General features: G+C 70.8%; 171 protein-coding genes, 4 tRNA genes and 1 pseudogene (1 of these 176 only partly in view). 95 read left to right on the plus strand and 81 right to left on the minus strand.

Going from position 1 to position 202,134, the window contains the following annotated elements:
• The 10 genes from mrdA to ACWDRB_RS21015 form a co-directional block, all read right to left on the minus strand.
• Window positions 1-1,020: the 5' portion of a penicillin-binding protein 2 gene (mrdA, locus tag ACWDRB_RS20970; RefSeq protein ID WP_449896049.1), read on the minus strand. The gene continues 825 nt to the left of window position 1, outside the view; the window shows 1,020 of its 1,845 coding nt (coding positions 1-1,020); its start codon is at window positions 1,018-1,020; the stop codon falls past the left edge of the window.
• Window positions 1,013-1,513: a rod shape-determining protein MreD gene (locus tag ACWDRB_RS20975; RefSeq protein WP_449896051.1), complete on the minus strand. Its 501-nt coding sequence runs from the start codon at window positions 1,511-1,513 to the stop codon at window positions 1,013-1,015. The genes mrdA and ACWDRB_RS20975 overlap by 8 nt, the downstream gene beginning before the upstream one ends.
• A gap of 3 nt (window positions 1,514-1,516) precedes the next feature.
• Window positions 1,517-2,239 carry a rod shape-determining protein MreC gene (mreC, locus tag ACWDRB_RS20980; protein ID WP_449896053.1) on the minus strand — a complete coding sequence of 241 codons (723 nt, stop codon included), beginning with the start codon at window positions 2,237-2,239 and terminating at the stop codon, window positions 1,517-1,519.
• Window positions 2,236-3,459 (minus strand): rod shape-determining protein MreB, encoded by a 1,224-nt coding sequence (gene mreB, locus ACWDRB_RS20985; protein ID WP_449896055.1) that lies wholly within the window; start codon window positions 3,457-3,459, stop codon window positions 2,236-2,238. Before mreB ends, mreC begins: the two co-directional genes overlap by 4 nt.
• Before the next feature lie 156 nt (window positions 3,460-3,615).
• The gene (locus tag ACWDRB_RS20990) at window positions 3,616-4,047 is read right to left on the minus strand and encodes a nuclear transport factor 2 family protein (RefSeq protein ID WP_357736056.1); all 432 of its coding nucleotides are present in this window, start codon (window positions 4,045-4,047) and stop codon (window positions 3,616-3,618) included.
• 41 nt (window positions 4,048-4,088) lie between these two features.
• Window positions 4,089-6,617, minus strand: coding sequence for a hypothetical protein (locus tag ACWDRB_RS20995; protein ID WP_449896057.1), 2,529 nt, complete (start codon window positions 6,615-6,617; stop codon window positions 4,089-4,091).
• Window positions 6,618-6,870: 253 nt separating this feature from the next.
• Entirely contained in the window at window positions 6,871-7,014 is a 144-nt protein-coding gene (locus ACWDRB_RS21000; protein WP_449896059.1) for a hypothetical protein, read from the minus strand.
• Window positions 7,015-7,434: 420 nt separating this feature from the next.
• Window positions 7,435-8,265: an aminotransferase class IV gene (locus tag ACWDRB_RS21005; RefSeq protein WP_350727106.1), complete on the minus strand. Its 831-nt coding sequence runs from the start codon at window positions 8,263-8,265 to the stop codon at window positions 7,435-7,437.
• Window positions 8,262-9,290, minus strand: coding sequence for a chorismate-binding protein (locus ACWDRB_RS21010; protein WP_449896061.1), 1,029 nt, complete (start codon window positions 9,288-9,290; stop codon window positions 8,262-8,264). The genes ACWDRB_RS21005 and ACWDRB_RS21010 overlap by 4 nt, the downstream gene beginning before the upstream one ends.
• A complete protein-coding gene (locus tag ACWDRB_RS21015; RefSeq protein WP_449896063.1) occupies window positions 9,257-10,174 on the minus strand; it encodes a LysR family transcriptional regulator in 918 nt (305 codons plus the stop codon). Before ACWDRB_RS21015 ends, ACWDRB_RS21010 begins: the two co-directional genes overlap by 34 nt.
• A 58-nt stretch (window positions 10,175-10,232) precedes the next feature.
• Here ACWDRB_RS21015 and ACWDRB_RS21020 point away from each other — a divergent pair, with 58 nt between their 5' ends.
• The gene (locus ACWDRB_RS21020) at window positions 10,233-11,390 is read left to right on the plus strand and encodes a Rid family hydrolase (protein WP_449896065.1); all 1,158 of its coding nucleotides are present in this window, start codon (window positions 10,233-10,235) and stop codon (window positions 11,388-11,390) included.
• On the opposite strand, the gene hutH is transcribed toward ACWDRB_RS21020, so the two are convergent.
• From hutH to ACWDRB_RS21035, 3 genes are all read right to left on the minus strand, one after another.
• Window positions 11,387-12,937, minus strand: a complete 1,551-nt coding sequence (gene hutH, locus ACWDRB_RS21025) for a histidine ammonia-lyase (RefSeq protein ID WP_449896067.1) — start codon at window positions 12,935-12,937, stop codon at window positions 11,387-11,389. The genes ACWDRB_RS21020 and hutH overlap by 4 nt on opposite strands.
• A gap of 23 nt (window positions 12,938-12,960) precedes the next feature.
• Entirely contained in the window at window positions 12,961-13,668 is a 708-nt protein-coding gene (locus ACWDRB_RS21030) for an ArsR/SmtB family transcription factor (protein WP_355198353.1), read from the minus strand.
• Window positions 13,669-13,739: 71 nt separating this feature from the next.
• Window positions 13,740-14,294, minus strand: a complete 555-nt coding sequence (locus tag ACWDRB_RS21035; RefSeq protein ID WP_355198355.1) for a hemerythrin domain-containing protein — start codon at window positions 14,292-14,294, stop codon at window positions 13,740-13,742.
• Window positions 14,295-14,405: 111 nt separating this feature from the next.
• Here ACWDRB_RS21035 and ACWDRB_RS21040 point away from each other — a divergent pair, with 111 nt between their 5' ends.
• From ACWDRB_RS21040 to ACWDRB_RS21060, 5 genes are all read left to right on the plus strand, one after another.
• A complete protein-coding gene (locus tag ACWDRB_RS21040) occupies window positions 14,406-15,614 on the plus strand; it encodes a hypothetical protein (RefSeq protein ID WP_449896070.1) in 1,209 nt (402 codons plus the stop codon).
• A gap of 64 nt (window positions 15,615-15,678) precedes the next feature.
• Window positions 15,679-16,404: an SDR family NAD(P)-dependent oxidoreductase gene (locus ACWDRB_RS21045; protein ID WP_449896072.1), complete on the plus strand. Its 726-nt coding sequence runs from the start codon at window positions 15,679-15,681 to the stop codon at window positions 16,402-16,404.
• An 80-nt stretch (window positions 16,405-16,484) separates the two neighbouring features.
• Window positions 16,485-16,556, plus strand: a tRNA-Gly gene (locus tag ACWDRB_RS21050).
• Window positions 16,557-16,571: 15 nt separating this feature from the next.
• Window positions 16,572-16,642 (plus strand) — tRNA-Cys (locus ACWDRB_RS21055).
• Window positions 16,643-16,647: 5 nt separating this feature from the next.
• Window positions 16,648-16,722: transfer RNA gene (locus ACWDRB_RS21060), tRNA-Val, on the plus strand.
• A 415-nt stretch (window positions 16,723-17,137) separates the two neighbouring features.
• On the opposite strand, the gene ACWDRB_RS21065 is transcribed toward ACWDRB_RS21060, so the two are convergent.
• On the minus strand, window positions 17,138-18,361 hold the full coding sequence (locus tag ACWDRB_RS21065) for an LVIVD repeat-containing protein (RefSeq protein ID WP_449896074.1): 1,224 nt from the start codon (window positions 18,359-18,361) through the stop codon (window positions 17,138-17,140).
• A 240-nt stretch (window positions 18,362-18,601) separates the two neighbouring features.
• Between ACWDRB_RS21065 and ACWDRB_RS21070 the strand changes: the two genes are divergently transcribed.
• A complete protein-coding gene (locus tag ACWDRB_RS21070) occupies window positions 18,602-19,213 on the plus strand; it encodes a DUF305 domain-containing protein (protein ID WP_449896076.1) in 612 nt (203 codons plus the stop codon).
• Window positions 19,214-19,217: 4 nt separating this feature from the next.
• Here the strand turns inward: ACWDRB_RS21070 and ACWDRB_RS21075 are convergent, their stop codons facing one another.
• A complete protein-coding gene (locus ACWDRB_RS21075) occupies window positions 19,218-19,634 on the minus strand; it encodes an SsgA family sporulation/cell division regulator (RefSeq protein ID WP_103958541.1) in 417 nt (138 codons plus the stop codon).
• Between the two features lie 549 nt (window positions 19,635-20,183).
• Here ACWDRB_RS21075 and ACWDRB_RS21080 point away from each other — a divergent pair.
• A tRNA-Val gene (locus ACWDRB_RS21080) sits at window positions 20,184-20,258 on the plus strand.
• 311 nt (window positions 20,259-20,569) lie between these two features.
• Here ACWDRB_RS21080 and ACWDRB_RS21085 read toward each other — a convergent pair.
• The gene (locus ACWDRB_RS21085) at window positions 20,570-20,839 is read right to left on the minus strand and encodes a hypothetical protein (protein WP_449896078.1); all 270 of its coding nucleotides are present in this window, start codon (window positions 20,837-20,839) and stop codon (window positions 20,570-20,572) included.
• A gap of 623 nt (window positions 20,840-21,462) precedes the next feature.
• Between ACWDRB_RS21085 and ACWDRB_RS21090 the strand changes: the two genes are divergently transcribed.
• A complete protein-coding gene (locus tag ACWDRB_RS21090; protein WP_449896080.1) occupies window positions 21,463-21,741 on the plus strand; it encodes a hypothetical protein in 279 nt (92 codons plus the stop codon).
• A 1,464-nt stretch (window positions 21,742-23,205) separates the two neighbouring features.
• On the opposite strand, the gene ACWDRB_RS21095 is transcribed toward ACWDRB_RS21090, so the two are convergent.
• Both ACWDRB_RS21095 and ACWDRB_RS21100 read right to left on the minus strand, forming a co-directional pair.
• Window positions 23,206-23,520, minus strand: a complete 315-nt coding sequence (locus tag ACWDRB_RS21095; RefSeq protein ID WP_449896082.1) for a hypothetical protein — start codon at window positions 23,518-23,520, stop codon at window positions 23,206-23,208.
• Window positions 23,521-23,674: 154 nt separating this feature from the next.
• Window positions 23,675-24,292: a hypothetical protein gene (locus ACWDRB_RS21100; protein ID WP_449896084.1), complete on the minus strand. Its 618-nt coding sequence runs from the start codon at window positions 24,290-24,292 to the stop codon at window positions 23,675-23,677.
• 246 nt (window positions 24,293-24,538) lie between these two features.
• Between ACWDRB_RS21100 and ACWDRB_RS21105 the strand changes: the two genes are divergently transcribed.
• Window positions 24,539-24,778 carry a hypothetical protein gene (locus tag ACWDRB_RS21105; RefSeq protein ID WP_449896086.1) on the plus strand — a complete coding sequence of 80 codons (240 nt, stop codon included), beginning with the start codon at window positions 24,539-24,541 and terminating at the stop codon, window positions 24,776-24,778.
• A 46-nt stretch (window positions 24,779-24,824) separates the two neighbouring features.
• Here the strand turns inward: ACWDRB_RS21105 and ACWDRB_RS21110 are convergent, their stop codons facing one another.
• Window positions 24,825-25,385, minus strand: coding sequence for a GNAT family N-acetyltransferase (locus tag ACWDRB_RS21110; protein WP_449896088.1), 561 nt, complete (start codon window positions 25,383-25,385; stop codon window positions 24,825-24,827).
• Window positions 25,386-25,877: 492 nt separating this feature from the next.
• Between ACWDRB_RS21110 and ACWDRB_RS21115 the strand changes: the two genes are divergently transcribed.
• Complete coding sequence (locus tag ACWDRB_RS21115; RefSeq protein ID WP_449896090.1) at window positions 25,878-27,488, plus strand: phospholipase A2; 1,611 nt, start codon at window positions 25,878-25,880, stop codon at window positions 27,486-27,488.
• A gap of 280 nt (window positions 27,489-27,768) precedes the next feature.
• Here the strand turns inward: ACWDRB_RS21115 and ACWDRB_RS21120 are convergent, their stop codons facing one another.
• From ACWDRB_RS21120 to ACWDRB_RS21130, 3 genes are all read right to left on the minus strand, one after another.
• Window positions 27,769-28,719 (minus strand): hypothetical protein, encoded by a 951-nt coding sequence (locus tag ACWDRB_RS21120; protein ID WP_449896092.1) that lies wholly within the window; start codon window positions 28,717-28,719, stop codon window positions 27,769-27,771.
• 66 nt (window positions 28,720-28,785) lie between these two features.
• Window positions 28,786-35,538, minus strand: coding sequence for an NACHT N-terminal helical domain 7-containing protein (locus tag ACWDRB_RS21125; RefSeq protein WP_449896094.1), 6,753 nt, complete (start codon window positions 35,536-35,538; stop codon window positions 28,786-28,788).
• A 111-nt stretch (window positions 35,539-35,649) separates the two neighbouring features.
• Complete coding sequence (locus ACWDRB_RS21130; RefSeq protein WP_449896096.1) at window positions 35,650-36,237, minus strand: TetR/AcrR family transcriptional regulator; 588 nt, start codon at window positions 36,235-36,237, stop codon at window positions 35,650-35,652.
• Window positions 36,238-36,417: 180 nt separating this feature from the next.
• Here ACWDRB_RS21130 and ACWDRB_RS21135 point away from each other — a divergent pair, with 180 nt between their 5' ends.
• On the plus strand, window positions 36,418-37,317 hold the full coding sequence (locus ACWDRB_RS21135; RefSeq protein WP_355198373.1) for an LLM class flavin-dependent oxidoreductase: 900 nt from the start codon (window positions 36,418-36,420) through the stop codon (window positions 37,315-37,317).
• Window positions 37,318-37,332: 15 nt separating this feature from the next.
• Here ACWDRB_RS21135 and ACWDRB_RS21140 read toward each other — a convergent pair whose 3' ends face one another.
• Both ACWDRB_RS21140 and ACWDRB_RS21145 read right to left on the minus strand, forming a co-directional pair.
• Window positions 37,333-38,673: a hypothetical protein gene (locus ACWDRB_RS21140; protein ID WP_449896098.1), complete on the minus strand. Its 1,341-nt coding sequence runs from the start codon at window positions 38,671-38,673 to the stop codon at window positions 37,333-37,335.
• Between the two features lie 83 nt (window positions 38,674-38,756).
• Window positions 38,757-39,443 carry a sulfotransferase family protein gene (locus ACWDRB_RS21145; RefSeq protein WP_449896100.1) on the minus strand — a complete coding sequence of 229 codons (687 nt, stop codon included), beginning with the start codon at window positions 39,441-39,443 and terminating at the stop codon, window positions 38,757-38,759.
• Between the two features lie 97 nt (window positions 39,444-39,540).
• Here ACWDRB_RS21145 and ACWDRB_RS21150 point away from each other — a divergent pair, with 97 nt between their 5' ends.
• The 8 genes from ACWDRB_RS21150 (at window position 39,541) to ACWDRB_RS21185 (ending at window position 49,156) form a co-directional block, all read left to right on the plus strand.
• Entirely contained in the window at window positions 39,541-41,070 is a 1,530-nt protein-coding gene (locus ACWDRB_RS21150; protein WP_449896102.1) for a class I adenylate-forming enzyme family protein, read from the plus strand.
• Between the two features lie 39 nt (window positions 41,071-41,109).
• Window positions 41,110-42,669 carry an NAD(P)-binding domain-containing protein gene (locus ACWDRB_RS21155; protein ID WP_449896104.1) on the plus strand — a complete coding sequence of 520 codons (1,560 nt, stop codon included), beginning with the start codon at window positions 41,110-41,112 and terminating at the stop codon, window positions 42,667-42,669.
• On the plus strand, window positions 42,669-43,712 hold the full coding sequence (locus ACWDRB_RS21160) for an alpha-hydroxy acid oxidase (protein WP_449896106.1): 1,044 nt from the start codon (window positions 42,669-42,671) through the stop codon (window positions 43,710-43,712). The genes ACWDRB_RS21155 and ACWDRB_RS21160 overlap by 1 nt, the downstream gene beginning before the upstream one ends.
• Entirely contained in the window at window positions 43,706-45,043 is a 1,338-nt protein-coding gene (locus ACWDRB_RS21165; RefSeq protein WP_449896108.1) for a cytochrome P450, read from the plus strand. Before ACWDRB_RS21160 ends, ACWDRB_RS21165 begins: the two co-directional genes overlap by 7 nt.
• A complete protein-coding gene (locus tag ACWDRB_RS21170; protein ID WP_449896110.1) occupies window positions 45,040-46,356 on the plus strand; it encodes a cation:proton antiporter in 1,317 nt (438 codons plus the stop codon). Before ACWDRB_RS21165 ends, ACWDRB_RS21170 begins: the two co-directional genes overlap by 4 nt.
• Before the next feature lie 93 nt (window positions 46,357-46,449).
• Window positions 46,450-47,127 carry a response regulator transcription factor gene (locus ACWDRB_RS21175; RefSeq protein ID WP_363972179.1) on the plus strand — a complete coding sequence of 226 codons (678 nt, stop codon included), beginning with the start codon at window positions 46,450-46,452 and terminating at the stop codon, window positions 47,125-47,127.
• Window positions 47,124-48,386, plus strand: coding sequence for a sensor histidine kinase (locus tag ACWDRB_RS21180; protein WP_449896112.1), 1,263 nt, complete (start codon window positions 47,124-47,126; stop codon window positions 48,384-48,386). The genes ACWDRB_RS21175 and ACWDRB_RS21180 overlap by 4 nt, the downstream gene beginning before the upstream one ends.
• A gap of 26 nt (window positions 48,387-48,412) precedes the next feature.
• Entirely contained in the window at window positions 48,413-49,156 is a 744-nt protein-coding gene (locus ACWDRB_RS21185; protein ID WP_449896114.1) for an SDR family NAD(P)-dependent oxidoreductase, read from the plus strand.
• Window positions 49,157-49,180: 24 nt separating this feature from the next.
• Here the strand turns inward: ACWDRB_RS21185 and ACWDRB_RS21190 are convergent, their stop codons facing one another.
• From ACWDRB_RS21190 to ACWDRB_RS21200, 3 genes are read right to left on the minus strand one after another with little or no spacing between them, the layout of a single operon-like run.
• Entirely contained in the window at window positions 49,181-52,399 is a 3,219-nt protein-coding gene (locus tag ACWDRB_RS21190; protein WP_449896116.1) for an ATP-binding protein, read from the minus strand.
• A complete protein-coding gene (locus ACWDRB_RS21195; protein WP_449896118.1) occupies window positions 52,396-53,679 on the minus strand; it encodes an oxygenase MpaB family protein in 1,284 nt (427 codons plus the stop codon). Before ACWDRB_RS21195 ends, ACWDRB_RS21190 begins: the two co-directional genes overlap by 4 nt.
• Window positions 53,680-53,702: 23 nt before the next feature.
• The gene (locus tag ACWDRB_RS21200) at window positions 53,703-54,404 is read right to left on the minus strand and encodes a Crp/Fnr family transcriptional regulator (RefSeq protein ID WP_350727134.1); all 702 of its coding nucleotides are present in this window, start codon (window positions 54,402-54,404) and stop codon (window positions 53,703-53,705) included.
• A gap of 182 nt (window positions 54,405-54,586) precedes the next feature.
• Between ACWDRB_RS21200 and ACWDRB_RS21205 the strand changes: the two genes are divergently transcribed.
• A complete protein-coding gene (locus ACWDRB_RS21205; RefSeq protein WP_350727135.1) occupies window positions 54,587-55,159 on the plus strand; it encodes an RNA polymerase sigma factor in 573 nt (190 codons plus the stop codon).
• Between the two features lies 1 nt (window position 55,160).
• On the opposite strand, the gene ACWDRB_RS21210 is transcribed toward ACWDRB_RS21205, so the two are convergent.
• From ACWDRB_RS21210 to ACWDRB_RS21240, 7 genes are all read right to left on the minus strand, one after another.
• The gene (locus tag ACWDRB_RS21210) at window positions 55,161-56,411 is read right to left on the minus strand and encodes a hypothetical protein (RefSeq protein ID WP_449896121.1); all 1,251 of its coding nucleotides are present in this window, start codon (window positions 56,409-56,411) and stop codon (window positions 55,161-55,163) included.
• Between the two features lie 59 nt (window positions 56,412-56,470).
• On the minus strand, window positions 56,471-56,785 hold the full coding sequence (locus ACWDRB_RS21215) for a hypothetical protein (RefSeq protein ID WP_363972168.1): 315 nt from the start codon (window positions 56,783-56,785) through the stop codon (window positions 56,471-56,473).
• Window positions 56,786-56,835: 50 nt separating this feature from the next.
• Entirely contained in the window at window positions 56,836-57,255 is a 420-nt protein-coding gene (locus tag ACWDRB_RS21220; RefSeq protein WP_192785862.1) for a hypothetical protein, read from the minus strand.
• Window positions 57,256-57,360: 105 nt separating this feature from the next.
• On the minus strand, window positions 57,361-59,298 hold the full coding sequence (locus ACWDRB_RS21225) for a beta-galactosidase (protein ID WP_449896124.1): 1,938 nt from the start codon (window positions 59,296-59,298) through the stop codon (window positions 57,361-57,363).
• A gap of 11 nt (window positions 59,299-59,309) precedes the next feature.
• Window positions 59,310-60,143, minus strand: coding sequence for a carbohydrate ABC transporter permease (locus ACWDRB_RS21230; protein WP_350727139.1), 834 nt, complete (start codon window positions 60,141-60,143; stop codon window positions 59,310-59,312).
• The gene (locus ACWDRB_RS21235) at window positions 60,140-61,063 is read right to left on the minus strand and encodes a carbohydrate ABC transporter permease (RefSeq protein WP_363972164.1); all 924 of its coding nucleotides are present in this window, start codon (window positions 61,061-61,063) and stop codon (window positions 60,140-60,142) included. Before ACWDRB_RS21235 ends, ACWDRB_RS21230 begins: the two co-directional genes overlap by 4 nt.
• A gap of 31 nt (window positions 61,064-61,094) precedes the next feature.
• Complete coding sequence (locus ACWDRB_RS21240) at window positions 61,095-62,318, minus strand: ABC transporter substrate-binding protein (RefSeq protein ID WP_449896126.1); 1,224 nt, start codon at window positions 62,316-62,318, stop codon at window positions 61,095-61,097.
• Window positions 62,319-62,427: 109 nt separating this feature from the next.
• Here ACWDRB_RS21240 and ACWDRB_RS21245 point away from each other — a divergent pair, with 109 nt between their 5' ends.
• The gene (locus ACWDRB_RS21245) at window positions 62,428-63,663 is read left to right on the plus strand and encodes an ROK family protein (RefSeq protein ID WP_449896128.1); all 1,236 of its coding nucleotides are present in this window, start codon (window positions 62,428-62,430) and stop codon (window positions 63,661-63,663) included.
• Window positions 63,664-63,671: 8 nt separating this feature from the next.
• Here ACWDRB_RS21245 and ACWDRB_RS21250 read toward each other — a convergent pair whose 3' ends face one another.
• A complete protein-coding gene (locus ACWDRB_RS21250) occupies window positions 63,672-64,835 on the minus strand; it encodes an alpha-hydroxy acid oxidase (protein WP_363972158.1) in 1,164 nt (387 codons plus the stop codon).
• Between the two features lie 93 nt (window positions 64,836-64,928).
• Here ACWDRB_RS21250 and ACWDRB_RS21255 point away from each other — a divergent pair, with 93 nt between their 5' ends.
• The gene (locus tag ACWDRB_RS21255) at window positions 64,929-65,654 is read left to right on the plus strand and encodes an HD domain-containing protein (RefSeq protein ID WP_449896130.1); all 726 of its coding nucleotides are present in this window, start codon (window positions 64,929-64,931) and stop codon (window positions 65,652-65,654) included.
• Between the two features lie 91 nt (window positions 65,655-65,745).
• Here ACWDRB_RS21255 and ACWDRB_RS21260 read toward each other — a convergent pair whose 3' ends face one another.
• From ACWDRB_RS21260 to ACWDRB_RS21275, 4 genes are all read right to left on the minus strand, one after another.
• Window positions 65,746-66,009 carry a DUF4031 domain-containing protein gene (locus ACWDRB_RS21260; RefSeq protein ID WP_350727145.1) on the minus strand — a complete coding sequence of 88 codons (264 nt, stop codon included), beginning with the start codon at window positions 66,007-66,009 and terminating at the stop codon, window positions 65,746-65,748.
• A gap of 89 nt (window positions 66,010-66,098) precedes the next feature.
• A complete protein-coding gene (locus ACWDRB_RS21265) occupies window positions 66,099-66,854 on the minus strand; it encodes an HAD family hydrolase (protein ID WP_350727146.1) in 756 nt (251 codons plus the stop codon).
• Between the two features lie 18 nt (window positions 66,855-66,872).
• Window positions 66,873-68,042 (minus strand): cytochrome P450, encoded by a 1,170-nt coding sequence (locus ACWDRB_RS21270; RefSeq protein ID WP_449896134.1) that lies wholly within the window; start codon window positions 68,040-68,042, stop codon window positions 66,873-66,875.
• A gap of 147 nt (window positions 68,043-68,189) precedes the next feature.
• Window positions 68,190-68,474 (minus strand): hypothetical protein, encoded by a 285-nt coding sequence (locus ACWDRB_RS21275; RefSeq protein WP_364257377.1) that lies wholly within the window; start codon window positions 68,472-68,474, stop codon window positions 68,190-68,192.
• Between the two features lie 494 nt (window positions 68,475-68,968).
• Here ACWDRB_RS21275 and ACWDRB_RS21280 point away from each other — a divergent pair, with 494 nt between their 5' ends.
• Together ACWDRB_RS21280 and ACWDRB_RS21285 are read left to right on the plus strand one after the other, a co-directional pair.
• A complete protein-coding gene (locus ACWDRB_RS21280) occupies window positions 68,969-70,210 on the plus strand; it encodes a hypothetical protein (RefSeq protein ID WP_449896136.1) in 1,242 nt (413 codons plus the stop codon).
• 11 nt (window positions 70,211-70,221) lie between these two features.
• On the plus strand, window positions 70,222-70,914 hold the full coding sequence (locus tag ACWDRB_RS21285) for a DUF2786 domain-containing protein (protein WP_449896138.1): 693 nt from the start codon (window positions 70,222-70,224) through the stop codon (window positions 70,912-70,914).
• Between the two features lie 82 nt (window positions 70,915-70,996).
• Here the strand turns inward: ACWDRB_RS21285 and pgm are convergent, their stop codons facing one another.
• Window positions 70,997-72,628 carry a phosphoglucomutase (alpha-D-glucose-1,6-bisphosphate-dependent) gene (gene pgm, locus ACWDRB_RS21290; protein WP_449896140.1) on the minus strand — a complete coding sequence of 544 codons (1,632 nt, stop codon included), beginning with the start codon at window positions 72,626-72,628 and terminating at the stop codon, window positions 70,997-70,999.
• Window positions 72,629-72,726: 98 nt separating this feature from the next.
• On the opposite strand from pgm, the gene ACWDRB_RS21295 reads away from it, so the two are divergent.
• The 3 genes from ACWDRB_RS21295 (at window position 72,727) to thrS (ending at window position 76,295) form a co-directional block, all read left to right on the plus strand.
• Window positions 72,727-73,626 carry a TIGR03564 family F420-dependent LLM class oxidoreductase gene (locus ACWDRB_RS21295; RefSeq protein ID WP_449896142.1) on the plus strand — a complete coding sequence of 300 codons (900 nt, stop codon included), beginning with the start codon at window positions 72,727-72,729 and terminating at the stop codon, window positions 73,624-73,626.
• Between the two features lie 60 nt (window positions 73,627-73,686).
• Window positions 73,687-74,265, plus strand: a complete 579-nt coding sequence (locus tag ACWDRB_RS21300; RefSeq protein ID WP_449896144.1) for a glycoside hydrolase family 25 protein — start codon at window positions 73,687-73,689, stop codon at window positions 74,263-74,265.
• 65 nt (window positions 74,266-74,330) lie between these two features.
• On the plus strand, window positions 74,331-76,295 hold the full coding sequence (thrS, locus tag ACWDRB_RS21305; protein ID WP_350727154.1) for a threonine--tRNA ligase: 1,965 nt from the start codon (window positions 74,331-74,333) through the stop codon (window positions 76,293-76,295).
• Window positions 76,296-76,363: 68 nt separating this feature from the next.
• Here thrS and ACWDRB_RS21310 read toward each other — a convergent pair whose 3' ends face one another.
• A complete protein-coding gene (locus tag ACWDRB_RS21310; protein ID WP_449896147.1) occupies window positions 76,364-77,086 on the minus strand; it encodes a PIG-L deacetylase family protein in 723 nt (240 codons plus the stop codon).
• 345 nt (window positions 77,087-77,431) lie between these two features.
• A complete protein-coding gene (locus tag ACWDRB_RS21315) occupies window positions 77,432-78,031 on the minus strand; it encodes an Asp23/Gls24 family envelope stress response protein (RefSeq protein ID WP_449896149.1) in 600 nt (199 codons plus the stop codon).
• A 76-nt stretch (window positions 78,032-78,107) separates the two neighbouring features.
• On the opposite strand from ACWDRB_RS21315, the gene ACWDRB_RS21320 reads away from it, so the two are divergent.
• Window positions 78,108-78,638 (plus strand): HIT family protein, encoded by a 531-nt coding sequence (locus tag ACWDRB_RS21320; protein WP_350727156.1) that lies wholly within the window; start codon window positions 78,108-78,110, stop codon window positions 78,636-78,638.
• Between the two features lie 77 nt (window positions 78,639-78,715).
• Here ACWDRB_RS21320 and ACWDRB_RS21325 read toward each other — a convergent pair whose 3' ends face one another.
• The 3 genes from ACWDRB_RS21325 to ACWDRB_RS21335 all read right to left on the minus strand — a co-directional run bounded on the left by ACWDRB_RS21325 (window position 78,716) and on the right by ACWDRB_RS21335 (window position 85,089).
• On the minus strand, window positions 78,716-80,800 hold the full coding sequence (locus ACWDRB_RS21325) for a hypothetical protein (RefSeq protein WP_449896151.1): 2,085 nt from the start codon (window positions 80,798-80,800) through the stop codon (window positions 78,716-78,718).
• Window positions 80,801-81,234: 434 nt separating this feature from the next.
• Complete coding sequence (locus ACWDRB_RS21330) at window positions 81,235-82,806, minus strand: glycoside hydrolase family 10 protein (protein WP_449896153.1); 1,572 nt, start codon at window positions 82,804-82,806, stop codon at window positions 81,235-81,237.
• Window positions 82,807-82,947: 141 nt separating this feature from the next.
• Complete coding sequence (locus ACWDRB_RS21335; RefSeq protein WP_355198435.1) at window positions 82,948-85,089, minus strand: elongation factor G-like protein EF-G2; 2,142 nt, start codon at window positions 85,087-85,089, stop codon at window positions 82,948-82,950.
• Window positions 85,090-85,234: 145 nt separating this feature from the next.
• Between ACWDRB_RS21335 and pgsA the strand changes: the two genes are divergently transcribed.
• The 22 genes from pgsA to ACWDRB_RS21445 all read left to right on the plus strand — a co-directional run bounded on the left by pgsA (window position 85,235) and on the right by ACWDRB_RS21445 (window position 109,256).
• Window positions 85,235-85,858: a phosphatidylinositol phosphate synthase gene (gene pgsA, locus ACWDRB_RS21340; RefSeq protein ID WP_350727160.1), complete on the plus strand. Its 624-nt coding sequence runs from the start codon at window positions 85,235-85,237 to the stop codon at window positions 85,856-85,858.
• Entirely contained in the window at window positions 85,855-86,763 is a 909-nt protein-coding gene (locus ACWDRB_RS21345) for a phosphatidylinositol mannoside acyltransferase (RefSeq protein WP_449896156.1), read from the plus strand. The genes pgsA and ACWDRB_RS21345 overlap by 4 nt, the downstream gene beginning before the upstream one ends.
• Entirely contained in the window at window positions 86,760-87,890 is a 1,131-nt protein-coding gene (locus tag ACWDRB_RS21350; RefSeq protein ID WP_350727162.1) for a glycosyltransferase family 4 protein, read from the plus strand. The genes ACWDRB_RS21345 and ACWDRB_RS21350 overlap by 4 nt, the downstream gene beginning before the upstream one ends.
• Window positions 87,887-88,429 (plus strand): hypothetical protein, encoded by a 543-nt coding sequence (locus ACWDRB_RS21355; protein ID WP_364257419.1) that lies wholly within the window; start codon window positions 87,887-87,889, stop codon window positions 88,427-88,429. Before ACWDRB_RS21350 ends, ACWDRB_RS21355 begins: the two co-directional genes overlap by 4 nt.
• Before the next feature lie 61 nt (window positions 88,430-88,490).
• A complete protein-coding gene (locus ACWDRB_RS21360; RefSeq protein WP_363972127.1) occupies window positions 88,491-89,510 on the plus strand; it encodes a DUF3048 domain-containing protein in 1,020 nt (339 codons plus the stop codon).
• A 114-nt stretch (window positions 89,511-89,624) separates the two neighbouring features.
• Window positions 89,625-90,539 carry a pyridoxal 5'-phosphate synthase lyase subunit PdxS gene (gene pdxS, locus ACWDRB_RS21365; protein WP_350727165.1) on the plus strand — a complete coding sequence of 305 codons (915 nt, stop codon included), beginning with the start codon at window positions 89,625-89,627 and terminating at the stop codon, window positions 90,537-90,539.
• A 217-nt stretch (window positions 90,540-90,756) separates the two neighbouring features.
• Window positions 90,757-92,433, plus strand: a complete 1,677-nt coding sequence (locus ACWDRB_RS21370) for an alkaline phosphatase D family protein (protein ID WP_350727166.1) — start codon at window positions 90,757-90,759, stop codon at window positions 92,431-92,433.
• Window positions 92,434-92,520: 87 nt separating this feature from the next.
• Window positions 92,521-92,949, plus strand: coding sequence for a MarR family winged helix-turn-helix transcriptional regulator (locus ACWDRB_RS21375; RefSeq protein WP_185077116.1), 429 nt, complete (start codon window positions 92,521-92,523; stop codon window positions 92,947-92,949).
• Window positions 92,950-92,986: 37 nt separating this feature from the next.
• Entirely contained in the window at window positions 92,987-94,192 is a 1,206-nt protein-coding gene (locus ACWDRB_RS21380) for an MFS transporter (RefSeq protein ID WP_449896160.1), read from the plus strand.
• Between the two features lie 12 nt (window positions 94,193-94,204).
• On the plus strand, window positions 94,205-95,053 hold the full coding sequence (locus tag ACWDRB_RS21385; RefSeq protein ID WP_449896162.1) for an endonuclease/exonuclease/phosphatase family protein: 849 nt from the start codon (window positions 94,205-94,207) through the stop codon (window positions 95,051-95,053).
• A 63-nt stretch (window positions 95,054-95,116) separates the two neighbouring features.
• A complete protein-coding gene (gene pdxT, locus ACWDRB_RS21390) occupies window positions 95,117-95,695 on the plus strand; it encodes a pyridoxal 5'-phosphate synthase glutaminase subunit PdxT (protein WP_449896164.1) in 579 nt (192 codons plus the stop codon).
• A 3-nt stretch (window positions 95,696-95,698) separates the two neighbouring features.
• On the plus strand, window positions 95,699-96,451 hold the full coding sequence (locus tag ACWDRB_RS21395; protein WP_449896166.1) for a YebC/PmpR family DNA-binding transcriptional regulator: 753 nt from the start codon (window positions 95,699-95,701) through the stop codon (window positions 96,449-96,451).
• A 181-nt stretch (window positions 96,452-96,632) separates the two neighbouring features.
• Window positions 96,633-98,393: a hypothetical protein gene (locus ACWDRB_RS21400; protein ID WP_449896168.1), complete on the plus strand. Its 1,761-nt coding sequence runs from the start codon at window positions 96,633-96,635 to the stop codon at window positions 98,391-98,393.
• A gap of 60 nt (window positions 98,394-98,453) precedes the next feature.
• Window positions 98,454-99,596 carry a GNAT family N-acetyltransferase gene (locus tag ACWDRB_RS21405; protein WP_449896170.1) on the plus strand — a complete coding sequence of 381 codons (1,143 nt, stop codon included), beginning with the start codon at window positions 98,454-98,456 and terminating at the stop codon, window positions 99,594-99,596.
• A 117-nt stretch (window positions 99,597-99,713) separates the two neighbouring features.
• A complete protein-coding gene (gene ruvC, locus ACWDRB_RS21410) occupies window positions 99,714-100,244 on the plus strand; it encodes a crossover junction endodeoxyribonuclease RuvC (protein ID WP_449896172.1) in 531 nt (176 codons plus the stop codon).
• 196 nt (window positions 100,245-100,440) lie between these two features.
• Complete coding sequence (gene ruvA, locus ACWDRB_RS21415) at window positions 100,441-101,061, plus strand: Holliday junction branch migration protein RuvA (RefSeq protein WP_449896174.1); 621 nt, start codon at window positions 100,441-100,443, stop codon at window positions 101,059-101,061.
• Between the two features lie 489 nt (window positions 101,062-101,550).
• Entirely contained in the window at window positions 101,551-102,591 is a 1,041-nt protein-coding gene (gene ruvB / locus ACWDRB_RS21420) for a Holliday junction branch migration DNA helicase RuvB (RefSeq protein ID WP_397370939.1), read from the plus strand.
• Between the two features lie 218 nt (window positions 102,592-102,809).
• Window positions 102,810-103,193 (plus strand): preprotein translocase subunit YajC, encoded by a 384-nt coding sequence (gene yajC, locus ACWDRB_RS21425; protein WP_350727175.1) that lies wholly within the window; start codon window positions 102,810-102,812, stop codon window positions 103,191-103,193.
• A gap of 43 nt (window positions 103,194-103,236) precedes the next feature.
• A complete protein-coding gene (gene secD / locus ACWDRB_RS21430) occupies window positions 103,237-105,075 on the plus strand; it encodes a protein translocase subunit SecD (protein ID WP_449896177.1) in 1,839 nt (612 codons plus the stop codon).
• Window position 105,076: 1 nt separating this feature from the next.
• Window positions 105,077-106,072, plus strand: a complete 996-nt coding sequence (secF, locus tag ACWDRB_RS21435) for a protein translocase subunit SecF (RefSeq protein ID WP_350727177.1) — start codon at window positions 105,077-105,079, stop codon at window positions 106,070-106,072.
• Window positions 106,073-106,360: 288 nt separating this feature from the next.
• Window positions 106,361-106,879, plus strand: coding sequence for an adenine phosphoribosyltransferase (locus tag ACWDRB_RS21440; protein ID WP_350727178.1), 519 nt, complete (start codon window positions 106,361-106,363; stop codon window positions 106,877-106,879).
• Between the two features lie 187 nt (window positions 106,880-107,066).
• Window positions 107,067-109,256, plus strand: coding sequence for a RelA/SpoT family protein (locus tag ACWDRB_RS21445; RefSeq protein ID WP_355198457.1), 2,190 nt, complete (start codon window positions 107,067-107,069; stop codon window positions 109,254-109,256).
• 32 nt (window positions 109,257-109,288) lie between these two features.
• Here ACWDRB_RS21445 and ACWDRB_RS21450 read toward each other — a convergent pair whose 3' ends face one another.
• From ACWDRB_RS21450 to ACWDRB_RS21460, 3 genes are all read right to left on the minus strand, one after another.
• Entirely contained in the window at window positions 109,289-110,380 is a 1,092-nt protein-coding gene (locus ACWDRB_RS21450; RefSeq protein WP_449896180.1) for a cupin domain-containing protein, read from the minus strand.
• A 115-nt stretch (window positions 110,381-110,495) separates the two neighbouring features.
• On the minus strand, window positions 110,496-111,725 hold the full coding sequence (locus ACWDRB_RS21455) for a DUF349 domain-containing protein (RefSeq protein WP_449896182.1): 1,230 nt from the start codon (window positions 111,723-111,725) through the stop codon (window positions 110,496-110,498).
• A gap of 62 nt (window positions 111,726-111,787) precedes the next feature.
• Entirely contained in the window at window positions 111,788-112,675 is an 888-nt protein-coding gene (locus ACWDRB_RS21460; RefSeq protein WP_449896184.1) for a peptidylprolyl isomerase, read from the minus strand.
• Between the two features lie 138 nt (window positions 112,676-112,813).
• On the opposite strand from ACWDRB_RS21460, the gene ACWDRB_RS21465 reads away from it, so the two are divergent.
• From ACWDRB_RS21465 to aspS, 3 genes are read left to right on the plus strand one after another with little or no spacing between them, the layout of a single operon-like run.
• Complete coding sequence (locus ACWDRB_RS21465; protein WP_350727183.1) at window positions 112,814-113,494, plus strand: MBL fold metallo-hydrolase; 681 nt, start codon at window positions 112,814-112,816, stop codon at window positions 113,492-113,494.
• A complete protein-coding gene (gene hisS, locus ACWDRB_RS21470) occupies window positions 113,494-114,750 on the plus strand; it encodes a histidine--tRNA ligase (protein WP_449896186.1) in 1,257 nt (418 codons plus the stop codon). Before ACWDRB_RS21465 ends, hisS begins: the two co-directional genes overlap by 1 nt.
• A complete protein-coding gene (aspS, locus tag ACWDRB_RS21475; protein ID WP_449896188.1) occupies window positions 114,747-116,498 on the plus strand; it encodes an aspartate--tRNA ligase in 1,752 nt (583 codons plus the stop codon). The genes hisS and aspS overlap by 4 nt, the downstream gene beginning before the upstream one ends.
• A 53-nt stretch (window positions 116,499-116,551) precedes the next feature.
• Here the strand turns inward: aspS and ACWDRB_RS21480 are convergent, their stop codons facing one another.
• The gene (locus ACWDRB_RS21480; protein ID WP_449896190.1) at window positions 116,552-117,460 is read right to left on the minus strand and encodes a peptidylprolyl isomerase; all 909 of its coding nucleotides are present in this window, start codon (window positions 117,458-117,460) and stop codon (window positions 116,552-116,554) included.
• A 168-nt stretch (window positions 117,461-117,628) separates the two neighbouring features.
• Between ACWDRB_RS21480 and ACWDRB_RS21485 the strand changes: the two genes are divergently transcribed.
• From ACWDRB_RS21485 to ACWDRB_RS21525, 9 genes are all read left to right on the plus strand, one after another.
• On the plus strand, window positions 117,629-118,111 hold the full coding sequence (locus ACWDRB_RS21485; RefSeq protein WP_449896192.1) for a DUF2231 domain-containing protein: 483 nt from the start codon (window positions 117,629-117,631) through the stop codon (window positions 118,109-118,111).
• 82 nt (window positions 118,112-118,193) lie between these two features.
• A complete protein-coding gene (locus ACWDRB_RS21490) occupies window positions 118,194-119,435 on the plus strand; it encodes a replication-associated recombination protein A (RefSeq protein WP_449896301.1) in 1,242 nt (413 codons plus the stop codon).
• A gap of 378 nt (window positions 119,436-119,813) precedes the next feature.
• Complete coding sequence (locus tag ACWDRB_RS21495; protein WP_350727188.1) at window positions 119,814-120,206, plus strand: DUF948 domain-containing protein; 393 nt, start codon at window positions 119,814-119,816, stop codon at window positions 120,204-120,206.
• Entirely contained in the window at window positions 120,203-120,433 is a 231-nt protein-coding gene (locus ACWDRB_RS21500; RefSeq protein ID WP_350727189.1) for a hypothetical protein, read from the plus strand. Before ACWDRB_RS21495 ends, ACWDRB_RS21500 begins: the two co-directional genes overlap by 4 nt.
• Before the next feature lie 17 nt (window positions 120,434-120,450).
• Window positions 120,451-123,123 (plus strand): alanine--tRNA ligase, encoded by a 2,673-nt coding sequence (alaS, locus tag ACWDRB_RS21505; RefSeq protein WP_449896195.1) that lies wholly within the window; start codon window positions 120,451-120,453, stop codon window positions 123,121-123,123.
• A gap of 1 nt (window position 123,124) precedes the next feature.
• Complete coding sequence (gene ruvX, locus ACWDRB_RS21510; protein ID WP_355198465.1) at window positions 123,125-123,604, plus strand: Holliday junction resolvase RuvX; 480 nt, start codon at window positions 123,125-123,127, stop codon at window positions 123,602-123,604.
• A 160-nt stretch (window positions 123,605-123,764) separates the two neighbouring features.
• Window positions 123,765-125,102 carry an endolytic transglycosylase MltG gene (gene mltG, locus ACWDRB_RS21515; protein ID WP_449896197.1) on the plus strand — a complete coding sequence of 446 codons (1,338 nt, stop codon included), beginning with the start codon at window positions 123,765-123,767 and terminating at the stop codon, window positions 125,100-125,102.
• Window positions 125,103-125,313: 211 nt separating this feature from the next.
• Entirely contained in the window at window positions 125,314-126,459 is a 1,146-nt protein-coding gene (mltG, locus tag ACWDRB_RS21520; protein ID WP_449896199.1) for an endolytic transglycosylase MltG, read from the plus strand.
• Window positions 126,460-126,795: 336 nt separating this feature from the next.
• Window positions 126,796-127,650, plus strand: a complete 855-nt coding sequence (locus ACWDRB_RS21525) for a shikimate dehydrogenase (RefSeq protein ID WP_449896201.1) — start codon at window positions 126,796-126,798, stop codon at window positions 127,648-127,650.
• Window positions 127,651-127,795: 145 nt separating this feature from the next.
• Here the strand turns inward: ACWDRB_RS21525 and ACWDRB_RS21530 are convergent.
• Window positions 127,796-128,248, minus strand: a pseudogene (locus ACWDRB_RS21530) (type II toxin-antitoxin system Phd/YefM family antitoxin); the annotation flags it as partial.
• Here ACWDRB_RS21530 and infC point away from each other — a divergent pair.
• The 7 genes from infC to ACWDRB_RS21565 all read left to right on the plus strand — a co-directional run bounded on the left by infC (window position 128,172) and on the right by ACWDRB_RS21565 (window position 135,431).
• The gene (gene infC / locus ACWDRB_RS21535; protein WP_449896203.1) at window positions 128,172-128,816 is read left to right on the plus strand and encodes a translation initiation factor IF-3; all 645 of its coding nucleotides are present in this window, start codon (window positions 128,172-128,174) and stop codon (window positions 128,814-128,816) included. The pseudogene ACWDRB_RS21530 and the gene infC overlap by 77 nt on opposite strands.
• Before the next feature lie 125 nt (window positions 128,817-128,941).
• Entirely contained in the window at window positions 128,942-129,136 is a 195-nt protein-coding gene (rpmI, locus tag ACWDRB_RS21540) for a 50S ribosomal protein L35 (RefSeq protein ID WP_103958467.1), read from the plus strand.
• Window positions 129,137-129,160: 24 nt separating this feature from the next.
• Complete coding sequence (gene rplT / locus ACWDRB_RS21545) at window positions 129,161-129,544, plus strand: 50S ribosomal protein L20 (protein ID WP_185077087.1); 384 nt, start codon at window positions 129,161-129,163, stop codon at window positions 129,542-129,544.
• A gap of 206 nt (window positions 129,545-129,750) precedes the next feature.
• On the plus strand, window positions 129,751-130,554 hold the full coding sequence (locus tag ACWDRB_RS21550; protein ID WP_355198475.1) for a TrmH family RNA methyltransferase: 804 nt from the start codon (window positions 129,751-129,753) through the stop codon (window positions 130,552-130,554).
• 50 nt (window positions 130,555-130,604) lie between these two features.
• On the plus strand, window positions 130,605-131,696 hold the full coding sequence (locus ACWDRB_RS21555; RefSeq protein WP_449896206.1) for an ATP-binding protein: 1,092 nt from the start codon (window positions 130,605-130,607) through the stop codon (window positions 131,694-131,696).
• A gap of 130 nt (window positions 131,697-131,826) precedes the next feature.
• Window positions 131,827-132,876: a phenylalanine--tRNA ligase subunit alpha gene (pheS, locus tag ACWDRB_RS21560; RefSeq protein WP_355198588.1), complete on the plus strand. Its 1,050-nt coding sequence runs from the start codon at window positions 131,827-131,829 to the stop codon at window positions 132,874-132,876.
• Window positions 132,876-135,431: a phenylalanine--tRNA ligase subunit beta gene (locus ACWDRB_RS21565; protein ID WP_449896208.1), complete on the plus strand. Its 2,556-nt coding sequence runs from the start codon at window positions 132,876-132,878 to the stop codon at window positions 135,429-135,431. Before pheS ends, ACWDRB_RS21565 begins: the two co-directional genes overlap by 1 nt.
• Window positions 135,432-135,474: 43 nt before the next feature.
• Here ACWDRB_RS21565 and ACWDRB_RS21570 read toward each other — a convergent pair whose 3' ends face one another.
• Window positions 135,475-136,074 (minus strand): Uma2 family endonuclease, encoded by a 600-nt coding sequence (locus ACWDRB_RS21570; RefSeq protein ID WP_449896210.1) that lies wholly within the window; start codon window positions 136,072-136,074, stop codon window positions 135,475-135,477.
• A gap of 24 nt (window positions 136,075-136,098) precedes the next feature.
• Here ACWDRB_RS21570 and ACWDRB_RS21575 point away from each other — a divergent pair, with 24 nt between their 5' ends.
• Window positions 136,099-136,332: a hypothetical protein gene (locus ACWDRB_RS21575; protein WP_449896212.1), complete on the plus strand. Its 234-nt coding sequence runs from the start codon at window positions 136,099-136,101 to the stop codon at window positions 136,330-136,332.
• Between the two features lie 6 nt (window positions 136,333-136,338).
• Here the strand turns inward: ACWDRB_RS21575 and ACWDRB_RS21580 are convergent, their stop codons facing one another.
• Window positions 136,339-136,941: a Uma2 family endonuclease gene (locus tag ACWDRB_RS21580; protein WP_350727200.1), complete on the minus strand. Its 603-nt coding sequence runs from the start codon at window positions 136,939-136,941 to the stop codon at window positions 136,339-136,341.
• Between the two features lie 81 nt (window positions 136,942-137,022).
• Here ACWDRB_RS21580 and ACWDRB_RS21585 point away from each other — a divergent pair, with 81 nt between their 5' ends.
• Window positions 137,023-137,763, plus strand: a complete 741-nt coding sequence (locus ACWDRB_RS21585) for a metallophosphoesterase family protein (RefSeq protein ID WP_449896215.1) — start codon at window positions 137,023-137,025, stop codon at window positions 137,761-137,763.
• A 1-nt stretch (window position 137,764) separates the two neighbouring features.
• Here ACWDRB_RS21585 and ACWDRB_RS21590 read toward each other — a convergent pair whose 3' ends face one another.
• From ACWDRB_RS21590 to ACWDRB_RS21610, 5 genes are all read right to left on the minus strand, one after another.
• Window positions 137,765-139,054, minus strand: coding sequence for an MFS transporter (locus ACWDRB_RS21590; RefSeq protein WP_449896217.1), 1,290 nt, complete (start codon window positions 139,052-139,054; stop codon window positions 137,765-137,767).
• Window positions 139,055-139,190: 136 nt separating this feature from the next.
• Window positions 139,191-139,553 (minus strand): nuclear transport factor 2 family protein, encoded by a 363-nt coding sequence (locus ACWDRB_RS21595; RefSeq protein ID WP_449896219.1) that lies wholly within the window; start codon window positions 139,551-139,553, stop codon window positions 139,191-139,193.
• Between the two features lie 12 nt (window positions 139,554-139,565).
• Window positions 139,566-139,976, minus strand: coding sequence for a hypothetical protein (locus tag ACWDRB_RS21600; RefSeq protein ID WP_363972068.1), 411 nt, complete (start codon window positions 139,974-139,976; stop codon window positions 139,566-139,568).
• Window positions 139,977-140,171: 195 nt separating this feature from the next.
• Window positions 140,172-141,833, minus strand: a complete 1,662-nt coding sequence (locus ACWDRB_RS21605) for a class I adenylate-forming enzyme family protein (RefSeq protein ID WP_449896222.1) — start codon at window positions 141,831-141,833, stop codon at window positions 140,172-140,174.
• A gap of 89 nt (window positions 141,834-141,922) precedes the next feature.
• The gene (locus ACWDRB_RS21610; protein WP_363972064.1) at window positions 141,923-142,429 is read right to left on the minus strand and encodes a cupin domain-containing protein; all 507 of its coding nucleotides are present in this window, start codon (window positions 142,427-142,429) and stop codon (window positions 141,923-141,925) included.
• A 208-nt stretch (window positions 142,430-142,637) separates the two neighbouring features.
• On the opposite strand from ACWDRB_RS21610, the gene ACWDRB_RS21615 reads away from it, so the two are divergent.
• The gene (locus tag ACWDRB_RS21615) at window positions 142,638-144,305 is read left to right on the plus strand and encodes an endo-1,4-beta-xylanase (RefSeq protein ID WP_449896224.1); all 1,668 of its coding nucleotides are present in this window, start codon (window positions 142,638-142,640) and stop codon (window positions 144,303-144,305) included.
• Window positions 144,306-144,765: 460 nt separating this feature from the next.
• Here the strand turns inward: ACWDRB_RS21615 and ACWDRB_RS21620 are convergent, their stop codons facing one another.
• The 4 genes from ACWDRB_RS21620 to ACWDRB_RS21635 are packed head-to-tail and all read right to left on the minus strand — an operon-like array spanning window position 144,766 to window position 148,498.
• On the minus strand, window positions 144,766-145,371 hold the full coding sequence (locus tag ACWDRB_RS21620; protein WP_363972061.1) for a VOC family protein: 606 nt from the start codon (window positions 145,369-145,371) through the stop codon (window positions 144,766-144,768).
• 39 nt (window positions 145,372-145,410) lie between these two features.
• Window positions 145,411-146,232 carry a carbohydrate ABC transporter permease gene (locus ACWDRB_RS21625; protein WP_350727208.1) on the minus strand — a complete coding sequence of 274 codons (822 nt, stop codon included), beginning with the start codon at window positions 146,230-146,232 and terminating at the stop codon, window positions 145,411-145,413.
• A complete protein-coding gene (locus ACWDRB_RS21630; protein WP_449896227.1) occupies window positions 146,229-147,143 on the minus strand; it encodes a carbohydrate ABC transporter permease in 915 nt (304 codons plus the stop codon). Before ACWDRB_RS21630 ends, ACWDRB_RS21625 begins: the two co-directional genes overlap by 4 nt.
• Window positions 147,140-148,498 carry an extracellular solute-binding protein gene (locus ACWDRB_RS21635; RefSeq protein WP_449896229.1) on the minus strand — a complete coding sequence of 453 codons (1,359 nt, stop codon included), beginning with the start codon at window positions 148,496-148,498 and terminating at the stop codon, window positions 147,140-147,142. Before ACWDRB_RS21635 ends, ACWDRB_RS21630 begins: the two co-directional genes overlap by 4 nt.
• A gap of 87 nt (window positions 148,499-148,585) precedes the next feature.
• Here ACWDRB_RS21635 and ACWDRB_RS21640 point away from each other — a divergent pair, with 87 nt between their 5' ends.
• Window positions 148,586-149,758, plus strand: coding sequence for an ROK family transcriptional regulator (locus ACWDRB_RS21640; protein ID WP_363972054.1), 1,173 nt, complete (start codon window positions 148,586-148,588; stop codon window positions 149,756-149,758).
• Here ACWDRB_RS21640 and ACWDRB_RS21645 read toward each other — a convergent pair.
• A complete protein-coding gene (locus tag ACWDRB_RS21645; RefSeq protein WP_449896232.1) occupies window positions 149,755-152,742 on the minus strand; it encodes an alpha-mannosidase in 2,988 nt (995 codons plus the stop codon). The genes ACWDRB_RS21640 and ACWDRB_RS21645 overlap by 4 nt on opposite strands.
• Before the next feature lie 250 nt (window positions 152,743-152,992).
• On the opposite strand from ACWDRB_RS21645, the gene ACWDRB_RS21650 reads away from it, so the two are divergent.
• Complete coding sequence (locus ACWDRB_RS21650) at window positions 152,993-156,727, plus strand: S8 family peptidase (protein ID WP_449896234.1); 3,735 nt, start codon at window positions 152,993-152,995, stop codon at window positions 156,725-156,727.
• On the opposite strand, the gene ACWDRB_RS21655 is transcribed toward ACWDRB_RS21650, so the two are convergent.
• Entirely contained in the window at window positions 156,712-157,257 is a 546-nt protein-coding gene (locus ACWDRB_RS21655; RefSeq protein ID WP_449896236.1) for a TetR/AcrR family transcriptional regulator, read from the minus strand. The genes ACWDRB_RS21650 and ACWDRB_RS21655 overlap by 16 nt on opposite strands.
• 74 nt (window positions 157,258-157,331) lie before the next feature.
• Here ACWDRB_RS21655 and ACWDRB_RS21660 point away from each other — a divergent pair, with 74 nt between their 5' ends.
• Window positions 157,332-158,135 carry an SDR family NAD(P)-dependent oxidoreductase gene (locus ACWDRB_RS21660; protein WP_449896238.1) on the plus strand — a complete coding sequence of 268 codons (804 nt, stop codon included), beginning with the start codon at window positions 157,332-157,334 and terminating at the stop codon, window positions 158,133-158,135.
• A 24-nt stretch (window positions 158,136-158,159) separates the two neighbouring features.
• Here ACWDRB_RS21660 and ACWDRB_RS21665 read toward each other — a convergent pair whose 3' ends face one another.
• Genes ACWDRB_RS21665 through ACWDRB_RS21700 form a run of 8 tightly spaced genes read right to left on the minus strand, consistent with a single transcriptional unit; the run spans window position 158,160 to window position 166,499 of the window.
• Window positions 158,160-158,891: a carbon-nitrogen hydrolase family protein gene (locus tag ACWDRB_RS21665; protein WP_449896240.1), complete on the minus strand. Its 732-nt coding sequence runs from the start codon at window positions 158,889-158,891 to the stop codon at window positions 158,160-158,162.
• Window positions 158,892-158,916: 25 nt separating this feature from the next.
• On the minus strand, window positions 158,917-159,345 hold the full coding sequence (locus tag ACWDRB_RS21670; RefSeq protein ID WP_350727262.1) for a winged helix-turn-helix transcriptional regulator: 429 nt from the start codon (window positions 159,343-159,345) through the stop codon (window positions 158,917-158,919).
• A gap of 31 nt (window positions 159,346-159,376) precedes the next feature.
• Window positions 159,377-160,966 carry an ABC transporter ATP-binding protein gene (locus ACWDRB_RS21675; RefSeq protein ID WP_449896242.1) on the minus strand — a complete coding sequence of 530 codons (1,590 nt, stop codon included), beginning with the start codon at window positions 160,964-160,966 and terminating at the stop codon, window positions 159,377-159,379.
• Complete coding sequence (locus ACWDRB_RS21680) at window positions 160,963-162,024, minus strand: serine hydrolase domain-containing protein (RefSeq protein WP_449896243.1); 1,062 nt, start codon at window positions 162,022-162,024, stop codon at window positions 160,963-160,965. Before ACWDRB_RS21680 ends, ACWDRB_RS21675 begins: the two co-directional genes overlap by 4 nt.
• Window positions 162,021-163,184 (minus strand): anhydro-N-acetylmuramic acid kinase, encoded by a 1,164-nt coding sequence (locus ACWDRB_RS21685; RefSeq protein ID WP_449896244.1) that lies wholly within the window; start codon window positions 163,182-163,184, stop codon window positions 162,021-162,023. Before ACWDRB_RS21685 ends, ACWDRB_RS21680 begins: the two co-directional genes overlap by 4 nt.
• The gene (locus tag ACWDRB_RS21690; protein ID WP_355198520.1) at window positions 163,181-163,993 is read right to left on the minus strand and encodes an ABC transporter permease; all 813 of its coding nucleotides are present in this window, start codon (window positions 163,991-163,993) and stop codon (window positions 163,181-163,183) included. Before ACWDRB_RS21690 ends, ACWDRB_RS21685 begins: the two co-directional genes overlap by 4 nt.
• The gene (locus ACWDRB_RS21695) at window positions 163,990-164,943 is read right to left on the minus strand and encodes an ABC transporter permease (protein ID WP_449896246.1); all 954 of its coding nucleotides are present in this window, start codon (window positions 164,941-164,943) and stop codon (window positions 163,990-163,992) included. The genes ACWDRB_RS21690 and ACWDRB_RS21695 overlap by 4 nt, the downstream gene beginning before the upstream one ends.
• The gene (locus ACWDRB_RS21700; protein WP_355198524.1) at window positions 164,943-166,499 is read right to left on the minus strand and encodes an ABC transporter substrate-binding protein; all 1,557 of its coding nucleotides are present in this window, start codon (window positions 166,497-166,499) and stop codon (window positions 164,943-164,945) included. The genes ACWDRB_RS21695 and ACWDRB_RS21700 overlap by 1 nt, the downstream gene beginning before the upstream one ends.
• Before the next feature lie 84 nt (window positions 166,500-166,583).
• On the opposite strand from ACWDRB_RS21700, the gene ACWDRB_RS21705 reads away from it, so the two are divergent.
• The 3 genes from ACWDRB_RS21705 to ACWDRB_RS21715 are packed head-to-tail and all read left to right on the plus strand — an operon-like array spanning window position 166,584 to window position 170,062.
• The gene (locus ACWDRB_RS21705; protein WP_449896249.1) at window positions 166,584-167,468 is read left to right on the plus strand and encodes a MurR/RpiR family transcriptional regulator; all 885 of its coding nucleotides are present in this window, start codon (window positions 166,584-166,586) and stop codon (window positions 167,466-167,468) included.
• Between the two features lie 55 nt (window positions 167,469-167,523).
• Window positions 167,524-168,411 carry a sulfotransferase family protein gene (locus ACWDRB_RS21710; protein WP_449896251.1) on the plus strand — a complete coding sequence of 296 codons (888 nt, stop codon included), beginning with the start codon at window positions 167,524-167,526 and terminating at the stop codon, window positions 168,409-168,411.
• A 58-nt stretch (window positions 168,412-168,469) separates the two neighbouring features.
• Window positions 168,470-170,062 carry an arylsulfatase gene (locus ACWDRB_RS21715; RefSeq protein ID WP_449896253.1) on the plus strand — a complete coding sequence of 531 codons (1,593 nt, stop codon included), beginning with the start codon at window positions 168,470-168,472 and terminating at the stop codon, window positions 170,060-170,062.
• Between the two features lie 28 nt (window positions 170,063-170,090).
• Here the strand turns inward: ACWDRB_RS21715 and ACWDRB_RS21720 are convergent, their stop codons facing one another.
• From ACWDRB_RS21720 to ACWDRB_RS21750, 7 genes are all read right to left on the minus strand, one after another.
• Complete coding sequence (locus ACWDRB_RS21720) at window positions 170,091-170,627, minus strand: NUDIX hydrolase family protein (RefSeq protein WP_350727226.1); 537 nt, start codon at window positions 170,625-170,627, stop codon at window positions 170,091-170,093.
• Complete coding sequence (locus ACWDRB_RS21725) at window positions 170,624-170,749, minus strand: hypothetical protein (protein ID WP_355198530.1); 126 nt, start codon at window positions 170,747-170,749, stop codon at window positions 170,624-170,626. The genes ACWDRB_RS21720 and ACWDRB_RS21725 overlap by 4 nt, the downstream gene beginning before the upstream one ends.
• Window positions 170,746-171,759, minus strand: coding sequence for an NrfD/PsrC family molybdoenzyme membrane anchor subunit (gene nrfD, locus ACWDRB_RS21730; RefSeq protein WP_449896256.1), 1,014 nt, complete (start codon window positions 171,757-171,759; stop codon window positions 170,746-170,748). Before nrfD ends, ACWDRB_RS21725 begins: the two co-directional genes overlap by 4 nt.
• Window positions 171,756-172,553, minus strand: coding sequence for a 4Fe-4S dicluster domain-containing protein (locus tag ACWDRB_RS21735; protein ID WP_355198534.1), 798 nt, complete (start codon window positions 172,551-172,553; stop codon window positions 171,756-171,758). The genes nrfD and ACWDRB_RS21735 overlap by 4 nt, the downstream gene beginning before the upstream one ends.
• Window positions 172,553-175,774 carry a formate dehydrogenase gene (gene fdh, locus ACWDRB_RS21740; protein ID WP_449896259.1) on the minus strand — a complete coding sequence of 1,074 codons (3,222 nt, stop codon included), beginning with the start codon at window positions 175,772-175,774 and terminating at the stop codon, window positions 172,553-172,555. The genes ACWDRB_RS21735 and fdh overlap by 1 nt, the downstream gene beginning before the upstream one ends.
• A 78-nt stretch (window positions 175,775-175,852) precedes the next feature.
• A complete protein-coding gene (locus ACWDRB_RS21745; RefSeq protein WP_449896261.1) occupies window positions 175,853-177,265 on the minus strand; it encodes a rhamnulokinase in 1,413 nt (470 codons plus the stop codon).
• Window positions 177,262-178,263 (minus strand): LacI family DNA-binding transcriptional regulator, encoded by a 1,002-nt coding sequence (locus ACWDRB_RS21750; protein WP_350727232.1) that lies wholly within the window; start codon window positions 178,261-178,263, stop codon window positions 177,262-177,264. Before ACWDRB_RS21750 ends, ACWDRB_RS21745 begins: the two co-directional genes overlap by 4 nt.
• 351 nt (window positions 178,264-178,614) lie before the next feature.
• Between ACWDRB_RS21750 and ACWDRB_RS21755 the strand changes: the two genes are divergently transcribed.
• From ACWDRB_RS21755 to ACWDRB_RS21820, 14 genes are all read left to right on the plus strand, one after another.
• Window positions 178,615-180,543, plus strand: a complete 1,929-nt coding sequence (locus tag ACWDRB_RS21755) for a beta-galactosidase (RefSeq protein WP_449896263.1) — start codon at window positions 178,615-178,617, stop codon at window positions 180,541-180,543.
• A gap of 127 nt (window positions 180,544-180,670) precedes the next feature.
• Window positions 180,671-183,370 carry an exo-rhamnogalacturonan lyase family protein gene (locus ACWDRB_RS21760; protein ID WP_449896265.1) on the plus strand — a complete coding sequence of 900 codons (2,700 nt, stop codon included), beginning with the start codon at window positions 180,671-180,673 and terminating at the stop codon, window positions 183,368-183,370.
• A gap of 262 nt (window positions 183,371-183,632) precedes the next feature.
• The gene (locus ACWDRB_RS21765; RefSeq protein ID WP_185077046.1) at window positions 183,633-183,950 is read left to right on the plus strand and encodes an L-rhamnose mutarotase; all 318 of its coding nucleotides are present in this window, start codon (window positions 183,633-183,635) and stop codon (window positions 183,948-183,950) included.
• Between the two features lie 10 nt (window positions 183,951-183,960).
• Window positions 183,961-185,118, plus strand: a complete 1,158-nt coding sequence (rhaI, locus tag ACWDRB_RS21770; RefSeq protein ID WP_449896267.1) for an L-rhamnose isomerase — start codon at window positions 183,961-183,963, stop codon at window positions 185,116-185,118.
• 6 nt (window positions 185,119-185,124) lie between these two features.
• Window positions 185,125-187,164 (plus strand): bifunctional aldolase/short-chain dehydrogenase, encoded by a 2,040-nt coding sequence (locus tag ACWDRB_RS21775; protein WP_449896269.1) that lies wholly within the window; start codon window positions 185,125-185,127, stop codon window positions 187,162-187,164.
• Between the two features lie 671 nt (window positions 187,165-187,835).
• Window positions 187,836-188,858 (plus strand): N-acetyl-gamma-glutamyl-phosphate reductase, encoded by a 1,023-nt coding sequence (argC, locus tag ACWDRB_RS21780; RefSeq protein ID WP_449896271.1) that lies wholly within the window; start codon window positions 187,836-187,838, stop codon window positions 188,856-188,858.
• Window positions 188,855-190,006: a bifunctional glutamate N-acetyltransferase/amino-acid acetyltransferase ArgJ gene (gene argJ / locus ACWDRB_RS21785; RefSeq protein ID WP_449896273.1), complete on the plus strand. Its 1,152-nt coding sequence runs from the start codon at window positions 188,855-188,857 to the stop codon at window positions 190,004-190,006. The genes argC and argJ overlap by 4 nt, the downstream gene beginning before the upstream one ends.
• Entirely contained in the window at window positions 190,003-190,875 is an 873-nt protein-coding gene (argB, locus tag ACWDRB_RS21790) for an acetylglutamate kinase (RefSeq protein WP_449896275.1), read from the plus strand. Before argJ ends, argB begins: the two co-directional genes overlap by 4 nt.
• A complete protein-coding gene (locus ACWDRB_RS21795) occupies window positions 190,875-192,041 on the plus strand; it encodes an acetylornithine transaminase (protein ID WP_449896277.1) in 1,167 nt (388 codons plus the stop codon). The genes argB and ACWDRB_RS21795 overlap by 1 nt, the downstream gene beginning before the upstream one ends.
• Window positions 192,038-192,958: an ornithine carbamoyltransferase gene (gene argF, locus ACWDRB_RS21800; RefSeq protein WP_355198556.1), complete on the plus strand. Its 921-nt coding sequence runs from the start codon at window positions 192,038-192,040 to the stop codon at window positions 192,956-192,958. Before ACWDRB_RS21795 ends, argF begins: the two co-directional genes overlap by 4 nt.
• Window positions 192,955-193,461 carry an arginine repressor gene (locus tag ACWDRB_RS21805; protein WP_350727243.1) on the plus strand — a complete coding sequence of 169 codons (507 nt, stop codon included), beginning with the start codon at window positions 192,955-192,957 and terminating at the stop codon, window positions 193,459-193,461. Before argF ends, ACWDRB_RS21805 begins: the two co-directional genes overlap by 4 nt.
• A 39-nt stretch (window positions 193,462-193,500) precedes the next feature.
• Window positions 193,501-194,700 carry an argininosuccinate synthase gene (locus tag ACWDRB_RS21810; protein WP_449896279.1) on the plus strand — a complete coding sequence of 400 codons (1,200 nt, stop codon included), beginning with the start codon at window positions 193,501-193,503 and terminating at the stop codon, window positions 194,698-194,700.
• Window positions 194,701-194,791: 91 nt separating this feature from the next.
• The gene (gene argH / locus ACWDRB_RS21815; protein ID WP_449896304.1) at window positions 194,792-196,228 is read left to right on the plus strand and encodes an argininosuccinate lyase; all 1,437 of its coding nucleotides are present in this window, start codon (window positions 194,792-194,794) and stop codon (window positions 196,226-196,228) included.
• Window positions 196,210-196,941 (plus strand): DNA-3-methyladenine glycosylase, encoded by a 732-nt coding sequence (locus ACWDRB_RS21820; RefSeq protein ID WP_449896281.1) that lies wholly within the window; start codon window positions 196,210-196,212, stop codon window positions 196,939-196,941. Before argH ends, ACWDRB_RS21820 begins: the two co-directional genes overlap by 19 nt.
• On the opposite strand, the gene ACWDRB_RS21825 is transcribed toward ACWDRB_RS21820, so the two are convergent.
• Window positions 196,881-197,282 (minus strand): PH domain-containing protein, encoded by a 402-nt coding sequence (locus ACWDRB_RS21825; protein ID WP_364257609.1) that lies wholly within the window; start codon window positions 197,280-197,282, stop codon window positions 196,881-196,883. The genes ACWDRB_RS21820 and ACWDRB_RS21825 overlap by 61 nt on opposite strands.
• A 92-nt stretch (window positions 197,283-197,374) precedes the next feature.
• Between ACWDRB_RS21825 and tyrS the strand changes: the two genes are divergently transcribed.
• Window positions 197,375-198,640 (plus strand): tyrosine--tRNA ligase, encoded by a 1,266-nt coding sequence (tyrS, locus tag ACWDRB_RS21830; protein WP_449896283.1) that lies wholly within the window; start codon window positions 197,375-197,377, stop codon window positions 198,638-198,640.
• Between the two features lie 148 nt (window positions 198,641-198,788).
• Here tyrS and ACWDRB_RS21835 read toward each other — a convergent pair whose 3' ends face one another.
• Together ACWDRB_RS21835 and ACWDRB_RS21840 are read right to left on the minus strand one after the other, a co-directional pair.
• On the minus strand, window positions 198,789-200,252 hold the full coding sequence (locus tag ACWDRB_RS21835; protein ID WP_449896285.1) for a glycosyltransferase family 39 protein: 1,464 nt from the start codon (window positions 200,250-200,252) through the stop codon (window positions 198,789-198,791).
• Window positions 200,253-200,665: 413 nt separating this feature from the next.
• A complete protein-coding gene (locus ACWDRB_RS21840) occupies window positions 200,666-201,052 on the minus strand; it encodes a PPOX class F420-dependent oxidoreductase (protein ID WP_350727249.1) in 387 nt (128 codons plus the stop codon).
• Window positions 201,053-201,127: 75 nt separating this feature from the next.
• Between ACWDRB_RS21840 and ACWDRB_RS21845 the strand changes: the two genes are divergently transcribed.
• Window positions 201,128-201,571: a MarR family winged helix-turn-helix transcriptional regulator gene (locus ACWDRB_RS21845; protein ID WP_350727250.1), complete on the plus strand. Its 444-nt coding sequence runs from the start codon at window positions 201,128-201,130 to the stop codon at window positions 201,569-201,571.
• The last annotated feature ends 563 nt before the right edge of the window (window positions 201,572-202,134 follow it).

Consider the following 202,134-nt stretch of genomic DNA (forward strand, 5'->3'; position numbering starts at 1 on the left):
GAAGTTCCTGAACAGGCGGTTGCCGACGGTGTAGCCACTCGGGCAGTCGTACGTGGCGCCGAGCCCGTACCCGGCGGCCGCGGCGGCGGCCACCGAGGCGACCTTCCAGGTGGAGCCCGGCGCCCACTCGCCCTGCACGGCCCGCGACAGCAGCGGCAGCGCCTTGTACTCGCGGGCCGTCACGCCGTCGGTCCACACGGCCGGGTCGTACGAGGGCCGCCCCGCCAGCGCCACCACCCGCCCGGTCTCCGACTCCATCACCACCGCCGCGCCCGACGAACCGCCGCTGCTCGACAGGGCCCGGCTCAGCGCCTGCTCGGCGATGGTCTGGATGCGGGAGTCGATGCTGGTCACGAGCGTGTCGCCGGGAACGGGCGGGTCCAGGCGGATGACCCGGGTGACCCGGCCGGTGTTGTCCACGGCCACCTCCCGCCGTCCCGCCCTGCCGGCCAGCTCCTTGTCGTACACGCCTTCGAGGCCGTCGCGGCCCTTGGCGCCCTGCACGTACCCGAGCGTGTGCGCCGCCGCCGCGCCGAGCGGGTAGACCCGGACGGGCCGCAGCTCCGTGCGCACCCCCGGGAAGTCCTGCTGCCGCTCGCTGATCCGCAGCGCCGTGACGCCCTCGGCGACGGGGATCGGCTCGTACGGCGAGCCCTGCCAGCACGGCTGCGCCACCCGCGGCCCGCACGGCCGCACCTTCTCCGCCAGCTGCCGGTACGGCTGCCGCAGCGCCTTCCCCAGCCGGGTGAGCACCGCCGCGCCGCCGTCGGGCTGGTGGGCCAGCTCGACGGCGTCCACCGTCACCACCGGCCTGGTGTTGTTCGTCACCAGCGGCCGTCCGGCCACGTCGAGGATCTGGCCCCTCGTCGGCGGCAGCGACACGGTCCTGATCCGCACCTCGGCCGCCGCCTGCGCGTAGCGCGCGCCGCCGGCCACCTGCAGCTGCCACAGCCGCCCCACCAGCGTGAGCATCATCGCCGCGACGACCAGCCGCAGCACGAACAGCCTGGCCCTAGACACGGCGCGGCTCCGCCGCCGAACGGCCGGGCACCGGCCAGGGGTCCCTCGGCCTGCGCCGCGCCCGCGCCACGCCGACCGCCGCACCCACCGCCGCGCCGAGCGCCACCGTCCAGCCCAGCGTCCGTGGCAGCTCGGGGACGACCCCCGTCCAAGAGGCGTCCCCGAGCGCCACGGCGGCCGTGGCCTGCAGCAGGACGCCCATGGCGGCGCCCGCCGCGGCCACCGGGAACGGCCTGCCCTCGCGCCAGTGGCCGACCAGCAGGCCCACGATCGACAGCACCAGCGCCGTCCGGCCCACCGTGCCGTCGGCGGGCGGCGTCACGTCGGCGGCCAGCCCGGCCACCAGCCCCGCCACGCACCCCCACACCGGCCCCCGGGCCAGCGCCAGCCACACCACGGCCAGCGTCACCAGGTCAGGACCGCCCCAGGGCGACCGGTTGACCAGCAGCACCTGCAGCAGCGGAGCCGCGAACACCAACACCACCAGCCCCATGGCTCACCGTCCCGGGTCGGGGACGACGACCGAGACGAGGTCGAGCGCGGACAGGCGGGCCGCGGGCCGCACCAGCGCCGTGCGGGTGGCCGCGCCCGAGACCTTCTCGATCGCGCTGACCGTGCCGATGGCCAGCCCGGCCACGTACGGCCGCCCGCCCGCCGAGCCGAGCGTCACCACCCGGTCGCCCACCTTCACGGGCGCGTCCGGGTCGAACAGGCTCAGCCGCAGGCTCCCCTCACCCGGCACGCCCGTGACCAGGCCGAGCTGGCCCGAGCCCGCCATTCGCGCGCCCACGGACGACCCCGCGTCCGTGATCAGCGACACCGTGGCCGTCGCCGGGCCCGCCCAGGTGACCTTGCCGACCAGTCCGTCGGCGTTCAGCACCGTCACGTCGCGCACGACGCCCGCTCCGGTCCCGGCGTCGATGGTGACCCGCTGCCCCTGCCCGAACCCCACCACGTGGGCGGCCACGCCCCGCGCGCTCGCCCCGGGCCGTTGCCGGGCCGCCAGCAGGTCGGCCCGCAGCTGCGCGTTCTCGCGCTCCAGCAACCGCACCCGCTGCTCGCCGCCGACGGATCTGGTGACCGCGCCGATCGCGTTCTCCAGCGTGCCGAACACGGCCGATCCCGCCGCACGCAGCGGGGCCAGGGGCGTCAGCGTACGGTCGATCACGACGGTCAGGACGGCGGCGGCGAGCACGAGCAGGACGAACGCCCGCTTCACCGACGGGACCGATCGGGCAGCAGCACGTCACGCATGGCCTGGAAACGTTCGACGCAGCGGCCCGCGCCCAGCGCCACCGAGTAGAGCGGCTTGTCCACGACCCGGATCGGCATGCCGGTGGCCGCGCTCATCCGGTCGGCCAGGCCGCGTAACAGGGCGCCGCCGCCGGTCAGCACGATCCCGTTGTCCAGCAGGTCGCCCGCGAGTTCGGCCGGGCACTGGTCGAGCGTGGCCTGCACGGCGTCGATGATGGCCTGGACCTGGTCCTCGATGGCCTCGCTGATCTGCTCGGAGGTGATGGTGGTGGTCTTCGGCAGCCCGCTGACCAGGTCGCGGCCGCGTACCGGGGCCGAGGTCTTCGGATCGAGCTGCCGTGGCCCGGTCGCGGACGCCGCGTCGAGCTGCCTGGTCCTGGACCTGAACGGGTTCCAGCGGTGCGGGGCGGGCGGCGGCTCCGGCTTCGCCTCCTCCACGATGACCGCCGTACCCTGCCCGTCGGCGAGGGGGACGCCGACCCGGTGCCTGCCGGGGACGGGGTCGGCGTCGTGCACGGGAGCGGCCCTGACCATGCCCAGGTCGATCTTCAGCCGTTCGGCCGTGCGCTCGCCCAGCAGCAGCGCGTGCTCCTTCTTGGTGTGGGTGATGATCGCCTCGTCCAGCTCGTCGCCGCCCACCCGCAGCGACTTCGCGACCACGACGCCGCTCATGGAGACGATGGCGACCTCCGTGGTGCCGCCGCCGATGTCGACCACCATGTTGCCGGTGGCCTCGCCGACCTTCAGCCCGGCGCCGATCGCCGCGGCCATCGGCTCCTCGATGATGTGCACCCGGCGCGCGCCCGCCTCGTAGGCGGCCTCCTTGACCGCCCGCTGCTCGATGGAGGTGGTGCCGCTCGGGACCGCCACGACGATGCGCGGCTTGGCCAGGAACCTGCTCGGGTGCGCCCTCTGGATGAACATCCGCAGCATCCGCTCGGCCGCGTCCAGATCCGCGATCACGCCGTCCTTGAGCGGCCTGATCGTGGCGATGTGCGGGGGAGTACGGCCCATCATCCGCTTGGCCGCCCTGCCCACGGCCACGACGGTGTTCTTGTGCAGGTTGATCGCGATGACGGAGGGCTCGTTCAGGACGATGCCCTTCCTGCGGACGTAGACGAGAGTGTTGGCCGTACCGAGATCGACGGCTATGTCGTGACCGAGAAGACCCAATGCGAATGCCATGTGCCGCACAGCCTTTCGACCGGAAGGGCAGGGGGACTGCTGCCCGCACTCGCGCTGCCCTGACGGTTTTGACCACAAACGTCTTAACTCTGTATCGGCCCCCGTCCCCGCAGCTCAGCCGGTGTGCCGGGCCGGGTGGCGAGCACGGGAACCGGATCAGCGGGCGGTGCGCCAGGCCTGCTCCTCGACCAGCTCGACGCTGCGCCACCCGCCGGAGGTGCGCCGCAGGCGATGGTGGTACCAGCCGCCGCCGTGCAGGAAGCCCTCGGTGTCCGCGGTGACCATGTCCCTGGTGGGGGCGAGGGTGTCGGTGAAGGGGGCGCTCACGCGCGCCTCGCCGTCCTGGAAGTCGATGGTCGGGGCCCCGATGAGGTGCAGCCGCCCCGGCCAGTGCGGCAGCACCTCGGCGAGCCAGGCCTTGACCTCGTCCCGGGTGCCCCTGATGCCGCCGGTGGCGCGGTAGTCGATCACCGCGTCCGGGCTGAACACCTCGTCGAGCAGGTCCCACTGGCCGGAGTCGATGGCGCGGGTGTAGCGGGCCAGCAGTCCGGTGATTTCGAGTCGATCGGCGATCTCCTGCGTGTCCATGAGGTGATCGTCGCGCTGTGCGCGCTCGTTGGCCAGATCATTCAGCGGCGCAGCAGCCCGGCCAGCCGCTCGCGTGAGGCCCGTACGGTGAACGGCTCGCAGGCCGCGCAGAAGTAGCCGCGGCCGAACGTGAACTCCACGGCGCCGCCCGTGGCCAGGTTGACCAGCACGCGCTCGTTGTCCACGCTCACGGTGCGCGGGTTCTGCGGCGGCGGCATGAGGGGGCGCAGCGCCCCGGCCAGCCGCCGACGGCCCGCCGGGGTGAGCACGGCCGGGGTGAAGATCTCCTGTACGGCGAGTGCCCGGCCCAGGGCCCGGTCGTAGTTGACGGCCCGCCCGGCGTCCCCCGCCATCATGTAGCGGACGGAGATCACGTCGGCGTCGTTACGCACGACGACGTACGCGGCCGTGACGAGCCCGGTGGCCGCGGGATCGGCCCGCAGGCTTCGCGACGTGCGTTCGACGGCCTCGCGTACGGGCTCGGCGAGCGCCGCGTTGATCCGCGCCGCGTCGGCGCCCTGGGCCCGCGGGTAGGAGACGTCGATCGTGAGCCTCGGGCGCTGCTCCCGCCAGGCGACAGGGCCGATCGTGACCCGCTCGCGGGCCGGGCCGCCCTGCACGGCCGGCGCCGCCGCCACGAGCACCAGCAGCGCCGCGCCGTACAGGAGGATCTTCCGCCGCAGCGGCACCACCAGCGCCGCGGCCACGAGCGGCCCGGCGACGAGGCCCGTCTGCAGCCCGGTGACCGGGTCGAACAGGCCGGCCAGCCCGCCGGCGAGCACAGACAGCCCCCAGACGGCCGGCAACGGGGCCGCGCGGCGCTCCTTCGTGTTCAGCCGGGCGAAGCCGAGGTAGACCAGCCCGGCGAGGAGCAGCACGTAGAGCGCGCCGGTCAGGTTCTCCAGCGGCGGCCGGGTCACGCACAGCACCGGCACCGCCAGGAACGGCGCGTCGGCCCGCCCCACGGGCGGTCCCACGCCGAACCCCTGGAACGCCCCCGCCACCACGGCGATCACCAGCGCCGCCCCGCCCGCCCGAGCCGCGGCCAGGCCGCGCTCCCGGCGGCTCGGCACGTGCGGGCGCACCTGCTCCTTCCAGGCCCGGTACCGCTCACGCAGCTTGGCCCAGCCCTCCTCGCCCGCCAGCTCGACAATGCGCACGAACCTGGTCAGGCCGACCTGCGAATGCACGATGAACAGCAGCGCCCCGAACACCGGCACCACGAACCCGGTGAACGCGGCGGCCTCCCGGGCGGGCGCGACGTCCAGCGGCCGCTCGCCGGTGACCGCGTGGCCGATCACGCTGCCGAGGTTCCAGGCCAGCGCGGTGGCCAGTGCGAGCGCGCCCGTCAGCAGCAGGTAGTCAGAGGCGGGGAAAAGCCGTACGAGCTGCCCCCGGATCGCGACGTACACCAGTACCGCCGCCGTCACCCCGAACACGGCCACTACCGCCCACACCCACACCACCACGGTCCCGCCCAGCGCCGGATCGGGCGGGGCGAGCAGCGCGAGCGCCCGCAGCGGCGCGGGCGTCCCCTCGTCGAACGTCCGCCGTGTCAGCAGCGGGAACCTCGAGGTGACGGCCAGGCAGAAGTACGTCAGCGCGAGCGCCGCCCCGGCCACCAGCAGGCTCCACCGCCGATCGGGCCGCACGGGATCGGGCGCCGCGGCCGGGCGCTCCCTGGCCGGAACGACCGCCTGGATCCCGATGGCGGCCGCCGCGAGCAGCAACGGGGGCACGGCCACCTGGGCGGGGTGGGCGATCAGCGCCGCTCCGAGGTCGCGGAGGTACTCCGCCGCCCAGGCCCAGTCCAGCGGGTCGGCGAGCAGCAGCTCCCGCATGCCGCGGTCGATGGCGACCACGGCCGCGTACACGACCGGGGCGGCGGTCAGCGCGATCCACGCCAGGACGAACGCCCGCCCCGGCCGCCCCTCGACCGGTAATCGCCGCCGCAGCGCGCCCTCCAGCGACCCGGCCGCGACGGCGGCGAGTACCACGGCCACCTGGTCGAAGTAGTTCAGCGAGAGCGGCAGCCAGGCGAGCAGCTCCTGCCGCCCGAGGAAGGCGCTCCACACCACCGACCACCCCGCCACCAGGCCCGGCAGCACCCAGCCACGCGGCCGGAACGCCGACGTGCCCTGCTTCGCGGGCCCGGCGGGCGCCGCCCGGGTGACGGCCAGCACCAGCAGAGCGGAGAGCAGCGCCGTCGCTATCCCCCACGAGGCGGCGTACGTCAGGTGCTCCCGAAAGGGCACGCCTCGCAGCCGCGCCCACATCAGCACGGCCAGCACCCCCGCGGGACCGCCGGCGAGCCCCCAGCAGACCAGCACCCCCAGCCGCGACCCGCCGAACCCGGCCCACCGGAACGCGAGATATGCCCAGCCGGTCAGCGCGACCGAGAAGGCCACCAGCACCGCCACCGTGCCCCCGCCCGTCCCGGGGAAGACCAGGACGCCGCCGAAGGCCCGGCCGAGCGGGAATCCGCCCACGGGCGGCAGGGCGCACCCGCCGGAGACGGCGAGCGCGCAGACCACGGCCGCGAGCAGGAAGATACGGGTCGTCTTCGCCACACCTCGTCCTCTGCCCGAGCCGGGTCGGATGCCGCCGCCCGGTGACGGGGAAGTGTCTCACCGGTGAGCGCCACCCGCTAGTGTTCGCTGTCGTGTCCCGACGATCATCGGCTCTCTGGGCGTCGGCGTTGCTGCTCGCGGTGCTGCCCGGCGTCCTGTTCCGGGTCGACGCGCTCCTGTCCGAACCCGAGGACGCCACGGGCGTGTAGGGGTTCGTGACCCTGTATTCGTGCCGGATCGGCCTGTCCGTCCGCTACTGGGACAGCGCGCTGCGGGACTTCCCGCTCTTCTCGTACGGCGGCGCACCGATGATCGTCCTCGGCTTCGCGGGCTGGTACGCGAGCCTGCGGAAGGGGCGTGACCGGCTCGGCCGGATCGTCGCCCGCTCCGCGGCCACCGCCCTGCTCCTCCCGAGCCTCCTGCAGCACCTCATGTACGCCCTCAACCCGCGATGCCGTGCCGTAGGGCCTATGGACCTCTATGTCCTGGTGCCCCCGATCCTGGTCCTGCTCGCGGCGCGCCCTCCCCGGCGCGCGTTCGTCCGGCGGGGCCGCCTCGTCCGCGCGGCCGCCGTGGTCCTGACGGTGACGGCGACCCTCCTGGTCACGGTCGGGTCCGTCCCCCCGGGCAAGGTGAGCGCCGACAGCGAGCTCGACTGCGCCGGATTCGGCCGCGGCACGGTCGAGCCCGCCGTACGGGACGCGCCCCATGCGTCGCTGCTGCCGGCGCTGGCCTCGCTCTGCCCCTCTGTGGCGAGCCGGCAGGCGGCGCAGGAGAAGCAGCGGCAGGAGGAAGCGGCCGCCCCGCCCCTGGCGGCCTACGGGTTGAGGTCGGCGGCGGAACGCTCGGCGAAGATCCGCATGGCCTTGGTGGTGATCGGGCCGGGAGCGATCGGCAACTCGGTGTCGTCGACGAGCCTGATCGGCTGGATGTCGCGGGTCGTCGAGGTCAGGAACGCCTCCTCGGCCTCGTACAGCGCCGACAGCGGCACGTCGGTCTCCTCCCCGCCGCACCATTCGAGCACCAGCGCCCTGGTCACCCCGGCCAGGGGGCCGGCCTCGAGGGTGGGGGTGAGCAGGCGGCCGTCGCGGACGATGAAGATGTTGGAGCCGGTGCCCTCGCAGAGGTCGCCCGCCAGGTTGCCGAAGATAGCCTCGCCGCCGCCGCGCTTCTTGGCGAACAGCAGGGCCTTGGCGTTGTCGCCGTACGAGGTGCTCTTGACCCCGGACAGGGCGCCGCGCTCGTTGCGGGGCCAGGGGACGACGGTGACGTTGGCGGTGGCCGGGAACGGCTTCTGCTCGTCCACGATGACGACGGAGGTGGTGCCCTGGTCGCCGCGGTCGGAGCCGAGGGGGCCGGGGCCGCTGGTGTAGGTGACGCGGATGCGGCCGAGCGCCCACGCGGGCGCGACGGCCAGGAGCTTGCCGATGCCGTCGGCGATGGCGTCGACGTCGGGCTCGGGCAGGTCCATGCGCTGGGCGGAGAGCGTGAGCCGGTCGAGGTGCCGGGTGAGCGCGAACGACCGGCCGTTCACGATCTTGATGGTCTCGAAGACGCCGTCGCCGACCATGAGTCCGTGGTCGAACACCGATACGGTGGCCTGCGCGGGGTCGATCAGCTCGCCGTTGACCCAGACAGGGATGTTCATGTAGTTCCTCCTGTGGATGCCAGTGCGATGAGCCTGGCTGCTTTGAGCTCGGTCTCGAGCCATTCGCGCCTGGGGTCGCTGCCCCAGGTGATGCCCGCTCCCGTGCCGAATCGGAGCTCGCCTTTGCCGTGAGCCAACGGCGAGATCCAGAATGTTCTGATGCCCACGGCCAGCGCCGCCCGGCGGCGGTCGGCGTCGACCCAGCCCACAGCCCCACAGTACGGCCCCCGGGGTGCAGGTTCGAGCTCGTTGATGATGCGCAGAGCCGACGACTTGGGCGCGCCCGTGACAGATCCGGGCGGGAAAGTCGCGGCGAAGAGCTCGGGCCAGCCCGCCCCCGGCGCCAGTCTGGCCCGGACGGTGGAGACGAGATGGACGAGCCCCGGGTGCTCCTCGACGGCGCAGAGCGACGGCACCTCGACCGAGCCGACGGCCGCGACCCTGCCGAGGTCGTTGCGGACGAGGTCGACGATCATGACGTTCTCGGCGTAGTCCTTCTCGAGGAGGTCGTCCGCGGTCGCGCCGGTGCCCTTGATGGGCCTGGACTCCACCACGTCGCCGTCACGCGACAGGTAGAGCTCGGGCGATGCGGACACCACGCTCAGGCCGGGCACCCGGATGACGGCCGCGTACGGCGCGGGGTTGCCCGCGGCCAGCCGGGCGGCCAGGGCGAGCGGGTCGGCGTCGGCCGGGACGGGGGCCGTCAGGATCCGGCAGAGGTTCGCCTGGTAGACCTCGCCCCGCTCGATGTAGCCGCGGATGGCGCGCACGCCCCGCTCGTAGGCGGCCTGATCGAGCGAACTGCGCCACTGGTCGGGCCGGGGCCCGTGCCAGGGGCGGGCTGGAGCGGGCAGGGGAGACTCGCGCACCCGGTCGAACCGGGCACACGTCACCTTGCCCTCGTAGTCGACGACGACAGCCCACCAGCCCTCGCCGTCGAGCGCGGCCAGGTCGGAGGTCACGTCACGCAACCCGGTCGCGTACACGTGGCCTAAGTGGGCGAAACCGTCGTACACATTCTCCATTCTCCCAGCATTTCGACGAGCTCCAGCGCGGCCGGCAGCGGCACCTCGGGCAGGGCCGCGTACACCTTCCGCGCGGGCGCCATCCCCCGCAGCGGACGCAGCACCAGATCCCCCGGTACGGCCCGCGCCGCCAGCTCCGGCACCAGCGTCACCCCGAGCCCGGCGGCGACGAACCCGAACTTGCCCGTCCACTCGGCCACCCGCAGCCCGCTGCGCGGCGTGAACCCGGCCGCCGCGCACGCGGTCACCAGCAGGGTCGGCTGGCCGCGCGGGGCGGCCTCGATCCACGTCTCCTCCGCCAGGTCCCGCAGGTCCACGTCGGCCTCGGCGGCCAGCCGGTGGCCGCCGGGCAGCGCGACCAGCAGCCGGTCCTCGCGCAGCGGCACCGTACGGACGCCTTCGGCGGACAGCCCGGCCGGGTAGTCGCTGATCACGGCCACGTCGAGGGCGCCCCCGCGCAGCCGGTCCATCAGCCGCGAGGTCAGCCCCTCGATCAGCCGCAGCTCGACGTCGGGCCGCCGCTCGGCGAACCGTTTCAGCGTGCCGGGCACCAGATCCACGTTCGCCGTGGCGAACGCGCCCACCCGCAGCGTCCCGCCCCGGCCGGTGTGGATGGCGGCCAGCTCCTCGCCCGCGCGTTCGAGCCGGTCGAGCACGGCCGTGGCATGCCGGTGCAGCGCCTTCCCCGCCGGGGTCAGGCGCACCCCGCGCGGCAGGCGCTCGAAGAGCGGCCCGCCGGTGGCGCGCTCCAGCGCGGCGACGCGGCGGGAGACCGCCGACTGGGTGTAGCCGAGCAACTCGGCGGCGGCCGTGAAGGAGCCGCTCGCGGCGACCTCGTGGAACAGCCGCAGCGCTCCCGGGTCCAAGGCATTCAGATCTCGCATGGCTGATATGCAATCTAGTCGGTGGTGGAATACCTCGCATCCAGGTTGACTGTGGCGCATGATTGCTTTTCTCGGACAGGGACGCATGGGCGTCCCCATGGCCCGGCGGCTGACCCAGGCCGGGCACAAGGTGACGACGTGGCGGCGGGGGAGCGGCGTGACCGCTGCGGAGGCGGTGGACGGGGCCGAGCTGGTGATCACCATGCTCAGCGACCCGGCCGCGGTGCGGGCGGTGCTGACGGCGGCGCTGCCGGGGCTGCGGCCCGGCGCGACGGTGGTGGAGATGTCCACGATCGGCCCGGAGGCGGTGCGCGAGCTGCGCGCGCTGCTGCCGGCCGAGGTGGGCCTGGTGGACGCGCCGGTGCTGGGCAGCGTGGGCCCCGCGGCCGACGGCACGCTGACCGTGCTGGCCGGCGGTGACGTGTCGGGCTGCCGCGAGGTGCTGTCGGTGTTCGGGTCGGTGCGGGAGCTCGGGCCGCTGGGCTCGGGCGCGGCCATGAAGATCGCCGTCATGAGCGCGATCGTGCCCGCCCAGGTGCTGCTGGCGGAGACGTTCGCGTACGGCGAGGCGCACGGCGTGGACCGTGGCGCGCTGGCCGACGTGCTGTCGGGCACCCCGCTGGGCACGCTGGCGGAGCGGCTGCGCGTGCCGTCCGCCGAGACCCGCTACTCGCTGGGGCACGCGACCAAGGACCTGGAGCTGGGCGCCTGGGAGGGCGCCTCCATGGCCGGCGCCGCCCGGGCCAGGCTGCAGGAGGCGCGGGCGGCCGGGCTGGGGGAGCGCGACCTGACGGCGATCGCCGAGCACGTCGGCGGGGGGACCACCCACCGTGCGGTGCCGCTGAACCTGTCGACGATCCCCGCCACGAACGGCCGCTACTCGCACGCCGTACGCGTCGGCGACATGCTCTACGTCTCCGGCCAGGCCGCCTTCGACGAGCAGGGGAACATCGTCGGCGAAGGATCCATGGCCGCCCAGTCCGAGCACATCTTCCAGGTGATCTCGCGCATCCTGGCCGACCAGGGGGCGGCGTTCGAGGACATCGCGTTCATCCGGACGTACGTGACGGACATGGACCAGCTCCTCGACTACGGACGGGTCCGCGCGAAGTACATCACCGGCACGCCCCCGGCCAGCACCACCGTGGAGGTGTCCAGGCTGTTCCGGCCGGGGCTGTTGCTGGAGGTGGACCTGATCGTCGCGCTCCCTGGCTAGTTCAGGGGCCCGGCGACCGACTCCGCCGCCGCCACCACGCCGCCCTCGGCGACCAGGCGTACGGCGGACTCGATCTCCGGCGCGAGGAACCGGTCCGGCCCGGGGGCGGGCACGGTCTCGCGCAGGGCCTTGACGACGGCCGCGGTCGCGGGCGCGGGCTCCAAAGGGGCGCGCAGGTCGAGCGCGCGGGCGGCGGTGAGCACCTCGACCGCCAGCACGCGGGTGAGCCCGTCCACCGACCTGCGCAGCTTGCGCGCCGCCGACCAGCCCATGGACACGTGGTCCTCCTGCATGGCCGAGCTGGGGATCGAGTCCACGCTCGCGGGCACGGCCAGGCGCTTCATCTCGGAGACGATGGCCGCCTGGGTGTACTGGGCGATCATGTGACCCGAGTCCACGCCGGGGTCGTGGGCCAGGAACGCCGGCAGGCCGTGGTTGCGGGCCACGTCCAGGAACCGGTCGGTACGCCGTTCCGACATCGAGGCCAGGTCGGCGGCCACCACGGCCAGGAAGTCCAGGACGTACCCGATCGGCGCGCCGTGGAAGTTGCCGTTGGACTCGACGCGGCCGTCGGCCAGCACCGCGGGGTTGTCGACGGCGCTGGCCAGCTCCCATCCGGCCACGGTGGCGGCGTGCGCGATAGTGTCGCGGGCGGCACCGGCGACCTGGGGGGCGCAGCGCAGCGAGTAGGCGTCCTGGACGCGGGTGCAGGACTCCGGGTCGCGGTGACTGGCCATGATGCCGGACTCGCGCAGGACCTTGGTCATGTTGGCGGCGGACAGGGCCTGGCCGGGGTGCGGCCTGAGCGCCTGCAGCTCCGGCATGAACACCCGGTCGGTGCCCAGCAGCGCCTCCACGCTCATCGCGGCGCTGACGTCGGCGGTCCTGACGAGCGCCGTGAGGTCGTGGATGGCCAGGATGAGCATGCCGAGCATGCCGTCCGTGCCGTTGATGAGCGCCAGGCCCTCCTTGGCGGCCAGCTCGACGGGGTCGATGTGGGCCTGCTTGAGTGCCTCGCCGGCGGGCTGGAGGTTCCCGGAGCTGTCACGTACGACGCCCTCGCCCATCAGCGTGAGCGCGACGTGCGCCAGCGGCGCGAGGTCGCCCGAGCAGCCGAGGCTGCCGTACTCGTGCACGACCGGCGTGATGCCCGCGCTGATCAGCGCGGCCAGGGTCTTGGCCGTGGTGGGCCTGATGCCGGTGTGGCCGGTGGCGAGCGTGTGCAGGCGCAGCAGCATGAGCGCGCGCACGACCTCGGTCTCGACCTCGGGGCCGCTGCCCGCCGCGTGGGAGCGCACCAGCGAGCGCTGGAGCTGGGCGCGCAGCGCCGGGTCGATGTGGCGGGTGGCCAGGGCTCCGAAGCCCGTCGAGATGCCGTACGCGGGCGTCGGGCTCTCGGCCAGCTCGTCCACCCGCTGGCGGGCGGCCGAGATGGCGGCCAGGGCGTCGTCGGTGAGCTGTACGGGGGCGCCGTGGCGGGCCACCCGGATGACGTCGTCGAAGGTCAAGGGCTCGGGGCCGACGTTCACGACCTCGTTGTCGCGCATGGGGCGTTCTCTCTCGCTGCTCGCTAGGTAACCGGCGTACCCGATGTTAGCTCCTTACTTGGGAACAATGCGGACAGCCCCTCCCTGCCCTCGTCGGTGAGGACCACCGCTCTGGGCACCTTGCCGCGCCGGTACCAGTCCCGTTCGAACAGCACCTCGGTGATCGCGGCCCCCAGCGCCCCGCCCAGATGCGACCTGCGCTCGGTCCAGTCCAGGCACTCGGGCGCGAACCGCCTCCTCGACCTGCGCGCGCCGTCCACGTCCACGCCGATGCCGGCCAGCAGCCGCTCTCCTGCCTCGGTCAGGTCCTGCGCCGCGTAGTAGCCGCCCTCGGCGAGCCGGTCGAGCAGCCCCACCCCGGCGCGTCCCGCGAGGTGGTCGTAGCAGGTGCGGGCCTCCTCCAGCATCCTGGCCTGCCTGGACTGGCGCAGGGACCGTACGGGCGGGCGGGCGCTGACCCTGGCCAGCACCTCCAGCACCTCGGCCACGTCGTGCCCGGCCAGGCGGTAGTAGCGGTGGCGACCCTGGCGTACGACGTCGACCAGGCGCCCGTCGAGCAGCCTGGACAGGTGGGCGCTCGCCGTGGCGGCGCTGACCCCGGCCACCCTGGCCAGCTCTCCCGCCGCCAGAGCCCGCCCGTCGAGGAGGGCGGTCAGCATGGCCGCCCTGGTCGGGTCCGCGATGAGCGCGGCGACGGGCGCTATGTCGGCGTCGCGAGCGATGTACTCCATGCGTACGACGCTAGTACGGCGACATTTCGACGCGCGTCGAAGGGTCATGCCGAGCGCCTCGCGTCGAAGGGTCAGCCGCGTTTGCCGAGTGCCTTGCGGATCAGCTCCCGTGCCCGCTCCATCAGCGCGATCGGCGTGCCCACCAGCACGTTCTTGGTGGCGCTCTCCGTGCCGGGGTGCGGGCGCAGCGGGGCGAGGCTCTCGGCCGCCCGCACCGCCGCGGCCATGGCCCGCCGCTCGACCGCGGAGGTCTTCGCGCGCAGCTTGACGAACTCGTACCGTTCCTCGCTTCGGGCGTGCGCCGCCACGGCCAGGCGCAGCTCACCGAGCCGCTCCCAGAACTGCGGATGGTCCACTCCGCCCTTGTGAAGGTCGAGGAGGAGCCGTTTGGCGCGGTTCTCCTCGGTCAGGCGGTCGCCCACGACGCCCTGCCCGTTGTCGAGCTTCCTGCGCGCGTACGGATGGACGATCTCCTCCTCGGCGGTCTCGTGCACGGACAACATCCGCGTGAGACGGTCGAAGGCCTCCTCCACCTTGTCCGGCGGCGCCTGCTCCACCTCGTCGAACAGGTCCCTGATCTGGCTGTGCTGGATCACCAGCAAATCAATGACATCTTGTTCACCCACGCCCGCGCCCTACCCGAGCCTCCGGCGGGCACGCGCTTCCTTACCGAACGCGGGCCGTCAGAGGACCGAAAGCGGAGGTTGCCGCATTTCGCCCCGGGTAAGCGCAGCGACATGGCCTTCGACCCACTGCAGGAGCGGGGTATCCCGCTGGACGACCAGCTGCGCCACTGGAACGAGCTGAACGTCACGCCGATCGACCCCGACCACACCGACCCCTACACGCGCTGCCGCATCATCACCATGAACGCGATCGAGACGGAGGCGATCCTCTTCAGCCACCAGCTCGCCCGCCACTGTCCCGACACCGAGATCAGGCAGCAACTGGCCCGGGTGCGCTACATCGAGGCGCAGCAGCAGAAGGCGGTCAACTGGCTGCTGTCAGGGCTGTCGTCGGTGCTGGAGACCACGATCGCCTACGAGCAGGCGGCGGTGGACCTGACGGCGTGGGCGGCGCGGCTGGAGCCGGACGACTATCTGAAGCAGGCCTACCAGTTCGGCCTGCTGGAGCACCTCGACCACCTCTACCGGTACGCGAACCTGTACGAGATGATCGAGCACCGCGCGGCCGAGAAGATCGTGGGCCGGGTGACCGAGGTGATGCCGGGACGGCCGACGCACCTGCAGCACCGGGATCCGGTGGACAATGTGCGCGAGCCGTACGACAGGGGGAAGACGGAGCCGCTGTCGCGGCTGCACGCGCTGACCGTCATGGCGGTCGAGCAGCAGATCATGAACTTCTCCATGAACGCCGGCCCCATGTGCCTGGAGCCCGCGGCCCGCCGGCTCTACCAGGAGATCGGGCTGGTGGAGGAGGGGCACCTCACCCACTACGAGTCGCTGGCCGACGGGGGCGAGAGCTGGTGGGAGCGGCTGCTCAACCACGAGTACAACGAGTGCTACCTGTACTACTCGTGCATGGAGACCGAGTCGGATCCCCGGGTGAAGGGCATCTGGGAGCTGCACCTCAACATGGAGCTGGAGCACCTGCGGCTGGCGGCCGAGCTGTTCCGGCGGTTCGACGGGCGCGATCCCGACCAGGTGCTGGCCCAGGCGTGCCCGCCGCCGATGACGTTCGAGCCGAACAAGGCCTACCTCCGCGACCTGCTCGCCACCCAGGCCGACCGCACGACGCTGGGCACCGGGTACGTGCTGGAGGAGCACGAGCGGTTCCGGAGGATGCGGCAGGCGCTGGCGGACGGGGAACGGCCGCCTTCCGAACGCGTCATCGAGGGCAACCGCGCCGTTTCCGGCCGGGACTACCGCCTGGAGACGGAGGCACCGTACTCGACGGGCGTGCCCGGCGGCCCGCAACGCCGCTAGAACCCGTCCTACGGCGCTCGTCACGAGCGCTCGTCACCAGGGCCCGTCGCTAGAGTCGGGTCTCATGACAGCAGTCGCCCTCGTGACCGGCGCGTCGCGCGGCCTCGGTGCCGTGATCGCGCGCCGGCTGGCCGCCGACGGCCTGGCCGTCGCCGTCAACTACAGCCGGGACGCCGCCGGTGCCGCGAAGGTGGTGGACGAGATCCGCGCCGCGGGCGGCGTCGCGGAGACGTTCACCGCCGACGTCACGCACGAGCCCGACGTGTCGTCCCTGGTTGCCGACGTCACCGAGCGCCTGGGCCCGGTCCACATCCTCGTGGTCAACGCGACCGGCCCGCAGCCGTCCATCGCACTGGAGGGCCTCACCTGGCAGGCGCAGCTCGACCAGCTCGAGTTCTTCGTCAAGAGCCCGACACTGCTGGTGCAGGCGGTGCTGCCGGGCATGAAGGAACACAGCGGCGGACGCGTCATCCAGATCGGTTCGGACATCGTGGACCGCAAGCTTCCCAGCATGTCCGCCTATATCGCGGCAAAGAGCGCCCAGCACGCCATGACCGAGGTCTGGGCCCGCGAGCTGGGCCCGTACGGCATCACGGTCAACGTCGTCGCCCCCGGCTGGATCCCGGTGGAACGGCATGCGGGCCTCGACGAGAGCGGTTACCTCGCGGAGGTGCCTCTGGGCCGCATGGGCACACCTGATGACGTCGCGGCGGCCGTCTCGTTCCTCACCTCGGAGGGCGGCGCGTTCGTCACGGGCCAGCGCATCACCGTTAACGGGGGCCACACGTGACCTGCGTGAGCGTAATCCAGTTTGGGTACTCGGCCAGGATTCGCTAGAGTTCTCTCGTCACCCCGGTTAAACGGGGGGATGCGGAAGTGGCTCAGTGGTAGAGCATCACCTTGCCAAGGTGAGGGTCGCGGGTTCGAATCCCGTCTTCCGCTCGGAGCTTCCGGCTCGGTGGCGTGGCCGAGAGGCGAGGCAGCGGCCTGCAAAGCCGTCCACACGGGTTCAAATCCCGTCGCCACCTCACAAGGACGATTAGCTCAGCGGGAGAGCGCTTCCCTGACACGGAAGAGGTCACTGGTTCAATCCCAGTATCGTCCACCATGCTCAAAGCCCCAGTCCACGGCACTCGCCGTGGACTGGGGCTTCTTGCTGTTCCGCCTTGGCCAGACAACTCCCGCCAGCACCCAACCGCCCTCACCAAGTGCCGACCGACCGCTCTGCCACCCTCGCCCGGCGGGCGACCGCCCAGCCCACCGCCCTCACGCGGGAGCGACCGCTTGCCGCCCTCACCCGGCGGCGACCCCCGGTCCGCCTCCCTCACGCGGTAGCGACCGAGCAGCCCGCCACCTCCACCTGACGGCGACCTCCCGGCCCGCCAGCCCCACCCGGCCCGGTGCCGGGCCGAACGCCCGTCACCCTCACCCGCTGAGTTGCCCCAGGGCCGGGTGAGCCGCGCCCCAGCCTGAATAGGCCGGGCCGCGACCCGAAATGGCGGCCGGCCGGCCAACCCTCAGCCTCAGTACGACTTCTGAGTCTGGACGTTGAAATCGTCCATCTTGACCTTCTTGGCCGGATCGGTGAGGGGATCGTTGATCTCCAGGACGTCCAGCCCCTCCATGATGTCGCTGGAGTAGATGTACCCGTTGTAGTAATACGCCGACCAGGTCCCGGCGATGCCACCGCCCGGGAACGGGCCGCGTTCGAAGAAGCCGATCTCCTTGGGGTTGGCCGAGTCGGTGAAGTCCCAGACCGACACCCCACCCTGATACCACGACTGCACCATGACGTCCTTGCCCGGCACCGGGATCAGGGAGCCGTTGTGGGCCACGCAGTTCTCGTTCTCCTGCTGATTCCGGGGGATCTTGAAGTATCCGCGCCGCTCCAGCTTGCCGTTCACGATGTCGTACACGGCGTCCGCGCCCTTCGTGCGCGGCGTGTTGCTGTCGCACGTGGCCTGGCCGCCGCCGCCCAGCTCGTCGCTGAACACGACCTTCGTGGCATCGTTGTTGAACGTCGCCGAGTGCCAGATCTGGAAGTTCTCCGTGTCGGTGATCTGCTGGAGGACCTTCGGATTGACCGGGTCGGAGATGTCGAGGAGCACGCCGTCGCCGAAGCAGGCGGCCGCGGCCAGCTTCTTCTCGGGGTACGCGGTGATGTCGTGGCAGCCGGAGGCGAGATCGGAGTGCTGCCGTTCAGGGAAAATATCCGGCTTCGCCACGATTTTTGCGGACTGAGGCGACTTTGTGGGGATCTCTACGATCTGGATGAGTTCGTGGGGCGGGGGGCAGGTCTTCGACTCGGGCTCGGGGCCGGGCGAGGAGACGTACACGTAGAGCGTTTCCCCGGCGGGGACCATCGTGTGCGTGTGCGAGCCACAGTCGGTCCTGACCGCGCTGAGGTACTTGGGGCTCTTCTTGTCGCTGATGTCGAAGATCCGCAACCCCTCCCAGTCGCGGCTGTCCTCGTTGGAGTCGCACCCCTCACCGCTGCGCGGCTCGTCGATCGACAGGATGAGCAGGTCGCCGTACACCGAGACGTCGTTCTGCTGGGCCGGGCAGGACACCGTGCTCACCAGCTGGGGTTTGGTCGGGTTGCTGATGTCGTAGATCGCGAACCCGCCGAAGTTTCCCACGAACGCGTAATCGCCCTGGAACGCCAGGTCGGTGTTGATGTCGTCCCGGCCGTTCAGCGGTGCGGGCCGGCGCATCTGGGCGACGAGCTTGACGTTGTCGCTCGTCATCACATCGCCGGTGGGGGACGGCTTGCTGGCTGGAGCGCTGGTCTCCTGCGTGGAGGTGTCGGGCGTTGAGGCGCCGGACGCCGTCTGCCCCGCCGCGCAGGCGGAGGTTAACAGCAGTACCGTACACAACAACGCTCCGCGCAACTTGGCAGAGATCAACGCGCATTCCCCTTTGTCTCGTAGTTCACTATGGAAGCTATGTCAGTGGGTACGCGCACGCGTGCGGTCTTCATCACAGTTGTGACCACAATCGCCCTTGCCGCCTGCTCTCAGGAGCCCGCCGGTCCTTCCCCCGTGGGCACGGGGGCGCCGGTGATCATGCCGGGGAGTCCGGGGGCCCCGGGCCGTACCGCGACGCCGGGGGAGCGGGTCGGGCAGACGCCCAGACCGACGGTGGCCTCGGACGTGCGCTTCGCCGAGGCCATGATCCCCCACCACCGCCAGGCCCTGGAGATGACCTCACTGGTGAACGACCGTACGACCACGGAGACCATCCGCGCGTTCGCCCGCCAGATCACCGCCGCCCAGACCCCGGAGATCAAGGCCATGACGGGCTGGCTGGCCGAGCTCGGCCGCTCCGCCCCGGACAGTCACACGCACACCCAGGCGGCCGGGTACGGCATGGCGACGCAGGAGGAGCTGAACGCGCTGGGCGCCACCAAGGGAGCGGCCTTCGACCGCATGTTCCTGCAGCTGATGACCAGGCACCACGAGGGAGCGGTCAAGATGGCGGGGGAGGAGCTGGCCACCGGCCGGGACCAGCGCATGCGATTGATGGCGAAGGACGTGTACTCGGGTCAGAGCATCGAGATCGCCCGCATGCGCAAAGTCCTGGAAACGCTGCCTGGCTAGGGCGTCAGGAGGGCCAGAGCATGTTGGTCAGCTCGGCGTCGAGGTCCATGTAGTCCGTCTCACGGCCCGCGGGGACCTTCTCGTACGTACGGTGGAGGAACTCGGTGAGCGGGGCCAGCGGCACCTCGAAGAGCGCCTGCCCGAACGGGGACGTGAGACTGATGTGCAGCGTGCGCTCGCCATCGGCACGCGCGGGCCACACCTGCACGTCGCCGTCGCCGACACGCCTCACGATGCCCACAGTGAGCAGTTCGCGAGCAAAGATCCACTCGACCGGCTCGTCATTCCCCACGTGGAAGGCCATGCGTATGGCGTATGGATCGTCGGCTGTGTAACTCAGTCCGGCGAGCAGGGGGACGGTAGTACGGTCGGGGACCACAAGCCGAAGGCCAAGCTCGGCGGAGACGGTGGTGCTGTTCATCGTCAGCCAAACCTTTTCGTCGTAGGTCCCCTCTTCGGGGCTTTCACTGCTCTGACGGACTTCGTCCTGAGCTATGACGCGGAACGAAGAAACCTGTAGGAAAGATTCCGCTCCAGGGGCCTTCTGTAACGCACATCACAGCTGGACATTTAGGCATCAACCAGGCTAAACGGGATCAAATCGGGTCGTATTTACGAGGGTTTTGCGTGTTGTGGAGCCTGTCCCGCCGCGCCGACCATGAACGTTTCTCACCAAAAGATCGCGATCGGTGCCTTACGGAACAGGACGATGGTATGCCACCGACCCACCCCGCCGGTGGGCAACCGCCGCGTTTCACCTGAATCCCTCCCACGGCCCCGTCGTCGTCACCCCGGAACCTCCCCCGATCCTCCCCGGAGCAACCCCAGAGCAACCGCGGAGCCACCTGCGAACCACCCCGCATCCACCCCGCATCCACCCCGGCCCCACCGCCCGGTCGCTTCGCTTCGCCAGCAGGTGCCAGAGTGCGGTATGGTTTTCCCCGTCGGCACCGCAAGGAGCCAACAGGGCGGGCGATTAGCTCAGCGGGAGAGCGCTTCGTTCACACCGAAGAGGTCACTGGTTCGATCCCAGTATCGCCCACCAAGGTCAAGGGTCACATCCCAACATGGGACGTGGCCCTTTTGATCTTCCGGGTGACTATGCCATCTGCAGACGCTGACGGGCACCGCTTGCGTGTGCCAGGTCTCGGGACCCGACAGACGTCACTTGTGTGCTGTGTGAGAACTTTCTGTACGTCTTCAAGGCGGGCTGCTCGCGCCGCCGACCGGGGGCCAGGCCCAACAGGGCCGCCGCTCGGGAACCCCGCCGCCGAATGGCGCAAGCGCCAGGCGGTACCCCGGCGGTTCCAGCCCCGCCGGCGGCGTGTCGGTACGCACCAAAAATCCCGGGCCGCCTTAGAAACGATCTGGAGTCTCGGAGGCGGAAGCCGACGCATCCACATCAGCGGATGCACGAAGAACGCGGAGCGCAAGCTTGGCAAGCCCCGACTCGATCGCGCTGGGTTGACGACCGAACTCCTCCGAAAGGTCTTCAACGCTACGACCGTCACGGTAGCCCGCCATAAGTTGCGCGTCGTCAGACGGACACCACCGCTCGTACGCGTTCGGGTAACGTGCCCGGATCTTACGCAATGTCAGCCGCCCGTCCGTGGGCATCTCATCCATGACGCCGAATCTAAGAGCCGCGTACGACAGAAATCAGGACCGAGCGCTGTCGAGGGCTGGCCTGGAAAGCTGCAGGTGCGGCGTCGGTCGTGGCAATGCCTCCAGCGGCATCGCCGGACGGCTGGCGCGGACGAGTGGAAGGGGGGCCGCCGTGCGACGGTACAGCCTGGTCACGGAGGAGGGCGCACTTCTCAGGTCACGGGGCCGAGCCGGTCAGCTCACGCGTGCGCGGTCACAGGGCCGGCCTTACTCCATGCCTCCGGCGGGGGCGCTCCGGCTCCGGGCAGCCAAGGTCGTTCCCCTGCCCGTCTGATCGGGTTGCCGTGGAAGCATGTCCGCCTGCCGCCGTCCCAGGACAAAGCCCAAGCAGACCAGCCGCGAGGCCGCCTCCTCTTCATCGCGGCCCTGACAACGGACGCACGGCCGGGCAGCCCCGCGGCTGGCCCGCTACCCCTTCGGGTGGGACGACGGCAGACGGGCAGGCTAAGAAGGGCAATGTGCCACTGTATTTGGCCCGGTTGGTGTCAACGACACCTTGACGCCTGGCCTTAGCGCAAGAGCCCGGCTCCGCGTCTCTCGCTTGATCGATGGAATGACAGGTGAGTGATTTACACTCGCTCGCCATGACGCGATTATCCGATCGTTTGGATCTGGTTTCTCTGATCGTCGCCTGTCTCGCCATCTTCGCCGGTGGCCCGCTGAGAGCGAAGTTGGGGACGCCGAACTGGACGATGCTGGCTCTTGGGATCGTGGCGGCAGCGCTGGCATGGCCGGGGGCGCGAAGGAAGCCCACGATCTCCACGGTGTCCAACCGCAGCAGGTCGGTGGCGGGACTGGTGTCGGGAGCGATAGCGATCGGCCTTGGCACGCTGCTTCTGGCGCTGGACATCCTGAGAACGTGATCGGCTGAGAACTCAAGGGGAAGCCACGGTAAACCAGCACGAACGAGCCTCCCTGGCGGCCCCTTTGATCACAGCATGATCGCGATACCCGGTGTTCGGACGGTGACATGAAGAAACGTAAGCTTCCCTTGCCCAGAAAGATCAAGCAAATGGCCACTGGCACTCGGACTGCTGGATATCTGATAGCGACAGTTGGTGTCGTTGTCACGCTGAGTGCCTGTGGCCGGCAATCGCAGTGGTATGGCATCGCATATGCGGCTGTATCTCCCGACGGAAAGACGGTCACTGTCGCCGCGCAGGGGTCTTCCTGTCAAGAAGTAACTACTTCAACAGTCTCCGAACAGACTACCGACGTAAGCATTGGGATAAGGGTTCGCGACAACTGTGAGCCGCTGTTTCCCTGGGGGGAAGGAATAGCGCACACGGACATGGGTTACTATCGGAAGATTTCGCTTCGCCTCAAGATCCCATTGGGTGATCGACGGCTCATAGACCAGACGACCCAGCGGGAGATCCCGATACTTAAATAGCGGGTCACTGGGTCCACTGGCGCTTAAGGAGTCGTGGCATGACATATAGACGACTCGTCACGTAGGCGGGTTAGTCCTGCGCTATGGCCGTGATTGGCTGAGCGCCCGAAGAGGGGCAATGCGGGAGCTATGCCAGGTGAACGGGCCTGAACGGATCTGGATTCGGATGACTGGGCCGACATCGCGTCGGGACCGGCGTGAACCGATCTAAACAGCGTGAAGCTGGTTCGAGTCCTATCGCCCCGCCAGTCCGCTGTCGCTCTGCGGTGGGTCGAGTCGACGGCAGAAAGGATGGATGGGTGCGATCAGGTTGGGTGTCGGAGGGGCGTGCAGTAGGGCTATGACAGGATTATGACGAGGCCCTGAAATCCTGACGTTCAGTTCGCAACGGAAGGAGTGTAGGGGTGAAACAGAAGTGAGGAAGGTCGGAAAACCAGCCGCCCTGGTGGCAGTCGGCGCAGCATTGCTCACACTGACAACCGCAGGGCCAGCATCCGCCGCACCGACTTGCGTGCGTCTGGGAGCGAACTTCGCCTGTGTTGACGGGCGCGACGTGATCGTATGTGATAAGGAGTCTGACCGACGCGGCGTCTACGGGTGGTTCGGCGGCGATCGCGTCGTCTGGGACAGCAACGGGTCAGCACCAGGCTGTGGTCAGCGCAGTTACTCAAAGGCTCCTACCTCGATTCAGCTCTGCGAGGAGGGCATCGTGTTCGATCGGTGTACCGGTGACTGATAATTCAGACGCATCTGTGAAAGTCGGACATTGACATCGGACGGGCGTAGGGACCCCTCGCCCGTCCGTTCGAGCGAGATGGAACAAGACCGAAGTGCGGTTTACGCAGGGCACATCACCTTGCGATCACGTAGGCAACGTTGAGAAGCCGCGAGGGCGAAGCTGTAGGTCACAGGGCATAAACCCTGAATTCAGCAGTTACAGCGCGGCCAGGAGCGAGGCACACGTGCGGCGCGTGTCGTGAACCTTGATCAGTCGCACGTCGGCATGCTGGCAGGCGGCATGAAAGTGCCGGTTGAAGTTGCGTGGTTCGTACGGCGTGCCGTGCTTGGTCGTGGCCACGAGATCATCACTCACCCAGGCGTCGCCCGCGGCCGACTCGTCGGCAGCCTGCTGTTCAGCACGCTCTTTCAACGCCTGCACACACACGTCTGGAATCGGTAGCACGGCCGACGAGCCCGGTGTCTTGGTCTCCCGGTGATGAAGCTGAAGCTCCGCCACCACGGCGTGCATCGCGAGTTGCTCCGGCAGCCGCCGCCCCGCGGCGTACCTGCACCGCGATCTGCCACACCAGCCCCGCCATCGCGGCCGCGCGGCTGCGGAACCAGGAAGTTGTCCGCGTACCTGTCCAGCACTCTGGCCACTGCGAAAGGATCTCCCAGGTTGATCAGCGCAAGGTCGCAGGCGGCGTGTCCAGGGTCTTTGGCGAACGGTCCGCGGTCGGGCATGTCGTAGTCGTGTCAGACGCTCCCGTCTCCGAACGCGACTCTTCCCATTGGCGATACTCCAGCCATCCTGCGGGAAGCTCTGGATCGTTTTCCCACGACGTGTCGTGGGCATCGAACGTCAACCCCTCGGCGTATCGGTCGAGAGCATGTGGATCGGCGCCTCCTCGTCGGGCCGGTCGCGTGATGTCGAAAATTGTCGTGTAATCCGCGTCCTTCGCATAGAGGAGGTTTCCGGTGCTGTTCACATGCCAGCTTATGAGCAGCGCTCTTCTGCCCCCTTCGGACAGTTTCGGCAGTGCGTCCAGGGCCTCTTGGCCGACGTGGATGAGCTGGGTCCAGCGGCTGTTGAGCCGTCCGGCCCAGAGGAATCCCTGCTCGTTGCCGGGTTCCCGCTCTCTGCGCAGGTCGGCCCAACGGCAGTCCACTCCGGTGGTGGTGTCGGCGCCCAGCAGCCGGACAGTCTCCGGGATTTCCCGGTTCTCCACCCACACGCCGGTGAACGACGATCCCAGGCCGTAGCGGTGGGCGAGATGCCAAAGTAGTTCTGAGGTCCTCATCGCACGTGTCCTTGTGAGGCGCGGGCGCCACACCCGTGGCGCCCGCTGCGGCTGTCACTTAATCGCAACGCAGAATCGGTTGCCGTTCAGAATGCGATACCGGGCGTAGAAGACGTTGAGGTCTGTTCCGGCGCTCGTGTTCTGGCTTCCCGACAGAGCGTAGGCAGCCGTCCCGCGGGCGCGCCGCAGCCCCGACGATCGGCTGGGCCCCATCATGACCACAAACGATCGGCTGGGAGCCTCATCATGAACACGCTCGAATGCGTTCTTGCCAGAGCGTTCACGGAGATCGTCATCAAGCTGGATCTCAGCGTTGACGACGCCATCGCGCCCGAGGCCACCACGATGCAGCTGCCTGATCCGGTGATTGCTCTCCTGCAGGCACTCCCCGCGCAGGGCCCGGCAAGCCCTCGCCGAACTGATCAATCAGTGCGTGCAGGAGGAAGCCGACTCCGAGTGGCCGGTGACGGTCTGGGGAACACCTGAGACCCTGGGCCTCCTGGTCTGGGGGCCGCTGGGTTGGATGCTGAGATCAGCTTTGGAACAGGGACAGGGGAGCGGTGCACAGGGTCTGTTCGGCGCCGAACGCCTCGTACGTGCTGATGGGGCGGAAGCCGAGGCGGGCGGCGAGTTTCAGAGATCGCTTGTTCGCGGTCTGGGTGGCGAGCACGACCGGCTGGTCGGGGAGTTCGCCGGCCGCTGCGCGCAGTGCGGCCGTTGCGGCTTCGAATGCGAACCCCGCGCCCCATGCACTTCGCCGCAGTAGATAGCCCAGTTCCAGTTCCTCGCCATCCTCGGTGACATGCCTGGGGCGGTCGGTCGGCCGGTGGGCGAGCATCAATGTTCCGATAAGTCGGTTCGTCGTGTTGTCGGCGATGACATAGTTGCCAGGGCTGGATGTCGCGTTGGCGGTTATGGCTGCATCGAAGTGCTGCTCGACGTCACTCCGGGGCCGGGGACCACCGAGGTAGGCCTGAACCTCGGGATCGGTCATGAGCTCGATGAATTCTTCACGGTCGGCAGCGTGTGCTTTGCGAAGCAGGAGTCGTTCCGAAGGGATTTCCGTGGCAGATAGCGTCCGCAATTGGCTCATAGGCCCAGGATCCTAGAACACGGGACCGGCGATGGTGGCCTGGTCCGGGGCTGCCGCACTCGCCCATGACCGTGGCGTTGACGCGCACCTGGCCGGCCTGGGTCCCGGTGGTAATGGCTGTGAATCTGACGATGTTGCTCTCGACCTGCCGAGGTGCCTCGGGGGCAGATGATCTATGAGTTGTCCGCGAAGGGCTTCGGTGACCATGGCGTCGCGGCGGCGGGATTTGACGCGATCTTGTGTTCGCGAATTACTGAATACGCCTTCGGGGCATTATTGTCGACGGCTCCACACTGTCGCCATAAGCTCGCCATAAATTCGCCATGGAGCCCATCGACCTGCATGAATGCGCGAATGAATCGCATCCAAGGCATGGCTTCACAGGCGATTTGAACATTGTTCCATGGAATTGTCCAGCTCTTGCCAGGTGATTTACCGACCCTTACTCTCCAGGTGATCAAATCACTTTCTCCTTTCACCTGGAGGCACCTCTTGCGCCGATTAGCGCTTCCCGTCGCCGTCTCGGCGATGCTCCTCCCCTTCCTCTTCCCGGAGGTGGTCTCCGCCGCCGCGCTCGACGACCCGCCGCCGGCGAACGTGCAGGAGATCGGCCCCGGTCAGTACTCCTCGGACACCAAGACCTTCAAGCTCACCGAGCTGGACGTGTCCGCGGGCGCGATCAGCCGCAGGCACGGCGTGGTTCTGGCCGCCGACGATCTGGCCAGGCCGCAGTCCGCGCCGGCGACCCGCCCCGAGCTGGGCGTCTTCGGGCCGGGCTGGCAGGCCGAGTTCGCCGGCGGAGAGATCAACCGGAAACTCGAGAACCAGAACGGCACCATCGTCGTCACGGAGCTCGATGAGGGGACGTCGACCAGCTATCCCCTGAAGAGCAGCGTCTCCTTCCCCGATGGTGGCGGCGTCCAGACGTACGAGGCTGCCAGCGGGTCCAAGATCACCGAAACCACCAAGTGGGACGCGGTCATCGGGGCGATGCGCACCACGACGGTCGAGACGCTCGTGACGGATCCGGGCCCCGTGGAGGCGGGCGACGACACCTTCGCCACCGCCGACGGCACCCCCATCAGCACGGGCGACCTCCAGCTCACCTACACCTGGGCCCGCCCGGCCGGGGCGCCGAGTGCCGATCCCTGGCGGGTGACCGATGTGGGCAGCACCGCCTTCGGCAAGTCCACGATCACCTACGACGCCCAGGGCCGCGTCAGCACGGTGAAGGAGCCGGCCGGCGCCGCGACCCCCGCAACCGTCACCAGGTTCACCTACGCCACGGCCACCACGGCCACCGGCACTGCCAACGGCGACTACGCGGGCCGGCTCAAGGAGATCGCGGTCACCTACGGAACCGAGGCGGCGCAGATCGAGGCGAGCTACGCCTACGACCTGAACGGCCTGCTGCGCACCGCGAGCGATCCCAGCGTCGGCGCCGTCCAGGGGACCTACGCCTACGACTCGGTGGGGCGCCTGTCGTCGATCGAGTCTGTCACCAGCGGCGGCTGGCAGCTGTCGTTCCCGGCGGGCGCCGCCGCTCCCCAGGTGGTCGCCACCGGCACGGACATGCCGGCCAACGGCGGGCCGACCGAGGGCGCGGCCGGGCTCGACGACCCGAACGCCACCGAGCCGCCGGCCAGTGACTTCCTGCCGGACGGCGTGGACCCCCCGCAGTCCTACCCGAAGAAGTGCAACACTGCCGTCACCTGGATGTGGTACACGAAGTCGGGCTGCTCGGCCTGGGCATGGCACGGCGGCAAATGGCGGAAGCCCGACTGGAAGCGGACCGCCAGCGGCTTCAAGGTCAGGGGCATCTACTACGACCACTGCACGAAGTCTCCGGACAAGCCCCACAATTTCGATATGCGACCGGCCTGTGACTCCCACGACTACGGGTACGGCCTGATCGCCAACCAGAAGAAGAAGTACAAGTACTACCTCGACAACACCCGTACGCGAAAGCTTGACGTGGACAACCGGTTCTACATCACCATGCGCGACAAGGTATGCGGGGGTTACTTCATCCTGGTGCGGCCCGACTGCAGGGCATGGGCATGGACGTACTACCAGTTCGTCAAGAAGTACGGCAACCCCTGAGAACGGCCTGAGCTCGGAGTTCCTTCGGCGGTGCATGAGGTTGGGTGCACCTGGAGGCGCACGGGCAGGGCCGGCCGGTCGCGATGTCGACGGCGTGCGCCATGAGAGGGAGGCAGGGGAGGGCGGCGATCGGGTGATGGTCGCCCTCTCCCTTGTCCGGCCAGTCAGGAGAGCGCCTTGCTCCCTTCAGCGAGAACGGCGATCAGCGCGTAGCCGACCACAGTGATGAGGGAGGTCAGGCGGAGCTTGTCTCCACGCCCAGGCGATTACAGCGCGTTCCTCACTTGCGGCGCTCGGGGGCGCTGAGGACGTCGGCGAGGTCGTCCACCGCGAGTCCCCGGCCCGGCTTCGCCTGGGGCGCGGTGATCGTCATGGGCTTGTCCCAGTTCCGGTACTGCGTGGCCAGGTGCCCCCGCAGGATCCGGTCGTGTCCGAGCCCCGGGACCTCGGGCCGCGGGTGCGCGTAGAAGCGCCAGCCGACCCGGTACGGCCATCCGCGGTCGTCGTACATGTACGTCCATGTCACCTCAGACGTCCCGAGGGCCGCGGTCCCCGCCGCCTCGCGGAAGCTGGGGGAGACGCGATAGAGCTCCTTGAGCTTGATCGTCCCGGTCAGGTTGTAGATCCGCTGCTTGCGGCCGGTGGTGTGATCCGTGGTCCAGGGCCCGACGGTCTTGCGGGTCTTGGTGGCCAGCAGCTTGCGCAGTGTGGCCGGCTCCAGGACGTTGATGAACTGGTCGCCGTACGCGGCCGCGGCGCCGCTGGCGCGGCCGGTACGCACCCAGGTCTTCGCCCGCGGCGCGAGCTGGTACTGCCAGCCGCCCACGCTGATGGTGCGCAGCGTCCCCACCGTGGCGAGCACGCCGGCGAAGTAAGGGTCCTTGGGTGCCTCCTCCACCATCAGCTCCTTGCTGCTCACGCTGAGCCGCCGAGTGTGCTCCGAGGCGATCACGCCGGCCCGGCCCAGCTTGACCTTGCTGGTTCCGCGCAGTCCCATGCCGCTCCCGATGAAGGTTCGCCGGCCGTTCAGCTGCACCTCCTTGGACAGGTCCGTGGCGGCCTGACCGTAGAACTCGGCCGTCGCGCCGGCGCCGCGGACGAGCAGCGAACGCAGGCCCGCCACCGGGTCGGGTTCGGCTGTCTGGGCGTGGGCGGTGGTGGGAGCGGCGGTGACAAGGGCGAAGGCGACGATGAGGGGGTGCATGCCGTACATCCAGGTGGTGAAGATCAAATGTGGTTGGTGTGAATCTAGCGTGCGGGTGTGACAGGTCGCTTCTGCCGACCGCCGAACGACGCCTCAGGTGCCGGGAGTTCCCCAGAGAGGGTGGTCCAGCGGGACCTGACGGACCGACGGCAGGTACAGGTCGAGCTCGCCAGGCTCGAACCGGCGCATGCCCACGACGAACCAGAACTGCCCGGCCACCTCGCCCATCTGCTTGTAGCGCCCGTCGGGCGTCAGCGCGACCCAGCCGTCCGGCAGGCCGAGCAGGGTGGCACGCCGCGCCGGGGCCGTGCCGGGAGCGACGTCCCACAGGATGACGCCGCCGTCGTCCCCGGCGCTGGCCAGGAGATCGCCCGACGGCGCGAAGGCCACCGAGACCACGCGCCGGGTGTGCCCGGCCAGGGTGTGCAGCCGGCGGCCCGTCTCAGGATCCCAAAGGTGTACGGCGAGGTCGTCGCCGGCTGTGGCGAGCAACGACCCGTCGGGGCTGAAAGCGGCTGCCCACAACCGGCCGGTCCCCTCCCGGAGCACGTTGAGGCACTCCCCGGTGGACACGTCCCAGACGCGGGTCGTGCCGTCGTGGCCGGCACTGGCCAGCCGGTCGCCCGACGGGTGGAAGGCCACCGCGTAGACGCGGTCGTCGTGGCCGATCAGCTGGACCCGCAGCGTGCCGGTCTCGGCGTCCCACAGCCGAACGCGACGGTCGTCGCAGCCGGTGGTGACGAGGCGCCCGTCGGGGCTGAACGCGATGGCGCGCACCCGCCCGAGGTGGTCCGTCAGCTCGGCCGCCAGCCGCCCGGTCGGGTGGTGCCAGATCCTGACATTGTCCTCGTCGTCGGCGACGGCCAGCATGCTCCCGTCGGGGCTGAACGCCTCGGCCCACACCTGGTCGGTGTCGGCGTTGAGCTCGCGCTCGTGCTCACCCGTGGCGGCGTTCCAGAAGTGCACGCCGCCGTCGTTGGTGGAGGTGGCCAGCAGCGGACCGGCGGGGGAGAACGCCGCGGAGACGAGCCGGTCGGAGGTGCCGGTGAACTGCCGCAGCTGCCGCCCGGTCCACGGCTCCCACACGCGTACGACGCCGTCGTTGCCGCCGGTCGCCAGCATCGAGCCGTCGGCGCTGAACCGCACTGTGGAGATCCGCCGCCCGTGCCCGCGCAGGATGCGCCGGCTCCGGCCGGTGAGCGCGTCCCACAGGCGCACCGTGCCGTCGTTGCCGCTGGTGGCGAGCTGCCGGCCGTCGGGCCGGAAGGCGAACGGCCACACCGAGGTATGGTGCCCCGTCAGTTCCACCCGCTCACCGCCGAGCCGCTGGAGCCGCACCACTCCGCGTGCGTCCCCGCTGGCCAGCACGTGCCCGTCGGGGCTGAACAGCACCTGGTGGACAGCGGTGTCGTGACCCGGCAGGGCTCCGCGAGGAGTGCCGTCGGCCACGTCCCACAGCAGTACCGCGCCCGTGGTGTCTCCTGAGGCCAGCAGCCGCCCGGTGGGGTCGAAGGACAGCGTGCGGACCGGGCCCGCGTGGCCGGGGAGCTCCCGTACGAGCGAGCCTTCGTGCGGGTCCCACAGGCGGATCAGGCCCGTGGCGTACCCGGCTGCCAGCAGGCGGCCGTCCGGGCTGGGCGCCAGGCGATGCACCGCGCCGCCGTGGCCGGCGAGCTCGTGCCGCACCCGGCCGGTGCCCGGCTCCCAGACCCTGATCGCGCCGGTGGCGTCGCCGGTCGCCAGCAGGTCGCCGGCGAACGCGGCGGTGTGGAGCGGGGAGGAGTGGCCGGGGAAGGTCGCCACCGTTTCCCCTGTGCGCACCGACCACACGCGCACCACCCCGTCGGCGCCGCCGGCCATCACCCGCTCACCGGATGGGCTGAGCACCACCGGCCAGACGCCTTCCGGGTGCCCGGTGAGCACGTGCAGGCACTCGCCGGTGGCGGGGTCCCACAGGCGGATCGTGCCGTCGTCGGCGCCGGTGACCAGCGTGCCGGAGGCGTACGCGGTCTTGTGGACGCGCCCCCGGTGCCCGTACAGGGTGCGCAGCGGCAAGCCGGTGGCGGTGTCGCAGATGAGCACGCCGCCGTCGTCGCTGCCCACGGCCAGGGTGTTGCCGTCGGGGTGGTAGGCGATCGGCTCGGGCAGGTGGCCGCTCTCGTGGCGATGGCCGTACGGCACGCCGAGCAGCGCGGGCGCCACCTCGACGGACACCGGCCGGCCCGGCGCGATCGCGGCGCCGCGCAGGGCGGGGTCGTCGGCCAGCGCCGGTGAGAGGGTCACGCCGATCAGTGCCGCGAGGTCCCAGCGGCTGCCCTCGGTCGCGATGTCGCGCAGGTCGACCCGGGCCAGCCTGGCCCGGGTCAGGTCCGCTCCACGCAGGTCGGCCCCGGTCAGTACGGCCTCGTCCAGCCGCGCACCCACGAGCCGGGCGTCCCGCAGCACCGCCCGCGCCAGGTTGGTCCCCACGAGCCGGGCGTCGGTGAGGTCCGCCCCGCTCAGGTCGACGCCGGAGAGGTCCCGGTACGACAGGTCCTCGCCGGTCAGCCGGGCCCCCCGTAGATCGGGGCTGGCGGGCAGCCGCAGCCGGCCGGCGATCTTCATCGCGTTGGCCCGCGAGACGTCGTCGGCACCCGCGTCGGCCAGCGTCTCCGTCACCCACGACCGCAGCCACCGCACGTCCGCCAGGTCGCACAGGAAGTCCACGGTCAGCGTCGACAAGTGCCGGCGCGGCAGCGGCGCGGGATCGCCCAGGGCGACATGCCGGGCGATCAGCCACTCCATCACCGAGGAATGGATGAACCCGAACATCCCCTCCTCGGTCCGCACCAGCAGGCTGCCCGACCCCACCGCGTGCGCCGCCTGCGCGGCCGACATCCGCCCATCGGCCAGCCCGGTCAGCGTCTCGCCGATCTCGGTCAGCTCGTCCAGATCCAGCAGCGACTTCCCGGACTCCCACAGCCGCAGCGCCAGCGCCGTCACCGCCTGCCACAGCTCCTCGGTGCTCAGCACCGCCGCCGAGCCCGGCACCCCGGCCCGCCGCTCCTCGAAGGCCAGCCACGAGGTCAGGATCTCCTCGTACAGCCCTGCCGCGCTGATCGCGCCGCCCGTCGTGGCCACCGTGCGCAGCCGCTCGCCGGACAGGTCGGCGACGAAGCTGAGCATGCGCGGGTTCTGGGCCAGGCCCAGCAGATCCGAGATGCCGCCGATCAGCGCGAACCGGTCGTCGGCGGCCTGCTCGTCGCCGTACCTGTTGCGCAGGTACGCCCGCACCTGCGCGGGGGTGAAATCCTCCACGGCCAGCACCCGGCGCTGCGGCAGCATGCCCACCATCTCGCCCAGCGCGGTGAGGACCTGATGGTGCGACCTGAAGTGCTGCGTACGGCTGGTGACCACGATCTTGGCCTTGTCCTGGGCCGCGGCGAGCAGCGTGGTCAGGTGGTCGGCCGCCCGGTCGTAGGTGACCCGCGTCACCAGCTCGTCGAAGCCGTCGAAGAGCAACACGATCCGCCCCTGGCGCAGCATGTAGTGGAACGCCTTGAGATCGATGAGCCGCTCGTGGTGCGCGGCGAGGTGCGCCGCCACCAGGGAGTCCATCGACTGGGCCTTTTCCAGGAAGCGCAGCTCGATGAAGACCGGCGTCAGGTGCGGCAGCTCGGCCGGGATGCGCCGGGCCAGCTCGCGAAGCGCGAACGTCTTGCCCCGGCCGAAGTCGCCCAGCACCAGCATGAACCGCCCGTGGTCGGCGGCCAGCAGCCGCATCAGCTCCTTGGCCAGGTCCTCCTGGACACCCGGCTGGGGGCGGTCCAGCTCCCTGAACCGCTGGGGTACGTACAGGTCGGACGGGTAGCGCCGGTCGGAGCGCAGCCGCCTGGTCTGCTCGGCCACGTAGTCCGACAGGTCGAGCAGGCCCTGGAATTCGATGAAGCTGCGCAGCCTGAGCCCTCTGCGCGTGGCGTAGTCGCGCACCGCCGTGGCCGGTGCGGGCCCCTGGTAGACCAATTCGGATCCCGGGCCTGGCACGGCGGCGTGCACATGCCGCAGGAACGCCTCCACGTCGGTTTCGGTGACCCGGCCCAGGTGAGCGCCGATGAGGTACTGGCGGACGAACCCGTCCTCGGGGACGGTCATCAGCAGGTACGGGGGGTGAGCCGGCACCGTGCGGATCTGGGCGTGTTCGTACCGGGCCTCGCACACCTCGGTGACCCGGTCCAGCAGCAGACTCGCCCCTGCGGCCGGCTCCGCCACCAGCAGCGGTACGTCGAGCATCGCCTCGGCGGACGGTGTTCGAGGTGGGGGGAAGGCGCCGTGCCAGATGGAGTGGTCGCCGGGTGGCTCGTTCTCCACCCAGTCGCCGGCGATCGGCTGCGGCGTCGAGCCGTTCAGGTCGAGCCGCAGCTCGATGTCCCATTCGCCGTCCCATTCGCCGTCCTGGAGCGCGACGATGTCCGCCTGCACCAGGTTGATCAGGCTCGCCCATTCGCCGGCCGCGCACTGCGAGCGCCACAGCAGGGTGTGGCGTCGCCACTCGGTGAGCGGGTCCTCGTGCCCCGGGAGCAACGCGCCGGCCCTGAGGACGGCCAGGCAGGCCAGCGCGATCACCAGCAGGTTGGCGGAGTAGTAGGCGTGGCGCTGCGGGAGGCCGGCCGTGCGCGGGCGGTAGTTCGGGTACGGCACGCTCAACCGCGTGTCCAACCGGCGGCTCAGCCACATGACGAGCTCGCCCCAGCGGTTCTCCGCGCCCTTCGCCTCGGCCAGCTCCCGCAGGAAGGAGACGACGGTGGTACGGGACGACAGCGCCGACCATGACAGCAGGGCCTGCAGCAGCCCGTCGTCGACCTCGGTCACCACCAGGCCCGACTGCTTGACGGCCAGGTCACCCAGCAGGGTGGTGATGAGCCGGGCGGTGAGATACTCGCCGAAGGTCGCGTGCAGGAACTCGTAGGTCTGCACCACGTCGTGGTCGCGGGTGGCCTGCGCGCGATGGACGAAGAAGAACTTCGCGATGGCGAGTTCCCCGGCCGTGAGCGGAGTGGCGAAGGTGCCGGTGCGCACCTGCGCGGGAAACTCCAGCCCCGACAGATCGTGGTCCAGTTCGGCCGTGGTCACCCACTGGCGGCCCCGGTTCAACATCGCGAACGCGACGTACGACAGGTGCAGCATCTCGCGTTCGAGCAGGAACGGAACCTGGTCCTCGGGATAGGCCTTCTCCAGCTCCCGCTCCACGAATCTGCGCATCAGCCGTTCGTAGAGCTCCGTCTGCCGGAACTCCGCCGCGTCCTTGCTCAGCGCGTTCCCGTCGGCGTCATACAGCGCGAGCATCAGCAGGAGCAGCGGTTGCTCCGCCAGGGCTCGCTGGGCGAGCGCGACGTCCAGAGCGAGCGGCCTGATCCTCTGCCGTACGAAGTAGGCGTCGTTCCTGGCGTTCCAGGCGGTCAGCCAGCGGTCGATCTGCGCCTCGTTGAACGGTTCGAGCCTGGCGACCACGGTGCCGGGGACGAACGCGGCCCGATCCGCGACGGCCGTACGCGAGGTGATGACGACCGCGACCGCCCGGCCGGCGTCGGCCTCGCGCCGCTGGAACCGGGCCACCTTCTCGAGGTAGTCCGACTGGCGCACCCCCGTCGCCTGCAGCAGTTCGTCGAAGCCGTCGAGCAGGACCACGGGCAGGACGCCCTCGGCGCTCCTGGCCAGAGCGGGCCACTCCAGCCGCTCACCGCTGAGCCGGTAGACGGCCTGCTCGATCTGCTCCTGGATGTCGGCGTTCGCCGCCACGTCCCGCAACGGCACCCGGACCGGCAGGTACCGTCCCTCCGGCAGCCGGGCGGCCAGGACCTTGGTCAGCAGGGACTTGCCCGCGCCGGGTTGGCCGAGGATGACGAACGGCACCTCGCTCGCCGTCGACCGGGTGAGAAAGCCGGCGAGGAAGCGCGGCAGGTCATCGCGGACCTCCAGGTCGTCCCACCATGCTTCGAGGCTGGGGTCGGTGGGGTGGCGCACCTCGCTCGTACGGAAGCGAGGCGTCACATAGGCCTCCTCGACGGTCGGCAGCCGTACGGCGGCGGCCGTCTCGTCCTGTCCCCTCGTCGCCGCCAGCGGTTCCTTCAGAGCCGCGCGGTGCAGCCTGCTCAGGGTGGTCAGCTGGGCCGGGAGGGCGGCGCCCGAGGTGACCAGGGACAGCAACCGCTCGAGCTCCGCCAGGCCTGCTCTCGTCGCCTGATGCTCGATCATCCCCGCCCACAGCGCGAACTCGGGGACGTCGAGCGCCAGCCTCCGGTACCGGTCCTCGTAATGCCGGACGGCCGTCTCCGGCAGCTTCCGCTCGAGTTGGGCGACGACCTTCTCCCGCTCGGACGGACCGAGCCCGTCCCAGACCTTCAGTCTCATGACGAACGACCGCAGGCGATGACCGTACGTCTCGTAGAACTCGAGGACGGCTCGCTTGGTCTGTTCGAAAGGAAGGTACGGCGAAGGACGGGGGAGGCCACGCGACAGGTCGATGCCCGAATGCCCGGCCAGCTTCGCCTGCTCCTCCTTGCTCATCCGCAGGTCCTGCGAGCTGAACGGCAGATCGATGGAGTCAACCGCCTCGAAGAACGCGGTGATGACCAGGATCGTGTGCGCGGCCTCCAGGCGTTCGGTACGGCTGTGCCATTCGCGGCCGGTGCGCCACTCGCGCCACCGGCCGAGGAGGGTGTTGCCCACCTGTACGAACTGCTGTTTGGCGTCGATCACGTCCCAGAGCCCGAGCGTGCCGATGCTGAGCAGCAGGTCGATCTTCTCGACCGCCGGATCGGCGCCGCCCAGGAGCCGAACGGCGTCGGCGTACCGGTAGTCCTTCGCCATGTCCACGATCCTCTATCGCCGCAGGGGGCGTGTGAATCAGTTTGTTCACTTCGGCGGGCGGAAGACCGGCTCGCCCGGCATCCGGAACGCTGATCCGCGACCTCGCCGACCCTAGCGGTGCGGCAGGCGCAGTCCTGCGATGAGGAGCTCGACCAGCCGGCGTGCGTCGTAGCGGGGGTCGTTGTCGGCGCCGATGCAGAGGTTGCCGACGCCGCGCATGAGCTCGTAGGCGTCCACGTCGGAGCGGATCTCGCCGGCGGCGGCCGCGGCTTCGAGGAGTTGGGCGCACGCGGGCACGAGCCGGTCGAGGAAATAGGCGTGCAGCGTGTCGAAGCCGGCGTCGTCCGACCGCAGCACGGCGGCCAGCCCGTGCTTGGTGACCAGGAAGTCGACGAACAGGTTGATCCATCGCCCCAGCGCGGCGTGCGGGGTCGCGCCGCTCGCCAGCAGGGTCGGGGCGGCCTCGGCGCAGGCCTCGACCTGGTGCCGGTAGACGGCGATGATGAGGTCTGCCCGCGTCGGGAAGTGGCGGTAGATCGTGGCCACCCCGACTCCCGCCCTGGCCGCGACGTCGCGCACCGGCGCTTCGACGCCCGAGGTCACGAAGACCGCCGCGGCGGCGTCGAGCAGCGTCCTCTCGTTGCGCCGGGCGTCGGCCCGCTTGCGCGGGGCCGCGCGCCCCGAGCCGCCCTCGTTCACCGTGCCGCTTCCTCCGCTGCCGAGCTTGCCAAAACGGAACCCTGTTCCTTATCGTAATCGGAACTAGGTTCCGATTGCTCATGATGCCAGAGCGGAGCTCTGGTCACCAAGTCAGGCGCGGTCAGGAAGCGCCGCGCTGAACCGTGTTCCGATTGACCGACCGAAAGGATCAGCGGCCCGATGTTGCACACCTCCCGGCCTCGCTTCGGGATCATGACCGCCCCGTCGCAGGTCGACTACCAGGACGTCCTGCGGGTCTGGCGCGAGGCGGACACGATCCCGGAGATCGAGCACGCATGGTTGTTCGATCATCTCCTGCCCATCTTCGGCGACCCCGACGGGACGACGTACGAGGGCTGGACCCTGCTCTCGGCCCTGGCCGCGCAGACCCGGCGGCTGCGCCTCGGCCTGCTCGTGACCAGCAACCGCTTCCGGCCGCCCGCGCTGCTGGCCAAGATCGCCGCGACCGTCGACATCGTCTCCGGCGGGCGGCTCGACTTCGGCATCGGCGCCGGCTCGCGGCCCAGCTGGCCCTCGGCCCGGCGCGAGTACGACGCGCACGGCCTGCCCTTCCACGACGCCGCGCACGCCGTGGGGAGCCTCGCCGAGGCGTGCACGGTGATCCGGCGGCTGTGGACCGAGGACGAACCGTTCGACTTCCACGGCACCTACGTCCGGCTCACCGGGGCGTTCTGCAACCCCAAGCCCGTCCAGCGCCCTCACCCGCCCATCCTCATCGGCGGGCGCTCGGGCCCGACGCTGCGCGTGGCCGCCGAGCACGCCGACCTGTGGAACATCCCCGGCGGCGACATCGACGACGTCGTCCGCCGCAGCCGGCTGCTGGACCGCTACTGCACCGAGCTCGGCCGCGACCCCGCCTCGATCATCCGCTCGATCCACCTGCCGGTCTCCTACGACCAGCCCGACATCACCCGGGACGCGATCGGCGAGGCGCTCGACGCCGGCTTCCGGCACATCGTCCTCGGACTGTCGGCGCCCTACCCCGCCGGCGTCGCGCGGTGGGTCGCCGACGAGCTCATCACCACGTCGGCCCGAGCCGCCGCCGAGGTCGGCCGCTGAGGTCGGCCGGGGAGGTCAGTCGCTGAGCAGGCCACGGGCGCGCAGGTCGGACAGGAGGTCGGGCGGCAGGGCCGGGCAGCTGCTCACGGTGACCTCCTTGAGCGACGGGAAGCCGCCGACCTCTCCCAGGTCGCTCAGCGAGCCGCAGTCGTAGAGGTGCAGAGCGCGCAGGGAGAGCAGGCGCTCGAGCCCGTCCAGGGTGGTCAGGCGGCCGGTGCAGGCGACGTAGAGCTCCTCCAGGTTCAGCAGCCCCGCGAACGGGCTGAGGTCGGAGAGGTGGTCCAGCCCCTGCAGGGTCAGGGTGCGCAGGGCGGGCATGCGCGCGAGCGCGGAGAAGTCCGTCATGAGGTCGGTGTAGGCCAGGTACACCTCGCTGATCGACGGGTGCCCTTCGAGCCCGTCGAGCGAGGTGAGCTTGGTGAAGCTCTCGACGGTGATCCCGGCCAGGGCGGGCAGCCGCGACAGCGGGCGCAGGTCGGGGAGCGGCGCGCTGGGCAGGCCGAGGTTCGTCAGCCGGGGGTGGTGGCCGAGGCCGTCGAGGCTCTTCAGCTTCGTGCAGCCGCTGAGATACGCCCGTTCGAGCGCGGGCATGGCGGCGATGCCGTCGAGGCTGGTCAGGCGGGCGCAGTGCATGTGCAGCTCGGTCACGGAGTCGAGGCCGTACAGGCCGTCGATGCTTGTGATCTTGGTACGGCTCACGTCCAGTTCGGTCAGCCGGCGCAGCCCGGACAGCGGCCGGATGTCCTCGATGAACCGGCAGTTGTCGAGACCGAGCCAGTCCAGGTGCGGGAACGCCTCGCCGAACCCCTCGACACCGGTCACCCCGCTGCTGCGCAGGCTGAGACGGCGCAGGTTGCGCAGGCCGAGCAGCGGGGAGACGTCGGACACCGCGGGGGAGCTGGTGACCTCGAGCACCTCAAGGCCGACGAGCCCGGCGAGCGGCCGCAGGTCGCTGACGGCCGCGCAGCCGTCCAGCTTGAGCTCGCGCAGCTCGGTCAGCGCGGCGAGCTCGGAGAGGTCGGTGAGGCTCTTGCAGTGGTCGAGGACCAGCGTCCGCAGGATCGTCAGGTGGCGCAGCCCGGTGAGCGAGTCACGCCGGCGCAGCTCCAGCTCGGTACGGCCCTCGTCGTCGAAGGCGGGGGCGAGCAGGTGCTCGGCGAAGGCGTCGGGGTCGAGCGCCTGGGGCCACAGCTTGAGCAGCTTCTCGGACGACGGCTCGGCGATCTCCGCGAACTCCGCGGCCAGCGCGAGCGCGTCGCCCTCCCCGCGCAGCGCGAGCTCACGCAGGGATTTCCAGGCACGTTCCGGGGACGCGGACGCCAGTTTGGCGCGGTAGTCGGAAAGGTCCAGGTTCATGCCATGCCACCCTACGCATTCGCGATCTTCCCGGATGGCGTTCGGAAACACTCGGCGGATCGTGCGGGAGAGCCGGGGCGCCGTCAGCGGCCGCGCACGATCAGCCGAAGGAGCCGGCGCGGCCGTTTCGCGCGGAACGCAGCCCGCTCGTTGACCTGCGGGAACGGCATCTCCGGCACGGGCACGCCGAGGAACGCGCACAGCGGCTCCCACCCGTCCCGCACCTCGAACACCAGCAGCCGCTCCGCCGGGATCGCCGCCCGCACCTCGGCCGCGTGCCGTTCGTAGACGTCGAGGACGTGGTCGCGGTCGTCGATGCGGCCGCCGAAGACGCGGTCCATGACGGTCGCCCTGGCCATGCGCGGGTAGAGGGCGAAGTCCGGCGCGCGGCGGGCCACCAGCCAGCGGGTCACCCGGCGGCGCAGGGGGAGCCGGCGCTCCTCCAGGGCACTGCGGAAGATGGTCTCGCTGACGCTGTCGTACCAGCGGGCGGGGTCGCGGACGGTCAGGACGACCTTGGCGTCCGGGTAGTGCTCGGCCAGCTCGCGCCAGTACGCGGAGGCGGGCCAGTCGAGCGCCGACCGGAAGCCGGTGAACAGCGTGTCCCAGTCGCGCGAGCGGCCCTCCCCGACGTCGAGCCACTGCCGGACGCGGTACGGCTCCGCGATGACCGTCGACATGTGGTAGCAGGGGCCGAAGCCCAGGATCTCGAGGGCCGCCTTGAGCGACCGCGTGCCCGTGCGCCCGAAGCCCGCGCCGATCACTTTCACGTCGCGCTCACCACCTGCACGTCTCTGATGGGTCTCTGATCTGTGCCGTCTAATGTCGCGATAAATCCGGAAATATGGAAGCACAAAGGAGGCGCACATGCCCTTCCCGCAGCCTCTGCTCGACGCGCTGCGCGACGCCCCGGACCGCCCGGCCTTCGAGCACGGCGACAGGACGCTCTCCCGGGGCGAGCTGCTGGAGCTGATCCGGCGGCTGGCGGGCGCGATGCGCGCCGCGGGCCTGGGTCCTGGGCGGGCCGTCGCGGTGCGCACGGCCGTCACGCCCGAGGCGTTCGCCGCCCACATGGCCGCGCACACGCTGGGCTGCCGGGTCGTCGGCATCCGGCCCGGCTATCCGGAGGGGCAGCTCGCCCACGTGCTGGGGATGGGGATCGACGCCCTGCTGGTGGACTCCACGACCGCGACCCCCGATTTGCGCCGCGCCGCGGCCCGTCACCTTCCCGGCCGGCCGACGCTGTCCCTGGGCCCCTGTACGGGCGCCGGCGACCTGCTGGCGCACTCCGACGACGGACGGCCGCTGACCGTGGCCGCCCGCCCCGACGACGTGGCGGCCCTGACCTTCACCAGCGGCAGCACCGGCCGGCCGAAGGGGTGCGCGATCACGTACCGGGCGCTCGGCGAGCACTGGGCGTGGCAGCCGCGCGTGTGGTCGCCCGTCGCGGCCGGGCTCGCCGGGGCCTTCGAGCGGTATCTGCTGTTCGGCACGCTGGCCAGCATGGTCGTGATGGAGTTCGTGGCGCCGTGCCTGCTCGGCGGGGGCACGGCGGTGATCCCGGAGGACGACGGGCGGCCGATGTTCCCGTACGCGATCGAGCGCCACCGGATCACCGGCTCGATCATCACCGTGCCCCGGCTCTTCCAGATGCTGAAATTTCTGGACAAGGTGGATGTGAGCAGCTTGCGGGCGCTGATGGTCTCGGGGTCGCCCATCAGCGCGCGGCGGCTGGCCGAGGCCGTCGAGAAGCTGGGCCCGGTCGTCTACCAGGGCTACGGCCAGACCGAGGCGGGCAACATCGCCATGCTCACCCCCGACCACATCGCCGCCGGCGTGCTGGAGCCCGTCGGCCGCCCGCATCCCGGGGTCGAGATCAGCGTGCGCGACGAGCACGACCGCGAGCTGCCCCCGGGCGTGACGGGCGAGATCCACGTACGCAGCCCGTACCTGATGCGGGGCTACTGGGGCGACGAGGAGGAGACCAGCGAGACCCTGAAGGACGGCTGGCTGCGCACCCGCGACCTCGGCCACGTGGACGGGGACGGCTTCCTCCACCTGGCCGGCCGCTCCCGCGACGTGATCATGGTCAACGCCATGGTGGTGTACGCGGGCCCGATCGAGCGCGCGCTGACCGATCACCCCGGCGTGGACGAGGCGTACGTGGTGGGCGCCCCGGACGAGGGCACGGGCGAGGCCGTGCACGCGTTCGTCGTCCCGGCCGCGGGCCGGACCCCGGACCGGGGCGCGCTGAGGGCGCTGGTACGCGCGCGGCTCGGCGAGGACAGCGTCCCCCAGACGATCACGATCGTGCCCGCCGTTCCCCTCGCCACCAGCGGCAAGCCCGACAAACGCGCTCTCTCTGAGCAAATTCTGAGAATTGCCCGCCAACACTGAGGTTGTCCGTTCAATCACCTCGTTGTGACGGAGGCTTCAGTGCCGGACAAGACCCTGGACTACCTGGTGATCGGCGCGGGCCCCGCGGGTCTGCAGCTGGGGTATTTCCTGCACGAGCAGGGGCGGGACTACCTGATCCTCGAGGCGGGTCCCGCGCCGGGCCAGTTCTTCCGCACCCACCCGCGCCATCGCACGCTGATCTCGATCAACAAGAAGTACACCGGATGGGACGACCCCGAGCTCAACCTCCGGATGGACTGGAACTCGCTGCTGTCCGACGACCCCGACCTGCTGTTCACCCGTTACAGCGACCGGTATTTCCCGCACGCCGACGACATGGTCCGCTACCTGACCGACTTCGCCCAGAAGCGTGGGCTGCGCGTCGGCTACGACTCCCGGGTGGTCCGCGTGGACCGGCCCGGCTCCGTGTTCCGGGTGACGGACGAGACCGGGCGCACGTACGAGGCGAAGCGGGTCGTCGTCGCGACCGGCGTCACCAAGCCCAACATCCCGCCCATCGCGGGCATCGAGACGGCCGACCTGTACGGCACCCACTCCACCGATCCGGCCGACTACGTCAACCAGCGCGTGCTCGTCATCGGCAAGGGCAACTCGGCCTTCGAGACGGCCGACAACCTGATGGAGACCGCCGCGGTCATCCACGTGGCGGGCCCGCACTCGGTCCGCATGGCCTGGCGCACCCATTATGTCGGCCACCTGCGGGCGGTCAACAACGGCCTGCTGGACACCTACCAGCTCAAGTCCCAGAACGCGATCCTCGACGGCGACGTCAAGCGCGTCGAGCGCCGGCCGGACGGCACGTACCTGGTGACGGTCTCCTTCGTCCGGGTCGACGAGGTCACCAAGGACATCCCGTACGACAGCGTGATCCTCTGCACCGGCTTCCGCTTCGACGGCTCGATCTTCGGCGACGACTGCCGCCCCGAGCTGGTGATCAACGACAGGTTCCCGTCGCTCACCCCGGCCTACGAGTCCGTCAACGTGCCGGACCTCTACTTCGCCGGCACGATCACCCAGTCGCGCGACTTCAAGCACGGCACCAGCGGCTTCATCCACGGCTTCCGGTACGGCGTGCGCGCGCTGCACCGCGTCCTGGAGTCCCGCCACCACGATGTCCCCTGGCCCGCCACGGTGCTGCCCGCCGACCCGGCGGCGCTCGCGGCGGCGGTCATCGAACGGGTCAACCGCACCTCGGCGCTGTGGCAGCAGTTCGGGCTGCTGGCCGACGTCATCGTGCCCGACGGGGACACCGCCCGTTACCTGGAGGAGCTGCCGTACGACCTGCAGGGCCCGCCGATCGGCGACCGCGGCCACTTCGCGATCACCCTGGACTACGGGCCCGATCATGACAAGATCGACCCCTTCGACGTCGAGGTGGGCCGGATCCGCCAGAGCGACTCGGTCCGGGCGCACGAGGGCCACTACCTCCACCCCGTCGTCCGCCACCACGTGCCCGGCCAGCCCCCGGTCACCCACCACATCACCGAGAACCTCGAGAACGAGTGGACCTCCAAGGAGATCCACGTCGAGCCCCTCCGGGCCTTCTTCGCCGCGCGGCTGACGTCCGTACCGGTCTGATGGAGCGGTGGAGCCTGCGCGAGTTCGAGGCCGAGGCCCGCGCCCGCCTCGACCCCGCGCACTACGACTACTTCGCCGGCGGGGCCGATGACGAGGTCACCGTGCGCGCGAACGAGGCCGCGTTCGCCCGGATCGGGCTGCTGCCCAGGGTGCTGCGCGGCGCGGCCAAGCTGCAGACCGGCCTCACCCTGCTCGGCAGCCGCGCCGCCATGCCCGTGCTGTTGGCGCCGACCGCGTTCCACCGCCTCGCCGACCCGGAGGGCGAGCGGGCCACCGCCCGCGCGGCGGCCGCCGCCGAGACGATCATGATCGTCAGCATGGCCGCCACCGTCGCGATCGAGGAGGTGGCGGCCGCCGCGCCCGGCGCCGAGCTCTGGTTCCAGCTGTACGTGCAGCCGGACCTGGCCTTCACCGAGACCGTCGTGCGCCGCGCCGAGGCGGCCGGCTGCAAGGCGCTGGTCGTCACCGTGGACTCGCCTGTGCTCGGCCGGCGCGAGCGGGACCTGCGCAACGACTTCCATGACCTGCCCGAACACCTGTGCTGCGAGAACCTGCGCGACGGCGACCGGGTGCGCCCGATCCTCATGTCGCCCGAGCTGTCGTGGGAGCACCTCGACCGGCTCCGGGAGATGACCGCGCTGCCGATCGTGGTCAAGGGCGTCACGCATCCCGGCGACGCCCGGATCGCGCTCGACCGAGGCGTCTCGGCGATCATGGTCTCGAACCACGGCGGGCGGCAGCTCGACACCGTACCCGCCTCGATCGACCTGCTGCCGGACATCGCCGCGGCCGTCGGCGGGGGCGTGCCCGTGCTGCTGGACGGCGGGATCCGGCGCGGCACGGACGTGCTGAAGGCGCTGGCGCTCGGCGCCGCGGCGGTCGCCGTCGGCCGCCCGGTGATCTGGGGGCTGGCCGCGGACGGCGAGCGGGGAGTGGCCCGCGTGCTCGGCCGGTTGCGCGCGGAGGTCGAGCACGCGCTCACGCTGTGCGGCTGCGCGTCGATCGGCGACCTCGACCCGGGCATGGTGCGGCGGCCATGCTGATCATTGGGCTGATCATTGGGCTGATCATCCTGGCCCTGGCGTTTGTGGCGAGCCTGCCGTGGTGGCTGCCGGCGAGGGTCGTGGCGCTGCGCGTACGCGTCTTCAACCGGATCAACGGGGACGAGGGCATCCCCGTCCCCGGAGACCTCGTGGGCGTCGACCGCTTCAGGGAGGTCTACTCGCACCCGGCCGCCGGCGGGCGCAGCCGGGGCGCCGCGCTGTCGGACCTGTTCTGGTACTGGCTGTCGCCCGGCCCCGAGATGCACCAGGAGCACCTGGAGGCGGGCGAGCGGTACGACGCGGTGGCCAAGGCGACGCGCGGGCTGCTCGCCGTGCCGCGCGACGAGGCCGAGGAGCTCACGCGCCGCTGCGCCGCCCGTACGCTGGCGGACGCGCGGGGGCCGGTGCGGCTGCGCGACCTGACGATGCCGCTGTGGGCCGAGTTCTCCTACGAGCTGGTGTTCGCCGAGCCGTGCCCGCGCGAGGCCCGCGACCTGATCGTGGGCAACGCGAACGACGTGGTCACCTCGCTCAAGTGCACCGGCCTGCGGCACATGGAACGCCGCCACCGCCTGACCCGCTACCTGCTCGGCCGCCTGTCACGCGTGCGGATCCCGCTCCCCGTCGGCCTGTCACCCCAGGAGCAGGCGTTCTACCTCCAGGGCGCCTTCTTCAACACCGCCGTCGTCCAGCTGTCGGAGGCCATGGCCCACCTGCTGATGGTCCTCGCGCAGCATCCCGGCGTGCAGGAGCGGGCCCGCACGGGGGACGACCGCTACCTCGACCAGGTGATCTCCGAGACGCTGCGGCTCTACCCGCTCTTCGGCATCGCCCACCGCGTCACCACCGGCGAGATCCCGCTCGGCGAGCGCACCGCGATCCCGGCCGGGTCGGTGCTCTGCTTCGACTATCCCGAGTTCCACCGCGCCGGGTTCGCCGACCCGGATCGCTTCGACCCGGGCCGCTTCGACCGGCCCGTCAAAGAGCTCAACCACATCCCGTTCGGCGTCGCCGCCAACCGACCCTGCCCGGCCTGGCGGCTGGCGCCGATCGCGATGCGGGTCGCGGCGCGGGAGATCCTGCACCGCCACGCCCTGCACTCCTCGGCCGCCCACACCCGGTCCCTGCCGAACCGGGGGCCGTGCCTGCTCACCCCGCCGCACGCGTCCCCGCCCCGCGCCGCGCTCGTCCTCATGCGGGTCCGCGACCGCTGGGAGGACGTCTGGCGCAGCCTCGTGCAACTCGTCCTCGGCACGTACATGGTCTGGGACGCCCGCCGGCAACGGCTCTGCGAGATCCACTTCGATCACCCAGCGGAGAACCGAACATGACCGTACTGGCCCACGTCACGTCTCCCGATCCGAACCTCGCCCTCATACTCAAGGTCCTGCCCGCCCTCGTCGTGATCCTGATCGTCGCGGCGATCTGCGGCCGGCTGGCGCAAATGGTGATGCAGCCGCGCGTGCTCGGCGAGATGGTCGCCGGCGTGCTCCTGGGGCCGACGTTCTTCGGCTGGCTCTTCCCCGACGCGCAGGCGGCCCTGTTCCCGAAGGACGTCAGGCCGGTCCTGTACGTGCTGAGCACCATCGGCCTGACGCTCTACATGTTCCTGGTCGGGGCGGGGCTCGACCACAGCGGGCGCACGCCCGGCGAGGTCCGCAAGGCGTCCGCGCTGGCCGTCTCGGGGATCGTCCCCTCGCTGCTGCTCGGCTTCGGCGCGGGCCTCCTCCTGTACGACCTGCTCTCGCTGCCGGACGTCAGCCCCTTCCAGTTCGCCCTGTTCGTCGGCGGGGCGCTGTCGCTGACCGCGTTCCCCATGCTGGCCAGGATCCTGTACGAGCGCGGCCTGGAGAATGCCCCGGTCGGCCGGCTCACCCTCATCGCCGCCTCCATCGACGACGCCCTGGCCTGGTGCATCTTGGCCGTCCTGTCGGCCATGCACCTCGGCACCGGCGCCGGCGACGCGCTGCCCACCATCGGCCTGACCGCGGTGTTCGCCGTCGTGATGCTCAAGGTCGTCGCCCCCCTGCTGCGCCCCCTGGGCGCGACCGTGGCCCGCACCGGCCACCTCGGCGCCACCGGCATGTACGTCGTCATCCTCGTGCCGCTGACGGCCGGCTGGCTGACGGACTGGATCGGCGTCTACTCGGTCTTCGGCGGCTTCCTCGCCGGCCTGGCCATGCCCCGCGACCCCAAGTTCCGCGAGGCGCTGCACGGCCGGATGATGGAGATCGTCTCGACGCTGCTGCTGCCCACGTTCTTCACCTTCTCGGGGCTGAACACCCACCTCGGGGGCATCGCGGGCGGCGCCATGCTGCTGGCGTTCGGGCTGATCCTGCTCGCCGGGTTCGCCGGCAAGTACTTCGGGTGCGCGCTGGCGATGCGGGGGATGGGGTTCGGCTGGCGGGAGTCGTACGCGGTGGGGGCGCTCATGAACGCCCGCGGCCTGATGATCCTCATCTTCATCAACATCGGCCTGGCCCAGGGCATGATCAACCAGGAGCTCTTCGCGATGCTGGTGCTCGTGGCCATCCTCACCACGGCCGGCGCGCTGCCCCTCTACAAGCTGGCGCTGCCCGAGCGCCTCGAGACCCGGACCAAGGTTGCGGAAGTTTCGGAGCTGGTCAGGACCAATCCATCGTGATCGCGCAGGTGAACCGTGGTGCGCCTGGTTCTCGATCAACCAATGCCCGAGTGGACCTGGTAATCCTCCTGGGCGTGGTGTAACCGTGGTCTGGTGGCTGGAACACCGGGTACAGCCCGTCGGCTGCTGGTCATCGAGGATGACCGCGAACTGGGGCGCATGCTCGTCGACCTGTTCACCGAGGAGGGGTACACGGTCGATCTGGCTCTGGAGGGGCAGCGCGGGCTGCATCTGGGGCTGAGCCGCTCGTACGACGTGCTGATCATCGATCGCGGCCTGCCGTCGCTCGACGGCATCGACCTCATGCGGCGGCTGCGACGGCAGGCGGTCACCACCCCCGTGCTGGTGCTGACCGCCTTCGGCTCGGTCGCCGACCGGGTCGCCGGGCTGGACGCGGGCGCGGAGGATTACCTGGTCAAGCCGTTCGAGATCGACGAGCTGCTGGCCAGGGTGCGGGCCCTGCACCGCAGGAACCTCGACCAGGCCACGCTGCTGCCGCTCGGCGCGGGCTGGCTGGACTCCGAGTCGCACATCGTCCGGCTGCCGAGCGGGGAGCAGATCGAGCTGTCGGGGCAGGAGTGCCGGCTGCTCAGCGCCCTGGCGGCGCGCCCGCGGCAGGTGCACACCCGCACGTCGCTCCGGCAGCGGGTCTTCGACGGCGCCAAGAAGGAATCGATCGTGGACACGTACGTCTACTACCTGCGCAACAAGCTGGGATCCGGGGTCGTGTACACCGTGCGGGGCGTGGGCTACCGCCTGGGTGAGTTATGAGCCCGCCGGGGCGGGGATCGGAGCTCGAGCGGCGGCTGCTGAAGCGGGCCCGCCGGCGCCTCACCGCGCAGGTGGCCGGCGCGATCTCCCTGGTCCTGGCCCTGGCCGGGGTGCTGGTCTACTGCGTCATGCTGCACCAGCAGGCCGACTCCGCCCGGCGCGACCTGACCGCCGCCGTGCAGCGCGCCCCCATCGCCCACCCTCCCCCCTGCGTCTGGCTCTACCTGCTGCGGCCCGACGGCACGGTGGAGAGCTCCCCGGGCGCGCCGCAGGCGCTTCCGGTACGCGCGCCCATGGACCAGGTCGCCGCCGGGCTGCCGCCCAGGGTCGAGGAGGTCCGGGTGGACGGGCACGCGTACCTCATCCGCACCCAGCGGCGCGGCGTCGACACCTTCCAGGCGGCGCTGGACCTGCGCTACCAGGAAGCCGAACGGCAGCGCCTGCTGCGCACGCTCGGCGGCGCGGAGATCGGCGGCCTGCTGGCCGCGCTGCTGGTGGGCCAGGTCATCTCCCGCCGCGCCATCGCGCCGCTCGGCGAGGCCCTGGCGCGCCAGCGCCGCTTCGCCGCCGACGTCAGCCACGAGCTGCGCAGCCCGCTGACCCGCCTGCACACCCGCGCCCAGCTCCTGTCCCGCCGGCTGCGGGGCGGCACGGACCCGATCCTGCTCATCGACGAGGTGGACCAGCTCGTGACCGGCACCAGGCAGCTGGGCGAGGTGGTCGAGGACCTGCTCCAGTCGGCCAGGTTCCAGCAGGCGCGCCGCCCGTTCGCGCCCGTCGACCTCGCGATGCTGGCCTCCGAGCTGGCCGTGGCCGAGGGCGCCCGCGCGGCGGCCAAGGGAGTGACGATCGAGGTCCGGTGCGAGGGGCCGGGCGATCACGTGGTGCGCGGCGTGGAGTCCGCGCTGCGCCGCGTGGTCTCGGCCCTGCTGGACAACGCGCTGGGCCACACGCGCGCGGGCGGCCACATCTGGGTGATCCTGTCCCGGGACCGCGACCTGGAACGGCTGACCGTGCGCGACGACGGGGTGGGCTTCGACCCGGCGCACACCGAACGCCTCTTCGCCCGGTTCGTGGGGGGCGGCTTCGGGCTGGGGCTGGCACTCGTACGGGAGGTGGTGGAGGGCCACCACGGCACCATCACCGCGGACGGCCGCCCGGGCGCCGGCGCCACCTTCACCGTCAGCCTGCCCGCCGGCCCGGCCGCCGCCCCGCCCCTGTGGGCGCCACCGGCCCGCGAGCCCGAACGCCGCCTCTGAGCGGACACCTGCTAGCGTGCGGCGACATGAGCGGGCGTGGAGTTCTTGTCACAGGTGCGTCGAGGGGTATCGGGCGGGCGGTCGCGGCGGCCTTCGCCGCGCAGGGCGACCGGGTCGCGATCCATCACCGGGACTCCGCGAAGGAGGCGCAGGACCTGCTGGCGGAGCTGCCCGGCCAGGGGCACACGATCGTGCGGGGCGACCTGGCCGATCCCGAGGCGGTGCGCGGCATGGTGGACGCGGCGGCCGATGCCCTGGGCGGCATCGACGTGCTGGTCAACAACGCCGCCACCTACTTCCACCACCCCCTGACGGAGCTGTCGTACGAGGAGTGGCAGAGCGCCTGGCGGCGCACGCTCGACATCAATCTGGTGGGGACGGCCAACGTCATCTGGTGCGCCGTCCAGCACATGCCCGCCGGCGGCCGCGTGATCAACGTCTCCTCGCGCGGCGCCTTCCGCGGCGAGCCGGACGGCCCCGCCTACGGGGCGAGCAAGGCGGGGCTGAACGCGCTGAGCCAGTCGCTGGCCATCTCGCTCGCCCCGCGCGGGATCGCGGTGGCGGCCGTGGCGCCCGGCTTCGTCGAGACGGACATGACGACCGAGTACCTCACGGGGCCCGGGGGAGACGCGATCCGGGCGCAGAGCCCGTTCGGGCGGGTGGCGCGGCCGGAGGAGATCGCGGCGGCCGTCGTCTACCTGGCCTCCCCGGCCGCCGAGTGGGCCAGCGGCGCCGTGCTCGACCTCAACGGCGCCTCCTACCTGCGCTGACCCCCTCGGCCGAGTAAAGCCAGGTCAGGACAGCCGCCGCTCCAGCAGGATCGCGCCGCGGCCGGGCAGCAGCGAGGCGCACCACTTGCGCAGGTCGGCCGGCTTCGGCCCGCTCACCTCGCCACCGTCCAGCAGGTCGGCCCAGTCGAGCAGCGACTCCGCCAGCATGAGCGGCACCCCCCGCCGCTCGTGCATCTCGGCCGCGGCCTCGAAGTGCTCGGCCGCCCGCTGCGGTGAGCCCGTCGCGATGCACAGGTGCGCCAGGTAGTGGTGCCCGCAGTGGTGGGCCACCGCGCCGTGGCCGAACGTCTGCCCGTCGGCGGCCAGCGAGCCGTACAGCTGCTCGGCCAGCTCCGCCCGCCCCAGGCGGGAGGCGGCCACGGCGAGGTTGTCCAGGGCGGGCCGGTGGGCCATGTTGCGGGGCGGCGTGGCGCCGCCGTCGGCCAGGATGCGGTCGAGCAGGGGCGCGGCCTCCTCGTCGGCCATCTCGCACAGATACCGCAGGATCGCGTGCACCGGGTCGACGCGCGGCGCCTGGGCGGCACGGCGATAGCGGTCGCGCAGCTCCCACAGCCGCCCCTGCAGCCGCCGGATCTCGGCGATCTGCGACGAGTAGATGGCCACGGCCTCCAGGCGGCGGCCGATCTCCGAGCCCAGCCGCAGAGCCGCCTGCGCCTCCGACTCGGCCTGCGCCAGGTCGCCCTGCATCAGCGTCAGGCCGGCCCTGGAGTAGCCGATCAGCCAGTTGAGGTGCGGCTGGGCCAGCCGGCGCGCCAGCTCGTCCGCCTCGCCGAGCAGCATCGCGGCCCTGGTCACGTCGCCGCCGTCGAGCACCGGGGGAGTGCGCTGCACGTACGCGTGGAACAGCGCCAGGTCGTCGCCCGTGCGGCGGGCCGCCTCCAGCATCTCGTCGCCGTCGCGGTGGCGCTGGTGCAGCGGGTCGGCGGGGATGATCGTCAGGCTGCGCTGTCCCAGCACGCTGGCGAGCGTGCGCGGATCGCCCGACTTGCGGGCCAGGGCCACGGCCTCGTCGCTCAGCGCGAAGCGCCGCTCGCCGTCGGGCGCCCAGATGAGTTCCGAGGCGAGCTGGGCCGCCAGCAGCGCCCGGGTGCTCAGGTCGGTGGAGTCGACCAGCCTGCGCGCCTCGGTCAGCAGCGCGATGCGCTGCTGGTCGGGCGCCGCCGAGATGGTGGAGAAGCCCCGGTCGCCGCCCAGCGCCGCGATCACGATCAGGTCGGAGCGCTCGCACTGCCTGGCCAGGTCGGCCGCCTGTACGAGGGTCTGCCTGGCGTCGGGGTCGCCGGCCAGCCACATGGCCCGGCCGCACTCGACCAGCAGCTCCGCGCGCCGCTCCAGCGTGGCGCCGGGGAAGTCCGCCAGCAGGTCGAGCACCCGCTGGTACCAGGTGACCGCCTCGCGGTGCGCCAGCCCGGCCAGCGCGTGCTGCGCCGCGTGCACGGCCGCGTCCGCCGCCGCGCTGACCCGGACCGGGTCGCGGCCGTGCCCGGCGGCGGCCAGCAGGTGGGTGGCCACGACGTACGGCCGGGTCTCCATGGCGCGCGGGTCGGTCCGGCACAGCGCGTCGGCGACCTTGCCGTGCAGCAGCCCCGCCCGCGGCGCGGACAGCTTGGCGTAGAGGGCGGTCCTGGTCAGCTCGTGGGAGAACCGGCAGGACCCGCCATCCGACATGGTCACCAGGCCGGCGCCCATGGCCTCCTCCACCGCGGCCACGAACCGGGCCTCGTCGAGCCCCAGCCCCGCCCGCAGCTCGGCCGACTCCATGCGCTCGCCGACGGCCAGCAGGTTGACGAGGTCTCTGGCGTCCGGGTGGAGCTGCGACAGCCGGGCCATGACCATCCGCGTCACCGAGTCGGGCACGGTCAGCCCGTCGAGCTCCTTGCCCGCGGCCAGCTCCCTGACCACCTCGCTGACCAGGAACGCGTTGCCGCCGGTGATCCGGTGCAGCAGCTCGGAGTCACCGCCGCCGCGCACCTCCGCCAGCGCGTGGGAGACCTCGTCCAGCCCGAAGGAGGGCACCTCGATCGTGCGGCTGTCGGCCGTCAGCTTGTGCAGCTCCGGCAGGGCCGACCCGGCCGGCGAGCCGACAGGCAGGGGCCGCGAGGTGGCCAGGACCAGCAGCGGCAGCGCCTCGGCGTCCCACATGAGGGCGTTGAGCATCTGCAGCGACTCCAGCGTCGCCCACTGCAGGTCGTCGATCACCAGCAGCACCGGCCGCACGGTGGTCAGGCGCTCGATCAGCGTGCGGGCCGCCGCCATCAGCTGGTAGCGCTCGGACACGGGCTCGGTGGCCGGCGGCACCTCCAGCGACAGCGGGGGAGCGGCCAGCGAGGGCGCCAGGCGGACGAGCTGGCCGCACTGCTGGTCGACCCCGGCGCGCAGCAGCAGCGCGGGCGAGGTGCGGGCCAGCCGCTCCACCGCCCCGGCGATCGGCTCGTACGCCCGCCGCGCCGGATCCGTGCACCGCCCGGCCAGCACCGTGAACTGCCGCTTGAGCGCCCGCCGGGCCACCTCCGAGGCCAGCCGGGTCTTGCCGACCCCCGAGTCGCCCTGGAGGATCACCAGCCCGCTGCCGAACTCGGCCGCCGCCAGCTCCCCGTCGAGCGTCCGCAACTGCTCGTCCCGGCCGACGAACGGCAGCACGTGACCGTCCTCCAGCCAGGGGGCCAGCCCGGCGACCTGGTGGTGGTCGGCGCTCTGCCAGTGCAGCTCGTACGTGTGCAGCGGCTCGCGCAGCCCCTTGCCCGGCAGCCGCCCCAGGTCCTTGAACTCGTGCCGGCTGCGCCCCTGCGCCAGCCGCCGCACCAGGTCGGTGCAGAGCACCTGGCCGCCCTCCGCGATGGCGACCAGCCGGGCCGCCTCGACGGTCGGCAGCCCGCTGACGTCGTCGTGACCCCAGCACACGTCGCCGGCGGCGAGCGCGGCCCTGATGGAGATCTTGTCCGGGGCGCGCTCGTTCTCGTCGGCCACCGCCTGCTGCACCGCGATGACCGCGTCGAGCCCGGCCGTGGCCGAGTCGAAGACGGCCATCAGCCCGTCGCCCAGGCTCTTGGTGAACGTCGAGCCGCTGGCCGTCACCACCGAGCGCAGCAGCTGGTAGAGGCGGCGGAAGACCACGTTGGCGCGTTCCTCGCCCAGCCTGATGCGCATGGCGGTGGAGCTGACCACGTCGGTGAACAGGATGGTCGCCGTGGTCAGCGTGCCGGGCGGGTGGGGAGCGGTCATGTGGGCCGCTCCTTCAGTCTCCGCGCGGGCGCGCGCACCTTCCGGCGGACCGTGCGGCGGAGCTCGCGCGTCTTCACGGCGGAGCGCGACTGCTTGATCCGCCAGGCGCCGGCCAGGTCCCCGGGGATCCGGAAGGCCGCCTGCCCGTCGGAGTGGCGGTCGATCAGGGCGACCACGATCTGCCGCCCGAGCCTGCGCACCAGCCAGCGGACGACGCCGTCCACCGGCCCGGCCAGCGCCGCGTGCCGGTTCGCCGCCTGGCCGGCCGCGAACAGCGCGGTGAACCACCACGCGGGCTTGGGCACGCCCAGCAGCTCGGGCACCCGGTCGGCGCCGTACTTGGCGTCGCGGAAGACCCAGTGCACCAGGCTGCGCGGCAGCTTGCGCCACCCCAGGTGCATGAACTCCTCCATCTCCTCCAGCAGCCTGGCCATCAGCCGGCGGCCCTCGTCGCTGGACTCGTACAGGCGGCCCAGGCGCTCGCTGACCGGCTCGACGTCCTCGAGCGTGAGAGGCCGGTCACGGCAGGCCTCCACGCCCATGAGATGGCCGAACACGCTCCACGTGTAGAGGTGGGCCGCACGCTGCTCCGCGGAGAGCGTCACGCCCATACTCTCCAGAGCCTCCCATGTCACCACAGAGAAGTCGAAGATGGTGGCCAGCAGGAGCTCCTGGTTGACCGGGGGGCCGAACCGCGCGGTGTCCCAGTGGTCGGCGAAACGCTCGTTGACCAGGGCACGGACGAAGGAGTGCAGGATCCGCAGGCCGAGCGCCGTGGTGTGCCCGGGGCGGCCGGGCTCCAGGCTGTTGGTGGCCTTCAGGCCCATCACGTCGACCAGCATCTGCCCGGTCTCGGCCACCCGGCGGGTGAGGCTGTGCGTGGCCAGCCGGGACACGTTGGCCAGCACCTTCGCGCTGGACACCTCCACGTACGCCATGGGCAGGCACTTGCAGAAGAGCGCGGCCGACTGGTAGAGCCCGTAGTCGGCGAAGACGGCCTGCCCCCTGGCCAGCAGTTCGCGGTCGTCGCCCCAGTCGGGCAGCTCCGCGGCGAAGTCGATGGCCGCGAAGATCGCGGAGGCGGGCGGCTCGCCCGACGGCGCCCTGGCCTCCCGCTTGGCCGCCGCCAGCTCCTGGATCACCGCCTTCACCAGCTCCAGGGGCCCGCTTCCCGCAGGCTGGGCGTCCAGGTACTCGGCCACGACCTTGTCGATGTCCGGGTCCGCCTGCTGTCGCAGCTGGCGGAATCTCTCTTCAGGCCAGCGTTCGTGATCGTTCATCTACCCCGTACTCCAGATTTCGGTCAGAGGCCGCCCCGTTTCCGCAGGGCGGCGACGTCCAGCAGCGTGATCGCCCGGCCTTTGACGGCGATGAGGTTTCTCGCCACGAGGGACTGCAGCGCCCGGTTGACCGCCGGCCGCGACGCGCCGATGAGCGCGGCGAGGTCGGACTGGGTCAACCCGGGCAGGTCCACCACCCCGTCGTCGTGGCCGTGCTTGTCGGCCAGTTGCAGCAGCAGCTTGGCCAGCCGCCCGCCCAGGTCGAGGAAGGCCAGGTCGGCCGCCTGGTCGGTGAGCCTGCGCACCATGTGGCCGAGCATGCGCAGGAACTCGTCGGCCAGCCCCGGATGCTCCCGCATCAGCTCCAGGAGCCGTGCCCTGGGCAGCGCGAACACCCAGGCGGGACGGACCGTCACGATCGACGCCGAGCGCGGTGAGTTGTCCAGCAGCGCCAGCTCGCCGAAGGTGTCGCCGCGGCTCAGCATGTTGAGCACGATCTCGTCGCCGTGCTCGGTCGTGAACACCACCTTCACCAGGCCGTCCAGCACCACGTAGAGGGACTCTCCCGGATCCCCCTGGTGGATGATGATCTGGCCGGCCCGGTAACGCCTCGCCATCCCGGCCCGCGCCGTGCTCTCGATGCCGCTCTCTCCGAGTACGCGGAACAGCGGGATCTCCGCCAGCACGGAGGCCACCGGCTGGACATCGCTCGGGAACCCGCTCATGCAAGAACTTTAAGCCGCATCCCACGCACGAACAGCCGACGGTCCTGGATGTCCCGATTGTGATGAGGAACACATCGTGACTGTCACGCGCGAGACAGCCCCTGGCGATCACTCGGCGCACCGTTGGGATGCCGGGCGGTAATGGCGACCCCCCGAGTGCCCGGCCCGGCAGGGAGATCGACATGTACCTGGACACCATCGAAAGACCCGATACCGCCACCCTCGTCTCGGCCGCCCAGGACGGCGACGCCATGGCGTGGGAGCGGCTGATCGAAGAGTTCAGCCCCATGCTCAAGGCCCGCGTCCGCCGGTTCAGGCTCAGCCACGAGGACGCCCAGGACGTGCTCCAGACGACCTGGCTGCTGGCCTGGCAGAACCTCAGGAGCGTGGAGGACGGCCAGCGCATGGCGGGCTGGCTGGCCACCATCGCCTTCCGCGAGTGCCTGAAGCTCACCAAGCGGACGAAGGAGATCTGCACCCCTGACCTCGACACGCTGGGCAGCACGGACGACGTGGACAGGGAGCTGGCCAGGATCTGGCTGGCCGGCACGCTCGACGAGCTCGTCGAGGAGCTGCCGGCAGCGCAGCGGGTCCTGTTCAGAGCGCTCACGGAAACCTCCGAGCCGCACTACGTGGACGTGGCGCGCAGGCTGGGCAGGCCGGTCGGGAGCATCGGGCCCACCCGAGCCCGCACGTTCGCGAAGCTCCGCGGGCTCCTGCAAGCCCGCGAGATCACCAGGGACTTCCTCGACTGACTCACTTCGCCGACGGGTCGAGCTGGATCGCCTCCAGGAACGGCTCGAAGTCGAAGTGCGCCATCTCGAACGCGTCCGGGTCGCTCTCCGCCGGATACTCGTAGACCTTGCGCCCGCCCCGGGCGAGCATCATGTTGACGGCCTGCGGCACCAGCCCGTGCTCCATCTCCCGGGCGAGGCCGTCGGCGACGTCCTTGGCGAAGGGCAGGTCGTAGAGCGCGCCCACGTGCTGGTAGACGCGGAAGTAGCTGACGATGAAGCGCATGCGGTCGCGGTAGGACACCCAGTCGGCCACCCCGGCCGTGGACGCCTCCTGGTCGGCCGTGATGAACTCCTCGGCCAGCTTGCGGACCTTCTCGTTCTGGATCGGCGCCCAGACCTGCTCCATGTCCACGCCCTCCGGCGCGGTCAGCGCCCGGCCCACCTTGATGTCGCTGAGCGGCGTCTGCACGGCGAACAGGTGGCGGGTGTAGAGCGAGGACCACTTCCCCTCCAGCCAGCGCGTCAGCCACGGCTGGTCCTCGTGCCGCGCGGCGTACAGGCGGAACCTCGGGAAGCGGCGCCGGGTCACCAGCGAGCGCAGCGACCGCCACGACACCCGCGTCAGCCACCGGACCGGCCGGTAGAGCACCAGCTCGAGGGCCTTCTGCGCGCGGGCCTGCTCGTAGGCGGACAGCGCCACGCAGGCGCCGAACATCAGCTCGGCGCGCGCCTCGGGGTCGGCGGTCTGCTTGGCCTCGACCAGGAGCTGCGCGGCGTCCTTCAGGTAGCGGGGGTCGGCCTCGGCCAGCAGGTCCGTCAGGAACGCCGGCGGGCTCGGCGTCAGATCCGACTCCGGGCTGACCCTGAGGAAACGGTCGGGCGAATCGTTCCACAGGTTGACCGCGAGGCTGGCGGTCTCCAGGAAGATGGCCCGGTTGGCGAGCGCGAGCCCGAGCTGGTAGCTGGGCCCGAGCAGGGTGAGCAGGACCGCCCTGAACACCCTCCTGAACCGGTGGGGCACCCGCATCTTGCGACCGAAGTCCAGGATGAACGGGGAGTCGGGGCTGAGGTCGAGGCTCTCTCCGACGGCCTTGGAGGTCCAGGTGGCGTAGCAGTACCAGTTGTTCGCGTCCTTGCCCAGGTGCTGGGCGAGGTCCCCGGCGACGCGGTGGTAGCTGTAGGCGATGACCATCGCTTCGAGTGCCGGGCTCCGGTCCTTGTAAGCGGCGATGCGCAGCACGTCGTCCGCGGTCATCGGAGTGTCGGACATGGGGTCTCCCGTTAGTTCGCCTCGAGGAGATAAGAGCGTCTCCAGCGGCGTCAGATACGTCAGGCGGCCGGTCTTTCCCCCGTGGCCGCCAGCCAGGAGCGTAGGGCGCGTGACTTACGGCGGGCTTGCAGGACGCCGGTCGGCCGCATCAAGGCCCCCGGCGGCAGGAAGCGCAGCCGGAAGCGGCGTCCGGCGCAGGTGAGGTCGACGCGCAGGGGCCGCCAGCTCGCCCGGATGTCGGCGCGGGCCAGGGTGAAGACCGTCTCCTCGTTCGTCACGTAGGACAGCAGGCGGTCGGTGGCGATCAGCGCGCCCATCGCCACGGGACCAGGCCGGCCTTGATCCCACCACACGGGGTTGAGCACCAGAGACATGGCGGCTCCGTCCACGGCCGCCCCGGGCGGACCGCCCGGGACGGCGGCCCTCATTCCTTGACCACAATCTTGCTGATCACCACGAACCCGCCGAGCGCCCCCGCGGTGCCGGCGGCGGTCGTGGTGGTGAGGTTGACCACCAGGTCATACGTGCCGGGGGAGAGCTGACCCCGCATCGGGACGGAAGCGGTGTATCTGCCCGAGCCAGGCGTGAAGGTCAGTTCGACAGGGGGTGAGGGGTGCCTGGTCTCACCGCCGCCCAGCAGGTCGGCGATGATCTCCAAGTTCCAGCGGCCCGCCAGCCAGTCGATGAGCTCGCCGGCGACCTCCCAGCTCACGTCCACGGTCCAGCCCTCGTTACGGTGCACGACGTTCGTGGGTTGCGCGCCGGGATCGACAACCTGGCCGTGGAGAACGCCGGCGAGTTGCTCGGCCGGTACTTTCATCACCTGGAATTCTCCGGTTGCCATTCCGTTCTCCTTTCCGGTGGGAACGTCGTCCCCGTGTGAAGGAGCAGAGCGGCAGCCGAGGCGGCGAAATACCTGTCCGTTCTGTCAATAAATGCCGGGCATTGGTCAGACTCCGGCGATCATGATCAGGTCGCCGGGGCCCGCCGTGACGACGCTCTCACCGTTGAGGGACACGCGCGCCGCGACCGCGGACGACAGGTAGCCGTTGACGCCCTTCACCACCAGATCGCCCAGCCCGCCGCCGGTCAGCCGCAGCACGGCCGCGCCGCCGTCCGCGGCGGCGATCTCGACGGTCCCGTACGGCGTCCGCACCCCGATCGGGCCCCGGTTGCCGGCCTGGACGAGCACGATCAGGTAGTGGACGTCCCGGTCCGGATGGCTGCGCAGGAAGGCGTCGGCGGCGCCGTACAAGACGAGGGAGCCGTCTTCGCCCGCGTCCACGTCCGGGGGCGGCGCCGACGGCGTGAGCAGGGCGCACGGCGCGAGGTTCTCGTCCAGCGCGGGGGCGGGCCCGTCCACCAGCACCCGGCCGCCGGCGGCGGCGTAGTCGGCGAGCAGCCGCTGCACGCTCCGGTGCATGAACGGGCCGCCTGGCACGGTCACGGACCGGTACGCGCCCAGCTCCCCGGCCGTCGTGTCCTCCAGGTCGACCAGCGCGTAGTCCAGGCCGCGCTCGCGCATCCGCTCGTGGAAGGCCCGCAGCGCCCGTCCGCAACCCGGTCCGCCGGCACCCGAAAGTGCCGCGATCCCGGCGTACGGCAGGTAGAGGCCGAACGCGTCGCGCGCCGTGCCCGCGCACTCCAGGAACTCCGCCCCGTGCGCGGCGAAGAAGTCCGCCAGCGCCCGCACCACCGGAGCCTTGCCGGTGGGCGAGCCGTCGGCGTCGATCGGCGCGCAGTCCGGGTACGGCCCTTCGTGCGCCGCGTCGAGCTCCGGCGCCCAGCCCGAGGTGGAGACCCCGGTGTAGACGTTGAACCCGGTCGCGCCCGCCGCCATGGCCAGCAGCGACTGGTGGAAGCTGGTCGCGCCGTCGATGTAGGCGGGGTCGTAGAGGCGGGAGAAGCCCCAGTTCTCCTCCAGGTTCGGGCCGGGGGCGAGCTTGGCGGCGATCACGTAGCGGGCCTGGGCGTCGCGGTCGGCCGACACCACGCCCATCCAGTTGGTGAAGCCGTACGAGATGCCGCCCCACAGCCGCGGCCTGACCCTGGCCAGCCAGTCGTCCAGCTCGGGGACGGTCGGCGGGTTCAGGTTCACGAAGACGGGCAGGCCGGAGCCGACGGCCTGGGCCCAGACGCGGTAGACCTCGGCCAGGTACTCGGCGTGGAAGCGGCCCCAGTCGGCCCGCGCGAGCAGCCCGCCGGCCCTGGGCGGGGGCTCGACCTCGGCCCAGTCCGCGTGCGCCGTCGCGTGCGCCGCGTTGTACGCCTCCGGCGTCCCGTACCAGGACCGCAGCCGGTCCCGGTAGAACGCCAGCCCCGACGGGCTGTAGTCGTAGGCGGTCAGCGGCAGCGCCCCGCTGGTGTAGATGCCCTCGTTCGCGATCTGCAGCGCGATCACCGGAGCCGCGCCGGCCAGCACCTCCTTGCCCACGGCCGACAGCCACTGCGTGGCCCTGGTCAGGAACGCGGCGCCGAGCGGCGCGGGCAGCGGCCGGGAGACGGAGCCGTCCGACCAGCGGGACGGTTTCCCCTCGGCGTCGAGCAGCGGCTCGATCGACGGGTCGGCGTCCGGGTCGACCCAGTCGGGCAGCCCGCCGTAGCCCACCTCGGCATGGATGAACGGGCCCGGCTTGGCGATCACCCGCAGCCCCAGCTCCGCGCAGAGCGCGAGGAAGCCGACGACGTCCCTGGCCGGGTGGGTGGCCCCGGTGAAGTCGGGGGCCAGGCCCGGCTCCGGCTGGTGGTGCCGCCAGGGCAGGTAGCAGGTGACCACCTCGATCCCGAGCTCGTCCCGCACGGCCCGCAGCCGGTCGGCCCAGACGGCCGGGTCGTCGCGGTAGTAGGGGTAGTCGGCGGTGACCAGCACCCGGCCGTCGATGAGCACTCTCTTCCTCCTCAGGCTTTGAGACCGGTGAACGCGATGCCCTGCAGGATGCGGCGCTGGAAGACGATCAGCACGGCGATCACCGGCAGGACGGCGAGCGTGGCGCCGGCCATGATGTAGTACGCCCGCCCGCCGTCGGGGCTGGCGACGAGCTGCTGCAACGCCAGCGGCAGCGTGTACAGCTCGGGGTCGTTGGTGACGACCAGCGGCCAGACCAGGTCGTTCCAGTGGAACAGGAAGCTGGTGATGGTCACGACCGCCAGCACCGGCTTCGACAGCGGCAGCACGATCCGCCAGAAGATCTGCATGCGGCCCGCGCCGTCGATGAGCGCGGCCTCCTCAAGCTCGGCCGGGATCGACAGGAAGAACTGCCGCAGCAGGAAGATGTCCAGGACGGAGGCGATGTTCGGGACGATGAGCCCCCATCCGGAGTCGAACATGCCGAGCGCCTGCGTGACGTGGATGCGCGGCACCAGCAGCGTGATCGCGGGCACCATCATGCCGCCCAGCATGATCACGAACAGCCGGTCGCGGCCCGGGAACGGGATCCGCGCGAACGCGTACGCGGCCAGCGCGTCCACCAGCAGCTTGGCCGGCACCAGGATCGCGCACACCCAGACGCTGTTGACGAACGCGTTCCCGAGCCCGCCGACGTCCAGCACGTAGTCGTAGTTGTCCAGCGTCGCCGCCCACTCGCCGGTCTTCTTGTCGAGCGGCAGCAGGTTGGGCACCTTGCTGTAGATGTCCTGCCCGTGCTTGACCGAGGTGGCCAGCATCCACAGGAACGGCACCACCGACACGGCCGCCAGCAGCACCAGCGCCACGTAAAAGGGGGCCTTCCTCATGCCGCCTCCTGCTTGACGAACCTGAACTGCAGCGCGGTCACGATCATGATGAAGACGAGCAGGATGAACGACATCGCGCAGGCCGCCCCCATGGCGTCGTAGCGGAAGGCGAACAGGTAGAGGTGGAGCACGTACGTCAGGCCCGACTGCTCGGGGCCGCCGGTGACGCTGCGCCCGTTGCCGGAGAAGATCACGTACACCAGGCCGAACACCTGCAGCGCCGCGATCACCCCCGTCACCAGCAGGTAGAACGTGGTGGGCCGGAGCATCGGGAAGGTCACCCGCCAGAACCGCTGCCAGGGGCCGGCCCCGTCGATGACCGCGGCCTCCGTGATCGCGCCGGGGATGCCCTTCAGGCCGGCCAGATAGATGATCATCGAGATGCCGCACTGCCAGGCCGCGATGAACGCCAGCGCCGGGATGACCAGCTCGGGGGTGTTGAGCCAGTTCTGCCCCGGGATGCCGAACAGGCCGAGCACGGCGTTGATCAGGCCGTACTGGGGGTCGTAGAGCCAGCGCCAGATCGCGCCGACCGCCGCCTCGGCCGTGACGACCGGCAGGAACAGCAGCAGCCTGAACAGGTTCGCCCCGCGCCGGATCGCGTTCAGCAGCAGCGCCTGCGCCAGCGCGGAGACCAGGGTCAGCGGGACGGCGATGAGCGTGTACTGCAGCGTGACGCCGACCGACTTCCAGAAGTGCGGGAATTTCACGTCGTCGAAGAGCAGGTCGGCGTAGTTCGCCAGGCCGACCCAGGCGGCGTCGGAGCGCAGGTTCCAGTCCGTGAAGCTGTAGTAGAGCGCCGACAGTGCCGGATAAAGCAGGAATATCAGGAAATAGGCGAGCGCGGGGGTGACCAGGAGCCAGCCGATGAGCCGGTCGCGGCGGCGGGCCGACGGCCGCCGCCGCGATCTGGTCGCCACCTGCGCTTCCGCCAGTGCGGGTGCCGCCACGTCAGCCGTTCCAGCCGAGCAGGGAACGCGTCTTGCCCGCCGCCTCGGTCAGGGCCTGCTGCGCGGTGACCTTGCCGGTCAGCGCCGACTCGATCGCCGGGGCGATGATCTCGTCGTTGACCTGGATCCACTGCGGCACCGCGGGCCGGGCGTGCGCCACCTTGAGCTGCTCGAGGAAGGCCGCCTGCTCGGGGCCGCCCGCGACCACCTGCGCCTTGAGGTTCACGGGGAAGCCGCCGAACGCGTCCGCGACCGCGCCGTTGTTGGTCTCGTTCGCCAGGAAGGCCAGCCACTTCCACGCCAGGTCGGCGTTCTTGCTGGAGGAGAAGACGACGGAGTCCTCGCCGCCGATGTTGCCGGCCGGCTCGGTCTTGTACGGCAGCGGCGCCACGCCGAAGTCGAGGTCGGGGAACTGCTCGTGGATCGTCGGCACGTCCCAGGGTCCGGAGATCGTCATGGCGGCCAGGCCGTTCTCGAAGGGTTTGTCCGAGTCGGTGATCTGGCGCGGCGACGACTTCACCAGGTCCACCCAGAGCTGCAGCGCCTCCACCGCGGGCGGCTGGTCGAACAGCACCTTCTTGCCCGCGTCGTCCACCATCTGGCCGCCCGCGCCGTGCACGACGCCGGGGAGGATCCAGGCGCCGTACCCGTCGCCCTTGGGGACGTTCATGCCGGCCACCTTGGCGTCGGCGGCGTGCACCCGGGCGGCCGTCTGCTTCAGCTCGTCCCAGGTCTTGGGCGGGGTCGGGACCAGCTTCTTGTTGTAGAAGAGCGCGACCGTGGTCTGGTCCTGCGGGAGGCCGTAGAGCTTGCCGTTCGCGCGGTTGGTGTCGAGCGCGCCCTTGTAGAAGCCGGCCTCGTCGATCAGGCCGGCGGGGGTCTCCTTGATCGTGCCGTCCAGGGCGTACTTGGAGACCAGGGGCTGGTCGAGTATGCCCGCGTCCGGCGCGCTCTTGCTGGCCACGGCGCTGCCGAGCTTGGTGTTGTAGTCGTCCTTGGGGATCTTGACGAGCTTCACCGTGACGCCGGGGTTGGCCTTCTCGAAGTCCTTGCGGACCTTCTCGATGACCTGTCCGGCCTGCGGGGTGCGGTCCTGGTACATCCAGAACGTCAGCGTCTTGTCCGCGCTGCCGCTGCCGCCGCCGCTGCCGCAGGCGGCCAGCCCGGTCGCGAGCGCCGCCGCGAGTGCCATCGCGATGGGGCCTCGCACGAGTCCTCGGCTCATAGTCATCTCCTCATCGGGGGGATGGCCAGACCATAATCTAAGCCTTGAAAAAAGTCAGGAGCAGACCGGAAACGCTTCGGTAACAGCGGGTTCATAGCGATTTCGGCTGGTGAACTACCATGGCGAGGCGATCGCGGGAGAGGCGGGGACGAGGATGGGCACGTCAGGGCGCAGGACCGTACGGGATCTTCGCAGGGGGAACCGGGCGATGCTCCTGCGCGCGCTCTACTTCGGCGGCCCGGCCACCCGCAACGATCTGTCGGCCGCGACCGGGCTGAGCCCGGCCACGGTCAGCACCATGACCGGCGACCTGCTCTCCGAGAACGTCGTCGTCGAGGCCGGCCAGGTCGACTCCGACGGCGGCCGGCCCCGCGTGGTGCTCAGGGTCAACCCCGCCTACGGGTACGCCGTCGGCGTGGACGTGGGGGAGACGCAGGTCAGCGTCGAGCTGTTCGACCTGGAGATGACCAAGCTCGCCAGGGCCCACTACGCGGTCCGCTCGGCCCGGCACGACCCCGAACTGGTCGCCCGGCACATCCTGGCCGGCGTCGACACGGTGATCGCCGAGAGCGAGGTGCCGGCCGAACGGGTGCTCGGCGTCGGCGTCGGCGTGCCCGGCATCGTCGAGCCGGGGCCGGACGCGCTGGTGCGGGCCAAGACGTTCGGCTGGGAGGCGGTGCCATTGGGAGCGCTCCTACGCGCGGGCACGGCGCTGCCGCTGTTCGTCGACAACGGCGCCAAGACCATGGGGCAGGCCGAGCTCTGGTTCGGGTCGGGGAAGGGCACCCGTGACGCGATCATCGTGCTGATGGGCTCGGGCGTCGGGGGCACGGTCGTGACCGACGGGCAGATCTACCGGGGCGCGGGCAAGGCCGCCGGCGAGGTCGGGCACCTGAAGCTGGTCGCGGGCGGGCGGGCCTGCCGGTGCGGGGCGCGTGGCTGCCTGGAGGCGTACCTGGGGGCCGAGGCGATCCTCGACCGCGGGGGCGTCGTGGCCGACTCCGCCGACGAGGAGGCCGCGCTGGCCCGGCTGCTCGACGAGGGCTCCCCGGTCATCGCCGAGAGCGTCGAACTGCTGGGCGTGGGCCTGTCGAGCCTGGTCCACCTGTTCAACCCCGAGCGCATCGTCATCGGCGGCTGGGCGGGGCTCATGCTGGGCGGGCGGATGCTGGCGGAGATCAGGGCGGCGACCGCGGTCAACACGCAGGCCCAGCCGTTCCAGCCGGAGACGATCGTGCTGGGCCGGCTCGGCCCCGACGCCGTGGCGCTGGGCGCGGCGACGCTGGTGCTGGAGCCGTTCTTCCAGGGGGCGGCGTTCCAAGGGGCCGTCAGCACCATCGCCTAGGGCTTCGATCAAGCCCTGATGTGCACCATGTCGGGGGTGAGTCCGTCGATCCCGCCGGCGCCGAGCAGCTGAAGGGTGCGTACGAGCTCCGCGCGCAGCAGGTCCAGCGCCCGCCGCACCCCGGCCTCGCCGCCCGCCATCAGGCCGTACAGGTAGGCCCGGCCGATGAAGCAGGCCCGCGCGCCGAGCGCGACCGCGGCGGCGACGTCGGCCCCGTTGCGGACGCCTCCGTCCAGGAACACCTCCGTGCGATCGCCCACGGCGGCCACGACCTGGGGCAGCAGCTCCAGCGGCGTGGCGGCGCGGTCGAGCTGCCGCCCGCCGTGGTTGGACACCACCAGGCCGTCCACCCCGAGGGCGGTCAGGTCCTTGGCGTCGTCCACCCGCTGCACGCCCTTGACCAGCAGCCGTCCCTGCCACGCCGAGCGGATCCACTCCAGGTCGTCCATGGTCACCGAGGGGTCGAACATCAGGTTCGTGAGCCCGGGCAGGTCGTCGGGGGCGCCCTCGATGGTGGCGAACCTCAGCGGCTCGCTGGTGAGGAAGTCGAACCACCACGCCGGGTGCCGCAGCGCCTGCAGCGCGCTGCGCCAGCGCAGGGACGGCGGGACCGTCAGGCCGTGCCGCACGTCGCGCAGCCGCGCCCCCGCCACCGGCACGTCGACGGTCACGACCAGCACGTCCATGCCCGCCTCGCGGGCCAGGGCGAGCGTCTCCAGGTTGCGCGCGCGGTCGCGGACCACGTACAGCTGGAACCAGTTCCACCCGCCGGGCGCGGCGGCGGCCACATCGGCGGCCGTCGTGGTGCCCATGGTGGACAGCGTGTAGGGGACGCCCGCGCGCTCGGCCGCCCTGGCCACGGCCCGCTCGCCCTCACGGTGCATCATCCGGGTGAACCCGGTGGGGCCGAGCACGACCGGCATCGCGACCCGCCTGCCCAGGATCTCGACCGCGGTCGGGGCCCGCGACACGTCGCGCAGGACCCGCGGGCTGAACTCCACCCGCCGGAACGCCTCCACCGCCCTGGCCATCGACAGCTCGCCCTCGGCCGCGCCGTCCACGTAGTCGAACACCATGTGCGGGGCGCGTTTCCTGGCGAGCAGCCGGAGATCGGCGATGTCGGCGGCGTCGGCCACCCGGCGCGCCCTGGACAGCCGCGGGCGGCCGGGCACGACGGCCCGCAGCTCCCGCCACCGGGGCAGGCGCCGGGGTTCCTTCGCGTTCCCGTCGATGTCTTGGACGTTACCAAAAGGTACGGTGACAGCGTGATCGACGACTCGACGGCTCCCGCGGAGGGCCCGGCGGCTCCCACCGGGGACTCGGCGGCCTCTGGGCGGGACCGGGCGGTGCCGGAGGGGGACCCGGCGGCGCTGGGACTGGACTGGGCGGTGCTCGTGGGGGACTCGCCCGCGTCCCTCGCCACGGGGGCCGAGCTGATCGCCCGCTGGTCCGAGCCGCACCGCCGCTACCACACCCTCGACCACCTGGCCGCCGTGCTCGCCGGGATCGCCCAGCTCGCGGCCACGGCGGACGACCTGCCCGCCGTGCGCCTGGCCGCCTGGTTCCACGACGCCGTCTACGACGGGCGGCCGGGCCTGGACGAGGAGCGCAGCGCCCAGCTCGCGCAGTCCAGGCTGCCCAGGTGCGGGGTGCCCGCCGCACGGGTCGCCGAAGTGATCAGGCTGGTACGCCTCACCGCCGCCCACGACACGCTGGCCGACGGGGACCGCGACGGCGCCGTCCTGTGCGACGCCGACCTGGCCGTGCTCGGGCTGCCCGGATACGACGACTACGCGGGGCGGATCCGGCAGGAGTACGCCCACGTGCCCGACGACCTGTTCAGAGCGGGACGGGCCGAGGTGCTGCGCCGCCTGCTGGCCGTACCGCGCCTCTACCGGACCGAACGCGCCCGCGAGCTGTGGGAGGAGCGGGCACGGTCGAACATGACACGCGAGCTGGCCTCGCTCACGCCGGGCCACGACGCGTCGTAGCAGGGGCCCGACCGGCGGCGCTTGGGGCACTGGCGACGGGTCGTCGTGGGATTCGTATCAGCGGAGTTTGCGGCTGTTGACGGGCGCCGGGTCAGCGGCGCTTGCGGCGGCGCAGGCCGGACTCGATCAGCCGCAGGAGCAGCTCGCGCGACGTGACTGCCTCGGCCCCCAGCTCCACCGCCCGGGCGTGCACGGTCTCCGGCACGTCGTAGTGATCCCGGTCGAAGGCCCGCTCCGGCACCCCCAGCCGCGAGGCGAAGTCGTGCAACTCCTCCAGCGAGCGGTCGCTGACCAGATGCGACCACATCAGGCCGCGCGGCCCGGGCCAGTTGGGCGGGTCGATGAGAACGGTCACGCCGTCAAGGGTAGAGCCGCTCCCCCCGACCCGCGCTCACGCCGTCGGGACGGGATCCCCAGGCCCGGGGCGGGATCACCTGGCCTGGGTCACGCCATCGTGGGCGGGACCCGGCCGCGGACCGCCAGCTCGCCCAGGTCGGACACCACGACCTCGGCCCCCGCCGCGCGCAGCTCCGCCGCCTCGGCCCCGTCCCTGGCGACCGCGACGACCAGCCCGAACCCGCCCTTCTCGCCCGCCTCCACCCCGGGCAGCGCCGCGTCCACCACCGCGGCTCTGACGGCGGGCAGCGCCAGCCGGCGCGCCGCCTCCAGGAAGAGGGCGGGGTCGGGCTTGCCGGGCAGGTTCATCAGGGCCGCGTCGTTGCCGTCCACCACCAGGTCGAACAGGTGCAGCACACCGGCCGACGTGACCAGCTTGCGACCGTGCAGGCTGGCGGAGACGGCCGCCGTACGCGCGCCCCGCTGCCGCAGCTCGTGCAGGAGCGAGACCGTGGACGGGAACGCGGCCACCCCGTACTTCTCCACCTGGGCCATGAAGATCTGGTCCTTGGCCAGGCCGAGCCCGTGCACGGTGGCCGCGCCGGGCTCGTCGTCGGGCGAACCCTCGGGCACCGTGATGCCGCGTGCCTCGAGGAAGGTGCGGATGCCGTCGAGTCGCGGGCGGCCGTCCACGTAACGCAGATAGTCGTCCCGGATGTCGAACGGTGTCGAGTGGCCGCGCAGAAACGCGTCGAAGACGTGCTTCCAGGCGGCCGCGTGCCCCCGAGCAGTGTCGGTGACCACGCCGTCGGTGTCGAACAGGACGGCGCTGATCGTGGTCAGATCGATGACAGGCTCGTTCACATTGCGAACGTAACCGCTCTACCAGGCGACGGGTAGCTCTTTGACGCCGTACACGATGGCGAGTTCCCTGAACGGCACCTCGCCCGCGAGGTGCAGCCCCGGGAAGCGGCGCAGCAGCGCGGGGAAGGCGATGCGCATCTCCATCTGCGCCAGCGGCGCGCCGATGCAGCGGTGGATGCCGTGGCCGAACGCCATGTGCGAGCCCGCCGTCTCCCTGCCGGGCCGCACGTGGTCCATGTCCTCGCCCAGGGCGGGGTCGCGGTTGGCGCCGGTGAGCGAGCAGAGCACCATCTCGCCCTTCTTGATCTGTACGCCGTGGAGCTCCAGATCGTCGCGGGCGAACCGGGGGAAGGCCACCTGCACGACCGTCATGTAGCGCAGCAGCTCTTCGACGACGTCGTTGATGTAGCCGTCGACCTCGCGGACCTTGGCGGCCTCCTCGGGGTTCCGCAACAGCCACAGGGTGCCCAGGGCGAGCATGCTGGTGCTGGTGTCGTGCCCGCCGGTCAGCAGCCCGTCGGCCATGCTGGCGAGCGTACGGTCGTCGAGCTCGTCACCGTGCTCGCGCAGCAGCTGGCCGAGCAGCCCCTCGCCGGGGTTCTGCCGCTCCCGGGCGACCAGGTCGGTCAGATAGGCCATGGCGTCGTTGATCGCCTGCAGCGACGCCTCCGGCCCGGCCGTGAAGTCGAACCGGTCCTTGCTGATCTTCACGAAGTCGGCGCGTTCCTCGTACGGGACGCCCAGCAGCTCGCACACCACCAGCGACGGGATCGGCAGCGCGAACTCCTCCACCAGGTCCACGGGGGAGCCCTTGGCCTCGATGCGGTCCAGGTGCTCCTCGACCATCGCCTCGATGCGCGGCTCCAGCCTGCGCAGGCGGTGCATGGTGAACTCGGGCGTCAGGTACTTGCGCAGCCGCGTGTGCTCGGGCGGGTCGCGGAACCCCAGGCCGCCCGGGTCCTCCTGGTTGGAGCCCAGGCCGATCACCCCGGCGAAGTCGTTGCTGAAGCGTTCGTGGTCGCTCAGGACGCCGCGTACGTCCTCCCAGCGGGTGACGAGGTAGACGGTCTGGCTGCCGGGGATCTCCATGGGGAAGACCGGATGCTCGGCCCGGATCCGTCCGAGCTCGCCCACGGGGTCGAAGCCTTCGCGCATGAACTGGACGAGGGGGAACTCATTGTCTGACATCGATATCCGTCCTGCTGGGATACATCACGCCATCTTGGGATAAATCCCTCCATAGATGGTCCCACCCGGGACGGCGGATGTTGCCCTCCGAAAGGACGAATTTCCCCTCCCCCTCGCGGCCCCCACCGCCTCCCTCACAGGACCGTCCTACGCATCCTGACCAGCCAGAACCCCGGTCACCTCACCGGGCGGCGGCTCGGTCCGGTCGCGGGCGTACAGGAGCTGCTCGGGCAACGGGGCCTCCGCCGACAACGCCGGCGGAGCGGGCTTGGGCTTGCGCGGCTCACGCACTCCACCCTCGCCACCCTCCGACGGGTCGTCGAACGGGAAATCCCTCTCGCCGGGCCAGTGCGGCTCGCCGGGCCCGTATCCGGGCATCCAGGCGGGTGCGCCGCTGGGAAGAGCGCGGCGTCTGCGTGATCGCTTGCTCACAATCCCCTCCTCGCGGCCCATTGTGCGCCCACCCCCGCCCTGCGGCCACCCCCACTCCACGCCTCTAACCCCAACGTCACCCCCGCTGGGAACGCCCCCGCTCGAAACGCCGCTTCCGCTCCGCACGCCGCTCCGGTCCGGTGCGCCACTTGCGCCGTTGCGCGCCTTTCAACGCCGTGCGCCGAGCGCCGTCCCGCTCCGGCCCGCATGCCGCTCGCCCGTGCGCGCCCTCGGTCCCCTCACGCCGCGTGCGTTCCGGGGCGCTTGGGCGGGGTGTAGTTACGCTCCGCGTGTTGTGGCGCCGTTGGACCGCGCCATCCGGAGGGAAACCCGCCGGGGCGACACGCCCGGCCGGGTGTGGGGGAAGTTGTCGGAACTGCAGTGAAACAGGGGCAAAATGGGGCGGCAGATGGCGTTTGGCGTACAAGATGGCGACATTCTGCGATGATCTCGTCGCATAGAGCCGGAGTTTGAGCCCCCACGGATAGTGACAGATGCCGACATTTGAGGAAATAGCAGCCTTCGTCACCGAGAAGCCGCTCGCCACCGCCGTCATCGCGTTGCTGAGCCTGGCCGGGCTGGCGCTGGCGTTCCTGGTGCTGAGGATCGCCTGGCGGGCCACCGCCTGGCTGGTCTCCCGGTACGTCGCCGCCCGTCCCATCGAGGACGTGCTGACCATCGTCGCCGCCTCCATCGCCACCGGCGTGTCCGCGCAGGGCATGTGGCGCTTCTCCGGCGACGTGCTCGGCCTGGACGGGCCGCTGCGGCTGCTGCTGTTCGCGTTCATCGAGGTCGCGATCATCACGAGCGCGGTGCGGGCCCGCCGCAACATGCGCGAGAACTTCTCCGCCGGCATCGACGGCATCGCCGTGTGGGCGCTGACCTGCCTGACCGCCGTACTGTCCAGCATGGACGCGCGCAGCCTGCCCGAGGCGGTGTTCAGGCTCGCCGCGCCGCTGGTCGCCGCCTGGCTCTGGGAGCGCGGCATGGCCATCGAGCGGCACCGCATCCGTGGCACCGGCCGCATCAACTGGCGTCTGACGCCCGAGCGACTGCTGGTCCGGGTCGGGCTGGCCGAGGTCAGCGACCGTACGGCGAGCGAGGTCGACGCCCACCGCCGGCTGACCAGGGTCGCGCTGGCCGCCAAGCGGGCCAAGGCGCTGCGCGACAACGGGGCCTCCGAGCGCAAGATGCGCGTGGCGCTGGCCAAGCTCGACAAGGCCATGGACCAGGCCGTCGAGCACACCGGCCTGGCGGTGAACCAGGCCCGCCAGGAGGCGCTGCTGGCCCAGATCGCCGCCCTCTACAACACCACCGCCCTCATCGACGCCGCCCCCCGCGTGCCGTGGGAGCCCGAGCCCGAGCAGCAGCCGGTGCCCGCCCGCCCGGCGCTGCCGCCCGCGCTGGCCGAGCTCGTCGAGGAGGAGGACGAGGACATCGAGGTGCTCGACACCACCCCGCAGGTCGTCGACACCGCCCAGCGGGCCGCGCTGATGCGCCAGGCCCGCGCGTTCTGGGACCGCCAGATCGCCAAGGGCATCGTGCCGCGTTCGGTGGACATCGCCCAGGAGATCGGCATCTCGCTGGCCACGGCGCGCGAGTATCGTGCCCTGTGGAAGCTCGAGCCGCGGGCGCACGCCCTCATAGAGGCGCTGTTCCAGCAGCACGGCATCGTCGACACGGGTGCCTTCCCCGCCATCGCGGACGACGGGCGGGTGCTGACCACCAAGTTGTAGGGGGAGCACGTTTGCGGGAGCGCACGCTCGAGCGCGTCAGGAAACTCCTGGCCAAGGCCGAACGCACCGACAACGAGCACGAGCGGGCGACGTTCATGGCGGCCGCGTCGGCGTTGATGGCCAAGCACGGCATCGACTCGCTCCCCCCGGCGGGCACCCGGCAGACGCCCGGCGACCGGGTCGTCTCCCTGCCCAACCCCTGGGCCAGGGAGAAGGCCCGGCTGGTCAGTCTGGTCGCGCAGGCCGTGCGCTGCCGCCCCCTGCTCATCGGGCGGGGCGAGGGTGGGCAGCGGGTGCACGTGTTCGGGTTCGCGGCCGATCTGGAGCGGGCCGACCTGCTGGCCACGTCGTTGCTGCTGCAGATGGCGAGCGGGCTGGCGCGGGTGCGGGTGCCCGACGGCGTGACCGCCGTGCGGGCGTACCGGCGGTCGTGGCTGCTGGGGTTCACGGACGAGGTGTACCGGCTGCTGTGCGTGGCCGAGGCACAGGCGGAGCAGGCCAGTACGGGCGCCGCGCTCGTCCTGGCCGACCGCCGGGCCGAGGTGGAACGGGCGGTGTCCGCCCACTATCCGGACATCCGGGTGAGCGTGCCCAGGACGAGCGGCACGGGCTACCGGGACGGGGTGGCCGCCGGCCGCCGCGCCGACCTCGGCCGTACCGGAATGACCACCGACACCGCCCCCGAGCTGGCCACCGGCCGCTGATCCCGCCCGCCCGCCTGGAGGCCGGATCGCCCGGAGGCCGGGCCGCCTGGAGGCCGGGCCGCCCGTCCGGACGCCCGCGCGGTCAGCCGAGGGCGTCGGAGACCAGGGAGCGGGCCTCCTCCTGCACCTTGGCCAGGTGGTCGGGGCCGCGGAAGGACTCGGCGTAGATCTTGTAGACGTCCTCCGTCCCCGACGGCCGGGCCGCGAACCAGGCGCTCTCCGTCGAGACCTTCACCCCGCCGAGCTCGGCCCCGTTGCCGGGCGCCGTGGTCTGGACGGCGGTGATCGGCTCGCCCGCCAGCGACGACGCCTTCACCTGCGCGGCCGAGAGCTTCGCGAGCACCGCCTTCTCCTCGCGCGTGGCGGGGGCGTCGACCCGGGCGTACGCGGGCTCCCCGAACCGCTCGACCAGCCCCCGGTAGTGCGCGCTCGGCGACTTGCCGGTGACGGCCTGGATCTCGGAGGCCAGCAGCGCCAGGATGATCCCGTCCTTGTCCGTGGACCAGACGGACCCGTCGCGCCGCAGGAACGACGCTCCCGCGCTCTCCTCGCCCCCGAACCCCAGCGACCCGTCCAGCAGGCCTGGGACGAACCACTTGAACCCGACCGGCACCTCGTACAGCCGCCGCCCCATGGACTCCACGACGCGGTCGATGATCCCGCTGCTGACCATCGTCTTGCCCACCCCGGCGGCCGCGGGCCAGCCGTCGCGGTGCGTGTAGAGGTAGGAGACGGCGACGGCGAGGTAGTGGTTGGGGTTGAGCAGGCCGCCGTCGGGGGTGACGACGCCGTGCCGGTCTGCGTCGGCATCGTTTCCGGTGGAAATGTCGTACTTATCGCGATTGGCGATGAGAGAGGCCATCGCGTACGGCGACGAGCAGTCCATCCGGATCTTCCCGTCCCAGTCCAGCGTCATGAACCGCCACGTCGGATCCACCAGCGGATTGACCACGGTCAGGTCGAGCCGGTGCCGCTCCGCGATCTCCCCCCAGTACGCCACGCTCGCCCCGCCCAGCGGATCGGCCCCTATGCGCACCCCGGCCGCCCGGATCGCGTCCAGGTCCACGACGGACGGCAGGTCGTCCATGTACATCCCGAGGAAGTCGTAACGCCCCGCCGCCTCCAGAGCCTTCGTGTACGAGACCCGCAGCACGCTCTCCAGCCCGGCGGCCAGCAGCCGGTTGGCGCGGTCCTGGATCCACGTGGTCGCGTCGGTGTCGGCGGGACCCCCGTGCGGCGGGTTGTACTTGAACCCGCCGTCGCCCGGCGGGTTGTGCGACGGCGTGATCACGATGCCGTCGGCCAGTCCGGTGGTGCGGCCGTGGTTGTGCCGCAGGATGGCGTGCGAGACGGACGGGGTCGGCGTGTAGCCGTCGCGGGAGTCGATCAGCACCTGGACCCCGTTGGCGACCAGGACCTCCAGCGCGGACACCCGCGCGGGCTCCGACAGCGCGTGCGTGTCGACGCCGAGGAACAGCGGCCCGTCGGTGCCCTGCATCCGCCGGTATTCGCAGATGGCCTGCGTGGTGGCCAGGATGTGGTCCTCGTTGAACGCCGTCCTCAGCGACGACCCCCGGTGCCCAGACGTGCCGAACGCCACCCGCTGCCCCGGGTCGCCGGGATCGGGATGCAGCGCGTAATAGGAGGTCACGAGCCTGTCGACGGCCACGAGGTCGGCGGGCTGGGCTGGCTGTCCTGCGCGTTCGTGCGTCATGTAGGCCACTTTACAAATCCGCCTCCGGCCGGAGGATGGGCGCGGCCGGGTGTGGGAAGGTACAGTTCCGTCGATTACTAGAACGGAGTTCGGTTCCTATGCGATTCGGTTATTACCTGTCAGAGCCCAAAGGAGACGACCCGATCGGCGGGTTGCGCGCCCAGATCACCCAGGCGGCGCAGGACGGCTTCACCTCGGCCTGGCTCTCCAACATCTTCGGCCTCGACGCCCTCACCGCCCTGGCCGCCGCCGGGGGCCAGGTGCCCGGCATCGAGCTCGGCACCGCCGTCGTCCCGACCTATCCGCGCCACCCGGCCGTGCTGGCCCAGCAGGCCATGACCACCAACGCCGCGCTCGGCGGGCGCCTCGCGCTCGGCATCGGTCTGTCGCACCAGATGGTCATCGAGGGCATGTACGGCCACAGCTTCGAGCGCCCGTACCGGCACATGTCGGAATACCTGGACATCCTGCTCCCGCTCAGCCGGGGCGAGCACGTCAAGTACGAGGGCGAGACGCTCAAGGCCGACCTGCGGCTCACCACGCCCGGCGGCGGCTTCCCGGTGCTCGTCGCCGCGCTCGGCCCGCGCATGCTCAAGCTGGCCGGCACCGTGGCCGACGGCACCGTCCTGTGGATGACGGGCCCCAAGACGGTCGCCCAGCACGTGGCGCCCACCATCACCACGGCCGCCGCCGAGGCGGGCCGCGAGGCGCCCAGGATCGTCTGCGCGCTGCCGATCTGCGTCACCGACGACCCCGCCGCCGCCGTCGCTCGCGCGAACGAGATCTTCGCTGTCTACGGACACCTCCCCTCATATCGTGCGATGCTCGACAGGGAAGGCGCGGCCACTCCGGGAGACGTCGCCATCGTGGGCGACGAGGACGCGGTGCTGGCCAAGCTCGACGTGCTGCGGGAAGCCGGTGTGACCGACTTCGTGGGCTCGGTGTTCGCGAGCAAGGAACGCACGCGGGCGCTGCTGATCGGCGCGGCGAAGGGCTGACCCCAAGACATCTCCATAATTCTCCGGCGGGGTGAAGATCGCTTGCTGCATGGCGTTGATGTGTCCGACTGGCAGGGGCCCGTCGACTGGGCCGGCCACGCGGCGGACGGGGTGACCTTCGCGTTCGCCAAGGCCACCGAGGGCGGCGACTTCACCGACAAGCTGTTCGAACGCAACTGGACCGACATGCGCGAGAGCCGGATCGTCCGCGGCGCGTACCACTGCGCCAGGCCCGGGGGCGACCCGATCGAGCAGGCGCGCCACTTCCTGGCCGCGATCGACGCGGCGGGCGGGTTACGCGCCGGCGACCTGGTGGCCCTCGACCTGGAGAACGATGACGGCCTGCGCCCCGAGCAGGTCGCCCGCCACGCGCGCCGCTGGTGCCACCACGTCGAGCGGCACGGCGGCGCGCGGCCGTTCGTCCACACCTTCCGGGCGTTCGCGCGTGGCGGACACTGCGCGGGCCTGGGCGAGTACCCGTTATGGATCGCCGCCCCCGACAAGCCGCGCGGGGAGCCCGCGGTGCCGTCACCCTGGCGCGACTGGGCCGTTCATCAGTACGTCCACAGCCCGCTAGACCGCAACGTGTTCCACGGGACCCGGCAGGAGCTGACAAACATGGGGTTTCACCCGCGATAGCATCGGTGTTCACCATCGAAGCAGCTCCGGTGTCGAGCGCCGGGGCGCGATCCAAGGGAGTCACCGTGTCAGCCGAGCTACGCATCACCCTCGCCGGAGCCGAGCGTGTGGTCGCGGCCGGCACGACGGCCGGAGAGGCCCTCGAGGCCGACGGCCGCTCGGTCATCGCGGCCCGGGTCAACGGCGAGCTCCGTGACCTGGCGCACCCGCTGTCCGAGGGTGACGCGGTCGAGCCGGTCGAGGTCTCCAGCGAGGACGGCCGGGCCATCGTCCGTCACTCCACCGCCCACGTCATGGCGCAGGCGGTGCAGGAGCTGTTCCCCGAGGCCAAGCTGGGCATCGGGCCGCCCGTGGACAACGGGTTCTACTACGACTTCGACGTCGCCCAGGCCTTTCACCCCGACGATCTCAAGCGCATCGAGAAGCGCATGCGGGAGATCGTCAAGCAGGGGCAGCTGTTCTCCCGCCGGCCCGTCTCCGACGACGAGGCGCGCGAGGAGTTGGCGGCGGAGCCGTACAAGCTGGAGTTGATCGGGCTCAAGGGCGGCGCCGCCGACGAGGAGTCGGTCGAGGTGGGGGCCGGGCAGCTCACCATCTACGACAACCTCGACCCCAAGACCGGCGAGCTGCAGTGGAAGGACCTGTGCCGCGGCCCGCACGTGCCGTCCACCCGGTCGATCCCGGCGTTCAAGCTCATGCGCTCGGGCGGCGCCTACTGGCGCGGCAGCGAGAAGAACCCGCAGCTCCAGCGCATCTACGGCACCGCCTGGGAGTCCCGCGAGAAGCAGGACGACTACCTCAAGCTGCTGGAGGAGGCCGAGAAGCGCGACCACCGCAAGCTGGGTGTCGAGCTCGACCTGTTCAGCTTCCCGCCGGAGCTGGGCAGCGGCCTGCCGATCTTCCATCCCAAGGGCGGGATCATCCGCAAGGAGATGGAAGACTACATGCGCCGGCGGCAGGCGGAGGCGGGCTACGAGTTCGTCAACACGCCGCACATCACCAAGTCGTCGCTGTTCGAGACCTCGGGGCATCTGCCGTGGTATGCCGACGACATGTTCCCGGCGTTCGAGCTGGAGGGTATCGAATACCGGGTCAAGCCGATGAACTGCCCGATGCACAACCTGATCTTCCGGGCGCGCGGGCGGTCCTACCGCGAGCTGCCGCTGCGGCTGTGCGAGTTCGGCTCGGTCTACCGCTACGAGAAGTCGGGCGTGGTCCACGGCCTGACCCGGGTGCGCGGCATGACGCAGGACGACGCGCACATCTACACCACCCGGGAGCAGATGGCCGATGAGATCAAGTCGCTGCTGAGGTTCGTGCTCAGCGTGCTGCGCGACTTCGGCCTGCCGGAGTTCTACCTGGAGCTGTCGACCCGCGACGAGTCCGACAAGTTCATCGGCGAGCTCGCCGAGTGGGACGAGGCGACCGAGGCGCTGCGCCAGGTGGCCACCGAGTCGGGGCTGGACCTGGTCGACGACCCGGGCGGCGCGGCCTTCTACGGCCCGAAGATCTCCGTTCAGGCCAAGGACGCGATCGGGCGCACCTGGCAGCTGTCCACCATCCAGCTCGACCTCAACCAACCCAAGCGCTTCGGCCTCGAATACCAGGCGGCCGACGGCAGCCGGCAGACTCCGGTCATGATCCACCGGGCGCTGTTCGGCTCCGTCGAGCGCTTCCTCGGCGTGCTCACCGAGCACTACGCGGGCGCCTTCCCCCCCTGGCTCTCGCCGGTGCAGGTGACGGGCATCCCGATCGCCGACGCGCACGTGTCGTACCTGCAGGACGTCGCCAAGAAGCTGCGCGAGCGCGGCATCCGGATCGAGGTCGACGCCTCCGACGACCGGATGCAGAAGAAGATCCGCAACGCGCAGAAGGCCAAGGTGCCCTTCATGCTGCTGGCCGGTGACGACGACATCGCCAACGGCGCGGTGTCGTTCCGCTACCGGAACGGCGAGCAGAAGAACGGCGTCCCGATCGAGGAGGCCGTGGCGGAGATCGTCAACGCCGTGGAGCGGCGCGTCCAGGTCTGACGCGATGACGAGAACGGCGGAGTCTCACGGCTCCGCCGTTTTTCGTCGTCCGGCCTCCGGCCCGGGGGTCATCGGGTGAACAGGCGGAAGGTGATGGCGGGGCGGCCGCCGAAGCGCTCGGCCGCCTGGTGGGCGAAGCCTTCGATGAGGTCGCGGGCGTACGACTCGGGGTCCTGGTCGGTGAGCGCCTCGATGTAGGCGCGGTGCTCGACGAGCGAGCGCACGCCGCGCTCCAGGCCGTCGGTGACGTCCACGGCGTGGGTGGGGGAGTCGGTGCCCGCGACGGCGACCCAGCGGACGCCGTTCCAGGGCTCTGCCTCCGTATCCGGAAATATCCACCTATTTCCCGCGTCCCCGGCGGCGTCCAGGACGGCGCGGCCTACGGCCCGGTGGTCGGGAGTGTTCCAGTACGTTCCGCCCCAGGTGTCGTCCGGGTTCAGGGTGATCACCAGCTCGGGGCGGTGCCTGCGGATGGCGGCGGCGATGTCCTTCCTGAGCGCGGTGCCGTACTCGATCACCCCGTCGGCGTGGTCGAGGAACTCCACGCTCGTCACCCCGACGACGGCCGCGCTGGCCCGCTCCTCCCGCTCCCGCACCGGCCCGGCCTCGGCCGGGGCGAGCGTGTCGATGCCCGCCTCGCCCCTGGAGACGATCAGGTACGCGACCTCGCGGCCCTGGTCGGTCCAGGTGGCGACGGCGGCGGCACAGCCGTACTCGAGGTCGTCGGGGTGCGCCACGATGGCGAGGGCGCGCTGCCAGTCGTCGGGCATGGGCTCCAGTTGCTCGGTCATGGCCCACACCCTAAAGGCGCGCCTGCGCGGGCGTTGGCTTCACGCGGTGCCCCGGCCGTCCCTCGAAGCCCGGGGATCGTGGCCTTCGGGCGCCTGAGCACCTCATGGATGGCCGCTCGGACGGCACCCGCCCCAGACGAGGACGCCGCCGCCTGAGGCGTAGCTGGACGCGCCCCGGCCACCGGGCCGTCCGGAGGGGTATCGGCGGGGCGCGTCCGATCGGCGTGAGGGCCGCTGCTCAGGAACGCCCGATCGCCGCGAAGGCCGCTGCTCAGGAACGCCCGATCAGCCCGAGGGAGGCTGACGGGCTCAAGGGCGTCGGAGGGAGAAGGGGGTGGAGGGGTGTTAGAGAGGGGAGGGGTGGGTGTCGTCGTCGGGGGTGTCGCGAAGGGGGCGGCGGGGCTCGCCCGGGAGGCGGACGTCGTCGACCGTCACGTTGACCTCCGCGACCCGCATCCCGAGCATGTGGCTGACGCTCCTGGCCACGTTCGTCTTGACCTCGGAAGCCACCTCCAGCACCACGTGCCCGTACTCCACCACGATGGTCACGCTCACGGCCACCGTACGGTCCTGGATCTGCGCGCTGACCCCCTGGTTGGCGCGGCGGGAGCCGATGCCGATGCGGTCGCGTACGGACTCGAAGGCCCGCGCCAGGTCGCCGCCCAGGTCGGCGACCCCGGTCACCTCGAGAGCCGCCAGAGCGGCGACCTTCTCGACCACCTCGTCGGCGACCTTGATCCGGCCCTTGACGACGGCGCCGAAGGAGGGCGCCTCCGAGGGCTGCACGCCGGTGGGTGCGGAGCTCACGTCTTCGACCGGGTCAGGAGCGGGGGCCGTGGCCGGGTCGGGGGTGTCGGCGGACGGGGTGTCGGCGGACGGGGTGGAGTGGACGGTCGGCAGGGAGTCGTGCTCGGCTAAGTCGTGCTCGGCTAAAGCGTCACTCATCGCGGCCTCCTGTAGGCGATGCTTGGGATTGTGCCGGAAGAGCGGGCCGTTTGTCCGTGGTCCTATGCTGCTAGGTATGCACGATCAGGCAGGGGCAGGGTCCCCCGACAACTTCGAGCGTCTGTGGACCCCGCATCGCATGGCCTACATCAAGGGCGAGAACAAACCGACGGGCAGCGGCCCCGATGACGGGTGCCCGTTCGACGCGATCCCCAAGATGAGCGACGAGGACGGCCTGATCGTCGCCCGGGGCGAGACGGTCTACGCCGTGCTCAACCTGTACCCGTACAACTCCGGCCACCTGATGGTGGTCCCCTACCGGCACGTGTCCGACTACGACGAGCTGGTGCCGGCCGAGCTGGTCGAGCTGGGGGAGTTCACGCAGAAGTCGCTGCGCGCGCTGCGCAAGGCCAGCGGCGCGCAGGGTTTCAACGTCGGCATGAACCTCGGCCACGTCGCCGGCGCCGGCATCGCCGCCCACCTGCACCAGCACGTGGTGCCCAGGTGGGGTGGCGACACGAACTTCATGCCGGTCGTGGGCCAGACCAAGGTCCTGCCCCAGCTGCTCCGCGACACCCGCCAACTGCTCGCCGACGCCTGGGACTGACCCGCTCTGGGGCAGCGCCCGCTGTCCGGACGTTCGTGGCCGCTTCCGGGAGGCGGGCTACTCCGTCCGGTGCCGCGTTACTTCGTCGCGGTCGCTAAGTCCGACGACACGGGGCCGGTGACCGGCTCGCGGTCGCGCCGGAGCGCGCCGATGCCGGTGGCCAGCAGCAGAGGTACGGCCAGCGCCAGGGCCATGGACAGCACGGCCGCGCCCGAGTCGTTGACGAGCATCCCGACCACGCCGCTCACGAGCGTGCCGATCAGCCCGGCGCGCAGCGCGGGGGAGTGCTCGAACGCGGCGGGCACCACCCCGGCCGACGCCTGTTCGGGCCGCAGGATCGCGTAGACGAGGAACGCGGCGGCCGCGATCACGATCGGCATGAGGTTGGGGCTGAGCAGGGTGGCCAGCATGGCCTGCAACTTGCGCAGGATGACGTCGAACGCCTCGCCGCTCAGCACCTGCCCCACGAACCTGCCCAGGTGCGTCTGCTCGTCCGCCGGCTTCAGGTAGTTGAGCCAGGCGAACGTCATCACGATCAACCCGCCGGCCACCAGGAACGCGCCCAGCTTCACCAGCGAGACCCGCTTGCCCGCCAGCAGCAGCGCGGTCACCGCGATGCCCGGCACGAACGCGATCACGCCGCCGAAGTCACTGCCCATCCCGGAGCCGCCGAGCACCATCGCGAACGTCCCCAGCAGCACGATCGCGGCCAGCCCCACCTTGCCCGGCCACCGGTGCGCGATCACCGTGGTGGCCAGCAGGGTGCCGGTGGCCAGGAGCGCGAACGGGATGTTCCCCAGGCCGTAGTAGCGGGCCCCGACGTCCGCGCTGTAGCCCATGATGCTGTTGAGCTGCAACGTCGTACCGGTCAGCAGGTCGCCCGCCAGCGTGAGCGCGGTGATCCCGGCCACCACCGCCAGCGGGCCCAGCGGCCATCGCCGCCACGGCCCCGCGAACGCCACCGCCGTGACGACCGCCGCCCACCCGAGCACCCCGGCCACCAGCTGCGGCAGGCTCGACCAGGGCAGCAGGTTGACCAGGTAGCTGGAGACGGGCAGGGAGGCGAGGGCGACGGCCGCGAAACGTACCGGTGCCAGGCCCTTGCGGCGGCGCAGCAGCAGGAACGCGACCACGTAGAACAGCACCTGCAGCACGGCCACGACCGTGAAGTAGATGCCCTTGATCGAGCGGATGGCCTGCGCGGTGGCGTCGGCCCGCTGGAGCTGTTCGAACGTCGCGCCCGGCCCGCCGACCTGCAGCGGGACGCCTATCACGGTGCTCGGGACCGGCACCCCGAGCTTGGTCAGGATCGTGGAGGTCAGGTCGGGCAGGATCGAGATGTCCTCGCGCCGGGTGGAGGCCGCGCCGAGCAGGTGGCCCTGCGCGCCGGGCTCGCGCAGCGCGGCCACCCGCAGGTGGGGTACGGAGCCGTGGTCGGACAGGCCCGCGAGCAGCACCGTCGTGTCGGCGGGCAGGACCGACAGCAGCGCGCCCGCCTTGGCGTCGGCCATCCGCAGCGCGTCACGCCGCTCGGCGGCGCTGAGCTGGTCGGGCACCTTGGGCAGCTTGCCGCCGGCCAGGTAGGGACGGACGAGGTCGTCCACGTCCATGGCGATCATCCGGCACCGTTCGAGATCGGGCGTGCGGACCTGGAGCGGGGAGGAGTGGTACTCCTGGACCGCGCCCTGCCGGTCGGCCAGGCCCAGTGCGGCGCCGGGGCCGATGGCGATCGAGCACTGCCCGGCGGCCTTGAGCGACTCGCCCAGCGTGCCGGCGTTGCGCTGCCCGGCCACGTCGAGGAGGTAGCGGTAGTCGGGGATGACCGCGCCCGCGCCCTGCTGCTCGGGCATGGGGGGCGCGCCGCAGCTGTACCCGGCCGCCGACCTGGTGCCCGCCGACACGGTCAGCCAGCCGTCGTAGGGGCAGGTCACCCCGCCGACGGTACGAATGGACAGCGAGCCGATCGCGCTGGATCTGGCCAGCTCCCACAGGTTGGGGGAGTCCGCCTGGGTGATGTCGTTCCAGTGCAGGCCGGACACGCCGATGAGCGCGACCCGGCCCGCGCTCGCGTCCTTCGTGGCCTGGGCCGGGCCGGTGAACAGTCCCTGGCCGAGCAGGACCTGCCCGACCAGCACGGCCAGCACGGCCAGCGTGCGCCTCATCCCGATGACCTTCCGTGATCGAATGATTCCGTGGCACGGTAGAGCAAGGTCATGTTCCGGCGCCACCGGACCCGACTACCCTCTCATGCGGTGCATGTATCACGTGCGCCGTTTCATTCGGGGGAGCTTTTCCCGCTCTGGGCGGTTTTGGTGGCCTGGCTGGGCGCCGTGCGCGTTGCGCCGGGCTCCGCCGTACGACGTCTCGCCGTCGCGGCGCGGTTTGGGCGGCTGCCGGGGACGCGGTGTTGAGGGCGTACCCGGCGTGACGCGCATCCGGTGTGGCACGTCCCTGGTGTGGCGCGCACTCGACGGCGTGCGGGTTCGGGCGTGGTGCGGGGCCGATGTGGCGTGCTCTCCGCGTGGTGCGGGACCAGGGCGGCGCGGGCCCGGTGTGGTGCGGCCCCGCGTGGGGCGGGGCCGGGTGGGTGGCGGCGTCAGGGGGCCGGGGTCTTGACCTTGGTGGTCTTGCTTTCGTGGCCGAGCCGGTCCACGGCCGTGACCGCGTAGGTCCCGTCCGGCGCGGCCGTGAACGACGGGCTCGTCACGACGGCGACCAGGTTGCGGGCGTCCGTGCCGTGGCAGTCCTTGCCGGACTTCGGCACCTGGTACACCGCGTACGTCCGCGCCCCCTGGGACGGCTTCCAGGACAGCTGGGTGCCGTTGGCCTTGAGCCCGGCGGGGGCGGGAGGGGCGGAGCCGCCGCGTTCCTTGATCAAGGGCAGCAGGGCGGGGCGGGAGTAGTGGTTCTTGGCGACGCGGTCCACGGACCCGAGAGGGTTGTCCAGGAAGTTCTTGGCGCTGAAGTAGACCTCGCCCTTGACCGGCTTGTGATCCCGGTTGACGCCCACCTCGGCGGCCAGCTCGCCGGGCTTCGTCCAGGCCCGGTCGTCCTTGGCGCCCACCCGGTAGAGCCCCTGGCCGATGTACAGCTGCACGTCCGTGCCCTTGACCTCGTCGGACCACCAGGCCGCCAGCGTGTCGTAGTCGGCCAGCTTGTGGCCGCGCGGCCAGTAGAGCTGCGGGAGCACGTAGTCGACGGTGCCCGACTTGATCCAGGCGCGCGCGTCCGCATAAATCGAGTCGTACGCGGACATGCCCGAAGTGTCCGAGCCGGTCGGGTCGTTCGACTTGTTGCGCCAGATGCCGAAGGGGCTGATCCCGAACTTGACGTACCCCTTGGCGTCGTGGACGGCCTTGTCCACCTGGGCGACGAGCGTGTTGACGTTGTCGCGCCGCCAGGCGGCGAGCTTCTTGCCGTCGCCGTACTTCGCGAACGCCGCCGCGTCGTCGAACTTCTGCCCCGCCGCCGGATACGGGTAGAAGTAGTCGTCGAAGTGCACCCCGTCGATGTCGTACCGGGACACCACGTCCGTGATGACCTTGGTCACGTGGTCGCGGACGGCGGGCAGGCCGGGGTTGTAGTAGAGGCGGCCGCCGTACTTGATCGTCCAGTCGGGGTGCTTGCGCGCCGGATGGCCGGCGGGCAGCTTGGCGGTGCTGTCGCCGTAGGAGGCGCGGTACGGGTTGAACCAGGCGTGGAACTCCATGCCGCGCTTGTGCGCCTCGTCGATGAGGAACGGCAGCGGATCCCAGCCGGGGTCCTTGCCGGCCGTGCCCGTCAGATATTGGGTCCAGGGCTCCAGCGACGACTTGTACAGCGCGTCGGAGGCGGGCCGGACCTGGACGAAGACCGCGTTGAGGTTGCGCTTGGCGGCGCCGTCGAGGATCTTGACGTACTCGGCGCGCTGCCGGTCGGGCGAGAGCCCGGTCTTGGAGGGCCAGTCGATGTTCTGGGTGGTGGCGATCCACACCCCGCGCAGCTCGCGCTTGGGATAGCTCGCGTCGGCCTTGCAGGCCGCGGCGGATGCGTCGGGTGCGGCGGCGACGGCCGTCTTCTTCTTGGTCGCTGCTGGGCTCTCCCCGGCCCCCGGGCCGAAGACGTAGGCGGCGGAGGTGGTGACGACCGCGAGAGCAGCAGCGGCTAGGAGTGGGCGTCCAGTTCGCATAATGCCACCCAGTGTGGCAGTTGCTCCGGCATGCTCGGTACGAAAAAAAGAAATCGACTCGTGATGCTTCTGTGACAAAAGTAAACGGCTGGGCCGGGAGGGAGCAAAGCCCTCCCGGCTCCGTCCAGCCTCGTCCAGGGCTCAGTCCGCGGTGACGGCCACTTTGCTCGCGAGGTTCGGCGGAAGGGGTTCGTAGCGCAGGAAGGCCCGCTGGAACGTCCCGGTGCCGTGCGACATGGATCTCAGGTCGATGGCGTACCGGGTGATCTCCAGCTCGGGCACCTCGGCCTTGACCAGCGTACGTCCCGTGCCGACGGGCTCCGTGCCGAGCACCCGCCCGCGCCGCGACGACAGGTCGGACATCACTGACCCCACGTAGTCGTCGGCGACGAGCACCGACAGCTCGTCCACCGGCTCCAGCAGCAGCGTCGGCACCTTCGCGGCCGCCTCCTTCAGCGCGAGCTGGCCGGCGATCTGGAAGGCCATGTCGGAGGAGTCGACCGAGTGCGCCTTGCCGTCGTACAGGGTGACGCGCACGTCCACCATCGGGTAGCCGGCCACGACGCCCCGCTCCATCTGGGCCCGCACGCCCTTCTCCACCGACGGGATGAACTGCCGCGGCACGACGCCGCCCACGATCTTGTCCACGAACTCGAACCCGCCGCCCGACGGCAGCGGCTCGACCTCGAGGTGGCAGATCGCGTACTGGCCGTGGCCGCCGGTCTGCTTGACGTTGCGGCCCATCGCCTGGCACTTGCCGCCGAACGTCTCGCGCAGCGGCACCCGCAGGTCGACCCGCTCGACCTCGACGCCGTGGCGCTTGGCCAGGCGGTCGAGCAGCACGTCGGTGTGCGCCTCGCCCATGCACCACAGGACGAGCTGCCTGGTCTCGGCGTTGTTCTCCAGCCGCAGGGTCGGGTCCTCGGCCACCAGCCGGGCCAGGGCCTGCGACAGCTTGTCCTCGTCGGCCTTCGACTTGGCCCTGATCGCCACCGGCAGGAGCGGGTCGGGCATGGCCCAGGCGGTCATCAGGAGCGGCTGCTCGACCTCGGACAGGGTGTCGCCGGTCTCGGCCCGCGACAGCTTGGCGACCGCGATGATGTCGCCCGCGACGCCCTTGGCCGCGGGACGCTGCTGCTTGCCCAGCGGGCAGGTCAGGGTGCCGATGCGCTCGTCCACGTCGTGGTCCTCGTGCCCGCGGTCGGCCAGGCCGTGCCCGGACACGTGCACGGTCATGTCGGGGCGCAACGTGCCCGAGAAGACGCGTACGAGGCTGATGCGGCCCACGTACGGGTCGCTGGTGGTCTTGACGACCTCGGCCACGAGCGGGCCGTCGGGGTCGCAGGCGATGTTCTTGACCGGCTTGCCCGACAGGTCGGTGATCTCGGGCAGCGGGTGTTCGAGGGGCGAGGGGAAGCCCTGGGTCATGATCTCGAGGATCTCCGGCGCACCGACGCCGAGCCCGCTGCACAGCACCGGGTAGAAGCTGCCGCGCGCGACGGCCTTCTCCAGGTCCTCCACCAGGACCTTGGTGTCGATGGGCTCGCCTTCGAGATAGCGCTCCATGAGCGATTCGTCTTCGCTCTCCTGGATGATCCCCTCGATCAGCTCGCCACGGCGCTCCTCGATCTGCGCCGCGTAGTCCGGCCCGGGCTCCTTCTCCGTGCGGGTGCCCGTGGCGTAGTTGTAGAACTTCTGCGACAGCAGCCCGATCAGGCCGTTCACGTGGCCGTTGGTGATGACAGGCAGGTAAAGGGGCGCGACGCCGTCGCCGAAGACGTCCTGGCACGTCACGAGGACCTCGTCGAAGTCGGCCCGCTGGTGGTCGATCTTGGTGATTACCACCGCCCGCGGCATGCCGACCTGGGCGCACTCCTCCCACAGCATCTGGGTGAGGCCGTCGATCCCCTCGGAGGCGGAGACCACGAACAGCGCGGCGTCCGCCGCGCGCAGCCCCGCGCGCAGGTCGCCCACGAAATCGGCGTAACCGGGGGTGTCGAGAAGATTGATCTTGATGCCGTTGTGCACCAGCGGCGCCACTGCGAGGTTGACCGACCGCTGCTGACGGACCTCCACCTCGTCGAAGTCGCTGACCGTGTTGCCGTCCTCCACCCGGCCGGCGCGCTGGACGGTGCCGGTCGCGGCCAGCAGCTGCTCGGCGAGGGTCGTCTTACCCGCTCCTGAGTGGCCGACCAGCACGACATTACGTATCGCATCCGCCCTGTCGGCCGTGGGTGCCCTGCCCGCGGCTCCCGCTGTGCCACCGGTGTTCTTCTCTGCCACAACAGCCTCCCACGTCGCCGGATGTTCCAACGACCGCGCCCAAGCGGAGGGTGTCTGGAAACCGCATGGACGCGGTGTGTTCACCAAATACCCCTGTGGCGGATATCACAAGGGGGGTGGGGCAAAGAAAGTTGTCAGGCGTTCCATGGCCTACGATCGGACCGCGATGCTCAAACTCCTGCGCCCGGCCATGACCCGGATACTCACCCCGCTGGGCAGGGCCCTCGTCGGCCGCGGGATCGGCCCGAACGCCGTCACGGCGATCGGCACCCTCGGCACGGTCGTGTCCGCCCTGCTCTTCTTCCCCCTGGGTCAGCTGACCTGGGGCGCTCTCGCGATCACCGTCTTCGTGCTGTTCGACCTGCTCGACGGCGTGGTGGCGAGGCTCGGCGGGAAGGGCGGCTCCACCTGGGGCGCGTTCCTCGACTCGACGTTCGACAGGGTGGCCGACGCGGCCATCTTCGCCGGGCTGATCCTCTACTTCATCTCCAAGCACGACACGCTCATGGCGGCCGTGACGCTGGTGTGCCTGATCGCGGGCTCCCTGGTGTCGTACGCCAAGGCCAGGGCGGAGGGGCTCGGGCTCACGGCCGACGTGGGGCTGGCCGAGCGGCCCGAGCGGCTGGTCGTCGCGCTCGTCGCGGCCTGTTTCGCGGGGCTCGGCGTTCCGTACATTCTTCCCGTGGGCATGTGGCTGCTCGCCGCGGCCAGCGTGTTCACCGTGGGGCAGCGCGTGGTGGCCGTCCACCGGCAGACGAGGGAGAGATGAGCGACAAGGCGTCCTTCGGTGATCGTGTCGTGGCCGCGGGGTTCGCGGCGGGCTGGAAGCTCGTGCCGCTGCTGCCCGAGCGCCCGACGGCCGCGGTCTTCCGCTTCCTGGCCGACCGGATCTGGAGCAGGCGGGGTAAGTCCGTGCGCCGCCTGGAGTCCAACCTGGCCAGGGTGACCGGGCTCGACGCGGGCAGCCGCGAGATGCGCGAGCTCAGCAGGGCCGGCATGCGCTCGTACTTCCGCTACTTCCACGAGATCTTCCGGCTGCCGTCGATGAGCGTCGAGGAGATCGTGCGGCGCAGCCACACCATCGGGGCCGAGCACGTCCACGCCAACGTGGCGGCCGGGCGGGGCGTGGTGCTGGCGCTGCCCCACATGGGCAACTGGGACCAGGCGGGGGCGTGGCTGGTGGGCGTGGGCCACCCCTTCACGACCGTGGCGGAGCGGCTCAAGCCGGAGTCGCTGTTCCGCCGGTACGTGGCCTTCCGCGAAGGCCTCGGCATGGAGGTGCTGCCGCTGACCGGTGGCGACGGGCACAACTTCGGCACGCTGGCCACCCGCGTGCGCAAGGGCGGCGTCGTGTGCCTGCCCGCCGAGCGCGACCTGACCAAGGGCGGCATCGAGGTGCGCTTCTTCGGCGCGACCACCAAGGTCCCCGCCGGGCCGCCGCTGCTGGCCGTGCAGACGGGGGCCGCGCTGCTCCCGGCCATCCTCTACAACGTGGGCGACGACTGGGGCATCCACATCCACGAGGAGGTCCCGGTCCCGGCCGAGGGCACCCGGCAGGAGAAGGTCGCGGCGGTGGCGCAGGGGCTGACCGACGTGTTCGAGAAGGGCATCTCCGAGCACCCGGAGGACTGGCACATGTTGCAGCGGCTCTGGCTGGAAGACCTCGCGCGATGAGGATCGGCATCGTCTGCCCCTACTCGTGGGACATGCCGGGCGGGGTCAAGCAGCACATCGACGACCTGGCCCAGGCGCTGATCGCGCAGGGGCACGAGGTGTCGGTGATCGCGCCGGCGGCCGACGACGACGAGCTGCCCCCGTACGTGACGGGCGCGGGCCGGGCGGTGCCGGTGCCGTACAACGGGTCGGTGGCCAGGATGTCGTTCGGCTTCCTGTCGGCCGCGCGCGTGCGGCGGTGGGTGCGTACGGGCGGGTTCGACGTGCTGCACATCCACGAGCCGCTGATCCCGAGCCTGGGCGTGCTGGCCTGCTGGGCGGCCAGGGGGCCGATCGTGGCCACGTTCCACGCGTCGTTCACGCGCTCGCGGGCCATCGCGGTGGCCGAGCCGTTGCTGCGCAGCGCGCTGGAGAAGCTGATGGGCCGCATCGCGGTCTCCGACGCGGCCCGCAAGAGCCTGGTCGAGCAGTTCGGCGGCGACGCCGTGCTGATCCCCAACGGCGTCACCGTCTCCCGCTACACCGACGCCGAGCCGCTCGACGGCTGGGGGCCCGACGGCGCCACGATCGGCTTCCTCGGCCGGATGGACGAGGAGCGCAAGGGCCTGCCGATCCTGCTCGACGCGTTCAGGACCCTCGCGGCCGAGCGGCCGGGCCTGAAGCTGCTCCTGGCCGGGCCCGGCGACGCCAAGGACGTCTACGAGCGGGTGCCGAAGGAGTTCCACGACCGGGTGACCGTGCTGGGCATGGTGAGCGAGGCCGACAAGATCCGCGCCTACCACTCGGTCGACGTGTTCTGCGCGCCCAACACGCGCGGGGAGAGCTTCGGCATCGTGCTGGCCGAGGCCATGGCGTCCGGGGCGACGGTGCTGGGCAGCGACATCCCGGCCTTCCGCAGGGTGCTGGGCGAGGGGCAGGCGGGCGCGCTGTTCGCCAACGGCGACGCCGGCTCGCTGGCGCGCGAGGCCGGCGCGCTGCTCGACGCGCCCGAGCGGCGGGCCAAGCTGGCCGCCGAGGCGCTGGTGGCGGTGCGGAAGTACGACTGGTCGACGGTCGCGCGGGACGTCGTACGCGTCTACGAGACGGTCGCCACGAGCGGGGCGGGGCGCGTGGAGGAAGATCTGTGACATCCACCATCATCGTGCTGGTCGTGGGCCTCGTCGTGGTGCTCACGGCCGTCTACATCTCCTGGCGCGCGGGCCGGCTCGACCGCCTGCACATCCGGCTGGAGCTGGCCCAGGAGTCGCTGGACGCCGCGCTGATGCGGCGCAGGGCGGTGGTGCTGGAGCTGGCCGGCTCGCGCCTGCTCGACCCCGCGACCTCCCTGGTGCTGGCCGCCGCGGCGCACGAGGCCAGGAGCGCGGGCCCGGAGGAGCGCGAGCACGCCGAGAGCGACCTGTCGCGCACCCTGCGCGCGGTCGTGGACCAGGAGCGGTTCAGGGAGAAGCTGGCGGAGCCGCCCGGCGGTGGCGATCTGCTGGACGAGCTCGACTCGGCGGTGGCCAAGGTCGTCTACTCGCGCCGCTTCTACAACAATGCGGTTGCGGTCACGCGGGCGGCGCAGCGGCGCTGGCTGGCCAGAACCCTCCGCCTGGCGGGCCATACCGAATATCCGCAATTCTTCGAAATCGATGACAATCCGCCGGCGGCTATGGCAACTGAATGACCTCATTTGTGGAAGCCAGTAAGCTTCATCCCGTTTTCGGGCTGAAGCGAGGAGTGTTCACGTGCGGCTACCCCGGATGATCACGGTCACACTGGCCGGAGCGGCGGTGCTGCTGCCTGTCGCGGCCTGCTCCTCCTCGGAGGCGCCCGCCCCGGGTAAGGCGCCCCAGGCCGCCACGGCCGCGCCCAGCGAGGAGCCCACCGAGGCGCCCGAGGGCCACCCGTTCACGGGCAAGCCGTACGACGGCCTGAAGCCGGTGCTCGCGGTGAAGATCGAGAACACCGCGGCGGGCAAGCCGCAGCTCGGCCTCAAGAGCGCGGACATCGTCTACATCGAGCAGGTCGAGGCCGGCCTGACCCGGCTCATGGCGATCTTCTCCTCAAAGGTGCCGGCGAAGGTGGGCCCCGTCCGCAGCGCCCGCATCTCCGACCTGCACATCACGCCGCAGTTCGGCAAGCCGGCCTTCGCCTACTCGGGCGTGCAGACCAAGATGCTGCCGTTCGTGGCCAAGGCGTCGCTGTTCGACGTCGGCGACACGCGCAACCCCGGCGCGTACTTCCGCCAGCCGGGCCGCTTCGCCCCCTACAACCTCTTCGCCAACACCAAGGACCTCCTCGGCAAGGCCCCCAAGGCGAGCAAGGCCAAGGACATCGGCTTCACCTTCGGCGACGCCCCGGCCGAGGGCGGCGTGGACAAGAAGTCGTACAGCGTCAAGTGGCCCGCGGCGCGCTTCACCTTCGCCTGGTCGGAGGAGAAGAAGCAGTGGCTGATCTGGCAGGACGGCAAGAAGGACATGGCGGCGGAGGGCGGCCAGCTCGGCGCGCCCACGGTGGTCATCCAGTACACCAAGACCGAGCGCTCGGAGTTCCACGACAAGAACCAGAGCTACACGCCGCTCGTGCACACCACGGGCAAGGGCAAGGCGATCGTGCTGCGCGACGGCAAGGCGTACAAGGCGAACTGGGAGCGGGAATCCGAGGACACCGGTACGACGTTCACCACGGAGAGCGGCGACCCGATGAACTTCGCGCCCGGCCAGGTCTGGGTGGCGCTCGCCAGCCGCAAACCCGTCATCCCCTAGCGCCTATCTGTCCAAGTATGGCGATAAATCCTGACATCTTGGCATGTCGGGGGAGGGGTCCTTCAGGACCTACCATGGGGTTGATAACTTACCGAAGCCGTGAGAGCCGTGAGGATGACCGTGTCGACCAGCACGCCTGAAAGCACCCCCGTCACCGGAACCGCCCGTGTCAAGCGTGGCATGGCCGAGATGCTCAAGGGCGGCGTCATCATGGACGTCGTCACCCCCGAGCAGGCCAAGATCGCCGAAGACGCCGGCGCGGTGGCCGTCATGGCCCTCGAGCGTGTGCCCGCCGACATCCGCGCCCAGGGCGGGGTGTCCAGGATGAGCGACCCCGACATGATCGACGGCATCATCGCGGCCGTGTCGATCCCCGTGATGGCCAAGGCCCGCATCGGCCACTTCGTCGAGGCCAGGGTCCTGCAGGCGCTCGGCGTCGACTACGTGGACGAGTCGGAGGTGCTGACCCCCGCCGACTACGCCAACCACATCGACAAGTGGCAGTTCACCGTGCCGTTCGTGTGCGGGGCCACCAACCTGGGCGAGGCCATGCGCCGCATCACCGAGGGCGCGGCCATGATCCGCTCCAAGGGTGAGGCCGGCACCGGCGACGTCTCCAACGCCGTCACCCACATGCGCACGATCCGCGCCGAGATCAAGCGCCTCACCTCGCTGCCCGAGGACGAGCTCTACGTCGCGGCCAAGGAGCTGCAGGCCCCGTACGAGCTGGTCGTCGAGGTCGCCAAGACCGGCAAGCTGCCGGTCGTGCTGTTCACCGCGGGCGGCATCGCCACCCCGGCCGACGCGGCGATGATGATGCAGCTCGGCGCCGAGGGCGTGTTCGTGGGCTCGGGCATCTTCAAGTCGGGCGACCCGGCCAAGCGCGCCGCGGCCATCGTCAAGGCCACCACCTTCTACGACGACCCCGACGTCATCGCCAAGGTCTCGCGCGGCCTGGGCGAGGCCATGGTCGGCATCAACGTCGACGAGATCCCGCAGCCGCACCGCCTGGCCGAGCGCGGCTGGTAGGCGGCGCGTCGTTGCAGCTCGCCTTGCCTGCCCGTGTGACATGATCACGTACGGCAGGCGGGGGCGCACCACAGCGTGACGATGAAAATCGCCAGATGAGGCGGCATCCGCGAAGGATGTCGCCTTTTTGGTGTTGTGTGGCGTTCACCAAGTAGTCATGATCTTCAGTAAAGCTACCTGGCGTCCCCCTCACCCTTGATCGTCACAGGAGCGTCTCGTGTCCAAGCTGAACCGCCGGCACTTTCTGGTCACAGGGTTAGCGGCGGGCGCCGCCGTGACCATCCCCGCGACCGCCGCCTTCGCCGATCCCGGCACCGATCCCGACGTCGCAGCGGCTTCGCGCGAGCTGCGTACCGACCCCTTCACGCTCGGCGTCGCCTCCGGCGACCCGGACCACGAGGGCTTCGTCCTGTGGACCAGGCTCGCCCAGGAGCCGCTGGCCGAGGACGGGTTCGGCGGCATGCCGCAGCGGCCGTTCCCGGTGCAGTGGCAGGTGTACGCCGACGAGAACTGCCGCCGCGTCGTCCGCTCCGGCGTGAGCGTGGCCACGCCCGAGTGGGGCCACAGCGTGCACGTCGAGGTCGACCGGCTGGGCTCCGACCGCGAGTACTGGTACCGCTTCCGCGTCGGCAAGTACGTCTCGCCGGTCGGGCGTGCCCGCACCGCGCCGCACCCGCTCTCGTACGGGAGCTCGCTGGCCATGGCGTTCGTCTCGTGCGCCCAGTACGAGCACGGCTACTTCACCTCGTACCGCAGGCTGGCCGAGGACAACCCGGACCTCGTCCTGCACCTGGGCGACTACCAGTACGAGTACACCAAGGACACCTACACCATCCCCGGCGGCAACGTCCGCGACCACGAGGGCCCCGAGACCGAGACCCTGGCCAACTACCGCCAGCGCCACGCCCAGTACAAGGCCGACCCCGACCTGCAGGCCGCGCACGCCGCCGCGCCGTGGCTGGTGGTGTGGGACGACCACGAGGTCGACAACAACTGGGCCGACGAGATCCCCGAGAAGCCCGAGGTCCCCCAGCCGAACTTCCTGGCCAGGCGCGAGGCCGCCTTCCGCGCCTACTACGAGAACATGCCGCTGCGCCGCACCTCCATCCCGCGCGGCATCGACATGCAGCTCTACCGGCGGATCCGGTGGGGGCGGATGGCCATGTTCCACATGCTCGACACCCGCCAGTACCGCGACGACCAGGGCTGCGGCGACGGCTACCGCGACTGCCCGGCCGCCGTGGACCCGGCGCGCTCGATCACGGGGAACGAGCAGGAGTCCTGGCTGCTGGACGGCTTCCACCACTCCCGCGCGCAGTGGGACATCATCGGCCAGCAGGTCTTCTTCGCCCAGCGCGACAACAACGCCGGCCCCGCCAAGATCACCAGCCAGGACGCCTGGGACGGCTACGTCGCCTCCCGGCAGCGCATCACCCAGGGCTGGGTGGACGCCAAGGTGCGCAACGCCGTCGTGCTGACCGGCGACGTGCACGCCCACTGGGCCAGCGACCTCAAGCTGAACTACGACGACCCGACCGGGCCGTCGGTGGGCTCCGAGCTGGTGGCCACCTCGATCTCGACGGGCGGCAACGGGGCGGACTCCGACCCGTCCACGCACCCGTTCCTGGCGATCAACCCGCACCTGAAGTTCTACAACAACCAGCGCGGCTACGTGCTGACGAAGATCGAGCGGGACCAGATGACCGCGGACTTCAGGGTGGTGCCGAAGGTGCAGACCCCGGGGGCCGAGGTCTACACGCGGGCCACGTTCGTCGTGGAGGACCGGGTGCCGGGGGTGCAGCAGACGTACCTGCGGCCGCTCGACCCGACGCTGCGCGCCCAGCAGCAGCTGACCGTGGAGGAGACGGTCCGCCTGGAGACCGAGCGTCCCTGACGATCGTTCCGGAGAGCGGCACCCCGGCCCGGGGTGCCGCTTTTCTTTCGGCGGAATATTAGCCAGGCTAAGTTAGTTGGGCTAAGCATGAGGGACGACCCCACCCGCCTGGCCGAGCAGGTCTCCACGGTGCTGCGCCACCTGGTCCTCCTGCTCAGGCGCACCGTTGCCGGCCAACCCGTCACCAGCCAGCAGTACGCCGTGCTCGGCTCGCTCGAACCCGGCCCCCGCCGCATGACCGAGCTGGCCGAGGAGCACGCCGTCCAGCTGCCCACCATGACCGTGCAGATCAACCGCCTGGAGGACGCCGGGCTGGTGGCGCGCGGCTCCGACCCGGCCGACGCCCGCGTCAGGACGGTCGAGCTGACCGGTGAGGGCCGCGACCGGCTGCTCGCCGTGCGGCGGGCCAGGATCGCCCACCTCAGCCAGGAGCTGGCCGCGCTCACCGACGACGAGCGCGCCACGCTGGCGGCCGCGCTGCCCGTCCTGGCCAAGCTCGGCCGCAACCCCCGGTAAAGCCCGGTAAAGCCGCAACCCCCGGTAAAGGAGCCCCATGCAATCCGGCGGCGGAATTCTTCGCCAGCCCACGTCCGTCTGGGCCACCGCGTTCGCCGCGGTCGTGGCCTTCATGGGCATCGGCCTCGTGGACCCCATCCTCCCCTCCATCGCCCAAGGCCTGAAGGCCACCCCCAGCCAGGTGTCGCTGCTGTTCACCAGCTACTTCCTGGTGACGGCGGTGGCGATGCTGATCACCGGCTGGGTCTCCAGCCGCATCGGCGGCAAGCGGACGCTGCTGGCCGGGCTCGCGCTCGTCATCGTCTTCGCCGCGCTCGCCGGCACCTCCACCAGCGTCGGCGAGCTCGTCGGCTTCCGCGCGGGCTGGGGCCTGGGCAACGCGCTGTTCGTGGCCACCGCGCTGGCCGTCATCGTGGGCGCGGCCAGCGGCGGCGCCGAGGCCGCGATCATCCTGTACGAGGCCGCGCTCGGCCTGGGCATCTCCGCCGGCCCGCTGGTGGGCGCCCTGCTCGGCGACTGGAACTGGCGGGCTCCGTTCTTCGGCACCGCCACCCTCATGGCCGTCGGCTTCGTCCTGATCGTCACCCTGCTCAAGGCCACTCCCAGGCCAGCGGCCAGGACCAGCCTCGCCGCCCCGATCAAGGCGCTCGCCCACGGCGGCCTGTCCACCACGGCCTTCACCGCGCTCTTCTACAACTTCGCGTTCTTCACCGTGCTGGCCTTCACCCCGTTCATCCTGCACATGTCGCCGTACGGCATCGGCGCCGTCTTCTTCGGGTGGGGCGTCTGCGTGGCGCTGGCCTCGGTGTTCGGCGCGCCGCCGCTGCAGCGCAAGATCGGCTCGGTGAACGTGCTGCACCTGGCGCTGGCGCTGCTGGCCGTGTTCCAGATCGGCATCGCGCTGTCCGGGCACGTCGGGATCATCCTGTTCACCGTGCTGTCCGGCATCCCCATCGGCCTCAACAACACCGTCTTCACCGAGTCGGCCATGGAGGTCTCCGACGCGCCCAGGCCCGTCGCCTCCGCGGGCTACAACTTCGTGCGCTGGATGGGCGGCGCGCTGGCCCCGTTCATCGCGACCAAGCTGGGGGAGGAGATCGGCGTCGCCGTCCCGTACGCGCTGGGCGCCGCCTGCTGCCTCGTCGGCATGGCCATCCTCTACCTCCGGCGCCACCACCTGCGCGTCCTGAGCCGGGTGGACGCCGACCACACGCTCCAGGACGCCGTGGCTCCCGCTGGTTGATAATTTCCTGACATGGTGGGACCTGTCCTGTTACTCGTGGCCGGATTGCTCACGGCGTCCCCGAGGGCCGAGCTGTCCGTGATGACCTGGAACGTCTGCGCGGGCACCAACTCGGCGTGCCCCCTCTACCGCGCGGGCGCGCTCGAACTGGCGCAGAGCATCGGCGGGTACGCGATCAAGAACGGCCCTCCTGACGTGATCTTCCTTCAGGAGTTCTGCACGGGCGCGGCCGGCACGCTCGAACTCTGGCTGGAACAGCGCACCGGACGGAACTGGACCATCGGCTCATGGGGCCTGACCTCCCACGACGGCACCCCGTACGCCTGCCACCCCGACCGCCTCGGCCGCCCGCGCGGCGCGCAGAGCATCGCGGTCGCCGTGGCGGGCGACGCCGCCACCTTCGAGGCCCACCCGCTGCCCGCCCCGCCCTGGTACGTCACGCGCGCCGTCCTCTGCGCCACCGTCCCCGCCAGGAAGGTGCGCGTCTGCGGCACCCACCTGTCCTCGGGCCGGGCCGACGACGACCGCCAACCGGGCGCCCCCTACCGGACCAGGCAGATCAGGCGGCTGCTCGAGATCGCGGCCGAGCCGGGACACCGCACGATCCTCGGCGGAGACCTCAACGTGGCGCCCCCGGACAGCGGATACGGCAGCGCCGCCGGCCGCCGGGCCGTCGCTCCGCTCTACCGCGCGTACCAGGAATGCGACCAGCGCGGCGCGCCGCGCACCGGCCGGTGGACCAGGGAGGGTAAAAAACTCGATTACCTGTTCGCGCCCAAAGGCACGGTGCGGGGCTGCCGCGTCGGGCGGGACGTGACGCTGTCCGACCACAAGCCCGTCCACGTCAAAGTGGCCCTATAGGAAGATCCCAGGCCATCCTGGTGTTGAATTGTCGGAACCCGCACCCAGACGGAAGGATCGACTGTGCCCACGATCGGTGTACTCGCTCTCCAGGGAGACGTGCGCGAGCATGCGCGCATGCTTCAGGAGGCAGGAGCGTCGGCCACCGCCGTGCGCCGACCGGCCGAGCTGGACGCGGTCGACGGCCTGGTCATCCCCGGTGGGGAGTCGACCACCATGTGGAAGCTCGCCGAGACCTTCGACATGCTGGAGCCGCTGCGGATGCGGATCAAGGAAGGCATGCCCGCCTACGGGTCCTGCGCCGGCATGATCATGCTGGCCGACAGGATCGAGGACGGCGCCGCCGGACAGCAGACGGTCGGCGGCATCGACATGGTGGTCAGGCGCAACGCGTTCGGCCGCCAGGTCGACTCCTTCGAGTCCGACCTGGACTTCGCGGGGGAGCGGGTGCACGCGGTGTTCATCCGCGCTCCCTGGGTCGAATCCATCGGCGGCGACGTCGAAGTGCTGGGCAGGTGCGAGCCTGGGGATAGGATCGTCGCGGTCCGTCAAGGGCCGTTGCTCGCGACGTCGTTCCACCCCGAGCTGACCGGGGACGCGCGCGTGCACCGTTACTTCGTAGACATGGTGAGGGAGCTCTAGGTAATGTCCGGCCACTCCAAATGGGCGACGACGAAGCACAAGAAGGCCGCGCTCGACGCCAAGCGCGGCAAGCTGTTCGCGAAGCTCATCAAGAACATCGAGGTGGCGGCACGGACCGGTGGCCCCGACCCGGACGCCAACCCCACGCTCTTCGACGCCATCTTCAAGGCGAAGAAGAACTCCGTGCCCAACGACAACATCGAGCGCGCCCGCAAGCGCGGCGGCGGCCTCGAAGCCGGTGGCGCCGACTGGCAGACCATCATGTACGAGGGTTACGCGCCCGGCGGCGTCGCGGTGCTCATCGAGTGCCTCACCGACAACCGCAACCGCGCCGCCTCCGAGGTCCGCGTCGCGCTGACCCGCAACGGCGGCTCGCTGGCCGACCCCGGGTCCGTCTCCTACATGTTCAACCGCAAGGGCGTCGTGATCGTGCCCAAGCAGGACGGGCTCGACGAGGACACCGTGCTCATGGCCGTCCTCGACGCGGGCGCCGAGGAGGTCAACGACCTGGGCGAGTCGTTCGAGGTCGTCTCCGAGGCCGGTGACCTGGTGCCGGTCCGCAAGGCGCTGCAGGAGGCCGGGCTCGACTACGACTCGGCCGAGTCGAGCTTCCTGCCGACGATGAGCGTGCCGCTCGACGAGGAGGGCGCCAAGAAGGTGTTCCGCCTCATCGACGCGCTGGAGGACAGCGACGACGTCCAGAACGTCTTCGCCAACTTCGACGTGTCGGACGACGTGCTGGCGGCGCTGGACTAGCAGTCGCACGACGTAAGGGCTCGGCCACGCCGGGCCCTTACTCATGCGTGCCCGCCCTCGTGCGGCGCTCCGGGGCTTCCTCCGGAGCGTGAGAAGAGCTCCGGGGCTTTCTTCGGCGCGGGTGGGTTCCGGGGCTTTCTTCGGGTGCGAGAAGGGACGGGGCAGCGTAGGGTCGGGCGACGTGACTTCCCCCACCCCTCCACAGGCCCCCTCTCCGGCGCTCGGCTGGCTGCTGGCCGTGCCCGCGTTGCTCGGCACGCTGATCTCGCTCGTGCTGCCCACGGCTCAGACGATCTGGCTCAGCCTGCAGAGGGGCGGCGTCCTGCGCGAGAGCACGTACGTGGGGTTCGCCAACTACGGCAGGCTGCTGGGCGACGGCGAGTTCTGGCGGGCGGCGTGGTTCACGCTGTCGCTGGTCGCGATGCCGTTGCTGGTGGCCGTGGTGGTGGCGCCGCTGCTGGCGGTGGCGCTCGACCGGGCGGGCACGTGGCCGCGGAGGGCCGGGCGGATCGCGCTGTCGCTGGCGATCGTCACGTTCTCGCCGGTGGGGGTGGCGGCGGCCTGGATGCGCGGGCTGGCGCCGGACGCGCCGGGTCTGGCGGGGCTGGCCGAAGGGTTGCGCGATCCCGCGACCGCGCCTGGAACGCTCCGGCTGATCGTCGCGGCCGGCACGTTCGGGGTGGTGTGCGCGCTGGCGGTCATGGCGTTCCTGCCCGCCCTGCGCGCCGGCTCCGTCCCGCAGGGCTTCTCCGGCGGGTCTCGCGGTGGTGTGGGGCCCGCGATGCTCGTGGTGGGGGTGCTCGTCGCGATCGCCACGGTCGCGGTGGGGCTCCAGACGTTCTCCTTCGGCCTCGTGCTCACCCGGGGCGGCCCTGAGCGCTCCACAGAGACGCTCGCAGGGCTGGAGTACGACTCCGCCTTCCGGATGGCCGAGTTCGGCCCTGGCGCGTCCGTTGCGACCCTCACGGGGGTGATCCTCGGCGTGCTGGGCATCGTCGCGACGGTCGTCGTGGCGGCCTCTCGGCTGAGCGTCACGCTGACCCCGCGTACCGCGCCTGAGCCGGGAGCGGCCGTGCCGACCTCACCTGCGGCCCCTGCGGGAGTGCCGACCGCCCCTGCGGCAGGGCCGATCGCGCCGGGGGCGGGCCCTGCGGCTGCTCCTGTGGTGGCGCCGGGCGCGGCCGCTGGACGTGGTGCCGGGACCGTCGGCATGGCCGTCGGGATCGTGGCGCTGGTGGTCTTCCTCGCCGCCGCGCTCGTGTGCGCCTGGCCGTGGATCGACGGCGTGCTCGCCTCGCCCACCTCGGAGGCGGGCTCCCTGCGTTCCCAGGTGAACACGTGGGTGCCGGCGATCGGCGGAGCGGTCGTCTCGGTGGGCGTCGCCTACCTGGCCGCGCTCGGGATCGGCGGCCTGCGCCCGCTGGGGCGCGGGAGCGAGTGGCTGCTGCTGGTGTTCGCGCCGTGGCTGTTCGTCGGCACCGGGCCCCTCGGCGTCGCCAACTGGCAGAACATGCGCAACATGGGCCTCATCGACTCCTTCCTGGCCCTCGTCCCACCCCTTCTCGTCAGCGTCCCGGCCCTGCTCGTGCTCACGCTCCTGTGCAAGGGGCTGGCCGAGCGCACCGACAAGGACTTCTTCGGCGGCGTGTTCCTCCCGTCGCTCCCCATGGCGGGCATCCTCGCCGGGGCCGTCGCCCTGATGAATGCCCAGGACCTGCTCTGGCCGCTGCTGGTCGCCCAGAAGCCGGCGTTGTTCACCGCGCCGGTGGCGCAGATGGCCCAGCTCGGCTCCTTCGCCGCCACGAAGCCCGACGTCGGCGCCGCCACGCCGCTGCTCGTCGTCGCCGTCGCGCTGGTCGCCGTCGTGGCCGCCCAGCTGCTCTACCTCGACAGGCTCGCCATCACCACGAACGGCTCGCGGGCGCGCACCGCCGCCGCGTAGGCGCGGCACCCCGCCGCCCAAAGTGGACCGGCGGCGCGGCCCGCCATAGGTTGGGTCCTCGTGGAGATTCGCAACCTGATCGCTGAAGACCTCGACGACGTTCTTGACCTGCGCAGGCGCTCTTTCGGGCCGCTGCCCCCCGGCGACAACGAGAAGTGGCGCCGGGCGGTGCTCCCGGCGCTCGGCGAGGGCCGCTATCTGGGCGCGTTCGACGGCTCCAGGCTCGCCGGGGCCGCGCGGCTGCGCCGGTTCACGCAGTGGTGGCACGGCAGGCCGCAGCCGATGGCGGGCGTCGCCGGCGTCACCGTCAATCCCGAGGACCGTGGCCGTGGTGTCGGCAGCCTGCTCATGCGGGCCGTCGTGGAACGGGCCGCCTCCCTCGGCGACGCGGTCTCCGCGCTCTTTCCGGCCACCACGCCGATCTACCGCTCGATCGGGTACGAGCACGCCGGAGGCCAGTACAAGGTGCGGCTCCCGGCCGAGGCGCTGCGCCAGATCCGGCCGTCCGGGCAGGTCAAGCTGCGCAGGATGGGCCCGGACGACGCGGGCGAGGTCGTCTCCCTGCTGCACCGCGTCCACTCGGCCACCCGCGCCAGCGGCCCCATCTCCTGGGACGAGGGCACCTGGGCCCTGTGGCTGGAGAACAAGGACGACTTCCTCTACCTGGCCGAGGACGGTTTCGTCGTCTACCGGTGGCGGGGCGACGACATGCAGGTGGAGAGCCTGGTCGCCGGCTCGGGGGAGACCGCGCGGGCGTTGTGGTCGCTGGTGGGCAGCGCGTCGTCGATCGCGCGCCATGTCGTGGCCGCCGTGGCTCCGGACGACCCGGTGCTGTGGATGCTGCGGGAGCGGTCCAACGAGGAGGTGCGGCAGGCGCGGTGGATGTTCAGGGTGCTGGACGTGGCCGCCGCGGTGGAGCGGCGGGGTTATCCGGCGTTCGTGAGCTGCGAGGCCGTGGTGACCGTGGACGATCCGCTGGGTGGTGGGGGGTCGTGGCGGCTGGAGGTCTCGGGTGGGTCCGGTGCGGTGACGCCCGTCGAGGAGTCCGGGGTCAGGCTCTCGGTGAACGGGTTCTCGGCGTTGTACGCGGGGGTGCCGACGGCGACGTTGCGGTTGAGCGGGCTGATGTCCGGTGACGACCGGTACGACGAGGCGCTCGACGCGGCGTTCGCCGCCAGGCCGTACATGCTGGACTACTTCTGATCGGAGGCGCGCCCGCGGCTCCCTTCCCCGGCGTACGGGCGATTACCGGTGCGTGGGCGCCCCCGCCGGGGTAAAGTCTCGTGCCGAACAGGTGTTCGGCGACGGGAGGGCGGGCCGGTGCGGGTGATGGGCGTCGATCCGGGGCTGACCCGGTGCGGCCTGGGCGCTGTCGAGGGGCGGCCGGGCGCGCCGCTGACGCTCGTGGCCGTCGGGGTGGTGCGCACCGGGGCCGACGAGGAGCTCGGCGCGCGGCTCGTCGGCATCGAGGCCGGCATCGAGCAGTGGCTCGACGACGTACGGCCCGACGCGGTGGCGGTCGAGCGCGTCTTCAGCCAGCACAACGTACGCACCGTCATGGGCACCGCGCAGGCGGCCGGGATCGCCGTGCTGTGCGCGGCCAGGCGCGGGCTTCCCGTGGCGCTGCACACGCCGTCCGAGGTCAAGGCGGCCATCACCGGCAGCGGCACCGCCGACAAGAAGCAGATCGGCGCCATGGTCACCCGGCTGCTGCGCCTGAGCGAGATGCCCAAGCCCGCCGACGCGGCCGACGCGCTGGCCCTGGCGATCTGCCACGTGTGGCGCGGCGGCGCCCAGCACCGCCTGGCCGCCGCCCTCGCCAAGGCCACCCGGAAGGACCCCAGGTCGTGATCATCCGCTTCGGGGGCGGCTTCGGGAGCTCTGGCGGCTCTGAGGGCTTTGAGGGCTCTGGCGGCTTGGGGGATGGCGCGCCGCGCGGCCGGTCCGCGCGCCCGCGGCGTGTCGTCCGTGATCATGCGGGAGGATGTCGGGCTGTGACCTTCGCCGGTGGTGTGCGGGCCCCGGCGGCGTGGAAGGATGGTGGGCTGTGATCGCGTCGGTGTCGGGCAAGGTGGCCGCGATCGCTCCCGACGGAGCCGTGATCGAGGTCGGTGGCGTCGGCATCCTCACCCACTGCACTCCGGGCACGCTCGCCACGCTGCGGATCGGGGAGGAAGCGCGCCTGGCCACGTCGCTGGTGGTGCGGGAGGAGTCACTCACCCTCTACGGGTTCGCCACGGACGACGAGCGAGCCGTGTTCGAGCTGCTGCAGACGGCCAGCGGGGTCGGGCCCAAGCTGGCGCTGGCGATGCTCGCCGTCCACATGCCCAACGCGCTGCGCGTCGCCGTGGCCAGTGCGGACCTCAAGGCGCTCACGCAGGTCCCGGGGATCGGGCAGAAGGGGGCGCAGCGGATCGTGCTGGAGCTGAAGGACCGGCTCGGCACGCCGGAGGAGGCGGTCAACGCCGCGCTCAACGGGGAGCGGCGCGTGGCGGCGTGGCGCGATCAGGTCCACTCGGGGCTGGTGGGGCTGGGCTACTCCAGCAAGGACGCCGACGAGGCCGTCGCCGTCGTGGAGCCGGTCGCCGACGCCGACCTCGCCGCCGGACGCCGTCCCCAGGTCGCCGCGCTTTTGAAGGCCGCCCTGCAATCCCTGAGCGTCCGATGACCCGCCGCCCCGTCCGTCCGCGCGCCGCGCTCTTTCGCGCCGACGTGACCGCTCGTGCCGCGCTCAAGCCCGGTTTTTACGGCGGGGCCAAGGTAACCGCACGCGCCGACGCCGGTTTCCCTCTGTCATGGCCGGTCGTGAAGGCTCACGGGCTGCTCGCCGTGACGAGCGAGTCGCAGGCCCGGCACCGTGGCCCGGCCGGGCGCCGACCGCGTTGCGCCGGCCGCCACCGCACCACGTCCCGCCGTCGCGGCGCGGTGGGCTCCGCCCGCGCGCCGGGAGCGCCCGTCGCGGCGCCGTCGCGCCGTCCGGGCTCCGGCTTGGCGCCGTCGCGCCGCCCGGCGGAACCCCGGGCGACGTCGCGCTGTCCGGGCGCACGCCTGGCGACGTTGCGAGGCCTCGGCGCCCCGACGGCGATGCGGTGGGCGGGGGTCGGTGTGAGGGGTTCGTGGGGTGTTGGCGATGGAGCCGGTGTGAGGGGGTGTGGGGGTGGGGTTTGAGCGGGAGTTGGTGTCGTCCGAGGCCGGTGGCGACGAGCTGCAGATCGAGGCGGCGCTGCGGCCCAAGCGGCTCGGCGAGTTCATCGGCCAGGGCCGGGTGCGCGAGCAGCTCTCCCTCGTGCTCGAGAGCGCCCTGCGCAGGCAGCGGCCGCCCGACCACGTGCTGATGAGCGGGTCGCCCGGGCTCGGCAAGACCACGCTGTCCATGATCATCGCCGCTGAGCTCAACGCGCCGCTGAGGATCACCTCCGGCCCTGCGCTGGAGCGGGCCGGCGACCTGGCCGCCATCCTGTCCACGCTCGCCGAGGGCGAGGTGCTGTTCATCGACGAGATCCACCGGATGGCCAGGCCCGCCGAAGAGATGCTCTATCTCGCCATGGAGGACTTCAGGGTCGACATCGTCGTCGGCAAGGGCCCGGGAGCCACGGCCATCCCGCTCGACATCGCGCCGTTCACGCTCGTCGGCGCCACCACCCGCGCCGGGCTGCTGCCCGCGCCGCTGCGCGACCGGTTCGGGTTCACCGCGCACATGGACTTCTACGAGGTCGGCGAGCTCGAGCAGGTGCTCTACCGGTCGGCCAGGCTGCTCGGCGTGGTCCTGCCCGGGGACGGGGCGCACGAGATCGCCAGGCGGTCCCGGGGGACGCCCCGTATCGCGAACCGGCTGCTCAGGCGAGTGCGGGATTTCGCGGACGTAAGGGCCGACGGGGTGATAAACCGGGAAATAGCGGCGGCGGCCCTCAACCTGTACGAAGTCGACGCCGAAGGGCTCGACCGGCTCGACAGGGCGGTCCTGGACGTGCTGCTGAAGAAGTTCGGTGGCGGCCCGGTCGGCCTGTCGACGCTGGCCGTGGCCGTAGGGGAGGAGCCGGAGACCGTCGAAGTGGTGGCCGAGCCGTTCCTCGTACGCCAGGGCCTGCTGGCCAGGACCCCGCGCGGCCGGGTCGCGACGGCGGCCGCCTGGAGTCATCTCGGCATGACCCCGCCCCCCGACGCGTTCGGAGCAGCGGTATTCGACTCAGACGGCTGATCACAGAACGGTTGCAACCGTTTCAAAATGGGAACTTCCCCGCGCGCCGAAACGCTGCCTCGTTGCCGCGTTTCGCAACAACGGCCTACACTCCGTGGCTTGGCTGGCTGTGTAGGCTGACGGGCTGAGCGGCGCGGCCCCGACGCAACGCACGGAATTTCCGGCGCGAGGCCGGTGTCAACTTCTTGTACGACAATGGAAGGTCGCCCCTTATGGACATGGGACAACTCGGTAGCATCCTGCCGCTGATTCTGCTGGTGGTGGTGTTCTACTTCCTGCTGATCCGCCCTCAGCGCAAGCGTCAGCAAGAGGCGATCCAAATGCAGAACTCCCTGGCTCCGGGCGCCCGGGTCATGACCACGACCGGGCTGTTCGGCACCGTGGTGACGGTGGACAATGAGGACGTGGTCCTCGAGATCGCACCGGGGATCGAGACCCGCTGGGTGAAGGCCGCGATCGGCCGTGTGGTCACGCCCGGGGACGCTCCCGCGGCGGACGAGTCCTCCGACGACGACGCCGCACCGGGTGAGGAGGGCAAGAAGGAGTCCGAGGCCACCGTGGATCGCAACGATGACCAGGACTCCAGCACCAAGCAGTCCTGACTAAGCTCTGCGACAAACCTCTATCTGAAAGAACTGACGACCAGTGGCCCGACCGACCAGCCGCCACAGCCGACCGGGGCGAACGCTCCTGGTGCTGCTGGCGCTCATCCTCGCCCTGGGCGGGACGATGTTCCTGCAGAAGGCGTTCACGCCCAAGCTGGGTCTCGACCTCGCCGGCGGCACGACGGTGACTCTGTCCCCGGTGACCCAGAACAACACGGCACCGCCGGATGAGATTCTCGATCGCGCAGTCAACATCATCCGCGATCGAGTCAACGGCAACGGCATCTCCGACGCGGAGGTCGCCAGGTCCGGCAGCAACATCATCATCTCGATCCCGGGCGTCGGACAGAGCGAGGCCATCAAGCTGGTCGCCACCACCGCGGAGCTGCGTTTCCGCCAGGTGCTGGCCATGGAGGCCACGCAGGTTCCGCAGAACCTGGCCACCAACGCGCCGACGCCGAACCCGTCGGCTTCGGCGAGCCAGTCCGCCACTCCCAAGTCTGACAAGTCCACCACCCCCAGGTCGGACAAGTCCGGCTCGCCCGCGGTCTCCACGCCCCAGCCCAGCGCGTCCCCGACGGGCAAGGCGTTGTCGTCCGCGCTGACCGCGCCGACGCCCGCCGCGTCGGGGCAGCCGGCCGCCACGGACAACCCCCAGCAGCCGGCCGCCACGGACAACCCTCAGAAGCAGCAGAAGAAGGGCCAGGACGCCAAGGCCAGCCCGACGGCGGCCCCGTCCGGCCAGCCCAGCACGCCGCCCGCGCAGAACCCCAACGCCGGCGTCAACACCCAGGGCATCGACCCGGCGGTGCTGGCCCAGTTCAACAAGCTTGACTGCGCCAACCCGGCCAACCGCGGCCAGGGCGTCCAGGACGACCCGAAGAAGCAGTTCGCCGGCTGCGAGACCGACGGCAGCTACAAGTACGTCCTCGACGTCGCCAAGGTCGTCGGCACCGACATCGACACGGCTTCGGCGGGCGTCCGGCAGGGCACCGTCGAGTGGGTCGTCCAGCTCGACTTCAAGAGCAAGGGCGCGGCCGAGTGGAGCAAGCTCACCACGGCCGCCTACAACTCCCAGGAGCCGCGCAACAAGGTCGCGGTCGTGCTCGACGGCGTCGTCATCACCGCCCCCAACATCATCAGCCCGATCCCCGGCGGCCGGGCCGAGATCACCGGCGGGTTCGACCAGCTCAGCGCCACCGCGCTGGCCGACCAGCTCAAGTACGGCGCGCTGCCGCTGAAGTTCAACCGCAGCTCGGTCGACACGGTCTCCTCGACGCTGGGCCAGGACCAGCTGCAGGGCGGTCTGATCGCGGGCCTCATCGGCCTCGTGCTCGTCGTGGTCTACTCGATGCTCTACTACCGCGGCCTCGGCATCGTGGCGGTGCTGAGCCTCGTGGTCGCCACGATCCTGACCTACACGGCGGTGGTCGTGCTTGGCCACAACGCCAACTTCCGGCTCTCGTTGCCGCACATCATCGGCCTCGTGGTCTCGATCGGCATCACCGCCGACTCCTTCATCGTCTACTTCGAACGCATACGTGACGAGATGAAGGAGGGCCACCGGACTCTCCGCGCGGCCGTCGAGGTGGCCTGGGTCCGCGCCCGGCGCACGATCCTGATCGCCGACGCCGTCATGTTCATCGCCGCGATCGTGCTCTACTTCCTGGCGGTGGGCGGTGTGGCCGGGTTCGCCTTCGCGATGGGCCTGACCACGCTGATCGACATCGTGGTGGTGTTCCTGTTCACGAAGCCGTTCATCGCCCTGCTGGCGAGGCTGAAGTTCTTCGCCAAGGGGCACCCGCTGTCCGGCCTCGACGCCGAGCGCATGAGCGAGGTCGGCTCGTCCGGCCGCCCGACCACTCCGCAGGAGGCCTGAGATGGGACTGGCGCGTCGCCTCTACCGCGGCGAGATCAATGTCGACTTCGTCGGCCAATGGAGGCTCTGGTACAGCCTGTCGGGCATTCTGCTGCTCATCTCGATCGCGGGTCTGCTGATCAACGGGCTCAACCTGGGCGTGGAGTTCAGGGGCGGCACGGTCTTCTCGTTCAAGTCCGAGCAGGCCACCGTCCAGGAGGTCCGCGAGGCCGTCCTCGATCAGGGCGCGCACCAGGCGATCGTCCAGTCGGCCGGCACCGGCGGCTGGCGGGTGACCACCGAGAGCCTCCCGGAGAACACCAGGGAGCAGGTGCAGTCCCAGATCGCCAAGGACTTCAACACTCCGGTCGGGCAGGTCAGCGTGCAGGCCATCGGCCCGTCCTGGGGCGGTGAGGTCTCGCAGAAGGCCTGGATCGGCCTGGGCGTGTTCATGCTGGCGATCATCCTGTACCTGTCGATGGCGTTCGAGCCGAAGATGGCCATGTCGGCGATCGTCGCGCTCATCCACGACCTCGTCATCACGGCCGGCATCTACGCCTGGTCGGGCTTCGAGGTCACGCCGGCCACGCTGCTGGGCTTCCTGACCATCCTCGGTTATTCGCTCTACGACGCGGTCGTGGTGTTCGACATGATCAAGGAGGTCACGGCCAAGCTGGGGCACACGTCGAAGATGACGTACTCGATGGCGGCCAACAACGCGCTCAACCACACGCTGATCCGGTCGCTGAACACCTCGCTGGTCGCGATCCTGCCGGTGGCGGCGATCCTGTTCATCGGCACCACGCTGCTCGGCGCGGGCACGCTGAAGGACCTGTCGCTGGCGCTGTTCGTCGGCATGATCGTCGGTACGTACTCCTCGCTGTGCGTCGCCACGCCGCTGCTGGTGACGTTGAAGGAGCGGGAGCCGAAGTACCAGGCCATCGCCAGGAGGCTGGCCTCGACGGGAAGCGGCAAGGGGCCGAAGGGTTCCAAAAGCGCGGCCGTAGCCAAGGGATAACCGGCGCACAGACACGTACGACGCCCTCAGCCTTCACGGGATGGGGGCGTCGTTGTGTGCGCGGGATGCACCATCGCGACTCCTCCGCTTCCTGAGAGGAAGCGGCTTCTCGCTTTCCCCGGCAGAGGTATCCGGAGTCGGCGACGGCCAAGCCCTGACCGGTGCCCTGCTGGGGCACGAGGAAACGCTATCAGGGAGGCGATTCCCCAGCCGGATGATTCCGGCAGTACCCTCTCGAGGTCCGATGGAGCCCGGCACACCGCCGGTGCACGATTGCGAGGAGACGCCATGACCGAGCTGAGCACGATGATCCTGGACAGGATCAGGGACGTGCCCGACTACCCCAAGCCGGGCGTGATGTTCAAGGACATCACCCCGCTGCTGGGCGACCCGGTCGCCATGGCGGCCGTGGTGGACGAACTGGCCGGGCTTCACCAGGTGGACAAGATCGTGGGCATCGAGGCGCGCGGGTTCATCCTCGCGGCTCCGGTGGCGTACCGGGCGGGGGCGGGTTTCGTACCGGTACGGAAGAAGGGGAAACTGCCCGCCGAAACCCTCGAAGAGTCCTACGATCTGGAGTACGGCTCCGCGACCATCGAGGTCCACCGTGACGCCTTCACGCCCGGCGACCGCGTTCTCGTGGTCGACGACGTGCTGGCCACGGGCGGCACCGCGAGGGCTGCCGTGGAGTTGGTGAAGAGGGCCGGCGCCGAGGTCGTCGGCATCGCCGTGCTCATGGAACTGGCCTTTCTCAAGGGACGTGAGCGGGTGACGGGAGTGGACCTGCACTCCCTCGTGATCGTCTGAGCCCGACCCGCGACGGCCCAGGTTCGCCGCCTGGATACACTGGGGGATCTGGACTCGAACGTGAGGAGCCATTGCGTGAGGAGTCTGTGTGCCCCGTGATGTGGTCGTGCCCGACGTAACCGACTCCGGCAACGCCGAGGCGTCCGGCGTTCCAGCGGTGCGTCGACGGCGATTTGGGGGTGGGGCCATGAATCCGGTGCTGGAGCCGTTGTTCCGCACGGTCCGCGCCACCCACCCCAAGGCCGACCTGCGCGTGATCGAGCGTGCGTACGACGTCGCCGCCTACCACCACCGCGACCAGAAGCGGAAGTCCGGCGACCCGTACATCACCCACCCGCTGGCCGTGGCCACGATCCTGGCCGAGCTCGGCACCGACGACGAGACCCTGTGCGCCGCGCTGCTCCACGACACGGTGGAGGACACCGCCTACAGCCTCGACGAGCTGCGCGGCGACTTCGGCGACACCATCGGGTCCCTGGTCGACGGCGTGACCAAGCTGGACAAGGTGAAGTTCGGCGACGCCGCGCAGGCCGAGACCGTGCGCAAGATGGTCGTCGCCATGTCGCGCGACATCCGCGTGCTGATCATCAAGCTCGCCGACCGGCTCCACAACATGCGCACCATGCGCTACCTCCCCGAGCACAAGCGCCACCAGAAGTCGCGCGAGACGCTGGAGATCTTCGCCCCGCTGGCCCACCGCCTGGGCATGAACACGATCAAGTGGGAGCTCGAGGACCTGGCCTTCGCCATGCTCTACCCCAAGCGCTACGACGAGATCGCGCGCATGGTGTCGGAGCGGGCGCCGCGCCGCGACCTGTTCCTGCAGGAGGTCATCGAGAAGGTCTCCGGCGACCTGCGCGAGGCCAAGATCCGCGCCGTGGTCAAGGGCCGGCCGAAGCACTACTACTCGGTCTACCAGAAGATGATCGCCCGCGACGTGGCCTTCGACGACATCTACGACCTGGTGGGCATCCGCGTCCTCGTCGACAGCGTGCGCGACTGCTACGCCGCGCTCGGCACCATCCACGCCCGGTGGAACCCGGTGCCGGGGCGGTTCAAGGACTACATCGCGATGCCCAAGTTCAACATGTACCAGTCGCTGCACACCACGGTGATCGGTCCCGAGGGCAAGCCGGTGGAGCTGCAGATCCGCACCCACGCGATGCACCACCGGGCCGAGTACGGCGTGGCCGCGCACTGGAAGTACAAGGAAGAGGTCGGCAGCCCCGGCCCCACCGGCAAGGTCAAGCCGGGCAGCGACATGGCCTGGCTGCGCCAGCTCCTCGACTGGCAGAAGGAGACCTCCGACCCGGGCGAGTTCCTGGAGTCGCTGCGGTTCGACCTGTCGGTGTCCGAGGTCTACGTCTTCACCCCGAAGGGGCAGGTCATCGCGCTGCCCGAGGGGGCCACGCCGGTCGACTTCGCGTACGCCGTGCACACCGAGGTGGGTCACCGCTGCATCGGCGCCCGGGTCAACGGGCGGCTGGTGCCGCTGGAGTCGCGGCTCGGCAACGGCGACACGGTCGAGATCTTCACCTCCAAGTCGCCGGACGCCGGGCCGTCGCGCGACTGGCTCAAGTTCGTCAAGTCGGGCCGGGCCCGCAACAAGATCCGGCAGTGGTTCTCCAAGGAGCGCCGCGAGACCGCGATCGAGGCGGGCAAGGAGGCCATCGGGCGGGCCATGCGCAAGCAGGGCCTGCCGCTGCAGCGGCTGATGTCCGGCGAGGCGCTGCTGGCGCTCGCCCGCGACCTGCGCTACCCCGACGTCTCCGCGCTCTACGCGGCCGTGGGGGAGGGGCACATCGCGGCGCAGGCCGTCGTGCAGAAGCTGGTGGCCTCGATCGGCGGCGTCGACAGCGCCGAGGAGGACATCGCCGAGACCTCGCTGCCCACCCGGCTGCGCGGCCGCCCCCGCGGTGGCGGCGCGGGCGTGGTCGTGGCGGGCGACGCCGACGTGTGGGTACGCCTGTCGAAGTGCTGCACCCCGGTGCCCGGTGACGAGATCGTCGGGTTCGTCACGAGGGGGCACGGGGTGTCGGTGCACCGCGGCGACTGCACCAACGTGCAGCAGCTCAAGGAGCAGCCCGACCGGCTCGTCGAGGTCAGCTGGTCGCCCAGCGACGACAGCGTGTTCCTGGTCGCGATCCAGGTGGAGGCGCTGGACCGGCCGCGCCTGCTGTCCGACGTCACGCGTACGCTCTCCGACCAGCACGTCAACATCCTGAGCGCGTCGGTCACGACGTCCCGGGACCGGGTGGCGATCAGCAAGTTCACGTTCGAGATGGGCGATCCCAAGCACCTGGGGCACGTGCTCAAGGCCGTGCGCAGCATCCAGGGCGTGTTCGACGTCTACCGCGTCAGCGGCGCCGGCAACTGACCGCTTCCGGGGCGCCGGGCCCCGGCGGCGGGTCAGCGGGGGCGGAGGTCGGGGAGGTTGACGACGATGGCCTCCTGGGTGCTGCGGGCGATGACGACCACGGCCTCCTGCGACGGGTCCGGATTCTCCTCGCGATGGGGCACGTACGGCGGCACGAAGATGTAGTCGCCGGGCTTGGTGTCCAGCCGCACCTCCCGCCCGTCCTCCAGGAACACGAACGACGGCGTGCCGCTGACCACGTAGATGGCCGTCTCCGAGGCCCCGTGGTGGTGGTCGGACGAGCGCGTGGCGGGCGCGACGTGGGTCTCGCCCATCCAGAGGCGGACGGACCCGGCCGTGGCCCCGCTGATGGCCGCGAGCCTGCGCATGCCGGAGCTCTGCGCCGTCTCGCCCGAGAGCTCCCCTGAGGGCACGTGACGCAGCGGCTGGTGGAACGGGTCACCCTCGGCCCGGTAACCCTCCCAGAGACGCCCTCCAGCGCGTTCCAGGACGTCCGAGGCGACGGCGGCCAGCCGTGCCGAGTCGTCGACGGCGCCGAGCAGCGCCTCCGCCAGCACCGGGTCGTGGGCGCGCAGCTCGCGCAGCAGCCACTTGCCGCTCCCCTGCCACCTGCGCCCCAGCCCGAGCGCCATCCTGGCGGTCTCCTGCGCCACCTGCCACCGGATGAACGTCCGCTCGCCGGCGTCCGTGGCCCCCGAGAGGTCGTCCAGGAGGTCGGAGAGGGCGTATCTGGCCCGTTCGGCCTGTGAGCTGGTCAGACCGCCCGGTCCGGCCGTCAGGCGCTCGCTCAGCGCCGCCTGGAGGTCGCTGGCCCGGCCGCTGGTCCGGTCGGTCAGCACCGCGCCCTCGGCGCACATGCGGGCCAGGCTCGGCTGGCGCCGGTCGAAGTCCTTGTCGAGGTAGGCGCGCAGGCTGGTCTCGCTGTGCACGAACAGCTCCACGGGCCACTCGCGCCACCGCAGCGACTCGCGGTAGGGGGTGGGCAGGCCGTCGAGCACCACGACGACGTCGAGGTCGGAGGTGCTGGTGCGGCGCTCGGTGAGGGCGCTGCCGCCGACGAAGGCGTACAGGGCCCCCGGGAACATCTCCTCGACGAGGGCACGTGCGGCGCTGACGGGATCCATGCCCGCCAGCCTAGGTCTCAGCCCCTTCCGCCGCCGCCCCATTTCACGCACCGCCGCCACTCGCTCGCGCACGGTCGCGTGGCCCGGTGGAGACCGGAAGGGGCCTCCACCGGGATCAGCTGAACTCGGCGAGCGTGCGCTCGGCCTCCTCCAGCCACGAGCGCCGGGCGATCAGCGCCTCCTCGGTCTCCTTGATGTCCTTGGCGCGACCGGCCGTCTGCGCCTTGGACAGCCGCTTCTCCAGCTGATCGATCGAGGTGCGCAGCTGGTCGACGGTGCTCTGCGCACGGGCCCTGGCCTCCGGGTTGGAGCGCTTCCACTCGGCGTCCTCGGCCTTGCGCACGGCCTCGTCCACCTTGCGCAGCCCGCCCTCGAGCCGGTCGCGCTGCTCGCGCGGCACCGGGCCGGCGGCCTCCCAGCGCTCCAGGATGTTCCGCAGCGCCGAGCGGGCCGTGCGCACGTCCGTGACCGGGAGGATCTTCTCGGCGTCGGCCAGCAGCACCTCCTTGACCTCCGCGTTGGCGGCCAGCGAGGCGTCGCGCTCGGCGAAGACGGCGGAACGGGCCTGGAAGAACTGGTCCTGCGCGCCCTTGAAGCGGGCCCACAGCTCGTCCTCGGCCTCGCGCGAGGCCCGGCCGGCGCTCTTCCACTGCTGCATCAGCTCGCGGTAGATCGCCGCGGTCTGGCCCCAGTCGGTCGAGTCGGCCAGCGCCTCGGCCTCGGCGACGATGCGCTCCTTGGCCGCCCGCACGCCCTCGCGCTGCTCGTCGAGCCCCGCGAAGTACGTCTTGCGCCGCTTGGCGAACGCCGTACGGGCCGCCGAGAGCCGCTTCCACAGCGCGGCCTCGGTGACCCGGTCGATGCGGTCGGCGGCCTTCCACTCCTCGACGAGCTGGCGCAGCCGCTCGCCACCCGACTTCCAGTGGGTGGTCTCGTCCGCGATGCGCTCGGCCTCGGCGACGATGCGCTCCTTGACCGACCTGGCCTCGGCGCGCGCGTGCTCGCGGGCCGCCTTGACCTCCTCGCGGCGCTGGGCGACCAGCTCCGTCAGGCCGTCGAGCCGGGCCGTCAGCGCGTCGAGGTCGCCGATGGCGTGGGCGTCGGCGACGGCCTCACGCAGCTTGGCGATGTTCGCCTCGGCCTGGGCAGGAGCCAGGTCGGTGCCCTTGACGCGCTGTTCCAGCAGCTGCACCTGACCGGCCAGCTCGTCGTACTTGCGATGGAAGTAGGCCAGTGCCTCTTCGGGTTCACCGGCCTGCCAGGAGCCGACGGCCCGCTCTCCCTCAGCCGTACGCACGTAGACGGTGCCGTCGTCGTCTACCCGGCCCCACGGGTCGGTGCTCACCGTGTCCTCCCGCACTTTCCATCAGACCCTTCGGGACTACTTCGTCCCTAGTTTGTATTACGTCAGCTCTTGCTGGCGATTGTCACGTCTTTGATTTCGACGGTTTGCTTCGGCGCCCCCGTCCCGTCGCCGGCGTCCCCGATGACGCCTGCTTTGTTCACCTTGTCCAGGATGTCGAGCCCCTTGGTGATCGTACCCACCGGCGTGTAATCCGGCGTGAGCCCGATGTCTCCGAAAACGAGGAAGAACTGGCTGCCCGTGCTGCCCGGCGCCTGCGTTTTGGCCATGGCCATCACGCCGCGCTTGTACTGGGCGCCCTGGAGGTTCTCCTCGGCCATGACGTAGCCGGGGCCGCCGGTGCCGTCCTGGCTCTTGCCGTCGGCCTTGGCCGACGGGTCGCCGCACTGCAGCATCGGGAACTGGGCGCTGCCGAGCCGGTGGCACTTGCTGCCGTCGTAGTACTTCTTCTTCGCCAGGAACTCCAGCGAGTTGGTCGTGCAGGGCGCCTTGGCGTTGTTCAGCTCGACGACGATGTCGCCCTGGTTGGTCCTGAACGTCATCGTCTTGGTCGCCGGCGTGGTCTTGACCTTGGCCGGCGGCATGCCGACGTCCTTGACCTGCCCGCCTCCGGCGTCCTTGACGTAGTCGCACGTGCCCGTCGCCGCGTCGTACGGCTTGGGCCCCGCCGCGGCCGAAGCCGAGGCCGAGGCCGACGGCGCGGCGGTGTCGGCGGCCGACGCCGTGGGCGAGGAGGCCGCGTCGGTCCCCGCGTCGTTGCCGCCCAGCAGCGCGACCGCGGCGACGATGCCGCCGATCACGATCACGACGCCCACCGAGGAGCCGATGATCGCCGTGCGCTTGGCCTTCTGCTCGCGTTCGACCCGGCGATGCATCTGCCGCTCGTAGTGCTCACGAGCGAGCTGCCTCTGCCGGTCCTTCCCCGTGGCCACCGCTTTGCCTCCCATAGTCAATCAACTGAGGTGGGCGAATCGTATCGGCCAACGGGTAATGATTCGCAGCCCGGCGACCCGCACCGGTACCCTTCGGTTACATTCCCATTGGCTTTTCGACGAGATCACCTGAGGCAGATGCTCATCGCCGGCTTCCCCGCAGGGGCCTTCCAGACCAATTGTTACGTTGTCGCGCCCGCGGCCGGCGAGGAATGCGTGATCGTCGATCCAGGTCAGGACGCGACCGAGGGCGTCGACGAGCTGCTGCGCGAGCACCGGCTCAAGCCGGTCGCGGTCCTGCTCACCCACGGCCACCTCGACCACGTCTGGTCGGTGGCCCCGGTCTGCGGCGCGCGTGACGTCCCCGCGTGGATCCACCCCGACGACCGCCACCTGCTGAGCGACCCGGCCGCCGGCTGGTCGGGCACGAGCGCCTCGATGTTCGGCGGGCTGACGCTGAGCGAGCCCGACGACGTGCGCGAGCTGTCCGACGGGGCCGTGCTGGAGCTGGCGGGCCTCGAGCTCGTGGTCGACCACACGCCCGGCCATACCAGGGGGTCGGTGAGCTTCCGGCTGCCCGGCGACGAGATCATGTTCTCGGGCGACCTGCTGTTCGCCGGCTCCATCGGCCGCACCGACCTGCCCGGCGGTGACTACACGACCATTTTGCGCAGCCTGGCTGCCAAGTGCCTGACGCTGCCTGACGATACGGTCGTCCTGCCGGGCCACGGACCACAGACGACGATCGGCCGCGAGCGCGCTACCAACCCATATTTGAAGGAAGCGGCGCCGCAGTCCGGTCCCACACGAGGGATCTAATGAGCTTCCAAGCACCTAAAGGTGTCAAAGAGTACGTTCCACCGCAAGCCTCGACGTTCTACGCGATTCGCGGAGCTTTCGCCGAGACGGCCCGGCGGGCCGGATACTCGTACCTGGAGACCGCGGTCTTCGAGGACACCCAGCTGTTCGCCCGTGGCGTCGGCGAGTCCACCGACGTCGTGAGCAAGGAGATGTACACCTTCACCGACCGCGGCGGCCGGTCGCTGACGCTGCGCCCGGAGTTCACCGCCGGCGTGCTGCGCGCGGTCCTGGAGTACGGCCTGCACCGCGGCCAGCTCCCGGTCAAGGTCTGGACCGACGGCCCGGTGTTCCGCGCGGAGGCGCCCCAGGAGGGCCGCTACCGCCAGTTCTACCAGCTCGACCTGGAGGCCATCGGCAGCGAGGACCCGGCCGTCGACGCCGAGACGATCGCGCTGGCCGCGCAGTGGTACGCCGCGCTCGGCCTCACCCAGGTGCGGCTGCTGCTCAACTCGCTGGGCTGCAAGGAGTGCCGGCCGATCTACCGAGCCCGGCTGCAGGAGTTCCTGCGCGCGCTCGACCTCGACGAGGCCACCAGGGCCCGCATCGAGATCAATCCGTTGCGCGTGCTCGACGACCGGCGCCCGGAGGTGCGCGCCCAGCTCGAGGACGCGCCGCTCATCGGCGACCACCTCTGCGCCGACTGCACGGCCTACCACGACCGGGTCAAGCAGCTCCTGGCCGACCTGGACATCCCGTGGGAGGACGCGCCCAGGCTGGTGCGCGGGCTCGACTACTACACCCGCACCACCTTCGAGTTCGACCACCCGCTGCTGGGCGCGCAGTCCGGCATCGGCGGCGGCGGCCGCTACGACGGGCTCTCCGAGGCCATCGGCGGGCCGGCGCTGCCCGGTATCGGCTTCGGGCTCGGTCTCGACCGCACCGTCATCGCCCTGGAGCGGGAGGGCGTCGTGCTCGACACCCCCGCCCGCTGCGAGGTGTACGGTGTGGCGCTGGGCGACGAGGCGGCGCGGGACATGTTCAGGCTCGTGAGCGAGCTGCGCGCGGCCGGTGTCGCCGCCGACATGTCCTTCGGCGGCAAGGGGCTCAAGGGCGCGATGAAGGGGGCCGATCGTTCCGGCGCCCGTTTTGCCCTGATCCTGGGCGAGCGTGACCTGGCGGCCAAGGCCGTGCAAGTGAAGGACCTGACCACCGCTGAGCAGACCGAGGTGCCCTTGGCCGAGGTCGTCGACTTTTTGAAAGGGAAACTGCAGTGATCCGCACGCACAAGGCCGGGTCGCTCCGCGAGGAGCACACCGGGCAGCAGGTGACGCTCGCAGGATGGGTGGCCCGCCGCCGTGACCACGGCGGCGTGGTCTTCATCGACCTGCGCGACGCCTCCGGCTCGGCGCAGGTGGTCTTCCGCGAGGAGGACCACGCCCACGACCTGCGCGCCGAATACTGCGTGAAGGTCGTCGGCCAGGTCAGGGTCCGCCCCGAGGGCAACGAGAACCCCGACCTGCCCACCGGCGCGATCGAGGTCGTGGCCGAGCAGGTCGAGGTGCTGAGCGAGTCCGCGCCGCTGCCCTTCCCGATCGAGGGCAACGTGGGGGTCTCGGAGGAGGCCCGCCTCAAGTACCGCTACCTCGACATCCGCCGCCAGCAGGTGGCCAACGCCATGCGCACCCGCTCCAAGGCCACCTACCTCGCCAACGAGGTGATGCACGAGCTGGGCTTCGTCTACGTCGAGACGCCGACCCTGACCCGCTCCACGCCCGAGGGCGCGCGCGACTTCCTGGTCCCGGTGCGCCTGCAGCCCGGCAACTGGTACGCCCTGCCCCAGTCGCCCCAGCTGTTCAAGCAGCTCCTCCAGGTCGCCGGCCTCGAACGCTACTACCAGCTCGCCAAGTGCTACCGCGACGAGGACCTGCGGGCCGACCGGCAGCCGGAGTTCACGCAGATCGACGTCGAGATGTCCTTCGTGGACCAGGAGGACGTCATCGAGGTCGGCGAGAAGCTGATCGGCCGGCTGTGGAAGGAGATCGCCGGCTACGAGCTGTCGACGCCGCTGCCGCGCATGACGTACGCCGACGCGATGGCCCGCTACGGCTCCGACAAGCCGGACCTGCGCTTCGGCCAGGAGCTGGTCGAGATGACCGGCTACTTCGCGGGCACGCCCTTCCGCGTCTTCCAGGCCGAGTACGTCGGCGCCGTGGTCATGCCGGGCGGCGCCTCGCAGACGCGCAAGGAGCTCGACGGCTGGCAGGATTGGGCGCGCAGCCGCGGCGCCAAGGGCCTGGCCTACGTGCTCGTCCAGGAGGACGGCACGCTGGGCGGCCCCGTCGCCAAGAACCTCACCGAGGAGGAGCTCTCCGGGCTCGCGGCCAAGGTCGGCGCCGAGCCGGGCGACGCGATCTTCTTCGCGGCCGGCCCGAAGCACTCCTCGCGCGACCTGCTCGGGGCGGCCCGCCTGGAGATCGGCCGCCGCTGCGGCCTGATCGACGAGTCGGCGTGGGCGTTCCTGTGGGTCGTCGACGCCCCCATGTTCGAGCCCGTGTACGACGAGGTGGGCCGCGAGATCGGCTGGACCGCCGTGCACCACCCGTTCACCGGGCCGAAGCCGGAGTGGGCCGACAACTTCCAGGACCACCCGGGCGAGGCGCTGGCGTACGCGTACGACATGGTCTGCAACGGCATGGAGATCGGCGGCGGCTCGATCCGTATCCACCGGGCCGAGATGCAGCAGCGCGTCTTCGACGTGCTGGGCATCTCCAAGGAGGAGGCGGAGAGCAAGTTCGGCTTCCTGCTGGAGGCGTTCAAGTACGGGCCCCCGCCGCACGGCGGCATCGCCTACGGCTGGGACCGCATCTGCATGCTGCTGTCCGGCGGCGACTCGATCCGTGACGTGATCGCGTTCCCGAAGACGGCCTCCGGCTTCGACCCGCTCACGGGCGCGCCCACGCCGATCACGGGCGAGCAGCGCAAGGAGGCGGGCGTCGACGCCAAGCCCAAGGCCGAGGTCTAGGCATGTGAGAACGGCGGGCACCGGAGCCGGTGCCCGCCGTTCTCGCTGTCGCCCTACTTGAAGGTGATGTTCTTGATGATCACCGGGTTCTTGGGCGCCGTGGTGCCGCCGTCGCCGGTGATGTCGGCATCGTTGAGGAGCAGGTCCTTGCCGCTGGTGGCCAGCCCCTGCAGCATGTCCATGCCCTGGCTGACCACGCCGATCACGTTGTAGCCCGAGCCGATCTGGCTGTTCTCGTCCGACAGCGAGATGGCGAACTGGCTGTTGTTCTGGCCCATCGCGTCACCCGCCTGGGTCATGAACACCACGCCCTTCGACAGGGCGATGTCGGTGTTCTCGTCGCCGTAGACGTACCCCGCGGTGCCCTGGCCGTCGGTCGGGTTCTTGCCGTCGGCCTTGGCCAGCGGGTCGCCGCACTGCAGCAGGTGCACGCCGGACACGTCGGGCGTGACCAGGCGGTGGCACTTCATGTTGTCGTAGAACTTCTTCTTCGCCAGGAAGCTGAGCGAGTTGACCGAGCACGGCGCGGCGTCGGTCATGAGATCGATGACGACGGTGCCGCGGTTGGTGACGACCGTCATCTTCTTCAGCTTCATGTTGGGCTTCTTGCCCGGCAGGCCGACGAACTTGTTCGGCACCCCCGTCTCCCGCTTGTAGGTGCAGGAGACCGGGCCGGTCTTGGCCGTCGGCGTGGCCGACGGCTCCGTGGAGGCGGAAGCGGAAGCGGAGGCGGAGGCGGAAGGGCTGCTCTCCGCCGAGGCCTTGCCGGGTTCCCTGTTGACCAGCGTGGTCGCGGCGAAGATGCCGCCCGCGACCACGACGACGGCCACGCCCGCGCCGATGAAGGTGTTCCGCCGTGACTTGGTGGTCTGGGCGGCGGCGCGCTTCGCCTGCCGCTCCTTGTGCTCCCGCGCCAGCTCGCTCTGGCGGTCTTCCTCGTTCTGGCGGTCGTCGCCGCTCACCGCTATGTCCTCTCACTTTGCCCGTGCATGACCAAACAACTCCGCGCATGCTACCGGCCTTCGATATGTGCCGGACGTAAGTGGTGAAAGCGGCAGAGGACGACATGTGAGGTCGCGAACCATATGGTGCTGAGATTCGTAGTTGAAATGAGAACTAAGGAGCACCTCATGTTCGACCAGATCCTCGGCCTGCCGGCGCATCCACTGATCATTCACTTCGCCGTCGTGCTGACCCCGCTGCTGGTGGCCGCGGCGGCCGTCTACGCGATCGTCCCGCGCTGGCGTGCGTACGCGGCGTGGGCGGTGGTGCTGCTCTCCCTGGCCTCCCCGGTGGCGGTCTTCGCGGCCAAGGAGAGCGGCGAGAGCCTCAAGGCGGCCCGCTTCGCCACGGCGGACGGCGCGCTGGGGTCCCGCATCACCACGCACCAGAGCTTCGCCAACCCGCTGCTGCTGTCGGTGCTGGGGCTGGCCGTGGCCGCGCTGCTGCTCGTGTACGCCACCAGCCCGGCCCGCGACTCGGTCGGCCGCGACCGGTTCGGCCGGGCCACGACGCTGACCCTGTCGGCGCTGACGCTGGTGCTGGCCGCGGTGGCGGGCTACTACGTCTTCCGCGCAGGGGACTCGGGCGCGCGAGCGGTCTGGGGAGCGTAGTCCGCGCGTGTAATCTCATGATGTGGATAGCCTGTTCGATTCCGCGGCCGAAGAGGCCACCCCGCAGCCCCTGGCGGTGCGGATGCGACCGCGCACGCTCGACGAGGTGATCGGTCAGCGGCACCTGCTCGGCCCGGGCACCCCGCTGCGGCGCCTGGTCGAGAGCGAGGCTCCCATGTCGCTGTTCCTGTGGGGGCCGCCCGGCACCGGCAAGACCACGCTCGCCTACGTCGTCTCCAACGTCACCGAACGCCGCTTCGTCGAGGTCTCCGCCGTGTCGGCGGGCGTCAAGGACGTACGCGCCGCCATCGACAACGCGCGGCGCGAGCTCGGCATGAGCGGACGGCAGACGGTGCTGTTCGTGGACGAGGTGCACCGCTTCAACAAGGCCCAGCAGGACGCGCTGCTGCCCGCCGTCGAGAACCGCTGGGTCACCTTCATCGGCGCGACCACCGAAAACCCGTTCTTCTCGGTCATCTCACCGCTGCTGTCGCGCTCGCTGCTGCTCACCCTGGAGTCCCTGACAGAGGACGACATCCGCGCCGTGCTGGAGCGGGCCGTCTCCGACCCGCGCGGCCTCGGCGGGCGCGCCACGCTCGCGCCCCAGGCCCTGGAGCATCTCGTACGCCTGGCGGGCGGCGACGCGCGCAGGTCGCTGACGTACCTGGAGGCGGCCGCGCTGCTGGCCGACGACATCACCGTGGAGGTGGTGGAGAAGGCCGTCGACAAGGCGGCCGTACGCTATGACCGGCAGGGCGACCAGCACTACGACGTGATCAGCGCGTTCATCAAGTCGATGCGCGGCTCCGACGCCGACGCGGCCCTCCACTACCTGGCCCGCATGATCGAGGCCGGGGAGGACCCCCGCTTCATCGCCCGCCGCATCGTCATCTTCGCCTCCGAGGACGTCGGCATGGCCGACCCCACCTGCCTGCAGACCGCGGTGGCCGCGGCTCAGGCGGTGCAGCTCATCGGGCTGCCGGAGGGGCAGATCAACCTGGCGCACGCGGTCATCCACTGCGCGATGGCCCCCAAGTCCAACGCCGTGGTCAAGGCCATCGGGGCGGCCATCGGCGACGTCCGCCGCGGCCTCATCGGCCAGGTCCCCGGCCACCTCCGCGACGCCCACTACCCGGGGGCGGCCAAGCTGGGACACGGGGACGGCTACAAGTACCCGCACGACTTCGACCATGGGCTGGTGCGGCAGGAGTACGCGCCCGAGCAGGTGCGGGATCGCCGCTACTACGAGCCGACCCGCCACGGCGCCGAGGCTCCGGTCGCGGACCGCTGGGCCAAGATCCGCGACTTCCTCCGCGGCTCCTGACCCCCGTCTCGGCGGATTGTGGTGCGGTGGTGTTCGGCGCAACGTGTGCGGTGCGGTGGCGGGCGGCGAAAGGTCGTGCGGTGGGTGGGTCGGAGCCGGTGGCCGGGGTGTTCCGGACGTCCAGGAGCGTGGGGGCCGTTGGGGGAGGCGTGTGTGGCAGGGTGGGGGATGGCGTAGGTTTGGGGTGCGCGGGCGTTGGGACACGGCCCGGGCCGGGGACGGCTGGTGGCGCACGGGATCGGGGCGGCACGCGGGCGGTCGTGTGAGCGCCGGACGCCGACGCGGCAGCACGGTCAAGGCCGGCGTCCTCACCAAGGTTGTCACTCGAACGCGATAAGGTCTTGCCGTTCCGGCCCAGCGTACGAGGGAGATGAGCGCATGCTTACCGCTGGAGAGGTCGCCGGCCTGATCGCGGCCACCGGCTGGATAGTCCTGGTCTGCGTGCTCGCCATGGTGCTCATCAAGCTGGCCAGGCTGCTCACCGAAACCACCAAGGCGGTCTCCGACCTGAACGACCGCCTGACGCCGCTGCTCGACGACATGAGCGTCACGGTCAACGAGACCAACCGGCAGCTGATCGCCGTCGAGGCCATCACCAAGGACGTCAAGCAGGTCAGCGGTCACGCGGCCAAGCTCAGCGCGGTGACGCAGACCATCTTCACGGGGCCGCTGATCAAGGTGTCCTCGCTCGCGTACGGCGTCCGCCGAGCCATCGAGGCCCGCAGGCCCCGCAAGGCCGTCCCGAGGACGCGTCAGGGGCAGGCGCGATGATCAGGCGGCTGTTCTACCTGTCGCTGGGCGCGTTCCTCACCTTCTGGGTGATGCGCAGGCTGCAGGCGCTCCACCCCGACCACGTCGCCCGCAGGACGGCCAACGGCGCCGCGGGGATGCTCCGGCAGGTGAGAGACTTTACTTCCGACGCGCTCGGCGAGGCCGCGGAGCGCGAAACCGAGTTGCGAGCCCGCTTCGGGCTCGGCAACGCTGAAGACAACAACTAACGCAAAGGATGGCCAACATGGAGTCGGCAGAGATCGCCCGCCGCTTCCTGCGCTTCTTCGAGGAGCGTGGGCACAAGGTAGTGCCCTCGGCCAGCCTGATCGCTGAGGACCCCACGCTTCTCCTGGTTAATGCCGGTATGGTGCCGTTCAAGCCGTACTTCCTGGGGCAGCGCAAGCCTCCGGCGTCCCGGCTGGCCACCGCGCAGAAGTGCGTGCGCACCCCCGACATCGACGAGGTCGGCAAGACCACGCGGCACGCCACGTTCTTCCAGATGCTGGGCAACTTCTCCATCGGTGACTACTTCAAGGCCGAAGTGATCCCGTTCGCGTGGGAGCTGCTCACCCGCTCCGAGTCCGACGGCGGCTTCGGCTTCCCGGAGGACAAGCTGTGGGCGACCGTCTACCAGGACGACGACGAGGCCTACGACCTCTGGCGCAACCGCGTCGGCCTGCCCGAGCACCGCATCCAGCGGCGCGGCCTGGAGGACAACTACTGGCACATGGGCGTGCCCGGCCCCGGCGGCCCCTGCTCGGAGATCTACTACGACCGCGGCGCCGAATACGGCAAGGAGGGCGGCCCCGTCGCCGACGAGGACCGCTACCTCGAGGTGTGGAACCTCGTCTTCATGCAGTACCAGCTCAGCCAGGTCCGCACCAAGGTCGACTTCGACGTGGCGGGCGAGCTGCCGGCGAAGAACATCGACACCGGCATGGGCCTCGAGCGCATGGCCGCGATCCTGCAGGGCGTCGACAACATCTACGAGATCGACACCACGTACAAGATCCTCGACAAGGCGGCCGAGCTCACCAAGACCCGCTACGGGCGCGACCCGCGGGCCGACGTGAGCCTGCGCGTGATCGCCGACCACGTCCGCACCGGCACCATGCTGGTGGCCGACGGCGTGCTGCCCAGCAACGAGGGCCGGGGCTACGTCCTGCGCCGCATCCTGCGCAGGAGCATCCGCAACCTGCGCCTGCTCGGCTCCGGCGACGACCGCTACATGCACGAGCTGACCGACGTCGCCATCAACGTCATGGGCGAGCAGTACGCCGAGCTCAAGGTCGACGCGCCGCAGATCCACGCGGTCATCGACGCCGAGGAGGTGTCGTTCCTGGGCACGCTGCGCACCGGCACCGCGATCTTCGACGTGGCCGTCGAGGAGACCAAGCGCAAGTCCGGCACCACGCTCTCCGGCGACCAGGCGTTCAAGTTGCACGACACCTACGGCTTCCCGATCGACCTGACGCTGGAGATGGCGTCCGAGCACGGGCTCAAGGTCGACGAGGAGGGCTTCCGCCGGCTCATGAAGGAGCAGCGGCAGCTCGCCAAGGCCGACGCCGCGGCGAAGAAGACCGGCAATGCCGACATCTCCGTCTTCGGGCAGCTGCTGGAGAAGGCGGGCAAGGTCGAGTTCCTCGGCTACGACCAGACCGAGGCCGACACGAGCGTGGTCGGCATCCTTGTCGACGGCGTGCCCGTCCCGGCGGCCGGTGCGGGCGCGACCGTGGAGGTCGTGCTCGGGCGCACCCCGTTCTACGCCGAGGGCGGCGGCCAGCTCGCCGACCAGGGCGTGATCCGCACCAGCGGCGCCGAGGTCGAGATCGTCGACGTGCAGACGCCGCTCGCGGGCCTGGTCGTGCACCGCGGCAAGATCCGCAGTGGTGAGCTCAAGGTCGGCGACGACGCGCAGGCGGAGATCGACCTCGAGCGCCGCCGCGCGATCTCGCGCAGCCACAGCGCCACCCACCTCGTCCACCGCGGCTTCAAGAACGCGCTCGGCGAGACGGCGGCCCAGGCCGGCTCGGAGAACTCGCCCGGCCGCTTCCGCTTCGACTTCACGGCGGCGGGCGCGGTGCCGGCCAGCGTGCTGCGCGACGTCGAGGACGAGGTCAACGCCGTGCTCATCAACGACCTCAAGGTCAACGCCTTCTACACCTCGCAGGCGGAGGCCAGGGCGATGGGCGCGCTGGCGATGTTCGGCGAGAAGTACGGTGACGAGGTCCGCGTCGTCGAGATCGGCGACTACTCGCGCGAGCTGTGCGGTGGCACCCACGTCCACAGCTCGGGCCAGCTCGGCCTGGTCAAGGTGCTGGGCGAGCAGTCGGTCGGCGCGGGCGTGCGCCGCGTCGAGGCGCTCGTCGGCATCGACGCCTTCCGCTTCCTGGCCCGCGAGAGCGTGCTGGTCGCGCAGCTCACCGAGCAGCTCAAGGCGCGCCGCGAGGAGCTGCCCGAGCGCATCGACGGCATCGTCACCCGGCTGCGCACGGCGGAGAAGGAGCTGGAGAAGATCCGCTCCGCCCAGGTGCTCCAGGTGGCCGGTGATCTCGCCGCCAAGGCGGGCGACCTGGGTGGAGTCTCCGTTGTGACACACCGCGCGCCTGATGGCACCGGTGCGGATGATCTGCGTAAGCTCGCGCTGGATGTGCGTGGCAGGTTCCCGGCGGACCGGCCGGCGGTCATCGTGATCGCCGGCGTCCCCTCCGACCGACCTGTGGTGGTTGCTGCGGTCAACGAGGCGGGGCGCGAGCGCGGGCTCAAGGCCGGGAAGCTGGTCGGCGTCGCCGCCAAGGCTCTTGGGGGTGGCGGTGGCGGCAAGGACGACGTCGCGCAGGGCGGCGGCACACGGCCGGACGCGATCGGCGAGGCGCTGCAGCAGGTCGAGCAGGCTGTCGCGGATCAGCTCGGCTGATATGAGGTTCGGCACGCGGATCGGCGTGGACGTCGGATCCGTACGTATCGGCGTGGCCCGCAGTGACCCTTCCGGGTTTCTGGCCACGCCGGTCGAGACCGTCAGGCGAGGCAAGGGCGACCTCGACCGCATCGCCGCGATCGTCGCGGAGCACGAGGCGATCGAGGTGATCGTGGGGCTGCCCACCTCGCTGTCCGGCCGCGAGGGGCAGGCGGCGGGGCTGGCCCGCCAGTTCGCCGCCGATCTCGCGGTCCGGCTCGCGCCGACGCCCGTGCGGCTGTTCGACGAGCGGCTGACCACGGTCGCCGCCACGCATGGGCTGCGTGCCAGCGGCATGAAAGCCAAGAAGCAGCGCGGCGTCGTGGATCAGGCCGCGGCCGTCGTGCTGCTGCAGGACGCGCTCGACTCCGAACGCGCCACCGAAAGACCCCCAGGCAGGCCCGTCGTACCGCCCCCAGCGGCCGACGGACCTGCCTCATGAGCGCGCGCGACACGGGGGTCGCGCCCGCGCAGGCGGAGTACACGGCAGGACGCATGGCCACAGCGTGGCCGCGGGTCCGCTGCCGGGTCGATCGCAGGGCTGACGGCTCGGCGGCTGTGAGGGTTCTGGCCGTCCGCATCGCCGACGGTGGGGTGGCCGCGTGAACGGCAGGCCCGATGGTGAGGACGACCTCGGCGACATGATCCCGTTCTCCTCCGGTGACTCCGAGCAGGACAGGCCGGAGGACCCGGCCGCGCGCGAGCCGAACCCAGAGCGACAGCGGCCCGAGCCCGATGCGACGGCCGGCCCTGATGCGGCGGCGGAGCCTGATGCGTCGGCGGGAGTCGGCGCAGCGGAAGCCGGGACGGCGGAAGTAGGCACGGCGGAGGTCGGCGCTGCGGAAGCCGGGGCGGTGGAGGCCGGGGCGGTGGGGGAGACGGCGGTCGGGGTGCCGGCCGCGCCTCGCCAGCGGGCCTTGCGCAAGGCCGGGATGGTCTCCGCGGGCCTGATCGTGTCCCTGGTGGCCTTGGGGGCGGGTGGGATCGCGGTGCTCAAGCCGTACCTGAGCCCAGAAGACTTCGACGGGCCCGGCAGCGGCGCCGTGACGGTGCGGATCGCGCCGGGTTCGAGCGCGCAGGCCATCGGCTCCGTGCTGGCCGAGGCCGGGGTGGTGGCGAGCGCGCAGTCGTTCGTACGGGTGACGGAGGAGCGCGCGGTCACCAACCGGCTGCGGCCCGGGCACTACCGGATGCGCAAGGGCATGGCCGCCAAAGCGGCGCTCGACCTGCTGCTCGCGCCCTCGTCCAGGGTCGTGCGGCGCGTCACCGTCCCCGAGGGTCTGCGGACGTCCGAGGTGCTGGCCCGCGTCGCCAAACTGGCCGGGCTGCCGCTCAAGGAGCTGCAGGGCGTCGACAAGGCTCTCGTCGGCCTGCCCTCGTACGCGGAGGGGCTCGAGGGGTTCCTCTTCCCCGCCACGTATGAGATCGAGCCCGGTGACACGGCCGTGGACGTGCTCGCGGCGATGGTCGAGCGCTTCCAGCTCGCGGCCCGCCAGATCGGCCTGGAGAAGGAGGCGGCCCGCAAGCACGTGACGCCGCTGGAGGCCGTCACGGTGGCCAGCATGATCCAGGCCGAGGGCGGGGTCGACGCGGATTACCCGAAGATCTCCAGGGTGATCTACAACCGCCTCCAGAAGGGCACCCCGCTGGAGATCGACAGCACCGTCCTGTACGCGCAGAACCGGCGGAGTCTGAAGATTACGGAGCGTGACACCAAGGTCGACTCTCCCTACAACACCTACCAGCACAAAGGGCTGCCGCCGGGGCCCATCGCGAATCCCGGGGAGAAGGCGCTGATGGCGGCCCTGAACCCAGCCCAAGGCGATTGGCACTGGTTTGTGACGACAGATCCGGCGCATAGAATCACCAAATTCACCGACAAAGAGAGCGAGTTCGTGAGATACCGGGAAGAGCTGAATAAGAACCTCGGGACGAGTTGATGTTCGGCGGGACCCCCTCCGTCCCGGCGCAAATGCCCCAAAACGGGTCATGCGTCCTCTTTCCATCCCTTAGCATGGCTACCCAGAGTGATCTCCGCTGGTCGTGGGAGCATGTCCGGCGGGCCCCCCAGTTCCGCTCGGTGACCCAAGCCGGTTTGGCGGTTTCGCTTGACGCCCGGCCGGTCATACCGGGAGATTGGCCAGCGCACCTATGAACGATCTCGATCTGAACACTCTCCTCGGCGCCGAGGACGACGGCGGTCGTACCCGGCGCACTCGCGGCGGCCGTGGCGGCCGCCGGCGGCGCCGACGCCGCAACCGTGGCGGCTTCGTCGCGCCGCTGCTCGCCTTCGTCGTGCTGGCGGGCATCATCGGCGGCGGCGGTTACTACGGCTACATGTGGCTCAACGACGCGCTCGTGCCCGACGACTACACCGGTCAGGGCACCGGCGAGGTCGTCGTGGAGATCAAGGACGGCCAGAGCGCCTCGGACGTGGCGCAGGAGTTGGAGAAGCAGGGCGTCGTGGCCAGCGCCAGGGCGTTCACCAACGCGATCGCCAACGCCAACAGGAGCGGCTCGCTGCAGCCCGGCTCGTACAAGCTGCGCAAGAACATGTCGGCCGCGAGCGCGGTGGCGCTGCTCATCCCGGACAACCGGATGCGCGCCACGGTGACCCTCAAGGAGGGCCTGCGCCTGTCCGACACCTTGAAGACGTTGGCGCAGGAGACCGGCAAACCCGTCAAGGACTTCGCCGCGGCGGCCAAGGACGTGGATCAGCTCGACCTGCCGAAATACGCCAAGGGCAAGCTCGAGGGATACGCCTTCCCGGCCACGTACGAGGTCCAGCCCAAGACCACGGCGTCGCAGATCCTGGGAGCGATGGTCAAGCGGTTCAACCAGACGGCTGAGCAGATGGACCTGGAGGGCGGCGCCAAGGCACTCGGCCACACGCCGCACGAGATCATGGTCATCGCCAGCATCGTGCAGGCCGAGGCCGGTCGCCAGGAGGACATGCCGAAGATCGCCCGCGTCATCTACAACCGGCTGGAGCGCGAGCCGCAGATGAAGCTGGAGATGGACAGCACGGTCATGTACGCGCTGAACAAGTACGGCACGGCCGCCTCGATCCCGGAGACGAAGACCAAGAGCCCGTACAACACGTACCTGAACCTCGGCCTGCCTCCCGGGCCCATCACGAACCCCGGGGACCACGCGATCGAGGCCGCCCTGAACCCCTCCAAGGGGCCCTGGCTCTACTTCGTCGCCACCGACCCCAAGAGCAACGTCACCAAGTTCGCCACCACGGAGGCCGAGCGCCAGGCGCTGCTGGCCGAATACCGCAGGAACGGCGGCTGATCGGCGGTCCGACGCGTCACACGCCCGCCCACCTCCGACGGTGGGCGGGCGTCCTTTTGGGGCCGGTTCTGCCCGATCCACGGGCGCGCCGTACGGCCGGTGGCGGCACCTGCACCGCGGGCCGTTGAGATGCGGGTGGCGGGGCCCGCGCGGGAGACACCCGTCCTTTACGGCTGCGCACGGTGGGCACCTCCCGCCGACCTGCGCCGCCCCCCGTCCAAGGGACGCTTCTCAGGTGATGGGACGACCCGCCGTGACACGCGCCCCGTGGGCCGTCCGAGCGGCGAAGCGTGGGCGACGGGGCGATAGGGTCGTCATGTTTCGGAAGGAGTGTGGATGCGGGCTGCGGTGATGGGGTCGCCCATCGGTCATTCGCTCTCGCCTTACCTGCACCGGGCCGCGTACCAGGCGATGGGTCTCGACGGGTGGAGCTACGAGGCGTTCGAGTGCGACGAGGCGCGGCTGCCCGCGCTGCTGGGCGAGCTCGTGCCTGTGCGCGGCCAGATCCCCGGCGGTGAGGACGCGTGGGCGGGGCTCTCGCTGACCATGCCGCTCAAGCGGGCCGTGCTGCCCCTGCTCGACACCGTGTCCGACCTGGCCGTCGAGGTCGGCGGGGCCAACACCGTGGTCTTCCACGACGGGCGCCGGCACGGCCACAACACCGACGTCTACGGCATCGAGCAGGCGCTGGCCGAGGCGGGCGTGCCCGCGCCGGGCTCGGCGACCGTGCTGGGCGGAGGGGCCACGGCGGCCTCGGCGCTCGCGGCGCTGCGTAACCTCGGGCTGTTCTCGGCGACGCTGCTGGTGCGCGACCCCGCGCGGGCGGGGGAGACGGTGGAGGTGGCCGAGCGGCTGGGCGTGGCGCTGGCGGTGGAGACGTTCGACAAGCTCGACGCCTTCACGCGGGTGGATCTGGTGGTCTCGACGCTGCCAGGCGGGGCGGCGGACGCGTTCGCCGACCGGCTGGCGCGGGTGCCCGCGCTCTTCGACGTGGTCTACTCACCCTGGCCGACCGGCGCGGCGGCGGCCGTCCGGGCCGCGGGCGGCACCGTGGTCGGGGGGTTCGCGATGCTGCTGCACCAGGCGGTGCGGCAGGTGGAGCTGATGACGGGCCGGACGGATGTGCCGGTGGAGGCCATGCGCGCCGCCGGCGAGGCGGAGCTCGCCAGGCGGTCATCTCGCACGGGTTGATCACGGTCACGACGCTCACCAGCCGAGGTCCACTTCTCGCGGAAGACTCCTGTCGCGTGCGAACTCCAGATCGTCCGGCCGGTCCGGCTCGCTGAGCAGCGAACTCCTTGAAGTCCGGCCGCCTGCCCTTGAGCCGGCGGTGCTCCTCCATGTCGAGGATCACCACCACGTCCTTGCCGTGCTTCGTGACGATCTGCGGCCCCTCGTCGTGAGCCTTCCTGACGACTTCACTGAAGCGCTGTTTGGCCTCTTGCAGCTGCCATCTGGTCGCTTCTGTCTGGATCGGTGCAGGGGCCGGGCCAGCGGGGATGATTCGAGAGCCTCTGGTCGTTGTGGTAATGTAGCTCTCTGATCGGTCCGGCATGCCATTGCTGGACGCGCAAGCGGAGGTCTCCCTCCCACCTGCGTCACCGGAAAGGTGGCCGGGTCCAGGATCACGCCGGACTACTCCGGGGAGCTCAAGGCCACGAAAGCCGAAGAGCTCAGTGGCCCCGCATGCGCGACGTGCGGGGCTTTTCGCGTTGGCGAGGAGCTCCCGGCACGACGAGCACGTAGGGATCGCAAACCTAGGAGGCCCCATCAGCACTGAGCCCCGCATCAACGAGCGTATCCGAGTTCCCGAGGTTCGCCTCGTGGGCCCGAACGGCGAGCAGGTAGGCATCGTCTCGATTCACGACGCCCTGAAGCTCGCCCAGGAGGCCGACCTCGACCTCGTCGAGGTCGCGGCCACGGCTCGACCGCCCGTGTGCAAGCTCATGGACTACGGCAAGTTCAAGTACGAGTCCGCGATGAAGGCGCGCGAGGCGCGCAAGAATCAGGCGCACACGATCATCAAGGAGATCAAGCTCCGGCCGAAGATCGACCCGCACGACTACGAGACCAAGAAGGGTCACGTGGTGCGGTTCCTCAAGGCAGGAGACAAGGTCAAAGTCACGATCATGTTCCGTGGTCGCGAGCAGTCCCGGCCGGAGTTGGGTTTCCGGCTTCTGCAGCGGCTCGCGGACGACGTCCAGGAGCTCGGTTTCGTGGAGTCCCACGCCAAGCAGGACGGCCGTAACATGATCATGGTGATCGGTCCGCATAAGAAGAAGGCTGAGGCCAAGGCCGAAAAGGCCGCAGCCAAGGCACAGCGTGGCAGCGAGGACACTTCCCTACAGGAAGGATGACCCGCGGTTGGGGTTAGCCTTACAGAGCGCCCCGATTCAGCCACCAGCAGACGAAGATGCCGCGACCGGGTCGGCCCAGCACCGGCCCGGCCCGTGGCACGACCGAAACGAGGAGAGACGGCGACATGCCGAAGATGAAGACGCACAGCGGTGCGAAGAAGCGGTTCCGGATTACCGGCACCGGCAAGATCAAGCGTCGCCGTGCCAACCGCGCGCACTACAACGAGTGGAAGTCGTCCACGCTGACGCGCCGTCTCAAGAACGAGGTCGTCCTTTCCGACGCCGATTCCAAGAAGATCAAGAAGCTGCTCGCTAAGTAGCGCGATTCCCCGGGGAGAAGAAACATGGCACGCGTGAAGCGGGCGCTCAACGCCAAGAAGAAGCGCAGGGTCGTCCTCGAGAGGGCGAGCGGTTACCGTGGCCAGCGGTCGCGTCTGTACCGCAAGGCCAAGGAGCAGATGCTCCACTCGATGACGTACGCCTACCGGGACCGCAAGGACCGCAAGGGCACCTTCCGCCGTCTGTGGATCCAGCGGATCAACGCCGCCGCCCGCCAGAACGGCATGACCTACAACCGCCTGATCCAGGGTCTGCGCCTGGCCGGCGTCGAGGTCGACCGCAAGATCCTGGCCGACCTCGCGGTCAATGACAGCCAGACCTTCGCCACGCTCGTCGAGGCCGCCAAGAAGGCGCTTCCGGCGAACGTGAACGCTCCGGCCGCGAGCTGAAAAGCCGCGAGCTGAGGCGCTCGTCTTAATCGAGGGGCCCACCGATGACGGTGGGCCCTTTGTTGCTGTGTGGGGCGCTGCCACGAGGGGCGTCCAGGTGTGGGGCGCTGCCACGAGGGGCGTCGTGGTGGGGGACGTTCCGTGAGGGACGCTGCCGTGTGGGACGTCGCCGTGAGCGACGTAGCTGTGTGGGACAGGGAGAGAGCATGGCCGGGTCCGAGCTGACCAACGTGAAGTCGCCGCGGGTGAAGGCGGCCAGGCGGCTCACCAAGCGGGCCTTCAGGGAGCAGGACCGCAGGTTCCTGGCCGAAGGGCCGCAGGCGGTGCGCGAGGCGCTCAAGCTCGACGGCGTGACGCTGGAGCTGTTCAGCACCGCCGAGGCCGAGCTGCGCCACCCCGAGCTGATCACCGAGGCCCGTCTGAAGGGCGTGCCCGTGCACCGGGCCAGCGGCGAGGTCATGTCGGAGCTGTCACAGACCGTGACCCCACAGGGGCTGGTGGCCGTCTGCACGCTCGTACACGTGCCCCTGGACAAGGCGCTGGCGGAGCAGCCGCGCCTGGTCGCCGTGCTCGCCCATGTGCGCGACCCGGGCAACGCCGGCACCGTCATGCGGGCGGCCGACGCCGCCGGCGCCGACGCGGTGATCTTCACCGACGCCTCCGTCGACCCGTACAACGGCAAGTGTGTACGCGCCAGCGTCGGCAGCCTGTTCCACTTGCCCGTCGTCATCGGTGCACCGGTGAGCGCCGCCGTGCGTCAACTCAAGGAGCGGGGTTTGCGCGTGCTGGCGGCCGACGGCACGGGTAAGCACACGCTCGACGATGTTGATCTTAGCGGACCCACCGCGTGGATCTTCGGCAACGAAGCCTGGGGACTGCCGGAGGACGTACTGGCTGAGGCCGACGATGTGGTCAGAGTGCCCATCTACGGACAGGCGGAAAGCCTGAACCTGGCCACCGCCGCGGCGGTATGCCTTTACTCCTCGGCTAGGGCTCAGCGAGTGCCCTAGGCGGCGGGAAACCCGCTATTGTCGGCGTTGTAGGCGGAGGGGGCGAGGTCGTGCACGGCGCAGACACCGACGGGCGAGTTGTGGCCGCCGCGTGCACGATAGCCATCGACGACCTTCCCGACGGCCTCATCGTGACCGACCGTGACGGCTGCGTGCTGGCCGTAAATCGGGCCGCCGCCCGGCTCACCGGCGTTCCCATGGAGCGCGCGGTCGGCAGGCACATGAACGACGTGTTCCCGTTCCGCGACCACGACGGGCGCGACTGGTGGAAGGCGCTCGACCCCGAGGGCGGGATGCGCATCAGGAGCAGGGCGCCGGAGCGGCCGCTGCACCTGCCCGGCGGCCAGGAGCTGTATGTCGCGGCCAGGCTCGTACGCGAGCCGGAGCGCGGCGGCGAGGTCGAGCGCGTCACGATCACCCTGCGCGACGGCGGCGCCCGCGCCCGGCTGGAGCGCAGCCGCGCCGACCTGGTCTCGACCGTGGCCCACGAGCTGCGCTCGCCGCTGACCAGCGTCAAGGGCTTCACCGCGACCATGCTGGCCAAGTGGGAGCGCTTCACCGACGAGCAGAAGCGCGTCATGCTCGAGACCGTCAACAACGACGCCGACCGCGTCACCAGGCTCATCACCGAGCTGCTCGACGTCTCGCGCATCGAGTCGGGGCGGCTGGAGGTGCGCCGCCAGGTCGTCGACGTCCCCGCCAGGGTGCGCAGGCTCATCGCGGGCCGGGTCGCGGCGGGCGAGACCGAGGGGCGTTTTCGCCTGATCGTCGGCGACGACCTGCCGGAGATGTGGCTCGACCAGGACAAGATCGACCAGATCCTGGGTAACCTGGTGGAAAACGCGCTGCGCCACGGGCGCGGCACTGTGACAATTGAGATCGAGTCCGTCGGATGGGGAGTTGCCGTGTCGGTGCGCGATGAGGGCGAGGGCATCGAGCCCGAGCTGGCTCCGCGCGTCTTCAGGCAGTTCTGGCGAGGCGGCAACAGCCGTCGGCGCGGTGGCACCGGGCTCGGCCTCTTCATCGTCAAGGGCCTGGTCGAGGCGCACGGCGGCACGATCACCGTGCAGCGGGCGCCCGAGGGCGGGGCGGAGTTCCGATTTGCCGTGCCCACCGGCACGCCCGACTTCGCCACCCCTTAGCGATCGAGTCGGCCCCGGTGGGCGGGCCCCACTAGACTCTTTTCCGCTCAAGCCCTGGATACGGAGCTCACTCTTGTCTGACTACGACCCCGTCGAGGTGACACCGTTGCATGCCGACGAGGTGTCCCGCATGGAGGCCGACGCCATCGCGGCGATCAAGGCGGCCGACAGCCTCGACGCACTCAAGCAGGCCCGGCTGGCGCACGCGGGCGACCGCTCGCCCATCGCTCTGGCCAACCGCGAGATCGGCGCCCTGCCGCCCGCCGCCCGCGCCGAGGCCGGCAAGCGCGTCGGCACCGCCCGTAGGGCGATCAACGAAGCGCTTGCCGCCCGCCAGGCCGAGCTCGAGGCCGAGCGCGACGCGCGGGTGCTCGTCGAGGAGACCGTCGACGTCACCCTGCCGTGGGACCGGCGGCCGCGCGGCGCCCGCCACCCGCTGACCACGCTGCAGGAGCGCATCGCCGACGCGTTCGTCGCCATGGGCTACGAAGTGGCCGAGGGCCCCGAGCTCGAAGGCGAGTGGTTCAACTTCGACGCGCTCAACATCGCCAAGGACCACCCGGCCCGCTCGGAGCACGACACGTTCTACGTGGCAGCGCCGGGCCATGCCGACTCCGGCATGGTGCTGCGCACGCAGACCTCGCCGGTGCAGATCCGCGCGCTGCTCCAGCGCGACCTGCCGGTCTACGTGATCTCGCCTGGCAAGACGTTCCGCACCGACGAGCTCGACGCGACCCACACCCCGGTCTTCCACCAGACCGAGGGGCTGGCCGTGGACGAGGGCCTGACGATGGCCCACCTCAAGGGCACGCTCGACCGGTTCGCGGAGGTGATGTTCGGCAAGGGCATCACGACCCGCTTCCGGCCCAACTACTTCCCGTTCACCGAGCCGTCCGCCGAGATGGACCTCAAGTGTTTCGTCTGCCGCGGCAGCTCGGCGATCCCCGGCAACCCGCCCTGCCGCACCTGCAAGTCGGAGGGCTGGATCGAGTGGGGCGGCTGCGGCATGGTCAACCCGCGCGTGCTCATCGCCTGCGGGGTCGATCCGTCGCGGTACTCCGGGTTCGCGTTCGGCATGGGCATCGAGCGGACGCTGATGTTCCGCCACAACGCCGAGGACATGCGTGACATGGTCGAGGGAGACGTGCGCTTCACGCTCCCGTTCGGAATGGAGATCTGATGAAGGTCCCGCTTTCCTGGCTGCGGGAGTATGTCGATCTCCCGGCGGTCACCGCCCACGAGGTGGCCGACAAGCTCACGGCCGCCGGGCTCAAGCTCGAGTCGATCAGCTCGCACGGCCACGACGTCAAGAACGTCGTCGTCGGCGAGGTGCTCGTGATCGAGGAGCTGTCCGGCTTCAAGAAGCCGATCCGGCACTGCAAGGTCGAGACCGGTGAGGCGACGCCGCGCGAGATCGTCTGCGGCGCCACCAACTTCGTCGCCGGCGACCGCGTGCCCGTCGTGCTGCCCGGCGGCGTGCTGCCCGGCGGGTTCGAGGTCGGGGCGCGCAAGACGTACGGGCGCATGTCGGAGGGCATGATCTGCTCTGAGCGCGAGCTCGGGCTGAGCGACGACCACGGCGGCATCATGGTGCTGCCGGCCGACACCCCGATCGGCACCGACGTGGTCGAGCTGCTCGGCCTGCGCGACGACGTGATCGAGCTGGAGATCACGCCCGACATCGGCTATGCGCTGTCGATCAGGGGCGTGGCCCGCGAGGTGGCGACCGGGTTCGGGGTGGCGTTCCGCGACCCCGCCGACGTCGAGCTGCCCACCGAGACCGGCACGGCGTGGCCGGCGTCGATCGCCGACCCGACCGCGTGCGACAGGTTCGTGCTGCGCGAGGTCACCGGCTTCGACCCTGCCGCCCAGAGCCCGCTCTGGATGCGGATCCGCCTCACGCGCGCCGGCATGCGATCGGTGTCGCTGGCCGTCGACATCACCAACTACCTGATGCTGGAGCTCGGGCAGCCGCTGCACGCGTTCGACCGCGGCAAGCTGCGCGGCGAGATCGTCGTGCGCCGCGCCGTCGCGGGCGAGCGGCTCGAGACGCTCGACCACGTCGTACGCGAGCTCGACCCCGACGACATCCTGATCACCGACCAGTCGGGGCCGATTTCGATGGCCGGCACCATGGGCGGGCTGGAGACGGAGATCTCCGACGCCTCGACCGACATCGTCATCGAGGCCGCCCACTTCTCCGCGACCGGCATCTCGCGCGAGTCGCGCAGGAACGGGCTGGTGTCGGAGTCGTCCAAGCGGTTCGAACGCGGCGTCGACCGGGAGCTGCCCCTCGTCGCCTCGTGGCGGGCCGTGCAGTTGCTGGCCGAGCTGGGTGGCGCAAGCATCCAGCCCGGGGTCACGCACGCCGAGGTCGAGGTGTCGCCCGCGCGCATCGCGATCCCGTCGAGCTATCCGGGCACCGTGGCCGGCGTCCCCTACTCCAAGGAGACCGTCGTCTCCCGGCTGCAGCAGGTCGGCTGCGTCGTGGTCGACGGCGACGACCCGGCCGTGCGTCAGGGCGGCGTCGACCCGACGGGGGTCGTGACCGGCGGCGCTCTGGCGGCCAAGCTGGCCGTCACCGGCGACGACATGATCACGGTGACGCCGCCGTCGTGGCGTCCCGACCTCACCGACCCCAACGACCTGGCCGAAGAGGTCATCCGGCTGGAGGGCTACGAGAGCCTGCCGTCGGTGCTGCCTTCCGCCCCCGCCGGGGCCGGGCTCACCGAGGGCCAGCGGCTGCGCCGCCGGGCCGGCCGGGCGCTGGCCGAGGGCGGCTACGTCGAGGTGCTCAGCTACCCGTTCATCAGCCCCGACGACTTCGACCGGCTGCTGTTGCCCGCCGACGACGCGCGCCGCCGTGCCATGCGGCTGGCCAACCCGATGTCGGAGGATGAGCCGCTGATGCGCACGACGCTGCTGCCGGGTCTGCTCAAGACCCTGGTACGCAACGCCGGGCGCGGGTTCTCGGACGTGGCGCTGTTCGAGATGGGGCCGGTCTACCGGCCGCGCGAGGGCGCTCCTGAGGTGGCGCCGGCGCTCGGGGTCGAGCGCCGGCCGACCGCCGAGGAGCTGGCCTCGATCGAGGCGGCGCTGCCCGACCAGCCGGTACGGGTCGCGGTGGTGCTGGCCGGCGAGTTCGAGCGGTCCGGCTGGTGGGGCAGCGGTCGCACCGCCTCCTGGGCCGACGCGGTGCAGGCCGCGCGGCTGGTCGCGGGCGAGGCGCGGCTGGAGCTGTCCATCAGCGCCGACCAGCACGAGCCCTGGCACCCCGGCCGGTGCGCCGCCCTCTACGTGGGCGACACGCTGGTGGGGCACGCCGGCGAGCTGCACCCGCGCGTCATCGAGGCGTACGGGCTGCCGCCGCGCACCTCGGCCATGGAGCTGGAGCTGTCACGCCTGGAGTCCGCCATGCCGGGTCCCGTTCAGACGCCGTCGGTGTCGGCCTACCCGGTGGCCACGCAGGACGTCGCGCTGATCGTGCCCGACTTCACGCCGGTGGCCGACGTGGAGGCCGCCCTGCGCGACGGAGCCGGGGAGCTGCTGGAGTCGATCCGGCTGTTCGACGTCTATGCGGGGGAGCAGGTGGGCGAGGGGAACAAGTCGCTCGCCTACACGATGCGCTTCCGTGCCGCGGACCGGACGCTGACGGTGGAGGAGACCACGGCGGCGCGCGACGCGGCGGTGGCCATGGCGACCGACCGCGTGGGCGCTCAGCTCCGTAGCTCCTGAGCTGGGAAGGGGCCGGTACGGCGGAACGCCGCCGTTTCGGCCCCTATCGCGTTCTGCTCTTGCACAGCTTGGTGAGGTCGATGTCGATGTCGAAGGGGACCGGGATCTTCAGCCTGTCGTAGTGGACGCCGGTGGTGACGTAGGCCTCTGTGACGGGATCGAGTGAGTAGACGTGGACGACCGGCTTGCCGTTGATCTCCTCGATCAGCCAGAAATGAGGGATCCCCGCCTCTGCGTAGAGGACGGGTTTGCGTTTTCTGTCGCGCACCTCTGAGTCGGGTGAGACCACTTCAACAGCAAGGACCACGTCCTCGGCGTGGAAACACGTGACGTCAGGGCCGATCAGGGCGTCGGGCCCCAGGACGAAGAGGTCAGGCTCTGGACGCTGCCGGGGGGCTAGCTTGACGCTCATCCTCTGGACGACTTCATGCTCGGTCGGCACGAGACCCTCCAGCTCGACATGCAGCCGGTGGATGACCAGCTGATGGAAGCGTCGTTGCGGACTTGCGAAGACCAGGTTTCCATCGATCAACTCTGTGTGTGCGGGCAAATCCGGGATGTGATCGAGGTCTTCAGCTACGAAGCCTTTCGGCGGCGGGATGACCCACTTGGGAAGCGATGTTGAAGGCGGCATCATGAGCATCACTCGCAAGGTGGGAGGAGGAAGATGAAGCATCTGCTGGTGTTCGCCGAGCGGGATGACGCCGAGGAGGTCGCGGAGACGCTCGGGGAGTGGTTCCCGGCGCTCGGGGTGCCGCGGGTGGTGCGGGAGACGCTGGCCGGGGAGGACGACGCCGAGGACGCGCAGTGGCTGGTCGTCGTCGAAGGGCTGGACGAGGGGGCGCTGGCCAAGGTGGATGAGCTGGTGGAGCGGTATGAAGGGTGGCGGGAGGTGGGCTGAGGCGGCTCAGAGCCGGTCGATCTCGGTGAGGTCGATGGCCAGATCGAAGGGGACGGATAGTTTGAGGCATTCGTGATGGATGCCGGTGAGCGTATAGGAACTGGTGGCGGGGTCCAGTTCATAGACGTAGACCACGGGCTTGCCGGAGTTCTTCTCGATCCGCCAGAAGTGTTGAATCGCGGCTTCAGCGTAGAGCTGCGGTTTGCGGTGACGGTCGCGGTCCTTGGACTCGGGGGAGACGACCTCTACGGCGAGGATCACATCTCGAGCCTGGTAGAAGGTCTCGTCGTCGTGCACGGCATCGGCCCTGACGACCGTGAGGTCGGGCTCCGGGCGCTGGGTGGGGCCGAGAATAATGGTCATCTCGCGACGCACACGTAGATCTGGCGCTGCCGCACGGCGCAGCTCGTTCTCGAGGAACGAGACGACGCGCATGTGGAAGGCTCCTTGGGGGCTCACGAAGACCAAGCTTCCATCAATCAACTCTGTGTGCGCAGGCAAATCCGGAATGTGATCGAGAGCTTCGGCGACAAACCCTCCAGGTGGAGGAAACACCCAGTCGGGCAGCGAGGGATACGTCATCTTAACGATCACCGCTTCGGCAGTCATGGTCCAACGCTACCAATCTAATGCGCTCACGCCCTGTGAATGCATGCATACACAGCACGATCCTTGGGGGAGAGTGGATGTATGCGTATCGCCGTGTTGTCCGACATTCATGGGGTGTTGCCCGCGCTCGAGGCCGTGCTGGCCGAGCCCGAGGTGGCCGGGGCCGATGTGGTCGCCTTGACCGGGGACATGGCCGCCGGGCCGATGCCGGTGCAGACGCTGGACGTGCTCGTCTCGCTGGGGGAGCGGGCGGTGTGGGTCAACGGGAACGCCGACAGGGAGCTGGTGGAGGCGGTGCGCGGGAAGGCCAGCCCCTATCCCGTGTCCCAGTGGGCGGCCGGGCAGCTGCGGGAGGATCAGGTCGAGCTGCTGGCCGGGTTGCCCGATCGGCAGGTGGTCGAGCTGGGGCGGCTGGGGACCACGTTGTTCGTGCACGCGACGCCGCGCAGCGACGAGGAGATGATCCTCGTGGACAGCTCGCTGGAGCGGTGGGCCGAGGTGCTGGCCGGGGAGGGCGCCGGCACCGTGGTGCTGGGCAACACGCACATGCCCTTCGTACGGCTGGCCGATCGGGTGCTGGTCGTGAACCCCGGGTCGGTCGGCATGCCGTACGGGCAGAGCGGGGCGCATTGGGCGCTGCTGGACGGCGACACCGGCGCCGTGACCCTGCGCCGGACCCCGCTCGACGCCGCCCTGGTGGGGGAGCGGCTGGTGCGGGAGAGCGGGTTCGGCGGGATCGAGGAGTGGGTGGCCGACTACGTGACGAACGTCCACTCCGACGCCGAGGCGCTGCGGGTGTTCGCCAAGGCGGAAAATCGGTGACCTAGACGGCGGCCTCCCTGCGGAGCTTCTCCGCCAGGGCGTGGTCGTCGGTCCTGGCGTCGTACGTGCGGAACGCAGGGAGCGCGGCGGCCAGGCCGAGCACGGCGCCCACGCACAGCAGGCCGCCCGCGCCGAGGGAGAAGCGGGTGCCGCCGAAGTTGGCCATCAGGCTGGCGCGGGCGTTGCCCAGCATCGGGCCGGACGCGTACGACAGGAGTTCGATCCCGGCCAGCCGCCCGCGCAGCTCCGGCGGGATCGTCTGGTTCCACATCGTCATGCGGAAGATGCCGCTGATCATGTCGGCGGCGCCCGCGAAGGCGAGGCAGACGAACAGCATCCAGACGTTGGGGGCCAGCGCCGACGCGGCGATCGCCACGCCCCAGAGGGCGGCCGCGATGATCACGCCCAGGCCCTGGCGGTGTACGCGGGCCGCCCAGCTGCCGGTGATCGAGGCGGCCAGCGCGCCCACCGCCCCCGCCGAGTACAGCAGCCCCAGCGCCTGCGGGGAGTGCAGCTCGTCGGCCAGGAACGGGAAGAGCGACGTCCCCATCGCGAACACCATGGCCGCGATGTCCACCAGGTACGTGCCCATCAGGTCGGGGCGGTGCACCGCGTACCGCATGCCCTCGGCCAGCGACTTCAGCGACGCGGGGGCGGCGTCCTCGGCCGCCGGCAGCGACCTGATCCGCCACAGCAGCGCCATCGACACCACGAAGCTCAGCGTGTCGATGCCGTACGCCGCCGCCGGGCCGAAGGCGGTCACCAGCAGGCCGCCCAGCGCCGGGGCGACGATGGCGCCGAAGTTCCAGCGCATGCTCGACAGCACCGCCGCCGCGCCCTGCTGCTCGTGCTTGACCACCTGCTGGAACACGGCCTCCAGGCTGGGACGCTGCAGGCAGGAGATGCCCGTGGAGATGGCGCCCATCACGTACAGGACCCAGACCTGGGGGTTGGGGAGCATCGCGTTGACCGTGAGCGCGCCCGTGGTGACCAGGAGGCCCAGCTCGCTCAGGACGATGATCTTGCGGCGGTCGAGCGCGTCGGCGATCGCGCCGCCCCACAGGCCGCACACCACCATCGGGACGAACTCCGCCAGGCTCACCAGGCCGACCGCCAGGTAGGAGCCCGTCAGCTCCTTCATCTGGTACGGCACCGCGACCATGGTGATGAACGTGCCGAACATCGTGATGACGCCGGAGGCGAAGAGGAGGCGGTAGTCGCGGGAGTCGCGCAGGGGGCTCAGGTCGATGGTGAAGTGACGCAGGAGGCGCTTCAGTCCGGTGGGCAGCACGAGCGTCAATTTTCCGGCTCGGGTGATGATCGGGGCAAATCGTTTTCGGCGGGTGGTGGCTGGTTTTGGTGTGGGGGGAGTGGGCGGGCATGCGGAAGGCTCCCGCGAGGAGCGGGAGCCTTCGGTGGAAAGAGGGTCAGGCGGCGGGGACCTTGTCGAGGAAGCCGAGGACCGTGCGGATCCGCCCGTCTTCGGCCAGCTCCACCACGTCGAACCCGACCGCGACCGCCTCCCCGCCCTCCGGGCCGAGGTGCCAGGTGAAGCGGGCGATGTGGTGGTGGGCGTCGTACACCTCGCCCGGGGTGAACACCAGGCCGGGGAACATGCCCTGGGCGCCCGCGATCACCGCGGCGATCGCGTCGTGGCCCTTCACGTCGGCCAGGGGGTCGGTGTACGTGCCGTCCTCGGTCCACAGCTCGGCCACGGCCTTGGCGCGGGCGTCGGCGTCGGTCTCGTTCCAGGCGGCGACGTAGCGCTCGATGAGGTTCATGATGGTCATTCCTTCTGCTTGTCAGTTGTTGCGGGTCTTGCGAAGGCCGACGATCTGGAGTTCGGCGAACACGCCGACCACCAGGGCCTGGGCGATGGTCCAGATGGCGCCGATCGTGGTGAGATCGGCGGCGCCGGTGACGACGGCGGCGACGCTGCCGAGGGTCCAGACGATGTTCAGGGCGATCACGGCCCTGGTGGCGGCGGGGCTGATGGCGCGGCGGGTGGCGAGGAGGCCGACGGCGGCGCCGTACACCAGCAGGAAGACGCCGATGCCGCGCAGCAGGGCCGCGCCGGGGCCGAGCAGGTCGCTCACGGGGCCGGCGAAGGCGAGGTAGACCAGCCCGTTGCCGCCGGTGACGACGGCGTCGGCGGCCAGCGCGAGGCGCAGGAACTTCATCCGGTCGGCGGTGATGGTCAGGGCGGTGCTCATGTCTCGGGCTCCCTTGGTGGCGGTTTTTCGCGACACCTGAAAGATGTCAGCCGCCACGTAGGGGGCGCGATTACCCGCCACGTAAAGGGGACGGTCGGAAGCCCGTTCCACCTGCAGTAACGCTCATATTGTGACGGTGGTCACGCGAAAGCCTCCCGGCGAAAGCAAGGTGCCGGGAGGCCGGAAAGAGCGGGGTTACGCGCCCAGGATCTCCCTGCGCAGGTGGGTCTTGAGGATCTTGCCGCCGGGGTTGCGGGGCAGCTCGCCCTCCCGGAACCAGATGTGCGCCGGGATCTTGAACTTGGCGATCCGGTCCTTGAGGAACGACTGGAGGTCCTCGGTGGCGACCGAGGTGCCGGGCGCCAGGCGGATGACCGCGCCGACCTCCTCCCCGAGCTCCTCGTGCGGCACCCCGATCACGGCGGCGTCGTCGACCGCCGGGTGCTCGAACAGGGCCGCCTCCACCTCGGCGCAGTAGACGTTCTCGCCGCCCCTGATCACCATGTCCTTGGCCCGGTCCACGATGTAGACGAAGCCCTCTTCGTCGATCTTGGCCAGGTCGCCGGTGTGCAGCCAGCCGTGCACGAACGTCTCCGCCGTCGCCTCCGGCTTGTTCCAGTAGCCCAGGATGACGTTCGGGCCGCGTACGCACAGCTCGCCCACCTCGCCGGGCGGCAGTTCGGCGCCCATGGGGTCGACCACGCGCACGTCCACGACGGGCGAGGGCAGGCCGATGCTGTCGGGCTTGGCCTGGTAGTCGGCACCGCCGTTGCCGATGGCCAGGGCGGTCGTCTCGGTCATGCCGTAGCCGTTGGAGGGGGCGCGGTTGGGGAGGTTGTGGGTGATGCGCTCCAGGAGCTTGGGCGGGGCGGGGGCGCCGCCGTACCCGAGGGTGGTCAGGGACGACAGGTCGTACGTGCCGAAGTCGGGGTGGGACATGAGCTGCCAGGCGTTCGTGGGCACGCCGATCATGGCGGTCACGCGCTCCCGCTCGATCAGCCGCAGCGCCTGCTCGGGGTCCCACTTGTACATGAGCACGAGGCCGCCGCCGGCGAACATCGTGGTGGTCAGGGCGGAGAAGCAGCCCGTGACGTGGAACAGGGGGACGGTCAGGAGCGTGACCCGGCGGGTGCCGGCCGCGGCCGCGACGTCCTTGCCCGCCATGGCCACCGCCCGCATGAGGCCGAAGGCGACGGTCATGGGGGACTGGCCCAGGTTACGGTGGCTGCCCAGCGCCCCCTTGGGGCTGCCGGTCGTGCCGGAGGTGTAGAAGATCGTGGCGGGGTCCTCGGGGGCCAGCTCGACGGCGGGGAGCGTGACGTCGGCGGCGACCTCGCCCAGCACCTCGTCGAAGCCGCGCGCGCCCTCCGGGACCTCGCCTCGGGCGACGATCAGGGGCACGCCCGTCGCGGCGAGCCGGGCGGCGCGCTCGCCGTCCGCGATCAGCACCTTGGCTCCGGAGTCCCGCACGCCGTAGGCCAGCTCGGCCTCCGTCCACCAGGCATTGAGCGGTACGGCGACGGCCCCCGCCGCCAGCGCGGCCGACAGCGCGACGACCCATTCGGGGTAGTTGCGCATGGCCACGCCCACCCGGTCGCCCTTCCGCACCCCGTAGTCCTCGACCAGGCGGTTGGCGAGGGTGGCCGCGCGGCGGAAATGGTCCTCGAACGTGATGTGCTCGTCCTCGTACACGAGGAAGACCTTCTCGCCGTGGAAGCGGCTCATCTCCAGCAGCGCGCGGAAGTGGGTGGGTGCGTGCTTCCAGGTGCGTATCCCGGTGTCGCCGATCTCCTCGATCTCGAACAGCTGACCGGGTCCGGTGAGCTGGGCCACGACCTGGGCGTGCGAAAGGGACATACACCGAACTCCCGGCTAGTGGACGATTGTTCTGGATAAATCACAGTACCGACCGGTAGGTACGTTGCGCTAGCTCGCCGCAAACGGGCTCAGCCGAGGCCGATGGGGGACAGTTGCTGGATGTCGTACCGGGTCCGCAGCTCGATGACGGCGGCCTGGTCGGGCGGCCCCGGACGGGACAGCAGTTCGCCCAGCTCGCGCAGGTAGTGCTCATGGCCCGCCGGGGTGACGATGAAGAGCATCCGGGTGGGCGTGGCGCCTGGGTTGGCGAAGGCGTGGGGGCAGCCCGCGGGCACGTACATGAGGCTGCCGGGGCCGCCGCGCACCGTCCGGGCGCCGCCCTCCGACTCCCACGTCTGCCAGGGCTCGCCGGTGATCTCCCGCGGCTGGAAGGCCAGCAGGTCCAGCTCGCCGTCGAGGATGTAGAACAGCTCCTCGGCGTGGTGGTGGAAATGGGCGCCGACGTCGAAGCCCGGTGCGATCGTGTTCTCGAACACCGACCAGGTCTTCGAGTGCTCCGCCCCGACCTTCAGCGTCATCCCCATGGACCCGAGCGACTGCCCGGCGCCGGGGGGTAAGACGAGCCCGTCTGCCATTGGTCTGCCCTTCTATGAGGGTGATTGCTACCAATGTTCCTGAGGGCCCCGGCGGGGGCAAGGCTCATGAAAGTTTCATTTCTTTTCCGATAATTTCTATCGTTCAGCTGCTTGTTTAGTGGCCGTACGAAGCTGGCATTGACCCTCATCTCGCATGTCAATACCGTCTTCGATGCGATCCACCGGGATCGAAAGCTTTCGGAGGTAGATGTCCGTGCATTCGTCCTCGCCCGTCAGAGTCCTCCTCGCCCTCGTGGGGATGCTCGCAGCCTTCCTCCTGCCGGCCGGCCCGGCCCACGCCTCCGCGCCCTTACGCACCCACGCGGCGGCCAAGGGCAAGTTCATCGGGGCGGCGCTCGCGACCGGCCCGCTCGCCAACGAGAGCGCCTACCGCAACATCGCCGCCACCGAGTTCAGCCAGGTCACCGCCGAGAACGCGATGAAGTGGGACTCGACCGAGCCCAGCCAGGGTCAGTTCAACTTCTCCGGCGCCGACGCCATCGTCAACTTCGCCACCCAGAACAACCAGCAGGTCCACGGCCACACGCTCGTCTGGCACAACCAGACCCCAGGCTGGGTGCAGGGCCTGAGCGCCACCGCCATGCGCAGCGCCATGCAGAACCACATCAGCCAGGTCGTCGGCCACTACGCCGGCAACCCGACCGTCGTCTCCTGGGACGTGGTCAACGAGGTCTTCGACGACAGCGGCAACCTGCGCACGTCGTTCTGGTACAACACGCTGGGCCAGAGCTACATCGCCGACGCCTTCCGGGCCGCCCGCGCCGCCGACCCCGACGCCCGGCTGTGCATCAACGACTACAACACCGAGGGGATCAACGCCAAGAGCACCGCGATCTACAACCTGGTCTCGTCGCTGCGCCAGCAGGGCGTGCCCGTCGACTGCGTCGGCTTCCAGACGCACCTCGCGATCCAGTACGGCTTCCCGAACGACTTCCAGCAGAACCTCCAGCGCTTCGCCGCCCTCGGCGTCCAGGTCCGCATCACCGAGCTGGACGTGCGCATGGTGATGCCCAGGGACGCCACCAAGGACGCCACGCAGGCCACCTACTACCGCAACGTCGTCAACGCCTGCCTGGCCGTGACCGCCTGCGCCGGCGTGACGATCTGGGGCTTCACCGACAAGTACTCCTGGGTGCCCGACACGTTCTCCGGGCAGGGTGCGGCCCTGATCTACGACGAGAGCTACCAGCAGAAGCCGTCGTACACCGCCGTGCACGACGCGCTGGCCGGCGGCACGACCACCGACCCCACCCCGCCGACCACGCCGGGCACGCCCTCGGCGGGCAGCGTCACCTCGAACTCGGCCTCGCTCACCTGGACCGCCTCGACCGACAGCGGCGGGAGCGGGCTCGCCGGGTACGACGTCTACCGCGAGCAGGGCGCGACCGACCAGCTCCTCGGCCAGTCCACGACCAACTCGATCTCGCTCACCGGGCTCAGCCCCTCGACCCAGTACCAGGTGTACGTCCGGGCCCGCGACGGGGCAGGGAACGTCTCGGCGAACTCCGCCCTCGGCACCTTCACCACCACGGCCGGCCCCGGCGGCGGCGGTGGCTGCACGGCCGCCGGGACCGTGCAGACCCAGTGGGCCACCGGGTACGTCGTCCAGCCCGTGACCGTCACCAACACCGGGACCTCCGCCATCACCGGCTGGACCGTCACCTTCACCCTGCCCGCCGGGCACACGCTGACCGGCTCGTGGAACGCGACCCTCACCGTCAGCGGGCAGACCGTCACCGCCAAGAACCTCGCCTACAACGGCAACCTGGCCCCGAACGCCAGTACCACCTTCGGTTTCCAGGTCAGCCGGCCGAGCGGCAACACGCAGACGCCCTCCGGCTACACCTGCGCATAGGCCCGATCTCCCGGGCCTTCACGACCTGCCGGTTTTCTGACCGGCAGGTCGTGGCGCGCCTGTGGACTGAAATTTACTTTCACACTCGGAGAACCACGTGAAGCCTACTTGCAGATTGGGAGACCCTCATGCACCGTGGAACCAAGATTAAGAAAGGAGGGACGGTGCAGGTCAGGGGCCCGATTTGGGGGGGAGGTGAAACCTGCGATGTGCGATCCATCGGGCTTTGGGACCACGATCGTGCAAGAGCTCGGACGCATAGTCCGGGATGCGATCAAGTCAACACCCCGGACCGTACGGTTTCTCGTCATACTTGCCGCCGTTGTCATAGCGATCGGCGCTACCACAGCCATGATCGACTAAACGGCCGCCGCATGTAGTGGCATACATGCGAACTGAGGTCAGGCTAACGTGGGGCAGGTCAAGCGTCGACCTTCCCCACGTGATGCCTTCGTGAAGCTCAAGGATCCAGCGTGATCCCCTCGCGCCTGAGGTCCTCGACGATGCCGTCCACCAGGCGCGTGGCCACCGTCCGCCGCAGCCGCCCCTCCTCCCGCAGCTCCCGTACGGCGGGGACCGGGTCGGGGTCGGCGAACAGGCGCTCGTCGGAGTAGTCCACCGGCCGGCCGGTCGGATCGACGGTCCACCAGGAGGCCTCGAGCGCGATCCCGTTCGGGTCGCTGAAGTAGATGGACCGCAGGAACCCGTGGTCGATGACGTCGGTGACCTCGCAGCCGTGCGCCTTGAGCCGGTCGCGCAGCCGGTTGAGCGCGTCCTCGTCCGGCAGGTGCAGCGACAGGTGGTCGAACTGCGCCGCCTTGGGGTAGGGCACGCCGGCGGGCTTGGCGAAGCTGTCGAGCGGCTGGTCGGTGTACTCGAAGAAGGCGACGGTGTTACCCGGCGCCACCTCGAAGAAGTAGTGCTTGAACGCGGGGACGGCGAGGGTGGTGACGAGGCGGGCGTCGAGCACGCCGTGCCAGAATCGCACGGTGGCGTCCATGTCCGCGGTCACCAGGGCGAGGTGGTGCACGCCGCGCCAGTGCACGGTGTCCGGGGTCGCAGCCATGCGTCAACCGTACGCCTTTCAACTACCTCTGGTAAGCCGTCAGCCCTTCACCGAGCCGGCGAAGCTGAAGGAACTGGCCAGGTATTTGTTGACGGCCACGTAGAGGACCACCGCCGGCGCCGTGTAGAGGATCGAGAAGGCGGCCAGCTGGCCGTAGGCCACCTGCCCGTACTGGGAGAAGAACGTGTAGACGGTGACCGCCGCCGGCTGTTTCTCCGGGGTGTCCAGCAGGACGAAGGGGGCGAAGAAGTTCCCCCACTGGCCGACGAAGACGAAGATGGCCACCACGGCTATCCCCGGGGCCATCAGCGGGCCCACCACCGTCGTCAGCGAGCGGAGCCAGCCGGCCCCGTCCACCCAGGCGGCCTCCTCCAGGTTCACCGGCACGCCGTCCATGAAGTTCTTCATCATCCAGATCGAGAACGGCAGCGAGCTCGCCGTCAGGAACAGCACCATGGCCGGCACGGAGCCGTACAGGTTGAAGCGGAAGAACATCGCGTAGACCGGCACGAGGATCGCCGTCACCGGCAGGCCCGTGGTGAACAGGAGGCTCAGCATGAAGTGGCGGCGGTAGCGGAGCTGGTAGCGCGACAGCGGGTACGCGGCCAGCCCCGCCACCAGGACCGTCAGCACCGCCGTCGAGCCCGAGATGACGATCGAGTTGATCAGGGGCAGGATGATCGTGTCCCAGGTCAGGACGGCCTTGAAGTTGTCCAGCGAGAAGGAGAGCGTCGGCTTGGCGGCCAGGCTCGCCTCGGACTGGACCGAGGCGAGCAGGACCCAGAGGAACGGGCCCAGGAAGGCCAGCGTGATCAGCGCCAGCGAGAGCAGGGCGGCGGCGCGGCCGGCGAGCCTCGTCATGAGTCCTCCACCTTGATCAGGCGCAGGTAGACCAGCGAGAACAGCGCGCCGATCACCAGCATGACCAGCGCGATCGCCGAGCCGTAGCCGATCTCGAAGTAGCGGAACGCCTGCTCGTACATGTACAGCGGCGTCGTCTGGCTGTCCGTGCCCGGGCCGCCGCCCGTCAGGGCGTAGATGAGGCCGAAGCTGGCCAGGGTCTGCAGCGTGATCAGCATGAGGTTGGCCATGATGGAGCGGCGGATCAGCGGCAGCGTGATGTGCAGGAGCCGGCGACCGGGGCCCGCGCCGTCCACGGCGGCGGCCTCCACCAGGTCGGCGGGCACCTCGGAGAGCGCGGCCGAGTAGACGAGCATGGAGAAGGCCGTGCCGCGCCAGATGTTCGCCAGGATCACCGCCAGCATCGGGGCCGTGTAGAGCCACTCCTGGGAGAGGCCCAGGACCCTGTTGAGCGTGCCCTCCTCGGCCAGGAACGAGAACCAGCAGGCCGCGGCCACGACCTCCGGCACCACCCAGGCGGCGATCACCACGCCGTTGACGACGCTGCGGGTCACCCGGCCGCGGCCGCGCTGGAGAAGCGCGATGATCAGGCCGAGGGTGTTCTGGCCGATGACCGCCGAGCCGATGACGAAGACGAACGTCAGGAGGAACGAGTTCAGGAAGTTCGGGTCGCCGAAGAGCTTGACGAAGTTGGCCACGCCGACGAACCGCGAGTGAACCGAAGCCGAGCCCGTCAACGTCTCGTTGGTGAAGGCTATGTAGACGCTCCACAGGATCGGCCCCGCCAGAAAGAGCGCGAGCAGGACCAGGGCGGGGCCCAGGGGCAGGAGCCAGCGCATGGCGTTCCGCCGTGACGAGCCGCGTACCGGGCGGCTCGTCACGGGCGGAGGTGGGGCGGTGACGATCGTCATCGCGACATGACCTTGTCGGGTCCGCCGACCGCGGCCGGGAGCGCCTTGGCGTAGTTCGCGGTGGCCTCCTCAGGGGTCCGCGAGCCGGTCACGACCGCCTCCATGGCCTCCTGGACCTGGGTGGACACCTTCGGGTACACCTCGTACGCGGGCCGGTAGTGGGTGACGGAGGCCAGGTCGGTCCAGAACTTGACGCTCGGGTTGTCGGCGCTGTACTTCGGGTCGGCGGCCACGTCCTTGCGGGCGGCCAGGTCGCCCGTGCCGACCGAGTAGGCCATCGAGTTCTCCTTGTTCGTGGCCGTGGTGATGAAGTCGAACGCCTCCTGCTTGTGCTTGGTGTACGCGCTCATCGCCATGACCCAGCCGCCCGACATGCTGACCGCGCCCGGCGCCTCGCCGTTCTGCGTCGGCATGGGCGTCCAGCCGATCTTCTCCGTCCACTCGGGCCACGGCTTGGTCCCGGTGGGCCTCCAGGCCGAGCTCGCCCAGGCCCCGTCGAGGGAGATGCCGAGCTTGGCCTCGGGGAACCACTCCATGGTCACCTTGTCGCCGAGCTTGGCGTTGTGGGCGTCGGCCTGCTTCGGGCCCAGCTCCTCCCGGAAGACGGTGTTGACGAAGGTCAGGGCGTCGGTGAAGTTCTTGCCGCCGGCCACCCATTTCTTCTGCGCGTCGTCGTAGAGGGTGCCGCCCGGCGTGCCGTACAGGAGCATCTCAAAGCCCTGCATGGTCGACGCCTCGCCGTGGATCTTCGTGGCGTACATGCTGAACGGGACGACGCCGGGCAGCTTCTGCTTGATCGTGCGGGCCGCCGTCAGCACGTCGTTCCAGGTCTTCGGCTCCCACGGGACCGGCAGGCCGGCCTTGGCGAAGACGTCCTTCTGGTACCAGAGGCCGCGCGTGTCCGTGCTGATCGGCACGCCGTAGATCTTGCCGTCGCCGCCCTTGGCGGCCTGCTTGACCGAGTCGGGGAACTGGGTGCTCCAGTCGGGCCACTTGGCCAGGTAGTCGTCGAGCGGGGCCAGCTTGCCGGCCGCGACGTCCGCGTTGACCTGGAACGTGTCGTGGTAGTAGAGGTCCGGGGCCGAGTCGGGGGAGCGGTTGAGCAGCGCCAGCTTCGTGTAGTACGCCTCGTTGTTGCCCTGGACGGCCGTGAGCTTGATCTTGACGCCCGGATGGGCGGACTCGTACTGCTGCTTCGCGGCGGCGAGCATCTTCTCCAGGTACGGCCACGTCGTCTCGACCTTGTAGAGGACCTCGAGTTCCTTGGCGCCTGAGTCGTTCTGCGGGGTGCCGCCGCCGCACCCGGCGACGGCGGTCAGGAGAAGGAGGAGAGAACCGGCCAGCGTACGTTTCATCACGCGCTCCCCGTGTTTCCTTGGGTTTGCGGAGAACGTAAATCTATTTGATTTACTAAGTCAACACTCTGTGGTGACATGGCTCACATGCGACTGGGCACGAACCTGCCCAAGGTGGGGAGCTACAACCGGGCCGTGGTCCTGGAGGCGATCCAGGCGTCCGACGGCATCAGCAGGGTGCAGATCGCCGCCCGCACCCGGCTGACCGCGCAGACCGTGTCCGTGATCGTGCGCCGGCTGCTGGAGGAGGGGCTCGTCGTCGAGGACGGGTCCGTGCCGTCGGGCGGGGGCAAGCCGCGCACGATCCTGCGCGTGGACCCGGACGCCGGCTACGCGATCGGGGTGCACTTCGACCCCGAGGAGATCTCGTGCGTGCTGGCCGATCTGGCCGGGCGGCCGGTCGAGCGGCTGCGCCGGCCCGTACGGCCCGGCCTGGAGCCGGAGGCGGTGATCCGGCAGATGGCCAGGGCCGCGCGGCGGATCCTGCGGGAGGCGGGGGTGGCGGACGGCAAGGTGCTCGGGGTGGGGCTGGCCTGCCCGGGGCCGCTGGACGGGGACGGGGTGATGGTCTCGCCGCCCAGGCTGCCCGCGTGGGACCAGGTGCCGATCAAGGCGCTGCTGCACGAGCACACGCGGTTCCCGGTGACCGTGGACAACGACGCCACCGCCGCGGCGATCGGGGAGCGGTGGGCCGGGATCGCGCGGACCACGCCGAGCTTCGCCTACCTGTACCTGGGGACGGGCATCGGTGGCGGGATATTTCTGGATAACCAGGTATATCGTGGGCGGTCGCTGAACGCGGCCGAGTTCGGGCACATCACGCTCGAGCCCGACGGGCCCGAGTGCTACTGCGGCAACCGCGGCTGCGTGGAAGCGGTCTGCTGCCCGAGCGCCATCGAGGCCGCCATGGGTGGGCGCGTCTCCCACAAGGCCGTCTGCGCGGCCGCCGCCAAGGGGGAGCCCGAGGCGCGGCGGGTGATCGAACGGGTGGCGGAGCGGCTGGCCGACGCCGCCGTGAGCGTGGTGAACATGCTGGACATCGACCTGCTCGTGCTCGGCGGGCCCGCGCTCAGGGAGGTGGGGGAGCTCTACCGCGAGGTCATCGCGCGGGCCGTGTCGACCAGGACGCTGGCCAGGCGGCTGCACGCCGTCCGCGTGGAGACCTCGCCGATCGCGGCCGACGCCGCCGCGATCGGCGCGGCCTCACTGGTCTTCCACGCCACGTACGCGCCCCGCCTGGGCGCCCTCCTCAGCGACTAGGCCCGCTTCAGCCGGAGCGTGACCAGCTCGAACGGGCGCAGCGACACCGACAGCCCCTGCCCCGGCGCGCCCGTGGGGCGCTCCAGCAGGTCCGTGGTGACGACCTCGGCGACGGGGAGGCCCGGCGTCAGCGTGGCGCGGGCCCGGCCGCCCCTCGACTCGTGGAAGCGTACGATCACGTCGCCGCTCCCGTCGTCGGCCAGCTTGACGGCGGTCACCACGACGGCGTCGTCGTCCACCGTGACCAGCGGCTCCACCTCCGCCGCCGCGCCGGTCACCAGGCGCTCGGGCAGGTTGACGAAGTAGCCCTCGCGCACCGCGTCGCCGATCGTCGCACCCGGCACGAGCGCGTGCCGGAAGCGGTGCACGCCCTGGTCGGTCTCCGGGTCGGGGAAGCGCGGGGCCCGCAGCAGCGAGACGCGCACGGTGGTGGTCGTGCCCGAGTCCGGGCGGACGGCCCGGGTGACGTCGTGGCCGTACGTCGAGTCGTTGACCAGCGCGACGCCCCAGCCCGGCTCCTCCACATGCACGAAGCGGTGGTTGCACGCCTCGAACTTGGCCGCCTCCCAGCTCGTGTTGGTGTGCGTGGCGCGGTAGGCGTGGCCGTACTGGCTCTCGGAGGCGTACCGGTCGGCGCGCACGTCCAGCGGGAACGCCAGCTTGAGGAACTTCTCCGTCTCGTGCCAGTCGACCTCGGTGAGGATGTCGAGCCGCCCGCCGGCCAGCGTGAGCACCTGCGTCACCGTGGAGGACCCGAACGAGCGCCGGACCCGGACCCCGTCGCCGTCGAGGCTCACCTCGTCGGCGTCCACGAGGTCGGTGACCGTGTTGCGGTAGAACTCGTCCACGTCCCAGGCGTCCCACTTGTTGGGGAAGTCGGGGTGGAGTTGGAGGAGGTTCGCCGCCTGGCCGGGCGGGACGGTCTCCCGGCCCGCCGTCAGATCGCGGGCGGACACGACCAGGCCGCGGGCGTCGATCTCCACCCTGAGCAGGTCGTTGTCCAGGACGAAACCGCCGCCGTCGCGCTCGCGCGTCTCCGTCCACCGCGCGCCGGAGACGGCCCGGGCGCCTCCTGCCGGCACGCCGTGGCGGGTGTGCGGGGCGCCGTTGAAGACCACCCCGCGATCGCCGTCGCCGGCCAGGGCGCGCTGCGCGGTGTCGATGATCTCGTTCAGCTCCGCGGCCACCGCCTCGTACGTCCGGCGCGCCTCCCGGTGCACCCACGCGATCGACGAGCCCGGCAGGATGTCGTGGAACTGGTGCAGCAGCACCGTCTTCCAGATCCGGTCGAGCCGCTCGTACGGGTACGAGGCCCCGGCTCGCACGGCCGCGGTGGCGGCCCACAGCTCGGCCTCCCGCAGCAGCGACTCGCTGCGCCGGTTGCCCTGCTTGGTCTTGGCCTGGCTGGTGAGCGTGGCGCGGTGCAGCTCGAGGTAGAGCTCGCCCACCCAGACCGGCGGGTTCGGGTACTCGGTCTCGGCCTTGGCGAAGAAGTGCGCGGGCGGCTCCCACGTGACGGCGGGCGAGCCCTCCAGGTCGCGCACCCTGGCCGCCTTGGCGACCATCTCGCGCGTCGTGCCGCCGCCCCCGTCGCCCCAGCCCGTCGGCGCGAGCGAGTGCCGCGCGACGCCCTTGTCCTTGAAGTTGCGGGCCGCGTGCGCCAGCTCGCGGCCGGTCATCGAGCAGTTGTAGGTGTCCACCGGCGGGAAGTGCGTGAAGATCCGCGTCCCGTCGATGCCCTCCCACAGGAACGTGTGGTGCGGGAACGTGTTCGTCTGGCTCCACGAGATCTTCTGCGTGAGCAGCCGCTTCGACCCGGCCGCCTTGATGATCTGCGGCAGCCCCGCCGCGAACCCGAACGTGTCCGGCAGCCACACCTCCTCGTTGTCGATGCCGAACTCGTCGATGAAGAACCGCTTGCCGTGCACGAACTGCCGGGCCATCGCCTCGGAGCCGGGCATGTTCGTGTCGGACTCCACCCACATGCCGCCCGTCGGGACGAACCGGCCCGCGGCCACCGCCTTGGTCACCTTCGCCCACACCTCGGGGCGGTGCTCCTTGATCCACGCCCACTGCTGCGCCTGCGACATCGCGAACACGAAGTCCGGCTCGTCCTCCAGCAGGGCGGTCATGTTCGAGGCGGTGCGGGCCACCTTGCGCACGGTCTCGCGCAGCGGCCACAGCCAGGCCGAGTCGATGTGCGCGTGGCCGACGGCGCTGATCCGGTGCGCCGAGGGCACCGCCGGTGACGACAGCACGCCGGTCAGCTCGGCCCGGGCGGCGGCCGCCGTGCCGTTGACGTCCTGGAGATCGACGGCGTCCAGCGCCCGCTCCAGGGCCCGCAGCAGCTCCCAGCGGCGGGTGCCGTCGGCGGGCAGCTCCAGCATCAGCTCGCCGAGCACCTCCAGGTCCATCACGAGCTGCCACACGGTCTCGTCGAAGACGGCCAGGTCCATGCGGGTCAGCCGGTACAGCGGGTCGCCGCCGGCGGTCTCCCTGTCGCCCAGGTGCGTCGGCCGGAAGGGCGGGTAGCCGAGGATGACGGGGTTGGAGGCGGCCTCGACGTGCAGGCGCACCCGCTCGCCGCCCTCGACGGGGGAGCCGATGCGTACCCACTGGTTGCGGGGGTTGAGGCCCTTCACCGGGGAGCCGTCGGGGCGGTAGACCAGGCCCTCGCTCTGGAAGCCCGGCATGTTCTCGTTGAAGCCCAGGTCGAGGATGGCCTCCACGGTCCTGCCCGCCCATTCGGCGGGCACCGTGCCGGTGACCGTGAACCAGCTCGTGCCCCACGGAGCGCCCCACGCGGTGCCGGTCGCGATCGGCTCGGGCGTCGCCGCCAGCCCCTCCGCGACCGGTACGGGCTCGCCCGGCGCGTGCCAGACCGCCACCTCCAGCGGGACGGACTCGGGATACACGGCCGGGCGGATGCGCTCGTCCAGCACCCGCTGCAGGCGGGCCTCGACCAGGTTGCGGTCATCATGCATGTCAGGCGGCTCCCCACGGAAAGGCGACAGATCAGCCTTTAGCACGTTAAGCAACTTGATCGCGCCCGGCAATGCACAAACCCCATCACCTCAGCGCGGGCCGCCGCACGCCATCGGGTGGCGGCAGCGCGGGAGGACGGTGGCGGATTCCCGACAAGTCGGGATCTGGCCACACCAACCTCATAGACAACGTCCATCCGGATGACTAGTAATTCGGTATTCGTGCTTACCGATTCTCTGGAGGTCGTCCATGGGACGTTGGCGGGTTGCGGCCGTCTCCATGGTCATGGTCGCATCATTATTCTCGGCACCCGGCGCGCACGCCGGCACCGAGGCGGCCGGCCCGCCGATGGCGTTCACGAGCGCCCCGGCCGGCGAGATCACGCTGATCACCGGTGACCAGGTGCAGGTGCGGGCCGTGGACGGCGAGCACCGCGCGGTGACGGTCACCCCCGCGCCGCGGGCGGACGGCTCCGTGCCGACGTTCCAGGTGCTGGAGACGGACACCGGCGTGACCGTCGTCCCCGACGACGTCGCCGCCCTGGTCCCCGAGCGGCTCGACACCGCGCTGTTCAACGTGACCGAGCTGGCCGAGCAGGGCTACGCGGGCGGCGCCATCCCGCTCATCCTCACCTACGAGGGCAACGCCACCAAGGCCGCCATCCCCGCCGTCAAGCAGGCCCGCACGCTGGAGAGCATCGGCGGCGCGGGCGTGTCGGTGGCGACCCGGGACGCCGCGGCGTTCGGGGCCGAGCTGGCCAAGCTGGCCACCCCGAGCCTGCGGGCGGCGGGCCCGCTGGCGGGCGTGCGGAAGATCTGGCTCGACCGCAAGGTGAAGCCGGACCTGGAGCAGAGCGTGCCGCAGATCGGCGCCCCCGAGGCGTGGGCGGCCGGGTACGACGGCACCGGCACGACCGTGGCCGTCCTCGACACCGGCGTGGACGCCGCGCACGCCGACCTGGCGGGCAAGGTCGCCGACCAGCGCGACTTCACCGGCCAGAGCGTCGCCGGCGACCCCCACGGGCACGGCACCCACGTCGCCAGCACCATCGCGGGCACGGGCGCGGGCGGCGTCGCCAAGGGCGTGGCGCCCGGCGCGCGGCTGCTCAACGGCCGCGTGCTCGACGCCGACGGCTACGGCCAGCTGTCGTGGATCATCGACGGCATGGAGTGGGCGGCCGGCGAGAAGCACGCCGAGGTCGTCAACATGAGCCTGGGCGGCCGCGAGCCCGGCGGCCCGCTCACCGCGGCGGTGACGCAGCTCAGCAAGCAGTACGGCACGCTGTTCGTGGTGGCCGCCGGCAACGACGGCTGCGACGGGTGCGTGGGCGCCCCGGGCGATGCCCCCGAGGCGCTGACCGTCGGCGCGGTGGACAAGCGGGACGCGCTGGCGCCGTTCTCCAGCAGGGGCCCGATCACGGCCGACCAGTCGGTCAAGCCCGACGTCACCGCTCCCGGCGTGGACATCACCGCCGCCAAGGCGGGCGGCGGCACCCTCACGCTGTCCGGCACCTCGATGGCCACCCCGCACGTCGCGGGCGCGGCGGCGCTGCTGCGCCAGGCCCGCCCGGGGATCGCCGGCAACGAGCTGAAGTCGCTGCTCATGGCCAGTGCCAGGCCCGGCCAGGACATCTCCGTGGACGAGCAGGGCGCGGGCCGCATCGACGTGGCCGCCGCGCTCAAGGGCTCGGTCGTGGCCTCGACGGGCTCGGCTAGCTTCGGCAAGCTCACCACCGGCGAGCGGAAGAGCCTCACCGTGGGCTACCACAACCTCGGCCGGACGCCCGCCGAGCTGGACCTGTCGGCCGGCGACGCGTTCACCGTCGAGCCGTCGAAGCTCACCGTGCCCGCCGGCGGGAAGGCCGAGGTGACGGTCACGGCCAAGGCGGCCGAGAGCGGGCTGGTGCGCCAGGAGCTGACGGCCGCCGTCGCGGGCGGCAGCCCGGTCCGCACGCTGCTGACCGCCAGCGTCGACGACAAGCGCGTCGAGCTGCGCGTACGCGGCATCGCCCGCGACGGCCGCCCCGGCCGCGGCGGTTTCACCGTCCTCAACCTGGACGAAGGCACCCTGGTCGGCCGCCTGCTCCCCGGCGACCCCTCCCAGCCCTGCACCGACCAGAAATACGGCACCGGCACCTGCCTGCTGGTCAAGCCCGGCACCTACTCCGTGCTCGGCCACATCTTCACGATGCCCGCCACGCAGGACAGCACCGCCGGCGGCAAGCCGCTCAACGAGAGCCTGCTCGGCGACCCGGAAATGAAGATCACGGAGAACGCCGAGGTCGTGCTGGACGCCCGCAAGGCGGTCGAGGTGAAGGTCGAGACGCCCGACCACCGGACCAAGCGGAACACCGGCGCCGCCGGGGCCCTCATGTGGTACCGCTCCGGCGAGCAGGGCACCGCGCTGCGCGGCGGCACCACGATCTCGCCCGGCGCGCAGATCGAGGAGCGGCTGTTCGTCCAGCCCACCAGGAAGGTCACCAAGGGCACCTTCACCGTCGCCACCCGCTGGCGGCTGGCGGCCCCCGAGATCGAGCTGTCCACGCCCGGCCTGGACCTGGAGCCGCAGTACGTCGACCCGGTCCAGTTCAGCGACTTCTCCACCGAGTACCCGCGCCTGGACGGCACCCAGCTGCTCATGGCCGTGGACGCGGGGCGGGGCGGCGCCGAGGAGATCAAGGCCCGCGACCTGCGCGGGAAGCTCGCCGTGATCCGCCGCACGGACGGCGTGCCCGTCTCCACCCAGTCCAACGCCGCCGCGGCGGCCGGGGCGAAGATGGTCGCCGTCTACAGCGACCAGCCGGGCGCCGACGTCACCACCGGCGGAAACAAGGTGAAGCTCGCCGTCCCGACCGTGCGCCTGACGCACGAGGAGGGGCTGAAGCTGGTCGCGCGGCTGCGCCACCTGCCCGTGCCGATCCTGGCCAAGGGCAATGTCGCCAGCCCGTACGTCTACGACCTCTACCTGCGCGAGAAGGGCCGCGTGCGCGACTCGCTCACGTACGTGGTCAGGTCGAGGTCGCTGGCCAGGATCGAGACCGGCTACCACAGCCAGCTGGCCGACGACGTGACGATGAACGAGGCCAGGTTCGTCTTCGAGCCGTGGGACACCTTGTCCATTTCCACGAACCTCCCCCTGGCCAAGACGCCGCGCACCCGCACCGACTACGTCACCCCCGACCCCGAGCTGAAGTGGAGCTCGTCGGCGGGCAGCCCGGAGCGGTCCTACAACAACATGTGGCCGCACCCGGACACGCCGCGCGTCCTGATGTCGTCGCCGGAGTTCCGCCCCTACGAGGTGGGGGAGCGGGTCGGCCGGACGCTGTTCAAACAGCCGGTGATGCCCGGCATCAACCCGCGCAACCCGCTGCGCCGGGACGGCGACCGGCTGCGCATCTCGATGCAGGGCTTCGTGGACGCCGACCGCAACTACGGCGACGGGTACACCAGCATGTTCGAGCACGGCCTGAAGAGCGACTTCCGGCTCTACCAGGGCGACAAGCTGCTGCTGCAGACGAACTACCTGCCCTCGGGGTCGGGCGTGCTCCCGCCGGAGCGGGCCACGTACCGGATCGAGTACGACCTCGCCAACGAGGCCGAGTGGGCGAAGCTGTCCACCCGCACGAGGGCGGTGTGGACGTTCGGCTCGGAGCGGACCACGGCGACGACGGTGATCCCGCTGCTGCTGGCCTCGTTCGACGCGCCCGTGGACCTGAAGAACCAGGCCAGGTCGCACCGGCTCGGCCTGTCGCTCTACCACCAGGAGGGCGCGCCGCAGAGCGCGGTCAAGGACGTCTCGCTGGAGGTGTCGTACGACGACGGCGCCACCTGGAAGCCGGCCCGCCTGCGTGACAAGGGCGAGCGGAGTTACGAGACGACGCTCGACCGCTCGCCGTCCGGCTTCGTCTCGCTGCGGCTGAAGGCCTCCGACGTCAACGGCAACACCCTGTCGCAGGAGGTGATCCGCGCCTACGCGGTGCGCTGAACGCCGTGCAGGAGGGTGTCGATCACCCTCGTTGCCAGCGCGTCCGGATCGGAGCCTGGGGGAGAGCCGTGCGCGGCCTCCCCCAGCAGCGCGAGATAGACCTGCCGGGCCCAGACGATGTCGGCGCGGGGGCCCAGCAGCTTCCCGAACACCGCCTCGCACAGGTCCATCACCTCGGACTGCACCGCCTGCGCCTCCTTGCTGAGCGGCACCGGGCGGGCCAGCGTGAACCGCCAGCCGAGCTTGATCTGCAGGATGTTGGCCGTGGCCTGATGGAGCGCCACCTGGGCGGGCGCGGTGTGCGGGCGGGCGGCGTGCACGGCGTCCTGGATCTCCCGCCACGCGGCCACCTCCATGGCCTCGATCAGCGCCTCCCGGCTGGCGAACCTGCGGTGGACGGTGGCCCTGGCCACCCCCGCCGCCTCGGCGACCTGCTCCATCGTGGCCACCGGATTGGCGCTGAGCACGTCTTCCGCCGCCGCCATGATCGCACGCATGCTGCGCTCGGCGTCGGCCCGCAGTCTTCCCATGAAGGAGACGGTACAGCCTAAAAGATCTGAGACGAAATGGCGCAGTTCTACTAGAACGTGCTACTTTCCAACTCATGACTTACGCACTTGTCACCGGAGCCTCCTCCGGGATCGGCGCCGAGTTCGCGCGTCAGCTGGCTGCCCGAGGGCATGACCTGGTGCTGGTCGCCAGGTCCGGCCCCGCGCTGGAAACCCTCGCCGCCTCGCTGCGCCAGGCCCACGGGGTGCGGGCCGAGGTGCTCGTCCAGGACCTGTCCGCCCCCGACGCGGCCACGCGGGTCGCCGAAGAGGTGGCCGCCCGCGGGATCGCCGTCGAGCTGCTCGTCAACAACGCCGGCTTCGGCACGGCCGGGCACTTCGCGCAGATCGCGCCGGAGCGCGAGCACGACGAGCTCATGGTCAACGTCGTCGCGCTGGTGGGGCTGACGCACGCGTTCCTGCCGGGCATGCTCGCCCGGGGCTCCGGCGGCGTGGTGAACGTGGGCTCCACGGCCGGCTTCAACGTCGCCCCGTACTTCGCGACCTACGCCTCGTCCAAGACGTTCGTGCTCAACTTCAGCCTCGCGCTCTGGAGCGAGCTGCGCGGCACCGGCGTGAAGGTGCTGGCGGTCGCGCCGGGGCCGGTCGAGACCGCGTTCTTCGACCGGATCGGCACCAGGGAGGCGGCCATCGGCGCCAGGCTCGCCACTCCCGAGCTGGTCGTCACGACCGCCCTGCGCGCGTTCGACCGCGACCGCGGGTACGTGGTGCCCGGCCGCGGCAACCTGGGCCTGGCCCACCTGATGCCCCGCCGCCCGCGCAAGCTCCTGGCCCTCATCGGCCGCCGCGTCACCCGCCAGGTCGCCGACGCCCTCACGCCCTCCCCGGGACATGGCTGAGGCGCGCGGCGGGCACGGGCAGCCCTACCGGAAGCCGCGGTCCGCGCGGTCGCGCCGGAAGGCGTCCAGGCGGTCGAAGTCCAGGTCGTGGGCCGAGACCGGGTCGTCGCCCGTGCCGGTGAAGAAGCCGGCGCGGGTCCGCGGGCAGGGGTTGGCGAACCCGGCGACGCCTGCGCAGGGATGCCCGTGGTAGGTGGTCTCGTGGTGCCAGTCGCTGACCGCCACGTACGTCATGAACTCGTACGCCCGCGCCACGGTCATGTGCTGCCACAGCTCGCGCGCCGGGGCGGGGCCGTCCCAGCGGGTGATCGAGAAGGCCGGCACCAGCACCGCGTCGAGGCCGTCGCGCCCGGCCAGGCTGGCCGAGTACCACAGGTCGGCGCAGAGCAGGACGTGCAGGCGGCGGCCGTTCAGCTCGAAGCCCGCGCTCGGGAGGCCGGGGACCACGCCCGAGCGCAGCTCGACGTCGTAGGGGTGGACCTTGTCGTACTCCGTCAGCAGCTCGCCCCGGGCGTCGAACACGGCGCCCCGGTTGACCGGGCCGTCGTAGTGGGACCCGCCGACGACCGTCATCCCCGCCCCCTTGGCCAGGGCGCGCACCCTGGCCAGGTATTCGGCACGGGGCAGGCTGGCGCCGGCCAGCTCGGGCAGGAGCACCACGTCGCCCGAGCGGGCGGTGACGAGCTCCTCGATCGCGTCGAAGTTGGCGTGGCCGTCGGGAGACCAGTGAGGGGGCTGAACCAGGAGGATCTTCACCCCTCCACTGTGACGGGTGAAAGGCCTACTGCGGCTGGTGTACGCGTATAACGGACATGTCCTCTACGTGTACGGGCTCGCGGCAGTGCGCGCACACCATGAGCGGCTCCAGCGGCTCGCCGCAGCTGTGCCGCCACACCGTCGGCGGCTCGCCCTTCGTGACGTACCGGTCGCCCCAGTCCATGAGCGACAGCAGCACCGAGTGCAGCGCCCGCCCGGCATCGGTCAGCACGTACTCGTAGCGCGGCGGGTGCGACTCGTACAGCTCGCGCTCCAGCAGCCCGACCTCCTCCAGCTTGCGCAGCCTGGTGGTGAGGATGTCGCGGCTGGCGCCGGTGTTGCGGGCGATCTGGTCGAAGCGGCGCACGCCCAGCAGGACCTCCCGCATGGCCAGCAGGCTCCAGCGCTCGCCGACGACCGTCAGCGCGTTGGCGATCGAGCATTCCCTGGGCATGCTCACCTCCGAGAGAGTCCGACTTTCCAACCTACCTGTTGCCGGGGATCGCCGCGAGCAGCTCGCGGGTGTAGTCCGCGGACGGGCGGTCGAAGACGTCCTCGGCGGTGCCGCTCTCCACGATCCGCCCGCCGCTCATGACGTGCACCTCGTGCGAGATCATCCGTACGACGGCCAGGTCGTGGCTGATGAACAGGTAGCTCAGCCCGAGCTCGCGCTGCAGCCCGGCGAGCAGCTCCAGGATCTGCGCCTGCACCAGCACGTCGAGCGCCGAGACGGCCTCGTCCAGCACGACCAGCGCGGGCGAGAGCGCCAGCGCCCGGGCGATGGCCACCCGCTGGCGCTGGCCGCCGGACAGCTCGTGCGGCAGCCGGTCGGCCATGGACGCGGGCAGCGACACCTTCTCCAGCAGCTCGGCCGCGGCCTTCCTGCGCTCGGCCGCGGTGCCGACGCGGTGCACGCGCAGCGGCTCGGCGATGGACTTCCCGACGGGGTAGCGGGGGTCGAGCGAGGCGTACGGGTTCTGGAACACCGGCTGGACCCGCCGCCGGAAGGCGAACAGCTCCCGCCTGCCGAGCGCCGCCAGGTCCGTGCCGTCGAAGCGGATGCTGCCGGAGGTGAGGTCGTCGAGGCCGAGCAGCAGGTTCGCGGTGGTCGACTTGCCCGAGCCCGACTCGCCCACGATCGAGACGGTACGGCCCTTCGGGATCCGGAACGAGACCTCGTCCACCGCGGTCAGCTCCTCGCCCGTGCCCCTGATCGGGAACACCTTGCGCAGGCCCTCGACCACCACCAGGTCCTCGCTCTCCTGAGAAGGCTCCGCCACGCGGACCGACGACAGGCTCGGGACGGCGTTCAGCAGCCGCCTGGTGTACTCGTGCGCGGGCTCGGCGAGGATCTCCGCCGCCCGCCCGGTCTCGACGATCCGGCCGTCGTGCATGACGGCCACCACGTCGGCCCGCTCCGCCGCCAGCGCCAGGTCGTGCGTGATGAGCAGGACGGCCGTGCCCATCTCGGCGGTGAGCTGTTCGAGCTGGTCGAGGATGCGCCGCTGCACGGTCACGTCCAGCGCGGAGGTGGGCTCGTCGGCGATGAGCAGCTTCGGCCGGCAGGCCAGCCCCATGGCGATCAGCGCGCGCTGGCGCATGCCGCCGGAGAACTCGTGCGGGTACTGCCCGATCCGGCGGGCCGGGTCGGGGATGCCGACGAGGTCCAGCAGTTCGAGCACGCGGGCCCGGGCCGCCTTGCCGGTGGCCACGCCGTGGACCTCGAGCGCCTCGGAGATCTGGTCGCCGACGCGCATGAGCGGGTTGAGGTTCGACATGGGGTCCTGGGGGACCAGGCCGATGCCCGCGCCGCGGATCGCGGTCATCTCGCGCCCGGAGAGCCCGGTCAGGTCGCGGCCGTCGAACATGATCCGGCCGCCGGTGATGCGGCCGTTGTCCGGCAGCAGCCGGTTGACGGCGGCGGCCGTGGTGGACTTGCCGGAGCCCGACTCGCCGACCACCGCGACGGTCTGGCCGGGCAGGATCTCCATCGAGACGCCCTTGACGACGGTGACGTCCTGCCTGCGGGTGCGGAAGGCGACCGAGAGGTCACGGATCTCCAGGAGGGGGGTCATGCGGTCCTCGATCGTTGCGTGATGGTCTGCAGCAGCCCGCCCCAGAGGGCGTCGGTGGGGGTGGGGTCGCCCTCGACGAGCAGGCGGTTGCTCGCCAGCGCCAGGGCGATGTCGCGGCCGGGCACGAAGCCGACCGCGCAGCCGACGTAGCCGGGGTGGCCGAGCACGGTCACGGTCTCGTCCCACAGCTGCAGCTCGTACGTGCGGAACCCCAGGGCCTGCCCGGCGTCGGGGCCGGGGGTGAAGAACTCCTCGGCCACCTCGGGTCGCCACAGCCGGTCGTGCTCCTGGTACCGGGACATCGCCAGGCCGTAGGCGAGCAGGTCCGGCACGGTCGAGAACAGCCCGGCGTGCCCCGCGACCCCGCCGAAGGCGTGATGGGCGTTGCCGTCGGCGACCTCGCCGAGCACCGGCCCGCGCCGCCAGCGCGCGAAGTCGGAGCTGCGGTACGGCACGGGATACGGCCGGCCGGTGTCGAGCATGACCATCTCGATCCGGTCGTCCAGGGCGCTCATGGCCACCTCGGGGCCCGCCGGGCGGCCGTACCCGGTCGAGCCGAGGCCGAGCGGCTCGGTGACCAGCTCGGTCACGGCCCGGTCCAGGCTCAGGCCGGTGACGGTCTCGACGATCCGGCCGAGCAGGACGAAGCCGAGGTCGGAGTAGTGGCGGGCGCGGCCGGGGCGGTAACGCGGGGGCGGCGGCGCCGGCTGGATGTAGAGCGGCCACCACTCCCACAGCCCGCCGCGGTGCAGGAGCAGGTCCCGCACGGTGATCGCCTCGTACGAGTGGGCGAGGTACGCGCTCAGCGGCGCGTCCAGGTCCACCAGCCGGTCGGACACCAGCCGGATGAGCGCCGTCGTGGTGGCCACGACCTTCGTGACCGAGGCGAGGTCGTGGCAGGTGTCCAGCGTCATCGGCGCGTCGCCGACGAGCCGGCCGTCCTCCCGGCGCACGCTCCGGTGACCGGCGCACTCGGCGAGGTCGAACCACGGCGTCCGCGCGGCCATGACCACCCCCGCCGGGGCGCTCGCTGGGGGATCGTGGTCAGGAGAGCTCATCGCGTCAGCACCAGCGAGCGCGGCGGCTCGGCGACCGGCGCCGGCAGCGCGAGCGGCCCCGCGCCGGGCGTCAGCGTGCCGAGGATGCGCGTCTCCCGGGCGCCCGTCCCGCCCGGCGCCGTGCCGGGCAGGCCGTGCGCGGTCAGCCAGCCGATCAGCGCGAACGCGATGGCCTCCTTGTCGTCGGACGGGGCCCCGTAGTCGTCGGCCGGCGCCACGTCCACGTCGGGCAGCGCGGCCCGCAGCCCGTCCATGATCACGGGGTTGCGGCAGCCGCCGCCGGAGACGACCAGCGCGCCCACCCCGGCGGCCCGCACGTCCCGGGCCACCGTCCGGACGGTCAGCTCGGTGAGCGTCGCCACCAGGTCGGCGTCTCCGGGCGCGCCTCCCGCCCGGGCCAGGGCGGCCTCCACGTACCCGAGGTGGAACAGCTCCTTGCCGGTGCTCTTGGGGGCCGCCAGCGCGTAGTACGGCTCGTCCAGCAGCACCTCCAGCAGCCGCTCGTCCACCCGGCCCGAGGCCGCGATCCGCCCGTCCGCGTCGAAGCCCCGCTCGTTCAGTCCTCTGCTCGTGACCACCGCGTCGATCAGCGCGTTCGCGGGCCCGATGTCGTAGGCGTACAGCTCGCCGCCGCGCACCACGGTCATGTTCGCGATGCCGCCCAGGTTGAGCGCCGCCGCCCCGCCCTCGTGGGCCCGCAGCAGCAGCCCGTCCAGCACCGACACCAGCGGCGCCCCGTGCCCGCCCGCCGTGATGTCCCGGACGCGTACGTCCGACAGCACCGGGACGCCGGTCCGCTCGGCGATCCACGCGGGCTGGCCGATCTGCAGCGTGCCGAGCGCGTGCGTGCCCTCCACCCAGTGGAACACCGTCTGCCCGTGCGAGACGATCAGGTCGACGGGCCCGCCCAGCGCGATCGCCGACGCGGCGGCCTCGGCGAAGCTCTGCCCGATGAGCGTGTCGAGCACGCACACCTCGGCCAGCGTCGTCTCGGCCGGCGGCAGCGCCGCGATCAGCCGGGCCCGCAGCTCCGCCGGGTACGGCGTGCTCGCCGTGTGACCCACCCGGCCTTCGAGCAGGCCGCCGACGAGCTCGAAGTCCACCACGGCCACGTCGATCCCGTCGTGCGACGTGCCGGAGATCATCCCAAGAATTCTCATCGTCTTCCTCGCGGGTCGAAGGTGTCACGCAGACCGTCGCCGAGCAGGTTGAGGCCCACCACCAGCAGCACGACGAGCGCGCCCGGCGCGATCAGCGTCCACGGTGCCACGAAGACCAGGCTGCGCGCCTCGAAGATCATCGAGCCCAGCGACGGCGCGGGCGGCGGCGTGCCCAGGCCCAGGAAGCTCAGCGACGCCTCGGTCAGCACCGCCCACGACAGCGACAGGGCGACCTGGACGATGACGATCGAGGTGATGTTCGGCAGGACGTGCCGGAGCATGATCTGCCAGCGGCTCATGCCGGTCGAGACGGCCGCCTTCACGTACTCGATCTCTCTGAGCGACAGCACCGGGCCCCGGGTGACGCGGACGAAGATGGGCACGTACACGATGGCGATGGCCACGGCGATCGTGAACCAGTTCCGGTCCAGCACCGACGCCAGCGACAGCGCCAGCAGCAGCGGCGGGAACGCGAACAGCACGTTCGTGACCCCGCCGATCGCGCCGTCGGCGACGCCGCGGTAGAAGCCGGACACGAGCCCGCCCAGCGTGCCCGCCACGGTCGCGAACACCACGGCGACGACCGCGATGAGCGCCGAGTTGCCGACCCCGGCTGCCACCCGGGAGAACACGTCCCGGCCGAACTGGTCGGTGCCGAACAGGTGCGCGCCGGACGGCGCCCCGAACCGGGAGGGCGGGTGCTGCGCGACCGGGTCGTACGGCAGCAGCCCGGCGTACGACAGCGCCGCCACGATCGCCAGCAGCACGAGGATCACCGACCCCGCCACCAGGGCGGGACTCCTCCTCACGAGGCCCTCACCCTCGGGTCGATGACCCGGTAGAGCGCGTCCGTCAGCAGGTTGACCAGCACGAACGCCAGCGCGATCACCAAGACCGTGCTCTGCACGACCGCGTACTCCTTCTGCTGGATGCCCAGCAGCACCTGCCGGCCGACGCCCGGCACGGAGAAGATCTGCTCCACCACGACCGCGCCGCCGAGCAGGTAGCCGAACTGCAGGCCGGTCATGGTCACGATCGGCACGAGCGCGTTGCCGAGCACGTGCCTGACCTGCAGCCGCCGCTCCGGCACGCCCTTGGCGCGGGCGGTGCGGACGAAGTCGTCCGAGCGCACCTCCAGCACCGCCGTGCGGGTGGTGCGCAGGATCGGCGCCGCGATGCCGAAGCCGAGCACCAGCGCCGGCAGGAACATCTGCTGCAGGTTGAGCAGCGGATCGTCGAAGAGCATGGCGAAGCCCTGCCCGTTGGGGTTGAACCCGAACGACGCCGCGAAGATCGACAGCAGCGCCGTGGCCAGCAGGAACGCCGGGACGGACAGCCCCGCCAGGCTCACGAGCTGGCCGAGGGCGTCCCTGGGGGAGTTGGCCCTGGAGGCCGCCAGCATGCCCAGCGGCACCCCGATCAGCAGCGCCAGCACGATCGAGAGCACCGCCAGCTCGAACGTCACCGGCAGCGAGTGCAGGGTCAGGTCGAGCACGCTCTGCTGCTGGCGGGCCGAGTAGCCGAAGTTCCCCGTGAACATGTTGCCCAGCCACGAGAAGAACTGCGCGATCAGCGGCTGGTCGAGCCCGTAGTACTGCTCCAGGGCCTGCCGCTGGGCGGGCGTGAGCGCGGCGGCCTCGGTGCCGAGCCCCGCCGTGATCCGGTCGCCGGGGATCGCCCGCAGCATGACGAACACCAGCACGGCCACCCCGAGCAGGGTGCCCACCGTGCTGATGACGCGGTTGCGCATACGTCTCATCAGCTGACGGAGGTGGTCCGCAGATACTGCAGCGAGCCGCTGGCCATCGGCACGAAGCCCTGCACGCCGGAGGCCGTGGCGGTGTAGGTGTAGCCGGAGAACAGCCAGATCCAGGGGGCGTTCTCCTCCAGCTTCGCCGAGACCTGCTCGTAGATCGCCTTGCGGGCGGCCTGGTCGGTCGTCGCCTTGCCCTCGGCGAACAGCTTGTCCATCTCGGGTGAGCTGTAGCCGGCGACCTTGTTCAGGTTGCCCTTGCTGGTGAAGTAGCGGCCGTAGGAGCCGTCCGGGTCGGGGCGGCCGCCGTTGAGCGCCACGGCCGCGTCGAAGTCGGCGGCCACCCAGCGGTCCACGAACGCGCCCGACTCCAGCACCTCCAGCTCCAGGTTGATCTTGGCCTCGGCGAGCTGGGCCTTGAGGTTCTGGGCCTCGTTGACCGAGGTCGCGTACTCGCCCTGGGAGACGATGGTCTTGACGGTCACCCCACCGGACTTGCCCGCCTTGCCGAGATACTCGGCGGCCTTGGCCAGGTCGCGGGCCGGGCAGGGGCGCTTGTTCGGGTCCGACTTGAACGCTGGGGCGGTGATCGGCCCGGTCACCTCGCCCTCGCCGAGCGCGGCGGTGTCGAGCACCTGCTTGCGGTCGATCGCGCACTGGATCGCCAGGCGCACGTTGACGTCCTTGAGGTCGCCGTGCTGCGCGTTGAGCTGGAGCACGTGGTAGTTGAGCTGCGGCGTCTTGGTCACGGTGAGCGTGCCGCCGCCCTGCGCCGTCTGCGCGACGAGCGGGTCGTTGAAGACCGCGAGCTGCACGTTGCCCGACTGCATGGCCGAGACGATGGACGACTCGTCGGGGATGACCCGGAACTCGACCGCGGCCACCTTGGGCTTCTCGCCGCCCCAGTACGCGTCGTTCCTGGCCAGCGTGATCGACTGGCTCGCCACGCGGTTGCGCAGCTTGAACGGCCCGGTGCCGTTCGGCGTGGTGTTGAGCTTCTCCTCGGTGTCGTCGGAGGAGAGCATCGCCATGTTGACCGTGGCCAGGTTGGCCGGCAGCGCGGCGTCGGGCCCGGTCAGCTCCAGCACCACGGTGCCCGCGTCGGGCGCCTCGACCGACTTCACCGACGACAGCGACGCCCTGGCCACGGCCGCCGTCTTCTCGTCCATGATCTTCTCCAGCGACGACTTCGCGTCCTGGGAGTCGAACGCGCTGCCGTCGGCGAACGTGACGCCCTGTCTCAGCTTGAGGGTGAGCTTCTTGCCGTCGTCCGAGGTCTGCCACGACTCGGCCAGCCCGGGGACCACGTTCAGGTCCTTGTCGAACTCCGTGAGCGTCCCGTACAGGTTCTGCAGCACGTTGACGGCCTGGAACTGGGTGGCCTTCCAGGGGAAGAGCGTGTCCGGGTCGGTGGTCACGCCGACCACGAGGGTCTTGCCGGAGGCCGCGCCGCCGGTGCTCGGGGCGGGCCCGGAGGATGAGGACGAGGATGACGAGCAGCTGGTGAGGGCGACGGACAGCGCAGCGGCGATGCCGACCGCGGAGAGTGCGCCACGGGGCATGTTGGTCTCCTGGGGGAGTCGGTCATAAAATTACGCAGACCCTACCACTGGGGTACTTTCTTTCCGTTGCGGGGATGGGTGAGGATGTCCGAGGACGACGGGACCGTGCTGATCCGCATCCGGGCCGCCATGCCCGCGCTGAGGCCGTCGGAGCGGCGGATCGCGGAGGAGTTCGTCGGCGATCCGGCCCGGGCCGCCAACCTGTCCATCGCCGAGCTGGCCGCCCGCTGCGCGACCTCGACGACCTCCGTGGTGCGCTTCTACCAGCGCATGGGCTACGCCCACTACAAGGACCTCAGGATCGACCTGGCCAGGGCGGTGGCGCGCGAGGAGCTGACCACGTCGAGCCTGCCGGAGGCGTCCGGCGACATCGACCGGTACGACAGCCTGGAGGGCATCGTCTCCAAGGTGGCCATGAACGAGACGCTGTCCATCGCCGACACGGCCCGTTCGCTGGACATGGAGGCGCTGGCCACCGCCGTGTCGCTGCTGCTGGCGGCCCGGCGGATCGACAGCTTCGGGGTGGGCGCGAGCGCCCTCGTGGGGCTCGACCTGCACCAGAAGCTGTCGCGCATCGGCCGTACCGCGATCAACTGGCACGACTCCCACTCGGCCTGGACGTCGGCGGCCACGCTCGACTCCGGCTGCGTGGCGGTCGCCGTGTCCCACACGGGCGCCACCGTGGACACGGTCGAGTTCCTGTCGATCGCCCGCAAGTCGGGCGCCTCGACCGTGGCCATCACGAACTTCCACGACTCGCCGCTGGCCCGGGCCGCCGACGTGACGCTCACCACGGCCGCGCGGGAGACGAAGTTCCGCTCGGGCGCGCTGGGCAGCCGCATCGCCCAGCTCATGGTGGTGGACTGCCTGTTCACCGGGGTCGCGCAGGCCTCCTACGACGAGTCGATGGCGGCGCTGCGCAACACGTACGCGGTCGTGCACGAGCGGGTCGTCCACAAGCGCGGGTGAGGTTCACAGCCCGGATTCACCTGGGGTTCACGGGCTGTCTCTACCTTTGTGGGCCATGAGCTGGAGGTACCGGGCCAACACGACGTTGGAGGGCCTGACGGGATACACGTTGACGCGGCGGCCGCGGAAGCAGCCGCCGAAGCCGCCGCCACCGCCGCCGCTGGTGATGCAGCGGCTGCCCGGCGACGAGGTGCGGCCGCCCGCCGATCCCGCGCACGACCGGCTGCTGCGCGAGCCGGTCTTCCTGCTGTCGTCCGTACGGTCGGGGTCCACGCTCCTGCGGGTCATGCTGAACAGCCACTCCCAGGTGCATTCGCCCATCGAGACGCACTTCAGGCGGCTCACAGTCGGGCTCGGCACCGAGCCCGTACGGCAGGCTATGGAGGCGCTCGGCCACACCCACAGCGACATCGAGCACATCGTGTGGGACCGGCTGCTGCACCGCGAGCTGACCCGCAGCGGCAAGCCGGTGCTGGCGGAGAAGACGCCGAGCAACGTGTTCGCCTGGCGGCGCATCGCCACCTGCTGGCCCGACGCGCGCTTCCTCTTCCTGCTGCGCCACCCCATGTCCATCGTGCAGTCCTGGCACGAGGCCGACCCGGAAAGGCGGCCCATGGAGGAGGCCGTGCCGCGCACCCTGAGCTACATGACGTACCTGGAGGAGGCCCGCACCCACCTCGACGGGCTGACCCTGCGCTACGAGGACCTGGTCGCCGACCCCGAGCGCGAGCTGCGGCGGCTCTGCCTCTTCCTGGGTGTGGAGTTCGAGCCGGCCATGCTCTCCTACGGCGACAAGGACCACGGCGGCTTCGTCAAGGGCATCGGCGACTGGCGCGACAAGATCCGCACCGGGACGGTCGTCGCGGGCCGCCCCCTGCCGTCGGTGGACGAGGTGCCCGACGAGCTGCGCGAGATCTGCCGCCTGTGGGGCTACGCGCGGTGACGGAAGTTCAGCTGCGATTTGTCTCCTATTCGCCTTGGGCTCCGATAGGTTGCGGTTCGTGATCGACGGGCCCTCGCGCCGTACCCTGCTCGCCGGAAGTCTCGCCGGCTTCGCCCTGCCTACTCTTGGGCCCGAACCCGCTCTCGCGGCAGCAGGCCTGCCTTCACGGCCCAACATCGTCGTGATCCTGGCCGACGACCTGGGCTGGGGCGAGATCGGCAGCCAGGGACAGCGCCTGATCAGCACCCCCAACCTGGACCGGCTGGCGGCCGAGGGCGTGCGCTTCGAGACGGCCTACTCCGGGGCGCCGCTCTGCGCGCCGTCGCGCTGCGCGCTGCTCACCGGGCTGCACGCGGGTCACGGCACCGTACGCGAGAACCCGGAGGGCGGGCCGCAGCGCTCGCTGACCGACGCCGACCTCACCTTCGCCGAGCTGCTGCGCCTGTCCGGCTACCGCACGGCCTGCTTCGGCAAGTGGGGCTTCGGCCCCGAGCTGCCGGGCCAGGCCTCGCACCCGAACGAGCGCGGCTTCGAGGAGTTCTTCGGCTACATCGGCCACGCCCACGCCCACCAGTACTTCCCCAAGTACCTGTGGCACAACGGCGTCAAGGTGCGCCTCGACGGCAGGCAGTACGCGCCGGACCTGTTCCGCGAGCGGGCGATCGAGTTCATCCGGCGCGGCGGCGACGACCCGTTCCTGCTCTACTTCCCCACCAACCTGCCGCACTCGCCGAGCGTCATCCCCGGCGACGCCGGGCGCTACGAGAACCGGCCGTGGAGCGGCCCGAACCGGCGGCACGCCGCGCAGGTGGCCCGGCTCGACGCCGACGTGGCCACGCTGGTGCGGGAGTTACGCGCGGCCGGTGTCGCCGAGCGCACGCTCGTGTTGTTCACCAGCGACAACGGGCCGCACAGCGAGAAGGGCGTGACACCGGAGCTGTTCGACTCCAACGGGCCCTGGCGCGGGGACAAACGCGACGTCTACGAGGGCGGCATCCGCGTGCCGCTGATCGCCTGGTCGCCCGCGTTACGACCGCGCGTGGTGAAACAGCCGGTGGCCTCGTGGGACGTGCTGCCGACCCTCGCGGACCTGGCCGGCGTGCCGGTGCCCGCGCACCTCGACGGCCTGTCCTTCCGCGGTCTGCTCACCGGCGCCGGCGCCCCCAGGCACGACCACCTGGTGTGGAACCGGCCCCGCAAGGCCCAGGCGATCCGCCGCGGCCGGTGGAAGCTGGTCCGCTTCGCGCCGCACATCGCGGGCGCCGGGCCGGAGGGCCGGGTCGAGCTGTACGACCTGGCCACCGACCCGGGGGAACGCCGCGACCTGGCGGCGGAGCGGCTGGAGCTGGTGGACGAGCTGATGACCCTGCTGGACGACTCGATCGGCCCGGACCCGCGGATCCCGTACGGGCTGAAGACCGAGATCACCGGCGGCCAGGTCGTGGTGACGCTGTACAACGGCTCGTCGGTGCCCTGGCGCGAGGTCGAGCTGGGCCTGAACCGCGCGCGGGCCCGCACGATGCCGCGCGTGGACCCGGGAACGGCGATCTCGGTCGGCTTCGCGCTGCCCGGCGGGAGCGGGAAGCGGGTCACGGCCCGCGCCGAGTTCGACGCGGGCGGCCGCTCCCTCTCCTTCCGCAGGGCTGTCTGATCAGCGCCGTCTGATCAGCGCCGTCCGATCAGGGCAGGCAGCCGACGTGGGCGAGGGCCTGCTTGAGCAGCACGCCCTGCCCGCCGGTCATCTCCTGCTGCACCGCCAGGGACGCGGCGTCCTCCGGGGTGAACCACTCCAGGTCCAGGGCGTCCTGCCGGGGCCGGCAGTCGCCCGCGACGGGGACGATGTAGGCCAGGGAGACGGCGTGCTGGCGGGGGTCGTGGTAGGGGGTGACGCCGGGCGTGGGGAAGTACTCGGCGACGGTGAACGGCTGAGGGGAGGCGGGGATGTGGGGGAGCGCCACGGGGCCGAGATCCTTCTCCAGATGACGCAGGAGCGCGTCGCGGATCCGCTCGTGGTGCAGCACCCGTCCCGAGACCAGCGCCCGGCTGACCGTGCCGTCTGACGCGATGCGCAGCAGCAGGCCGACGCGGGTGACCACGCCGGTGTCGTCGACCCGCACCGGCACGGCGTCGACGTAGAGGATGGGCAGCTGGCCCCGCACCGACTCGAGTTCGTCGCGCGAGAGCCATCCAGGCGTGGTTTCGGTCTTTTCGGTCATCTGCTGATCGTACGTCCCCGGATCAGGCCCTCGGGAGCGGTCCTGCCCGCCAGCCAGGAAGCCGCGCAGGTGACCAGGACGATGCCGAAGAACGGCAGGTAGGCGATGACTTTGCGGCTCATGCGAGCTTCCTCCGCTGCCACTGGACGGTGTACTTGGGGTCGTTCGCGGACTCCATCCCGGCGCGGAAGATCCCGAACCGGGTGCACGCGGAGCCCGCGAGCAGGGCCGCGCCCGCCGCCACGGCCGCGATCCTGCTGCGCCGGCCGACGGTCACCCCGGCCAGCGCGCCCGCCAGCGACAGCGCCTCGCCCGCGCGCAGCAGCGGGCTGCGCTTGAGCGGCTCGGCCAGCGGCCCCAGCCGCCGCTCCATCCGGGTGGCGGCCACGCATTCGACGGCCGCGCCCAGCATCGCCACCCGGCGGGCCGGGCCCGCCTCCGACAGCGGCGCGGCCAGCATCCCGAGCCCGCCCGCCGCCGCCGCGGCCGAGCCGGCGAACAGGAACGGCATCTCGCGGAACCCCTCGTGCCAGGCGGGCACGGCGGTGTCGCAGATCAGCGCGGCGGTGTAGGTGGCCACCGCGGGCCCCACCAGGCCCGCCCCGACCGTGGCGGCCCGGCCCAGCCTGGGCAGGCGCCCGGACAGGTCGGCGGCTCCGGCGCACACGGCCTGCGGGCCGTACGCCGTGAGGATCCACGTGCCGACGCTCATCGGCGAGGTCACCTTGAACACCCGCAGCATGTTGATGAACCGCTCGGGCCGCCCCAGGTCGTGGATCAGCGAGTAGAACGAGCCGCCCAGCGCGCACAGCGCGGCCACCCTGCCCACCCTGGCCAGGCGCGGCCTGCCGGTGAGCTCGGCGACGGCCGCCAGCGTGGACGACGCGCCGGCCAGGCCACCCAGGAAGAGGTAGCCGGCGATGTCGTGCTCCTGCCACGTCGGCTCGTTGAGCACCGGCCGGCCGTAGTAGGAGTCGTAGCCTTTCTCTGGGCCCTTCGCTGGGCCCTTCTCTGGGCCCGCCTCCGGCGGCCTGCGCCGCTCGCGCCGGTCGCCCGCGGAGCCCGGCGTGGCCTCGCGTTCGGTGCGCAGCTCGGCCGAGCCGTCCAGGCGCACGTCGGTCTGACTGGTCATCCCCGCCTCCTCCAGATCGGCAGCGCCGTCGCCGCCACGCCCGCCAGCAGGGCGAGCGCCGCGACCCCCGCGTGCCGCCACATCGACGGCAGATCCCTCGTGGTCACCACGGGGTCGGGCGGCAGGCCATACACCTCGGGCTCGTCCAGCAGCAGGAAGAACGCCCCCATGCCGCCCACCCCGTCGCCCGGGTCGTGCCCGTACAGGCGGGCGGAGGCCGTCCCCGCCGCGCGCACCTGCTCGAGCCGGTGCTCGGCCCGCTCGCGCAGCTCGTCGAGGTCCCCGAACTGGATCGAGTCCGTCGGGCACGTCTTGGCGCACGCGGGCTCCTGCCCGTCGCCCAGCCGGTCGTAGCACATGGTGCACTTGGCGGCCACGCCGCTGCTCTCCCGCTTGCCGATCACCCCGAACGGGCAGGCGGGCACGCAGTAGCCGCACCCGTTGCAGATGTCCTGCTGCACCACGACCGTGCCGAACTCGGTGCGGAACAGCGAGCCCGTCGGGCACACGTCCAGGCAGGCCGCCTCCGTGCAGTGCTTGCACACGTCGGAGGCCATCAGCCAGCGGAAGTCCATGTCGCCGACCCCGGGCTCCTGGTTGCCGAGCGGCCGGCGCTGCTCGACGAACGCGACGTGCCGCCAGGTGTCGGAGCCCAGGGTCACGGTGTTGTCGTAGGACATGCCGGTGAAGGCCAGGCCGTCCTCGGGGACGGCGTTCCACTCCTTGCAGGCCACCTCGCACGCCTTGCAGCCGATGCAGATGCTGGTGTCGGTGAAGAACCCCACGCGGCCCATCACGCCTCCGTCCCCGTGCCGGCGCCGATGCCCGCGCGCTCCTGGTAGGACCTGACCAGCTCCGGCAGCGCCGGCCCGCGCGGCCGCCGCCCGGGCCGGATGTCGGCCGCCAGGGCCTTGACCTCCTGGATGTGGGAGTTGGGGTCCAGCGAGATCGCCGACAGCTCGTTGGCCGCGTCGCCCCTGGCCAGGCCGTTGGGCCCGTAGTGGAACGGCAGCCCGATCTGGTGCAGCACCTTCCCGTCCAGGCGCAGCGACGGCATCCGGTCGGTGACCATGACCCTGGCCTCGATGGCGTTGCGCGCCGTGACGATCGTGGCCCAGTCGCCGTGCACGAGCCCGCGCTCGGCGGCCAGCTCCGGCGACACCTCGCAGAACATCTCCGGCTGCAGCTCGGCCAGGTACGGCGTGTGCCGGCTCATCCCGCCCGCCGTGAAGTGCTCGGTCAGCCGGTACGTCGTCACCACGTACGGGTAGACCGACGCGCCCGGCTCGTCGCCGCTCGGCTGGTAGCGGTTGTCCTCGTGCGGGTAGACCTTGCGCGCCGGGTTGCGCTGGTGGCCGTAGAGCGGGTTGGCCACCGGCGAGTCCTGGGGCTCGTAGTGCGTCGGCAGCGGCCCGTCCACCACCCCCGACGGGGCGAACAACCAGCCCTTCCCGTCGGCCTGCATGACGAACGGATCGGTCCCGGACAGCGCCGCCACACCCTGCGCGTCCTCCGAGGGCCGGAAGCCGGGGTCCTTGTCCACGTCGATGTCCGGCACGTCGAACCCGGTCCACCGGCCCGCGTCCGCGTCCCACCAGACGAGCTTCTTGCGCTCGCTCCACGGGCTGCCGTCCGGCCTGGCCGAGGCCCGGTTGTAGAGGATCCGCCGGTTCGCCGGCCAGGCCCATCCCCATTCGGCGGCGATCCAGTCCTGCTCGGTGTGCGGCTTGCGGCGGGCGGCCCGGTTGACGCCGCCGGCGTGCACGCCGCAGTAGATCCAGCAGCCGCACGCCGTGGAGCCGTCGTCCTTGAGCTCGCCGGCCCCGGACAAAGGCCGCCGATCGGGGCCCCAGCCGTTGATCTCCGCCAGCACGGCCTCCGCGGACGGCTCCGACAGCTCGCCCTCGAGCGGGTAGTCCCAGGTGAGCTCGAGCACCGGCGCGTCCATCGGATCGGCCGAGCCCGCCAGCTTCTCCCGGATGATCCGCCCCAGGTGGTACATGAACCACAGGTCGCTGCGCGCGTCACCGCCCGGCTCGACCGCCTGGTGGTGCCACTGGAGCAGCCGGTTGGTGTTGGTGAAGCTGCCGCTCTTCTCGGTGTGCGACGCCGCGGGGAAGAAGAACACCTCGGTGCCGATGTCCTCGGTGATCAGCTCGCCCGTCTCGATCTCCGGGCCGTCCTTCCACCAGGTGGCGCTCTCGATCAGGTTGAAGTCGCGGACCACCAGCCAGTCGAGGTTCGCCATGCCCAGGCGCTGCATCCGGGTGTTGGCCGAGCCGACCGCGGGGTTCTCGCCGAGCAGGAAGTAGCCCTTGCAGACGCCGTCGAGCTGCGCCAGCACGGTGTCGTACGTGCTGTGCGACCCGGTCAGCCTGGGCAGGTAGCCGAACCTGAAGTCGTTGTCCGGCTGGGCCGACTCGCCCCACCACGCCTTGAGCAGGCTGACCAGGTACGCGGACATGTTCGCCCAGCAGCCCTTGTGCGGCGAGTCGGCCCGCAGGAACTTGCGCAGGCTCAGATCCTCGTGCGCGTGCGGCATCGGGATGTAACCAGGCAGCAGGTTGAACAGCGTGGGCACGTCGCTGGAGCCCTGGATGCTGGCGTGCCCGCGCAGCGCCTGGATGCCGCCGCCGGGCCGGCCCAGGTTGCCCAGCAGCAGCTGCAGGATGCTCGCCGCCCTGATGAACTGCGCGCCGTCGCTGTGCTGCGTCCAGCCCACCGCGTAGACGAACTCGGCGGTCTTGTCCGGGCCGGAGTTGTCCGTCAGATGCCGGCACACCCGCTGGAACAGCTCGGGCGGCACCCCGCACACCCGCTGCACCATCTCCGGCGTGTAGCGGGCGAAGTGGCGGCGCAGCACCTGCATGACGCAGCGCGGGTGGCCGAGCGTCTCGTCGCGCTGCGGTGTCCCGTCCATCGGCAGGCCGGTGGCGCCGAGCATCTCGGAGCGGCCCGGCGGCAGCTTGCCCACCCGCCGCTCGTAGTCCATGTCCCGCGCGCCGGAGGCCGGGGAGACCGTCATCCCCTCGTACTGCCAGGTCTCGTCGTCGTAGACGCGGGTCTCCGGGTCGAAGCCGGAGAACACGCCGTCGAGGTCCTCGGCGTCGCGGTAGTCCTCCCGCAGGATGGTGGCCGCGTTGGTGTAGTTGACCACGTACTCGTGGAAGTACAGGTCGTTGTCCAGCACGTGGTTGATGATCCCGCCGAGGAAGGCCACGTCGGAGCCCGCGCGGATGGGCACGTGCAGGTCGGCCAGCGCGCTCGTGCGCGTGAAGCGCGGATCGATGTGGATGATCACCGCGCCGCGCGCCTTGGCCTCCATCACCCACTGGAAGCCGACCGGATGCGCCTCGGCGAAGTTGGAGCCCTGGATGACCACGCAGTCGGAGTGCTGCAGGTCCTGCATGAACGTGGTGGCCCCGCCCCGGCCGAACGACGTGCCGAGCCCGACCACGCTGGAGCTGTGGCAGACGCGGGCCTGGTTCTCGATCTGCACCACGCCGAGCGCCGTCAGCAGCTTCTTGATGAGGTAGTTCTCCTCGTTGTCCAGCGTCGCGCCGCCCAGGCTGGCGATGCCCATGGTCCTGGCGGTGCGCTTGCCGCCCCGCTCCCACTCCCAGGTCTCGCGCCTGGTGGCGATGACCCGGTCGGCCACCATGTCCATGGCCGTGTCGAGGTCGATCTCCTGCCAGTCGGCCCCGCCCGGCGGGCGGTAGAGCGCCTTGTGCCGGCGGCCGGACGCGGTGGTGAGCTGGAGGCTGGCCGCGCCCTTGGGACACAGCCGGCCGCGGCTGATGGGGGAGTCGGGGTCGCCCTCGATCTGGACGACCCGTTCATCCCGTACGTACACGTTCTGGGCGCAGCCCACCGCGCAGTACGGGCAGATCGACTTGACCACCCGGTCGGCCGTGGCCGTGCGGGCGCGCAGCGCCGCCGTCCTGGCCGACTTCACCGCCGCTCCCCGCCCGCTGCGGTCCTCGCCGGTCAGCTGCCGCAGCAGCGGCCAACGCATGTCCATAATGCCCCCCGAAACCCCTGGCGGGGTTTCTGCCCTGCTCCCGGGAGGCGAAAACCCGCAGGTCGAAGGGGGTCAGGCGAGGCGCGCGGCGGCCTTCTCCCACGCCTGGGGATCGCCGGAGGGCTCGTAGCGGCGCAGCGGCTGGGAGGCGGCGACCAGCGAGCGCATCTCCGCCAGGTCCGAGACGAGCCCCGCCGAGCGCGCCTGCACGAGCACGTTGCCGAGCGCGGTCGCCTCCGCGGGCCCGGCCACCACCGGCAGCCCGCAGGCGTCCGCGGTGAGCTGACACAGCAGCTCGTTGCGCGACCCGCCGCCCACCAGGTGGACGACCTCGACGTCGCGCCCGGACAGCTCCATCGCCTGCCGCACGGCCAGCCGGTGCCCGAGCGCCAGGCTCTCCAGCACGCACCGCACATACGCGGCCGGGGACGACGGCGGCTCCTGCCCCGTGCGGCGGCACTCGGCGGCGATCCTGGCCGGCATGTCGCCCGGCGGCAGGAACACCGGCTCGTCCGGGTTGACCACGGCCGCGAACGGCCGCTCGCCCGCCGCCGCCTTCAGCAATTCGCGCAGGTCGGAGCCCGGCCAGGCGCGCAGGCACTCCTGCAGCAGCCACAGCCCCATGACGTTGCGCAGGTAGCGGACGGTGCCGTCGATGCCGGCCTCGTTGGTGAAGTTCGCTGCGCGGCTCTCGGGCGTCAGGACGGGCTCCGGCAGCTCCACCCCGGCCAGCGACCACGTGCCGCACGAGATGTAGGCGAAAGCCGGACCGGAGGCGGGCACGGCGGCCACGGCCGAGGCCGTGTCGTGCGAGCCGACCGCCGTGACGGGCGCCGACCAGCCGACCACGTCGGCCACGTGCCGGCGCAGCTCTCCGACCGCCTCGCCGGGCTGGCGCAGCGGCGGGAACAGCCCGGCCGGCAGCCCGAGCTGCTCGATCAGGGGGAACGCCCACGACCTGGTGCGCACGTCGAGCAGCCCCGTCGTCGAGGCGTTGGTCACCTCCGCGCCCACCTCGCCGGTGAGCCAGTAGCCGATCAGGTCGGGGATCAGCAGCATCGTCACGGCCCCGTCGAGCCGGTCGGCCAGCAGCTGGTAGATCGTGTTGAACGGCAGCACCTGCAGCCCGGACACGTCGTACAGGGTCTCCGCCCCGACCGACCCGGCCACCCGCTCGGCCACCCCTCGCGTGCGGTCGTCGCGGTAGTGCACCGGGTTGCCCATCAGCCGGTACGACTCGTCGAGCAGCCCGTAGTCGACCGCCCACGAGTCCACGCCGATGGACGACACCGGGCCCGCGTCGCGCAGGCCGTCGAGGATCTCCGAGTAGAGGCCGGTGATGTTCCAGTGGAGGCGGCCCGCCTCGGTCACCGGCTCGTTGGGGAAGCGGCGGACCTCGGTCAGCTCCAGGCCGTCGGAGAGGTCGGCCAGCATCACCCGGCCGCTGGAGGCCCCGAGGTCGACGGCGGCGAAACGGCGGCTCATTGTGTGGACTCCCTGGCGACGAGCTCGGGCTGGAACATGATGTGCTGGTGCGCATGCGTCTCCGGGTTGTCGCACTCGTCCAGCAGCAGCTCGGTGGCGATCCGGCCGAGCTGGTAGGTCGGCTGCCGCATCGAGCTGAGCGAGACGGTGGAGGCGGCGGCGAAGTCGATGTCGTCGTAGCCCATCAGCGCCACGTCCTCCGGCACCCGCACGCCCGACCGCAGCAGCGCGCGCAGCACGCCGAGCGCGAGCAGGTCGTTGGCGCAGAACACGGCCTCGGGCAGGCCGTTCTCGATCAGGTCGGCGGCCGCCTTCTCGCCCGCGCGGGCCGTCATCGTCGCGGTCTCGGCCACCTTCAGGTCGCCGGGGTCGAGCCCGGCACCCCGCATCGCGGCCTTGGCACCCTCCCAGCGCTCCACGCACTGCCTGATCGTCATCGGGCCCGTCACGTAGGCGACGGTGCGCGCGCCCTTGGCCAGCAGGTGGGTGACCGCGGCCCGGCCGCCCGCGACGTCGTCCACGGCCACCGCGCACTGGTCGGGCCGGTGCGCCGGGTGGTCGACCAGGACGACGCTGATGCCGCGCTCGCGCAGCCGGTCGAGCCGGCCCGGGTCCTCGCCGGAGGGGGTGATCAGCACGCCGCGCACCCGGTGCTCGGCCAGCACCCGCAGGTTGCGCTCCTCCTTGTCCTGCGAGCCCGCCGAGTTGCCCAGGATGACCGCGTAGCCGAGCTCGCTGGCCACGTCCTCGACCCCGGCCGCGACCTCGGTGAAGAACGGGTTGCCGATGTCGATCACGCTCAGGCCGATCGTCCTGCTGTGCCCGGCGCGCAGCGTCGAGGCCGAGCCGTGCCGGACGAACCCCAGCTCGCTGATCGCCGCCTCCACCCGCTCCCGGGTGGCGGGCGCGACTTTTCCGGGCCGGTTCAGTACGTTGGAGACCGTGCCCGGGGAGACGCCGGCGTGTGCGGCGACGTCCTTGATGCTGACCATGGCCATGGGGACCAATTAAAACGTACTAACGACTGGGGCGCCAGTCGCGGTACCGGTGGAGCGGTGTTTCCGGGTCTGGAGTGGGCGGAGTTGTGCGGGTGTCGAGTAAAACGTTTGTATCGAGCTGCGCACGGAGACCGCTATCCCCGCTTTTCATAACGTTAAGATAACCTCCGTGTCACGGGTCGCACCTGGATTCGGCGTGCCTGCCTGCGCAATCACCCCTGTTGATCAGCGGGAACCCGCCCGGGGCGGCGAGCCGGGCCTTGTGCGACGCGCGTGAGGAACGTTTTAATCCCCCGTAAACGCTGACGTAACACGCTGTGAGCGCTAACAGACTTGCGAAAGGCAGGTTTCATGCCGGACGTCATCGCCTATGGCGGGGACTGGAATCCAGAGCAGTGGCCCGAGGAGACGTGGGAGCAGGACGTCGCGCTGATGCGTGCGGCCGGCGTCAACCGGGTCAGCGTCGGCATCTTCTCCTGGTCGCTGCTGGAGCCGGCCGAGGGAGTCTTCGACTTCGGCTGGTTCGACCGCGTGATGGACCTGCTGGCCACGAACGGGATCAAGGCCAACCTCTCCACGCCGACCGCCGCGCCGCCGCCCTGGTTCGGGGACACCTACCCGGAGGCGCTGCCGGTGGACGCCGACGGGCGCCGGCTGACCTACGGCAGCAGGCAGGGCTTCTGCCCCAGCTCGCCGATCTACCGCGAGAAGGCGCTGCGCATCGCCGAGCAGCTGGCCACGCGCTACCGGGACCACGAGGCGCTGGCCCTGTGGCACGTGCACAACGAGTACGGCTGCCACAACGCGCGCTGCTTCTGCGACACCTCGGCGGCGGCCTTCCGCGCCTGGCTGCGCTCGCACTACGCCTCGCTCGACGCGCTCAACGACGCCTGGGGCACCGCCTTCTGGTCCCAGCGCTACGGCGACTGGGCCCAGATCCTGCCGCCGCGCGCCACCCCCACCTTCCCCAACCCCGGCCAGCAGCTCGACTTCCGCCGCTTCAGCTCCGACGCGCTCATCGAGCTCTACACCGCCGAGCGCGACCTGCTCAGGAAGATCACCCCGGACGTGCCCGCGACCACCAACCTGATGGCGGGCGCGCACTGGGACATGGACTGCTGGGCCTTCGCCGCCGAGATGGACGTGGTCTCCACCGACCACTACCTGATCGGCGCCCGCGCGGAACCGCACATCGACCTGGCCTTCGCCGCCGACTACGCCCGCTCGCTCAACGGCGGCCGGCCCTGGCTGCTGATGGAGCACTCGACCAGCGCCGTCAACTGGCAGCCGCGCAACCGCGCCAAGGCCCCCGGCGAGCTGCGCCGCAACTCCCTGACCCACCTGGCCAGGGGCGCGGACGGGATCATGTACTTCCAGTGGCGGGCCTCCCGCGCCGGCGCCGAGAAGTGGCACTCGGCGATGCTGCCGCACGCGGGCACCGACACCAAGATCTGGCGGGAGGTGACCGCGCTCGGCGCCGAGCTGGCCGGGCTCGCCGACGTGGCGGGCAGCACCGTCAGCGCCGACGTCGCGATCCTCCTCGACCACTCCAGCGTCTGGGCCCAGGACCACCCGGCCCAGCCCTCCGTGGACATGGACCCGGTGGAGGAGGCCAAGCGCTGGCACGCCGCGCTCTGGCGGGCCGGCGTCACCTGCGACCTGGCCCACCCCGAGGGCGACCTGACCGGCTACCGCCTGGTGCTGGTCCCCGCGCTCTACCTGGTGAGCGACGCGGGGGCGGCCAACCTGGCGCGGTTCGTGGAGCGGGGCGGGGTCGCGCTCGTGGGCCCGTACAGCGGGATCGTGGACGAGCACGACCGGGTGCGGCTCGGCGGCTACCCCGGGGCGTGGCGCGACCTGCTCGGGGTGAGCGTGGAGGAGTTCTTCCCCCTCGACGGGCCGATCGCGCTGACCTCGGGCGCGTCGGGGACCGCCTGGAGCGAGGTGGCGCACGCCGCCGGCGCGAAGGTCCTCGACACGTACGCCACCGGGGAGCCCGCCTGGACCCGCAACGAGTGGGGCGACGGGTTCGCGCACTACCTCACGACCAGACTCGACGACGACGGCCTGGCCGAGGTCATCGCCGCCGTCGCGACGGAGGCGGGCGTCGAACCCGTCGCGGCCGCCCCCGCCGGGGTCGAGGTCGTACGGCGCTCGCACCCGGACGGCCGCTCCTACCTGTTCGCCGTCAACCACACGGGCGAGGACGCCGTCGTGACCCCGCCCGGCGGCGACCCGGTCACGGTGGCGGCCGGTGACGTCCGCGTGATCTCCGCCTGACGGCGGGGCGCCTGCGGGCGTTCCGCCATATGGCTCTGGAAAGCGCTTCCCCTCAGGGAGCGGCACCACCGACCAACCCCCTGAGGGGCGCGTGCGAGCGCGCCCCTCCCCGCCTGGAGGTGTACCTGTGTCCGAGCAGATCTCACGCCGCGACGCCCTGAAGGGGTTAGCCGTCGCCGGAGCAGCCGTCCCGCTGGCCTCCGCGCTGGAGTCTCCCGCGCTGGCTGCGCTGGCCGTCCCCGACGTCCCCCTGCGCTGGCTGGAGGACAAGCCCGCCGAGGCGCCCGGCACCACCTGGGGCGTCCCGTGGCCGAAGGGCGCCGTGGCCAAGGAGCAGGCGTTCGCGCTCACCGCGGCCGACGGCGCCGCCGTGCCGGTGCAGACGTGGCCGCTGGCGTACTGGCCGGACGGGTCGCTGAAGTGGACGGCCCACGCGGTCGGCCCCGCGACGCCCGCGGCCGAGACGTACACGCTGCGGCCCGGCACCGCCGCCGCCCCCGCCAAGCCGGTCACCGTCAAGGACGAGAAGCAGTACGTGGACGTGGACACCGGCGTGATCCGCGCCCGCGTCCGCAAGAGCGGCAGCGAGCTGATCAGCCAGATCTGGCGCGGCGAGACCGAGATCGCCCGCAAGGGGCAGCTCGTCAACCTCCGCCAGGGCAAGATCGACGACGATGACGACCGCACGGTCGAGGTCGACTCCTACCTGAGCGACATCTCGAAGGTGGAGGTCGAGCAGTCCGGCCCGGTGCGCGCGGTCGTCCGGATCGAGGGCCGCCACACCTCCAAGAAGGGCCGTTCGTGGCTGCCGTTCACGGTCCGGCTCTACTTCTACGCGGGCGCGGAGAGCGTGCGGATGACCCACACGTTCGTGTTCGACCGCGACGGGCAGCACGACTTCGTCGCCGGGCTCGGCGTGCGCTTCCGCGTCCCGATGCGGGACGAGCCGTACAACCGGCACATCCGGTTCGTCGGCGACGGGCACGGCCTGCTCACCGAGGCCGTCAAGGGCATCACGGGGCTGCGCCGCGACCCCGGCGCGGCCGTGCGGAAGGCGCAGGTGGAGGGCCGGCGGCTGCCGGACATCGCCACCTGGGACACGCGTGTCAGCAGCCGCGTCCAGCTCATCCCCGACTGGGGCGACTACTCCCTCGCCCAGCTGTCCTCCGAGGGCTTCACGCTCAAGAAGCGCACCAAGAAGGGGTACGGCTGGGTCGCCGTCGACCAGGGCCGGCGGGCCTCCGGGCTCGGGTACGTGGGCGGGACGAGCGGCGGGTTCGCGTTCGGCCTGCGGGACTTCTGGCAGCGGCATCCCACCCAGCTCGACATCCGCGGGGCCGCCTCGGAGGAGGCCGAGGTCACCGTCTGGCTCTGGTCGCCGGAGGCCGGGCCGATGGACACCCGCTTCTACCACGACGGCATGGGCCAGGACACCTACCCGGAGCAAATCGAGGGCCTCAACATCACGTACGAGGACTACGAGCCCGGCTTCGGCACGCCGCTCGGGATCGCGCGTACGAGCGAGCTGACCTTCTGGGCGCTGGCCGCCACCCCGGACGCCGCCCGGTTCGGGGCGATGGCCGACGCCGTCCGGACGCCGCCGCTGATCGTCGCGCCACCCGCGCACCTGGCCTCCGCCAAGGTCTTCGGCGGCCTGTTCAGCCCCGTCGACCGGTCGACGCCCGGCAGGAAGACCATCGAGGACCGCCTCGACTTCCTCTTCGACTACTACCGCAAGCAGGTCGAGCAGCGGCACTGGTACGGGTTCTGGGACTACGGCGACATCATGCACACGTTCGACGAGGACCGGCACGTGTGGCGCTACGACGTCGGCGGTTACGCCTGGGACAACTCGGAGCTCTCGCCCGACCTGTGGCTCTGGTACGCGTACCTGCGCTCGGGGCGCGCCGACGTGTTCCGCTTCGCCGAGGCGATGACCCGGCACACCGGCGAGGTGGACGTCTACCACCTCGGGCCCTGGGCCGGGCTCGGCAGCCGGCACAACGTGCAGCACTGGGGGTGCAGCGCCAAGCAGCAGCGCATCTCGACCGCGGTCTACCGGCGCATCTTCTACTTCCTGACCGCCGACGAGCGCACCGGCGACCTCATGCGGGCCCTGGTGGACTCCGACAAGACGTTCCTGGCCATCGACCCGCTCCGCAAGATCCGCACGGAGCCGTACACGCCGGACCCGTCGGCCCTGGCGATCGGGCTGGGCACCGACTGGAGCGGCCTGGCCGCAGCCTGGCTGACCGAGTGGGAACGCGGCGGGGACCCGGTGGCCGAGAAGAAGCTCAAGGCCACTATGCGCACCATCGCCGCCATGCCCAACGGCTTCGTCACCGGCGAGGGCCTCTACAACCTCAGCACCGGCGAGTTCGCCCCAGCCGCAAAGAAGGTCGCGGTGTCCCATCTGTCGGCCATGTTCGGCCAGGTCGAGATCTGCGCCGAGCTCATCGACCTGGTGGACATGCCGGACTTCGAGCGGGCCTGGCTCCAGTACTGCCGCCTGTTCAACGCCACCAAGGCCGAGCAGGCCGCCGAGACGGGCGCGAACTTCGGCAACCTCATCCTCAAGCAGGGGCACTCCCGGCTCACGGCGTACGCGTCGGTCCGGCTCCGGCGCGACGACCTCGCCGCCCGGGCGTGGACGGAGTTCGCCACGGGGGACGGCTACGCGCCGGACCTGCCGTGGAAGTCGGAGAAGGTCACGACGACCCTCAACCCGACGGACGAGGCGGCCTGGGTCTCCACCAACACCACGGCCCTGTACGGGCTGGCGGCCATCCAGAACCTGGCCCTCGTCGGCGACAAACTCCCCACCTGACCACCCCACCCGCCCCCACCACTCCACTCCGCCCCGGTGCCTCGCTGCCGGGGCGGTGGCTGGAGTCCCGCGTTGCGCGCCGTGCGCATTGCGCCGGTCACGCCCGCACGGCGTCCCGCCGTCGCAGGGGCCGGGGATTAAAACGTGTCAGTGTAGCTGCGCGATCACCCCGCGGGGTCCGTGGGTGGGAGCGCATTGACAGCGAGCACCAGGAATCATAGTTTCCTGCACGAAGGATTAAAACGTTTTGAAGGGAGTGTCAGTGCAACGCGTCTGCTTCCTGCTGAAAGTCCGCCCAGAGCGGCTGGCGGAGTACCGCGAACGCCACCGAGACGTCTGGCCGGAGATGCGGGAGGCGCTCGCGCGTACCGGCTGGCACAACTACTCGCTCTTCCTCAAAGACGACGGCCTCCTCGTGGGCTACCTGGAGACCGAGGACTTCGAGGCAGCCAGGAAGGCCATGGCCGAGACCGAGGTCAACGCCCGCTGGCAGGCCGAGATGGCGCCGTTCTTCGAGAGCCTCGACGGGCGGCCCGACGAGGGCATGCACCCGCTGGACGAAGTGTTCCACCTGGATTGATCGGGGAGTAATGACTGACATCAAGGCCGCGCTGCGGGCGCAGCACATCGAGACGCCGTCCTGGGCCTACGGCAACAGCGGCACGCGGTTCAAGGTGTTCGCACAGAAGGGGGTGCCGCGCGACCCGTACGAGAAGCTCGCCGACGCCGCCCAGGTGCACGCCTACACCGGGATCGCCCCCACGGTCGCCCTGCACATCCCGTGGGACAAGGTGGACGACTACGCCGACCTGGCCAGGCACGCCCGCGAGCTGGGCGTGGGCATCGGAGCCATCAACTCCAACGTCTTCCAGGACGACGACTACATGCTGGGCAGCGTCACCAACCCGGACGCGCGGGTGCGCCGCAAGGCCACCGACCACCTGCTCGAGTGCGTGGACATCATGGACGCCACCGGCTCCGACACGCTCAAGCTGTGGTTCTCGGACGGCATCAACTACCCGGGCCAGGACGACATCAGGGCCCGCCAGGACCGCCTGGCCGAGTCCCTGGCCGAGGTGTACGGCCGGCTCGGCGAGGGCCAGCGCTTCCTGCTGGAGTACAAGCTCTTCGAGCCCGCCTTCTACGCCACCGACCTGCCCGACTGGGGCACCGCGTACGCCCACTGCGTCAAGCTCGGCCCCAAGGCGCAGGTCGTGGTGGACACCGGCCACCACGCGCCGGGCACCAACATCGAGTTCATCGTGGCGTTCCTGCTGCGTGAGGGCAAGCTCGGCGGGTTCGACTTCAACTCGCGCTTCTACGCCGACGACGACCTGATGGTGGGGGCGGCGGACCCGTTCCAGCTGTTCCGCATCATGTTCGAGGTGGTCCGCGGCGGCGGGCTCGACCCCGAGGCCGGCGTGGCGTTCATGCTCGACCAGTGCCACAACATCGAGCCCAAGATCCCGGGTCAGATCCGCTCGGTCATGAACGTCCAGGAGGCCACCGCCAAGGCGCTGCTGGTGGACCGGGAGGCGCTGGCCGCCGCCCAGTCCGAGGGCGACGTGCTGGGCGCGAACGCCGTGTTCATGGACGCCTACAACACCGACGTGCGGCCGCTGCTCGCCGAGCTGCGGGAGGAGTCGGGGCTGGCGCCCGACCCGATGACCGCGTACGCCAAGTCCGGATATTTCGAGAAGATCGCCGCCGAGCGTGTCGGCGGCAACCAGGCCGGCTGGGGGGCCTGACCAACCATGGAAGTCGTTAAGGAACTGCTGGAGCGCTCGCACCGGCTGGGCGCCGACCCGCGCAACACCAACTACGCGGGCGGCAACACCTCGGCCCAGGGCGCGGCGCCCGACCCAGTCACCGGCGAGGACGTCGAACTCCTCTGGGTCAAGGGCTCGGGCGGCGACCTGGGCACGCTGAAGGAGTCCGGGCTCGCCGTGCTCCGCCTGGACCGCCTGCGCGCGCTCGTGAACGTCTACCCGGGCGTGGAGCGCGAGGACGAGATGGTCGCCGCGTTCGACTACTGCCTACACGGCAAGGGCGGCGCCGCGCCGTCGATCGACACGGCCATGCACGGCCTGGTCGAGGCCGCGCACGTCGACCACCTGCACCCCGACGCCGGGATCGCGCTCGCGACCGCGGCCGACGGCGAGGACCTGACCAGGCGCGTCTTCGGCGACCGCGTGGTGTGGGTGCCGTGGCGGCGGCCCGGCTTCCAGCTCGGCCTGGACATCGCCGCCATCAAGGAGGCCAACCCGCAGGCCATCGGCTGCATCCTCGGCGGCCACGGCATCACCGCCTGGGGCGCCACGGCGGAGGAGTGCGAGTCCCGTTCGCTGGAGATCATCCGCGCTGCGGAGGCGTACCTGGCCGAGCACGGCCGCCCCGACCCGTTCGGCTCGGCGATCTACGAGACGCTGCCGGAGGCCGAGCGGCACGCGCGGGCCGCCGCGCTGTTCCCGCACATCCGCGGCCTGGCCTCCACCGACCTCCGCGTCGTCGGCCACTACACCGACACGCCCGAGGTGCTGGACTTCGTCTCCCGCGCCGAGCACCCGCGCCTGGCGGCGCTGGGCACGTCCTGCCCCGACCACTTCCTGCGGACCAAGGTCGCGCCGCTGGTGCTCGACCTGCCGCCGGACGCGTCCCTGGAGCAGGCCGTCGAACGGCTGCGCGAGCTGCACACCGCCTACCGCGCCGACTACACCGCCTACTACGACCGCAACGCCACTCCGGACTCGCCGCCCATGCGCGGCGCGGACCCGGCGATCGTGCTGGTGCCGGGCGTCGGCATGTTCTCGTTCGGCAAGGACAAGCAGACCGCCCGCGTGGCCGGCGAGTTCTACGTCAACGCCATCAACGTCATGCGCGGGGCCGAGTCCGTCTCCACGTACGCGCCCATCCCCGAGTCGGAGAAGTTCCGGATCGAGTACTGGGAGCTGGAGGAGGCCAAGCTCCGCCGCATGCCCAAGCCGAAGCCCCTGGCCACCCGCGTCGCGCTGGTGACCGGCGGCGGCTCGGGCATCGGCGCGGCCACCGCCCGCCGCCTGGCCGCCGAGGGCGCCTGCGTGGTGGTCGCCGACCGCGACGTGGCCGCCGCGGAGAAGGTCGCCGCCGAGATCGGCGCGGCCGCGTACCGGGTGTCCGACGTCGCGGTGGCGGTCGCCGTGGACGTCACCTCTGAGGAGCAGGTCGCCGCGGCGGTACGCGCGGGCGTGCTGGCCTTCGGCGGCGTGGACCTGGTCGTCAACAACGCCGGCCTGTCGCTGTCCCGCGCGCTGCTGGAGACCACCCTCGACGACTGGGACCTGCAGCACGACGTGATGGCCAGGGGATCGTTCCTGGTGGCGCGCGAGACGGCCCGGGTCCTGATCGACCAGGGGCTGGGCGGCGACATCGTCTACATCTCCTCCAAGAACGCCGTCTTCGCCGGCCCGAACAACGTCGCCTACGGCGCGGCCAAGGCCGACCAGGCGCACCAGGTCCGGCTGCTGGCGGCCGAGCTGGGCACGCACGGCATCCGCGTCAACGGGATCAACCCCGACGGCGTCGTACGCGGCTCCGGCATCTTCGCCTCCGGCTGGGGCGCCAACCGCGCGGCCGTCTACGGCGTGGAAGAGGAGAAGCTCGGCGAGTTCTACGCCCAGCGGACCCTGCTCAAGCGCGAGGTCCTGCCCGAGCACGTGGCCGCCGCCGTCTTCGCCCTCACCGGCAACGACCTCACCCACACCACGGGCCTGCACATCCCGGTGGACGCGGGCGTGGCCGCCGCCTTCCTGCGCTGACCGCTCAGGAGTAGGCCGCCACCATCCCGATCACCGTCAGCGCCATTCCGGCCGCCGTGACCAGAAATCCCGGTCACGGCGGCCCGCTGTCCCCTGCGCACGCCCTTCCAGTGCATGATCACGTACGGCAGGAACCGTTCCTCTGCAGTGAGCGAGACCGCGCACCGGCGCGCCCCGAACGGTCTTGGGCACGCTGGTCCCTGGCTTTCGCACCCGGGCGGCGACACGCATCCCGTGCGTGGTCCGTTCCGGGAGGGCCGGTTCCCTTGCGATCCCTGCCCTGGGCACTGCCGATGGCAGCAGGGAGGCCCCAGACCATCTCTCTGGTGGCGAGGGGGCCCGTATGCCGACGCCGTGCTCAGCGTGACGGATCGCGTGCGAAATGTTATCGGACTCGACGGCTGGTCGCAGCAGCACGAGGACGATCCGCCCGAGCCGCCCCGGATCCCTCCCGCCAGGGGTGACGAACTGGATATCGGGCATGAAGTCGCTCATGTGCCCCATCGTCGCCGCCCCGGCTTGGCATTCACCTGCAGCCCACTGGGAACACTCACCGTCTCACCATGTGGTCATCTGGACGCCTCCAGCTTGCATGTCCATCCCGTGAAGTGCATTATCTTCACAGTAAGGTCATGAGCAATGATGCATGAATATGCAGGAGAGAGGGCGGAATGAGGGCAGCGGTCGCGGGGGCCAGCGGCTACGCGGGAGGAGAGTTGCTCCGCCTCCTGCTCGGGCACCCCGAGTTCGAGATCGGCGCGCTCACCGCGGCGTCCAGCGCGGGCAGCCGCCTGGGCGCCCACCAGCCCCACCTGCCGCAACTGGCCGACCGGATCATCGAGGACACCGTCGCCGACACGCTGGCCGGGCATGACGTCGTCTTCCTCGCACTGCCGCACGGCCACTCGGCCGCCGTCGCCGCCCAGCTCGGCGCGGAGACGATCGTCGTCGACTGCGGCGCCGACCACCGGCTCACCGACCCGGCCGCCTGGCAGGAGTTCTACGGCGGCGAGCACGCCGGGTCCTGGCCCTACGGCCTGCCCGAGCTTCCCGGCCAGCGGGAGGTCCTGCGGTCGGCCACCCGCATCGCGGTCCCCGGCTGCTACCCGACCTCCGTCCTGCTGGCCCTGTCGCCCGCGTTCGCCGCGGGCCTGGCCGAGCCGGACGTGGTCGTGGTGGCCGCCAGCGGCACCAGCGGCGCCGGCAAGTCGCTCAAGCCCAACCTGCTCGGCAGCGAGGTCATGGGCTCGGTCAGCGCGTACGGCGTGGGAGGCGTCCACCGGCACACTCCCGAGATGGAGCAGGGCCTGTCGGCCGTCGCCGGCGCCCCGGTCCGCGTCTCGTTCACCCCGACGCTGGCGCCCATGAGCCGCGGCATCCTCGCCACCTGCAGCGCCCCGGCCGCGCCCGGCCTCACCAAGGAGGCGCTGCGGACGGCGTACGAGGTCGCGCTGAAGGAGGAGCCGTTCGTCAAGCTCCTGCCCGAGGGCACGTGGCCGGCCACCTCCATGACCTACGGCGCCAACACCGCCGCCCTGCAGGTGACGCTCGACGAACGCGCGGGCCGCGTGGTCGCCGTCATCGCCATCGACAACCTCACCAAGGGCACAGCCGGAGGTGCCGTCCAGAGCGTGAACCTCGCACTCGGCCTCCCAGAAGAGCTCGGCCTTCCCCTGACAGGAGTCGCACCTTGAGCGTAACTGCACCACTCGGTTTTCGGGCCGCGGGCATCGCCGCCGGGATCAAGTCCGGCGGCGCCCGTGACCTGGCCCTCGTCGTCAACGACGGGCCCAGCAGGGCCGCCGCGGGCGTCTTCACCGCCAACCGCGTGAAGGCCGCCCCCGTGCTGTGGTCTCAGCAGGTTCTGTCCGGCGGGCGGCTGCGAGCGGTCGTGCTCAACTCCGGCGGCGCCAACGCCTGCACCGGCCCCGAGGGCTTCCAGGACACCCACGCCACCGCCGAGAAGGTGGCCGAGGCGCTCCAGGACTCCGCGGGCGAGGTCGCGGTCTGCTCCACCGGCCTGATCGGCGAGCGGCTGCCGATGGACGCGCTGCTGGCAGGCGTCGAGACCGCCGCCGGCCAGCTCTCCCGCGACGGCGGCCTGGCCGCCGCCGACGCCATCCGCACCACGGACACCGTCTCCAAGATCTCGTTCCGGCGGGGCAGCGGATACATGGTCGGCGGCATGGCCAAGGGCGCGGGCATGCTCGCCCCCTCCCTGGCCACGATGCTGTGCGTGATCACCACGGACGCCGACCTCACCCGCGAGGAGCTCGACGCCGCGCTGCGCAAGGCCACGGCCAGGACGTTCGACCGCCTCGACACCGACGGCTGCATGTCCACCAACGACACCGTGCTCCTGCTGTCCAGCGGCGCCGCCGGCGTCAAGCCGGACCTCGCCGAGTTCGAGCAGAAGGTCCACGAGGTCTGCGCCGACCTGGCCAGGCAGCTCCTGGTCGACGCCGAGGGCGCCTCCAAGGCCATCGCCATCGAGGTCGTCGGCGCCGACTCGGAGGCCGACGCGGTCAAGGTCGGCCGCGCGGTCTCGCGTTCCAACCTGCTCAAGTGCGCCATCCACGGCGAGGACCCCAACTGGGGCCGCGTCCTGGCCGCCGTCGGCACCACCGACGCGGTGTTCGAGCCCGACCGCCTGAACGTGGCCATCAACGGCATCTGGATCTGCCGCGGCGGCGCGGTCGGCGACGACCGCTCCAAGGTGGACATGCGCCCCAGGGACGTGACGATCACGATCGACCTGTCGGCCGGCCCGCACACCGCGACGGTGCACACCACGGACCTGACGGCCGAATACGTCCACGAGAACTCGGCGTACTCCTCGTGAGGTCCCTCAGCGCGCAGGCCAAGGCCGAGTCGCTGATCGAGGCGCTGCCCTGGCTGACCCGCTTCCACGGCGCGACCGTCGTCATCAAGTACGGCGGCAACGCCATGACCGACGAGTCGCTCAAGGCGGGCTTCGCCGAGGACGTCGTCTTCCTGCGGCACGCGGGCCTGCGCCCGGTCGTCGTGCACGGCGGCGGCCCGCAGATCAGCAGCGCGCTCGCCAGGCTGGGCATCGAGTCGACGTTCACCGCCGGGCTGCGGGTCACCACGCCGGAGGCCATGGAGGTCGTCAGGATGGTCCTGGTCGGCCAGGTCAACCGCGACATCGTGGGCCTGGTCAACCGGCACGGCCCGTTCGCCGTCGGCATGTCCGGCGAGGACGCCCACCTGTTCACGGCCGTGCGCAAGCACGCGATCGTGGACGGCGAGCCCGTGGACATCGGCCAGGTCGGCGAGATCATCAAGGTCGACCCGGGCGCGGTGCGGGCCCTGATCGACAACGGCCGCATCCCGGTCGTCTCCAGCGTGGCGCGCGGGGACGACGGGCAGATCTACAACGTGAACGCCGACACCGCCGCGGCCGCGCTGGCCGTGGCGCTCGGGGCGCAGAAGCTGATCGTCCTCACCGACGTCGAGGGCCTGTACGCCAACTGGCCCGACGACACCGACGTGATCGACCAGCTCGACGCCGATGAGCTCGAGACGCTGATGCCGACGCTGTCCAGCGGCATGGTCCCCAAGATGGAGGCCTGCCTGACCGCGGTCCAGGGCGGCGTCCCGCAGGCTCACGTGCTCGACGGCCGCGTGCCGCACTCACTGCTGCTGGAAATATTCACCAATGAGGGAATCGGAACGATGGTGGTGCCCTGATGAACCTGTACAAGAGGTTCGAAAATGCCTTCATGCCCAACTACGGCGTGCCGCCGGTGGCGCTGGCACGAGGCGAGGGCACTCGCGTCTGGGACGTGGACGGCAACGAATACCTCGACTTCATCGGCGGCATCGCGACCAGCTCGCTCGGTCACGCCCACCCCGCCCTGGTCGAGGCCGTCTCCAAGCAGGTCGCCACGATCGCGCACACCAGCAACCTGTTCCTGCACGAGCCCGAGGTGCTGCTCGCCGAGAAGCTCCTCACCCTGCTCAACGCCCCGGGCAAGGTCTTCTTCGCCAACTCCGGCACCGAGGCCAACGAGGCCGCCTACAAGCTCGCCGTCAAGTACGGCAAGCGCGAGGGCCGCTCCTACTTCGTCGCCGCCGAGAACGGCTTCCACGGCCGCACGATCGGCGCGCTGTCGCTGACCGGCAAGCCGTCGATCCGCGACCAGTTCGGTCCGTTCCCGGTCGATGTCCGCTTCGTCCCGTACGGCGACGCCACCGCGCTCAAGGAGGCCGTGACCGGCGACTGCATCGCGGTCTTCCTGGAGCCCACCCAGGGCGAGGCCGGCGTCGTGCCGCCGCCCGAGGGCTACTTCGAGGCGGCCCGCGAGATCTGCGACTCCACGGGCGCGCTCCTGGTCGCCGACGAGATCCAGTCCGCGATCGGCCGCACCGGCCACTGGTTCGCGCACCAGGCCGACGGCGTCACGCCCGACATCCTGACCCTGGCCAAGGGCCTGGGCGGCGGGCTGCCGATCGGCGCGTGCATCGGGTTCGGCGACGCGGGCAAGCTGTTCGCCAAGGGCGACCACGGCTCCACGTTCGGCGGCAACCCGGTCGCCTGCGCCGCGGCCCTGGCCGTGCTCGACAACCTCGACCTCGACCACGTCAAGTCGGCCTCCGCGCGGCTGCGGTCCGGCCTGGAGTCGATGCGGCACCCGCTGCTGAAGGGCGTGCGCGGGCGGGGCCTCTGGCTGGCCACCGTGCTGAGCGAGCCCCGCTCGGCCGAGGTCCAGAGCGCCGCCCAGAGCGCCGGCTTCCTGGTCAACGCCCTCCAGCCGGACGCCGTACGCATCGCGCCGCCGCTGGTGGTCACGGCGGAGGAGATCGACAAGTTCCTGGCCACGTACCCGGCGATCCTCTCGGAGGCGGCCAAGTGACTCGCCACTTCCTGAGGGATGACGACCTCACGCCGGCCGAGCAGGCGGAGGTGCTCGACCTCGCCGCGGCCATGAAGAAGGACCGGTTCGGCTACCGCCCGTTCGAGGGCCCGCAGACGGTCGCGGTCCTGTTCGACAAGCCGTCGGCCCGCACGCGCGTCTCCTTCCACACCGGCATCGGCGAGCTCGGCGGCCTGCCGCTGGTCGTGGACAACGTCTCGGTCCTCATGGGCCGCGGCGAGCCCACCGCCGACATCGCCCGGGTGCTCGACCGGCAGGTCGCCGCCATCGTGTGGCGGACCACCGGGCAGGAGCTCATCGACGAGATGGCCGCCCACTCCCGGGTGCCGGTCGTCAACGCGCTCACCGACGAGTTCCACCCCTGCCAGATCCTGGCCGACCTGCAGACCGTCCAGGAGAGGCTGGGCCGGACCGCCGGGGTCACGCTCACCTACCTGGGCGACGGCGCCAACAACATGGCCCACTCCTACCTGCTCGGCGGGGCCACCGCCGGCATGCACGTGCGGATCGCGGCCCCGGCCGGCTACCAGCCCGACGCGGTCATCCTCGACCAGGCCGCCGCCATCGCCGCCAGGACGGGCGGTTCGGTGATCGCGCTGTCCGACCCGGTGGCCGCCGCCCAGGGCGCGCACGTGATCGCGACCGACACGTGGGTGTCGATGGGTCAGGACGGCAAGGAGGAGCGGGTCGCCGCGCTCATGCCGTACCAGGTGAACTCCGAGCTGCTGGAGCACGCCGCGCCCGACGCGATCGTGCTGCACTGCCTGCCCGCCTACCGCGACTACGAGATCACCGCCAAGGTCCTCGAGGGCCCGCAGAGCGCGGTGTGGGACCAGGCGGAGAACCGGCTGCACGCCCAGAAGGCGCTCCTCCACTGGCTGGTGTCCCATCGATGATGATTCCCATGACCAAGGCGGCGCGGCAGGCCAAGATCACCGACCTGCTGCAGCGGCAGGCCGTGCGCTCCCAGCCGGAGCTGGCCAAGCTGCTGGCCGAGAGCGGCGTCGAGGTCACCCAGGCCACGCTCTCGCGTGACCTCGACGAGCTCGGCGCGCTCAAGCTGCGCGCCGACGACGGATCCCTGGTCTACGCCCTGCCCGGCGAGGGCGGGGCCCGGATCCCGCTCACCCGGCTGGGCACCGGCGAGAGCCCGGCCGCCCGACTGCACCGAATCGCCGAGGAACTGCTGGTCGGCGCCGAGGCGTCGGCCAACCTGGTCATCGTACGGACCCCGCCGGGCGCGGCCCAGTTCCTGGCCTCCGCCATCGACCACGCCGACTGGGAGTCGATCCTCGGCACGGTCGCGGGCGACGACACGATCCTCGTGATCAGCCGCGATCCGGCGGGCGGCCAGGCCGTCGCGGACGCGCTGCTGAGAGTGGCCGACCGGCGCGGCTAGCCCGCCACGTGGCCAAGATCTGATATCCGGAGATATGTAATGTCCGAAAGGGTAGTGCTCGCGTATTCCGGCGGCCTGGACACCTCGGTCGCCATCCCGTACCTCGCCGAGAAGATGGGCGCCGAGGTCGTCTGCGTCGCCGTTGACCTCGGCCAGGGCGGCGAGGACATGGAGGCGATCCAGCAGCGGGCCGTCGACTGCGGCGCGGTCGAGTCGGTCGTGGTGGACGCCAAGGAGGAGTTCGCCGCCGACTTCTGCGTACCCGCGCTGCAGGCCAACGCCCTCTACATGGACCGATACCCGCTGGTCTCCTCGCTGTCGCGCCCGCTGATCGTCAAGCACCTGGTCTCGGCGGCCAAGCGGTTCGGCGGCACGATCGTCTCGCACGGCTGCACCGGCAAGGGCAACGACCAGGTCCGCTTCGAGGCCGGCCTGGCCGCCCTCGCCCCGGACCTCAGGGTCGTCGCGCCCGCCCGCGACTTCGCCTGGACGCGCGACAAGGCCATCGAGTACGCCGAGGCCAGGGGCCTGCCCATCGAGACGTCGAAGAAGAACCCGTTCTCCATCGACCAGAACCTCTGGGGCCGCGCCGTCGAGACCGGCTTCCTCGAGGACATCTGGAACGGCCCCACCGAGGACGTCTACTCCTACACCGACGACCCGGCCCGGCCGCGCGAGGCCGACGAGGTCGTCATCACGTTCGAGCAGGGCGTCCCGGTCGGGATCGACGGGCGGGCGCTGACGCCGTACCAGGTCATCGACGAGCTGAACCGGCGCGCGGGCGCGCACGGCGTCGGCCGGATCGACCTGGTCGAGGACCGCCTGGTCGGCATCAAGTCGCGCGAGGTGTACGAGGCGCCCGGCGCCGTCGCCCTCATCACCGCGCACATGGAGCTGGAGAACGTCACCGTCGAACGCGACCTCGCCCGCTTCAAGCGCGGCGTGGACCAGCGGTGGGGCGAGCTCGTCTACGACGGCCTGTGGTTCTCGCCGCTCAAGAGCGCCCTCGACGCGCTCATCGCCGAGGCGCAGAAGCACGTCTCCGGCGACATCCGCATGACGCTGCACGGCGGCCGGGCCACTGTCACCGGCCGCCGCTCGGAGGATTCTCTGTACGATTTCTCGCTGGCCACCTACGACACCGGCGACACGTTCGACCAGTCGCTGGCCAAAGGGTTCGTCCAGCTGTTCTCCCTGCCTACTAAGATCGCCGCCGCACGGGACGCCAAGAAGGGCTGACGTGCACTATGGTCGCGCCGGAGCACAGGAGCTCGGGGCGAGAGAACGAGGAACGATGCCAACGAGTCCCGAAGCGGGTGCGACCATGGACATGGTCACGAAGGAGACAACGGTGAGTGATGGCAAGCCGATGCGGCTGTGGGGTGGGCGCTTCGAGAGCGGCCCGTCCGACGCGCTGGCCCGGCTGTCGGTGAGCGTGCACTTCGACTGGCGGCTCGTGCCGTACGACCTGGCCGCGTCCAGGGCGCACGCCCGCGTGCTGCACAGGGCGGAGCTGCTGAGCGACGAGGAGCTCGAGCGCATGATCGGCGCGCTCGACGACCTGGAGCGCGCCTGCAAGGCGGGCGAGTTCCGGCCGACGGTCGCCGACGAGGACGTGCACACGGCGCTGGAGCGCGGCCTGCTGGAGCGGCTCGGCTCGCTGGGCGGCAAGCTCCGCGCGGGGCGCTCGCGCAACGACCAGATCGCCACCGACCTGCGCCTCTATCTGCGCGATCACGCCCGCACGGTCGTCTCCCGCCTGGTCGAGCTGGAGACGGCGCTCATGGCCCAGGCCGAGCAGCACGCCGAGACGGCCGCGCCCGGCATGACGCACCTGCAGCACGCGCAGCCGGTGTCGTTCGGCCACCAGCTCCTGGCCCACGTGCACGCCTTCGCCCGCGACGTCGACCGGCTCACCGACTGGGACAAGCGCGCCGCGATCTCCCCGCTCGGCGCCGGCGCGCTGGCGGGCTCGTCGCTGCCGCTCGACCCGCAGGCCGTGGCCGAGGAGCTCGGCTTCGCGGCCGCCGCGCCCAACTCGATGGACGCCGTCTCCGACCGTGACTTCGCGGCGGAGTTCCTGTTCGACGCGGCCATGATCGGCGTGCACCTGTCGCGGCTGGGCGAGGAGATCGTCCTGTGGGCCTCGCAGGAGTTCCGCTGGATCGAGATGGACGACGCCTACTCCACCGGCTCGTCGATCATGCCCCAGAAGAAGAACCCCGACGTCGCCGAGCTGGCCCGCGGCAAGTCCGGGCGCCTCATCGGCAACCTGATGTCGCTGCTGACCACGCTCAAGGGCCTGCCGCTGACCTACAACCGCGACCTTCAGGAGGACAAGGAGCCCGTCTTCGACGCGGTCGACACGCTGCTCCTGGTCCTGCCGGCGGTGGCCGGGCTGGTCGCGACCATGCGGGTCAACACCGCCCGCATGGAGTCCTCGGCGCCCGACGGGTTCGCGCTGGCCACCGACCTGGCCGAGCTGCTCGTCCGCCGCGGGGTCCCGTTCCGCGAGGCCCACGAGGCGGTCGGCCACCTGGTGGTGTGGTGCCAGGTCAACGACAAGGACCTGGGCGACCTGACGGACGAGGAGCTGATCAAGGTGTCGGCGCACCTGACGCCCGACGTCCGCGACGTGCTCAACGTGCCCGGCGCCCTGGCCGCGCGCAAGGCCCACGGCGGCACCGCGCCCGACCGCGTCCGCGACCAGCTCGTCACGCTGCGGGAGGCGGTCGACGCACAGGCGGCATGGGCAGCGGGGATCTGAGCTCCGCCGCGCTGCCGCGGGGTTTCTTCGACCGGCCGTCGCACGAGGTCGCGCCCGAGCTGCTCGGGCGCGTGCTCGTGCACGGCCCCGTCGCCGTGCGCCTGACCGAGGTCGAGGCGTACGGCGGCCCCGGCGAGGATCCGGCGGCGCACACCTATCGGGGCAAGACGCCGCGTAACGCGGTCATGTTCGGCCCGCCGGGGCACCTGTACGTGTACTTCACGTATGGCATGCACTTCTGCGCGAACCTGGTCTGCCTGCCCGAGGGCTTCGGCTCGGCCGTGCTGCTGCGCGGGGGCGAGGTGGTGGCGGGCATCGACGAGGCCCGCGCCCGGCGCACCTCCACGGGCAACGGCATGGCTACGAGCGGCCGGGTGATTCCCGACCGGGACCTCGCGCGCGGCCCGGCCAGGCTGGCCGTCGCCCTCGGCCTGCTCCGCGAGCACAACGGCCTCGACGCGATCGCGGAGGTCTCTTTCGCGGCCGACCGCCGGCTGACCGGGGTCCCGCATGGAGCCGCGGCCATGCTGGAGGGCCGCCCGGTGGAGGCGGAGTCGATCAGGTCAGGCCCGCGTACCGGCATCTCGACCGCCAAGGACACGCCGTGGCGGTTCTGGATCGACGGCGACCCGACCGTGTCGCCCTACCGCGCTCACGTGCCCCGCCGCCGCAACGCCGCGGCCACCTCGGTGGGAGGGGCATCGAGGTCGTGACGGCTGAAAATGTGCAGGTTGTCGCCGGTGTCGATCTCCAGGAGCTCGCTCCGCCGCCCCCACCGCCTGCTCACGTCGACCTTGACGTCCCGGATCGCCTCCCAGGGCACGTGCCTCTTGCCCGCGAACCCGTGCACCACGGTGATCCCGCTCTGATCGGCCGCCAGCCGTACGGGGGCGACCAGATCGCGCAGCCCCATCCCGCCTACCAGCACGGCTGCCGGCACGGCCAGGATCACACCGCGGACATCGCCGGCGACCCACCAGTAGACGGCGAGCCCAGCACACGCAAGAGCCCCTAAAATCTTGAAAACAGCCAGCTCGCGACGGACCCTCCACATGGAGACAGAGCGTATCCAAGTGGCGGCGAACCCGGGCGATCGGGCACGCTTGCACTATTCAACGTCCAACGTCTCTACGGAAAGCCGGCACCGTGACCGACATTCTCGATGACCTCGCGTGGCGAGGGCTTATCGCCCAGTCCACCGACCTCGACGCCCTGCGCGCGTCCATGGCCAAGGGCCCGATCACGGTCTATTCCGGTTTTGACCCCACCGCTGCCTCCTTGCACGTCGGCCACTTCGTGCCGCTGCTTACGCTGCGTCGCCTCCAGCTCGCCGGGCACCGCCCGATCGGCCTGGTCGGCGGTGCCACCGGCCTGATCGGCGACCCGAGCGGGCGCAACACCGAGCGCTCGCTCAACGCCTCCGAGGTCGTCGCGGAGTGGGTGGAGCGCCTGCGCGGCCAGGTCGGGCGTTTCCTCGACTTCGAGGTCCAGCCGAACGCCGCCCAGTTGGTCAGCAACCTCGACTGGACCGGCGAGTTGAGCGCCATCGACTTCCTGCGCGACATCGGCAAGCACTTCCCGGTCAACCGCATGCTCGCCAGGGAGTCGGTCTCCGCGCGGCTGCAGGGGGAGGGGCTGAGCTACACCGAGTTCAGCTACCAGATCCTGCAGGCCAACGACTACCTGGAGCTGTTCCGCCGCCACAACTGCACGCTGCAGATCGGCGGCAGCGACCAGTGGGGCAACATCACGGCGGGGGCCGACCTCATCCGCCGCATCGAGGGCGGGCACGTCCACGCGCTCACCCTGCCGCTGATCACGAAGGCCGACGGCACCAAGTTCGGCAAGACGGCGGGCGGCGCCCTCTGGCTCGACCCGGAGATGACCTCGCCCTACGCCTTCTACCAGTACTTCCTCAACTCCGACGACCGTGACGTGATCCACTACCTCAAGGTCTTCACCTTCAAGACCCGCGAGGAGATCGAGGCCCTGGAGAAGGCTGTCGCCGAACGCCCCTTCGCCCGCGAGGCGCAGCGGACGCTCGCCGAGGACCTCACCGAGCTGCTCCACGGCAAGCATGAGCTCGACGCGGTCGTGGCGGCCTCGAAGGCGCTCTTCGGACAGGGCGAGCTGGAGGACCTGCCCGCCTCCACGCTGGGGGCGGCGCTGGCCGAGGTGCCGAAGGCCACGGTCCCCGAGCTCGGGACGCCGTTCGTGGACCTCCTGGCCGACAGCGGCCTGGTGGAGTCGAAGTCGGCGGCCAGGCGGGCGGTGAAGGAGGGCGGGGCGTACCTCAACAACGTCAAGATCACTGACGAGGCGTACGTTCCCGGCTCCGAGGACTTGCTGCACGGGCGCTTCATGGTGCTCCGGCGCGGCAAGAAGTCGATCGGCGGCGTCGAGGTCGGCTGACCTTCGCGTGACCTTCGCGGGCTCTTCCCCGTCCGGGGAGGAGCCCGCTTCCATGTGGTACGCCGACCGCGTACTCCGTGAGGTCTTCGTGAGGTGGGTCAGCGGCGGACTCCGTGAGGTGGGTCAGCGGCGGACTCCGTGTGGTGCGTCAGCGGCGGACGAACAGCGCCACCGTCAGCCCCGGCAGATCGGCGGAGTGCTTGGCCAGGCTCAGCTTGAACCCCGCCTTCACCACCTCGGCGACCCGCGGGACCGCGTCACCGTCGAGACCCGACTGCTTGCTCCCGCGCCACACCACCCACACCCGCTCACGCCCGTCCAGCGCGGCCGCCGCGTCGGGCGGCTCCGGATACCCGAACCCGTCGGGCAAGGGCGCGTCCCCGGTCTTGAGCACGTCGACCGGCATCAAAGAGTCCGCGTAGTACTCGAAGCCCGTGCGGAGCTGGCTCTGGCCGTACACGATCGCGTCGTCGGGCTCGGCCTTGATCACGCGCAAGGCCCAGGGGATGTTCTCGAAACGGCCGTTCTCCTCGCGTACCGTGACGTGCTCCTGAACGGACAGCGCGCACCCGAGCAGCACCACCACGACCGCGGCCACCACCTGGAACCGGGGTAGGGCCGCCACGGCGAGCCCTGCCAGCAGCGCCAGCGCGGGGGCGGTCACGAACAGGTACCGGTCCACGTAGACGGGGGTCACGAGCTGCGACACGGCGAGCAGCAGCACCGGAGGCAACACCAGCCACCCGACCACCACGAACACCCACACCCTGCCCCCGGTCACCCCGGCTCCGCCGGTTTCCCCAGCCCTGACCCTGCCGATTTCTCCGGCCCCGGCTCCGGTTCCGCCGGGTTCCTCGACCCCGCGTGGCGCCGCCTTCCACAGCAGCACCGCACCGGCCAGCGCCAGGGCGAACAACATCACGCCCAGCCCGGTCGCCCCCGCCGCCATCTTCGGGAACTTCAGCCACACCTCCGGCCCCCGCTGCGGGATCCAGCTGATCGCATGCCGCTCCCCGAACCCCACCAGCCCCAGCACCGCGGCGGGCACACACCCGACGGCCATCGCCGCCAGCATCGGCACCACCCGGCCCCGGCGCACCAGCAGAAGTTGGGCGGGCAGCACCAGCACCGCGAACAGGTGGGTGGAGCACACGAGGGCCACCGCGACCCCGTACACCACCCACCGCCTGACCTCGGAGCGCTCCACGGCCCGGTGCAGCGCCCAGAACGAGAACACCACCGCGGCCGCCGCGAACGCGTACGACCTGGCGAAGGCCCCGAAATAGGACACCGAAGGCAGGATCGCGAAGACGGCGGCCGCGATCACCCCGGCCCGCGTGCTGTGCAACCGCCGCCCCAGATCGACCAGGAACCAGGCGGCCACGCCGATCCCCACCGCCGACGGCAGCCGCAGCCACAACTCCGCCGTACCTGCCTTCATCCAGAGGTGCATGAACAGGTAGTACGGGAGGAAATGACCGTCGATGTGCCGGGCCAGCTCCCACATCCCGGACAGCGAACGGGAGGCGGCGCTGATGGTGGCCAGCTCGTCGCCGTTCAGGGTGGCGGACCCCGTACCTGTGAATGCCGCGATGCCGGCGAGCAAGGACATCCACCATGGGGTGGCTGTACGGAGGCGCTCGGCGGGACGGGCGGGGGGAGCTAGCGTGGCGGCAGTGGTCACCGGGGCAGGATACGCGGGGGGAAGGTCGGGAGTATTCGCGTTCGCCCCTTATGCACTGCGGCCGACCCACGAGCCCAACAGCCCGGCCATCACACGGCCACGACCACCACCACTGGCACCAGCCACCCCACGGCCACTACCACCACCGGCACGGCCACCGCCACCAGTCCGGGCCACTTCGCGCTACCCCACGACCACGGGCACCGGCACGGACATCAGGAACCTGCGACGGACGCCTGGGGATGCCTATGAGAGGCCGTCCCCCGCCACCCACGCCCCCAGCCACAGTGATCTCGCTCCCCGGGCGGATCCCCCGAGCGTCGCCTGGGCCGCCGCGACAATCATTGCCGGGTGACGCGTGTCGGCTTCACAACGATCACCACCCGCCGCTCGGCATCCCCAACCGGCCGCTCATACTCCAGGCCGTACCGGTTGGCCAGCACGTCGAAGAAGTCCCCCGAAGGGTCGAGCTCCAGCCGCTCGACCACACCGCGGATCTCCAGATAGCGATACGGCTGCTCAGGGTCGTTGATGGAGACCGCCACCTGCGGATGCTGCTTGACGTTCCGGTACTTGAAGCGATCCATCGTGGTCGTGAAGCGCAAGTGCTCACCGTCCCAGATCGTCCAGACCGGGTTCACGTTGGGCGTCCCGTCGGCCCCGATCGTCGCCAGATGGGCGAACAGCGGGCGCTTCAGCAGGTCCAAGTGGCTGTCGGGAATGATCACGTCTCTCCTCCAAAGCGTAGATACACGCCAGGTTATCAAAGCTTTGATAACCATCAATGTTGTACTATGTACGACATGGGGATGCCTGCGGACGAACGCCTCGGTCTGGACATCAAGCGTGCGGAGCAGACCCTGATCGCGGCCAAGCAGGCCGCCGTCCGGCCGGCAGGGCTGACCGTGCCCCAGTACGCGACGCTGTTCGCCCTGGCCGACAACCCCGGTATCTCGGGCGCGGCGCTGGCCCGGGCGTGTCTGGTCACGCCCCAGGCCATGACCGTCGTGCTCAAGAACCTGGAGGAACGCGGCCTCATCGAACGCTCCCCGCACCCATGGCATCGAAACGTCCTGGAAACCCGGCTGACCGAGGCCGGGCGTGCGGCGCTGAAGGCGGCGGACGAGCGCGCCGTGGTGATCGAACGCGCGATCGCGGGTGAGTTCAGCGCGGAGGAGCGGGAGCAACTGCGCAGCCTGCTGGCCCGGTGCGCCGAAGCGATCGCCCGCGCCACCCTGGAACTGTGACAGCAAGAGACCGTCGGGCTGTGCCACCGGGAGGGCTGGGACATGGCTCGCGCCGCGCGGCGGGGATCGTCCGCGACACGCCCCCTGGCGAGGCGATTTGACGTGTCGCGGATTGCGACCTAGTCTTTTAGTTCGCGCCGGGAGTGAGCCGGACGCCGATCAGGCGGACGGGCCCCCGCGCAAGCCCTTTGAAATGACGAGCCACTCGGCAGAGCCGCTTCGGCGCGCTCGGAGTTCGGGTCGTCGTCTGGCGCACGGAGATCACCGAAAAATCGGTTGATTCGACAGGCTCTGGATGACACGGTAAGTTACGAGGGTTGCCCCGGGACAACCGGGGTGCACCATCCTAAGCAAGTCTGAGCAGTTTCCAGCAAATCTCCGGATTTGACGGAAATCAATAAGCTCGGTAAATTTTAGGAAAACGCGAGGCACGCCTCTGAGCGAAGGTCGAGAGACCTGAGCGAAGATGTACGCGTCCGTTTCTTGAGAACTCAACAGTGTGTTAAAAGCCAGTGCATGAGATACACATGCATATCCCCGTCATTTATGACGGAAATTGCTTG

The organism is Nonomuraea sp. NPDC003707 (assembly GCF_053587055.1).

What these genes read in the sequence shown, in the direction of transcription:
- ACWDRB_RS20975 (WP_449896051.1), bottom strand. Translation starts at nt 1,513, where the DNA reads ATGGGGCTGGTGGTGTTGGTGTTCGCGGCTCCGCTGCTGCAGGTGCTG.
- mreB (WP_449896055.1), bottom strand. Translation starts at nt 3,459, where the DNA reads ATGGCATTCGCATTGGGTCTTCTCGGTCACGACATAGCCGTCGATCTC.
- ACWDRB_RS20990 (WP_357736056.1), bottom strand. Translation starts at nt 4,047, where the DNA reads ATGGACACGCAGGAGATCGCCGATCGACTCGAAATCACCGGACTGCTG.
- ACWDRB_RS21005 (WP_350727106.1), bottom strand. Translation starts at nt 8,265, where the DNA reads ATGAACATCCCTGTCTGGGTCAACGGCGAGCTGATCGACCCCGCGCAG.
- ACWDRB_RS21010 (WP_449896061.1), bottom strand. Translation starts at nt 9,290, where the DNA reads ATGGAGAATGTGTACGACGGTTTCGCCCACTTAGGCCACGTGTACGCG.
- ACWDRB_RS21015 (WP_449896063.1), bottom strand. Translation starts at nt 10,174, where the DNA reads ATGCGAGATCTGAATGCCTTGGACCCGGGAGCGCTGCGGCTGTTCCAC.
- ACWDRB_RS21020 (WP_449896065.1), top strand. Translation starts at nt 10,233, where the DNA reads ATGATTGCTTTTCTCGGACAGGGACGCATGGGCGTCCCCATGGCCCGG.
- hutH (WP_449896067.1), bottom strand. Translation starts at nt 12,937, where the DNA reads ATGCGCGACAACGAGGTCGTGAACGTCGGCCCCGAGCCCTTGACCTTC.
- ACWDRB_RS21030 (WP_355198353.1), bottom strand. Translation starts at nt 13,668, where the DNA reads ATGGAGTACATCGCTCGCGACGCCGACATAGCGCCCGTCGCCGCGCTC.
- ACWDRB_RS21040 (WP_449896070.1), top strand. Translation starts at nt 14,406, where the DNA reads ATGGCCTTCGACCCACTGCAGGAGCGGGGTATCCCGCTGGACGACCAG.
- ACWDRB_RS21045 (WP_449896072.1), top strand. Translation starts at nt 15,679, where the DNA reads ATGACAGCAGTCGCCCTCGTGACCGGCGCGTCGCGCGGCCTCGGTGCC.
- ACWDRB_RS21065 (WP_449896074.1), bottom strand. Translation starts at nt 18,361, where the DNA reads ATGACGAGCGACAACGTCAAGCTCGTCGCCCAGATGCGCCGGCCCGCA.
- ACWDRB_RS21075 (WP_103958541.1), bottom strand. Translation starts at nt 19,634, where the DNA reads ATGAACAGCACCACCGTCTCCGCCGAGCTTGGCCTTCGGCTTGTGGTC.
- ACWDRB_RS21085 (WP_449896078.1), bottom strand. Translation starts at nt 20,839, where the DNA reads ATGGATGAGATGCCCACGGACGGGCGGCTGACATTGCGTAAGATCCGG.
- ACWDRB_RS21090 (WP_449896080.1), top strand. Translation starts at nt 21,463, where the DNA reads ATGACGCGATTATCCGATCGTTTGGATCTGGTTTCTCTGATCGTCGCC.
- ACWDRB_RS21095 (WP_449896082.1), bottom strand. Translation starts at nt 23,520, where the DNA reads ATGCACGCCGTGGTGGCGGAGCTTCAGCTTCATCACCGGGAGACCAAG.
- ACWDRB_RS21100 (WP_449896084.1), bottom strand. Translation starts at nt 24,292, where the DNA reads ATGAGGACCTCAGAACTACTTTGGCATCTCGCCCACCGCTACGGCCTG.
- ACWDRB_RS21105 (WP_449896086.1), top strand. Translation starts at nt 24,539, where the DNA reads ATGAACACGCTCGAATGCGTTCTTGCCAGAGCGTTCACGGAGATCGTC.
- ACWDRB_RS21110 (WP_449896088.1), bottom strand. Translation starts at nt 25,385, where the DNA reads ATGAGCCAATTGCGGACGCTATCTGCCACGGAAATCCCTTCGGAACGA.
- ACWDRB_RS21125 (WP_449896094.1), bottom strand. Translation starts at nt 35,538, where the DNA reads ATGGCGAAGGACTACCGGTACGCCGACGCCGTTCGGCTCCTGGGCGGC.
- ACWDRB_RS21135 (WP_355198373.1), top strand. Translation starts at nt 36,418, where the DNA reads ATGTTGCACACCTCCCGGCCTCGCTTCGGGATCATGACCGCCCCGTCG.
- ACWDRB_RS21140 (WP_449896098.1), bottom strand. Translation starts at nt 38,673, where the DNA reads ATGAACCTGGACCTTTCCGACTACCGCGCCAAACTGGCGTCCGCGTCC.
- ACWDRB_RS21150 (WP_449896102.1), top strand. Translation starts at nt 39,541, where the DNA reads ATGCCCTTCCCGCAGCCTCTGCTCGACGCGCTGCGCGACGCCCCGGAC.
- ACWDRB_RS21160 (WP_449896106.1), top strand. Translation starts at nt 42,669, where the DNA reads ATGGAGCGGTGGAGCCTGCGCGAGTTCGAGGCCGAGGCCCGCGCCCGC.
- ACWDRB_RS21165 (WP_449896108.1), top strand. Translation starts at nt 43,706, where the DNA reads ATGCTGATCATTGGGCTGATCATTGGGCTGATCATCCTGGCCCTGGCG.
- ACWDRB_RS21170 (WP_449896110.1), top strand. Translation starts at nt 45,040, where the DNA reads ATGACCGTACTGGCCCACGTCACGTCTCCCGATCCGAACCTCGCCCTC.
- ACWDRB_RS21180 (WP_449896112.1), top strand. Translation starts at nt 47,124, where the DNA reads ATGAGCCCGCCGGGGCGGGGATCGGAGCTCGAGCGGCGGCTGCTGAAG.
- ACWDRB_RS21185 (WP_449896114.1), top strand. Translation starts at nt 48,413, where the DNA reads ATGAGCGGGCGTGGAGTTCTTGTCACAGGTGCGTCGAGGGGTATCGGG.
- ACWDRB_RS21190 (WP_449896116.1), bottom strand. Translation starts at nt 52,399, where the DNA reads ATGACCGCTCCCCACCCGCCCGGCACGCTGACCACGGCGACCATCCTG.
- ACWDRB_RS21195 (WP_449896118.1), bottom strand. Translation starts at nt 53,679, where the DNA reads ATGAACGATCACGAACGCTGGCCTGAAGAGAGATTCCGCCAGCTGCGA.
- ACWDRB_RS21200 (WP_350727134.1), bottom strand. Translation starts at nt 54,404, where the DNA reads ATGAGCGGGTTCCCGAGCGATGTCCAGCCGGTGGCCTCCGTGCTGGCG.
- ACWDRB_RS21205 (WP_350727135.1), top strand. Translation starts at nt 54,587, where the DNA reads ATGTACCTGGACACCATCGAAAGACCCGATACCGCCACCCTCGTCTCG.
- ACWDRB_RS21210 (WP_449896121.1), bottom strand. Translation starts at nt 56,411, where the DNA reads ATGTCCGACACTCCGATGACCGCGGACGACGTGCTGCGCATCGCCGCT.
- ACWDRB_RS21215 (WP_363972168.1), bottom strand. Translation starts at nt 56,785, where the DNA reads ATGTCTCTGGTGCTCAACCCCGTGTGGTGGGATCAAGGCCGGCCTGGT.
- ACWDRB_RS21220 (WP_192785862.1), bottom strand. Translation starts at nt 57,255, where the DNA reads ATGGCAACCGGAGAATTCCAGGTGATGAAAGTACCGGCCGAGCAACTC.
- ACWDRB_RS21230 (WP_350727139.1), bottom strand. Translation starts at nt 60,143, where the DNA reads ATGAGGAAGGCCCCCTTTTACGTGGCGCTGGTGCTGCTGGCGGCCGTG.
- ACWDRB_RS21240 (WP_449896126.1), bottom strand. Translation starts at nt 62,318, where the DNA reads ATGAGCCGAGGACTCGTGCGAGGCCCCATCGCGATGGCACTCGCGGCG.
- ACWDRB_RS21270 (WP_449896134.1), bottom strand. Translation starts at nt 68,042, where the DNA reads ATGTCAGACAATGAGTTCCCCCTCGTCCAGTTCATGCGCGAAGGCTTC.
- ACWDRB_RS21280 (WP_449896136.1), top strand. Translation starts at nt 68,969, where the DNA reads ATGCCGACATTTGAGGAAATAGCAGCCTTCGTCACCGAGAAGCCGCTC.
- pgm (WP_449896140.1), bottom strand. Translation starts at nt 72,628, where the DNA reads ATGACGCACGAACGCGCAGGACAGCCAGCCCAGCCCGCCGACCTCGTG.
- ACWDRB_RS21295 (WP_449896142.1), top strand. Translation starts at nt 72,727, where the DNA reads ATGCGATTCGGTTATTACCTGTCAGAGCCCAAAGGAGACGACCCGATC.
- ACWDRB_RS21310 (WP_449896147.1), bottom strand. Translation starts at nt 77,086, where the DNA reads ATGACCGAGCAACTGGAGCCCATGCCCGACGACTGGCAGCGCGCCCTC.
- ACWDRB_RS21315 (WP_449896149.1), bottom strand. Translation starts at nt 78,031, where the DNA reads ATGAGTGACGCTTTAGCCGAGCACGACTTAGCCGAGCACGACTCCCTG.
- ACWDRB_RS21320 (WP_350727156.1), top strand. Translation starts at nt 78,108, where the DNA reads ATGCACGATCAGGCAGGGGCAGGGTCCCCCGACAACTTCGAGCGTCTG.
- ACWDRB_RS21325 (WP_449896151.1), bottom strand. Translation starts at nt 80,800, where the DNA reads ATGAGGCGCACGCTGGCCGTGCTGGCCGTGCTGGTCGGGCAGGTCCTG.
- ACWDRB_RS21330 (WP_449896153.1), bottom strand. Translation starts at nt 82,806, where the DNA reads ATGCGAACTGGACGCCCACTCCTAGCCGCTGCTGCTCTCGCGGTCGTC.
- pgsA (WP_350727160.1), top strand. Translation starts at nt 85,235, where the DNA reads ATGGCCTACGATCGGACCGCGATGCTCAAACTCCTGCGCCCGGCCATG.
- ACWDRB_RS21345 (WP_449896156.1), top strand. Translation starts at nt 85,855, where the DNA reads ATGAGCGACAAGGCGTCCTTCGGTGATCGTGTCGTGGCCGCGGGGTTC.
- ACWDRB_RS21350 (WP_350727162.1), top strand. Translation starts at nt 86,760, where the DNA reads ATGAGGATCGGCATCGTCTGCCCCTACTCGTGGGACATGCCGGGCGGG.
- pdxS (WP_350727165.1), top strand. Translation starts at nt 89,625, where the DNA reads ATGACCGTGTCGACCAGCACGCCTGAAAGCACCCCCGTCACCGGAACC.
- ACWDRB_RS21375 (WP_185077116.1), top strand. Translation starts at nt 92,521, where the DNA reads ATGAGGGACGACCCCACCCGCCTGGCCGAGCAGGTCTCCACGGTGCTG.
- ACWDRB_RS21380 (WP_449896160.1), top strand. Translation starts at nt 92,987, where the DNA reads ATGCAATCCGGCGGCGGAATTCTTCGCCAGCCCACGTCCGTCTGGGCC.
- ACWDRB_RS21385 (WP_449896162.1), top strand. Translation starts at nt 94,205, where the DNA reads ATGGTGGGACCTGTCCTGTTACTCGTGGCCGGATTGCTCACGGCGTCC.
- ACWDRB_RS21395 (WP_449896166.1), top strand. Translation starts at nt 95,699, where the DNA reads ATGTCCGGCCACTCCAAATGGGCGACGACGAAGCACAAGAAGGCCGCG.
- yajC (WP_350727175.1), top strand. Translation starts at nt 102,810, where the DNA reads ATGGGACAACTCGGTAGCATCCTGCCGCTGATTCTGCTGGTGGTGGTG.
- secF (WP_350727177.1), top strand. Translation starts at nt 105,077, where the DNA reads ATGGGACTGGCGCGTCGCCTCTACCGCGGCGAGATCAATGTCGACTTC.
- ACWDRB_RS21440 (WP_350727178.1), top strand. Translation starts at nt 106,361, where the DNA reads ATGACCGAGCTGAGCACGATGATCCTGGACAGGATCAGGGACGTGCCC.
- ACWDRB_RS21445 (WP_355198457.1), top strand. Translation starts at nt 107,067, where the DNA reads ATGAATCCGGTGCTGGAGCCGTTGTTCCGCACGGTCCGCGCCACCCAC.
- ACWDRB_RS21450 (WP_449896180.1), bottom strand. Translation starts at nt 110,380, where the DNA reads ATGGATCCCGTCAGCGCCGCACGTGCCCTCGTCGAGGAGATGTTCCCG.
- ACWDRB_RS21465 (WP_350727183.1), top strand. Translation starts at nt 112,814, where the DNA reads ATGCTCATCGCCGGCTTCCCCGCAGGGGCCTTCCAGACCAATTGTTAC.
- hisS (WP_449896186.1), top strand. Translation starts at nt 113,494, where the DNA reads ATGAGCTTCCAAGCACCTAAAGGTGTCAAAGAGTACGTTCCACCGCAA.
- ACWDRB_RS21485 (WP_449896192.1), top strand. Translation starts at nt 117,629, where the DNA reads ATGTTCGACCAGATCCTCGGCCTGCCGGCGCATCCACTGATCATTCAC.
- ACWDRB_RS21490 (WP_449896301.1), top strand. Translation starts at nt 118,194, where the DNA reads ATGCGACCGCGCACGCTCGACGAGGTGATCGGTCAGCGGCACCTGCTC.
- ACWDRB_RS21495 (WP_350727188.1), top strand. Translation starts at nt 119,814, where the DNA reads ATGCTTACCGCTGGAGAGGTCGCCGGCCTGATCGCGGCCACCGGCTGG.
- ACWDRB_RS21500 (WP_350727189.1), top strand. Translation starts at nt 120,203, where the DNA reads ATGATCAGGCGGCTGTTCTACCTGTCGCTGGGCGCGTTCCTCACCTTC.
- alaS (WP_449896195.1), top strand. Translation starts at nt 120,451, where the DNA reads ATGGAGTCGGCAGAGATCGCCCGCCGCTTCCTGCGCTTCTTCGAGGAG.
- ruvX (WP_355198465.1), top strand. Translation starts at nt 123,125, where the DNA reads ATGAGGTTCGGCACGCGGATCGGCGTGGACGTCGGATCCGTACGTATC.
- mltG (WP_449896199.1), top strand. Translation starts at nt 125,314, where the DNA reads ATGAACGATCTCGATCTGAACACTCTCCTCGGCGCCGAGGACGACGGC.
- ACWDRB_RS21525 (WP_449896201.1), top strand. Translation starts at nt 126,796, where the DNA reads ATGCGGGCTGCGGTGATGGGGTCGCCCATCGGTCATTCGCTCTCGCCT.
- rpmI (WP_103958467.1), top strand. Translation starts at nt 128,942, where the DNA reads ATGCCGAAGATGAAGACGCACAGCGGTGCGAAGAAGCGGTTCCGGATT.
- rplT (WP_185077087.1), top strand. Translation starts at nt 129,161, where the DNA reads ATGGCACGCGTGAAGCGGGCGCTCAACGCCAAGAAGAAGCGCAGGGTC.
- ACWDRB_RS21550 (WP_355198475.1), top strand. Translation starts at nt 129,751, where the DNA reads ATGGCCGGGTCCGAGCTGACCAACGTGAAGTCGCCGCGGGTGAAGGCG.
- pheS (WP_355198588.1), top strand. Translation starts at nt 131,827, where the DNA reads ATGGAGGCCGACGCCATCGCGGCGATCAAGGCGGCCGACAGCCTCGAC.
- ACWDRB_RS21565 (WP_449896208.1), top strand. Translation starts at nt 132,876, where the DNA reads ATGAAGGTCCCGCTTTCCTGGCTGCGGGAGTATGTCGATCTCCCGGCG.
- ACWDRB_RS21570 (WP_449896210.1), bottom strand. Translation starts at nt 136,074, where the DNA reads ATGCTCATGATGCCGCCTTCAACATCGCTTCCCAAGTGGGTCATCCCG.
- ACWDRB_RS21575 (WP_449896212.1), top strand. Translation starts at nt 136,099, where the DNA reads ATGAAGCATCTGCTGGTGTTCGCCGAGCGGGATGACGCCGAGGAGGTC.
- ACWDRB_RS21580 (WP_350727200.1), bottom strand. Translation starts at nt 136,941, where the DNA reads ATGACTGCCGAAGCGGTGATCGTTAAGATGACGTATCCCTCGCTGCCC.
- ACWDRB_RS21585 (WP_449896215.1), top strand. Translation starts at nt 137,023, where the DNA reads ATGCGTATCGCCGTGTTGTCCGACATTCATGGGGTGTTGCCCGCGCTC.
- ACWDRB_RS21595 (WP_449896219.1), bottom strand. Translation starts at nt 139,553, where the DNA reads ATGACCATCATGAACCTCATCGAGCGCTACGTCGCCGCCTGGAACGAG.
- ACWDRB_RS21600 (WP_363972068.1), bottom strand. Translation starts at nt 139,976, where the DNA reads ATGAGCACCGCCCTGACCATCACCGCCGACCGGATGAAGTTCCTGCGC.
- ACWDRB_RS21605 (WP_449896222.1), bottom strand. Translation starts at nt 141,833, where the DNA reads ATGTCCCTTTCGCACGCCCAGGTCGTGGCCCAGCTCACCGGACCCGGT.
- ACWDRB_RS21610 (WP_363972064.1), bottom strand. Translation starts at nt 142,429, where the DNA reads ATGGCAGACGGGCTCGTCTTACCCCCCGGCGCCGGGCAGTCGCTCGGG.
- ACWDRB_RS21615 (WP_449896224.1), top strand. Translation starts at nt 142,638, where the DNA reads ATGTCCGTGCATTCGTCCTCGCCCGTCAGAGTCCTCCTCGCCCTCGTG.
- ACWDRB_RS21620 (WP_363972061.1), bottom strand. Translation starts at nt 145,371, where the DNA reads ATGGCTGCGACCCCGGACACCGTGCACTGGCGCGGCGTGCACCACCTC.
- ACWDRB_RS21625 (WP_350727208.1), bottom strand. Translation starts at nt 146,232, where the DNA reads ATGACGAGGCTCGCCGGCCGCGCCGCCGCCCTGCTCTCGCTGGCGCTG.
- ACWDRB_RS21630 (WP_449896227.1), bottom strand. Translation starts at nt 147,143, where the DNA reads ATGACGATCGTCACCGCCCCACCTCCGCCCGTGACGAGCCGCCCGGTA.
- ACWDRB_RS21635 (WP_449896229.1), bottom strand. Translation starts at nt 148,498, where the DNA reads ATGAAACGTACGCTGGCCGGTTCTCTCCTCCTTCTCCTGACCGCCGTC.
- ACWDRB_RS21640 (WP_363972054.1), top strand. Translation starts at nt 148,586, where the DNA reads ATGCGACTGGGCACGAACCTGCCCAAGGTGGGGAGCTACAACCGGGCC.
- ACWDRB_RS21645 (WP_449896232.1), bottom strand. Translation starts at nt 152,742, where the DNA reads ATGCATGATGACCGCAACCTGGTCGAGGCCCGCCTGCAGCGGGTGCTG.
- ACWDRB_RS21650 (WP_449896234.1), top strand. Translation starts at nt 152,993, where the DNA reads ATGGGACGTTGGCGGGTTGCGGCCGTCTCCATGGTCATGGTCGCATCA.
- ACWDRB_RS21655 (WP_449896236.1), bottom strand. Translation starts at nt 157,257, where the DNA reads ATGGGAAGACTGCGGGCCGACGCCGAGCGCAGCATGCGTGCGATCATG.
- ACWDRB_RS21660 (WP_449896238.1), top strand. Translation starts at nt 157,332, where the DNA reads ATGACTTACGCACTTGTCACCGGAGCCTCCTCCGGGATCGGCGCCGAG.
- ACWDRB_RS21670 (WP_350727262.1), bottom strand. Translation starts at nt 159,345, where the DNA reads ATGCCCAGGGAATGCTCGATCGCCAACGCGCTGACGGTCGTCGGCGAG.
- ACWDRB_RS21675 (WP_449896242.1), bottom strand. Translation starts at nt 160,966, where the DNA reads ATGACCCCCCTCCTGGAGATCCGTGACCTCTCGGTCGCCTTCCGCACC.
- ACWDRB_RS21680 (WP_449896243.1), bottom strand. Translation starts at nt 162,024, where the DNA reads ATGAGCTCTCCTGACCACGATCCCCCAGCGAGCGCCCCGGCGGGGGTG.
- ACWDRB_RS21685 (WP_449896244.1), bottom strand. Translation starts at nt 163,184, where the DNA reads ATGAGAATTCTTGGGATGATCTCCGGCACGTCGCACGACGGGATCGAC.
- ACWDRB_RS21695 (WP_449896246.1), bottom strand. Translation starts at nt 164,943, where the DNA reads ATGAGACGTATGCGCAACCGCGTCATCAGCACGGTGGGCACCCTGCTC.
- ACWDRB_RS21700 (WP_355198524.1), bottom strand. Translation starts at nt 166,499, where the DNA reads ATGCCCCGTGGCGCACTCTCCGCGGTCGGCATCGCCGCTGCGCTGTCC.
- ACWDRB_RS21705 (WP_449896249.1), top strand. Translation starts at nt 166,584, where the DNA reads ATGTCCGAGGACGACGGGACCGTGCTGATCCGCATCCGGGCCGCCATG.
- ACWDRB_RS21710 (WP_449896251.1), top strand. Translation starts at nt 167,524, where the DNA reads ATGAGCTGGAGGTACCGGGCCAACACGACGTTGGAGGGCCTGACGGGA.
- ACWDRB_RS21720 (WP_350727226.1), bottom strand. Translation starts at nt 170,627, where the DNA reads ATGACCGAAAAGACCGAAACCACGCCTGGATGGCTCTCGCGCGACGAA.
- ACWDRB_RS21725 (WP_355198530.1), bottom strand. Translation starts at nt 170,749, where the DNA reads ATGAGCCGCAAAGTCATCGCCTACCTGCCGTTCTTCGGCATCGTCCTG.
- nrfD (WP_449896256.1), bottom strand. Translation starts at nt 171,759, where the DNA reads ATGACCAGTCAGACCGACGTGCGCCTGGACGGCTCGGCCGAGCTGCGC.
- ACWDRB_RS21735 (WP_355198534.1), bottom strand. Translation starts at nt 172,553, where the DNA reads ATGGGCCGCGTGGGGTTCTTCACCGACACCAGCATCTGCATCGGCTGC.
- fdh (WP_449896259.1), bottom strand. Translation starts at nt 175,774, where the DNA reads ATGCGTTGGCCGCTGCTGCGGCAGCTGACCGGCGAGGACCGCAGCGGG.
- ACWDRB_RS21745 (WP_449896261.1), bottom strand. Translation starts at nt 177,265, where the DNA reads ATGAGCCGCCGTTTCGCCGCCGTCGACCTCGGGGCCTCCAGCGGCCGG.
- ACWDRB_RS21750 (WP_350727232.1), bottom strand. Translation starts at nt 178,263, where the DNA reads ATGGCCATGGTCAGCATCAAGGACGTCGCCGCACACGCCGGCGTCTCC.
- ACWDRB_RS21755 (WP_449896263.1), top strand. Translation starts at nt 178,615, where the DNA reads ATGCCGGACGTCATCGCCTATGGCGGGGACTGGAATCCAGAGCAGTGG.
- rhaI (WP_449896267.1), top strand. Translation starts at nt 183,961, where the DNA reads ATGACTGACATCAAGGCCGCGCTGCGGGCGCAGCACATCGAGACGCCG.
- ACWDRB_RS21775 (WP_449896269.1), top strand. Translation starts at nt 185,125, where the DNA reads ATGGAAGTCGTTAAGGAACTGCTGGAGCGCTCGCACCGGCTGGGCGCC.
- argC (WP_449896271.1), top strand. Translation starts at nt 187,836, where the DNA reads ATGAGGGCAGCGGTCGCGGGGGCCAGCGGCTACGCGGGAGGAGAGTTG.
- ACWDRB_RS21795 (WP_449896277.1), top strand. Translation starts at nt 190,875, where the DNA reads ATGAACCTGTACAAGAGGTTCGAAAATGCCTTCATGCCCAACTACGGC.
- ACWDRB_RS21805 (WP_350727243.1), top strand. Translation starts at nt 192,955, where the DNA reads ATGATGATTCCCATGACCAAGGCGGCGCGGCAGGCCAAGATCACCGAC.
- ACWDRB_RS21810 (WP_449896279.1), top strand. Translation starts at nt 193,501, where the DNA reads ATGTCCGAAAGGGTAGTGCTCGCGTATTCCGGCGGCCTGGACACCTCG.
- argH (WP_449896304.1), top strand. Translation starts at nt 194,792, where the DNA reads ATGGTCACGAAGGAGACAACGGTGAGTGATGGCAAGCCGATGCGGCTG.
- ACWDRB_RS21820 (WP_449896281.1), top strand. Translation starts at nt 196,210, where the DNA reads ATGGGCAGCGGGGATCTGAGCTCCGCCGCGCTGCCGCGGGGTTTCTTC.
- ACWDRB_RS21825 (WP_364257609.1), bottom strand. Translation starts at nt 197,282, where the DNA reads ATGTGGAGGGTCCGTCGCGAGCTGGCTGTTTTCAAGATTTTAGGGGCT.
- ACWDRB_RS21835 (WP_449896285.1), bottom strand. Translation starts at nt 200,252, where the DNA reads ATGTCCTTGCTCGCCGGCATCGCGGCATTCACAGGTACGGGGTCCGCC.
- ACWDRB_RS21845 (WP_350727250.1), top strand. Translation starts at nt 201,128, where the DNA reads ATGGGGATGCCTGCGGACGAACGCCTCGGTCTGGACATCAAGCGTGCG.